Origin of the sequence: Mycobacterium sp. MFM001, from assembly GCF_003402475.1 — a bacterium.
GTDB lineage: Bacteria > Actinomycetota > Actinomycetes > Mycobacteriales > Mycobacteriaceae > Mycobacterium.
In genome coordinates, this window is the sequence record NZ_BFAB01000005.1 from 127,633 (window position 1) to 348,734 (window position 221,102).

The 221,102-nt window shown below is 68.0% G+C and carries 224 protein-coding genes, 4 pseudogenes and 3 riboswitches; of the genes and pseudogenes, 108 read left to right on the forward strand and 120 right to left on the reverse strand.

The window, feature by feature from the left end; translation table 11 throughout:
• The first annotated feature begins 31 nt into the window (after window positions 1-31).
• Together MFM001_RS10510 and whiB1 are read left to right on the forward strand one after the other, a co-directional pair.
• On the forward strand, window positions 32-1,006 hold the full coding sequence (locus tag MFM001_RS10510) for a diacylglycerol kinase family protein (RefSeq protein ID WP_116375218.1): 975 nt from the start codon (window positions 32-34) through the stop codon (window positions 1,004-1,006).
• A gap of 237 nt (window positions 1,007-1,243) precedes the next feature.
• Window positions 1,244-1,498, forward strand: a complete 255-nt coding sequence (whiB1, locus tag MFM001_RS10515; RefSeq protein WP_023371700.1) for a transcriptional regulator WhiB1 — start codon at window positions 1,244-1,246, stop codon at window positions 1,496-1,498.
• 111 nt (window positions 1,499-1,609) lie between these two features.
• Here whiB1 and MFM001_RS10520 read toward each other — a convergent pair whose 3' ends face one another.
• Together MFM001_RS10520 and MFM001_RS10525 are read right to left on the reverse strand one after the other, a co-directional pair.
• Window positions 1,610-3,109, reverse strand: a complete 1,500-nt coding sequence (locus tag MFM001_RS10520) for a sensor histidine kinase (RefSeq protein ID WP_116375219.1) — start codon at window positions 3,107-3,109, stop codon at window positions 1,610-1,612.
• A 31-nt stretch (window positions 3,110-3,140) separates the two neighbouring features.
• The gene (locus MFM001_RS10525; RefSeq protein WP_116375421.1) at window positions 3,141-3,356 is read right to left on the reverse strand and encodes a biotin/lipoyl-binding carrier protein; all 216 of its coding nucleotides are present in this window, start codon (window positions 3,354-3,356) and stop codon (window positions 3,141-3,143) included.
• 259 nt (window positions 3,357-3,615) lie between these two features.
• Between MFM001_RS10525 and MFM001_RS10530 the strand changes: the two genes are divergently transcribed.
• On the forward strand, window positions 3,616-4,290 hold the full coding sequence (locus tag MFM001_RS10530) for a hypothetical protein (protein ID WP_142760685.1): 675 nt from the start codon (window positions 3,616-3,618) through the stop codon (window positions 4,288-4,290).
• A gap of 69 nt (window positions 4,291-4,359) precedes the next feature.
• The gene (locus MFM001_RS25195; protein WP_085976515.1) at window positions 4,360-4,434 is read left to right on the forward strand and encodes a 50S ribosomal protein bL37; all 75 of its coding nucleotides are present in this window, start codon (window positions 4,360-4,362) and stop codon (window positions 4,432-4,434) included.
• On the opposite strand, the gene rsrA is transcribed toward MFM001_RS25195, so the two are convergent.
• Both rsrA and MFM001_RS10545 read right to left on the reverse strand, forming a co-directional pair.
• Complete coding sequence (gene rsrA, locus MFM001_RS10540; protein WP_116375221.1) at window positions 4,431-4,721, reverse strand: mycothiol system anti-sigma-R factor; 291 nt, start codon at window positions 4,719-4,721, stop codon at window positions 4,431-4,433. The two genes, MFM001_RS25195 and rsrA, sit on opposite strands and share 4 nt — an antisense overlap.
• Window positions 4,718-5,368: a sigma-70 family RNA polymerase sigma factor gene (locus MFM001_RS10545; protein ID WP_192886907.1), complete on the reverse strand. Its 651-nt coding sequence runs from the start codon at window positions 5,366-5,368 to the stop codon at window positions 4,718-4,720. The genes rsrA and MFM001_RS10545 overlap by 4 nt, the downstream gene beginning before the upstream one ends.
• A 250-nt stretch (window positions 5,369-5,618) precedes the next feature.
• Between MFM001_RS10545 and MFM001_RS10550 the strand changes: the two genes are divergently transcribed.
• Window positions 5,619-6,467: an NAD(P)-dependent oxidoreductase gene (locus MFM001_RS10550; RefSeq protein ID WP_116375223.1), complete on the forward strand. Its 849-nt coding sequence runs from the start codon at window positions 5,619-5,621 to the stop codon at window positions 6,465-6,467.
• Entirely contained in the window at window positions 6,454-6,945 is a 492-nt protein-coding gene (locus MFM001_RS10555; protein WP_116375224.1) for a YbaK/EbsC family protein, read from the forward strand. Before MFM001_RS10550 ends, MFM001_RS10555 begins: the two co-directional genes overlap by 14 nt.
• On the opposite strand, the gene MFM001_RS10560 is transcribed toward MFM001_RS10555, so the two are convergent.
• The 3 genes from MFM001_RS10560 to MFM001_RS10570 form a co-directional block, all read right to left on the reverse strand.
• A complete protein-coding gene (locus tag MFM001_RS10560; protein WP_238159091.1) occupies window positions 6,936-7,586 on the reverse strand; it encodes a class I SAM-dependent methyltransferase in 651 nt (216 codons plus the stop codon). The genes MFM001_RS10555 and MFM001_RS10560 overlap by 10 nt on opposite strands.
• An 89-nt stretch (window positions 7,587-7,675) precedes the next feature.
• Window positions 7,676-8,485: an enoyl-CoA hydratase/isomerase family protein gene (locus tag MFM001_RS10565; RefSeq protein WP_116375226.1), complete on the reverse strand. Its 810-nt coding sequence runs from the start codon at window positions 8,483-8,485 to the stop codon at window positions 7,676-7,678.
• Window positions 8,486-8,505: 20 nt separating this feature from the next.
• On the reverse strand, window positions 8,506-9,081 hold the full coding sequence (locus MFM001_RS10570; RefSeq protein ID WP_371685523.1) for a TetR/AcrR family transcriptional regulator: 576 nt from the start codon (window positions 9,079-9,081) through the stop codon (window positions 8,506-8,508).
• A 152-nt stretch (window positions 9,082-9,233) separates the two neighbouring features.
• Between MFM001_RS10570 and MFM001_RS10575 the strand changes: the two genes are divergently transcribed.
• The 3 genes from MFM001_RS10575 to MFM001_RS10585 are packed head-to-tail and all read left to right on the forward strand — an operon-like array spanning window position 9,234 to window position 10,806.
• Window positions 9,234-10,454 carry an alkane 1-monooxygenase gene (locus tag MFM001_RS10575; protein ID WP_116375228.1) on the forward strand — a complete coding sequence of 407 codons (1,221 nt, stop codon included), beginning with the start codon at window positions 9,234-9,236 and terminating at the stop codon, window positions 10,452-10,454.
• Window positions 10,454-10,627 (forward strand): rubredoxin, encoded by a 174-nt coding sequence (locus tag MFM001_RS10580; protein WP_116375229.1) that lies wholly within the window; start codon window positions 10,454-10,456, stop codon window positions 10,625-10,627. The genes MFM001_RS10575 and MFM001_RS10580 overlap by 1 nt, the downstream gene beginning before the upstream one ends.
• Window positions 10,624-10,806 carry a rubredoxin gene (locus MFM001_RS10585; RefSeq protein WP_116375230.1) on the forward strand — a complete coding sequence of 61 codons (183 nt, stop codon included), beginning with the start codon at window positions 10,624-10,626 and terminating at the stop codon, window positions 10,804-10,806. Before MFM001_RS10580 ends, MFM001_RS10585 begins: the two co-directional genes overlap by 4 nt.
• 67 nt (window positions 10,807-10,873) lie before the next feature.
• Here MFM001_RS10585 and MFM001_RS10590 read toward each other — a convergent pair whose 3' ends face one another.
• The 3 genes from MFM001_RS10590 to MFM001_RS10600 all read right to left on the reverse strand — a co-directional run bounded on the left by MFM001_RS10590 (window position 10,874) and on the right by MFM001_RS10600 (window position 14,397).
• Window positions 10,874-12,019: an NDMA-dependent alcohol dehydrogenase gene (locus tag MFM001_RS10590; protein ID WP_238159105.1), complete on the reverse strand. Its 1,146-nt coding sequence runs from the start codon at window positions 12,017-12,019 to the stop codon at window positions 10,874-10,876.
• A gap of 14 nt (window positions 12,020-12,033) precedes the next feature.
• Window positions 12,034-13,581 (reverse strand): aldehyde dehydrogenase family protein, encoded by a 1,548-nt coding sequence (locus MFM001_RS10595; protein WP_116375232.1) that lies wholly within the window; start codon window positions 13,579-13,581, stop codon window positions 12,034-12,036.
• 66 nt (window positions 13,582-13,647) lie between these two features.
• Window positions 13,648-14,397: an SOS response-associated peptidase gene (locus MFM001_RS10600; RefSeq protein ID WP_116375233.1), complete on the reverse strand. Its 750-nt coding sequence runs from the start codon at window positions 14,395-14,397 to the stop codon at window positions 13,648-13,650.
• Window positions 14,398-14,486: 89 nt separating this feature from the next.
• Between MFM001_RS10600 and aroA the strand changes: the two genes are divergently transcribed.
• Window positions 14,487-15,761: a 3-phosphoshikimate 1-carboxyvinyltransferase gene (aroA, locus tag MFM001_RS10605; protein ID WP_116375234.1), complete on the forward strand. Its 1,275-nt coding sequence runs from the start codon at window positions 14,487-14,489 to the stop codon at window positions 15,759-15,761.
• Window positions 15,758-16,738: a ribosome small subunit-dependent GTPase A gene (gene rsgA, locus MFM001_RS10610; protein WP_116375235.1), complete on the forward strand. Its 981-nt coding sequence runs from the start codon at window positions 15,758-15,760 to the stop codon at window positions 16,736-16,738. The genes aroA and rsgA overlap by 4 nt, the downstream gene beginning before the upstream one ends.
• On the opposite strand, the gene MFM001_RS10615 is transcribed toward rsgA, so the two are convergent.
• The 6 genes from MFM001_RS10615 to MFM001_RS10640 all read right to left on the reverse strand — a co-directional run bounded on the left by MFM001_RS10615 (window position 16,735) and on the right by MFM001_RS10640 (window position 21,820).
• Window positions 16,735-17,118 carry a type II toxin-antitoxin system death-on-curing family toxin gene (locus MFM001_RS10615; RefSeq protein WP_116375236.1) on the reverse strand — a complete coding sequence of 128 codons (384 nt, stop codon included), beginning with the start codon at window positions 17,116-17,118 and terminating at the stop codon, window positions 16,735-16,737. The two genes, rsgA and MFM001_RS10615, sit on opposite strands and share 4 nt — an antisense overlap.
• Window positions 17,115-17,321, reverse strand: coding sequence for a CopG family transcriptional regulator (locus MFM001_RS10620; RefSeq protein WP_116375422.1), 207 nt, complete (start codon window positions 17,319-17,321; stop codon window positions 17,115-17,117). The genes MFM001_RS10615 and MFM001_RS10620 overlap by 4 nt, the downstream gene beginning before the upstream one ends.
• Before the next feature lie 39 nt (window positions 17,322-17,360).
• Window positions 17,361-18,647: a fatty acid desaturase gene (locus MFM001_RS10625; RefSeq protein ID WP_116375237.1), complete on the reverse strand. Its 1,287-nt coding sequence runs from the start codon at window positions 18,645-18,647 to the stop codon at window positions 17,361-17,363.
• 81 nt (window positions 18,648-18,728) lie between these two features.
• The gene (locus tag MFM001_RS10630; protein WP_116375238.1) at window positions 18,729-19,865 is read right to left on the reverse strand and encodes a ferredoxin reductase; all 1,137 of its coding nucleotides are present in this window, start codon (window positions 19,863-19,865) and stop codon (window positions 18,729-18,731) included.
• A 44-nt stretch (window positions 19,866-19,909) separates the two neighbouring features.
• Window positions 19,910-20,404 (reverse strand): hypothetical protein, encoded by a 495-nt coding sequence (locus MFM001_RS10635; protein WP_116375239.1) that lies wholly within the window; start codon window positions 20,402-20,404, stop codon window positions 19,910-19,912.
• Complete coding sequence (locus tag MFM001_RS10640; protein ID WP_116375240.1) at window positions 20,405-21,820, reverse strand: wax ester/triacylglycerol synthase family O-acyltransferase; 1,416 nt, start codon at window positions 21,818-21,820, stop codon at window positions 20,405-20,407. It lies immediately after the preceding gene.
• Between the two features lie 169 nt (window positions 21,821-21,989).
• Here MFM001_RS10640 and MFM001_RS10645 point away from each other — a divergent pair, with 169 nt between their 5' ends.
• On the forward strand, window positions 21,990-22,463 hold the full coding sequence (locus MFM001_RS10645; RefSeq protein WP_116375241.1) for an Rv3235 family protein: 474 nt from the start codon (window positions 21,990-21,992) through the stop codon (window positions 22,461-22,463).
• 5 nt (window positions 22,464-22,468) lie between these two features.
• On the opposite strand, the gene MFM001_RS10650 is transcribed toward MFM001_RS10645, so the two are convergent.
• The 15 genes from MFM001_RS10650 to MFM001_RS10720 all read right to left on the reverse strand — a co-directional run bounded on the left by MFM001_RS10650 (window position 22,469) and on the right by MFM001_RS10720 (window position 39,093).
• Entirely contained in the window at window positions 22,469-23,626 is a 1,158-nt protein-coding gene (locus tag MFM001_RS10650) for a cation:proton antiporter (protein WP_116375242.1), read from the reverse strand.
• A 3-nt stretch (window positions 23,627-23,629) separates the two neighbouring features.
• A complete protein-coding gene (locus MFM001_RS10655; RefSeq protein ID WP_116375243.1) occupies window positions 23,630-24,112 on the reverse strand; it encodes a cation:proton antiporter regulatory subunit in 483 nt (160 codons plus the stop codon).
• Between the two features lie 2 nt (window positions 24,113-24,114).
• Complete coding sequence (gene secA / locus MFM001_RS10660) at window positions 24,115-26,946, reverse strand: preprotein translocase subunit SecA (RefSeq protein WP_116375244.1); 2,832 nt, start codon at window positions 26,944-26,946, stop codon at window positions 24,115-24,117.
• Between the two features lie 73 nt (window positions 26,947-27,019).
• A complete protein-coding gene (hpf, locus tag MFM001_RS10665) occupies window positions 27,020-27,667 on the reverse strand; it encodes a ribosome hibernation-promoting factor, HPF/YfiA family (protein WP_192886918.1) in 648 nt (215 codons plus the stop codon).
• 274 nt (window positions 27,668-27,941) lie between these two features.
• Window positions 27,942-28,571 carry a ComF family protein gene (locus MFM001_RS10670; RefSeq protein ID WP_116375246.1) on the reverse strand — a complete coding sequence of 210 codons (630 nt, stop codon included), beginning with the start codon at window positions 28,569-28,571 and terminating at the stop codon, window positions 27,942-27,944.
• A 36-nt stretch (window positions 28,572-28,607) separates the two neighbouring features.
• The gene (locus MFM001_RS10675; protein ID WP_116375247.1) at window positions 28,608-29,120 is read right to left on the reverse strand and encodes a hypothetical protein; all 513 of its coding nucleotides are present in this window, start codon (window positions 29,118-29,120) and stop codon (window positions 28,608-28,610) included.
• 97 nt (window positions 29,121-29,217) lie between these two features.
• The gene (locus tag MFM001_RS10680; RefSeq protein WP_116375248.1) at window positions 29,218-30,222 is read right to left on the reverse strand and encodes a hypothetical protein; all 1,005 of its coding nucleotides are present in this window, start codon (window positions 30,220-30,222) and stop codon (window positions 29,218-29,220) included.
• Window positions 30,223-30,600: 378 nt separating this feature from the next.
• Window positions 30,601-30,864: a hypothetical protein gene (locus tag MFM001_RS10685; protein WP_116375249.1), complete on the reverse strand. Its 264-nt coding sequence runs from the start codon at window positions 30,862-30,864 to the stop codon at window positions 30,601-30,603.
• 15 nt (window positions 30,865-30,879) lie between these two features.
• A complete protein-coding gene (locus MFM001_RS10690) occupies window positions 30,880-33,525 on the reverse strand; it encodes a hypothetical protein (RefSeq protein WP_116375250.1) in 2,646 nt (881 codons plus the stop codon).
• A gap of 6 nt (window positions 33,526-33,531) precedes the next feature.
• On the reverse strand, window positions 33,532-33,819 hold the full coding sequence (locus tag MFM001_RS10695; RefSeq protein ID WP_116375251.1) for a WXG100 family type VII secretion target: 288 nt from the start codon (window positions 33,817-33,819) through the stop codon (window positions 33,532-33,534).
• 2 nt (window positions 33,820-33,821) lie between these two features.
• Window positions 33,822-34,124, reverse strand: a complete 303-nt coding sequence (locus MFM001_RS10700) for a WXG100 family type VII secretion target (RefSeq protein ID WP_116375252.1) — start codon at window positions 34,122-34,124, stop codon at window positions 33,822-33,824.
• Window positions 34,125-34,308: 184 nt separating this feature from the next.
• Complete coding sequence (gene lpqB, locus MFM001_RS10705; RefSeq protein ID WP_116375253.1) at window positions 34,309-36,066, reverse strand: MtrAB system accessory lipoprotein LpqB; 1,758 nt, start codon at window positions 36,064-36,066, stop codon at window positions 34,309-34,311.
• Window positions 36,066-37,724: an MtrAB system histidine kinase MtrB gene (gene mtrB / locus MFM001_RS10710; protein WP_116375254.1), complete on the reverse strand. Its 1,659-nt coding sequence runs from the start codon at window positions 37,722-37,724 to the stop codon at window positions 36,066-36,068. Before mtrB ends, lpqB begins: the two co-directional genes overlap by 1 nt.
• On the reverse strand, window positions 37,721-38,407 hold the full coding sequence (gene mtrA / locus MFM001_RS10715) for a two-component system response regulator MtrA (RefSeq protein WP_015354856.1): 687 nt from the start codon (window positions 38,405-38,407) through the stop codon (window positions 37,721-37,723). Before mtrA ends, mtrB begins: the two co-directional genes overlap by 4 nt.
• 53 nt (window positions 38,408-38,460) lie before the next feature.
• Window positions 38,461-39,093, reverse strand: coding sequence for a dTMP kinase (locus MFM001_RS10720; RefSeq protein ID WP_116375255.1), 633 nt, complete (start codon window positions 39,091-39,093; stop codon window positions 38,461-38,463).
• A 103-nt stretch (window positions 39,094-39,196) separates the two neighbouring features.
• Here MFM001_RS10720 and MFM001_RS10725 point away from each other — a divergent pair, with 103 nt between their 5' ends.
• The gene (locus tag MFM001_RS10725; protein ID WP_116375256.1) at window positions 39,197-39,496 is read left to right on the forward strand and encodes a DUF732 domain-containing protein; all 300 of its coding nucleotides are present in this window, start codon (window positions 39,197-39,199) and stop codon (window positions 39,494-39,496) included.
• Here the strand turns inward: MFM001_RS10725 and MFM001_RS10730 are convergent.
• From MFM001_RS10730 to MFM001_RS10745, 4 genes are read right to left on the reverse strand one after another with little or no spacing between them, the layout of a single operon-like run.
• Window positions 39,493-39,780: a WXG100 family type VII secretion target gene (locus MFM001_RS10730; protein ID WP_116375257.1), complete on the reverse strand. Its 288-nt coding sequence runs from the start codon at window positions 39,778-39,780 to the stop codon at window positions 39,493-39,495. The genes MFM001_RS10725 and MFM001_RS10730 overlap by 4 nt on opposite strands.
• Entirely contained in the window at window positions 39,780-40,076 is a 297-nt protein-coding gene (gene esxG / locus MFM001_RS10735; protein WP_116375258.1) for a type VII secretion system protein EsxG, read from the reverse strand. Before esxG ends, MFM001_RS10730 begins: the two co-directional genes overlap by 1 nt.
• A gap of 3 nt (window positions 40,077-40,079) precedes the next feature.
• Window positions 40,080-41,663, reverse strand: a complete 1,584-nt coding sequence (locus MFM001_RS10740; RefSeq protein WP_116375259.1) for a PPE family protein — start codon at window positions 41,661-41,663, stop codon at window positions 40,080-40,082.
• A complete protein-coding gene (locus tag MFM001_RS10745) occupies window positions 41,660-41,971 on the reverse strand; it encodes a PE family protein (protein WP_116375260.1) in 312 nt (103 codons plus the stop codon). Before MFM001_RS10745 ends, MFM001_RS10740 begins: the two co-directional genes overlap by 4 nt.
• A 115-nt stretch (window positions 41,972-42,086) precedes the next feature.
• Here MFM001_RS10745 and MFM001_RS10750 point away from each other — a divergent pair, with 115 nt between their 5' ends.
• On the forward strand, window positions 42,087-42,827 hold the full coding sequence (locus MFM001_RS10750; protein WP_160118006.1) for a DUF2275 domain-containing protein: 741 nt from the start codon (window positions 42,087-42,089) through the stop codon (window positions 42,825-42,827).
• 42 nt (window positions 42,828-42,869) lie between these two features.
• Window positions 42,870-43,424 (forward strand): RNA polymerase sigma factor SigC, encoded by a 555-nt coding sequence (gene sigC / locus MFM001_RS10755; protein ID WP_116375262.1) that lies wholly within the window; start codon window positions 42,870-42,872, stop codon window positions 43,422-43,424.
• A 3-nt stretch (window positions 43,425-43,427) separates the two neighbouring features.
• Here sigC and ahcY read toward each other — a convergent pair whose 3' ends face one another.
• From ahcY to MFM001_RS10810, 11 genes are all read right to left on the reverse strand, one after another.
• Entirely contained in the window at window positions 43,428-44,900 is a 1,473-nt protein-coding gene (gene ahcY, locus MFM001_RS10760; protein WP_116375263.1) for an adenosylhomocysteinase, read from the reverse strand.
• Window positions 44,901-44,977: 77 nt separating this feature from the next.
• Window positions 44,978-45,517 (reverse strand): TetR family transcriptional regulator, encoded by a 540-nt coding sequence (locus tag MFM001_RS10765; protein WP_371685527.1) that lies wholly within the window; start codon window positions 45,515-45,517, stop codon window positions 44,978-44,980.
• 107 nt (window positions 45,518-45,624) lie between these two features.
• Window positions 45,625-45,807 carry a rubredoxin gene (locus MFM001_RS10770; RefSeq protein ID WP_083129926.1) on the reverse strand — a complete coding sequence of 61 codons (183 nt, stop codon included), beginning with the start codon at window positions 45,805-45,807 and terminating at the stop codon, window positions 45,625-45,627.
• On the reverse strand, window positions 45,804-45,977 hold the full coding sequence (locus MFM001_RS10775) for a rubredoxin (protein WP_116375264.1): 174 nt from the start codon (window positions 45,975-45,977) through the stop codon (window positions 45,804-45,806). The genes MFM001_RS10770 and MFM001_RS10775 overlap by 4 nt, the downstream gene beginning before the upstream one ends.
• Window positions 45,977-47,188 carry an alkane 1-monooxygenase gene (locus MFM001_RS10780; protein WP_116375265.1) on the reverse strand — a complete coding sequence of 404 codons (1,212 nt, stop codon included), beginning with the start codon at window positions 47,186-47,188 and terminating at the stop codon, window positions 45,977-45,979. Before MFM001_RS10780 ends, MFM001_RS10775 begins: the two co-directional genes overlap by 1 nt.
• A 105-nt stretch (window positions 47,189-47,293) precedes the next feature.
• Window positions 47,294-48,787 (reverse strand): amino acid permease, encoded by a 1,494-nt coding sequence (locus MFM001_RS10785; RefSeq protein WP_116375266.1) that lies wholly within the window; start codon window positions 48,785-48,787, stop codon window positions 47,294-47,296.
• A gap of 49 nt (window positions 48,788-48,836) precedes the next feature.
• The gene (locus MFM001_RS10790; protein ID WP_116375267.1) at window positions 48,837-49,757 is read right to left on the reverse strand and encodes a cation diffusion facilitator family transporter; all 921 of its coding nucleotides are present in this window, start codon (window positions 49,755-49,757) and stop codon (window positions 48,837-48,839) included.
• Entirely contained in the window at window positions 49,754-50,989 is a 1,236-nt protein-coding gene (manA, locus tag MFM001_RS10795) for a mannose-6-phosphate isomerase, class I (protein WP_116375268.1), read from the reverse strand. Before manA ends, MFM001_RS10790 begins: the two co-directional genes overlap by 4 nt.
• A gap of 9 nt (window positions 50,990-50,998) precedes the next feature.
• Window positions 50,999-52,066, reverse strand: coding sequence for a TobH protein (locus tag MFM001_RS10800; protein ID WP_371685528.1), 1,068 nt, complete (start codon window positions 52,064-52,066; stop codon window positions 50,999-51,001).
• Window positions 52,067-52,071: 5 nt separating this feature from the next.
• Window positions 52,072-53,460 carry a phosphomannomutase/phosphoglucomutase gene (locus MFM001_RS10805; protein ID WP_116375270.1) on the reverse strand — a complete coding sequence of 463 codons (1,389 nt, stop codon included), beginning with the start codon at window positions 53,458-53,460 and terminating at the stop codon, window positions 52,072-52,074.
• 79 nt (window positions 53,461-53,539) lie between these two features.
• A complete protein-coding gene (locus MFM001_RS10810) occupies window positions 53,540-53,965 on the reverse strand; it encodes a DUF3499 domain-containing protein (protein WP_192886909.1) in 426 nt (141 codons plus the stop codon).
• A gap of 143 nt (window positions 53,966-54,108) precedes the next feature.
• Between MFM001_RS10810 and MFM001_RS10815 the strand changes: the two genes are divergently transcribed.
• Complete coding sequence (locus MFM001_RS10815; protein ID WP_085168399.1) at window positions 54,109-54,531, forward strand: metallopeptidase family protein; 423 nt, start codon at window positions 54,109-54,111, stop codon at window positions 54,529-54,531.
• 9 nt (window positions 54,532-54,540) lie between these two features.
• On the opposite strand, the gene MFM001_RS10820 is transcribed toward MFM001_RS10815, so the two are convergent.
• Window positions 54,541-54,882 (reverse strand): WhiB family transcriptional regulator, encoded by a 342-nt coding sequence (locus MFM001_RS10820; protein ID WP_116375424.1) that lies wholly within the window; start codon window positions 54,880-54,882, stop codon window positions 54,541-54,543.
• Window positions 54,883-55,190: 308 nt separating this feature from the next.
• Here MFM001_RS10820 and cofD point away from each other — a divergent pair, with 308 nt between their 5' ends.
• From cofD to MFM001_RS10835, 3 genes are read left to right on the forward strand one after another with little or no spacing between them, the layout of a single operon-like run.
• The gene (cofD, locus tag MFM001_RS10825) at window positions 55,191-56,183 is read left to right on the forward strand and encodes a 2-phospho-L-lactate transferase (RefSeq protein WP_116375272.1); all 993 of its coding nucleotides are present in this window, start codon (window positions 55,191-55,193) and stop codon (window positions 56,181-56,183) included.
• Entirely contained in the window at window positions 56,180-57,520 is a 1,341-nt protein-coding gene (locus MFM001_RS10830; protein ID WP_116375273.1) for a coenzyme F420-0:L-glutamate ligase, read from the forward strand. Before cofD ends, MFM001_RS10830 begins: the two co-directional genes overlap by 4 nt.
• The gene (locus MFM001_RS10835) at window positions 57,517-58,056 is read left to right on the forward strand and encodes an NUDIX hydrolase (RefSeq protein WP_116375274.1); all 540 of its coding nucleotides are present in this window, start codon (window positions 57,517-57,519) and stop codon (window positions 58,054-58,056) included. Before MFM001_RS10830 ends, MFM001_RS10835 begins: the two co-directional genes overlap by 4 nt.
• Before the next feature lie 47 nt (window positions 58,057-58,103).
• Here the strand turns inward: MFM001_RS10835 and MFM001_RS10840 are convergent, their stop codons facing one another.
• The 3 genes from MFM001_RS10840 to rfbD all read right to left on the reverse strand — a co-directional run bounded on the left by MFM001_RS10840 (window position 58,104) and on the right by rfbD (window position 60,950).
• Window positions 58,104-59,171 carry a sugar phosphate nucleotidyltransferase gene (locus tag MFM001_RS10840; protein ID WP_116375275.1) on the reverse strand — a complete coding sequence of 356 codons (1,068 nt, stop codon included), beginning with the start codon at window positions 59,169-59,171 and terminating at the stop codon, window positions 58,104-58,106.
• Window positions 59,168-60,013 (reverse strand): glycosyltransferase family 2 protein, encoded by an 846-nt coding sequence (locus tag MFM001_RS10845; RefSeq protein ID WP_192886920.1) that lies wholly within the window; start codon window positions 60,011-60,013, stop codon window positions 59,168-59,170. The genes MFM001_RS10840 and MFM001_RS10845 overlap by 4 nt, the downstream gene beginning before the upstream one ends.
• A 91-nt stretch (window positions 60,014-60,104) precedes the next feature.
• Window positions 60,105-60,950 (reverse strand): dTDP-4-dehydrorhamnose reductase, encoded by an 846-nt coding sequence (gene rfbD / locus MFM001_RS10850; protein ID WP_116375277.1) that lies wholly within the window; start codon window positions 60,948-60,950, stop codon window positions 60,105-60,107.
• A 67-nt stretch (window positions 60,951-61,017) separates the two neighbouring features.
• Here rfbD and MFM001_RS10855 point away from each other — a divergent pair, with 67 nt between their 5' ends.
• From MFM001_RS10855 to MFM001_RS10900, 10 genes are all read left to right on the forward strand, one after another.
• Window positions 61,018-62,490: an LCP family protein gene (locus MFM001_RS10855; RefSeq protein WP_116375278.1), complete on the forward strand. Its 1,473-nt coding sequence runs from the start codon at window positions 61,018-61,020 to the stop codon at window positions 62,488-62,490.
• Window positions 62,478-63,200, forward strand: coding sequence for a TIGR03089 family protein (locus tag MFM001_RS10860; RefSeq protein WP_202864136.1), 723 nt, complete (start codon window positions 62,478-62,480; stop codon window positions 63,198-63,200). The genes MFM001_RS10855 and MFM001_RS10860 overlap by 13 nt, the downstream gene beginning before the upstream one ends.
• Before the next feature lie 81 nt (window positions 63,201-63,281).
• The gene (locus MFM001_RS10865) at window positions 63,282-63,563 is read left to right on the forward strand and encodes a DUF1490 family protein (RefSeq protein WP_116375279.1); all 282 of its coding nucleotides are present in this window, start codon (window positions 63,282-63,284) and stop codon (window positions 63,561-63,563) included.
• A gap of 31 nt (window positions 63,564-63,594) precedes the next feature.
• On the forward strand, window positions 63,595-65,766 hold the full coding sequence (gene ctpC, locus MFM001_RS10870) for a manganese-exporting P-type ATPase CtpC (protein ID WP_116375426.1): 2,172 nt from the start codon (window positions 63,595-63,597) through the stop codon (window positions 65,764-65,766).
• 9 nt (window positions 65,767-65,775) lie between these two features.
• Window positions 65,776-66,549, forward strand: a complete 774-nt coding sequence (locus MFM001_RS10875; RefSeq protein ID WP_116375280.1) for a GAF and ANTAR domain-containing protein — start codon at window positions 65,776-65,778, stop codon at window positions 66,547-66,549.
• A 26-nt stretch (window positions 66,550-66,575) separates the two neighbouring features.
• A riboswitch (cobalamin riboswitch) is annotated at window positions 66,576-66,754 on the forward strand.
• A 45-nt stretch (window positions 66,755-66,799) separates the two neighbouring features.
• Window positions 66,800-67,879 carry an ABC transporter substrate-binding protein gene (locus MFM001_RS10880; RefSeq protein ID WP_371685524.1) on the forward strand — a complete coding sequence of 360 codons (1,080 nt, stop codon included), beginning with the start codon at window positions 66,800-66,802 and terminating at the stop codon, window positions 67,877-67,879.
• Window positions 67,876-68,892, forward strand: coding sequence for an iron ABC transporter permease (locus tag MFM001_RS10885; protein WP_116375282.1), 1,017 nt, complete (start codon window positions 67,876-67,878; stop codon window positions 68,890-68,892). Before MFM001_RS10880 ends, MFM001_RS10885 begins: the two co-directional genes overlap by 4 nt.
• Complete coding sequence (locus MFM001_RS10890) at window positions 68,889-70,532, forward strand: ATP-binding cassette domain-containing protein (protein ID WP_116375283.1); 1,644 nt, start codon at window positions 68,889-68,891, stop codon at window positions 70,530-70,532. Before MFM001_RS10885 ends, MFM001_RS10890 begins: the two co-directional genes overlap by 4 nt.
• Window positions 70,529-71,089, forward strand: a complete 561-nt coding sequence (locus MFM001_RS10895) for a hypothetical protein (protein ID WP_116375284.1) — start codon at window positions 70,529-70,531, stop codon at window positions 71,087-71,089. The genes MFM001_RS10890 and MFM001_RS10895 overlap by 4 nt, the downstream gene beginning before the upstream one ends.
• Entirely contained in the window at window positions 71,086-72,723 is a 1,638-nt protein-coding gene (locus tag MFM001_RS10900; RefSeq protein ID WP_116375285.1) for a PPE family protein, read from the forward strand. The genes MFM001_RS10895 and MFM001_RS10900 overlap by 4 nt, the downstream gene beginning before the upstream one ends.
• Here the strand turns inward: MFM001_RS10900 and MFM001_RS10905 are convergent, their stop codons facing one another.
• A complete protein-coding gene (locus tag MFM001_RS10905; RefSeq protein WP_116375427.1) occupies window positions 72,724-73,290 on the reverse strand; it encodes a cation transporter in 567 nt (188 codons plus the stop codon).
• A 132-nt stretch (window positions 73,291-73,422) separates the two neighbouring features.
• Between MFM001_RS10905 and MFM001_RS10910 the strand changes: the two genes are divergently transcribed.
• The 4 genes from MFM001_RS10910 to MFM001_RS10925 all read left to right on the forward strand — a co-directional run bounded on the left by MFM001_RS10910 (window position 73,423) and on the right by MFM001_RS10925 (window position 77,242).
• The gene (locus MFM001_RS10910; RefSeq protein ID WP_116375286.1) at window positions 73,423-74,334 is read left to right on the forward strand and encodes a class I SAM-dependent methyltransferase; all 912 of its coding nucleotides are present in this window, start codon (window positions 73,423-73,425) and stop codon (window positions 74,332-74,334) included.
• The gene (locus tag MFM001_RS10915) at window positions 74,331-75,491 is read left to right on the forward strand and encodes a CaiB/BaiF CoA-transferase family protein (RefSeq protein WP_116375287.1); all 1,161 of its coding nucleotides are present in this window, start codon (window positions 74,331-74,333) and stop codon (window positions 75,489-75,491) included. The genes MFM001_RS10910 and MFM001_RS10915 overlap by 4 nt, the downstream gene beginning before the upstream one ends.
• Window positions 75,492-75,614: 123 nt before the next feature.
• Window positions 75,615-76,013 carry a hypothetical protein gene (locus tag MFM001_RS10920; protein WP_116375288.1) on the forward strand — a complete coding sequence of 133 codons (399 nt, stop codon included), beginning with the start codon at window positions 75,615-75,617 and terminating at the stop codon, window positions 76,011-76,013.
• A 92-nt stretch (window positions 76,014-76,105) separates the two neighbouring features.
• Entirely contained in the window at window positions 76,106-77,242 is a 1,137-nt protein-coding gene (locus tag MFM001_RS10925) for a PPE family protein (protein WP_116375428.1), read from the forward strand.
• Window positions 77,243-77,337: 95 nt separating this feature from the next.
• On the opposite strand, the gene MFM001_RS24330 is transcribed toward MFM001_RS10925, so the two are convergent.
• Window positions 77,338-77,682, reverse strand: a complete 345-nt coding sequence (locus MFM001_RS24330; protein ID WP_142760686.1) for a hypothetical protein — start codon at window positions 77,680-77,682, stop codon at window positions 77,338-77,340.
• A 303-nt stretch (window positions 77,683-77,985) separates the two neighbouring features.
• On the opposite strand from MFM001_RS24330, the gene MFM001_RS10930 reads away from it, so the two are divergent.
• Window positions 77,986-79,521 carry an HNH endonuclease signature motif containing protein gene (locus MFM001_RS10930; protein ID WP_116375289.1) on the forward strand — a complete coding sequence of 512 codons (1,536 nt, stop codon included), beginning with the start codon at window positions 77,986-77,988 and terminating at the stop codon, window positions 79,519-79,521.
• A gap of 3 nt (window positions 79,522-79,524) precedes the next feature.
• Here MFM001_RS10930 and MFM001_RS10935 read toward each other — a convergent pair whose 3' ends face one another.
• From MFM001_RS10935 to MFM001_RS10945, 3 genes are read right to left on the reverse strand one after another with little or no spacing between them, the layout of a single operon-like run.
• Window positions 79,525-80,694 carry an acyl-CoA dehydrogenase gene (locus tag MFM001_RS10935; protein ID WP_116375290.1) on the reverse strand — a complete coding sequence of 390 codons (1,170 nt, stop codon included), beginning with the start codon at window positions 80,692-80,694 and terminating at the stop codon, window positions 79,525-79,527.
• Between the two features lie 15 nt (window positions 80,695-80,709).
• Window positions 80,710-81,216: a 5-(carboxyamino)imidazole ribonucleotide mutase gene (gene purE / locus MFM001_RS10940; RefSeq protein WP_116375291.1), complete on the reverse strand. Its 507-nt coding sequence runs from the start codon at window positions 81,214-81,216 to the stop codon at window positions 80,710-80,712.
• Window positions 81,213-82,439, reverse strand: a complete 1,227-nt coding sequence (locus MFM001_RS10945; RefSeq protein ID WP_238159108.1) for a 5-(carboxyamino)imidazole ribonucleotide synthase — start codon at window positions 82,437-82,439, stop codon at window positions 81,213-81,215. The genes purE and MFM001_RS10945 overlap by 4 nt, the downstream gene beginning before the upstream one ends.
• Window positions 82,440-82,571: 132 nt before the next feature.
• Here MFM001_RS10945 and MFM001_RS10950 point away from each other — a divergent pair, with 132 nt between their 5' ends.
• A complete protein-coding gene (locus MFM001_RS10950; RefSeq protein ID WP_192886910.1) occupies window positions 82,572-83,225 on the forward strand; it encodes a GtrA family protein in 654 nt (217 codons plus the stop codon).
• Here MFM001_RS10950 and MFM001_RS10955 read toward each other — a convergent pair.
• Both MFM001_RS10955 and MFM001_RS10960 read right to left on the reverse strand, forming a co-directional pair.
• On the reverse strand, window positions 83,180-83,698 hold the full coding sequence (locus MFM001_RS10955; RefSeq protein WP_116375294.1) for a PH domain-containing protein: 519 nt from the start codon (window positions 83,696-83,698) through the stop codon (window positions 83,180-83,182). The two genes, MFM001_RS10950 and MFM001_RS10955, sit on opposite strands and share 46 nt — an antisense overlap.
• Before the next feature lie 9 nt (window positions 83,699-83,707).
• The gene (locus tag MFM001_RS10960; RefSeq protein WP_116375295.1) at window positions 83,708-84,511 is read right to left on the reverse strand and encodes a biotin--[acetyl-CoA-carboxylase] ligase; all 804 of its coding nucleotides are present in this window, start codon (window positions 84,509-84,511) and stop codon (window positions 83,708-83,710) included.
• Between the two features lie 68 nt (window positions 84,512-84,579).
• Here MFM001_RS10960 and MFM001_RS10965 point away from each other — a divergent pair, with 68 nt between their 5' ends.
• From MFM001_RS10965 to MFM001_RS11005, 9 genes and pseudogenes are all read left to right on the forward strand, one after another.
• Window positions 84,580-86,220, forward strand: a complete 1,641-nt coding sequence (locus tag MFM001_RS10965) for an acyl-CoA carboxylase subunit beta (protein ID WP_116375296.1) — start codon at window positions 84,580-84,582, stop codon at window positions 86,218-86,220.
• 11 nt (window positions 86,221-86,231) lie between these two features.
• Window positions 86,232-86,441, forward strand: a pseudogene (locus tag MFM001_RS10970) (acyl-CoA carboxylase subunit epsilon); the annotation flags it as partial.
• Window positions 86,442-86,493: 52 nt separating this feature from the next.
• A complete protein-coding gene (locus MFM001_RS10975; RefSeq protein ID WP_116375298.1) occupies window positions 86,494-87,120 on the forward strand; it encodes a nucleoside triphosphate pyrophosphatase in 627 nt (208 codons plus the stop codon).
• Window positions 87,121-87,277: 157 nt separating this feature from the next.
• Window positions 87,278-87,505, forward strand: a complete 228-nt coding sequence (locus MFM001_RS10980; protein WP_238159093.1) for a hypothetical protein — start codon at window positions 87,278-87,280, stop codon at window positions 87,503-87,505.
• Between the two features lie 27 nt (window positions 87,506-87,532).
• Window positions 87,533-88,426 carry a sulfurtransferase gene (locus MFM001_RS10985; RefSeq protein ID WP_116375299.1) on the forward strand — a complete coding sequence of 298 codons (894 nt, stop codon included), beginning with the start codon at window positions 87,533-87,535 and terminating at the stop codon, window positions 88,424-88,426.
• On the forward strand, window positions 88,423-88,839 hold the full coding sequence (locus MFM001_RS10990) for a SufE family protein (protein ID WP_116375300.1): 417 nt from the start codon (window positions 88,423-88,425) through the stop codon (window positions 88,837-88,839). Before MFM001_RS10985 ends, MFM001_RS10990 begins: the two co-directional genes overlap by 4 nt.
• A 65-nt stretch (window positions 88,840-88,904) precedes the next feature.
• Window positions 88,905-90,701, forward strand: coding sequence for an acetyl/propionyl/methylcrotonyl-CoA carboxylase subunit alpha (locus MFM001_RS10995; protein ID WP_116375301.1), 1,797 nt, complete (start codon window positions 88,905-88,907; stop codon window positions 90,699-90,701).
• A complete protein-coding gene (locus MFM001_RS11000; protein WP_116375302.1) occupies window positions 90,702-90,950 on the forward strand; it encodes a hypothetical protein in 249 nt (82 codons plus the stop codon).
• 129 nt (window positions 90,951-91,079) lie between these two features.
• A complete protein-coding gene (locus MFM001_RS11005; protein WP_371685525.1) occupies window positions 91,080-91,523 on the forward strand; it encodes an STAS domain-containing protein in 444 nt (147 codons plus the stop codon).
• Here the strand turns inward: MFM001_RS11005 and MFM001_RS11010 are convergent.
• Together MFM001_RS11010 and MFM001_RS11015 are read right to left on the reverse strand one after the other, a co-directional pair.
• Window positions 91,494-92,282: an RNA polymerase sigma factor SigF gene (locus MFM001_RS11010; protein ID WP_116375304.1), complete on the reverse strand. Its 789-nt coding sequence runs from the start codon at window positions 92,280-92,282 to the stop codon at window positions 91,494-91,496. The genes MFM001_RS11005 and MFM001_RS11010 overlap by 30 nt on opposite strands.
• Window positions 92,279-92,716: an ATP-binding protein gene (locus MFM001_RS11015; protein ID WP_116375305.1), complete on the reverse strand. Its 438-nt coding sequence runs from the start codon at window positions 92,714-92,716 to the stop codon at window positions 92,279-92,281. The genes MFM001_RS11010 and MFM001_RS11015 overlap by 4 nt, the downstream gene beginning before the upstream one ends.
• Window positions 92,717-92,799: 83 nt before the next feature.
• Between MFM001_RS11015 and MFM001_RS24620 the strand changes: the two genes are divergently transcribed.
• From MFM001_RS24620 to usfY, 4 genes are all read left to right on the forward strand, one after another.
• Entirely contained in the window at window positions 92,800-92,949 is a 150-nt protein-coding gene (locus tag MFM001_RS24620; protein WP_192886911.1) for a hypothetical protein, read from the forward strand.
• 94 nt (window positions 92,950-93,043) lie between these two features.
• Entirely contained in the window at window positions 93,044-93,238 is a 195-nt protein-coding gene (locus MFM001_RS11020) for a hypothetical protein (protein WP_116375306.1), read from the forward strand.
• Between the two features lie 25 nt (window positions 93,239-93,263).
• Window positions 93,264-93,644, forward strand: coding sequence for a phage holin family protein (locus tag MFM001_RS11025; RefSeq protein ID WP_116375307.1), 381 nt, complete (start codon window positions 93,264-93,266; stop codon window positions 93,642-93,644).
• 52 nt (window positions 93,645-93,696) lie between these two features.
• Window positions 93,697-93,990 (forward strand): protein UsfY, encoded by a 294-nt coding sequence (usfY, locus tag MFM001_RS11030; RefSeq protein ID WP_192886912.1) that lies wholly within the window; start codon window positions 93,697-93,699, stop codon window positions 93,988-93,990.
• On the opposite strand, the gene MFM001_RS11035 is transcribed toward usfY, so the two are convergent.
• From MFM001_RS11035 to MFM001_RS11045, 3 genes are all read right to left on the reverse strand, one after another.
• Complete coding sequence (locus MFM001_RS11035) at window positions 93,979-94,362, reverse strand: hypothetical protein (protein WP_116375308.1); 384 nt, start codon at window positions 94,360-94,362, stop codon at window positions 93,979-93,981. The genes usfY and MFM001_RS11035 overlap by 12 nt on opposite strands.
• Before the next feature lie 110 nt (window positions 94,363-94,472).
• Complete coding sequence (gene lat, locus MFM001_RS11040) at window positions 94,473-95,825, reverse strand: L-lysine 6-transaminase (RefSeq protein WP_116375309.1); 1,353 nt, start codon at window positions 95,823-95,825, stop codon at window positions 94,473-94,475.
• Between the two features lie 52 nt (window positions 95,826-95,877).
• The gene (locus tag MFM001_RS11045; RefSeq protein ID WP_116375310.1) at window positions 95,878-96,324 is read right to left on the reverse strand and encodes an Lrp/AsnC family transcriptional regulator; all 447 of its coding nucleotides are present in this window, start codon (window positions 96,322-96,324) and stop codon (window positions 95,878-95,880) included.
• Between the two features lie 19 nt (window positions 96,325-96,343).
• Between MFM001_RS11045 and MFM001_RS11050 the strand changes: the two genes are divergently transcribed.
• Both MFM001_RS11050 and MFM001_RS11055 read left to right on the forward strand, forming a co-directional pair.
• On the forward strand, window positions 96,344-97,585 hold the full coding sequence (locus tag MFM001_RS11050; RefSeq protein ID WP_116375311.1) for a VOC family protein: 1,242 nt from the start codon (window positions 96,344-96,346) through the stop codon (window positions 97,583-97,585).
• Window positions 97,582-99,096 carry an aldehyde dehydrogenase family protein gene (locus MFM001_RS11055; RefSeq protein WP_116375312.1) on the forward strand — a complete coding sequence of 505 codons (1,515 nt, stop codon included), beginning with the start codon at window positions 97,582-97,584 and terminating at the stop codon, window positions 99,094-99,096. The genes MFM001_RS11050 and MFM001_RS11055 overlap by 4 nt, the downstream gene beginning before the upstream one ends.
• Here the strand turns inward: MFM001_RS11055 and MFM001_RS11060 are convergent.
• Both MFM001_RS11060 and MFM001_RS11065 read right to left on the reverse strand, forming a co-directional pair.
• Window positions 99,089-99,772 carry a phosphodiesterase gene (locus MFM001_RS11060; protein ID WP_116375313.1) on the reverse strand — a complete coding sequence of 228 codons (684 nt, stop codon included), beginning with the start codon at window positions 99,770-99,772 and terminating at the stop codon, window positions 99,089-99,091. The genes MFM001_RS11055 and MFM001_RS11060 overlap by 8 nt on opposite strands.
• The gene (locus MFM001_RS11065) at window positions 99,772-101,880 is read right to left on the reverse strand and encodes a catalase (RefSeq protein ID WP_116375314.1); all 2,109 of its coding nucleotides are present in this window, start codon (window positions 101,878-101,880) and stop codon (window positions 99,772-99,774) included. Before MFM001_RS11065 ends, MFM001_RS11060 begins: the two co-directional genes overlap by 1 nt.
• A 194-nt stretch (window positions 101,881-102,074) precedes the next feature.
• Between MFM001_RS11065 and MFM001_RS11070 the strand changes: the two genes are divergently transcribed.
• The 4 genes from MFM001_RS11070 (at window position 102,075) to nei2 (ending at window position 108,720) form a co-directional block, all read left to right on the forward strand.
• On the forward strand, window positions 102,075-102,731 hold the full coding sequence (locus MFM001_RS11070; RefSeq protein WP_116375315.1) for a TetR/AcrR family transcriptional regulator: 657 nt from the start codon (window positions 102,075-102,077) through the stop codon (window positions 102,729-102,731).
• A 76-nt stretch (window positions 102,732-102,807) separates the two neighbouring features.
• Entirely contained in the window at window positions 102,808-103,470 is a 663-nt protein-coding gene (locus MFM001_RS11075; protein WP_116375316.1) for a TetR/AcrR family transcriptional regulator, read from the forward strand.
• 28 nt (window positions 103,471-103,498) lie between these two features.
• On the forward strand, window positions 103,499-107,971 hold the full coding sequence (locus MFM001_RS11080) for an ATP-dependent helicase (RefSeq protein ID WP_116375317.1): 4,473 nt from the start codon (window positions 103,499-103,501) through the stop codon (window positions 107,969-107,971).
• Window positions 107,971-108,720 carry an endonuclease VIII Nei2 gene (gene nei2, locus MFM001_RS11085; RefSeq protein ID WP_116375318.1) on the forward strand — a complete coding sequence of 250 codons (750 nt, stop codon included), beginning with the start codon at window positions 107,971-107,973 and terminating at the stop codon, window positions 108,718-108,720. The genes MFM001_RS11080 and nei2 overlap by 1 nt, the downstream gene beginning before the upstream one ends.
• Here the strand turns inward: nei2 and MFM001_RS11090 are convergent.
• The 4 genes from MFM001_RS11090 to MFM001_RS11105 all read right to left on the reverse strand — a co-directional run bounded on the left by MFM001_RS11090 (window position 108,717) and on the right by MFM001_RS11105 (window position 113,888).
• Window positions 108,717-109,628, reverse strand: a complete 912-nt coding sequence (locus MFM001_RS11090) for a pseudouridine-5'-phosphate glycosidase (protein WP_116375431.1) — start codon at window positions 109,626-109,628, stop codon at window positions 108,717-108,719. The two genes, nei2 and MFM001_RS11090, sit on opposite strands and share 4 nt — an antisense overlap.
• 198 nt (window positions 109,629-109,826) lie before the next feature.
• Window positions 109,827-110,699 (reverse strand): pseudouridine synthase, encoded by an 873-nt coding sequence (locus MFM001_RS11095; protein WP_116375319.1) that lies wholly within the window; start codon window positions 110,697-110,699, stop codon window positions 109,827-109,829.
• Window positions 110,696-112,429, reverse strand: coding sequence for a glycerol-3-phosphate dehydrogenase/oxidase (locus tag MFM001_RS11100; protein WP_116375320.1), 1,734 nt, complete (start codon window positions 112,427-112,429; stop codon window positions 110,696-110,698). The genes MFM001_RS11095 and MFM001_RS11100 overlap by 4 nt, the downstream gene beginning before the upstream one ends.
• Before the next feature lie 52 nt (window positions 112,430-112,481).
• A complete protein-coding gene (locus MFM001_RS11105) occupies window positions 112,482-113,888 on the reverse strand; it encodes an NAD(P)H-quinone dehydrogenase (protein ID WP_116375321.1) in 1,407 nt (468 codons plus the stop codon).
• Between the two features lie 40 nt (window positions 113,889-113,928).
• Between MFM001_RS11105 and MFM001_RS11110 the strand changes: the two genes are divergently transcribed.
• Complete coding sequence (locus MFM001_RS11110; protein ID WP_116375322.1) at window positions 113,929-114,408, forward strand: gamma-glutamylcyclotransferase; 480 nt, start codon at window positions 113,929-113,931, stop codon at window positions 114,406-114,408.
• Window positions 114,409-114,424: 16 nt separating this feature from the next.
• Here the strand turns inward: MFM001_RS11110 and MFM001_RS11115 are convergent, their stop codons facing one another.
• Together MFM001_RS11115 and MFM001_RS11120 are read right to left on the reverse strand one after the other, a co-directional pair.
• Window positions 114,425-115,594 carry an amidohydrolase gene (locus MFM001_RS11115; RefSeq protein ID WP_116375323.1) on the reverse strand — a complete coding sequence of 390 codons (1,170 nt, stop codon included), beginning with the start codon at window positions 115,592-115,594 and terminating at the stop codon, window positions 114,425-114,427.
• Window positions 115,591-116,775 (reverse strand): M20 family metallopeptidase, encoded by a 1,185-nt coding sequence (locus MFM001_RS11120; protein ID WP_116375324.1) that lies wholly within the window; start codon window positions 116,773-116,775, stop codon window positions 115,591-115,593. The genes MFM001_RS11115 and MFM001_RS11120 overlap by 4 nt, the downstream gene beginning before the upstream one ends.
• A 34-nt stretch (window positions 116,776-116,809) precedes the next feature.
• Here MFM001_RS11120 and MFM001_RS11125 point away from each other — a divergent pair, with 34 nt between their 5' ends.
• Both MFM001_RS11125 and MFM001_RS11130 read left to right on the forward strand, forming a co-directional pair.
• A complete protein-coding gene (locus MFM001_RS11125) occupies window positions 116,810-117,613 on the forward strand; it encodes a purine-nucleoside phosphorylase (RefSeq protein ID WP_116375325.1) in 804 nt (267 codons plus the stop codon).
• Window positions 117,614-117,659: 46 nt separating this feature from the next.
• Window positions 117,660-119,243: a phospho-sugar mutase gene (locus tag MFM001_RS11130; protein ID WP_116375432.1), complete on the forward strand. Its 1,584-nt coding sequence runs from the start codon at window positions 117,660-117,662 to the stop codon at window positions 119,241-119,243.
• Here the strand turns inward: MFM001_RS11130 and upp are convergent.
• Window positions 119,189-119,812, reverse strand: coding sequence for a uracil phosphoribosyltransferase (gene upp / locus MFM001_RS11135; protein ID WP_116375326.1), 624 nt, complete (start codon window positions 119,810-119,812; stop codon window positions 119,189-119,191). The two genes, MFM001_RS11130 and upp, sit on opposite strands and share 55 nt — an antisense overlap.
• Before the next feature lie 49 nt (window positions 119,813-119,861).
• On the opposite strand from upp, the gene MFM001_RS11140 reads away from it, so the two are divergent.
• Window positions 119,862-120,758: an alkaline phosphatase family protein gene (locus tag MFM001_RS11140; RefSeq protein WP_116375327.1), complete on the forward strand. Its 897-nt coding sequence runs from the start codon at window positions 119,862-119,864 to the stop codon at window positions 120,756-120,758.
• Window positions 120,759-120,799: 41 nt separating this feature from the next.
• The gene (locus MFM001_RS11145; RefSeq protein ID WP_116375328.1) at window positions 120,800-122,053 is read left to right on the forward strand and encodes a primosomal protein; all 1,254 of its coding nucleotides are present in this window, start codon (window positions 120,800-120,802) and stop codon (window positions 122,051-122,053) included.
• Window positions 122,054-122,067: 14 nt separating this feature from the next.
• Here MFM001_RS11145 and fetB read toward each other — a convergent pair whose 3' ends face one another.
• The 5 genes from fetB to MFM001_RS11170 are packed head-to-tail and all read right to left on the reverse strand — an operon-like array spanning window position 122,068 to window position 126,239.
• Window positions 122,068-122,832, reverse strand: coding sequence for an iron export ABC transporter permease subunit FetB (fetB, locus tag MFM001_RS11150; RefSeq protein ID WP_116375329.1), 765 nt, complete (start codon window positions 122,830-122,832; stop codon window positions 122,068-122,070).
• The gene (locus tag MFM001_RS11155) at window positions 122,829-123,485 is read right to left on the reverse strand and encodes a phosphate ABC transporter ATP-binding protein (RefSeq protein ID WP_116375330.1); all 657 of its coding nucleotides are present in this window, start codon (window positions 123,483-123,485) and stop codon (window positions 122,829-122,831) included. The genes fetB and MFM001_RS11155 overlap by 4 nt, the downstream gene beginning before the upstream one ends.
• A gap of 5 nt (window positions 123,486-123,490) precedes the next feature.
• Window positions 123,491-124,579 (reverse strand): adenosine deaminase, encoded by a 1,089-nt coding sequence (locus MFM001_RS11160; RefSeq protein WP_116375331.1) that lies wholly within the window; start codon window positions 124,577-124,579, stop codon window positions 123,491-123,493.
• Complete coding sequence (locus tag MFM001_RS11165) at window positions 124,576-125,847, reverse strand: thymidine phosphorylase (protein ID WP_116375332.1); 1,272 nt, start codon at window positions 125,845-125,847, stop codon at window positions 124,576-124,578. The genes MFM001_RS11160 and MFM001_RS11165 overlap by 4 nt, the downstream gene beginning before the upstream one ends.
• Window positions 125,844-126,239 carry a cytidine deaminase gene (locus tag MFM001_RS11170; RefSeq protein ID WP_116375333.1) on the reverse strand — a complete coding sequence of 132 codons (396 nt, stop codon included), beginning with the start codon at window positions 126,237-126,239 and terminating at the stop codon, window positions 125,844-125,846. The genes MFM001_RS11165 and MFM001_RS11170 overlap by 4 nt, the downstream gene beginning before the upstream one ends.
• Window positions 126,240-126,498: 259 nt before the next feature.
• Between MFM001_RS11170 and sdhC the strand changes: the two genes are divergently transcribed.
• From sdhC to MFM001_RS11205, 7 genes and pseudogenes are all read left to right on the forward strand, one after another.
• Window positions 126,499-126,837 (forward strand): succinate dehydrogenase, cytochrome b556 subunit, encoded by a 339-nt coding sequence (gene sdhC, locus MFM001_RS11175; RefSeq protein WP_238159111.1) that lies wholly within the window; start codon window positions 126,499-126,501, stop codon window positions 126,835-126,837.
• On the forward strand, window positions 126,834-127,304 hold the full coding sequence (locus MFM001_RS11180; protein WP_116375335.1) for a succinate dehydrogenase hydrophobic membrane anchor subunit: 471 nt from the start codon (window positions 126,834-126,836) through the stop codon (window positions 127,302-127,304). The genes sdhC and MFM001_RS11180 overlap by 4 nt, the downstream gene beginning before the upstream one ends.
• Before the next feature lie 7 nt (window positions 127,305-127,311).
• Complete coding sequence (gene sdhA / locus MFM001_RS11185) at window positions 127,312-129,066, forward strand: succinate dehydrogenase flavoprotein subunit (protein WP_116375336.1); 1,755 nt, start codon at window positions 127,312-127,314, stop codon at window positions 129,064-129,066.
• The gene (locus MFM001_RS11190; protein WP_116375337.1) at window positions 129,066-129,854 is read left to right on the forward strand and encodes a succinate dehydrogenase iron-sulfur subunit; all 789 of its coding nucleotides are present in this window, start codon (window positions 129,066-129,068) and stop codon (window positions 129,852-129,854) included. Before sdhA ends, MFM001_RS11190 begins: the two co-directional genes overlap by 1 nt.
• An 84-nt stretch (window positions 129,855-129,938) precedes the next feature.
• A pseudogene (locus MFM001_RS11195) lies at window positions 129,939-130,547 on the forward strand (carboxymuconolactone decarboxylase family protein); the annotation flags it as partial.
• Window positions 130,548-130,593: 46 nt separating this feature from the next.
• Window positions 130,594-131,355 (forward strand): helix-turn-helix transcriptional regulator, encoded by a 762-nt coding sequence (locus tag MFM001_RS11200; RefSeq protein ID WP_116375339.1) that lies wholly within the window; start codon window positions 130,594-130,596, stop codon window positions 131,353-131,355.
• A gap of 188 nt (window positions 131,356-131,543) precedes the next feature.
• Window positions 131,544-132,599, forward strand: coding sequence for an alpha/beta hydrolase (locus MFM001_RS11205; protein WP_116375340.1), 1,056 nt, complete (start codon window positions 131,544-131,546; stop codon window positions 132,597-132,599).
• On the opposite strand, the gene MFM001_RS11210 is transcribed toward MFM001_RS11205, so the two are convergent.
• Entirely contained in the window at window positions 132,571-133,473 is a 903-nt protein-coding gene (locus MFM001_RS11210; RefSeq protein ID WP_116375341.1) for a sigma-70 family RNA polymerase sigma factor, read from the reverse strand. The two genes, MFM001_RS11205 and MFM001_RS11210, sit on opposite strands and share 29 nt — an antisense overlap.
• Window positions 133,474-133,500: 27 nt before the next feature.
• Here MFM001_RS11210 and MFM001_RS11215 point away from each other — a divergent pair, with 27 nt between their 5' ends.
• The 10 genes from MFM001_RS11215 to MFM001_RS11260 all read left to right on the forward strand — a co-directional run bounded on the left by MFM001_RS11215 (window position 133,501) and on the right by MFM001_RS11260 (window position 141,397).
• A complete protein-coding gene (locus MFM001_RS11215) occupies window positions 133,501-134,823 on the forward strand; it encodes an aspartate aminotransferase family protein (protein ID WP_116375433.1) in 1,323 nt (440 codons plus the stop codon).
• Window positions 134,820-135,821 carry an SMP-30/gluconolactonase/LRE family protein gene (locus MFM001_RS11220; protein ID WP_238159096.1) on the forward strand — a complete coding sequence of 334 codons (1,002 nt, stop codon included), beginning with the start codon at window positions 134,820-134,822 and terminating at the stop codon, window positions 135,819-135,821. The genes MFM001_RS11215 and MFM001_RS11220 overlap by 4 nt, the downstream gene beginning before the upstream one ends.
• Window positions 135,822-135,889: 68 nt before the next feature.
• Complete coding sequence (locus MFM001_RS11225; protein WP_116375342.1) at window positions 135,890-137,110, forward strand: D-alanyl-D-alanine carboxypeptidase family protein; 1,221 nt, start codon at window positions 135,890-135,892, stop codon at window positions 137,108-137,110.
• Window positions 137,107-137,319, forward strand: a complete 213-nt coding sequence (locus tag MFM001_RS11230) for a hypothetical protein (protein WP_116375343.1) — start codon at window positions 137,107-137,109, stop codon at window positions 137,317-137,319. Before MFM001_RS11225 ends, MFM001_RS11230 begins: the two co-directional genes overlap by 4 nt.
• A 32-nt stretch (window positions 137,320-137,351) precedes the next feature.
• Window positions 137,352-137,690, forward strand: coding sequence for a hypothetical protein (locus MFM001_RS11235; RefSeq protein ID WP_116375344.1), 339 nt, complete (start codon window positions 137,352-137,354; stop codon window positions 137,688-137,690).
• Window positions 137,683-139,062 carry a sugar porter family MFS transporter gene (locus MFM001_RS11240; protein ID WP_116375345.1) on the forward strand — a complete coding sequence of 460 codons (1,380 nt, stop codon included), beginning with the start codon at window positions 137,683-137,685 and terminating at the stop codon, window positions 139,060-139,062. The genes MFM001_RS11235 and MFM001_RS11240 overlap by 8 nt, the downstream gene beginning before the upstream one ends.
• Window positions 139,053-140,174 (forward strand): N-acetylglucosamine-6-phosphate deacetylase, encoded by a 1,122-nt coding sequence (gene nagA, locus MFM001_RS11245; RefSeq protein WP_116375346.1) that lies wholly within the window; start codon window positions 139,053-139,055, stop codon window positions 140,172-140,174. Before MFM001_RS11240 ends, nagA begins: the two co-directional genes overlap by 10 nt.
• A gap of 72 nt (window positions 140,175-140,246) precedes the next feature.
• Entirely contained in the window at window positions 140,247-140,609 is a 363-nt protein-coding gene (locus MFM001_RS11250) for a DoxX family protein (protein ID WP_116375347.1), read from the forward strand.
• 11 nt (window positions 140,610-140,620) lie between these two features.
• Window positions 140,621-140,992, forward strand: coding sequence for a nuclear transport factor 2 family protein (locus tag MFM001_RS11255; protein WP_116375348.1), 372 nt, complete (start codon window positions 140,621-140,623; stop codon window positions 140,990-140,992).
• Window positions 140,993-141,004: 12 nt separating this feature from the next.
• A riboswitch (guanidine-III (ykkC-III) riboswitch) is annotated at window positions 141,005-141,071 on the forward strand.
• A gap of 11 nt (window positions 141,072-141,082) precedes the next feature.
• Window positions 141,083-141,397: a multidrug efflux SMR transporter gene (locus MFM001_RS11260; RefSeq protein ID WP_116375349.1), complete on the forward strand. Its 315-nt coding sequence runs from the start codon at window positions 141,083-141,085 to the stop codon at window positions 141,395-141,397.
• Here MFM001_RS11260 and yhjD read toward each other — a convergent pair.
• Entirely contained in the window at window positions 141,394-142,416 is a 1,023-nt protein-coding gene (gene yhjD / locus MFM001_RS11265; protein WP_116375350.1) for an inner membrane protein YhjD, read from the reverse strand. The genes MFM001_RS11260 and yhjD overlap by 4 nt on opposite strands.
• The gene (trpS, locus tag MFM001_RS11270) at window positions 142,413-143,429 is read right to left on the reverse strand and encodes a tryptophan--tRNA ligase (RefSeq protein ID WP_116375351.1); all 1,017 of its coding nucleotides are present in this window, start codon (window positions 143,427-143,429) and stop codon (window positions 142,413-142,415) included. The genes yhjD and trpS overlap by 4 nt, the downstream gene beginning before the upstream one ends.
• Window positions 143,430-143,511: 82 nt before the next feature.
• On the opposite strand from trpS, the gene MFM001_RS11275 reads away from it, so the two are divergent.
• The gene (locus MFM001_RS11275) at window positions 143,512-144,345 is read left to right on the forward strand and encodes an alpha/beta fold hydrolase (RefSeq protein WP_116375436.1); all 834 of its coding nucleotides are present in this window, start codon (window positions 143,512-143,514) and stop codon (window positions 144,343-144,345) included.
• Here MFM001_RS11275 and MFM001_RS11280 read toward each other — a convergent pair.
• Together MFM001_RS11280 and MFM001_RS11285 are read right to left on the reverse strand one after the other, a co-directional pair.
• Window positions 144,342-145,574, reverse strand: a complete 1,233-nt coding sequence (locus MFM001_RS11280; RefSeq protein WP_116375435.1) for an NADP-dependent isocitrate dehydrogenase — start codon at window positions 145,572-145,574, stop codon at window positions 144,342-144,344. The two genes, MFM001_RS11275 and MFM001_RS11280, sit on opposite strands and share 4 nt — an antisense overlap.
• 44 nt (window positions 145,575-145,618) lie before the next feature.
• Window positions 145,619-147,853 carry an NADP-dependent isocitrate dehydrogenase gene (locus MFM001_RS11285; protein WP_116375352.1) on the reverse strand — a complete coding sequence of 745 codons (2,235 nt, stop codon included), beginning with the start codon at window positions 147,851-147,853 and terminating at the stop codon, window positions 145,619-145,621.
• A gap of 154 nt (window positions 147,854-148,007) precedes the next feature.
• A riboswitch (SAM riboswitch) is annotated at window positions 148,008-148,129 on the forward strand.
• A gap of 167 nt (window positions 148,130-148,296) precedes the next feature.
• Here MFM001_RS11285 and MFM001_RS11290 point away from each other — a divergent pair.
• The 3 genes from MFM001_RS11290 to MFM001_RS11300 are packed head-to-tail and all read left to right on the forward strand — an operon-like array spanning window position 148,297 to window position 151,495.
• A complete protein-coding gene (locus tag MFM001_RS11290) occupies window positions 148,297-149,649 on the forward strand; it encodes a bifunctional o-acetylhomoserine/o-acetylserine sulfhydrylase (protein ID WP_116375437.1) in 1,353 nt (450 codons plus the stop codon).
• Between the two features lie 11 nt (window positions 149,650-149,660).
• Window positions 149,661-150,767, forward strand: coding sequence for a homoserine O-acetyltransferase (locus tag MFM001_RS11295; protein ID WP_116375353.1), 1,107 nt, complete (start codon window positions 149,661-149,663; stop codon window positions 150,765-150,767).
• Window positions 150,764-151,495 carry a class I SAM-dependent methyltransferase gene (locus MFM001_RS11300; protein WP_116375354.1) on the forward strand — a complete coding sequence of 244 codons (732 nt, stop codon included), beginning with the start codon at window positions 150,764-150,766 and terminating at the stop codon, window positions 151,493-151,495. Before MFM001_RS11295 ends, MFM001_RS11300 begins: the two co-directional genes overlap by 4 nt.
• A gap of 65 nt (window positions 151,496-151,560) precedes the next feature.
• Here MFM001_RS11300 and MFM001_RS11305 read toward each other — a convergent pair whose 3' ends face one another.
• Entirely contained in the window at window positions 151,561-152,997 is a 1,437-nt protein-coding gene (locus tag MFM001_RS11305) for an FAD-binding oxidoreductase (RefSeq protein ID WP_116375438.1), read from the reverse strand.
• A gap of 158 nt (window positions 152,998-153,155) precedes the next feature.
• On the opposite strand from MFM001_RS11305, the gene MFM001_RS11310 reads away from it, so the two are divergent.
• A complete protein-coding gene (locus tag MFM001_RS11310; protein ID WP_116375355.1) occupies window positions 153,156-153,527 on the forward strand; it encodes a DUF732 domain-containing protein in 372 nt (123 codons plus the stop codon).
• Here MFM001_RS11310 and MFM001_RS11315 read toward each other — a convergent pair whose 3' ends face one another.
• Together MFM001_RS11315 and MFM001_RS11320 are read right to left on the reverse strand one after the other, a co-directional pair.
• Complete coding sequence (locus tag MFM001_RS11315) at window positions 153,528-153,809, reverse strand: DUF3017 domain-containing protein (RefSeq protein WP_116375356.1); 282 nt, start codon at window positions 153,807-153,809, stop codon at window positions 153,528-153,530.
• Complete coding sequence (locus MFM001_RS11320; protein WP_116375357.1) at window positions 153,806-154,654, reverse strand: bifunctional methylenetetrahydrofolate dehydrogenase/methenyltetrahydrofolate cyclohydrolase; 849 nt, start codon at window positions 154,652-154,654, stop codon at window positions 153,806-153,808. Before MFM001_RS11320 ends, MFM001_RS11315 begins: the two co-directional genes overlap by 4 nt.
• Window positions 154,655-154,759: 105 nt before the next feature.
• Between MFM001_RS11320 and MFM001_RS11325 the strand changes: the two genes are divergently transcribed.
• Together MFM001_RS11325 and MFM001_RS11330 are read left to right on the forward strand one after the other, a co-directional pair.
• Window positions 154,760-155,938 (forward strand): NADH:flavin oxidoreductase, encoded by a 1,179-nt coding sequence (locus tag MFM001_RS11325; RefSeq protein ID WP_116375358.1) that lies wholly within the window; start codon window positions 154,760-154,762, stop codon window positions 155,936-155,938.
• A gap of 129 nt (window positions 155,939-156,067) precedes the next feature.
• A complete protein-coding gene (locus MFM001_RS11330; protein ID WP_192886913.1) occupies window positions 156,068-158,683 on the forward strand; it encodes an ATP-binding cassette domain-containing protein in 2,616 nt (871 codons plus the stop codon).
• Window positions 158,684-158,706: 23 nt separating this feature from the next.
• Here the strand turns inward: MFM001_RS11330 and MFM001_RS11335 are convergent, their stop codons facing one another.
• From MFM001_RS11335 to MFM001_RS11350, 4 genes are read right to left on the reverse strand one after another with little or no spacing between them, the layout of a single operon-like run.
• Window positions 158,707-159,288 carry an ATP/GTP-binding protein gene (locus MFM001_RS11335; protein ID WP_116375359.1) on the reverse strand — a complete coding sequence of 194 codons (582 nt, stop codon included), beginning with the start codon at window positions 159,286-159,288 and terminating at the stop codon, window positions 158,707-158,709.
• Window positions 159,269-159,640 (reverse strand): DUF742 domain-containing protein, encoded by a 372-nt coding sequence (locus tag MFM001_RS11340; RefSeq protein WP_116375360.1) that lies wholly within the window; start codon window positions 159,638-159,640, stop codon window positions 159,269-159,271. The genes MFM001_RS11335 and MFM001_RS11340 overlap by 20 nt, the downstream gene beginning before the upstream one ends.
• 17 nt (window positions 159,641-159,657) lie before the next feature.
• Window positions 159,658-160,074 carry a roadblock/LC7 domain-containing protein gene (locus MFM001_RS11345; RefSeq protein WP_116375361.1) on the reverse strand — a complete coding sequence of 139 codons (417 nt, stop codon included), beginning with the start codon at window positions 160,072-160,074 and terminating at the stop codon, window positions 159,658-159,660.
• Entirely contained in the window at window positions 160,071-162,863 is a 2,793-nt protein-coding gene (locus MFM001_RS11350) for a sensor histidine kinase (protein ID WP_116375362.1), read from the reverse strand. Before MFM001_RS11350 ends, MFM001_RS11345 begins: the two co-directional genes overlap by 4 nt.
• Before the next feature lie 194 nt (window positions 162,864-163,057).
• Between MFM001_RS11350 and MFM001_RS11355 the strand changes: the two genes are divergently transcribed.
• Entirely contained in the window at window positions 163,058-163,519 is a 462-nt protein-coding gene (locus MFM001_RS11355; protein ID WP_116375363.1) for a tRNA (cytidine(34)-2'-O)-methyltransferase, read from the forward strand.
• Between the two features lie 70 nt (window positions 163,520-163,589).
• Here the strand turns inward: MFM001_RS11355 and MFM001_RS11360 are convergent, their stop codons facing one another.
• The 3 genes from MFM001_RS11360 to MFM001_RS11370 form a co-directional block, all read right to left on the reverse strand.
• Window positions 163,590-164,231: a nitroreductase family protein gene (locus MFM001_RS11360; RefSeq protein WP_116375364.1), complete on the reverse strand. Its 642-nt coding sequence runs from the start codon at window positions 164,229-164,231 to the stop codon at window positions 163,590-163,592.
• A gap of 38 nt (window positions 164,232-164,269) precedes the next feature.
• Window positions 164,270-167,614, reverse strand: a complete 3,345-nt coding sequence (locus MFM001_RS11365; RefSeq protein ID WP_116375365.1) for an error-prone DNA polymerase — start codon at window positions 167,612-167,614, stop codon at window positions 164,270-164,272.
• A 105-nt stretch (window positions 167,615-167,719) separates the two neighbouring features.
• Window positions 167,720-168,586, reverse strand: a complete 867-nt coding sequence (locus tag MFM001_RS11370; protein WP_116375366.1) for a universal stress protein — start codon at window positions 168,584-168,586, stop codon at window positions 167,720-167,722.
• A 50-nt stretch (window positions 168,587-168,636) separates the two neighbouring features.
• On the opposite strand from MFM001_RS11370, the gene otsB reads away from it, so the two are divergent.
• Together otsB and MFM001_RS11380 are read left to right on the forward strand one after the other, a co-directional pair.
• Window positions 168,637-169,743 (forward strand): trehalose-phosphatase, encoded by a 1,107-nt coding sequence (otsB, locus tag MFM001_RS11375; protein WP_116375367.1) that lies wholly within the window; start codon window positions 168,637-168,639, stop codon window positions 169,741-169,743.
• On the forward strand, window positions 169,740-170,897 hold the full coding sequence (locus MFM001_RS11380) for a serine hydrolase (protein ID WP_116375368.1): 1,158 nt from the start codon (window positions 169,740-169,742) through the stop codon (window positions 170,895-170,897). Before otsB ends, MFM001_RS11380 begins: the two co-directional genes overlap by 4 nt.
• On the opposite strand, the gene MFM001_RS11385 is transcribed toward MFM001_RS11380, so the two are convergent.
• Entirely contained in the window at window positions 170,898-171,119 is a 222-nt protein-coding gene (locus MFM001_RS11385; RefSeq protein ID WP_116375369.1) for a hypothetical protein, read from the reverse strand.
• Window positions 171,120-171,148: 29 nt separating this feature from the next.
• Window positions 171,149-172,021 carry a MaoC/PaaZ C-terminal domain-containing protein gene (locus MFM001_RS11390; RefSeq protein ID WP_116375370.1) on the reverse strand — a complete coding sequence of 291 codons (873 nt, stop codon included), beginning with the start codon at window positions 172,019-172,021 and terminating at the stop codon, window positions 171,149-171,151.
• A gap of 87 nt (window positions 172,022-172,108) precedes the next feature.
• Between MFM001_RS11390 and MFM001_RS11395 the strand changes: the two genes are divergently transcribed.
• The 4 genes from MFM001_RS11395 (at window position 172,109) to MFM001_RS11410 (ending at window position 176,520) form a co-directional block, all read left to right on the forward strand.
• Window positions 172,109-172,816 carry a histidine phosphatase family protein gene (locus MFM001_RS11395; RefSeq protein ID WP_116375371.1) on the forward strand — a complete coding sequence of 236 codons (708 nt, stop codon included), beginning with the start codon at window positions 172,109-172,111 and terminating at the stop codon, window positions 172,814-172,816.
• A 65-nt stretch (window positions 172,817-172,881) separates the two neighbouring features.
• Entirely contained in the window at window positions 172,882-174,885 is a 2,004-nt protein-coding gene (locus tag MFM001_RS11400) for an SDR family oxidoreductase (protein ID WP_116375372.1), read from the forward strand.
• A 49-nt stretch (window positions 174,886-174,934) separates the two neighbouring features.
• Window positions 174,935-175,579 carry a 2OG-Fe dioxygenase family protein gene (locus MFM001_RS11405; RefSeq protein WP_192886922.1) on the forward strand — a complete coding sequence of 215 codons (645 nt, stop codon included), beginning with the start codon at window positions 174,935-174,937 and terminating at the stop codon, window positions 175,577-175,579.
• On the forward strand, window positions 175,576-176,520 hold the full coding sequence (locus MFM001_RS11410; protein WP_116375373.1) for a nucleoside hydrolase: 945 nt from the start codon (window positions 175,576-175,578) through the stop codon (window positions 176,518-176,520). The genes MFM001_RS11405 and MFM001_RS11410 overlap by 4 nt, the downstream gene beginning before the upstream one ends.
• A 1-nt stretch (window position 176,521) precedes the next feature.
• On the opposite strand, the gene MFM001_RS11415 is transcribed toward MFM001_RS11410, so the two are convergent.
• From MFM001_RS11415 to guaA, 3 genes are all read right to left on the reverse strand, one after another.
• Window positions 176,522-178,090, reverse strand: a complete 1,569-nt coding sequence (locus tag MFM001_RS11415; protein ID WP_116375374.1) for a DNA polymerase Y family protein — start codon at window positions 178,088-178,090, stop codon at window positions 176,522-176,524.
• Window positions 178,091-178,093: 3 nt separating this feature from the next.
• Entirely contained in the window at window positions 178,094-178,732 is a 639-nt protein-coding gene (locus tag MFM001_RS11420) for a hypothetical protein (RefSeq protein ID WP_116375375.1), read from the reverse strand.
• A gap of 156 nt (window positions 178,733-178,888) precedes the next feature.
• Window positions 178,889-180,442, reverse strand: a complete 1,554-nt coding sequence (gene guaA, locus MFM001_RS11425) for a glutamine-hydrolyzing GMP synthase (protein ID WP_116375376.1) — start codon at window positions 180,440-180,442, stop codon at window positions 178,889-178,891.
• Between the two features lie 55 nt (window positions 180,443-180,497).
• Here guaA and MFM001_RS11430 point away from each other — a divergent pair, with 55 nt between their 5' ends.
• Entirely contained in the window at window positions 180,498-181,271 is a 774-nt protein-coding gene (locus MFM001_RS11430) for a beta-phosphoglucomutase family hydrolase (RefSeq protein ID WP_116375377.1), read from the forward strand.
• Between the two features lie 9 nt (window positions 181,272-181,280).
• A complete protein-coding gene (locus tag MFM001_RS11435) occupies window positions 181,281-183,665 on the forward strand; it encodes a glycoside hydrolase family 65 protein (RefSeq protein WP_116375378.1) in 2,385 nt (794 codons plus the stop codon).
• 7 nt (window positions 183,666-183,672) lie between these two features.
• Here the strand turns inward: MFM001_RS11435 and MFM001_RS11440 are convergent, their stop codons facing one another.
• The gene (locus MFM001_RS11440; RefSeq protein ID WP_116375379.1) at window positions 183,673-184,236 is read right to left on the reverse strand and encodes a TetR/AcrR family transcriptional regulator; all 564 of its coding nucleotides are present in this window, start codon (window positions 184,234-184,236) and stop codon (window positions 183,673-183,675) included.
• Window positions 184,237-184,303: 67 nt separating this feature from the next.
• Here MFM001_RS11440 and MFM001_RS11445 point away from each other — a divergent pair, with 67 nt between their 5' ends.
• Window positions 184,304-185,185: a TauD/TfdA family dioxygenase gene (locus MFM001_RS11445; RefSeq protein ID WP_116375380.1), complete on the forward strand. Its 882-nt coding sequence runs from the start codon at window positions 184,304-184,306 to the stop codon at window positions 185,183-185,185.
• Here MFM001_RS11445 and MFM001_RS11450 read toward each other — a convergent pair.
• The 3 genes from MFM001_RS11450 to guaB are packed head-to-tail and all read right to left on the reverse strand — an operon-like array spanning window position 185,182 to window position 189,663.
• On the reverse strand, window positions 185,182-186,918 hold the full coding sequence (locus MFM001_RS11450) for a GMC family oxidoreductase (protein ID WP_116375381.1): 1,737 nt from the start codon (window positions 186,916-186,918) through the stop codon (window positions 185,182-185,184). The genes MFM001_RS11445 and MFM001_RS11450 overlap by 4 nt on opposite strands.
• Window positions 186,919-186,934: 16 nt before the next feature.
• The gene (locus MFM001_RS11455) at window positions 186,935-188,062 is read right to left on the reverse strand and encodes a GuaB3 family IMP dehydrogenase-related protein (protein ID WP_192886923.1); all 1,128 of its coding nucleotides are present in this window, start codon (window positions 188,060-188,062) and stop codon (window positions 186,935-186,937) included.
• 20 nt (window positions 188,063-188,082) lie between these two features.
• Window positions 188,083-189,663 carry an IMP dehydrogenase gene (guaB, locus tag MFM001_RS11460; RefSeq protein ID WP_116375442.1) on the reverse strand — a complete coding sequence of 527 codons (1,581 nt, stop codon included), beginning with the start codon at window positions 189,661-189,663 and terminating at the stop codon, window positions 188,083-188,085.
• A gap of 115 nt (window positions 189,664-189,778) precedes the next feature.
• On the opposite strand from guaB, the gene MFM001_RS11465 reads away from it, so the two are divergent.
• Window positions 189,779-190,192, forward strand: coding sequence for a DUF5319 domain-containing protein (locus tag MFM001_RS11465; RefSeq protein ID WP_062540349.1), 414 nt, complete (start codon window positions 189,779-189,781; stop codon window positions 190,190-190,192).
• A 14-nt stretch (window positions 190,193-190,206) separates the two neighbouring features.
• On the opposite strand, the gene MFM001_RS11470 is transcribed toward MFM001_RS11465, so the two are convergent.
• From MFM001_RS11470 to MFM001_RS11480, 3 genes are all read right to left on the reverse strand, one after another.
• On the reverse strand, window positions 190,207-191,124 hold the full coding sequence (locus MFM001_RS11470; RefSeq protein WP_116375382.1) for an anti-sigma-D factor RsdA: 918 nt from the start codon (window positions 191,122-191,124) through the stop codon (window positions 190,207-190,209).
• Window positions 191,117-191,695, reverse strand: a complete 579-nt coding sequence (locus MFM001_RS11475; RefSeq protein ID WP_116375443.1) for a sigma-70 family RNA polymerase sigma factor — start codon at window positions 191,693-191,695, stop codon at window positions 191,117-191,119. Before MFM001_RS11475 ends, MFM001_RS11470 begins: the two co-directional genes overlap by 8 nt.
• Window positions 191,696-191,783: 88 nt before the next feature.
• Window positions 191,784-192,602, reverse strand: coding sequence for a hypothetical protein (locus tag MFM001_RS11480; protein WP_116375383.1), 819 nt, complete (start codon window positions 192,600-192,602; stop codon window positions 191,784-191,786).
• Between the two features lie 341 nt (window positions 192,603-192,943).
• On the opposite strand from MFM001_RS11480, the gene MFM001_RS11485 reads away from it, so the two are divergent.
• Window positions 192,944-193,252 carry a WhiB family transcriptional regulator gene (locus tag MFM001_RS11485; RefSeq protein WP_116375384.1) on the forward strand — a complete coding sequence of 103 codons (309 nt, stop codon included), beginning with the start codon at window positions 192,944-192,946 and terminating at the stop codon, window positions 193,250-193,252.
• A gap of 142 nt (window positions 193,253-193,394) precedes the next feature.
• On the forward strand, window positions 193,395-193,796 hold the full coding sequence (locus tag MFM001_RS11490; RefSeq protein WP_116375385.1) for a hydrogenase: 402 nt from the start codon (window positions 193,395-193,397) through the stop codon (window positions 193,794-193,796).
• Between the two features lie 59 nt (window positions 193,797-193,855).
• Here the strand turns inward: MFM001_RS11490 and MFM001_RS11495 are convergent, their stop codons facing one another.
• On the reverse strand, window positions 193,856-195,373 hold the full coding sequence (locus MFM001_RS11495; protein ID WP_116375386.1) for an adenylate/guanylate cyclase domain-containing protein: 1,518 nt from the start codon (window positions 195,371-195,373) through the stop codon (window positions 193,856-193,858).
• Between the two features lie 87 nt (window positions 195,374-195,460).
• On the opposite strand from MFM001_RS11495, the gene MFM001_RS11500 reads away from it, so the two are divergent.
• The 5 genes and pseudogenes from MFM001_RS11500 to MFM001_RS11520 all read left to right on the forward strand — a co-directional run bounded on the left by MFM001_RS11500 (window position 195,461) and on the right by MFM001_RS11520 (window position 198,254).
• Entirely contained in the window at window positions 195,461-195,802 is a 342-nt protein-coding gene (locus MFM001_RS11500) for a DUF732 domain-containing protein (protein WP_238159097.1), read from the forward strand.
• A gap of 67 nt (window positions 195,803-195,869) precedes the next feature.
• Window positions 195,870-196,520 (forward strand): DUF1345 domain-containing protein, encoded by a 651-nt coding sequence (locus MFM001_RS11505; RefSeq protein ID WP_116375388.1) that lies wholly within the window; start codon window positions 195,870-195,872, stop codon window positions 196,518-196,520.
• Window positions 196,521-196,539: 19 nt separating this feature from the next.
• The gene (locus tag MFM001_RS11510; protein WP_116375389.1) at window positions 196,540-197,301 is read left to right on the forward strand and encodes an SDR family oxidoreductase; all 762 of its coding nucleotides are present in this window, start codon (window positions 196,540-196,542) and stop codon (window positions 197,299-197,301) included.
• 233 nt (window positions 197,302-197,534) lie between these two features.
• Window positions 197,535-197,942 (forward strand): annotated as a pseudogene (locus tag MFM001_RS11515) (type II toxin-antitoxin system RelE/ParE family toxin); the annotation flags it as partial.
• Window positions 197,943-197,945: 3 nt separating this feature from the next.
• The gene (locus MFM001_RS11520; protein WP_116375444.1) at window positions 197,946-198,254 is read left to right on the forward strand and encodes a helix-turn-helix transcriptional regulator; all 309 of its coding nucleotides are present in this window, start codon (window positions 197,946-197,948) and stop codon (window positions 198,252-198,254) included.
• A 51-nt stretch (window positions 198,255-198,305) separates the two neighbouring features.
• Here MFM001_RS11520 and groL read toward each other — a convergent pair whose 3' ends face one another.
• Window positions 198,306-199,919: a chaperonin GroEL gene (gene groL, locus MFM001_RS11525; protein ID WP_116375390.1), complete on the reverse strand. Its 1,614-nt coding sequence runs from the start codon at window positions 199,917-199,919 to the stop codon at window positions 198,306-198,308.
• A gap of 84 nt (window positions 199,920-200,003) precedes the next feature.
• On the reverse strand, window positions 200,004-200,306 hold the full coding sequence (groES, locus tag MFM001_RS11530) for a co-chaperone GroES (RefSeq protein WP_045384501.1): 303 nt from the start codon (window positions 200,304-200,306) through the stop codon (window positions 200,004-200,006).
• 263 nt (window positions 200,307-200,569) lie between these two features.
• Here groES and MFM001_RS11535 point away from each other — a divergent pair, with 263 nt between their 5' ends.
• Complete coding sequence (locus MFM001_RS11535) at window positions 200,570-201,679, forward strand: hypothetical protein (protein WP_116375391.1); 1,110 nt, start codon at window positions 200,570-200,572, stop codon at window positions 201,677-201,679.
• 19 nt (window positions 201,680-201,698) lie between these two features.
• On the forward strand, window positions 201,699-202,322 hold the full coding sequence (locus tag MFM001_RS11540) for a C39 family peptidase (protein ID WP_238159099.1): 624 nt from the start codon (window positions 201,699-201,701) through the stop codon (window positions 202,320-202,322).
• Here the strand turns inward: MFM001_RS11540 and tsaD are convergent.
• The 8 genes and pseudogenes from tsaD to MFM001_RS11575 all read right to left on the reverse strand — a co-directional run bounded on the left by tsaD (window position 202,319) and on the right by MFM001_RS11575 (window position 209,989).
• Entirely contained in the window at window positions 202,319-203,341 is a 1,023-nt protein-coding gene (gene tsaD, locus MFM001_RS11545; protein WP_116375393.1) for a tRNA (adenosine(37)-N6)-threonylcarbamoyltransferase complex transferase subunit TsaD, read from the reverse strand. The two genes, MFM001_RS11540 and tsaD, sit on opposite strands and share 4 nt — an antisense overlap.
• Window positions 203,338-203,820, reverse strand: a complete 483-nt coding sequence (gene rimI, locus MFM001_RS24830) for a ribosomal protein S18-alanine N-acetyltransferase (protein WP_238159112.1) — start codon at window positions 203,818-203,820, stop codon at window positions 203,338-203,340. Before rimI ends, tsaD begins: the two co-directional genes overlap by 4 nt.
• Window positions 203,800-204,393 (reverse strand): annotated as a pseudogene (gene tsaB / locus MFM001_RS24835) (tRNA (adenosine(37)-N6)-threonylcarbamoyltransferase complex dimerization subunit type 1 TsaB); the annotation flags it as partial. The gene rimI and the pseudogene tsaB, both read right to left, overlap by 21 nt.
• Window positions 204,387-204,851: a tRNA (adenosine(37)-N6)-threonylcarbamoyltransferase complex ATPase subunit type 1 TsaE gene (gene tsaE / locus MFM001_RS11555; protein ID WP_238159101.1), complete on the reverse strand. Its 465-nt coding sequence runs from the start codon at window positions 204,849-204,851 to the stop codon at window positions 204,387-204,389. The pseudogene tsaB and the gene tsaE, both read right to left, overlap by 7 nt.
• Window positions 204,844-205,944 carry an alpha/beta fold hydrolase gene (locus tag MFM001_RS11560; RefSeq protein WP_116375395.1) on the reverse strand — a complete coding sequence of 367 codons (1,101 nt, stop codon included), beginning with the start codon at window positions 205,942-205,944 and terminating at the stop codon, window positions 204,844-204,846. The genes tsaE and MFM001_RS11560 overlap by 8 nt, the downstream gene beginning before the upstream one ends.
• Window positions 205,941-207,089: an alanine racemase gene (alr, locus tag MFM001_RS11565; RefSeq protein WP_192886914.1), complete on the reverse strand. Its 1,149-nt coding sequence runs from the start codon at window positions 207,087-207,089 to the stop codon at window positions 205,941-205,943. Before alr ends, MFM001_RS11560 begins: the two co-directional genes overlap by 4 nt.
• A 93-nt stretch (window positions 207,090-207,182) precedes the next feature.
• Complete coding sequence (locus tag MFM001_RS11570; RefSeq protein WP_116375397.1) at window positions 207,183-208,568, reverse strand: glutamate decarboxylase; 1,386 nt, start codon at window positions 208,566-208,568, stop codon at window positions 207,183-207,185.
• Window positions 208,569-208,573: 5 nt separating this feature from the next.
• Window positions 208,574-209,989 carry an NAD(P)H-hydrate dehydratase gene (locus MFM001_RS11575; protein ID WP_116375398.1) on the reverse strand — a complete coding sequence of 472 codons (1,416 nt, stop codon included), beginning with the start codon at window positions 209,987-209,989 and terminating at the stop codon, window positions 208,574-208,576.
• 108 nt (window positions 209,990-210,097) lie between these two features.
• Between MFM001_RS11575 and MFM001_RS11580 the strand changes: the two genes are divergently transcribed.
• Window positions 210,098-211,024 carry a class I SAM-dependent methyltransferase gene (locus MFM001_RS11580; protein WP_116375399.1) on the forward strand — a complete coding sequence of 309 codons (927 nt, stop codon included), beginning with the start codon at window positions 210,098-210,100 and terminating at the stop codon, window positions 211,022-211,024.
• Here the strand turns inward: MFM001_RS11580 and MFM001_RS11585 are convergent.
• Window positions 211,000-211,629, reverse strand: coding sequence for a rhomboid-like protein (locus MFM001_RS11585; protein WP_371685526.1), 630 nt, complete (start codon window positions 211,627-211,629; stop codon window positions 211,000-211,002). The genes MFM001_RS11580 and MFM001_RS11585 overlap by 25 nt on opposite strands.
• 102 nt (window positions 211,630-211,731) lie before the next feature.
• On the opposite strand from MFM001_RS11585, the gene MFM001_RS11590 reads away from it, so the two are divergent.
• Together MFM001_RS11590 and MFM001_RS11595 are read left to right on the forward strand one after the other, a co-directional pair.
• Window positions 211,732-213,663, forward strand: a complete 1,932-nt coding sequence (locus tag MFM001_RS11590; RefSeq protein WP_116375401.1) for an NAD(P)/FAD-dependent oxidoreductase — start codon at window positions 211,732-211,734, stop codon at window positions 213,661-213,663.
• Window positions 213,660-214,397, forward strand: a complete 738-nt coding sequence (locus MFM001_RS11595) for an SDR family NAD(P)-dependent oxidoreductase (protein WP_116375402.1) — start codon at window positions 213,660-213,662, stop codon at window positions 214,395-214,397. The genes MFM001_RS11590 and MFM001_RS11595 overlap by 4 nt, the downstream gene beginning before the upstream one ends.
• Here MFM001_RS11595 and MFM001_RS11600 read toward each other — a convergent pair.
• Window positions 214,378-214,998 carry a rhomboid-like protein gene (locus MFM001_RS11600; RefSeq protein WP_116375446.1) on the reverse strand — a complete coding sequence of 207 codons (621 nt, stop codon included), beginning with the start codon at window positions 214,996-214,998 and terminating at the stop codon, window positions 214,378-214,380. The two genes, MFM001_RS11595 and MFM001_RS11600, sit on opposite strands and share 20 nt — an antisense overlap.
• 56 nt (window positions 214,999-215,054) lie before the next feature.
• Entirely contained in the window at window positions 215,055-216,920 is a 1,866-nt protein-coding gene (gene glmS / locus MFM001_RS11605; RefSeq protein ID WP_116375403.1) for a glutamine--fructose-6-phosphate transaminase (isomerizing), read from the reverse strand.
• Window positions 216,921-217,000: 80 nt separating this feature from the next.
• Between glmS and MFM001_RS11610 the strand changes: the two genes are divergently transcribed.
• Both MFM001_RS11610 and MFM001_RS11615 read left to right on the forward strand, forming a co-directional pair.
• Window positions 217,001-217,528, forward strand: coding sequence for a nitroreductase/quinone reductase family protein (locus MFM001_RS11610; RefSeq protein ID WP_116375404.1), 528 nt, complete (start codon window positions 217,001-217,003; stop codon window positions 217,526-217,528).
• A 56-nt stretch (window positions 217,529-217,584) separates the two neighbouring features.
• Window positions 217,585-217,956 (forward strand): LytTR family DNA-binding domain-containing protein, encoded by a 372-nt coding sequence (locus MFM001_RS11615; protein WP_116375405.1) that lies wholly within the window; start codon window positions 217,585-217,587, stop codon window positions 217,954-217,956.
• On the opposite strand, the gene MFM001_RS11620 is transcribed toward MFM001_RS11615, so the two are convergent.
• The 3 genes from MFM001_RS11620 to MFM001_RS11630 all read right to left on the reverse strand — a co-directional run bounded on the left by MFM001_RS11620 (window position 217,934) and on the right by MFM001_RS11630 (window position 221,016).
• A complete protein-coding gene (locus MFM001_RS11620; protein WP_116375406.1) occupies window positions 217,934-218,647 on the reverse strand; it encodes a response regulator transcription factor in 714 nt (237 codons plus the stop codon). The genes MFM001_RS11615 and MFM001_RS11620 overlap by 23 nt on opposite strands.
• A 32-nt stretch (window positions 218,648-218,679) precedes the next feature.
• Window positions 218,680-219,372: a hypothetical protein gene (locus MFM001_RS11625; protein ID WP_116375407.1), complete on the reverse strand. Its 693-nt coding sequence runs from the start codon at window positions 219,370-219,372 to the stop codon at window positions 218,680-218,682.
• A 117-nt stretch (window positions 219,373-219,489) separates the two neighbouring features.
• Window positions 219,490-221,016, reverse strand: coding sequence for a GAF domain-containing protein (locus MFM001_RS11630; protein WP_160118007.1), 1,527 nt, complete (start codon window positions 221,014-221,016; stop codon window positions 219,490-219,492).
• Between the last annotated feature and the right edge of the window lie 86 nt (window positions 221,017-221,102).

Below are 221,102 nucleotides of genomic sequence, written 5' to 3' on the forward strand. Positions count from 1 at the left end.
GCACTCGCGATCGCCGCTAGGCTTTTGCGTCATGCGCGCCGTGCTGATCGTCAATCCCACTGCGACGTCGACGACCCCGGCAGGGCGCGACCTGTTGACCCACGCGCTCAAGAGCCGCTTGCAGCTGCGGGTCGAGCACACCACGCATCGCGGGCACGGCGGCGAGATCGCCCAGGCCGCCATCGAAGAGGGCGTCGACCTGCTCGTCGTGCACGGCGGCGACGGCACGGTGAGCAACGTGGTCAACGGCTTGCTCGGCCGCCCGGGCACATTGCCGACGGGCCATGTCCCGGCGGTGGCGATCGTGCCGGGCGGCTCGGCCAACGTGCTGGCCCGCTCGCTGGGCATCTCCCCGGACCCGATCAACGCGACAAACCAGCTGATCGGGCTGCTCGACCAGTACGGCCACCAGCAGAAGTGGCGCCGGATCGGGGTGATCGACTGCGGTGAGCGGTGGGCGGTGCTCAACGCCGGCATGGGCGTCGACGCCGAGGTGGTGAAGGCGGTCGAGGCGCAACGCGACAAAGGCCGCAAGGTCACGCCGGCGCGCTACATCCGCACCGCGATCCCGGCCGCGCTGGCCACCACCCGCCACGAGCCGACGCTGACGCTGCATTTACCGGGCCGCGAGCCGGTTAGCGGCGTGCACTTCGTGTTCGTGTCCAACTCCAGTCCCTGGACCTACGCCAACAACCGGCCCATCTGGACCAACCCCGACTGCCGGTTCGAGTCCGGGCTGGGCGTGTTCGGCGTCACCAGCATGAAGGTGATCCCGACCCTGCGGATCGTCCGGCAGATGTTTGCCAAGCGGCCCAAGATGCAGGCCAAGCAGCTGATCCGGGACGACGACGCGGCCTGTGTCCGGGTGACTTGCGACGGTCCGCCGATCGCCAGCCAATTTGACGGGGATTACCTCGGTGAGCGCGAGGAAATGACGTTCCGGGCCGTCCGCGACGCGCTGGCCGTCGTCGCCCCACCGGCAAAAAACCTCTCTGAGCTGCGTTAACCGGCGATTCGGCGGCCAATGGCGGCGCCATAGTAGTACACCGCCTTAAGGGTTTTGCTAACAGATCCTCAAAGTGACATTGCCCACGGACCAACGCACGCTATTGACATCTGTTGAGCCTGTGAAACGATCGAAGACATCGCGTGCAACGGTACGGAAATTTTCTTGTGCCCGCGTTAACAGCCGAAGAAAATAGCCGGTGCGCCCTGCTGCGCACTTAGTAAGGAGCAAAGACGTATGGATTGGCGCCACAAGGCGGTCTGTCGCGACGAGGACCCGGAGCTGTTTTTCCCGGTTGGGAACAGCGGGCCGGCGCTCGCCCAGATCGCTGACGCGAAACTGGTCTGTAACCGCTGCCCGGTGACCACCGAATGCCTGTCCTGGGCGCTGAACACCGGCCAGGATTCCGGCGTGTGGGGCGGAATGAGCGAAGACGAACGTCGTGCGCTGAAGCGTCGCAACGCCCGGACGAAGGCCCGCAGCGGAGTCTGACGGAAAACCCGGTTTAACCCTCGCGGCCCCGACAATGTCGGGGCCGCGAGCTTGCGTGCGGGGCCCGTGGCGATCGCGAGCGCGGCGAAGCCGGGCGCGGCGGGACGCGAACTATTGCACGAGCCTGGCGCGACGGCCGATCGGGACACGCAGGACGACGTCGGTGCCACCCTCGTCGGCGTCGTGCATCCGCAGCGACCCGTCGAGCTCCGCGGACACCAGCGTCCGCACGATCTGCAGGCCCAGCCGGTCGGATTTCTCGACGCTGAACCCCTCCGGCAGTCCGCGGCCGTTGTCGTGGACGACCACGTCGAGCCAGCGGGCTGAGCGGTCCGCGCGAATGGTCACCGATCCCTGAGCCGCCTCGGGCTCGAAGGCGTGCTCGATGGCGTTTTGCACCAGTTCGGTGATCACCATGATCAGCGCTGTCGCGCGGTCGGAGTCCAGCACGCCGAGCATGCCCACCCGGTTGATCCGGATCGGCGTGTCCACGGTCGCCACGTCGTTCATGATCGGCAGGATCCGGTCGATCACCTCGTCGAGGTTGACCTCCTCGTCGACCGACATCGACAGCGCGTCGTGGACCAACGCGATCGAGGACACCCGTCGCACCGACTCGATCAGCGCTTCCCGGCCTTCGGCGTTTGTCGTGCGGCGGGCCTGCAGCCGCAGCAGCGCCGCCACGGTCTGCAGGTTGTTTTTGACCCGGTGGTGGATCTCCCGGATGGTGGCGTCCTTGGACATCAGCGCGCGATCGCGGCGCTTGACCTCGGTCACGTCGCGCACCAGCACCGCTGCGCCGGCCGCCGTGCCGTGCACCATCAGTGGCAAGGTGCGCAGCAGCACCGCCGCGCCGCCGGCGTCGACCTCCATGCGCATGCTCGCTCCGCCGGCCAGCGAGTCCTGCACGTGGTCGGCCAGTTCCTGCGCCTCGAACGGGTCGGAGATCAACGGCCGGGTGACCTCGATCAGGTTGTGGCCCTCCAGTTCCGAGGTCAAGCCCATCCGGTGATAGGCCGACAGTGCGTTCGGGCTGGCATAGGAGACCACACCGTTGACGTCCAGCCGGATGAAGCCGTCGCCGGCCCGCGGACTGGAACGAGACATCGCCACGTCGCCGACGTTGGGAAACGTGCCCTCGGAGAGCATGTGGACCAGGTCGGCGGCACAGTCGCGGTAGGCGGTCTCCAGTGGACTGATTTGGCGGTCGGTGGCCACCGCGGTCTGGTGACTCAGCACCGCGACCACCCGCTCGCCGTAGCGGACCGGGACCGCCTCGACGTTCAGCCCGGTCTGTAGCCGCGAATCATCTTGCACCGCAACGTTTCCGCGCTGGATGGCGCCGGATTCGAATGCCGCGACCACCAGCGGCACCTTCTCGGGGGGAAAGACCGTGCCGACGGCGTCGCGCAGCAGGACGGTCGGCGCGGTGTTCGGCCGGCACTGCGCGACGCACACCAGCGTGCCGTCGTCGCGGCGCACCCACATCAGGTAATCGGCGAACGACAGGTCGGCGAGCAGCTGCCACTCTCCGACCACCGCGTGCAGGTGGTCGACGGCGTTGCCCGGCAGGACGGTGTGTTCGGCGAGCAGGTCACCGAGAGTCGACATCGCTCACTCCCGGCTTCGACGGGGCCAATAACTAACTGATGACGGCGATGAGGTCACCGGCCTGGATGACATCTCCCACCGATACGCTGACTTTGCTGACCGTGCCGGCGACTTCGGCCAGGACCGGAATCTCCATCTTCATCGACTCCAGCAACACCACGGTGTCGCCCTCGCTGATCTGGTCACCCTCGTTGACCACGACTTCGAGCACGCTGGCCACGATCTCAGCGCGGACGTCCTCGGCCATCATCACCCCGTTCGTCACCCAGCCGGTCGCATTTCTGTCGCCTTATCGAACCACAGCCAGCTGACGGCGGTGCGCCGAGACTGGTCCGGCCCCGAAGGCCGCCCGGATAAGCAAATCCCAAGATTCGTAAGCAAATCCATAGAGTCCGATCTGTGATCGTGTCGTGTTCCTCCTGTGACTATTGAATACCAGTGTTGCCTGAGTGACTTGAGTGTCTGAAGCGCTTTGGGTGCCTCAGTTGAGTGGAGGAGTAATTCTGTTGTCCGCGAACGTGTTTGCAATTCCGACGTCTTACGACCCACTGGTTCGAGCGGCTACCGGCGCGGGGCTTGCGCTGGCGGCATTCGCCGCGATCGGCTGCGGCAGCGGGGTCGCTGGGGCCACTCCCCAGCAACCTGTGCTCGTCGACGACCCGGCACCCGTCCCTGCCGTTTCCGGCAACGGGGTGAACATCGCCAACGCGATCTTCGGCGAGCTGGGGAATCTGCTGAATGCCGTGCTGCCGGGTAGCGGTTCGCTGTTCATGCCCGCGACCTCTGACCCGAGCCTGCTGTCGCCCGCAGGGACGCTCCCGAGCACCCTGCCGCCGGGGACGACGGCCCCCGGCACGCTCGGCACGATGCCTCCCGGGACTCTCGGCACGACGCCTCCCGGGACTCTTGGCACGCTGCCGCCAGGAACGACCGCTCCCGGCACCGCGTTGCCCGGCCAGACCCCGGCCCTGCCGACGACCCCCGGCACGCTCATGCCTGGCCAGTCCCCCGTCTTGCCGGCCACCCCAGGCACCGCCTTGCCCGGCCAGACCCCGCCCCTGCCGACGAGTCCCGGCACGCTCACGCCCGGCCAGACTCCCGGCTTGCCCACATCGCCCGGCATCCCGGCGCCGGCGGCGACCAGCCCGACGGTCCCGGCTCAAAACGTCCCGGTGGTCTAGCCCGGCCGCCAGGCAACAGCGGCCGCATGAAAGACTGACCTGCCGGTAAAGCTGCAAGGAGGATCAGTCATGGCCAAGCGTGGCCGGAAGAAGCGCGACCGCAAGCACAGCAAGGCCAACCACGGCAAGCGGCCCAACTCCTAACGCTGTCGGCCCCGGATGATCGTGGTGCGGCTGATCTCGAGCCGCAGCCGCTCGCGCAGGCCCTCCGGAGCCTTCTCGCCCCGGCACTTCATGGCGATCAGCGCCTTGATGCGCTCCTCGAGCCCGTAGTGCCGCAGGCATCCCGGGCATTCCTCGAGGTGCTGGCGCAATTTCTGTCGAGTCTCCGGCGTGCACTCGCCGTCGAGCAGGGTCCATACCTCCGCGAGCACCTCCGCGCAGTCGACGTCCGAGCTGGTGGCGCCGGAATCGCAGGAGAAGTCGGTCACGACGACACCTCCTCCGGCGCCTGGTCGCCGCGGAGGAAGCCCCGCTCCTTGGCGACATCGGCCAGCAAACCGCGCAGCTGACGTCTGCCGCGGTGCAACCGCGACATCACTGTCCCGATTGGTGTGTCCATGATCTCGGCGATCTCCTTGTACGGGAAACCTTCGACGTCTGCGTAGTACACCGCCATCCGAAAGTCCTCGGGCAAGGCCTGCAGCGCCTCTTTGATCTCGGTATCCGGTAGTGACTCCAGAGCCTCGACCTCGGCGGAGCGCAAGCCCGTTGACGAGTGCTCAGCGGTGGCAGCCAGCTGCCAATCGGTGATCTCGTCGGTCGGGTACTGGGCCGGCTGGCGCTGCTTTTTGCGGTAGTTGTTGATGTAGGTGTTGGTCAGAATGCGGTACAGCCACGCCTTGAGGTTGGTGCCCGGCGTAAACGAGCGGAAACCGGCGTAGGCCTTGACCATGGTTTCCTGGAGCAGGTCTTCGGCGTCGGCGGGATTGCGCGTCATGCGCAGCGCGCCACCGTAGAGCTGGTCCAGCAGGGGAATCGCGTCGCGTTCGAAGCGCGCCGTGAGCTGCTCGTCCGTCTCCTCTGCGGGATCGGGTGCGGGCACCTCGGGCCCGGTCGCGGCATCGCTGTCGGCCATCTTGGTTAACACTGTCCCTTCTGTCGCGGCATCACCGGACAGCCCGGGCACTACCGGACGCTCCAGTAGGCACATCGCCGTTGACACCAGACTCCCCTTCTGCCCAATCTAGAGGCTGCGACCGACAAGTGTCTTTTGGGTTTCTCCCGCAGAACCGCATCTGTCAACAGCATCGACCATCCCGCTATTTCCTGTGGCCGTTTAGCCGACCGCAGTCCGGTGCCGGGGCGCCCGGCGCTAATGTGACGCCATGTCTCTGAACGGCAAGACCATGTTCATTTCCGGTGCCAGCCGCGGAATCGGCCTGGCGATCGCCAAGCGGGCCGCCCGCGACGGCGCCAACATCGCGCTGATCGCCAAGACCGCCGAGCCGCACCCCAAGCTGCCCGGAACGGTCTACACCGCGGCCAAGGAACTCGAGGAGGCCGGCGGCCAGGCGCTGCCGATCGTCGGGGACATCCGCGACGGCGACTCGGTCGAGGCGGCGGTGGCGAAAACCGTCGAGCAGTTCGGCGGCATCGACATCTGCGTGAACAACGCGTCGGCGATCAACCTCGGATCCATCACCGAGGTGCCGCTGAAGCGGTTCGACCTGATGAACGGCATCCAGGTGCGCGGCACCTATGCGGTGTCGGCGGCCTGCATTCCGCACATGAAGGGCCGGGAAAACCCACACATTCTGACGCTGTCACCGCCGGTGCTGCTCGAACCGAAATGGCTCAAGCCCACGGCGTACATGATGGCAAAATTCGGAATGACGTTGTGCGCGTTGGGAATCGCCGAGGAGATGCGCGACGACGGGATTGCGTCCAACACGCTGTGGCCGCGCACGCTGGTCGCCACCGCCGCGGTGCAGAACCTGCTGGGTGGCGAGGCGGCGATGGCGCGGGCGCGCAAACCCGAGGTGTACGCCGACGCCGCCTACGTGATCCTCAACAAGCCTGCCACCGACTACACCGGCAATTCGGTGCTGTGCGAGGACGTGCTGGTGGAGTCCGGCGTCACCGACCTCTCGGTGTACGACTGCACGCCAGGCGGCGAGCTCGGGGTCGACCTGTGGGTGGAGTCCCCCAACCCGCCGGGGTATGACCAGCCGTAACGCAACGCGGGCGCTTGCCGCGCTGTCTGCAGCGGGTGTACCGCACGAGGTGGTGAAGTTCGGCCACGATCCGCGGGAAGGCTCGTTCGGCGAGGAGGCCGTCCACGCGTTGACTGGCGCGTATGACATTGCGGCCGAACAGATTTACAAGACGCTGGTGATCGCCGGACCCGACGGGCTGGCGGTCGCGATGGTCCCGGCTTTGGCGCGGTTGTCGCTGAAAGCCGCTGCCGCGGCGCTGGGGTTCTCCCGTGCGACGATGGCCGACCGGACCAGTGCGGAACGGGCGACGGGCTACGTGGTGGGCGCGGTGTCGCCGTTCGGGCAACGCCGGCCGCTGCCCACCGTCGTCGACGCCGACGCGCTGAATTGGGATCGGGTGTTTTGCAGTGCGGGCCGGCGCGGCTGGGACGTCGCCGTCGCGCCGGACGACCTGATCCGGCTCACCGGCGCGGTGACCGCAAGCATTCAAGTCTGATCCGATACGACGAGCCGGTACCCGAGGTCGAGCTCAGGCTTCCCCATGAGGTCGGCGTGGCGACGTGCCCACTCGCCGCTGTGCAGATCGGCCCGCAACCGTGACAAGCCCTCCCGCAGTTGAGGTTTCGCCGTCAGTGCGAGCATCGACATCCCGGCTCTGACCGTCGGATCGAGGTAGGCGTGCGGACGGCGCCAGTAGGCTCCGCCGAATCCGTCGACGCAATCGTGGGGGATCGGAACCGTCCGAATTGACGCATTGCCCAGCAGCGACACCAGTTTGGCGATGGGCACCGCCAGGCGCGTGCCGGTGTCCGCGGCGGCGGGCAGGTATTCGCGCAGCAGCCAGAATTCACGAAACACGGCGTCGTCCCAAGTGAAAATCACCACGCGGCGACGGGCGACGCGGATCATCTCGGCGACGCCCGCCGCAACGTCGGACCAGTGGTGAATGGTCAGGATTGCCAATGCGGCGTCGACGGCATCCGTGCGGATGGGCAGATGTTCGGCAACAGCGCGGATTACCGGCGCGGCGACGGCTCGCCGTTGGGCGATCATGACATTGCTTGGTTCGGCCGCGACGACGGTGTTCGGCGGTTCGTAGGAACCGGTCCCGGCGCCGATGTTCGCGACGGTCGCCATCCCTTGCAGTGCTTGGTCGATCACCTTGGCAATGCGTGGATCGGGTTGGCGCGTCGCCGAATACGAGCGACCGGTCCGGTCGTATCGGATCAATCTCGGGCCAGCATGGCGTGCACACTGTCGGCGAACGCAGCAGTGGTGAAGCAGGACGGTTCGGCGAACTCCTCCATCGTGAGCGCGTCGTGCCAGCCGGCGTCGGCCGCGGCGCGCAGCAGCGGCTTGGTCATCGCCACCGCATGCGCCGGCATCGCAGCCACTCGCGAGCACCACTCGTCGGCCGCCGGGAGAAGCTGGTCGTGCGCGACGACCTGCTGCACCAGCCCCAGCCGGTGCGCGGCGTGAGCATCGATGTGCTCGCCGCGCAGGTAATAGGCGAGCGCACCCTGGTAGCCGAGGCAGCGCGTGAGCGCCCAGCTGGTACCGACCTCCGGGATCAGGCCGAGCCGGCCGAACGCGGGCACGATCACCGCGCGCTCGCTGACGATGGTGATGTCACAGGTCAACGCCCAGGCCAGGCCGACGCCGGCGGCAGCGCCGTTGAGGGCCGCCACAAAGATGGTGTCCGACCCGGCGATAAGCCTTGCAATACCGCCGAATTCGCGACGAATCCACCGCCACACGTCGGCGACGCCCTCGGGTTGGGTCAACCCCTCGGTCGCCGTGCGCATCATCTTCAGATCACCGCCGGCCGAAAAGCCCGGGTCGGCGCCGGTCAGTACCACGGTGCGAACGTCGGGGTCCGCGGTGAGCTCCTCGAGCGCATGTCGCAGTTGACGAACCAGCGGCGCGGACAGCACGTTGAGCCGGTCGGGCTCGTCGAGGATCACCACCGCGCGGTCCCCGCGGCGGTCAACGCGGATCCGCTGCGGTGCTTGCGGGTCGTCGCCGTCGGCGACCATGCGGTTATAGAGCGACTCTGTCACCGGTCATCCTCCTTGGTGCGCAATACGATCCATGCTGCGTCGGCGAATTCTTCGATGACCGCTGCGGGCATTTCCGGCTCGTGGCCGACGATCCAGTGCCGACTGAATTCCTGTGCGGGACCGAACCATAACGCGGCGGTGATGCCAGGTTGTATCGGCCGCAGTACGCCGTAGGCGTGATGCGGGCGCCACCAGTCCCGGATGGCGGTGAAGAAGTCGCGATTGGAGTCGCGCAGGGCGGGGCTGTCGAGGCGGTCGCCGAGCAGCAACGCCGCCTCGACCCGGTTAGCCGCCACCCAGCGCAAGTGATGTTCGACGCCGCCGCGGATCCCGCCCTCGGCGGTGGCGTGTTCGCGCAGCATCGCGATGAAGCCCGCCTGGTATTCGCTCATCACCTGGGCGTAGACGGCGGCGGCCAGCGCCGGCTTGTCCGGGAAATGGTGATACAGCGCCCCCACGCTCACGTTCGCCTCACGGCGGACCTCGTCGAGCGTCGCAGCCAGAGCGCCGTCGACGGCGAACCGGCGCCGCGCTACTTCCATCAGCTTGGCCCGCGCATCCGTCCTCGGCACGAGAAATAATCTAACAGAACAGAGAAATCCTCGGTAGCCCTTTGGCCTCCGAAGACAAGAGCCCCGCGGAAGTTGAGCCCTTGCGGACGTCGTCGCGCCGCTGTGCCGCTGCCAAAGTGAACCGCACGTCCCTTGCAGAGAGGTAAATCCACATGACAATGCAAATCCACCCCGACGCCGACGCCGCTGCGTGGCGCGACAAGAAGCGCTACCTGTGGCTGCTGGGCTTGGTCGTCCCCACCATGCTGTTTTTGGTGCTGCCAATTGTGTGGGGGCTCAACCGGATCGGCTGGCACACCGGATCGCAGCTGCCGTTCTGGATCGGACCGATCCTCCTGTACGTGCTGCTGCCGACGCTCGACCTGTGGGTCGGGTCCGATGGCCAAAACCCGCCTGACGAGGTGATGCAGGAGTTGGAGAACGACAGGTTCTACCGCTATTCGGTCTACGCCTACATTCCGTTCCAATACGCCAGCACCATCCTGGGCGCCCACCTGTTCACCGCCTCCGACCTGAGCTGGCTGGGCTTCGAGGGGTCGCTCAGCTGGCTCGGCAAGCTGGGCGTGGCGATGACGGTTGGCGTCGTGGGCGGGGTCGGCATCAACACCGCGCACGAATTGGGCCACAAGAGAGACGAGTTGGAGCGGTGGCTGTCCAAGATCACCCTAGCCCCGGTCTGCTACGGGCACTTCTACATCGAGCACAACCGAGGACACCACGTGCGAGTAGCGACCCCTGAGGACCCGGCATCGTCCCGCTTCGGTGAGACGTTCTGGGAGTTCTTGCCGCGCACCGTCTTTGGCAGCCTGCGCTCGGCGTGGGAGCTGGAGGCGCAGCGGCTGCGCCGGCTGAACAAGAGCCCGTGGCAGCTGTCCAACGACGTGCTCAACGCCTGGGTCATGTCGGTGGTGTTCTGGGCGGTGCTGCTCGCGGTCTTCGGCCCGGCGCTGATCCCGCTGCTCATCATCCAGGCGATCTACGGTGCGTCGCTGCTGGAGTCGGTGAACTACCTCGAGCACTACGGCCTGGTGCGCCAGAAGCTGGACAACGGCCGCTACGAGCGCTGCACACCGCAGCACAGCTGGAACTCCGACCACATGGTGACCAACTTGTTCCTGTATCACCTGCAGCGGCACAGCGATCACCACGCCAACCCGACGCGCCGCTACCAGACGCTGCGCAGCATGGAGGGCTCGCCGAATCTGCCGGCCGGTTACGGCTCGCTGATCGCGGTGACTTACTTCCCGCCGGTATGGCGCAAGCTGATGGACCACCGGGTGCTCGAGCACTACGACGGCGACATCCGTAAGGCCAACATCCACCCGCGCGTGCGTGACAAGGTGCTGGCTCGCTACGGGGCGGTGGCGGCCTGATGGCCGCCTACCGCTGCCCCGGCTGCGGCTACGTCTACGACGAAGCCAAAGGCGCTGCCCGCGAAGGCTTTCCGCCGGGCACAGGCTGGGAGCAGATCCCCGACGACTGGTGCTGCCCGGACTGCGCGGTCCGCGAGAAGTATGACTTCGAACCGATGGAGGTAATGCAATGAGTGACTACAAACTGTTCATCTGCGTGCAGTGCGGCTTCGAGTACGACGAAGCCAAGGGCTGGCCGGAAGACGGCATCGCGCCCGGCACACGGTGGGACGACATCCCCGAGGATTGGAGCTGCCCGGACTGCGGCGCGGCCAAGTCCGACTTCGAGATGGTGGAAGTCGCCCGCGCTTGACGCGCCAGCAGACGCAAAAGTCCCCGAAACAGCGTGGTTTCGGGGACTTTTGCGTCAGTTCGCGGAACTAGTCGAACTCGATGATGCCGCGGATGTTTCGGCCCTCCCGCATATCAGTGACGGCGTCGTTGATCTCCTCGAGCCGGTAACCCCGCGACACCAGTTCGTCGAGTTTCAGCTTGCCGTTCTGGTACATCGACAACAGCATCGGAGTGCTCGCCCGCGGGTTCATCCCGCCGTAGATGGTCCCCTTCAACTGCTTGTGGAACAACGCCATATCGCTCAACACCAGCGGCACCAGCATCTCGCTGTACGGCGTCATCCCGGTCAGCACGCAGCTGCCGCCCTTGCGGGTCAACATCATCGCGGGCGCGATCAGGTCGGCGTGCACCACACCGGCGGTGATCACCACCCGGTCGGCCATCACGCCCAGCGTGAGTTCCCGCACCAGCGGCAGCGCCGCCTCGACTGATTCCGCGGTGTGGGTAGCGCCGAATATCGCTGCCGAATCACGCTTGAATGCAACCAGGTCCACGCCGACGACGTATTTGGCGCCGGCGGCCCGGGCGCCCTGCAGTGCGTTCATCCCGACGCCACCGATGCCGATCACGACGACGGCGTCGCCCGGTTCGGTCCCGGCGGCCACGGTGCCCGACCCCCATCCGGTGGTAACGCCGCAGGACACCAGCGCGGCGGCGTGCATCGGGATCGCGTCGTCGATCTTGATGACCGACTTCTCCGACGCCACCACGTATTCGGCGAACGTGCCCAGTTGCATGAGCGCCAACAAGTCCTCGCCGTCGACGTGGCGGCGCACTGTACCGTCGGTCGTCATCTCCCTGGCGAACATCCCGGCGCCCACGTCGCACAGGTACGTCGCGCCCGACACACACCATCGGCAGGCCCCGCAGGCGGGAATGAACGACATTGCCACCCGGTCGCCGGGCTGCACCGAGTGAACCTCCGGGCCGACCTCGGCCACCACCCCTGCACCTTCGTGACCGCCCAGCATCGGAAAGACCTCGGGGAACTCGATCCCGTTGGCGCGCATCATCTCCACGATTTCCGGCCCCGGAACGAGGTCGCCGGTGGCGAAGTGGTCATCGGAATGACACAACCCCGCCACCGACATCTTCACCAGCACCTCGCCGGTCCGCGGCGGGTCCAGCGTGATGTCGCAGATTTCCCAGTCTTTGCCGACGCCGCGCAGCACCGCCGCCCGGCACTTCATCGGGCCGCACCCCTCGGTGCGATGCCTAGCCGCCGCACCCCTCGAGCGGCGGATGCGCGCAACAGGCCCAGCGCGAACTTGACCCGCCGCCGCGACACCGGATACCACAGCATTTCCTTGGCGGGCGTCGGTATGCGCGGCGTCGTAATCGCCTGTGGCCGACAGTATTTGAGAAGGCCAGCGGCCCCTCCCATGCGGGTACCGACTCCCGAGTGCTTCCAGCCGCCCATCGGGATGTCGTAGGCGAACACATTCGAGATGGCGTCGTTGATGTTGACCGCGCCGACGTCGAGCTTGCGGGCGACCCGGTCGCCGCGGTCCTTGTCGCCCGTCCACACCGTGGCCGACAACCCGTACACCGAGTCGTTGGCCAGCCGGATCGCCTCGTCCTCGTCGGCCACCTTCACCACCGGCAGCGTGGGTCCGAACGTTTCCTCGGTCATGCACGACATCGATTGGTCGACGTCGACGAGAACCGTTGGCTCGAAGAAGGTTCCGGTTCCGGTCGGCTTGCCGCCGGTCACCACGCGGGCACCGGCCGCCACCGCCTCGTCCACGTGGCGTTGCACGATGTCGCGTTGCCTGGCGGTGGCCAGCGCCCCGACGTCGAACTTGAAATTGCGATCGTCCTGGCCCTGCCGCAGCCGTCGGACGTTCTCGGTGAGCTTGGCCACGAACTCGTCGTACACCGGCGCCTCGACGTACACCCGCTCCACCGAGACGCATACCTGACCGGAGTTATACATTCCGCCCCAAGCGATTCCGTTCGCGGCCCGGTCGAGGTCGGCGTCCGCCAGCACCAGGGCCGGGTCCTTGCCGCCGAGCTCCAGGCTGTAGGGAAGCAGTCGCTCCGCGCAGGCCACCGCCACCTTCCTGCCGGTTGCGGTGGATCCGGTGAACTGCACGAAGTCGACGTTGTCGATTACAGCCGCGCCGGTGTCGCCGAAGCCGGTCGCCAGCGCCAACACCGGCGGCGCGCCGATCTCGGTCCAGCCGTGGACGAACTCAACCGCGGACAGCGGCGTCACCTCCGAGGGCTTCAGCAGCACGGCGGCGCCGGCCGCCAGCGCCGGCACCACGTCCAGCGCCGGCATCACGAACGGGAAGTTCCACGGGGTGATGACACCGACCACCGGATACGGCCGGTACGTAGTGGTGAGTTTCTTCGTCGCGGCCAGCGGGTTGAACGAGCGGGGCTGCTCGTCGGCGAGGAACCGCTCGGCGTGACCGGCCCAATAGTCGAGCAGCGAAGCGGCGGCGGTCGGCTCGCTGCTGGCGTCGGCCCGGGTCTTGCCGGACTCGGACTGCACCACGTCGATGATGTGCTCGGCGTTGTCCAGCACCCACTCCTGGTACTTGAGCAGCCAGCGCTTGCGGCCACGCGGCCCGAGGGCTTCCCATTGGGGTTGGAACAATCGCAGCTCTCGCGCTTTCGCGGCGACGCTGTCGGCCGTCTCGATCGGTACGGCGCCCACCGCGCGCCCGTCGGCGGGGTTGCGCACGATGATCGTCGACGCGTCGGTCTTCTGTTCGGTCGCGGTCATCGTGGGATAGTGCCGCCGCGCAGCGCGAGCCGCCTAGAGTAGCCGACTACCTCAGTTTGATCGGTTCTACAGCAGCGTCGCCTGTTCGGGCTGCGGCTCGGCCGGCTCGATCAGTTCGGGCCCGTTGTTGCGCACGTTGTTGACCAGAGTCGAGATCTCCCGCATCCGGATGCCGCGTATGTCGGGCGGGCCGGCCAGCAGTTCGTCGTCGGGCGGAGCGTCGGGATCCAGCCAACGGTCCCAGTCCTTTTCGGCCACCACCAGCGGCATCCGGTCGTGGATCTCGGCGAGCTCACCGACCGCGTCGGTGGTGATGATCGTGCAACTCAGCAGCGGGGAGGCGTCTTTTTCGGGCTTCCAGACCGACCACAGCCCCGCCATGAACAGCGGCTCGCCGTCCTCGCGGTACATATAGAACGGCGTCTTGCGGGTCTTTTTGCCCTCGGCGTTCGGCCGCCACTCGTAGTAGCCGTCCATCGGGACCAGGCACCGCTTTGATTTTGCGCTGGCGCGAAACGCCGGCGAGGTGGTGACCTTGTCCGCGCGGGCATTGATCAGCTGCGGGCCCTTGGATTCCGGAGCGCCATCGGGCCCCGCCTTGGCCCACGGCGGCACCAGCCCCCAGCGCATCAGCCGCACCCGCCGGGTGGGTTCGTCGTCGGGTTCGTCGTGGCGGCGGACCACCGTGGTGATCGTCGTGGTGGGTGCGACGTTGTAATTCGGCGCCGCACTCTCCGACGCGCGAGCCTCGTTGATCGCCTGGATCTTCTCCGCCAAAGCAGCGGGGTCGGTGGTGACCGCGAATCGTCCGCACATACCTCCCATCGTGCCGAATCGGTTGTCGGGCGGCGACCCGCTGCACCGGGCTTCGCCGCGCTTGCGATCGCCGCTGGGATGATGGATGCATGAGCACCTGGTCAGCGCCGACGATGCCCTCGCCTGTCAAGGCGACGGTGACCGTGCCGGGCTCGAAGTCGCAGACCAACCGCGCGCTGGTGCTCTCAGCGCTGGCCACCGGCGTCTCGACGATCAGCGGTGCGCTGCGCAGCCGCGATACCGACCTGATGATCGGCGCGTTGCAGACCTTGGGGCTGCGGGTCGAGGGATCGGAGTCCGAGCTGACGGTCAGCGGCCGGATCGCTCCCGCGCCGGATGCCCGGATCGATTGCGGCTTGGCGGGCACGGTGCTGCGGTTCGTTCCGCCGCTGGCGGCGTTGGGCGCCGCGACGGTCACCTTCGACGGCGACGAGCAGGCCCGCACCCGGCCGATCGCGCCGTTGCTGGACGCGCTGCGCGGCCTGGGCGTCGACGTCGACGGCGAGCGCATGCCATTCCGAGTGCGCGGCGCCGGTTCGGTCACCGGCGGCACCGTGGCCATCGACGCGTCGGCGTCGTCGCAGTTCGTCTCCGGGCTGCTGCTGTCCGGGCCGTCATTCACCGAGGGGTTGACCGTCCAGCACACCGGCGCGGCGCTGCCGTCGGCGCCGCACATCGCGATGACGGTGGCGATGCTGCGTCAGGCCGGCGTCGACGTCGACGACTCCGCACCCAACCGCTGGCGGGTGAGCCCCGGCCCGGTCGCCGCCCGGCACTGGGACATCGAACCGGATCTGTCCAACGCCGTCCCGTTCCTGGCGGCGGCCGTGGTCAGCGGCGGCACAGTGCGCGTCACCGGCTGGCCGGCGGCCGCGATCCAACCCGCCGACGCCATTCTGGGCATCCTCCGCAAGTTGGATTCGGTTGTGACGCAAGTTGATTCGTATCTCGAGGTGCGGGGGCCGGCGTCCTTCGACGGGTTCGACGTCGACTTGCGCGACGTCGGTGAGCTCACCCCCGCCGTCGCGGCGCTGGCGGCGCTGGCCACCCCGGGTTCGGTGTCACGGCTGAGCGGCATCGCGCATCTGCGCGGCCACGAAACCGACCGGCTGGCCGCGTTGAGCACCGAGATCAACCGGCTGGGCGGCAGCTGCCGGGAAACCCCGGATGGTCTGGAAATCACTTCTACGCCACTGCATTCCGGCATCTGGCGGTCCTACGCCGATCATCGGATGGCGACGGCGGGCGCCATCGTCGGCCTGCGAGTGCCCGGCGTCGAGGTGGACGACATCGCCACCACCGCCAAGACGCTGCCGCAGTTTCCGCGGCTGTGGGCCGACATGGTCCGGGAGTCTCGCGGTTGAGGCCGGGCGACTACGACGAATCCGACGTCAAGATCCGCTCCGGGCGCGGCTCGCGCCCGCGGACCAAGACCCGCCCCCGACATGCCGACGCCGAGTCGGCGATGGTGGTCAGCGTCGACCGCGGCCGCTGGGGTTGCGTGCTGGGCGGCGACCCCGACCGTCGCGTCACCGCGATGCGGGCGCGTGAACTGGGCCGCACCCCGATCGTCGTCGGCGACGACGTCGATCTGGTCGGCGACCTGTCCGGCCGGCCGGACACCCTGGCGCGCATCGTGCGGCGCGGCCCGCGCCGAACCGTGTTGCGCCGCACCGCCGATGACACCGATCCCACCGAACGGGTGGTCGTCGCCAACGCCGATCAGCTGCTGATCGTCGTCGCGCTGGCCGATCCACCGCCGCGCACCGGGCTGGTCGACCGGACGCTGATCGCCGCCTACGCCGGCGGGCTCACACCGATCCTGTGCCTGACCAAGACCGACCTGGCGCCGGCCGAGCCGTTCGCCGAGCAGTTCGCCGACCTGGATCTGACCGTGGTCACCGCGGGCCGCGACGACCCACTGGACGCCGTCGCTCCCCTGCTGTCCGGGAAAGTGACTGTGCTGCTGGGCCATTCCGGGGTGGGCAAGTCGACGCTGGTGAATCGCCTCGTGCCGCAAGCAGATCGGGCTGTCGGCGAGGTCACCGAGATCGGCAGGGGCCGGCACACGTCGACGCAGTCGGTGGCGCTGCCGTTCGGAGGCTCCGGCTGGGTGATCGACACCCCGGGAATCCGCTCGTTCGGGCTGGCCCACATCGAACCCGACGACGTGGTGATGGCGTTTTCCGATCTGGCCGAGGCGGTTTCGGATTGCCCGCGCGGCTGCGGGCACATGGGTCCGCCCGCCGACCCGGAGTGTGCGCTGGACACGCTGACCGGGCCGGCGGCCCGCCGCGTCGCCGCCGCCCGACGACTGCTGGCGGCGCTGCGCGACAGCTAGCCCTCCTGGTAACTCCACGCGCGTAGCTGTCCGGCGATGTTGTCGACATCGGGAAGCGCACCGGTGGCGACCTGGATGACGAATTCAAAGCGGTCGTCCTCCGGCGCACTAATCCACTGGCCGTTGATGGCGAGGAACGTCCGGCATGCTGTCCACGCCTGCCGCTTGTTTCCGTCTACCAGCGCATGGTTTCGTGCCAGAGAGTGCAGCAACGCGGCGGCCTTCAGATGCAGATCTGGATAGGCATCCTGGCCGAACACCGACGCACGAGGCCGGGCCAGCGCTGACTCAAGCAAGCCGTAGTCTCCGACCACGACGTCCGCGCCGACGGCCTCGCGACCAATGTCCAACAGGTCGTCGAGGTCTAGATATTCGGTCACGCGTCCTTGAGGCGCTCCAGAACCCCGGCTTCCTCACGCACGACACGCTCCAGCGCCGAGGCAACCTTCGACTTGTGGGCCCGCCGCGCGATGTATTCGTCGATGGCCGACAAGGCGACCGACTGCATCGACCGCCCCTCAGCGGCGGCCTGCCTGCGCAGCGCTTCCGCCTGCTCCGCGCTGGTACGCAGCGTCATACCCATGACCGTCATGATACCAGACTGATACCACGACTCGGCTTTTTACGCGGCGTGTCGCCCGGGTCCACGCACGCTCGCGCCGGAGGTGGCGCGCTTCCCGCGTCGCCAACCCCGCACCGTGGCGATCGCGGTCTTCAGGCCGCGGCGCCGGCCGGTGGCCGGATCGGTGTCACCAAAACCCTCGAGGCCGACGAACATTCGCTCGCTGCGCGTCTCGGGCGCGTTGTCGGCGGTGTCGCGCAGATACTTGTCGGGCAGCGACAGCTTGGCGATGGTCCGCCACGTCTTGGCGTACTGCAACAGGAACGGGCCCGTCGTGTACGGCAAGTCGTATTTGTCGCAGACCTCGCGCACCCGCACCGAGATCTCGGCGAGCCGGTTGCTCGGCAGATCCGGGTAGAGGTGGTGCTCGATCTGGTGGCACAGGTTGCCGCTCATGAACCGCATCACCGGCCCGGCGTTGAAGTTGGCGCTGCCGAGCATCTGCCGCAGATACCACTGGCCCTTGGTCTCGCCGATCATGTCGGTCTTGGTGAATTTCTCTGCGCCGTCAGGGAAATGGCCGCAGAAGATCACCGCATTGGACCACAGGTTGCGGATCACGTTGGCGGTCAGGTTGGCCGTCAGCGTGGACCGGTACGTCGCGCCCGGCGAAAGCGACGTCAACGCCGGGAAGGCAACGTAGTCCTTGAACACCTGACGACCGGCCTTGACCATGAACTCGTCTATCCGCTGGCGGGCTTCCTCGTTGTCCATCCGGCGCTTGACGATCTTGCCGATCTCCACATGCTGCAACCCGACGCCCCATTCGAAGAGCAGGGCGAGCAGGGTGTTGTACACCAGGTTGAAGACGTTGAAGCGTTTCCAGCGCTGATCCCGGGTCACCCGCAGCAGCCCGTAGCCGACGTCGTCGTCCATCCCGAGAATGTTGGCGTATTTGTGGTGCACGAAGTTGTGGGTGTAGCGCCAGTGCTTGGACGACCCGGTCATGTCCCACTCCCACGTGGAGGAGTGGATCTCCGGATCGTTCATCCAGTCCCACTGGCCGTGCATGACGTTGTGGCCGATCTCCATGTTCTCGACGATCTTGGCCACCCCGAGCGTGGCGGCACCGGCCCACCAGGCCGACCGCCGCTTGCTGCCCGCCAGCAGCACACGGCCGGCGACCTCCAGCGTGCGCTGAAACGCAATGGTGCGACGGATGTAGCGGGCGTCGCGCTCGCCGCGCGAGTCTTCGATGTCTTGGCGGATGGCATCCAGCTCGGTGGCCAGATTCTCGATGTCGGTATCCGTCAGATGGGCGAATACATCGATATCGGCTATTGCCATAGTCCTGCCTTCCTGCAGTACTGCAGTTGCTGACCTACGTCATCGTAACCTACGAATCCGTAGGTTACCTGTGAGTAGTCGTTAAATTTCCAGTACACAATCGCCCGACGCCGCGGAAATACAGGTTTGCACCCGGGTTCCGGGTTCGTGTTCGGCGCCGGTCCGCAGGTCGCGGACGTGGCCGTCCACCAGCGCCACCACACAGGATTGGCAGATGCCCATTCGGCAGCCGAAAGGCATCTGCACGCCCGCCCGCTCGCCGGCGTCCATCAGCGAGGTCGCCGCGTCGGCGACGGCGGTTTTCCCGCTTTTCGCGAAGGTGACCGTCCCGCCGGCCCCGGCCGGCGCGGCGCGTGACACCGCGAACCGTTCGAGGTGCAACCGGTCGCCGATGCCCGCCGCCGACCAGACACGCTCGGCGGCGTTGAGCATCGCTTCGGGTCCGCAGGCCCAGGTCTGCCGCTCTTTCCAGTCCGGCACCTCGGCGTCGAGGCGGCTCAGGTCGAGCCGGCCCTGGCTACGGGTGGTGCGCACCTGCAGCTGGTAGCCGTCGTGGTCGCGGGCCAGCTGTTCGAGCTCGCCGGCGAACAGCACGTCGGCCGCCGTCGGCGCCGAATGCAGGTGGACGACGTCGGTGATCTGGTCGCGGCGCACCAGCGTGCGCAGCATCGACATCACCGGGGTGATGCCCGATCCGGCTGTCACGAACAGCACGGCCGGCGGCGCAGGATCGGGCATTACGAAGTTGCCCTGCGGCGTGGCCAGTCGCACGATCGTGCCGGGCGCGACGCCTGCCACCAGGTGGCTGGACAGGAATCCCTCGGGCATCGCCTTGACGGTGATGGTCACGGTGCGGTCGCCGGTCACCGGGCTAGACGTCAGCGAGTACGACCGCCACCGCCAGCGCCCGTCGACCAGAAGCCCGATCCCGATGTACTGGCCGGGCTGGTAGTCGAAGGAAAAGCCCCAGCCCGGTTTGATCACCAGCGTCGCCGAGTCCTCGGTTTCGCGGCGGACTTCCAGGATGCGGCCACGCAGTTCGCGGGCCGACCACAGCGGGTTGGCCAGGTGCAGATAGTCGTCGGGCAGCAACGGCGTGGTGATCTGGGCTGCCAGCCTGCGCAACGCATGGCGGACAGGATGCCGGTACGTGCGAAAGACCTGCGCACGTCGGGTGTCGACGACCTCGGCGGACGGCCTGGAAACCTTTTTGCTCATCGACAACCTACGGTAGCGTAACCTACGCTCCCGTATCCAGTCTTTCAGAGCAGATCGAGCAGGAACGGCAGCTCCTGGGTCGCATACCAGGCCAGATCGTGGTCCTGGGCATCGCCGACCGCCAGTTCGGCGTCCTCGTCGCCGAGGTCGGCCGCATCGATGACCTCGATCGCCCGCCTCACGTCCGGCTCCGCGGCGGCGTTGTCGACGAAGGCGGCCACCACGTCGTCGATGGCCACCGGCGCGCCCAGGCGAACCACGGCGTCGTCGAGATCCGGACGCAGGGTCACATCGTCGAAGTCGGCCACCAGCACCGCACGCCGCGGCGGCAGTTCGTCGGTGGCGGTCGACAGCAGCCGCAGGGAGGCCAATGCCGCATCGCGCAGGGCCACCTCGCCGAGTTCGTCGTCGTCGCCCTCGGCGTAGGCTTCGCGCAGCGACGGCGTCACCGCGAACGCGGTGCCGTTGACCGGCCACAGCGAGCCGTCGGCCACCAGTTGCTGCAGCATGGCCAGCGTCGCCGGGATGTACACGCGCATCTACTGCGCCGCTTCCAGCAGCTCGTCGAGCGATTCGCTGAGCAACCCCGGCAGCACGTCGACGTCGCTCATCGCGTCCCGGTCGGCGTTGATGCCGAAATACAGCATGCCGTTGTAGGACGTGACCCCGATTGCCAGCACCTGCTTGTTCAGCAGCGGCGGCACCGCGTAGGTCTCCAGCAGCTTGGCGCCGGCGATGTACATCTGCGCCTGGGCACCCGGCGCGTTGGTGATCAACAAGTTGAATGCCCGCCCGCCGAAGCTGGGCAGGCTGGTGGCGACCCGGATGCCCATCGCGTGCAGCGTCGGCGGCGCGAAACCCGACAACGTCACGATGCTGCGGGCGTCGACCAGGCTGCCCGCGACCGGATCCGATTCGGTGGCGTGCGCGATCTGGGACAGCCGCACCACGGCGTTGCCCTCGCCCACCGGCAGGTCGACCAGGAACGGCGCCACCTCACTCATGGCCTGACCCCGGCCGGCCGCGTCGAACGATTCGTCGACGTACACCGACAGCGGGGCCATCGCCCGCACCGTCGCCGTCGGCGCCACCGCTTCGCCGCGGGACAGCAGCCAGTTGCGTAACGCGCCGGTGATCACGGCCAGCACCACGTCGTTGACGTCGCACTCGTAGCGGGCCCGCACCGTGCGGTAGTCCTCCAAGCGTCCGCGCGCGACGGTGAACCGGCGGTTGCGCGACACCGTGGTGTTCAGCGGACTGCTGGGCGCCCTGCCGCGCGCGAGCGTGCGGGCCACGTCGAACGCCCGCCGCCCGACGTCGACCAGTTGCTCGGAATTGGTTGCCAGTTCGGTGATTCCGGACCGCACGGCCTGCAGCTGGACGCCCGGCCGGATGGCCCACTCGCCGATGGCGCCCAGCAGCAGCCGGGCAGTGCCGGGTTCGCGGGCCGGCACCCAGATGTCCTCGGGGAACGGCGGCGGACGTCGCGTCCGGTCGGCGACGACGTGGCCGATCTCCAACGCGCCCAGCCCGTTGATCAGCGCCTGATGCGACTTGGTGTACAGCGCGATCCGGTTTTTGGTCAGCCCTTCGACGAGGTACATCTCCCACAGCGGCCGCGACTTGTCCAAAGGACGGGCGGCCAGCCGGGCGATCAGTTCATGCAGCTGCTCGTCGCTGCCCGGCGACGGCAGCGCCGAGCGCCGCACGTGGTAGGTGATGTCGAAGTCACGGTCGTCGATCCACACCGGCCGGGCCAGTCCCATGGTCACTTCGCGGACCTTCTGCCGGTAGCGCGGCACCTGCGGCAGCCGCTGCTCGATGGTGGCCAGCAGTGTCTCGTAGCTCAGCCCGGCGCGCGGACGGCGCAGGATCGCCAGCGATCCGACGTACATCGGGGTGGCGGTGTTCTCCAGCCGATAGAAGGAGGCGTCCGAAGGGGACAGTCGCCTCACGTCCGGTCTCCCTCTTGCCAATTCGCCGATACCGTCGCTCACGGTAACCGCCGCGCGGGTGCCTGTGCAGGGCGGGTACGCCGACGCGGCGGATGTGCAACGATGAAGCGTCTGCCACTCTCCAGCAGGCTCGTCCGTTCTTGCCCGCCCGACATCCCTGGAGAGTGCTGTGCACAGTGTCCGGCCCGTCGTCGACTACGAACCGCCACCACGAGACGTCCGGCAATGCCGGCCGCCGTCGGTCACCGCGTGGCGACGCCCGAATACCCGTCCGCCGCAAGTGTTTCCGGCACGCCCGCAGGCGACGAGCGTGCCCCCGCAGATGCGGCAGGCGGCGATCTTCGCCGACGCGGCACTGCGGCGCGTCTTGGAAGTGATGGATCGCCGCCGCCCGGCGGCGCAGTTGCAGGGCCTGCTGGACAACGGCCTCGTCGACTCGGTGCTGGCCGCCACCCGGATCGCGGCCAGTCGGTCCGGTGAGGGCGCGGCGGTCCTGCGACGACTGCGGGTGCAAGCGGCGGGCCCGTCAGCCGCCGAGGTGTTCGGAACCTACAGCCGCGGTCACCGGGTGCACGCCGTCGCCTGCCGGGTGGAGCGGCAGCCCGACACGCGATGGCAGGTGGTGGCGCTGCACATCGGCTAAATGCGCTATGCCGCAGTGCGTGCCGCCGCCGGCACCGGTCCGCCGGTGAACCGCGTCACCAGCGGGCCGACGATCGCCATCACGAAGACGTACGACGTGGCCAGCGCCGCCATGCCCGGAATCGACGAGCCGACCAGGCCGATGATGATCAGCGAGAACTCGCCGCGGGCGATCAGCGCGGTGCCGGCGCGCAGCTGACCTCGTCGCGCCACGCCGTCGCGCCGGGCGGCGAACACGCCGGTGGCCACCTTGGTCGCGGAGGTGACGGCGGCCAGCGCCAGCGCCACCGGCAGCATCGGCAGCAGGTGCTCCGGGTCAACCGTGAGGCCCACCCCGAGGAAGAAGATCGCGGCGAACAGGTCACGCAGCGGCCCCAGCACGCGACGCGCCCGCGAGGCCGTTTCACCGGTCAGCGTGAGGCCGACCAGGAACGCGCCGACAGCCGCCGACGCGTGCACGGATTCGGCCACCGCCGCCACCATCAGCGTGATGCCGAGCACCCGCAGCAGCAGCTGTTCGGAATCCGGGTGGGTGACCAGTCGGCCGACGTGATGGCCCCACCGGTAGGAGGCGGTGAAAGCCACCGTCAGCGCGGCGATCGCCGCCGCCATGCCACCCAGGGCGTGCAGCCAGGAGCCGCCCGACGCCAGCACCGCGAACAGCGGCAGGTAGCCCGCCATCGCGAAGTCCTCGAGCACCAGCACCGACAGCACCGCCGGGGTTTCCCGGTTACCGACCCGGTGCAGGTCCTCCAGCAGCCGCGCGATCACACCCGACGACGACACCGAGGTGACGCCGGCCAGCGCCAGGATGCCGACTCCGCTGAACCCGAGCAGCCAGCCCGCCACCGCGCCGGGCGCGGCATTGAGCACGACGTCGACGGCGGCCGACGGCAAATGCCGGCGTAGGCTGCTGGCGAACTCGACCGCCGAAAACTCCAGCCCCAAGGTCAGCATCAGCAGCACGACACCGATCGGGGCGCCGGTCGTGATGAAGTCACTGGCGGCGGCCATCTGCGCGATACCGCCGTTGCCGAGGAAGAGACCGGTCACCAAATACACCGGGATCGGCGACAGCGCGAACCGGCGGGAGACCGCGCCCAGGACGGCAAGCAGGGTCAGGATGGCGCCGAGTTCCAACATTGGCGCCACCGAAACCTGCATGGCTCAGCCCTTGTCGACGATTTGCTCGACCGCGGCGATGCCGTCCTCGGTGCCGATAACCACCAACACGTCACGCGCCCGCAGGATCTCGGCCGGCCCCGGTGAGGCGAGCACCTCCTCGTTGCGGACGATCGCGACGATCGACGCCCCGGTGCGGGTGCGCGCCTGGGTGTCACCGAGCGGACGGTTCACGAACGGGCTGCCGGGCGCGATATCCACCTGACCGGCCTCGAGCCCGGGCACTTCGCGGGTGAGTTCGGTGAACCGCTCGGCGATCCGCGGTGCGCCCAGGATTTGAGCGACGGCGTCGGCCTCGTCGTCGGTGAGTGTGAAGACGGGCTGCGCCTGGTCGGGGTCGTCGCGGGCGTACAGGACGATCTCGAAGTCGCCGCTGCGCCGCGCGACGATGCCGATCCGGTCGCCGTCGTGGTTGGTGAACTCGTAGCGCAGGCCGATGCCGGGCAGCAGCACCTCTTTGACGTCCACGGCTACCGCCGCTTGGTCGACTTGGGTGGTTTGGCCCCCCGGCCTTGCCGGCGCGCCGCCTCGCGCCGTTCGCGCCGACTGGCGCCGGCCGTCACCTTCTGCGCCCCGCCGCCGTTGTGCTGCACCTGCGCCGAGCCGTCCTCGGCGGGGCCGGAGTAGGTCAGCGCACGCGACTCATCCTCAATCCCCTTGGCGCGCAAGGCACTTGGCGCAGCCTGGCGCGGCTCGGCCGCTGCCGCACCGGCGCGCTGCTGGGCCCCGGCCGCTGCGGCAGTGGCGAACTCGGCCAAGTCCTCCGACTCGGCCACCGGCGCGACCTCCGGCGGCGGCACCGCTTCGACGGTGACGTTGAACAGGAAGCCGACCGACTCCTCCTTGAGGCCATCGAGCATGCCGATGAACATGTCGTAGCCCTCGCGCTGGTATTCGACCAGCGGGTCGCGCTGAGCCATCGCGCGCAGCCCGATGCCCTCCTTGAGGTAGTCCATCTCATAGAGGTGCTCGCGCCACTTGCGGTCGATGACGTTGAGCAGCACGTTGCGTTCCAGCTGACGCATAGCGCCGGGACCGGCGAGCTCCTCGAGCTCGGCTTCCCTTGCGGCGTAAGCCCTTTCAGCGTCTTTGATCAGCGCGTCGAGCAGCTCCTCGCGGGTCAGCTCGCCGGGCTCGCCTTCGGCCTCGGGGTCGAACAGATCCTTGTGGTCGATGCCGACCGGGTACAGCGTCTTGAGCGCCTCCCACAGCTTGGCCAGGTCCCAGTCCTCGGCGTAGCCCTCGGCGGTGGCACCGTCGACGTAGGCGGTGATCACGTCGACGAGCATGTCGTGGGCCTGCTGCTGTAAGTTCTCGCCTTCGAGGATGCGGCGGCGCTCGGCGTAGATGACCTTGCGCTGCTGGTTCATCACCTCGTCGTATTTGAGGACGTTCTTTCTGACCTCGAAGTTCTGCTGCTCGACCTGGGTCTGCGCGCTCTTGATTGCCCGGGTCACCATCTTGGCTTCGATCGGCACGTCGTCGGGCAGGTTGAGCCGGGTCAACAGCGACTCCAGCGCGGCGCCGTTGAAGCGGCGCATCAACTCGTCGCCCAGCGACAGGTAGAAGCGGGACTCGCCGGGGTCGCCCTGACGGCCGGAACGACCGCGCAGCTGGTTGTCGATGCGACGGGCCTCGTGCCGCTCGGTGCCCAGCACGTAGAGCCCGCCGGCCTCGATGACCTGCTTGGCCTCCTCGGCGGCCTCGGCCTTGACCTGTGGCAGCACCTCGTGCCAGGCCTCTTCGTATTCCTCCGGGGTTTCCACCGGGTCCAGGCCCTGGTCGCGCAGGCGCTTGTCGGTCAGGAAGTCGACGTTGCCGCCCAGCACGATGTCAGTTCCGCGGCCGGCCATGTTGGTGGCGACGGTGACCGCCCCGCGACGGCCCGCCTCGGCGATGATGCCGGCCTCCTGCTCGTGGTACTTGGCGTTCAGCACGTTGTGCGGGATGCGCTTCTTGGTCAGCAGCCGCGACAGATACTCCGAACGCTCCACGCTGGTGGTGCCGATCAGCACCGGCTGACCCTTTTCGTAGCGCTCGGCGATGTCGTCGGCGACCGCGAGGTACTTGGCTTCCTCGGTCTTGTAGATCAGGTCGGACTGGTCGGTGCGGACCATCGGCTTGTTGGTCGGGATCGGTACCACGCCGAGCTTGTAGATCTCGTGCAGCTCGGCCGCCTCGGTCTGGGCGGTACCCGTCATCCCGGCGAGCTTGTCGTAGAGCCGGAAGTAGTTCTGCAGCGTGATGGTGGCCAGCGTCTGGTTTTCGGCCTTGATCTCGACGTGCTCCTTGGCCTCGATGGCCTGGTGCATGCCCTCGTTGTAGCGGCGGCCGTAGAGCACGCGGCCGGTGAACTCGTCGACGATCAGCACCTCGCCGTCGCGCACGATGTAGTCCTTGTCGCGGTGGAAGAGCTCCTTGGCCTTCAGCGCGTTGTTGAGGTAGCTGACCAGCGGCGAGTTGGCGGCCTCGTAGAGGTTGTCGATGCCGAGCTGGTCTTCGACGAACTCGACGCCCAGCTCGTGCACGCCGACGGTGCGCTTGCGCAGGTCGACCTCGTAGTGGACGTCCTTTTCCATCAGCGGCGCCAGCCGGGCGAACTCGGTGTACCAGTTCGAGCTGCCGTCGGCGGGCCCGGAGATGATCAGCGGGGTGCGGGCCTCGTCGATCAGGATGGAGTCGACCTCGTCGACGATCGCGAAGTTGTGCCCGCGCTGGACGCACTCGTCGAGGGAGTGCGCCATGTTGTCGCGCAGGTAGTCGAAGCCGAACTCATTGTTGGTGCCGTAAGTGATGTCGGCGTTGTAGGCGGCGCGACGCTCGTCGGGCGTCATCTGCGCCAGGATCACGCCGACGTCCAGGCCGAGGAAGCGGTGCACCCGACCCATCCACTCGCTGTCGCGCTTGGCCAGGTAGTCGTTGACGGTGACGATGTGCACGCCCTTGCCGCCGATGCCGTTGAGGTAGGCCGGCAGCACCGAGGTCAGCGTCTTACCTTCACCGGTCTTCATCTCGGCGACGTTGCCGAAGTGCAGCGCCGCGGCACCCATCACCTGCACGTCGAACGGGCGCTGGTCGAGCACCCGCCAAGCCGCCTCGCGGGCCACCGCGAATGCCTCGGGCAGCAGGTCGTCGAGGCTTTCCCCGTCGGCGTGGCGCTTCTTGAACTCATCGGTCTTGGCCCGTAGCTCGGCGTCGGTGAGCTTCTCGACGTCGTCGGACAACGTGCCTACATAATCGGCGACCCGCTTGAGGCGCTTGACCATGCGACCTTCGCCAAGGCGCAGCAACTTACTCAGCACAGCTTTGTCCCTTATGGGTAGGAGTCTTGGGCGCTCCCCATCCTAGGTGACGTCGCTCTTTGGACGCCGGACGTCAGGCCAGCCGGATCAGCCCGTAGTCGTAGGCGTGCCGGCGGTAGACCACGCTGGCCTTGTCGGTCTCCTTGTCGTGGAAGAGAAAGAAGTCGTGGCCGACGAGCTCCATCTGCGAGAGCGCGTCGTCGACGGTCATCGGGGTCGCCGGATGCTCCTTGACCCGCACGATGCGGCCCGGCTCGTGGTAGCCGTCGGCTTCGGACGCCGGCTCGGCGTTTGTGGCCGGCGCCGTCGGCGGGACGGCCGCCGTGGCCGCGGCCACCGAGACGGGGGTCTTGTCGCCGTAGTGCACCTTGCGGCGGTCCTTGACGCGACGCAGCCTGTTCTCCAGCTTGTCGACTGCGGCCTCGAATGCGGCATAGAAGCTGTTGGCCCGGGCCTCGGCTCGGCTTATCGGCCCGCGGCCACGGGCCGTGATTTCGACGCGTTGACACGATTTGCGCTGACGCCGGTTGGGAGCGTGTTTGAGCTCGACATCGAACAAATAGATGGAGCGATCGAACCGCTCTAAGCGAGCTAATTTCTGCGAGACGTAGACGCGGTAGTGGTCGGGGATCTCCACGTTGCGGCCTTTGACGACGACCTCCGCGTGGGGCGTCGGTTCGGTCTGCTCGTCGGCGTCAGCCAGAACTTGGCCGGAATCCACGGTTTGCCTTGACATACTTGCCAACTCGTTTCTCTCGCGTCGCACGCAGCGTGCGTGCCCGGGTGCCAGATACACGCGCCGACGGGGTTCGCTTACTGCCGTGGCCGCCCGCCGGTGCAAGGTGTCGAGAACTCACCTCCTACCGTCGTGGTGTCGTGGCGCCTGATCTGGTATGCGGCGCCGCCGTGAGGCGTTCACGGGTGCTTGATGCCGACCGTAGCCGCGGCCAGGTGGATTTGCCAGTGCTTTCGCGTTTCGAGTTCTTCACGATCTGTTACGCGGCTGCTACGGCCAGCACGGCGGCCACGCGGATGCCTGCCGCGTGCAGGATGCGGACCGACTCGCATGCGGTGGCCCCGGTGGTGACGATGTCGTCGACGAGCAGTACTTCACCTTGGACCGGCCTCTGCAGCAAGACTCGGCCGGTGATGTTGCGCTCCCGCTCGGCGGTGCCCAGACCGGCGGAGTCGCGGGCGAGCGGCTTCATCCGGAGCGCCTGGACGACGGCGATGTCGGGGTGATTCTTGACCGCTGCGGTGGCCATTCGGGTGACGGGGTCGCCGCCGCGTTTTCGGGCGGCCGCGCGACGGGTGGGCGCCGGGACGATGGTCAGCGGCACGTCGAGCAGGCCCCAGGTGATGAGGCGATGGATGCCGAGGGCCAGCGCGTGGGAGAGCGGCTTGATCAGGTCGGTGCGACCGCGGTCCTTCATTGCGACGATCGCTTTTCTTCGCGCGCCGGCGTAGCGGCCGAGTGCGAACACCGGCACTTGTGGGTCGACGCGCGGGGTTACGACATGGGGCTGCTCTGGGGTTGGGGTCAGTTCGTCAGCGCAGGTGTTACACCAGCGGGTCTTCGGCGCGCCGCAGCCGCCGCATTCCAGGGGCAGGACGAGATCGAGCATGCACGCAGTGTGGCGGTGCGGGGTGACAAGGGGCGTCTACACGAGGTGGACAATGCGGAAATTGAAGTCCCCGATGTGTTGGCTTCCGGCCGCGGGCGGGCTCAACTGGCTCGAGGTATGGCCCGAACTGCTAGATGCTGCGCTGGCCAGCCGGCCGAGGATGCCGAGCAAACCCAACACAAGCAAGACGGTGCCGATCGCAATCAGGGCCGTGCCCGGCGAAGCTCCCGAAGGACGTGGCGGCGGATAGCCCGGATATGGCGGTGGAGGGTAAGGCTTTTGGGGCTGTTGCGGCTGGAATGGGTAGCCACCGCCCGGCGGTGGTGGCTGCTGCGGCCACGGGCCGGGCTGATACGGGCTACCTCCCGGCATTCCTGGAGGGGGCGGGGGGTAGCCCGGCGTATACGCGCCTGGCTGCATCCGACTGCGCGAGCGCTGCTGCAGGCCGATGATCAGCATCACCAAACCTGCCAGAGGAATACCGAACAGCCCGATCAAGTACCCCACCTGAACCGTGACGTTTCGCTCGGCGAGGAGGGTGGTGATCATTCGAGGATTCTAAGCGTGGCAGTCGGAGGCCGTCGGTTTACTTTGGTTTCCAAGCCACTCTTGGTCCACTGACAGGAACCTATTGTCGGGCGAGCGATCACTGGCAGCACATTTTGGGAGGCTCGGGCCTTTCGCCTAATTGGCGCAGCTCGGCGGCAACCGACGCTAGCAGTGCCCGGTACTGGTCGTGGGTCATCAGTCCGTGCTCATGGTTGCGGCCAAGGTGATACTCCGCGTTGCGTAGTTCCCGGATTCGAGCCTGCTGCGGCGTGAGTTGCTCTGACGCGGCGTGGCCGGCGATGACGTTTTCTATTGGGGTGAGCTGATAACCGCAGCGCGCCAGAAACTCGAGGTAGACGCTGCAGTATTCGCGGGCCGAGAATCGCCAAGTTTCTTCTTTGTCGATGCCCCATTCGAATGCCCCTAGTGCCATGGCCCACACCGCTGTCGCAGGGTTGCCGGTGCGCTGCAAAGCCACTGTGCCGCTGGACAATTCGTCGCCAATGCCAAGTAATTCTGCGGCAACGCTCATGCTCGCTGGACATAACAGTGTGGTCAGAAAGTGGAAATTTTCGGCAATGAAGAAGTCCACGTCCGCCGGCGGCCTGGCCGCGAACAGAAGATGCTCGCGGACCCACGCATGTCTAGTGTCGCGAACGGCTGCCGCAAGCCGCCGGTCCTCGTTTGCCACCCGCCAATCGATGAGGGCATACTCTCGAGCACTCGACCCCAGCAGGATCGGCTGCGCGCCTGTGAATGACTTGTTCGCCATCATTTCGCTGAGCGTGACCGCCCGTGCTGCGCCGCCTGAGAGGTAGACGGCGTCGATGACAAGCTCGGAATTCCGTGCAAGCCGGGCGAGCGTTTCACCTCCGCCCACGTAACGGCATATGCGATCCTCTTCCTTCAGGTCATCGCGGGTATAGATGAGCCCGAGAACGCGGCGCCGGGATAGGTCACGAAGATCGCGGTAGATACACCATCCCGCTGGGCCGGCCACCGATGGCAGCAATTGCCGCGAGATGGCGACGAGCAGATCGTCGACGGTTGCAGTTGCCGGGAAGTCCCAAAATTGCAAGTGTGAGTCCACATCATCAGCCATACAGACCGAACCCCGGTCAACGATCACGCGTACGTGCCCCGATTCGCCCACCGCACTCCTTTTCTCGCTGGCGCTTCGCTCACCGCGACGATCGACAGACCGATGCTTCGTACGGCGCCGGCAGTAGACTGATTATGCTGATTATGTCCGACCCCCGAACACAAACGACAATAGGCAGGTCAACACTCTCCGAAGCTTTTGACGATGTAGATTTCCGTCGTCAGGATCATTGGTGATCAAGAAACTATCCCGAATATGGCCCGCGCCGAGCCCAGCATCGCCGTTTCCACGAGGTACCGGATACAACGCGATTCATCGCGGTTAGCCATGTTATGAATGCTCTCTGTACCATACTGCGGCAAATTGTCGCCGGTAATACTATACCGGCGTACCGCGATTGCTCCCTGGCTGTTGCAAGAGAAGTTCATCGTGTTCGTGGCGACGACACGCTTCCACAAATTCAATTGCGGCGGTTTTGTCATCTAGAAAAATACGATACTGCTCGGGGGAGATTTGGTAATACTCTTCATAATCGACAATACCGTTGCTGACAGGTATCGATGCGTAATAGCGACCAGACGTCGACTCGATACCTAGTGAGTACCGGTCTTCCTTGGAGAAAAATGTGTCGTCGAACTTCATGAGGGCCTTCTCCTACTAATTAATATCTGTGCGAGTATAACCACCGTCGGGTATCCTTCCGCCATCGATAACAGCTTCTGACGCACCATCCGGCAATAAACCGCCGGGAAGCCACTGTTCGTTTGCGCCCGCTTCGTTGCCGGACGGGATGCGCAGATTGAACTCTTGCGGCTGGGCTATATCGATCCTGACGAGCTTTTTCGACTCAAGAAATCCGTCAGGCAGCCCAAGTGCTTTCTCGAGTGCGCGCGGGTCACCTTGAGTCGCATCCATCAGGGCGTCTGCCTCACTTTTTGGCATCACGAACGAGGTTCCATCGCGCTGGGCGATTCCCCATTTGTCAAGATTCGTCTCGGGCATGAATCGAGCTGCGCCATCGTGAAATTTTTCTAGATGGTTCTGAATGTATTCAGGCGATAAATAATCGGACGGATCAGGGCGATCACCCTTCTCCATTGCCAGGATCTCATCACGTTTTTCGTCGGTCAAGCCATTGGGTGACACGTCATCCGTGTGCGGTCCATCATGATCGGCGGGTGTGCCATTATCGGGTCCGCGTGAGCCGTCATGTCCGGATCCTTCACCAGGGCTGTGATGATCCGGCCCGCCATGGCCGCTGCCATCACCACCACCGGTGCCATGGCCGTCACCGCCGCCCGGCCCGCCGGGGTCGTGCGGTGGTGGTTCGGGTGAATGAGCCCCGCCCGGATATGAGTCCGGAATCGGCTCGTGGGCCGGAGACATCGGAGCAGCCTCAGGGGCATGCGCGCTTGCCAACGTCGGTTGGCCCGCGGATGCATCAGCAGTCACGGGCATGCTAGGCGTCTGGATGCCGGCGGACGGTGCGTGCTCACCAGCCGCCGCAGCAGAACCCACCGGCGCGGGTTCGTGAACACCACCGCCGGGCGCGGCGCCTGCAGGCGCGGTGTGGTCGGCTGCTGCCACCGGCGCAGGTTCGTGCACGCCTCCACCGGGGGTGGCGGGTCCGGGCGCTGGGTGCTCGACAGCTGGCGTCGGCGCCGGTTCGTGGATGCCGCCCGGCTCGCCGCCACCCGGATGGGGAGCCGAAGGGGCATCGATCGGTGGTCGCCCCGCACCGGACCCGCTCCCAGCTCCTGCTCCCGGTGCCGGGGCCGGAGCCGGCTCGGCCGGCCTTACCGACGGTCCCGGTTCGGGTGGTCGCCCGGGCGGAGCGGGGGCTGCGACTTCGCTGGGCTTGACCTCGATCGAGTTGAGATCGCGAGCGATGCTGGAACCCTTTGCGGCGACACCGGATTCCGCTCCTGCACCGAGGATTCCCTCACTGGCGCGTGCCGCTTGGCTTTCGGCCCGAGCCGCTTGTGCCGCTTCGTCGGCGGCCTTGGCACCCTCCGCGCCGGCCTTGGCTTCCCCAGCACCGGGAATCAACAACTGCGCGATAGTGCCGCCGACGTATCCCGCCCCCCGCATCGGATGATCGCTGGTCCAGTCCTTCGCGTCGACCATGCCCTTGGCCACGTCGAGCTTCTGGTCGAGGAAGCCTTTAGGGTCATGGGCAAATTGCATCGCTTGCTCCGCAAACGCGTTGACTGCTGTTGCGGGGTTGCCCATGGCCAAGAGCTTTGCGAGGTCTTTCGGGTGGGTAGCCAAATCCTCCAGGCTGCCGACGGTCCCGATAACGCTCTTGACGCCACCTTCGCTGAAGTCCAAGCCGGCGGTAAATTCGTTCGCCACGGCGTTGCCCACGGTATTGCCCAGGTAGTGGGTGAACTCTTTGCGGGCCCAGTTCTCGAATTCTGTTGTCAGATTGTCGAGTTCGTTCATGGCGTCCTGAAACAGCGTCGAAACGCTGTCGGCCTCGCGATTGAGGGTGTGCAGGACCTCCTTGATGTCGTTGGCGATCTGCTTGATGTCGTCCATCGGATTGTGCCCAGTGAAGAAGCCGACCACCTCTTGGGCCATTCCCGACGGGCTCAGCTTGTGCAACAAGTCGCGGATCGCGTTCTGTGACGACTCCACCTCGCCCGCAAAGGAATCCAAGGACGACGCAATCGATTCGCATTGCTTGCCGAAGCCGCCCACACCCGAACTCATTTTCGTCACCGCATCGGTGATCATTGACAGCTCTGGGATGTCGTGGCCCGACAAGTCGGCAGAGCACGCCGCGACCGCCTCGGTCATGCCCGTCACTGCCGAGCCGAACGTGCGCCAAGCTGCTGCCGCGGCCCGCAACGTCGCCGGGTTGCCATCCGGCCATGGACTGCCCACGAACTGTCGGACCACCGCCCACAACATCGGTTCGCCGACCGCAGGTCCGAACGGATTCGGCATCGTCGGGCCCGAGAACTTCGGCGGCTCACCCGGTGGTGGCACCGACGGCTCGGCTCCCCCGACGGTCGAGGCCGCCTCACTGTGGGCATAGTTCGACGCCGAGACCTCGATGCCGTACCCGATCTTGCGACAAGCGTTCACCGCGGCCTCAGCCGCCGAAAACAACGCCTGCCCACCTTGGCGATAGCTCAGCGCGAACGCCTTGCCGGCAGGATCGTCGCCACACATTTGGCCCGACGACGACAACGCCGACTCCAGCGCCTGCACGGCGGCCGCCAAGGCGTCGCCCTTTTCCGCGAGGTTCTTCCCGTCGCCGGCAAGCCGGACCGGATCGACCTCATAGCCACCCACGAGGGGTCAGCCCCAGTTGCGGATATTCGTTTGCATTGCGCCGTGGTAATTCTCGTGCGCACCGACGGCGATACGACGCAGATCGGCCAACGCCTGGCGCATCTCCTGCGCCCCTTCGGACCATCGCTGCTGCGCGGCGGCCTGGGCTTGCCCGCCGGTGCCGTCCCATGCAACACCCAACGACCGTTCCGCGGCCGTCACGTGTGCCAGCTTGTCTTCCATATGCTGCTCGAACTCCGACATCCGGTCCGCGGCCGCCAACAACGCCGCCGGATCCACCCGGAACGCACTCACGGCTACACCCCCGCCCCGTCGATGCCCGCGGCGCCCGCCTGATCGGTCTGCGAATACCGCGACGCAGCATCGGCCAACAAGGCCGACATCGTCGTCAGTCCCTGCAAGACCTTTGTCGCGCCCTCATGCCATTCACGCCAGACCGCGTTGTACGACGACGACGCCTCGCCGGTCCAGGAGCCACCCAACAACTTGCCGACTTCGTCGTCGATGGACCCCAGACCCGCACGCAACTCCTGCGCCACCGCGCCGAACTCCGCAGAGGCGTGCGTCAACTGCTCCGGGGTCACCCGCAACTCGGACATCGCACCTCCCCTGAACGAACGACCATAAAACGCTACCCCACCCGCGGAACCCCAAGTGACACCAATTTCGCATGTCAGCCCGGTCTCGAGACCTCACGATCCGCCACGAGTGGGGACTTAATGCACGCTTTTTGCAATTTTCCGTGTCATAACTGCACACTCGGCGGGCCGGTGACGGGCCAACCTAACCCGGCAGCACGGGCACCGCGCCGCCCACCATGAACGGCGCGACGCCCAACCAGCCCTGCGGACCTTCAGCGCCGGAGCCCGACAGCTGTAACACCCCGCGCGGATCGGCGACGTAGACCGTCGACGGGTTGGCCGCGATCGTCGTCACCGGAAGCTGCAAATTGCCGCTCGGCGCATCGGAATTCACTCCGTCGAGGTTCACATACGACACCGGATGCTGCGCGTCGGTGCGGCTGACCGCCAGGTCGTCACCGGTGCGCCAGGACAGCGACACCACCGACGAACCCAGACCGAAGCCGAGCCGCCGCGGAAAGGTCAGCGCGAACTGGCCGGCTTGCGTCTGCTCGATACTGGCGAGAATCACCTGCCCTTCGATGACCATCGCCGCCCGTGTCCCGTCGCGAGAGAGCTGCAGCTCAGTGATCGCGCCGGGGAAGCGGCTGGACACCGCGGCCGAATCCACCGGCATGCGCGCCGGCTGCCCCGACGCCGTCTCCTGAATCGCCCGCAGCACGTTGTTGCCGTCGGCCACCACCCACACCGCGTCGTCCAGCGACCAGCTGGGCCGCGAAAGGCTATGTCCGTCAGCGGCTTGCACCGCCTCGCCGCCCAAATCGCCGATCCACAACGACGCCTCCACATCGGGCGCACCCGGTCGCAGCGTCACCACCGACGCTGCCCGGTGCCCGTTGCGGGACAGCGCCGCCGCGCTCTGATTCGTCGGCCTGCCGAATGCCCCTGCCACCGGGGTAGAGCGCTGCCCGTCCAACGACACCATGGCCCCGCCGACCAACGCGTGCACACCGGCCGCCGCCCCTTCGTCCACCCCCGGATCGGTGGCGGCCACGTCGGAGGTCTTCCACCCGTCGGCGAACCGGTCGTCCAGTGCGGCGCCGTCGGCGTCGATCACGTACGGGCCCTTGATGTCTGCGCGCGCCAATGTCCAAATGACCTGCGCCGCAAGAAGTTGCCGGCTATGCGGGTCGACGACTGCCGGCGTCTCCAACTCGATGCGGGCCCCGCCGTAACCCCGGCCCACACCGGTTTTCCCACCGTCGGCGCGAGTCACCGGCCCACGCAGCCGGACCGGCGGACCGAGCATGTTGTGCACTGCTTTACTGATCTCCGGACGCGGGCCGGCGATCAGCTTGGAAACCAGCTCGGTGGCTAGCTGGTCCGGATCGGACACCGCGACGTAGCGCGGATCGGGAACAAGGGTCTTGCCCGTCGGGTCGGCGAAGTACAGCGTGTTGCGCTTGTACGTGGCCTGGAATTGCTGCCAGTCCAAGAACACTCCGTTGGGCAGTCGGTCGATGCGCCAGCCGCCGGGCGTCTTGACCAACTCGATCGGACCGGGATCGGGCAGCACGCCCTCGGCGGTCTCGAACACCCCCATATCCGACAGCGAACCGAGAATGTCGGCTCGCATGGATACCGAAACCCGGTCAGTGCCACGGGTTTCCACGAACACCACGTGGTCGATCAGCAACGCGCTACCGGCGTCGTCCCAGCCGTTGGATGCCTTTTGGGTAAGGAACTGCCGGGCGGCCAGGTGCCGGTTCGCGGGATCGGCTGTGGCCTTGAGGAATTCACGCAGTAGCAGATCGGGGTCCATGCCCGGCGTGGGCTTGGGCAGGTTCGACGGCGCAGGTCGCTCGACGGTGCCGATGGCCTGCGGCGCCGACGAGCTGGGCACACCGGCACAGCCCGCCAACACGCCCACCGCGAACAGCAGTGCGGCAAGCCGCCGCATCACGCGCCCCTTTCGGCATGCTCGCGCTGGCGGACCTGACGCTCGTTGCGGTCGCGGTCAATCGGTCTCATCGGCAGCGGGCTGGTGGTGACCTTGTGCCCGCGCACCAGCGGGAGCGTCAGCCGGAAGCAGGCGCCCTTGCCGGGTTCGCCCCACGCCTCGAGCCGGCCCTGGTGCAGCCGTGCGTCCTCGACACTGATCGCCAAACCCAGTCCGGTCCCGCCGGATCGGCGCACCCGAGACGGGTCGGAGCGCCAGAACCGGCTGAACACCAGCTTCTCCTCGCCCGGTCGCAGCCCAACTCCGTAGTCGCGCACCGTAACTGCGACGGTGTCTTCGTCGGCGGCCATCCGGATCCGCACCGGCTTGCGCTCCGCGTGGTCGATCGCGTTGGCGATCAGGTTGCGCAGGATGCGCTCGACGCGGCGGGAGTCGACCTCGGCGATCACTTCCTCGGGCGGCATGTCGACGATCAGCTTGACGCCGGCGTCCTCGGCCAGGTGGCCGACGTTGCCCAGCGCGCTGTTGACCGTCGAACGCAAATCGACTGCCTCGACGGACAATTCGGCCACGCCGGCGTCGTGGCGGGAGATCTCCAGCAGATCGTTGAGCAGGGTCTCGAACCGGTCCAGCTCGTTGACCATCAACTCGGTGGAACGTCGCAGCGCGGGATCGAGGTCCTCGCTGTGGTCATAGATCAGATCGGCCGCCATGCGCACCGTGGTCAGCGGTGTGCGCAACTCGTGGCTGACGTCGGAAGTGAACCGGCGCTGCAGGTTACCGAACTCCTCCAGTTGCGCGATCTGGCGCGACAGGCTTTCGGCCATGTCGTTGAACGACACCGCCAGCCGGGCCATGTCGTCCTCACCGCGCACCGGCATCCGCTCCGATAAGTGCCCTTCGGCGAAGCGTTCAGCGGTTCGCGCGGCGGCCCGCACCGGCACCACCACCTGACGGGAGACCAACAGCGCAATCCCGGCCAGCAGCACCAACAGCACCACGCCGCCGGTGGTCATGGTGCCGCGCACCAGCGCGATCGTGCTTTGCTCGTTGGCCAACGGGAAGATCAGGTACAGCTCCAGGTTGGTCACCCGCGACGACGCCGGGCTGCCGATCACCAGCGCCGGGCCGGAGAAGCCCTCGGTGTGCACGGTTGCGTATTGGTAGGCCACCTGCCCGGCCTTGACGAATTCGCGCAGGGCGCCGGGCAGTTGGTCGACGGGCCCGGCGGCGGCCGCGGGCCGGGGACCGTAGCCCGGCACCACCAGCACCGCGTCGAACGCGCCGGCCGTCCCGGCGCCGGACGTCGGGTCGGTTTTCGACGTCAACGTGTTGCGGGCCAGCTGCAGGCTGGAGTCCAGCGAGCGCGCCTCCTCGCCGCTGACGATGCCGCTGACCGTGGTGCGGGCCCGCTCGATCTGCTCGATGGCCGCGCGGACCTTCACGTCGAGCACCCGGTTGGTGACCTGGCTGGTCAGCACGAAGCCGAGCGCCAAGATGACGGCGAGGGACATTCCGAGAGTCAGTGCCACCACCCGCAGTTGCAGCGAACGGCGCCAGGCGACGGCTACGGCTCGACTCAACGCACTCATGCCCCGCATCAGTGGGCCAGATAGGCCCCAACGACCGCGAATGCGTCGCCGCGAGCCCCAAATCACGGGGGTCCGGCCTTGTATCCCACTCCTCGAACGGTCAGGACAACGGTCGGGTTCTCCGGGTCTTTTTCGACCTTGGCCCGCAGACGCTGGACATGCACGTTCACCAAGCGGGTGTCCGCAGGGTGACGGTATCCCCACACCTGTTCGAGCAGCACATCACGAGTAAACACCTGGCGTGGTTTGCGTGCCAGCGCCACCAGCAGGTCGAATTCCAGCGGTGTCAGCGAGATCTGCTCGCCGTTGCGGGTCACCTTGTGCGCGGGCACGTCGATGTCGACGTCGGCGATGGACAGCATCTCGGCCGGCTCGTCGTCGTTGCGGCGCAGCCGTGCCCGCACCCGGGCCACCAGCTCCTTGGGTTTGAACGGCTTCATGATGTAGTCGTCGGCGCCCGACTCCAGGCCGAGCACCACGTCGACGGTGTCGGTCTTGGCGGTGAGCATGACGATCGGCACGCCGGAGTCCGCGCGCAGCACCCGGCACACGTCGATGCCGTTCATGCCTGGCAGCATCAGGTCCAGCAGCACCAGATCGGGACGCAGCTCGCGCACTGCGGTGAGCGCCTGGGTGCCGTCACCGATGACCGCGGTGTCGAAACCTTCGCCGCGCAGCACGATGGTGAGCATCTCGGCCAGCGAAGCGTCGTCGTCGACGACGAGAATCCTTTGCCTCATGGTGTCCATGGTGTCACCAGTTCGCGACAAAACTCAGTTCCCACACCCGTGTTTCTTCCAGTTCAGCGGGCACCCAGCCGGGCAGCAAGCTCAGCGGGGTCGACGTCGGCGTCCACCACCAGCCAGCGCCCGCCCCACTCGGCGGCGGCCAAGCCGGCGTATACCGCGCCAGTTCGACGCTGCAGGTCGTCGTCGCGTTCGTAAGAGTCGCGCTGGCGGCCGGCTTCCTGGCTGGCCCGCTGCCGGGCGCGTTGGCCGGCTAATTCTGCCGAAACCCCAAGCAGCACTTGCCAATCCGGCATCGGCAGGCCCAACCGCCGGTATTCCATGTCATGTACCCAGCCCGCCACTTCCCCGTCGGCGTTCTGGTGCAGACGGGCCGCGCTGTAGGCGGCGTTGGATGCCACGTAGCGGTCCAGGATGACGACGTCGTGGCCGCGGCACAGCTCCTGGATGTGCTCGACGGCGCCGGCGCGATCCAGCGCAAACAGCATCGCCATCGCATACACCGACGAGGCGAGGTCGCCGTGCTGCCCGTGCAGCGCCTCGTGCGCGACGTCGGCGGCCACCGACTGGCCGTAGCGCGGGAACGCGCACGCGGCCACCGACTTGCCGGCCGCCTCGAAGGCTGCGCGCAGACCGTTCGACAGCGTCCGTTTGCCGGCGCCGTCGACGCCTTCGATCGCGATCAACACGGCGCGAGCTTATCCGCGTCGTCCGACGATTTGTGCATTTGCTGACTCGTCGACTCGGAGCTCACTACACTCGGAGACCCCAATTCCCGCAAAGAGGCACACAATGCGCAAACAGCTCGCCGCGGTTCTCGGCGGTGTCCTCGCGGTCACCGCCATCGGCACCGCGCCGTTCGCTGCCGCCGATGAGAACAGCTACATCAACGCGCTCAACCGCGACGGCATCGGATTCACCAACCGCGGCTACGCGATAGCGATGGGCAACGAAATATGCCGCGGCCTCGGCAGTGGGCTCTCACCCGACGATGTCGCCAATACGATCGTGCGCGCCGGCAATGCGCCCTACTCCGCCGCCCAAGCCAATCGGATCATCGCCGACGCGACTACACACCTCTGTCCGGGCTAGCCCCATTTGGCGGCTTCGGCTTGGTCGCGGGCCAGCATCGACACCGTGTTGGTCTCGTGCGTGCCCGCCATCGCGTGATAGGCCCGCACCAGATCGGCCATCGCCTGATTCCACTGCGCCTGCCACGCCTGATACGTCATCCCGGTATCGCCCTGCCACGCCGCCGACAACGCCGCCTGCTCACTGGCGATATCGGCCCCCAACCCCTGCATCGTGGCCGCATAAGAGGCCATGTCCCCGGCATGGGCCAGCATCGCCGGGTAGTTGTACATAATCTGCGACATCAGAAACCTCCCGTGTACGTCGACGCGGCCGCGGCATCAGAGGCCACATACGTGCCCGCCGCATCACCCAAATTGGCCTGCGCAATATCCAGCAGCGCATTCACCTTCGCCGCCACCTCCACAAACCGGGCATGGGCGGCCTGAAACGCCGCCGCAGACTCCCCGACATGAAACGCCTGCGCCGAGAGCGCCTCCTGCTCGGCCTGACCGATCGTCGAGCGCATCAACCCCGCCTTAGCCGCAAACGCCGACTGCGACGCCACCAACTGCGGAATATGGGCATCCAACATACTCATTACTTACTTCCTTTCCTCGTCAACCACCCAGCTGCCCGGCACCATGGGAACCCTTGGGCCAGCACCGAACTCATCACCCTCCAGCGTCGCCAACCCCGCCGCCCGCTCCGCGGCATCGCTACGCACCGTCCCCGCAAAACCCAACGAACCCGCACCCTGCCCCGAGGCCACGGTCGGCTCGTAGTCCATGTATTCGTAGCGGTGGCCGCGATCCATCGCCGCTGCCCGGCGCCGCCGGGCCCGCGCCTGCTCGCGAGCCGACGCGGCTGCGGGCGCCGCAGCGTCGATGTCCTCCGACGACGACTCCTTGGTCCCCCGACGCGCACGACTGCTGGCACTGCTTTGGGCCGACAATCCCGCCGCGCTCACCGCGTAAAAGCCTTCGGTCATTCCCGTGGTCGGGCCGAAGCCGACTTCCGGGCCACCACCGGCCGGTCCCCCACCGCTCGGCATGGCCGAACTGGTCGTCGCGCTCGACGTCGTCGGGGCGTTGCTCGCGCTGGTTTCGACACCGGTCGCCGTCGAAAACGCCGGCGCGGATCCCATTGGCGCCGGGATGGCCGCGGCCCCCGGCATGTCCGCTGCCGGAGGGACCGCGACGCCGGCGACGCCTGGGACTCCGGCCAGGCCCGCCAGTCCCGCCAGCCCCGCGGTAGCGGCGCCGGCCACCGCCGGAAAAGCGGCCATCAGCAATACCGGGGCCGTCTGTGCGAGGGCAAGAACGAGCATCAAATTATGGAAGACGAACCAGGCGAGCGCGGAGGCAAGGACTGGTGAGATTCCGGGGATTTGTGAGAAGAACGGCAAAATCGTGTTGACGAATCCCATCGGGTCGACGGGATACCCATTGGGGAAGAACAGCTTGGCCAGGGGATCCGCGAACCCCATGTTGTAGTTGGTTATCAGCTGCGCAAGCTGGTCCTGCCACGACGAACCACTGGTCGCCGCCTGTTGCGTGGCCGAGGTGTCCGCGCTGTTGAGCTGCGAACCGGATTGCGAGGCCGGGGCCATGGCTGCCGATTGCGTTGTCGCAGAGGTGGTTTCGCCGCCCGGTGCGACGATCTGCGGCGCCGGCACAGTCGGCGGGACGCCGGCCAGAGCCGATCCCGCGACGGCCTGATAGGTGCTCATCGTGGTAGCCGCTTGAACCCACATCCGAACGTAGTCGGCTTCGTTCAGCGCGATCGGGATGGTGTTGATCCCGAAGAAGTTGGTCGCCACCAACGTAGCGTGAACAGCGTGGTTGGCGGCGAGCTCGCCCAGCGTGGGCATGGCGGCCAGCGCGGTGGTATAGGCGCCGGCGGCGGTCTGGTGCAGAGTTGCCGCGACCGTGCTCTTCTCGGCACTGTCCAGCAGCCAGGTCAGGTACGGGCCGTGCGCCGCCACATACTTTTCCGCGGTCGGGCCTTCCCACGCCGCCTGCGCGCCGGCCAGCACCGCGGTGAGTTCGTCTGCGGCCGAAGCGTATTCGGCGCTCAACGAGGACCACGCCCCGGCGGCCGTCAACAGCGACCCCGGCCCCGGACCGCTGCTCAGCAGCGTCGAGTGCACCTCCGGCGGGAAGGCCATCCAGATTGGCGCCGTCATAGGCCGCCGGCAACCAGGTACGACGACGCGGCAGCGGCGTCACCCGTCGCGTAGCCGGCGGCGGCCTGGCCGACGCCGGCACCGGAGCGGCCCAGCTCCGTCACGCCCTGCGCGGCCGCGACGCCATGCTCGTTACCGGACGCGCTGAATCCCGCCGCCGTCTGCAGCGACACCGGGTCGACGGCGGGCGGAACCACCGCCGAAATCAGCGGGGCCGCACCGGCCTCCGCAGCAGCAAGCCGCGCTGTCAACGCTTCCACCGCAGCACCGGCCGCGGTCAGGCCCTCGGGAACAACTCGCAGGGACACGGACACCTCTTTCGGGATCGATCGTGCGTACCTACAAGTGGTCGGCGCGCGACGCGAATTAGTTCCTTCGGGGGTTCCTTTGTGCTCGGGCAGAGGAATGCGCGACGATACAGCGATGCGGTGTGAGGTTGCGCGCGAAGCGCTGTCGGCGAGGTTGGATGGTGAGGCTGCGCACGTGCCGGCCCAACGGGTCGACGCCCATCTGGGTTCGTGTCACGAGTGCCGTGCCTGGCTGATCGGAGTGGCGGTGCAGACCCGCAGGCTGTCCTCGGTCGAGGTGGGCCGCGCACCGGACCTGGTCGACCAGATCATGACGAGCGCCGGCGTCGCGCCGCTGCCGCCGTATCGCCGTTGGCTGCGGGATCTGGTGTCGGACTACCGGCGCTGCGGGCTGATCGTCGTGGGCCTGGTGCAGGTCGCGGTGGCGTTGGCCCAAATCGCGGGCATCGACTTCGGTTTGGTGTCCCACCACATGCATGGCGCTGCGACCGGGGCACACCTGCTGCACGAGTCCACGGCATGGTTCCTGGCCTTGGGCGTGGCGATGATTGCCGCCGGCATCTGGACCGCGGCGGCCGTCGGCGTCGCGGCGATCGCCGGCGCGTTTGCGATCGCGCTGTTCGGCTATGTGGCCGTCGACGCCTGCACCGGACAGGTCACCGCGGCGCGCATCGCCAGTCACCTGCCGATGCTGATCGGACTGGCCTTCGCGTTGCTGGTGGCCCGCGAACGGGTCGGGTCGTCCAAACCGGAGGCCGACGGCGGCGCCCAGACAACCGAGCTGGTGCTCACCGCCAGCGCTCCGGCCGCTCGGCGCCGCGGCCATCTGTGGCCCGTCAACCGCTCCGCCGCCTAGCCGTGCGGTCTACGACAGAGCGTCGTATTAGGGTGGGTGCCCATGGCCGCGCGTAGCGACGACGACGCCGTTACCGCACACGCCCTCGCCGCTGCGCGCGGCGACGCCGGGGCGCTCGAGACGTTCATCAAAGCCACCCAGCAGGACGTGTGGCGGTTTGTGGCCTACCTGTCCGACGGGTCCCACGCCGACGATCTGACCCAGGAGACGTTTCTGCGGGCCATCGGCGCCATCCGGCGATTCTCTGGACGGTCCAGCGCCCGGACCTGGCTGCTGGCCATCGCGCGCCGTGTCGTCGCCGACCACGTGCGCCACGTCCGGGCTCGGCCGCGCACCGCGCACGGCGCCGACCCCGAACAGCTACTCAACCGCGAGCGGCCCACCCGCGGATTCGAAGACGTCGTCGAGGTCACGACGATGATCGCCAACCTCACCGCCGACCAGCGCGAGGCGCTGCTGCTCACCCAGCTGCTGGGGCTGTCCTACGCCGACGCGGCAGCCGTGTGCGGCTGCCCGGTGGGCACCATCCGGTCTCGCGTCGCCCGCGCCCGCGGTGCGCTGCTGGCCGGCCTGGACCCCGACGAGGCGACGGGCTAACGCTCAGTAGCGGTAGTGATCGGGCTTGTAGGGGCCCTCGACGTCGACTCCGATGTACTCGGCCTGGTCCTTGGTCAGCTTGGTCAGCTGGCCGCCGAGCGCGGTGACGTGGATGCGGGCCACCTTCTCGTCGAGGTGCTTGGGCAGCCGGTACACCTCGTTGTCGTACTCGTCGTTCTTGGTCCACAGCTCGATCTGGGCGATCACCTGGTTGGAGAAGCTGTTGCTCATCACGAACGACGGGTGGCCGGTGGCGTTGCCGAGGTTCAGTAGCCGGCCCTCGGAGAGCACGATGATCGAGCGGCCGGTGTCGCCGAAGGTCCACACGTCCACCTGCGGCTTGACGTTCATCTTCGTCGCGCCGGACCGCTCGAGCGCCGCCATGTCGATCTCGTTGTCGAAGTGGCCGATGTTGCCTAGGATCGCCTGGTCCTTCATCGCCTTCATGTGCTCGAGCGTGATGATGTCCTTGTTGCCGGTCGCGGTGACGACGATGTCGGCCTCGCCGATCGCCTCCTCGACGGTCTTGACGTCGTAGCCCTCCATCAGCGCCTGCAGCGCGTTGATCGGGTCGATCTCGGTGACGGTCACTCGCGCGCCCTGGCCGGCCAGCGATTCCGCGCAGCCCTTGCCGACGTCGCCGTAGCCGCAGACCAGCGCCTTCTTGCCGCCGATCAGCACGTCGGTGCCGCGGTTGATGCCGTCGATCAGCGAGTGCCGGCAGCCGTACTTGTTGTCGAACTTGGACTTGGTCACCGAGTCGTTGACGTTGATCGCGGGGAACGCCAGATCACCGGCCGCGGCGAACTGGTAGAGCCGCAGCACACCGGTAGTGGTCTCCTCGGTGACGCCCTTGACCGACTCGGCGATCTTGGTCCACTTGGTCTTGTCGCTCTCGAAGCCCTCGCGCAGCCGGTTCAGGAAAATCTTCCACTCGGCGGAGTCGTCCTCCTCGGCGGGCGGCACCACACCGGCCTTCTCGTACTGCATGCCGCGCAGCACCATCATGGTGGCGTCGCCGCCGTCGTCGAGGATCATGTTCGCCGGCTCGCCCGGCCAGGTCAGCGCCTGCTCGGCGGCCCACCAGTACTCCTCGAGCGTCTCACCCTTCCACGCGAACACCGAGGTGCCCTTGGGCTCCTCCGGGGTGCCGTGCGGGCCGACCACCACCGCGGCGGCGGCGTGGTCCTGGGTGGAGAAGATGTTGCACGACGCCCAGCGGACCTCGGCACCCAGCGAGGTCAGCGTCTCGATCAGCACCGCGGTCTGTACGGTCATGTGCAGCGACCCGGAGATCCGCGCCCCCTTCAGCGGCTGCACCTCGGCGTACTCGCGCCGCAGCGACATCAGGCCCGGCATCTCGTGCTCGGCCAGGCGGATCTCCTTGCGGCCGAAGTCCGCCAGCGACAGGTCGGCGACCTTGTATTCGATGCCGTTGCGCACGTCGGTGCTCAGGGCGTTCTCGGTGGTCGTCATCTCGGGCGCACTCCTCATCGGTCAACTAGTTAGCTCGCATACACATTAGTCCTCGGTGCCGCTGGCGTGCGACCGGCTCAGGACTCGATCACACCGTAGCGTTCGACGGCGGGGGTAAGCAGGCGTGCCAGGTCGGCGGCGACGTCGTGGTCGGCCTCCGGCGGCATCGACACATAGCTCATCGCCAGCCGCACGATCGCGCGCGCGATGATGCCGGCGTCGTCGTCGCTGGCCTTGACCCAGCTGTGCTGGAACGTGTTGGCCAACCGCTCCGCGCAATGAGTGATGATCGGCCCGCTGTCGGTGGTAATGATCTGCAGCAGGTCGGGTTTGGCGACACCGGTGAGCAGTGAGATCACCAGCGGGTCGGCGGCCGACTCGGTGAAGAACATCCGGAAGCCCTGCAGGAACGCGGCGTAGACTTCGCCGACATTGGAGTAGACGGCGTCGTCGACGGCGTCCACCAGCCGGTCGGCCAGCCGCAGCGCGTAGCCCTGCGCCAGGCCTTGCCGGGAGCCGAACTCGTTGTAAATGGTCTGCCGGCTGATGCCGGCGGCGCGGGCCACGTCGGCCAGCGTGATCGCCGACCAGTCACGGGCCAGCAGCAGCTCGCGCATCGCGTCGAGCACCGAATCGCGCAACAGGACCCGCGACGCCTCGGCGTAGGAGACTCGTACGGGCCTGCCCGTACCATCTGCCGCTGCCACATGCGCGAGACTAGCCGTCAAGAACGTGCGACTTCTACCATCTCGAAGTCGGACTTGGCTGCGCCGCAGTCCGGGCAACTCCAGTCGTCGGGGATGTCGTCCCAGCGGGTGCCGGGCGCGATGCCGTCTTCGGGCCAGCCCTTGGCCTCGTCGTACTCGAAACCGCACTGCACACACACGAACAGCTTGTAGTCGGTCATGCGTTCGCTCCTATCGGTTCGAAATCGATCTTCTCGCGGACCGCGCAGTCCGGGCAGCACCAGTCGTCGGGAATCTGGTCCCACGGTGTGCCGGCCGGAAAGCCTTCCCTCGCAGCGCCTTTGGCCTCGTCGTAGATGTACCCGCACCCCGGGCAGCGGTACGACGGCATCACGCCACCGCCCCGTAGCGGGCCAGCACCTGGCTGCGGACACGCGGGTGAATGTTGGCCCGGGTGATGTCGCCGTCGTAGTGGGCCAGCACCCGGTGGTCCATCACCTTGCGCCACAGCGGCGGAAGGTAGGTCAGCCCGATCAGCGACGCGTATCCGCTGGGCAGGTTCGGTGCGCCGTCCATGCTGCGCAGTATCTGGTAGCGGCGCGTCGGGTTGGCGTGATGGTCGCTGTGCCGCTGCAAGTGGTACAGGAACAGGTTGGTCACGATGTGGTCGGAGTTCCAGCTGTGCTGCGGCGTGCAGCGCTCGTAGCGGCCATTGGCGTTTTTCTGCCGCAGCAGGCCGTAGTGCTCGAGGTAGTTCACCGACTCCAACAGCGAGAAGCCGTAGACGGCCTGGATGATCACGAACGGGATCAGCGCCGGGCCGAACACGGCGATCAGCACGGCCCACAGCACCACCGACATCGCCCAGGCGTTGAGCACGTCGTTCGACGGGTGCCACGGGCTCTTGTTCAGCCGGCGCAGCCGCTGCGCCTCCAGACCCCATGCTGAGCGCAGGCTGCCAATGACGCTGCGCGGGAAGAACTCCCAAAACGTCTCACCGAACCGGGCCGACGCCGGGTCCTCCGGCGTGGCCACCCGCACGTGGTGGCCCCGGTTGTGCTCGATGTAGAAGTGGCCGTAGCAGGTCTGAGCCAGGGTGATCTTCGACAGCCAGCGCTCCAGGGTGTCCTTCTTGTGGCCCATTTCGTGGGCGGTGTTGATGCCGATGCCCCCCAGCGCACCGACAGACAGCGCCAGGCCGATCTTGGCCGGCCAGCTGAGCGACCCCTCGAAGCCCAGCCAGCTCAGGTCGGATGCGGTGAACAAGTAGGCGCCCAGCACGACGCTGGCGTATTGGAACGGGATGTAGATATAGGTGCAGTAGCGGTAGTACTTGTCGTTCTCCAGCCGCTCCATCACCTCGTCGGGCGGGTTTTGCCCGTCCGGGCCGTAGCGAAGGTCGAGCAGCGGCAACACGACATACACCAGGATCGGCCCGATCCAGAACAGCACCTGCGATGCGGTGTGCCAGCCGGCCTGATTCATTGCCCACACGATCGGCAGGATCAGCATCAGGGCCGTCGGGGCGATCAGCCCGAGCAGCCACAGGTAGCGCTTCTTGTCGCGCCACAGCGTCGTGTCGGGACTTGTCGTGGTGGTCATGTCGCAACCTCCGTTGTGAGTCACAGCACGTTGGAGTTGACAATACCGCGCTTTGCGTCTCCTGTCTAGACATTTCATGGCTATTTGTAAAGCACCTGGCGTCGGTTAGGAAGCGACGTCGACGGCGGTCGGCTCCTCGGCCTGCCGGCCCGCCAACACCGAGTGCCGGCGGCCGTAGCCGTAGTAGATGGCGACGCCGACGACCATCCACACGCCGAACCGGATCCACGTCACCCCGGTCAGGTTGAGCATCAGCCACAGGCACGCGCACACCGAGGCGATCGGCAGCAGCGGCACCCACGGCGCGCGGAAACCGCGCGGCAGGTCGGGGCGGGTGCGGCGCAGGATGACCACTCCGGCGGACACCAGGACGAACGCGAAAAGCGTTCCGACGTTGACCATCTCCTCCAGCTTGGCCATCGGGAATACCGACGCCGCGAGGGCCACCAGCAGCGCGACCAGCACGGTGATCCGCACCGGCGTCCCGCGGCTACTGGTCTGCGCCAGCGCCCGCGGCAGCAGCCCGTCGCGCGACATCGCGAATAGCACGCGGCACTGGCCGAGCATCAGCACCATCACCACCGTGGTCAGCCCGGCCAGCGCCCCGATCGAGATGACGCCGGACGCCCAGTGCACCCCGTTCGCCGCGAACGCGGTGGCCAGGTTGGCGTGCTTGCCGCCGGGCCGGTCCTGAAGCGCGGTATAGGGCACCATCCCGGACAGCACGACCGAGACGGCGACGTAGAGCACGGTGACGATGCCCAGCGTGGCCAGAATCCCGCGCGGCACGTCGCGCTGCGGGTGCTTGGTTTCCTCGGCCATGGTGGCCACGATGTCGAACCCGATGAACGCGAAGAACACGATCGACGCGCCCGCCAGCACGCCGAACCAGCCGTAGTGGCTGGTGTGCGCTCCGGTCATCAGCGAGAGCACCGACTGGTCGACGCCGGTGCCGGCGTGATCGGCCTCCGGCGGCGGGATGAACGGCGAGTAGTTGGCGGCCTTGACGTAAAACGCGCCGACGACCACCACCAGCGCCACCACCGATACCTTGATCGCGGTGACCACGGCCGAAAAGTGCGCCGACAACTTGGTGCCCAGCGCCAGCAGCGTCGCCACCAGCGCGACAATCAACAAAGCCCCCCAGTCGAGCTGGAATGAGCCGAGAGTGATTGTGCCCCTGGCGATTCCGAACATGGTGTCCAGGTAGCTGGACCAGCCCTTGGCCACCACCGCCGCGCCGATGGCCAACTCGAGCACCAGGTTCCAGCCGATCACCCACGCCAAAAACTCGCCGAAGGTGGCGTAGGAGAAGGTGTAGGCGCTGCCCGCCACCGGCAGCGTCGAGGCGAACTCCGCGTAGCACACGGCGGCCAGCCCGCAGGTGATCGCCGCGATCAGAAACGAGATCCAGATGGCCGGGCCGGTGATGTTGCCCGCGGTCGAGGCGGTGACCGTGAAGATCCCGGCGCCGATCACCACCGAGACGCCGAACACGGTCAGGTGCCACCAGCTGAGGTTTTTGTGCAGCCGGCTATCCGGTTCGTCGGTGTCGGCAATCGACTGCTCGACGGATTTGATGCGCCATCGATCGGCCATGCACCGGGACAGTACCGACTACTGGGCGCACACGCGCGCCGACGCGAGGCTAGCGAATCAGCGCCCGATCCAGGTCGGGCTCGAGGTAGATCACCCGGGCGGCCGGCACCGCCGCGCGGATGTTGGCCTCGGCGGCGTCGATAGTGGCCGCCACGGTAGCCAGCTCGACCTCCGGGCCCACCGCGATCTTGGCGCCCACCAGCATCTCGTCGGGGCCGAGATACTGCGTGCGCAAATGGATCAGACGGTCGACGTGCTCTGTGTTTTCCAGGGCCGCCCGGATAGCGGCGGCTTCGGCCGCGGTGGCGCTCTCCCCGATCAGCAGGCTGTGCATCTCGACCATCAGGATGGTCGCGATGACGCCGAGCAGCAGGCCGATGGCGATGGTGCCGACGCCATCCCAGACCGGGTTGCCGGTGGCCGTCGTCAAGCCGACGCCGACGAGCGCGAACGCCAGCCCGATCAGCGCACCGGTGTCCTCGAGCAGCACCACCGGCAGCTCGGGATTGCGGGAGTTGCGGATGAACCGCCACCAGCTGCCACTGCCCTTCAGCGGCCGCGACTCGACCACCGCCGTGCGAAAACTGAACGCCTCCAAGGTGATTGCCACCACCAGGATCACCAGCGCCACCACCGGAGACGTCAGCTCGGCCGGGTGGGCGATCTTGTGGTAGCCCTCGTAGAGCGCGAAGACCGCGCCGAGGGTGAACAACACCAGCGCCACCACGAAGGACCAGAAGTAGCGGCTGCGCCCGTAGCCGAACGGGTGCAGCGCGTCGGCCTCCTTGCGCGCCGCGCGCTGCCCGAACAGCAACAGGGCCTGATTGGAGGTGTCGGCCACCGAGTGCACCGCTTCGGCGAGCATCGACGAGCTGCCGGTGAGAACAAACCCGACGAACTTCGCGGCGGCGATGCCGGCGTTGGCGGCCAGCGCGGCCAGGATCGCGCGGGTACTGCTTGGGGCGCTCACAGACCCACGGTGGCGCGGAACAACGTGGTCGGCTGATGCGCGACGAGCCGGATCGGTCCGTCGTCGGCGGCCACCCACGCCGCGGCGCCGCGTTCGAGTTTCAGCGTCCCGGATTTTCCGTGCACGGTGGTGCAGCCCTCGGTGCACAACAGGATCTGCGGGCCTTGCGAGGACCCGTGCCGCGACGGCGCGTCGACCTCGTGGCCGACGTGCTCGCCGTCGAGAGTCAGCACACACACCGCGAATTCGTCGGTCGGGGTGTCGTAGACCAGCCCCAGCCCCTCGCGGTGCGTCGGCGGGCGCAGCTGGTCCTCGGTGGTGGGCGTGAAGTCCAGCACGCGCAGCAGCTCCGGCACGTCGACGTGCTTGGGGGTCAGGCCGCCGCGTAACACGTTGTCGGAGTTGGCCATAACCTCCAGGGCAACGCCGCGCAGGTAGGTGTGCAGGTTGCCGGCCGCCAGGAAGATCGCCTCACCGGGAGCCAGGCTGATGCGGTTGAGCAACAACGCAGCCAGCACCCCGGCGTCGCCCGGGTAGCGCTCGCCCAGTTCCAGCACGGTCTTGGCTTCGGCCGCGAATTCCGTTGCGCCGGAAGTGATGTAGTTGATCGCGCCATCGAGCACGGCCGGGATCAGCGCGTCGATGTCGGGCTGCGGAGCGGTAATCCAGGTGGTGAACAGCGCGCGCAGCCCGTCGGCGTCGGACTGGTCGTTGAGCAGGTGCAGGAATGGCTCCAGGTCGGGGACCGACAGCGCGCGCAGCAATTCGACGGTGCGGGCGGCCGGACGGAACCCGGCCAGCGCCTCGAACGGCTGCAGCGCCACCAGCAGCTCGGGCTTGTGGCTGCTGTCGCGGTAGTTGCGGATCGGCGAGTTGATCGGGATGCCGAGTCGCTCCTCGCGCCGGTAGCCTTCGGCGGCCTGCTCGGCGCTGGGGTGCGCCTGCAGCGACAGCGGTTCGTCGGCGGCGAGGACCTTGACCAGGAACGGCAGCACGTCACCGAATCGGGAGCGGGCCGCCGAACCGAGCTGGCCGTCGGGGTCGGCGAGCAGGGCGTCCAACAACGAGGTTTCGCCGCCGGCGGCCTCCAGCCACGCCGGGTCGCCCGGATGCGCGCCGAACCAGAGCTCGGCTTCGGGGTGAGCGGCCGGGACGGGTCGCCCGGTGAATTCGGCGATGGCCGTACGCGATCCCCAGGCGTACGTCCGTATCGCTCCGCGTAGCAGTTCCACGTCTGTTGTCTATCCCCGCACCAGTCGCAAATAAACGGCGGCCATCTCCAGTCGGACGGCCAATATTGCCAGTTGCTGCTCGGCGCGCTGCGCGCCGACCTGGCCGGCGGCGCCGACGGACACATCGGGCACGTCCTCGGCGCCGACGATGTCGACGTCGCCGAGCGGCGCAACCCGCGCAGCGACGACGGTCCGGTCGGCCGCCAACGTCAGCGCGAGCACCCGCAGCCGCTCGGGCAGCGGTCCGTCGATCGCCTCGTCGTGGAACAGCGCATCCGCCGGATCGGCGAACGACGGCGTCGTGCGCAGCGCCACCAGCGCGTCGGCCAAACCAGTGGCCGCCACCACCTGGTGGCCGAGCCGCAGCAACACCGACGAGCCGTGCCGGGCCAGCGCCAGCGTCGCCCCGCAGTCGCCGGCCAACACCACGCTGCGCCCCGAGATCCGTTCGGCCAGCGCCTTGGCCGGGTTGGTGAACACCTCGCGTCCGGCGCTGTTGCGCAGTGCTTCGGCGTCCAGTTCGTCGGCCAGCACACCCAAGTCGGCACCGAGCTTGGGGTCCACGCTTTGCAGCGCGGCCAGCCCGGCGGCCAGGTAGCGGCCCAGGCCGAACTCATCGGGGACCCGCATCCGCGGCTCCAGCACTGCGACCCGCCCGGCGGTGGTGTCGCGCAACGGCCCTTCGTAGGGTGCCGCGACGACGACGCGGGCCCCGCGGCGTACCCCGGTGGCGGCGGCCCCGACCAGCGCCGGATCGCCGGGGTCGTCGCCGGCGACGATCAGCACGTCGAGCGCTCCGATCCACGGCGGCGCCTCGGCGGCCACCACGATCGGCGCGGCGGCCGAGCCGCCCAGCGTCGCGGCCAGCATGGTGCCGGCGGTCTCGGCGGTGCCGCGGCCGGCCACCCAGATCACCGTGCGCGGGGTGTCGCCGCGCACGGGGTCGAGCGCCCCCTCCTCGGATGCGGCGGCGGTGGCCCGTACCTGCGCGCCCGCGGTCGACGCGGCCCGCAGCAGCCCGTCGCGGTCGGCGGCGATCAGGGCGTCGGTGTCGTCGATGTCGATGGTGGCGTGGATGGCGTTCACGTGACTGCCTGTGTCAGCCCCGCGATTTCGGCGGCAACTTGTTGGACCACTGCGTCGACGTCCTCGGTGCAGCGTGCTTCGACGTTGAGCCGCAGCAGCGGCTCGGTGTTGGAGCTGCGCAGGTTGAACCAGCTGCCGTCGCCGAGGTCCACCGTCACGCCGTCCAGGTGGTCGATGGAGTGGATGCGGGTGCCGAACGACTTCAGCACCGCCTCGGTGGCCGCGGCGGCGTCGGCGACGGTGAAGTTGATCTCGCCGGAGGATTCGTAGCGTTGGTAGTCGGCGGTGAGCTCGGAGAGCGGCCGGTCTTGTTCGCCGAGCGCGGCCAGCACGTACAGCGCGGCCAGCATCCCGGAGTCGGCGCCCCAGAAATCGCGGAAGTAGTAGTGCGCGGAGTGTTCGCCGCCGAAGATCGCGCCGGTGTCGGCCATCAGCGCCTTGATGTAGGAGTGCCCGACGCGGGAGCGCACCGGTGTGCCGCCGCGCTCGACCACCAGCTCCGGCACGGCGCGGGAGGTGATCAGGTTGTGGATCACCGTCGCGCCGATCTCGCGGTTGAGCTCGCGGGCGGCGACCAGGGCGGTCACCGTCGACGGCGACACCGGCCGGCCGCGCTCGTCGACCACGAAGCAGCGGTCGGCGTCGCCGTCGAAGGCCAGCCCGATATCGGCGCCGCTTTCCTGCACATAGGCCTGCAGGTCTTGCAGGTTGGCCGGGTCCAGCGGGTTGGCCTCGTGGTTGGGAAACGAGCCGTCGAGCTCGAAGTACAACGGCGCCAGCGTGATCGACTCGATCGCGCCGAGCACTGCCGGGGCAGTGTGGCCGGCCATCCCGTTGCCTGCGTCGACGGCCACCTTCAGCGGGCGCAAGCTTGACAGGTCCACCAGCGAGCGCAGGAACTTGCCGTAGTCGTCGAGCACATCCTGGTCGGCGATGCTGCCGGCCGGCCCTTCGTAGCCCGGCACGCCGGCGACCAGGTCGTCGCGGATGGCGCCCAATCCGGTGTCGGCGCCGACGGGTTTGGCGCCGGCCCGGCACATCTTGATTCCGTTGTAGGCGGCCGGGTTGTGGCTGGCGGTGAACATCGCGCCCGGGCAGTCCAAGAGGCCCGAGGCGAAGTAGAGCTGATCGGTCGAGGCCAGACCGATCCGGATCACGTCGAGCCCCTGCCCGGTGACCCCGGACGCAAAGGCTGCGGCCAACGCCGGTGAACTATCCCGCATGTCGTGGCCGAGGACTACCCGCCCGGCGCCCTCGCCACGCACCAGCCGCGCGAACGCGGCGCCGACGTCGGCGACAAACGGCTCGTCGATCTCGTCACCGACGACGCCTCGCACGTCATAAGCCTTGATCACACGGTTGACAGCCGCGGCGGGCCGAGACATGACAAAGCTCCTGACTATCGAGACTCTTGGTGGTCAGCCTAACGGTTTTGGGGAGACCGGCTGACAGCTAAGCAGGCGTCTAGTCGGCAGGGTCGGGCAGTACCCGCAGATGGCCGCGGCGGCGCCCGGTGCCGGCGGAGCGCTGCCCGGCCGGGGTCAGCACAGCGCCGCTCGGGGCGGGGGCCGGGGCGGCGCCCGGATCGGAAAAACCGTTGACCGGTGGTGCGTCCGGTACCGCGGCGCGGCCCTCCCGCACCGCCTCGGCCAACGCGATCAGGTCGTCGTCGTCGGACGGCATGGGCAGCGGGCCGGCGTGACGGACCAGCTCCCAGCCCCGCGGCGCGGTGATGCGGCCGGCGTGGCTGACGCAGAGGTCCCAGGAGTGCGGCTCGCGGGCGGTGGCGAGCGGGCCGATCACCGCGGTGGAGTCGGAGTAGACGAACGTCAGCGTCGCCACCGCGTAATGCGGGCACCCGGGCCGACAACAGCGACGCGGAACAGTCACGATCGAGAGGCTATCGTGCGCAAACGCCGTCGCATCGGCTGACACGCGCATTGGACCGGGCTGCGATGTCCAACCGTTACCATCGGCGCGTGAGCGATTCGCGCAGCTCCGGGCGCAGGTCTGCTTCACGGCGCGGCCGCGACATGCGCGGCCCGCTGCTGCCGCCGACGGTGCCGGGCTGGCGCAGCCGCGCCGAGCGGTTCGACATGGCGGTGCTGGAGGCCTACGAGCCGATCGAGCAGCGCTGGGCTGACCGGTTGTCCGGGCTGGACGTGGCCGTCGACGAGATCCCCCGGATCTCGGCCCGCGATCCCGAGAGTGTGCAGTGGCCGCCGGAGGTGATCGCTGACGGGCCGATCGCGCTGGCCCGGTTGATCCCCGCCGGGGTGGATGTTCGCGGCAATGCGACGCGGGCGCGGATCGTGTTGTTCCGCAAGCCGATCGAGCGGCGCGCGAAGGACACCGTCGAACTCGCCGAATTGCTGCACGAGATTCTGGTGGCTCAGGTGGCCACGTATCTGGACGTCGAGCCTTCGGTCATCGACCCGACGATCGATGACGATTAGCGGGGCGGGCTAGATGATGCCGCGCTTGAGGCGACGGCGCTCCCGCTCGGAAAGCCCGCCCCAGATGCCGAACCGCTCGTCGTGCGCCAGCGCGTACTCCAGGCACTCGGTGCGCACCTCGCAGCCCAAGCAAATCTTCTTGGCCTCGCGGGTGGAGCCGCCCTTCTCGGGGAAGAACGCCTCGGGATCGGTCTGCGCGCACAGCGCGCGGTCTTGCCATTGGTCGGCGGTAACCGGCGCCGGCTCAAAGACTTCGGGCACTTCGGGCGCGCTGGGCACCAAACTCAAGTGGGGTCGCGCTGCGGCCCCCGCCGTCGCCGCGCCGGCATTGGTGTGCGGTGTGCTTCCCATCAGGCCCCGTAGGTGCTCATAGGACATGCTCCGCCTCCTCACCTGATTTCGTTGATTCGTGAATGTCGCCCACTGTTTTGATGTGCGGCCATCTCAATTCGAACAAACGATCGAATCTCGGTCTGCGACACCGAATCCGGCCGGCCAACCGGGAAATGACACTGATGAGATTACACACGTGTTATCAGCCGTGGTCAAGCGATTCGGAAGATTTCCATACCATCTCGTGACCAATTTTTGACGGCACTGCCACAGTTTGGCCGTCGGCGTGTCGGGTCGTCTCGTCGCCACGCGTACTGTCGTCCGGTGTGAAGGTCACGGTTTTGGTCGGCGGGGTCGGCGGCGCCCGCTTTCTTCTCGGCGTGCAACATCTGCTCGGCCTCGGCCAATTCGGAGGCGAGGGTGCATCCGGCGCGCACGAGCTGACGGCCGTCGTCAACATCGGCGACGACGCCTGGATGCACGGGGTGCGGATCTGCCCCGACCTGGACACCTGCATGTACACCCTGGGTGGCGGGGTCGACCCGCAGCGCGGCTGGGGTCATCGCGACGAAACCTGGCATGCCAAGGAGGAACTGGTCCGCTACGGCATGCAGCCGGACTGGTTCGAGCTCGGCGACCGCGACCTCGCGACCCACCTGGTGCGCACACAGATGCTGCGGGCGGGGTACCCGCTCTCGCAGATCACGGCCGCGCTGTGCGACCGCTGGCAACCGGGAGCGACGTTATTGCCGGCCAGTGACGACCGATGCGAAACCCACGTGGTCATCACCGATCCCGATGACGGCAACCAGCGCGCGATCCACTTCCAGGAGTGGTGGGTGCGCTATCGCGCGCAGGTCCCGACGCACAGCTTCGCGTTCATCGGAGCCGAAAACGCCCATGCTGCAACCGAAGTGCTCGACGCCATCGCGGATGCCGACATCATCCTGGTGGCGCCGTCGAACCCGGTGGTGAGCATCGGCGCCATCCTGGCCATCCCGGGTGTCCGGGGCGCGCTGCGGTCGACCGGTGCGCCTGTGGTCGGCTACTCGCCGATCGTCGGCGGAAAAGCCTTGCGCGGCATGGCCCACGAGTGTCTGTCGGTGATCGGCGTGGAGTCCACCGCCGAGGCGGTGGGCCGCCATTACGGCGCACGGTCGGGCACCGGCATCCTGGACGGCTGGCTGGTCCACGAGGGCGACCACGCCGACATCGACGGTGTGGCAGTGCGATCGGTGCCGCTGCTGATGACCGACCCGAACGCGACGGCCAAGATGGTCAGCGCCGGACTGGAGCTCGCGGGCGTCGCCGCACTATGACCGAACACGGTACCGCGGCAGCGGTCGAGATCCTGCCCGTCACAGGGCTTCCCGAATTCCGGCCGGGCGACAACCTGGCTGACGCCGTGGCCGCGGCCGCGCCGTGGCTGCGTGACGGCGACGTGGTGGTGGTCACCAGCAAGGTGGTGTCCAAATGCGAGGGCCGGCTGGTGCCGGCGCCCGATGACCCCGACGCGCGAGACGCCTTGCGGCGCAAGCTCGTCGACGCCGAAGCGGTTCGCGTGCTGGCCCGCAAGGGACGCACACTGATCACCGAGAACCGGCTCGGGCTGGTGCAGGCCGCTGCCGGGGTGGACGGCTCGAATGTCGGCGTGACCGAACTGGCGCTGCTGCCAACCGATCCCGACGCCAGCGCCGCCGCCCTGCGTGCCGCGCTGCGCGAGCGGCTGGGTGTGACGGTGGCGGTCGTGATCACCGACACGATGGGCCGGGCATGGCGCAACGGCCAGACCGACGCCGCCGTCGGCTCGGCCGGTCTGGAAGTGCTGCACGGCTATGCCGGGGCGGTCGACGCCCACGGCAACGAGTTGATTGTCACCGAGATCGCCGTCGCCGACGAGATCGCCGCCGCCGCCGATCTGGTCAAGGGCAAGCTCACCGGGATCCCGGTGGCCGTGGTCCGCGGGTTGCCGGTATCCGACGACGGTTCGACGGCGCGGCAGCTGGTCCGCTCGGGCACCGAGGACCTGTTCTGGCTGGGCACCGCCGAGGCGGTGGAAATGGGTCGCCGGCAGGCCCAATTGCTGCGCCGCTCGGTGCGCCAGTTCGCCGACCAACCGGTGCCGCACGATCTCGTCGAAGCGGCAGTCGCGGAGGCGTTGACCGCCCCGGCCCCGCACCACACCCGGCCGGTGCGGTTCGTCTGGCTGCAGACCCCCTCGGTACGCACTCGGCTGCTGGACCGGATGCGCGAGCGGTGGCGCGCCGACCTGGCCGGTGACGGCAAGCCCGCCGACGCGATCGAGCGTCGAGTGGCCCGCGGCCAGATCCTTTACGACGCACCCGAAGTCGTCATCCCGATGCTGGTGCCCGACGGCGCACACAGCTATCCCGACGCGGCCCGCACCCAAGCCGAGCACACCATGTTCACCGTCGCGGTGGGCGCGGCGGTGCAGGCGCTGCTGGTGGCGCTGGCGGTTCGCGGCGTGGGCAGTTGCTGGATCGGTTCGACGATCTTTGCCGCCGACCTGGTCCGCGACGAGCTGGGGCTGCCGGCAGAGTGGGAACCGTTGGGCGCGATCGCAATCGGCTACCCACAGCAAGCGCAGGAACCCAAAGAACCGGTGCCCGTCGCCGACCTGCTGGTGCGCAAGTGAACGTTCGGGAGTCGGCGATCGCGCTGCTGTCCGACTGGCAGGCCCCGGACCCGGCTCAGGACTCGGTGCGCCACGCGGTGCTGGCGTTCCTGTATGCCCGCGACGACGCCTGCCGGCGCGAATGCGTGCCCGGTCATGTCACCGCGTCGGCCCTGGTGCTCGACGACTCCGGCAGCCGGGTGCTGCTCACCCTGCATCCGCGGCTCGGCCGCTGGGTCCAGCTCGGCGGGCACTGCGACGACGGCGATGTCGACATTGCGGCGGCGGCGCTGCGGGAGGCCACCGAGGAGTCCGGCGTCACGGGTCTGCGGCTGGGCGAGTTGGCGGCGATCCATGTCCATCCCGTCACCTGCTCGCTGGGTGTGCCGACCCGCCATCTCGACCTGCAGTTCGTCGCCCACGCGCCGCCGGGCGCGCAGATCGCGATCAGCGACGAGTCGATGGATCTGCAGTGGTGGCCCGCCGACGAATTACCGGCCGACGCCGACGATGCGCTGGCCTATCTGGTCGCCCGCGCGTCGAATGTGGACTTGTGACACGTTTGCGGCGAAAATTCGTGCATTAAGCCCACATTCGGCGCGGCTCAGACGTCGCTCGAGTAGCGGATTCCGCCGTCGGGAATGGCCACCCCGGGCCACACCCGGGCGCCGCGCAGCAGCTCGCAGCGCGCCCCGATGTCGGCGCCGTCGCCGATCACACCGTCGCGGATCAGCGCCCGCGGCCCGATCCGCGCGCCGAACCCGATGATCGAACGCTCGATCACACTGCCGGCCTCAACCTTCACGCCGTCGAAGATGACCGCGCCATCCAAGCGGGCGCCCGGCCCGATCTCGGCGCCACGCCCGACGACCGTGCCGCCGATCAGCACCGCGCCCGGGGAGACCGCCGCGCCGTCGTGCACCAGCTGCTCGCCGCGCTGACCGCGCAGAGCCGGCGACGGCGCAATGCCGCGCACCAAATCCGCTGAGCCGCGCACGAAGTCCTCCGGCGTGCCCATGTCCCGCCAGTAGGTGGCGTCGACGTAGCCGCACACCTTGACCCCGTCGGACAGCAGCGCCGGGAACACCTCGCGTTCGACCGAGACCTCGCGGCCGCGCGGTATCCGGTCGATGATCTCGCGGGCGAACACGTAGCAGCCGGCGTTGATCTGGTCGGTGGGCGGGTCCTGTGTCTTCTCCAAAAATGCTGTGACCCTGCCGTTTTCGGTCGGCACGCAGCCGAAGGCGCGTGGGTCGCCGACGCGCACCAGATGCAGCGTCAGGTCGGCCGCGTTGGAGTGGTGGTAGTCGAGCAGCTGACCCAGATCGGCGCCGGAGAGCACGTCGCCGTTGAACACCATCACGGTGTCGTGCCGCAAACGGCCGGAGACGTTGGCGATTCCGCCGCCGGTGCCCAGCGGATGTTCTTCGGTGACGTATTCGATCTGCAGCCCCAGTTTGGAGCCGTCGCCGAACTCCGCCTCGAACACGGCCGGCTGATACGACGTGCTGAGGACCACGTGCTCGATCCCGGCGGTGGCGATCCGCGACAACAGATGCGTGACGAACGGCAACCCGGCAGTGGGCAGCATCGGCTTGGGCGCGGACAGCGTCAACGGCCGCAACCGGGTGCCTTTGCCGCCGACCAGGACGACGGCGTCCACTTCTGTCACGAGCGCCGCCTTTCTGCACTGCGCACCATCAACCGCGCGCGGATCGCCAGCCCCGCGCGAAACGCCCAACGCAGCGGTGCGCGCCACCACCCAGAATGCCGGTCGGCGAGGAAGAGGTAGGTGCTTTCGTGGTGGGCGACCAGGTTGCGCGCCGACTCGCGGCCGGTCGCGTGGCCCTTGTGGTGCAGGACTTCCGCCGACGGCACATAGACGTTCAGCCAGCCGGCGCGGCCCAGCCGGTCGCCGAGGTCCACGTCCTCCATGTACATGAAGTAGCGCTCGTCGAAGCCGCCGACCTGGTCGAACGCCGCCCGGCGCACCAGCAGGCACGACCCGGACAGCCAGCCCACCGGCCGCTCGCTGGGTTCCAGCCGTTCCTGGCGGTAGGCCGTCGACCAGGGATTGCCCTTCCACAGCTGCCCGAGGACGGCGTGCATGCCGCCGCGAACCAGGCTGGGCAGGTGGCGCGCCGACGGGTACACCGATCCGTCGGGGTCGCGGATCAGCGGGCCCAGCGTCGCCGCCCGCGGCCAACGGGCGGCCGCGTCCAGCAGCGCGTCGATGCTGCCCGGCCCCCACTGCACGTCGGGGTTGGCCACGATCACCCACTCGTCGGCGTCGCCGAGTTGCGCGACCGCCCGGTTCACCGCGCTGCCGTAGCCCAGGTTGGCGCCGGTGGAGAACAGCCGAACGTTCGGATAGCGCTCGACGGCAGCCTGCGGTGCGCCGTCGGTGGAGCCGTTGTCGGCCATCACGACGCTCAGCGGCCGCTCCGTAGCCAGCGACAGCGAAGCCAGGAAGCGGTCCAGGTGCGGGCCCGGCGAATAGGTCACCGTCACCACCGGCAGGACGTCGCTCACGCGTAGAGAGTAACGGGCTGGAGGCGATCGCAAGCGCGGCGGAGCCGGGCGCAGCGGGTCGCCGACCGACGGGCTAGGCGCGCAACGCCGCCGCCAGCGCGTCGCGCCACGGCCGCAGCGGCGTCAGCCCCGCCTCGGTCGAGAGCCGGGAGCCCAGTACGGAATAGCGGGGCCGGGGCGCCGGCCGCGGATTCTTGTCGCTGCTGATCGGGTGCACTCGCTCCGGGTCGGCCCCCACCTCGGCGAACACCGCACGGGCCTGCTCGAACCGACTGACCGCGCCGGCGTTGGCGGCGTGCACGACGGGCGCATCCACGCCGTCGTCGGCCACCTGCAGCAGCGCAGCGGCGAGGTCGCCGACGTAGGTCGGTGAGCCGGTCTGGTCGTCGACCACCTCGACGACGCCGTCCCCGGCGGCCAGTCGGCGCATGGCGGCGACGAAGTCGTTGCCGGCGCCGCCGGTGTAGACCCACGCTGTGCGCACCACAGTGCCCTCCGGCAGCGTTTTCAGGACGGCCACCTCGCCGGACAGCTTGGTACGCCCGTACGCGCTGAGCGGCCCGGTTTCGTCGTCGGGCTCGTAGGGGGTGCTTGCCGAGCCGCTGAAGACGTAGTCGGTCGAGACGTGGATCATCCGGGCGCCGACGTCCGCGCAGACCCGCGCGATGTGTTCCGGGCCCTCGGCGTTGACCGCGTGCGCCCTGGCCTCGTCGGTTTCCGCGCCGTCGACGTTGGTGTAGGCGGCGCAATTGAGCACCACGTCGCCGCTCTGGATGTTCTTTTCGGCGGCGGCGGGGTCGGTGATATCCCACTGCGACGACGCCAGGGCCAGCACGTCGCGTCCCCGCCGGGCGGCCTCCACCGCCAGAACGCTGCCGAGCTGTCCGCCGGCGCCGGTGATTACAAGCCTGGGCTGCATGCCCTTGAGTCTGGCACGCCGACGCACGCCGCTACCGGTGATACCGCTGTGACGCAAGTAGTCTGGAGTGATGCCTGCGCAACGTGTGGTTCGTGTGGTTGCCACCGTGGCGGCCATCGTCATCGTGTTCGGTACCGGGGTGGCGTGGAGCCAGGTCCGTTCGTTCGAGGACGGGATCTACCACATGTTCGCCCCGTCGCTGGGCCAGGGCGGCGACGACGGCGCCGTCGACATCCTGCTGGTCGGCATGGACAGCCGCACCGACGCGCACGGCAACCCGCTCTCGGCCGAGGAACTAGCGACGCTGCGGGCCGGCGACGAGGTGGCGACCAACACCGACACGATCATCCTGGTGCGCATCCCCAACAACGGGAAGTCGGCCACCGCGATCTCGATTCCGCGTGACACCTATGTCTCGGCGCCGGGCTTGGGCAAGACCAAGATCAACGGCGTCTACGGCCAGGTCAAAGAGGAGAAGCGGGTCAGCCTCGTCGAATCCGGCGTCGACCCCGCCGAAGCCGAGGCCCGCGGCACCGAAGCCGGCCGCGAGGCCCTGATCAAGACGGTCGCCGATCTGACCGGCGTCACCGTCGACCACTACGCCGAGATCGGGCTGCTGGGCTTCGCATTGATCACCGACGCTCTCGGCGGCGTCAACGTCTGCCTCAAAGAGGCTGTGTACGAACCGCTTTCGGGCGCCGACTTTCCGGCCGGCTGGCAAAAGCTCAACGGCCCGCAGGCGCTGAGCTTCGTCCGCCAGCGCCACGATCTGCCGCGCGGCGACCTGGACCGGGTGGTGCGCCAGCAGGTGGTGATGGCGTCACTGGCCCACCAGGTGATCTCCGGCAAGACGCTGTCGAGCCCGGCGACGCTGGAGCGCCTACAGGGCGCCATCCAGCGCTCGGTGGTGCTGTCGTCCGGTTGGGACATCATGGATTTCGTGAAGCAACTGCAGAAGCTGGCCGCCGGCAACGTCGCGTTCGCCACCATCCCGGTGCTCGACGAGGCCGGCTGGAGCGACGACGGCATGCACAGCGTGGTGCGGGTCGACCCGCACCAGGTTCAGGAGTGGGTCGGCGGGCTGCTGCAGGATCAGGCCCAGGGCAAGACCGAGGAGATCGCCTACACACCGGCCAAGACCGCCGCGAGCGTCTTCAACGACACCGACATCAACGGGCTGGCCGCGGCTGTGTCGGAAGTATTGAGCGCCAAGGGCTTTGGCACAGGAATGGTCGGCAACAACGAAGGCGCGCACGTGCAGGCAAGCCAGGTACAGGCCGCCAAGGCCGACGACCTGGGCGCGCAGGCGGTGGCCAAAGACCTCGGCGGTCTGCCCGTCGTCGCCGACGCGTCGGTGCCGGCGGGTACCGTGCGGGTGGTGCTGGCCAACGACTACACCGGCCCGGGATCCGGGCTCGACGGCGGCGCCTCGCCGATGGCCGTCTCGTCGAACTCGGGCACTGGCAACAACAACCCCGACGCTCCCCCGCCGTCGCCGATCCTGACCGCGGGCGCCGATCACCCGGAGTGTGTGAACTGAGCACGCTCAGCGCTGCGATTCTCGACCCGATGCTGCGCGCCGACCCGGTCGGCCCGCGCATCACCTATTACGACGACGCCACCGGCGAGCGCATCGAGCTTTCCGCGGTGACGCTGGCCAACTGGGCCGCCAAGACCGGCAACCTGTTGCGCGACGAGCTCGGCGCCGGGTCGGGCAGCCGGGTGGCGGTACTGCTGCCGACCCATTGGCAGACCGCCGCGGTGCTGTTCGGGGTGTGGTGGATCGGCGCGGAAGTGCTGCTCGGCGGCTCCTGGGACGCCGACGTGGCGTTGTGCACCGCGGCGCGGCTGGAGGAGGCCGACGCCACCGGGGCCGGCGAGGTGGCGGTGTTGTCGCTCGATCCGTTCGGCAGCCCCGCACCCGACCTGCCGGTCGGGGTCACCGACTATGCGACAGCGGTGCGGGTGCACGGCGACCAGATCGACGGCGAACGCAATCCCGGCCCGGCGCTGGCCGGCCGGGCGGTCGACGAGGTCCTCGCCGACTGCCAAATCTCCGCTGCCACAAGAGGTTTGACATCCTCCGACCGGCTGCTGTCGTCCATGTCGTGGGACCGGCCCGCAGAGCTGATCGACGGGCTCCTGTCGGTGTTGGCGGTCGGCGCGTCGCTGGTGCAGGTGGCCAATCCCGATCCGGCGGCGCTGTCGCACCGGATCGAGACCGAGAAGGTCACCCGGGTACTCGACTAGAGCCCACCCGCCAATACATATTGGTATCGCAATATTTCTATGTTAGGTTGGGCGCCACAGCGACGAAGGAGGAATGTGGCGATGGTGGTGCACGGGCTACTCGCGAAGGCGGCCGGGACGGTCGTCACCGGGCTGGTCGGAGTCAGCGCCTACGAGGCGCTGCGCAAGGCCGTGCGCTCGGCTCAGGTGCACAACGCGGCGGTCACCGCGACGGAGTGGAGTCTGCGCGGGACCCGGCGCGCCGAGGAAGCAGCGGAGTCGGCCCGCCTCAAGCTCGCCGACGTGGTGGCCGAAGCGCGCGAACGCATCGGCGAGGAAGCGCCTCCGCCCGCCGTCGGAGGCGACCACGACCACGAGCACTGACGTGCGCGTCGTTTCCGACGCGGCCGGCCGGATGCGGGTGCAGGTCGATTGGGTGCGTTCGAATTCGCGGCGGGCAGTCGCGGTGGAGGAGGCCGTCGACAAGCAAAACGGGGTGCGCACGGTGCACGCCTATCCGCACACCGGCTCGGTGGTGGTGTGGTACTCGCCGAAGCGCTGCGACCGTTCGGCGGTGCTGGAAGCCATCAAGTCGGCCGAACACGTTGCGGCCGAACTGATTCCGGCGCGCACCCCACGCTCGTCGGATGTCCGCAACGCCGAGGTGTTGCGCATGGTGATCGGCGGAGCGGCGCTGGCATTGCTGGGGGTGCGCCGCTACGTCTTCCAGCGCCCGCCGCTGCTCGGCCCGTCCGGCCAGCTGGTGGCGACCGGCGCGACGGTGTTCATGGGCTACCCGTTCCTGCGCGGCGCGCTGCGCTCGCTGCGGTCCGGACGCGCCGGCACCGATGCGTTGGTCACCGCAGCGACGGTGGCCAGCCTGGTGCTGCGCGAGAACGTGGTCGCGCTGACCGTGCTGTGGCTGCTGAATATCGGTGAGTACCTTCAGGATCTGACGCTGCGACGGACCCGGCGGGCCATCTCCGACCTGCTGCGCGGCACCGCCGACACGGCGTGGATCCGGGTCGACGACGGCAACGAGGTCCAGGTGCCGATGGACACCGTGCAGGTCGGCGACGAGGTGGTAGTCCACGACCACGTGGCGATACCGGTCGACGGCGAGGTGGTCGACGGCGAGGCGATCGTCGACCAGTCCGCAATCACCGGCGAGACCTTGCCGGTCAGCATCGTCACCGGGGCGCGGGTGCACGCCGGTTCGGTGGTACTGCGGGGACGCGTGGTGGTGCGCGCCAGCGCCGTCGGCAACGAAACCACGATCGGCCGCATCATTACCAGAGTCGAAGAGGCCCAACATGATCGGGCGCCGATCCAAACGGTCGGCGAGAACTTCTCCCGTCGCTTCGTTCCCATCTCGTTCGTCGTGTCGGCGATCACGCTGGCGATCACCGGTGATGTCCGGCGCGCGATGACCATGCTGCTGATCGCCTGCCCGTGCGCGGTGGGCTTGGCGACGCCGACCGCGATCAGCGCCGCGATCGGCAACGGCGCCCGCCGGGGCATCCTGATCAAGGGCGGTTCGCACCTGGAGCAGGCGGGCCGGGTCGACGCGATCGTGTTCGACAAGACCGGGACGCTGACCGTCGGCCGTCCGGTCGTGACGAATATCATTGCGCTACATAAGGATTGGCAGCCCGAGCAGGTGCTCGCCTATGCGGCCAGCTCGGAGCTGCACTCGCGGCATCCGCTGGCCGAGGCGGTGATCCGCTCGACCGAGGAACGCCGGATCATCATCCCGCCGCACGAGGAGTGCGAGGTGCTGGTGGGCCTGGGCATGCGGACGTGGGCCGACGGGCGAACCCTGCTGCTGGGCAGCCCGTCGCTGCTGCAGTCCGAAAACGTCACGGTCTCCCGAGAAGCGGCCGAGTGGGTGGACAAGCTGCGCCGCCAGGCCGAGACTCCGCTGCTGTTGGCGGTGGACGGCACGCTGGTCGGTCTGATCAGCCTGCGCGACGAGGTTCGCACCGAGGCACCCGAAGTGCTGAAGCAGCTGCGCGCCAACGGAATCCGCCGGATCGTGATGCTCACCGGCGACCACCCGGAGATCGCCAAGGTGGTGGCCGCCGACCTGGCCATCGACGAGTGGCGCGCCGAGGTGCTGCCCGAGGACAAGCTCGAAGTCGTACGCCAGCTACAAGACGAGGGCCACGTCGTCGGGATGGTCGGCGACGGGATCAACGACGCCCCGGCGCTGGCGGCGGCCGACATCGGGATCGCCATGGGGCTGGCCGGAACCGACGTCGCCGTCGAAACCGCCGACGTCGCACTGGCCAACGACGACCTGCAGCGTCTGCTCGACGTGCGGGATCTGGGTGCGCGGGCGGTCGAGGTGATCCGGGAGAACTACGGCATGTCGATCGCCGTCAACGCCGCCGGGCTGCTGATCGGCGCCGGCGGCGCGTTGTCGCCGGTGCTGGCGGCCATCCTGCACAACGCGTCGTCCGTGGCCGTCGTCGCCAACAGCTCCCGGCTGATCCGCTACCGGCTCGATCAGACCCGCGCCGCCTCCAGCGAGGCGTCACCAGGGCATCAACCGTCGGCCCTCCCCAAAGTGCGAGGAAGCACGTAGCCTGAGCCGATGAACGAGCAGCTTCATTCGCTTTCCCGCGAGTTGGCGGAAGTGGGCCGACTGGTCGACGACGACGACGTCATCAGCGTGGTCGAGCGGATGGTCAGACGTGCGGTGCGCACGATTCCGGGCTGCGAGCACGCCACGGTCACCGTGGAGGTTGCGCCGGGCAAGCTCGAGACGGTGGCGGGCGGTGAGGTCGCCGCGCTGGTACACCATCCCGACGAGCCGCGCCCGTGGGAAGGCCCGATCCTGGACGCGATCCGCTACCGCGAGCCGCGCCGGGTCGAGGACGCCGAGACCGAGCAGCGCTGGCCGGGGTTCAGCGAACGGATGCGCAGCGCCGGTTTTCGCAGTTGCCTCGCGTTGCCGCTGCCCGCGTTCCGCCGGCCGTCGGTGGGATGCACGCTGTTCTCGCCTCGTCCCAACCAATTCACCGAGCACGTCATGGATTTGGTGATGCTCTTCGCGTTGCACGCCGGCACCACGTTCGACAACGCCGCGCTTTACGACGATTCACGCCGCCTGGTCGACCACCTGCACGCCGCGCTGGCCACCCGCGACCTGATCGGCCAGGCGAAGGGGCTGCTGATGCGCCAGTACTCGTGCGACTCCGAGGATGCCTTCGACCGGTTGCGGCGTGCCTCGCAACACCACAACGTCAAGCTTCGGCACCTGGCCGCCGAGCTGGTCGAGGCGCAAGAGCAGGGCCGGCTCGAACCGGTGCTGAGCCGGTGGTTCGCCACCGGCGAGGAGTCCAGCATGGCGGCCGCCGCAACCTGACCGCGCGCCGCCGTCGCCCACCTGCAAACGGCATGCAACAATGTCGCCCGTAAGGCGATGACGACGCAGGAAGCCGGTGCAAATCCGGCGCGGTCCCGCCACTGTCATCGGGGAGCGACCCTCACACGCCACGGCCCACGGGTTGGAAGGCGAGGCGAGCAGCGATCCGAGAGCCAGGAGACTCGCGTCATCGCGTCCTGCGACCCGGGGCGGTGTACCCCGAGAGAGCTGACCGACGTCCGTGTCCCGCGTGTCATGGGCGGCCCTCGCCGCTGCCATTGCCTTGGCGCTGATTCCGTGCGCCTGCGCCTCCCTTGCCGATACCGGCCGCCCGCGCCCGGGCTGCATCGCTGACTTCGACCCGGACGCCGACTATTTCCCGGACAAGTCGACGGTCACCGACGCCGTCAACTTCACGATCAGCTATCACCGCAGCTATCAGGTCCTGACCGTCAGGCAGCCCTATCCCAACGCGTCTGCCGAGTCGTATGTGCTGGTGCGTTGCGGCGCCCCGGCCCCGCACCTGACCGGCGACCTGGCCCGTGCGCAGCAGGTCACGGTTCCGGTCACCGGCCTGTATTCGGCCTCGACCACCCACCTGGGCATGCTCGCCGAGCTCGACCGGACCGACGTGGTCGTCGGGCATGCGCGCGGCGCGCAGGTCGACGTCGAGGCTGTCGTCGCCGCCGATCCCGACGTGTTGGTGACCGCGGGCATCGACGATCCGGGTTACGCCCGGCTGCGCGACGCCGGCGTCGACGTCCTCGCCGACGCCGAGTGGCTGGAGGCCACCCCGCTGGGCCGGGCAGAGTGGGTCAAGGTGTTCGCGGCGCTGACCGGCACCGAGAAGAACGCCGGCGAACTGTACGCCAAGCTGCGCGGCGACTACGGCAAGGTCACCCAAAACGCCAGGGGCGCAAGGCCTCTCGAGGTGCTGGCCGGAACCATGCACCAGGGCGCCTGGTCCATGCCCGCGGGCGGCGGCTACGCCGGGCGACTCATCGTCGACGCCGGCGGCAGCTACCCGTGGGCCGGCGACACGAGTACCGGCAGCCTGCAGCTGAACTTCGAATCGGTGTTCGCCAAGGCCGGCCACGCACCGCGCTGGCTGGTGACTACCGACTGGAAGACGCTCGACGACGCGCTGGCCGCCGACATCCGCTACGGCCGCCTGACGGCGGTTCGCGACGGCCAGGTCTGGTCGGCGGGCAACGACTACTGGGAGCGTGGCGTCGCGCGACCCGATCTGGTGCTCGCCGATCTGGTGGCGATCCTGCATCCCGAACTCGCACCGGACCACCGGTTCGCCTTCTACCGGAAGCTGACATGAGCCGGGCGGCGGCGGTGCTGGCCGCGTTGGCCGGCGGGGTGGTTGTGCTGGGTCTGTTGGGGCTTGCGGTCGGGCCGGTGCGGGTGCCGCTGGCCGACACCGCCCGGGTCCTCGTCGGCGCGGCGCCGTCGGACCCGCGCTGGCAGGTGATCGTGGCCGACATGCGGCTGCCGCGAGCACTCACCGCCGTCGCCGCCGGCGCCGGCCTCGGGGTCGCGGGGCTGCAGATGCAGACGCTGTTTCGCAACACGCTCGCCGACCCGTACGTCCTTGGCGTCAGTTCCGGTGCAAGCCTCGGTGTTTCGCTGGTAGTGCTTGCCGCAGGATCAGGCTTCACCGCTGGCGGGCGTGCGGGCGTGGTTGTCGCCGCGGCGCTGGGCGCGGGGGTGGTGCTGGCTGTTGTTCTGCTGCTGGCTCGCCGGGTTCGGTCGGCCGCGACACTGCTGCTGATCGGCGTGATGGTCGGCGCGGCCGTCACCGCGATCGTCAGCGTGCTGCTGGTCTACGCCGACCCGCAGCGTGTTCAGCAGTACTTGCTGTGGGGGCTGGGCAGTTTCGCCGGCACCGGCTGGGCCGACCTGCGGCTGCTGTTACCGCTCGTCGGTGCGGGTGTGGCGGCTTGCGCGCTGACGGTGAGTCCCCTCAATGCGCTGCTGCTCGGCGAGGGCTACGCCCGCACGATGGGTATCGACGTGCGACGGCTGCGGGTGATCACCGTCGCGTCGGGGTCGCTGCTGGCGGGGGTGACGACGGCGTTCTGCGGGCCGATCGCCTTTCTGGGGCTGGCGGTTCCGCATCTGTCGCGTCTCGCGTTGGGCACCTCCGATCACCGGGTGGTGCTGCCGGGTGCGGTGCTGATGGGCGCGGCGGTCGCGCTGGGATGCGGGCTCGTCAGCCAGGTTCCGGGCAGCGACGCGGTGCTTCCGGTCAATGCGGTCACCGCGCTGATCGGGGCACCGATCGTCGTGGCCGTGCTGCTGCGCAACCGCCGCGGTGTGGGGATGGTGCAATGATCGAATTACCTGATCTGGCAATCGGTTACCGAGGTCGGCGCCACAGCAGGGTGGTGGCCGAGGGCCTGCATGCCAAGGCGCGCCGCGGCGAGCTCACGGTGCTGTTGGGCCCCAACGGCTGCGGGAAGTCCACGCTGATCCGCACTCTGTGCGGGCTGCAGCCCGCGCTCGACGGGCGGGTACTGCTCGACGGCGACGATCTCGCCGCGGTGGCGTCCGGCGAGCTGGCCCGGCGGGTGGCGGTCGTGCTTACTGACCGCATCGATCCCGGGCTGCTCTCAGCGCGCGAACTCGTTGGGCTGGGCCGCATTCCGCATCTCGGGTTTGGCGGCCGGCTGACCCGCGACGACCACGCCGTCGTCGACTGGGCATTGCACGCCGTGGGTGCTGCCCATCTGGCGGAGCGGCCCGCCGCCGAGCTCTCCGACGGCGAACGGCAGCGAGTGCTGACTGCCCGCGCGCTCGCCCAGCAGCCGTCAGTGCTGGTTCTCGACGAGCCGACCGCCTTTCTCGACGTGCCGTCCCGCGCCGGCCTGGTCGAGGTGCTACGCGGGCTGGCCCGCGACCACGGCCTGGCGATCGTGATGTCCACACACGACGTCGAATTGGCGCTGCGCGTCGCCGACCGGGTGTGGCTGCTGGGCAGCGACGGCACGCTGGTCGACGCTATCCCGGAAGAGCACCTGCTGTCCGGCCGTCTCGGCGAGCTGTTCGCGGTGGCCGAGCACGGCGGGCGGGCTGCGCGTGTCGATGCGCCGGACCCGCTGCGCAGCGCGCTAGGACGGCTGCTCACCCGGGAAGGCTGGGGCACAAGCGAACCCGCGGAGATCGTCGTCACCGCGCCTGATGCCAACCGGATCACCGTACGCACGGCCGGGTTCGCCGTGTCGGTCGCACTGAGCGGCCTGCCGGCGCTGCTTCGCGAGCTTCCGCCGAGCAGCCACCGATGCGCACCCGAGCCACAGACGGCGGCGATGCTGGCCGAATTGTCCACAGTCAGCCAGTATTTCGCTGTCGGTACCGGTCCGGTCGATCGTGGCTGGCGGCCGGTGCGGCGGCTCTACACGGACACCGAGCTGCTCTTCGCCATCGTGGGTCGCGTGCAGGAGCGCATCGACGCCTCGGAGCGCCGGGTCGCGGCGTCGACGTTATTCCTCGGCTTCGCCGCCCGGTTGTGGTCGGTCGGGCTCGGCGCGGTGGTCGGCTACCGGTTGCTGCCCGACCTGGACCCCGAGCAGCTGCTGTTCCGGGAGAGCGATGGCCGCATCGAGCTGCACGTCGAACATCCGGTCGCGTGGCAGGGTGACGATTTGGACGCGCTGCTGGCCGACATGGTCCTCGACACACATCTGGCCCCGCTCACGGCGGCGCTGCGCCGCCTCGGCCCGATCTCGGACAAGGTGCTGCGCGGCAACGCGGCGTCCGCGCTGCTCGGCGCCGCACGTGTCTTCGGCCGCGAGCCCGGCCGGCAACTGGCCCGCAGCTTGTGCGACGACGAAAGGCTTTCGGGCGCAATCTGTTTCGGCAAGGGCGGTTACCGCCGGACCAGCTGCTGCCTGTACTACCGCACACCCGGCAGCGGGCTGTGCGACGAGTGCGTGCTCACAACCAAGCCCAACCGCAGAAAGGATGCCTCATGACCCAGAGTGTCAGCCCTCCCGTCGTCGAGACCGAAGGCGGAGGGCGAGAACAGGTCTGGCCGCTGCCCACCGACGAACAGCGGCTCCTCGACCTGATCCACCTGTGCTTCGACGAGTACTGGGACGACATCTGGTTCGGCGTCCTGATCGAGGGTGCGGCATGGGAAGTGGCGGCACCCTGCCCGCCCAAACGCATCTCGATGTACGACGGGTACGCAACCGTCGACTTCGGCCGCTGGCATTTCCATCTGTGCATCGGCGAGCACACGGCGAGCGGGCCCGAGCTGGGCCGGATCCGGAAGTGTTCGCGCGCCGAGATGTATCGCCGGCTCGGCAGCGACGGATGCCCAACGTCGTGGGGTGTGCGCCTGTTCAACGGCCGCGACGAGCAAATGATGACGCTGATGCTGCCGAACCCGTTTTTGACTAACGACCAGCAGATTCGCGACGAGCCCGCCTGGGGCCAACTGGAGCTGTGGGACCGGCTGCGCGCCACCTACCTCGGGCTGGGCCCCGATCCACTTGACCGCGCCGGCAAGGGATTTCGGCACGGATGACCGCGCCCATCTGGATGGCCTCACCCCCGGAGGTGCATTCGACGCTGCTCAGCAGCGGCCCGGGTCCGGGCTCGCTGCTGGCGGCCGCGGGGGCATGGAACTCGCTCGCCACCGCGTACGCGGAGACCGCCGAGGAACTCACGGCGGTGTTGGACGCCGTGCGGGCTGGGGCGTGGGACGGCACGACGGCCGAGGCCTACGTGACCGCCCATGCGCCGTATCTGGCGTGGCTGATGCAGGCCGCCGCCGACAGCGCCGCCACGGCCGCCCAACACGAAACCGCGGCCGGCGCCTACACCACCGCCCTGGCGACCATGCCGACGTTGGCCGAGCTGGCCGCCAACCACGCCACGCACGCGGCGTTGGTCGCCACGAATTTCTTTGGCATCAACACGATTCCGATCGCGCTGAACGAGGCCGACTATGTGCGGATGTGGATTCAGGCGGCCACCGTGATGAGCACCTATCAGAGTGTTGCCACGGCCGCGGTGACCGCCACGCCGTCGACCACCGCGGCGCCGGCAATCATGAAAACCGACGCGGCCACAACGTCGTCCGACTCGCCGTCGGGCCCCGACGTCTCTGAGATCCAGCAATTCCTCGACCAGATCGGATACACCGACTTCTACAACAACTTCTTGCAGCCGCTGGCCAACCTGTTCTCGTCGCTGGCCTACCTCTATCCGGAGTTTCCCTGGCTCCCCATCACCGGCAACCCGCTTTTTCACCTCAGCCCGACGAACATCGCCTGGTTTCTGGCCGTGCCCCTCGATCCGGGTTCGTATGCCGCGATTCTGGCCGGCAACTTCGCGACCAATGCGGCCGAGATCGCGGCGGCGTTGGCTACCGGTAATCCCGGAACCGTGCTCATCACACTGGGATTCGTCACGGTCGAAGCGATCGGCTTTACCGTGACCGACACCATCCAGTTGCTTCACTACCTGATCGAGCAGACCGTCACGCTGATTCCCGTCATTCTCCCGCTGGTCGCCGCTTCCGTTGTCCCGCTGGGCGCCGCTCCCGGTGCGGCGGGCGGATTCGCCGGTTTGGCGGGTTTGGCAGGGCTGGCTGGTGTCCCTCCGCCAACCGTCGTGCCGGTCACGCCGCCGCCTGTTGCGGCGCTCGCACCGACCATGCCCCCGTCGCCCACTCCGGCTCCCGCCCCCGCACCCGCTCCGGCGTCGGCCCCCGCGGCTGCCCCGGCGCCCCCTGCGCCCGGGGCCCCTCCGCCGACACCGTCGCCGCCGACGCTGAACACGATGGACGCCTACGGCTACATGGTGGGTGGACTGAACGCGGATGCCCGCAGGGCGGCCAGCACCCGTTCGCGTCAGAGGAAGGCACCGGAGCCCGACACCGCCATCTCGCCGGCACCTGCCGTCACGCCGGAAGAGGAGGCGCAGGCCCGTCGCCGGCGACGGGCGAAGGTCAGCCAGCTCGGCCGCGGTTACGAGTACATGGACCTCGAGCCGGACGAGCCGTTGGCGTCGGATCGGGGCGCGGGAAGCCTGGGCTTCGCCGGAACGGTCCGCAAAGACGCTGCCAGCGCGGCGGGATTGACCCGGCTGTCCGACGACTTCGGTGGCGGCGCGCGCATGCCGATGATGCCGGGCACCTGGGGCGGCGACGACTGATCAGCAGGCGCAGTTCTGGCCGCGCCAGGAGCGGATGCCCTGCCACACGGCGACGACGGCGACGGCCAGGCCGATCACGGGGTCCAGCCACCAACCGCCGGACCACCACGCCGTCACAAACAGGCCGAGCATGACGGCGGCGGCCTGGATTCCGCACAGGTAGTTCTGGGTGCCCTCGCCCGCGGTGGCCGCCGAGCCCAACCGCACGGCCAGGATGTGCTTGGCCCGGCCGAGTGTCGGCATCAGGGCCAGGGCGATCGCCGTCAACACAATCCCGATCACCGAGGTGTCGGCGTGGCGCTCGTCGAGCAAGTGGTGCAGAGATTCCGCGGCGATGTAGGGGGCGGTCAGCCAAAACGACAACGCGACGCCTTGCTGGGCGCGTCGTTCAGCGGTGTCGGACAGCGTGCGCCGGCCGCTGAACCGCCACACCACCATTGCGCTGGCCAGCCCCTCCGGGGCGCTGCCCAGCGCCCAGCCGGTCAGCGCGATCGATCCGACCGCCAGCCCCTGCCACAACCCGATGACGCCCTCGGCGAGCATCGCGACCAGGCTGACCCAGGCCAGCCGTCGCGCCCACCGGGCCCGCCGATGCCAGGTTTCGTCCCGCGTGCAGCAGGTGTGGTCGACGAGACCGACGGAGTCACTGGGGTGGGAGACGGTCACCAGGCGATCTTAAAGGCTGGTTACGCTGCCAGCATGGCGCGCACTGACAACGACACCTGGGACCTGGCGACCAGTGTGGGCGCCACCGCGACGATGGTGGCCGCGGGACGGGCCCGCGCCACCAGGGCCGGGCTCATCGACGACCGGTTCGCCGAGCCGCTGGTTCGGGCCGTCGGCGTCGACTTCTTCACCCGGTGGGCCGCCGGCGAACTCGACGCCGCGGAGGTCGACATCCCCGACCACCCGTGGGGCATGCAGCCGATGACCGACCTGCTGACCGTGCGCACCCGCTTCATCGACAGCTTTGTCGCCGACGCCGCCGCGGCAGGCGTCCGGCAGACGGTCATCTTGGCCTCGGGGCTGGATGCGCGCGGCTACCGGCTGTCGTGGCCCGCCGATATGACGGTGTACGAGATCGACCAGCCGCAGGTGCTGGAATTCAAGGCCGCGACGTTGGCCGAGCTGGGTGCCGAGCCGACGGCCGAGCTGCGGGCGGTGCCGATCGACCTGCGCCACGACTGGCCGGCGGCGCTGCGGCAGGCTGGATTCGACGCGGCCCAGCCCGCCGCCTGGATCGCCGAGGGTCTGTTGGCGTTTCTGCCGCCGGAGGCCCAGGATCGCTTGCTGGACAACATCACTGAGCTCAGTGTCGACGGCAGCCGGCTTGTCGCGGAGATGTTCCTGAATTCGCCGGAATCCCTGCAGGTCATGAACGCCGCCACGCAGAAGTGGTACGAGCATGGCTTGGACGTCCACATCGACGATCTGTGGTATTCCGGTGGACGTCACGACATCGCGGCGTATCTGGACGAGCGTGGCTGGCGCACCACGCGCACACTGGCCAGTCAGTTGTTGTCCGACAACGGGTTACCTGTGCCGCCGCGCAGCGACGCCGAATCCGCCGAGAACTACTACTGCACCGCCGTGCGGGGCGCGGATTCGTGACTACCAAGCCGCTTGACGGTTTCCGGGTGCTCGATTTCACCCAGAACGTGGCCGGGCCGCTGGCGGGACAGGTGCTGGCAGACCTGGGCGCCGAGGTCATCAAGGTGGAGGCGCCCGGCGGGGAAGCCGCCCGTCAAATCACCTCTGTCCTGCCGGGCCGCCCGCCGCTGGCGACCTATTTTCTGCCGAACAACCGCGGCAAGAAATCGGTCGCGGTGGACCTGACATCAGCCGACGGCAAGCAGCAGATACTGAGGTTGGCCGACACAGCCGACGTGGTGCTCGAAGGTTTTCGGCCGGGGGTGATGGAACGACTGGGACTGGGTCCAAGCGAATTGCAGTCGCGCAACCCGCGATTGGTCTATGCGCGGCTGTCGGCGTTCGGTGGCAACGGCCCGAACGGCGACCGGCCGGGCGTCGATTTGATGGTGGCCGCCGAAGCCGGCATGACCACGGGCATGCGCACGCCGGACGGCAAGCCGCAGATCATCCCGTTCCAGCTGGTCGACAACGCCAGCGGACATGTGCTCGCCCAGGCGGTGTTGGCCGCGCTGCTCAACCGCGAGCGGCACGGCGTGGCCGATGTCGTCACCGTCGCGATGTACGACGTCGCGGTGAGTCTTCAGGTCAACCAGTTGACGGTGCACCTGAACCGGGCCAGCAACGACCAATCGCCGAAGCCCAAGGGGCGCAAGAGCGTTGGGTTCGCCACCCAACCGTCGGACGCCTTCCGAACGGCCGACGGCTACGTCGTCATCAGCGCGTATGTACCCAAGCACTGGGAGCTGCTGTGCCGGACGATCGACCGCCCCGATCTGCTCGACGACGAGCGGTTCGCCGACCAGCGGTCGCGGTCCATCAACTACAGCGAGCTGAGCGACGAACTCGAGGCGACGCTGTGTACCAAGACCTCGGCCGAGTGGGTGGAGCTGTTGCGCTGCAACGGCTTAATGGCATGCCTGCCGTGCACCTGGAAGCAGGTTGTCGACACTCCGCTGTTCGCGGAAAACGAACTGGCGCTTGAGATCGGCAGCGGCGACGAGGCCGTGACGCTGATTCGCACTCCGGCCCGCTATTCGACGTTCACCGCCGCGGCGACCGATCCACCGCCGGCAGTGGGCGAACACAACGCCGAATTCCTCACAGGCATCGAATAAATGAACAGCCGGTGTCCGGCCGGTGTCTTTGCTCTATGAACGCCTGCTCAGTAGATATGAGAGCGCATAGGATTGAGGCGGCCGGAAAAACCCTCGCTGACGTGCTGTTATAGTTGCGCCACTGTGACTTTCAGCAGCAGACCCGGATGGTGGCGATCGGCCATTGCGATCGTTGTCGCGGCCGGCGCCCTAGTCGCTGTCCTCGGATACGGGCTGGTGCGATTCGAGTTCGCTGCGTCTGCGCCACCGCCATCGGAGCTGGTGTCGCTGGTAGCCGACGATGTCGAGCGCGCGGAGACCGACGATGGCTCGACACCCATCACTCAGAAGGCGTTCGAAGCGGTAGCACTGCACCGCGCGCTACCGCCACGGTTGCGTTCGATGCCGCTGTTGCGGTGGTTTTCTGAGGCGATTCCCGTGCCCGCGGGATGGTCCCGGCTCGGCGCGGCTGCTCGCGGTGCACCTCCGACTTCCCTTGCCGGGCAACAACTCTTGACCCAGTTCTGTATCGCTCGCCGCTGATCGGTCAGCATTCGCCCGCTTGATCCGCTGCTCGTCTGCGTTATGCAGTCGCGAGCTGATACCCCATGTCTTTTTTTCTCGAGGAGAAGTCCATGTTCTTTGACTTTGGGTCATTACCACCGGAAATCAATTCCGCCCGAATGTATTTGGGTCCAGGTTCGGGATCGATGTTGGCCGCTGCGGCGGCCTGGGACCAGCTGGCCGCCGAGTTGCATTCGGTTGCCGCGGACTACCAGTCAGTGGTCTCGCAACTGGCCAGCGGGCCGTGGCTGGGGTCGGCGTCGATGTCGATGGCAGCCGCCGTCGCACCGTATGTCGAGTGGATGCGCACGACCGCGAGGCAGGCCGAACACGCCGCCGCCCAGGCCAGAGCCGCTGCGGGCGCGTACGAGTCGGCACGTGCGAGCACCGTGCCGCCGCTGGTGATCGCCGCCAACCGCTCGCTGCAGGAAACACTGGTGGCCACCAACATTCTGGGCCAGAACACTCCGGCGATCGCGGCCACGGAGTTCCACTACAGCGAAATGTGGGCCCAAGATGCTGCGACGATGTACGGCTATGCCGGCGCCTCCGCCGCAGCCTCGAAGGTGACGCCGTTTACGCCACCGCCGCCCACCACCAACCCGGGGGCAACACAGGCGGCCCTGTCACGGTTGACGTCGGCGATCCCAACCACGTTGCAGGAAGCCGCATCTCCCTCGCTTTCTACGTCGCGCATGTGGGAGAACCTGGAGGAGATGTGGACGACAATCACCATGGATCCACATTTCTGGTCCAGGACGGGCTCGACGATCACGTCCGTGATTTCGACCGGAAAGTCGCTGATTCCTGCGGCCAAGGCAGCCGAAAGCGGCGTGAAGGCGTCCGGCTCATTGCTGGGCGGAGGGCTGGGCTCGCTGCTGAACAGTAGTGCGGGCTCGGCCGGGTGGGCGGGTGCGGGCGGGCCGGGCGTCGCCGCGGGCCTGGGCCGGGCCGCGTCGATCGGGGCGCTGTCAGTGCCGCAGAGTTGGTCCGCGGCAGTGCCGGCGGCGAATTCCGTTGCCGCAGCTGCGTTGCCCGCGGGTTCTGGCGGCTTCAACGCCGTCCCGGTGAGCGGTCCGGCGGGGCCGGCGGGTGTGCCAGTCATGCCGATCACGGGAATGGCCGGGCATGGCGCCGCGCGACTGGCCGATGCTGCCCGATTCCTGCCGCGGCCCAACATGCTTCCGCGGTGGCCGGCCGGGGGGTAATCAGGCTTCTGCTCGAGGTCGGTGTCGAAGAGACCACTCGGGGTTGTTCCGCAAACTGCAACTGTTCATGTCCAGCGGTTCGCGTTATGCCGCGTTCAAGTGACCCCGTCGGACTGCTCATCTTGGTGCTGGATGTACACCGCGACCTGTTCGATATCGGGAAATAAGGCAGGGCAATACGTCTTCACCTGCTCAATTTCGATGTCGACCGCGGTCCTCACAGGTAGCCGGTAGTGTTCGGCGATCGCTTCCGCTACCGCAGTAATTACACCCTCATCGTGAGCAGGCTCGCCGTTCAGATCGCTACCGAGGACGCGGCAGGTAGCTTCTTCGCTGTCGCCTACCGGATCATTCGGGTCGGCTCGCGCATCCACTGACCCCGAACCAACTGCGACCGTCAGGATTGCTACAGCGATGAGGGTTGAAAAACGGGGAAACATGAGTTCGACCTCCTCGTCAAAGGACGTTGCCCGAACGCATCGCAGCGTATTCCTCGGCGAGCTTGATCACCGATGAACGGCCGAAGTTTTGGTCGATCCGCAAACGACCCAGGCCTTGCTGCGCAACTGCATCAAGCAAGCACAGCCGTTGAGCCACACACAGCGTTCGGCAAGCGATTAGTCTGACGCGGCCCGCGGGTGAGTTTGGCCAACCCCTGTGGACAAAGTCCCAACTGGGGATAACCCGGGCCGGAACGGATCTCGCCGGTATTTCTTGTCAGTGGCCCCAAATAGTGTCGCAGTATGTTCGATAACGCGTTGCCGGACCTCGGGGAACTGAGTAGCGCCGATGACTCGATGGTGGTCGCGGCGGTTACCGGTTGGGGGCGGGCCGAAGCGGCGGCGGCGGCGCGCCGACTGGCCGCGATCGGCGAGCTGGTGACCCGCCGGGTGCACGGCGGGTCGCCCGAAGCCGGCCGGTGGTCGTGTGACAACTGGGACGCGATGGCCGCGGAAGTCGCTGCCGCCCAAGGCATTAGCCATGGCATGGCGTCGAGTCAGATGTATTTGGCGGTGGCCTTGCGCGACCGGTTGCCCCGAGTGGCGGAGTTGTTCGCCGAGGGCATGATCAGCTACGGACTGGTGCGCACGATCGTCTGGCATACCGATCTGATCAAGGACCCCGAGGCGTTGCGGCTGGTGGATAAGACCTTGGCCGAGGACGCAGCCCGTTTTGGGCCGCTGTCGGCGAACAAGACGGCGCAGGCCATCGAGGCGATCGTGGATCGGTATGACCCGGGGGCGTTGCGGCGCACCCGCGCCCACGCCCGCAGCCGTGATGTCGTGATCGATTCAGCCGACCAGCAGTCGGGCACTGCGCCGATGTGGGGGCGGTTGTTCGCCGCCGATGCCGCGGTGTTGGATCGGCGGCTGATGCAGATGGCTCATGAGGTCTGCGATGACGACCCGCGCACCATCGCGCAGCGCCGCGCCGATGCGTTAGGGGCATTGGCTGCCGGCGCGCAGCGGCTGGCGTGCACCTGCGGCAACCCTGATTGCCCCGCGGTTGCAGACGGCGCGGAGCGGTCAGCCAACGTGTTGATCCACGTTGTGGCGCACGAATCAGCGGTGCACGCGCAGCCCGACCCGCATCTATCGGGACAAACCACGCCTGCCCCGATCAGGCCGGACGAAGCCCTGTGTCGACCTCCAGATCCGGAGCCCGACGTGCCTGCGGTGACGTTGCCGCCCGCCGTGCTCACCGGTGGCGCGGTGGTCCCCCCGGTGCTGCTGGCCGAGTTGATTCGAAACGGTGCCAAGCTTCAGCCGCTGTGGCACCCCGGCGACTCCGCGCCGGAATCGGGATATCGCCCCTCGGTGGCGCTGGAGCGCTTCGTGCGCTGTCGGGACATGACGTGCCGGTTCCCCAATTGTGATCGTCCGGCGGAGTTTTGCGATGTCGACCACACGGTGCCCTATCCGTTCGGGCCGACGCATGCCTCCAACCTCAAGCTATTGTGCCGAAAACATCACTTGCTCAAGACTTTTTGGACCGCCTGGCATGATGAGCAATGGCCTGACGGCACCGTGGTGTGGACCTCGCCGACCGGGCACACGTACACCACGCGGCCGGGCAGTCGCCTGCTGTTCCCGAGCCTGTGCCTGCCCACCGGCGAATTACCTTCTGCGCCAACCACCGATCAGCCACCCGGTGACCGTGGGCTCATGATGCCGCTGCGGCGACGAACCCGCGAGCAAGACCGCGCCAAACGCATCGACGCCGAACGCGCACTCAACGCCGCCCACATAGCCGAACGCAACCAACCGCCACCCTTCTAGGGATTAGCGCAGCAACGCTCGCGCCATCACCACGCGCTGAATCTGGTTGGTGCCCTCATAGATCTGGGTGATCTTGGCGTCGCGCATGAAGCGTTCGACCGGGAAGTCGATGGTGTATCCGGCGCCGCCGAACAGCTGGACCGCGTCGACGGTGACCTCCATCGCCACATCGGAGGCAAAGCATTTCGACGCCGCGGAGATGAAACCCAGGTTGGGCTCGCCGCGTTCGGCGCGGGCGGCCGCGGTGTAGACCATCAGCCGGGCCGCCTCCACCTTCATCGCCATGTCGGCGAGCATGAACTGCACGCCCTGGAATGTGCTGATCGACTCGCCGAATTGCTTGCGGCCCTTGGTGTATTCGATCGCCGCATCCAACGCGCCCTGCGCAATACCGACCGCCTGCGCACCGATCGTCGGACGGGTGTGATCCAACGTCGCCAACGCAGTCTTGAACCCCGTGCCCGGTTCGCCGATGATGCGATCCCCCGGGATTCGGCAGTTCTCGAAGTACAACTCTGTGGTCGGCGAGCCCTTGATGCCCAGCTTCTTTTCCTTGGGCCCCACCGAGAAACCCTCGTCGTCCTTGTGCACCACGAACGCCGAAATCCCGTTGGCGCCCTTGTCCGGATCGGTCACCGCCATCACCGTGTACCAGGTCGACTTGCCGCCGTTGGTGATCCAGCTCTTGGAGCCGTTGAGAATCCAGTCGTCGCCGTCGGCGACGGCCCGCGTGCGCATCGACGCCGCATCGCTGCCGGACTCCCGCTCCGACAGCGCATACGACGCCATCGCCCCCTCGTTGGCCAGCGTCGGCAGCACCTGCGCCTTGAGTTCCTCCGACCCCCGCATGATCAGGCCCATGGTGCCCAGCTTGTTCACGGCCGGAATCAGCGACGCCGACGCGTCGACGCGCGCCACTTCCTCGATCACGATGCACGTCGCGACCGAGTCCGCGCCCTGGCCGCCGTACTCCTCGGGCACGTGCACGGCATTGAAGCCCGATGCGTTCAGCGCCGCCAGCGCCTCTTCGGGAAACCGCGGCGTCTCGTCGACGTCGGCGGCGTACGGAGCGATCTCTTTTTCCGCCAACGCGCGGATCGCCGCCCGGAGCTCGTCATGCTCCTCGGGCAGCTTGAACAGATCAAACGACGGGTCTCCAGCCCACCCAGCCATCCCGGCCCTCCTTAACTACTCGCCGGTAACTTTACCGCGCAGCGCCTCGTCCTTCGCCAGCACCGACTCGGCCAGCTGGTCCTGGAACTCCACCACCCGGCTTCGCAGCGCCGGATCGGATGCGCCCAGGATCCGCACCGCCAGTAAGCCCGCGTTGCGGGCCCCACCGATCGACACCGTGGCCACCGGCACCCCGGCCGGCATCTGCACGATCGACAGCAGCGAGTCCAGCCCGTCGAGCCGGCCCAACGGCACCGGAACCCCGATCACCGGCAGCGGCGTGGCCGAAGCCACCATGCCCGGCAAGTGCGCGGCGCCGCCGGCCCCGGCGATGATCACCTCGATGCCCCGGTCCGCCGCCCCGCGCGCATAGTCGAACATCCGCCCCGGCGTGCGATGTGCCGAAACCACCCCGACCTCGAACGGAACGTCGAATTCGGCCAGCGCATGGGCGGCGTCCTGCATCACCGACCAGTCGCTGTCGCTGCCCATGATCACCCCAACGCGGGGCTGCTGGGTCATATGCGCCGCTCCTTCTCATCGCTTCGCTCTGCATCGTCGCCGGCGCGGCCATGCGGATCCCATCCGTCGGTCCACTGCCCATGCGACAACCAGTGTGCCGCCAGCGCGGCGCGCTCACGCAGCTTCGTCAGCTGCTCGCGGTCCTCGGCCGGGAAGTGGCCGAGGAAGTTGACGTGCCCGATCTTGCGACCCGGCCGTTCGCCCTTGCCGTAGAGGTGAACACGGGCCTCGGGCATCCGCGCGAACAGGTGGTGCAGCCGCTCGTCGACGGTCATTGTCGGCGTCTGCGCGGCCCCAAGCACGTTGGCCATCACCGTCACCGGCACGGTGGCGTCGGTGTCGCCGAGCGGATAGTCCAGCACCGCGCGCAGATGCTGCTCGAACTGGCTGGTCCGCGCGCCGTCCATGGTCCAGTGCCCGGAGTTGTGCGGGCGCATCGCCAGCTCGTTGACCACCAGCTCGCCGTCGACCGTCTCGAACAGCTCGACGGCCAGCACGCCCACCACGCCCAGCTCGGCCGCCAATCGCAGCGCGAGCTGCGCAGCCCTGGCGCCGACGTCGTCGGGCAGCTCCGGCGCCGGCGCGATCACCTGCACACAGATGCCGTCGCGCTGAACCGTTTCCACCACCGGCCACGCCGCGCCCTGCCCGAACGGCGAACGCGCCACCAGCGCGGACAGCTCGCGGCGCATTGCCACGCGCTCCTCGACCAGCACCGGCACGCCGGAGCCCAGGAAATCGCCGGCGATCTCGCGGGCCTGCGCCAGGTCGTCGGCCATCCGCACGCCGCGGCCGTCGTACCCGCCCCGGGCCGCCTTGACCACCAGCGGACCGTCGACGCTGCGGGCGAAGGCGTCCACGTCGTCGGGCGCAGAGACGGCTGCATACCGCGGCACCGGCGCGCCCAGCGCGTCGAGCCGTCGCCGCATCACCAGCTTGTCCTGGGCATGCACCAGCGCCTGCGGCGGCGGCGCCACGTTGACCCCTTCGGCGACCAGCTTCTCCAGCAGCTCGGCCGGAACATGTTCGTGGTCGAAGGTCAGCGCGTCGGCCCCGGCCGCGACGCGGCGCAGGTCGTCGAGGTCGGTGTGCGAGCCGATCACGACGTCCGGGCTGACTTGGGCAGCGGGGTCGTCGGCGTCGGCGGCCAGCACCCGCAGGGTTTGACCCAGCGCAATCGCGGCCTGGTGTGTCATCCGGGCGAGTTGGCCGCCGCCGACCATCGCGACCAGCGGAGCAGCGGTGGGTGTACTCGTCACGCCGAATATGGTGTCATGGCCCGCCGACCGGGGTATTTACCGGCGGTGACACCGATGCTTCGCAGAGGCGAGCGTCAATACGTACACTGGCGAGCTGTGTCATTCACCGACGCCACGATCGAGCGACTGCCCTCGCTGATCCGGCCTTATGCGGAACGCCACCACGAGCTGATCAAGTTCGCCATCGTCGGCGGCACCACATTCGTCATCGACTCGGCGATCTTCTACACGCTGAAGCTGACCATCCTGGAGCCCAAGCCGGTGACCGCCAAGGTCATCGCCGGCATCGTCGCGGTCATCGCGTCCTACATCCTGAACCGCGAGTGGAGTTTCCGTCACCGCGGCGGCCGTGAGCGCCACCACGAAGCGCTGCTGTTCTTCGCGTTCAGCGGGGTCGGCGTGCTGCTCTCGATGGCGCCGCTGTGGTTCTCGAGCTACATCCTGCAGCTGCGGGCGCCGACGGTGTCGTTGACCGTCGAGAACATCGCCGACTTCATTTCGGCCTACATCATCGGCAACCTGCTGCAGATGGCGTTCCGGTTCTGGGCGTTCCGGCGCTGGGTCTTCCCGGACGAGTTCGGCCGCACCTCGGAGATGGCGCTGGAATCGGCCCTGACCGCGGGCGGCATCGCCGAGGCCATGGAGGACAACATCGAAGGCGGCGGCACCGTCACGCTGATGCGTGCCTGGCGGTCACGCCGGTCTCAGCTCGAAGATTCCTCCGAGCCCAGGGTGTCGAAAACCTCGTGATACAGCAGCGCGTGGACTTGCTCCACGCGCGGAATGTCGTGGAACTCCAACGGATCTTGTGACGCCGACTCGATGATCAGCGTTCCGGTGCGCAAGATCCGGTCGATGATGCGGTGCCGGAACTCGACGCTGTTAATCCGCGCGAGCGGGATGTCGATACCGCTTCGGGTCAGCAGTCCGTGCCGGAACATCACCCGCCGGTCGGTGATCACGAAATGCGTTGTGAGCCAATCGAGGAAGGGCAGGAGCGTCAGCCAGCCGACGACGATCAGCCAGATCGCCCAAATCACCGCGTAGATAACGTTTTTGGCGGTCGGTTCCCACTCGGTGGTGTTGACGACGGCCGACACGAACGACGCCAGCCCGGTCGCCACGATGAGGACGAAGATCGCGCCGATCAGCCGCTTCCAGTGCGGATGGCGATGCAGCACGACTTGTTCGTCGCCGGCCAGCACGTTGTCGGGGTAGGGCACGGCTGCACTCTAAACGCCGGGCCGCAGATGGGTGATGTCTCCGGCCGAGACCGTCTCGACCTGCCCGCCGGTGTCGATGCACAGCCGGCCCAGCTCGTCGATCGCCTGTGCGACGCCGACGATCTCGTGGTCGCCGGGCAGGATCGCTCGCACCCGGGTGCCCAGGGTCAGGCTGCGGTGCTGGTAGGCGGCGAACAGCGCCGGGTCGGCGCCGCCCGCAGTGCGCCACGCGTCGATGCGGGCGGCCAATTCGCGAAGTACCCTGTGCGCCAAGGTGTTTCGGTCAGCCGGCGATCCCAGCATCAGCAGCGAGGTGGCCGCCGGGTCGGGCGCTTCGTCGGCGGTCAGCGTCACGTTGAGTCCCAGACCGACGACGATGACCGGCGCCGGCGCCGCGACTTCGGCGAGGATCCCGGCCAGCTTCCCATCGCCGATCACCACGTCGTTGGGCCACTTCAATCCGGCGCTGACCCCGGCGACCGCAGCCAGCGCGTCGACCACGGCCACACCGGTGGCCAGCGGCAGCCAGCCCCATCCCGACCGCGGCACCGATGCCCCGCCCACGCCGACCGACAACGCGATCTGTGCGCGCGGCGGCGCCAGCCAGTGCCGGCCGTGGCGCCCGCGTCCGGTGGTCTGGTACTCCGCCATGAGCACCGCGCCGTCAATGTCTTCGCCGTTGCTCGCGCGTGCCAGCAGGTCGGCATTGGTGGACCCGGTTTCGTCGACCACGTCGAGCTGACGCCACGGCAGCCCGGGGCCGATCAGCCCGTCGCTGATCGCCGTCGCATCCAACGGCGTCCTGTGATCCATGGACACTCAGCCTAAGACGACGTACTGGATTGGGATCGGAATCTAAGGAACCGCTAAGCTCGACAGCCATGACAAGCGTTTCCGATGCCCACGTCGAAGCCAAGGCTGAACACGAGATCGACATCCACACCACCGCGGGCAAGCTGGCGGAACTGCGCAAGCGGACCGAGGAGACGCTGCACCCGGTCGGTGAGGCCGCCGTCGAGAAGGTACACGCCAAGGGCAAGCTGACCGCCCGCGAGCGCATCTACGCGCTGCTCGACGACGACTCGTTCGTCGAGCTCGACGCGCTGGCCAAGCACCGCAGCACCAACTTCGGGCTGGAGCAGAAGCGACCGCTCGGCGACGGCGTGGTCACCGGCTACGGCACCATCGACGGCCGCGACGTCTGCATCTTCAGCCAGGACGTCACCGTATTCGGCGGCAGCCTCGGCGAGGTGTACGGCGAGAAGATCGTCAAGGTGCAGGACCTGGCGATCAAGACCGGCCGCCCGCTGATCGGCATCAACGACGGTGCCGGCGCCCGCATCCAGGAGGGTGTGGTCTCGCTGGGTCTCTACAGCAAGATCTTCCACAACAACATCCTGGCTTCCGGTGTGATCCCGCAGATCTCGCTGATCATGGGTGCCGCGGCCGGCGGCCACGTCTACTCCCCCGCCCTGACCGACTTCGTGGTGATGGTCGACCAGACCAGCCAGATGTTCATCACCGGCCCCGACGTGATCAAGACGGTCACCGGCGAGGACGTCACGATGGAGGAGCTCGGCGGCGCCCACACCCACATGGCCAAGTCCGGCACCGCGCACTACGTCGCCTCCGGCGAGCAGGACGCGTTCGAGTACGTTCGCGAGCTGCTGAGCTACCTGCCGCCCAACAACTTCACCGATCCGCCGCGGTACGCGGTGCCGGTTCCCGAGGGCGCCATCGACGAGAACCTCACCGAGGAAGACCTCGAGCTGGACACGCTGATTCCGGACTCGGCGAACCAGCCCTACGACATGCACGAGGTGATCACCCGCATCCTCGACGACGACGAGTTCCTCGAGGTGCAGGCGGGTTACGCCCAGAACGTCGTCGTGGGGTTCGGCCGCATCGAGGGCCGGCCGGTCGGAATCGTCGCCAACCAGCCGACGCACTTCGCCGGCTGCCTGGACATCAACGCCTCGGAGAAGGCGGCCCGCTTCGTGCGGACCTGCGACTGCTTCAACATCCCGATCGTCATGCTGGTCGACGTGCCGGGCTTCCTGCCGGGCACCGACCAGGAATACAACGGCATCATCCGGCGCGGCGCGAAACTGCTGTACGCCTACGGCGAGGCCACCGTTCCCAAGATCACCGTGATCACCCGCAAGGCCTACGGCGGCGCGTACTGCGTGATGGGCTCCAAGGACATGGGCGCCGACGTGTGCGTGGCCTGGCCGACGGCACAGATCGCGGTGATGGGCGCCTCCGGTGCGGTCGGGTTCGTGTACCGCCAGCAGCTTGCCGAGGCCGCCAAGAAGGGTGAGGACGTCGACGCACTGCGGCTGAAGCTGCAGCAGGAGTACGAGGACACCCTGGTCAACCCCTACATCGCCGCCGAACGCGGTTACGTCGACGCGGTCATCCCGCCGTCGCACACCCGCGGTTACGTCGGCACGGCGCTGCGGCTGCTGGAGCGCAAGATCGCCCAGCTGCCGCCGAAGAAGCACGGGAACATTCCGCTATGACCGAAGAAACTCACGACCCGCACATCGAGGTCCTCAAGGGCAACCCGACCGACGAGGAGTTGGCCGCGCTGATTGCGGTGCTGGGCAGCGCCGGCGGTGGCGGAGGTGAAACCGGGCAGCCCGAACGCACTCGGTGGGGCTTGCCCGTCGACAGGCTGCGCTACCCCGTGTTCAGCTGGCAGCGGATCACGCTGCAGGAACGGATGCACATGCGGCGATGACCCGCCGCGGCACGACGATGATGCCGGCGGAGCCGGGATCGAGAAGTGGCGCATGACCCGCGTCGTGCTGGCGTCAGCCTCCCCGGGCCGTCTGAGGGTGCTGCGTCAAGCCGGTGTCGACCCGCTGGTGGTGGTTTCCGGTGTCGACGAAGATGCGGTCATCGCAGCGCTGGGGCCGAATGCCGCACCCGCCGAGGTGGTTTGCACGCTTGCGGCAGCCAAAGCCGACGAAGTGGTGGCCGGCCTTGACCCGGCGGTTGCGGCGGATTGCGTTGTCATCGGCTGTGACTCGATGCTGGAGGTCGACGGCAAGCTGGTCGGCAAACCCGGATCGGCGGACGTTGCACGGCGGCAATGGCATTCGATGGGCGGGCGGTCCGGACGGCTGCACACCGGACATTGCGTGCTGCGGGCGGACAGCGGCTCCGTCACCCAACGCGAAGCCGAAACAGGCACTACCACAGTGCATTTCGCCACTCCGACGGAAGCTGACCTGGAGGCATACGTCGCCAGCGGTGAACCTCTGCAGGTGGCGGGCGGGTTCACGATCGACGGGCTGGGCGGCTGGTTCGTCGATGCGATCGAGGGTGACCCGTCGAACGTCATCGGGCTGAGCCTGCCGCTGCTGCGGCGCATGCTGGGCCGCGTCGGTTTGACACTCACCCAAATCGGCTTCTAGCGCCCAGTGTGGGCTTTAGGTACGCGGTTCGGCGCCCAAGCGTGCTTTAGGCCCACGCTCGGCGCAGGCCAGCCGACGCCAACCGTGACCTAACTGCAATCTGGCGCGCCCGCCGCGGTTGCCGGGTTCGGCCGCAAAAGACCCGCACACTGGGCCGATGCCAGTCGAAGAAACCATGTGGGACGTCGGCGTCCCGCGCGACATCGACCGCTATGACGTCGAGCGCCTGCGCGCCGCGCTGGCCGACGTCGTCCGCAACCAACTGTCACCCGGCAAGCGACTGCTGCGGGTGGTCGCGTGGAGTCCCAACGCGGGCGCGCTATTCCGGCCCAAGCCGGGCACCCGACGCTTCGCGGTGGCCTACGAGGTCGCGCTGGGCATCTGACGCTCACCTGGCGGTAGGCTCGACACTGTGCCGCTACCACCAGATCCCAGCCCCACCCTGGCCGCCTACGCCCATCCGGAGCGGTTGGTCACCGCCGACTGGCTGGCCGGCAATATGGGCAAACCCGGGCTGGTCATCGTCGAATCCGACGAGGACGTACTGCTTTACGACGTCGGCCACATCCCCGGCGCAGTCAAGATCGACTGGCACACCGACCTCAACGACCCCAGGGTCCGCGACTACATCACCGGCGAGCAGTTCGCCGACCTGATGAACCGCAAGGGCATCTCGCGCGACGACACCGTGGTGATCTACGGCGACAAGAGCAACTGGTGGGCCGCGTATGCGCTGTGGGTCTTCACGCTGTTCGGCCACCCGGATGTCCGGCTGCTCAACGGCGGTCGCGACCTGTGGCTCTCCGAGGGCCGGGAGACGACGCTCGACGTCCCCACCAAAACGTCGACCGGCTACCCCGTCGTCGAACGCAACGACGCACCGATCCGCGCATTCAAAGACGACGTGCTCGCCATCCTGGGCTCTGAGCCGCTGATCGACGTGCGATCCCCCGACGAGTACACCGGCAAGCGCACCCACATGCCCGACTACCCCGAGGAAGGTGCGCTGCGGGCCGGGCACATCCCGACCGCGGTGTCGATCCCGTGGGCCAAGGCCGCCGACGACAGCGGCCGGTTCCGCCCCCGCGAGGAGCTCGAGCAGCTCTACGGGTTCATCGAGCCGGACGACAAGACCATCGTGTACTGCCGGATCGGCGAGCGATCCAGCCACACCTGGTTCGTTCTGACCCACCTGCTCGGCATCCCCGGGGTGCGCAACTACGACGGCTCGTGGACCGAATGGGGCAACACCGTGCGGGTGCCGATCGTCGCCGGCGAAGAAGCAGGAGCTGTCCCGGCCCGATGAGCATGCCCGCGCCGCTGGCCGAAGTGGTGTCCGACTTCGCTGAAGTCCAGGGCCAAGACAAGCTGCGGCTGCTGCTCGAGTTTGCGGAGGATTTGCCGGACTTGCCCGCCGAGCTCGAAGAGGCGGCCATGGAGCCGGTCCCGGAATGCCAGTCGCCGCTGTTCCTGCACGTCGACCCCAGCGATCCCGAGCGGGTCCGGCTGTATTTCTCCGCCCCGCCCGAAGCACCCACCACCCGCGGCTTCGCGTCCATCCTGGCGGCCGGGCTCGACGAGCAGCCCGCCGCCGACATCCTGGCCGTGCCCGAAGACTTCTACACCGATCTGGGGCTGGCCGCGCTGATCAGCCCACTGCGGCTACGGGGCATGTCGGCGATGCTGGCCCGGATCAAACGACGCCTACGCGAGCCTTAGACTCTCTCCGACAGACTTGTAAGAAAATCTCTTAGAGAAACGTCCAGCCATAAACAGGAGGCGCAGTGCCTAGTCACGCCAGCTCGAAGATCGCCAAGGTTCTCGTCGCCAATCGCGGTGAGATCGCGGTCCGGGTGATCCGGGCGGCCAGGGACGCCGGCTACCCCAGCGTGGCGGTGTACGCCGAACCCGACGCCGACGCGCCACATGTACGGCTGGCCGACGAGGCGTTCGCGCTGGGTGGCCAGACCTCGGCCGAGTCCTACCTGGACTTCGGCAAGCTCCTCGAGGCCGCCGAGAAGTCCGGCGCCAACGCGATCCACCCCGGCTACGGATTCCTTTCGGAGAACGCCGACTTCGCCCAGGCCGTCATCGACGCCGGGCTGATCTGGATCGGGCCCAGCCCGCAGTCCATCCGCGACCTCGGTGACAAGGTCACCGCCCGGCACATCGCCGCCCGCGCGCAGGCTCCGCTGGTGCCCGGCACCCCCGACCCGGTCAAGGACGCCGACGAGGTGGTGGCCTTCGCCAAGGAGTACGGCGTGCCGATCGCGATCAAGGCCGCGTTCGGCGGCGGCGGCAAGGGCATGAAGGTCGCCCGCACCATCGAGGAGATTCCCGAGCTGTACGAGTCGGCGGTGCGTGAGGCCGTCGCCGCGTTCGGCCGCGGCGAGTGCTTCGTCGAGCGCTACCTCGACAAGCCCCGCCACGTCGAGGCCCAGGTGATCGCCGACCAGCACGGCAACGTCGTCGTCGCCGGCACCCGCGACTGCTCGCTGCAGCGCCGCTTCCAGAAGCTGGTCGAGGAGGCGCCCGCGCCGTTCCTGACCGACGCGCAGCGCAAGGAGATCCACGAGTCCGCCAAGCGGATCTGCAAGGAAGCGCACTACTACGGCGCCGGCACCGTCGAGTACCTGGTCGGCCAGGACGGCCTGATCTCGTTCCTCGAGGTCAACACCCGGCTGCAGGTCGAGCACCCGGTCACCGAGGAGACCGCGGGCATCGACCTGGTGCTGCAGCAGTTCAAGATCGCCAACGGCGAGAAGCTCGACATCACCGAGGACCCGACCCCGCGCGGGCACGCCATCGAGTTCCGGATCAACGGCGAGGACGCCGGCCGCGGCTTCCTGCCGGCACCCGGGCCGGTCAGCAAGTTCGAGCCGCCGGCCGGACCGGGCGTGCGGCTGGATTCCGGTGTGGAGACCGGTTCGGTGATCGGCGGGCAGTTCGACTCGATGCTGGCCAAGCTGATCGTCTACGGCGCCAACCGCGACGAGGCGCTGGCCCGGGCCCGCCGCGCGCTGGACGAATTCCACGTCGAGGGCCTGGCCACCGTCATCCCGTTCCACCGCGCCGTGGTGTCCGACCCGGCGTTCATCGGCGACGGCAACGGCTTCTCGGTGCACACCCGCTGGATCGAAACCGAGTGGAACAACACGATCGAGCCGTTCACCGGCGGCGAGCCGCTCGACGAAGAGGACGCCCGCCCGCGGCAGAAGGTGGTCGTCGAGGTCGGCGGCCGCCGGCTCGAGGTGTCGCTGCCGGCCGACCTGGCGTTGTCCAACGGCAGCGGTGGCGACGCGGCCGGGGTCATCCGCAAGAAGCCCAAGCCACGCAAGCGCGGCGCGCTGGCCGGCGCCGCCGCCTCCGGTGACGCGGTGACCGCCCCCATGCAGGGCACCGTGGTCAAGGTCGCCGTCGAAGAGGGCCAGGAGGTCACCGCCGGCGACCTGGTGGCGGTCCTGGAGGCGATGAAGATGGAGAACCCCGTCACCGCGCACAAGGACGGCGTCATCACCGGCCTGGCCGTGGAGGCCGGCGCCGCGATCACCCAGGGCACAGTTCTCGCCGAGATCAAATAGTTGCAGCCCGTCCAGATCAACGCGGGCGGGTGGTATTTGCTCCCGCGCGACGACGCCGACTCCTACGAGTGGGCGGTGTGCGAGGCGACGACCGGCGAACCGCAGGCCGACGTGACCCTCGACCCGGGCACCGGCGAGATCGCCGCCCGGGCCCGGGACGGGCACGACGACGCCGCGGCCGCAGCCACCGAGGCGGTGCAGCGATTTGCTGCCGCAATAGGGGTGCGAAGCGCGCCGGCCCAGGAGTAAGGTCAAGACAGGTTGAGTTCACAGCCGCCCGGAACAACGTCAATGACGTGCGGGGAGGCCACCAACTGATCCACCCCGCCGTAAGGGGCCACCACTTGACGTGATCCACAGCACGATGCTCGTTGACTGATGGAGTCACCAATGTCCACAACTGAAGGATCTGCGGCCATCGCATTTCCGTCTCAACCGTGGGAAAGCCACACCGCCCGTTTCACCGCTCATCGCGACGCGTCGGCCGCTGTGGTCACCGCGAGCGGCGAGCTCGACGCGTCCAACGCGAATCAGCTCGCCGACTACGTAGCGCGCTGCGCAGGTCATTCCAAGTCGCTGGTCGTGGACTTAAGCGGCGTGGAATTCTTTGGCACCGCCGGTTTTTCGGCGTTGCACACGATCAATGTCCGGTGCGCCGGCGCGGATGTGCGCTGGGCGGTGGTTCCCAGTCACGCGGTGTCCCGCTTGCTGCGGATCTGCGATCCGGACAAGACGCTCCCGATCGCGGAGTCGGTGGCCGAGGGGCTGGCCGACAACGACGAGCCGCGTCGCCTACTCCAGCTGATCGCGCAGTCGCGTTAGCGATTTCGCCAGCAGGCGAGACACATGCATCTGTGAGATGCCGACGCGCTCGGCGATCTGCGTCTGCGTCATCGATTCGAAGAACCTGAGCACCAACACCGTTCGCTCGCGTTCGGGCAGCGCGTCCAGCAGCGGGCGCAGCGCTTCGCGGTTCTCGATCCGCTCGAGCCCGGAGTCCACATCGCCAAGTGTGTCGGCGATGGCGCGGGCGTCTTCGTCGCCGCTGCCGCCGCCGCTGTCGATGGACAACGTGTTGTAGGAGCTGCCCGCCACCAGACCCTCGATCACCTCGGTCCGGTCCATGTCCAGCTCGTCGGCCAGCTCCGACGCGGTGGGCGCTCGGCCGAGCCGCTGAGAAAGGTCCGCAGTGGCGGTACCCAGCCGCAGGTGCAGTTCCTTGAGCCGCCGGGGCACCTTGACCGACCAGCTGTTGTCCCGGAAATGGCGGCGGACCTCCCCCATGATCGTGGGCACCGCGAACGAGACGAAGTCCGATCCGGCGTCGACGTCGAAGCGCACGACGGCGTTGACCAACCCGACCCGGGCAACCTGCACCAGGTCGTCGCGTGGTTCGCCGCGTCCCTCGAACCGGCGGGCGATGTGGTCGGCCAGCGGCAGGCACCGCTCCACGATTTTGTCGCGCTGACGCTGGAATTCCGATGAGTCGCCCGACAGACTGGCCAACTCACGGAACATATCCGGAACATCGGCGTATTCATTGGGCCGCGAAGCCGAACCGCCGACAGCTCGCGCTGTCACCTGGTAGAGCCCGCCCGTCGCGTCGTCAACGTAATGCCGAATACGCCGCCGGACCCTTCGGGCCCGCGACCGTCGTGGAAGGTCTGGACGTCGTCGGTCAGCGAGGTCAGCACATGCCAGCTGAAGCTGCCGGGCGTCACCACATCGGAGGTCTGGCAGGCCGCCGACGCCTGGACCACCAATTCGCGCTCGCGCGGGTCGACCACCACAACCAGCGTCGCGTCGGGGGTCGCGGAGCGGATCAGCCGGGTACACACCTCGTCGACCGCCAGTCGCAGGTCGGCCACCGCGTCGAAATCAAGGTCCTCGAAAGCGCCGACGGCGCCGACCAGAGTGCGCAGCATCGCCAGATTCTCCAGGCGGGCGGCGACCCTGAATTCGATGGCGCGGTCACCTCGTTGCTGGGCGTTACCTGACACTTCGGTAGCGGTCATCTGGCCTCCCGGCAATATTTGACTGAGACTACCCCCGCGTTCGAGCCGGTTAGTCATGAGGAGCGCCGGGTATTCCACCGGCCATGGAAGAGGCCGACACCACGGAAGTTCGCCGTACACGACGATTTCGGCGCACAGCGGTGATCGCGGTGATAACGCTGCTCGTCGTGATCTTGGTGGCGATCGGGGTCTACGTGATCGCGTTTGTGATTCTGGCCCCGATGCTCGGGTAACCGGGTTGCTGCGCCGTTGCCGGCTGCTGTTGAAGTCATCATTGTGTAGACCTGATACCCCCTCGCCGCGGCGAGCGAAACCCAGGAGAGTGCGATGGACAACCGCGATCCTTTGTCCGACGAGGTTCCCGTCGCCGACGCCGTCGAGCAGGAGCAGGAAACCACCGCCGTGCCGGAGGCGCCCGACCGGGAGATTCCACCGGTCGAGGCGAATGCCTCGGACTGGCAGGAGCAGCGTCAGGAGATTGTCGGCGCCGACGACGACGACCGCGACTTCTACCGCGAGTGAGCTCTGCCAGACCTAGGCTGGTGACATGACGCAAATTCTGGTGCGTGCTGTCGTGGTCATGGTTTCGTGGGCGGTCGGGCTGCTGGTGGCGGCGTGGGTTGTCCCGGGTGTGGCGGTGTCGGCGTCGGGATTCATTGTCGCCGTGGCGATCTTCTCGATAGCGCAGGCGCTGCTGTCGGTGTTGATTTTGAAGTTGCCCCATGCATATGCGTCACTCGTGCTGGGCGGCACCGGCCTGGTGTTGACGGTGATCGCGCTCGGGCTGGCATCGGCGTGGACGGACGGGCTGAACTTGCGGGACATCGCGTCGTGGGTTGCGGCGACGGTGGTGGTGTGGCTGGTGACCACGATCGGGGCGATTTGCCTGCCAGAGGTGTTCGCGCGCAGTGAGGTCGGCCCGGCCTGAGCGGTCAGTGAGTAGCATTTGAGTTACCTGGTCCGATGACGGAGGGGAGCTGATGGGCGACACGCACCACAATCCGACGGATCCATTCCGGACCACCCAGCCACACGCCGGGATCACGATGAAGGACAACTTGTTCTGGCCGGGCTTCATTCTGCTGGCGGTCGCGGTGGCGGGGATGATCAGCACCGCGGCGGTCGCCGCCTATCGGCATTACGAGTGGCTTTCGGCGACAGTCGCGATCGCGGTGCTCGGAATCATCGCGGGGGCGCTGTGGTTCGTCATCGAGCTGCGCCGGGTGGCTCGCATCGAGGAGCAGCTGGAGTCGCGGCAGTCGTCAACCAGCTAGCGCGGGTCCGGCGATCGGCGGGACCCCCATCGTCAGGGTGACGAGCATCAGCATCAACAGGAACCATCCCGCGCCCTGCCATGCCCACCAGGTGCCGTGGTCGCGCCAGATGCGATAGGTGCGCACGAATGCCCACACTCCGCTGGCCAACAAGATGGCCGGAGCGCCGAATGCCAGCAAAGTCCGTTGCGGCGCACCGCAGGCGACGGTGTCGACAGCCACACCGCCGCATGTGCTGACCCACAGCGCCGCAACGATCAAAAACGCCACTCCGGCGACGCCAGCCAGCACCGCGAACCGAACGGCCGACTGGACGTCGCGGTCCTGGAGCCCCAAGTGGTCGCCACCTGAGCGCTGACGTGGTTTTTGCATCTGCCAACCTCTATTTTGCGTTCGGCTGCTTTGTGATGCATCGGTAAATCGGCGACTTGGGTTACATCGCCGTCGCGGCTTTGCCGCAGAGCCCTTGGCTAGACCCGACCTCACCGAGCTTGCCCGGGGTATACCCGGTGGTAGGAGGCGGTAAACACGTCACGGACAGCGTCTATCGCCTCGTCGATCTCGGCGCGCGAGACGGTCAGCGCCGGCCGGAAGCGCACGCCGTCGGCGCCGGTGGGCAGCACGATCACCCCCCGTTGCCACAACTCGCGGATCACCTCGTCGCGCTCGGCGGGGCCGGGCAGGCTGAACGCGCACATCAGGCCGCGGCCGCGGACGTCGAGGACGGCCGGGAAGTCGGCGGCGAGTTCGTCCAGGCGGGCCTTTAAGTAGCGGCCCTGGGCGGCGGCGTTGCCGAACAGCTCCTCGGATTCGATCACTTCCAGCATCCGGCGGGCGCGGACCATGTCGGTCAGGTTGCCGCCCCACGTCGAATTGAGCCGCGAGTTGACCGCGAACACGTTGTCGGCGACCTCGTCGACTCGCCGTCCGGCCATCACGCCGCACACCTGGGTCTTCTTGCCGAACGCGACGACGTCCGGGGCGACGCCCAATTGCTGGTAGGCCCAAGCGGTTCCGGTCAGCCCGCACCCGGTCTGCACCTCGTCGAAAATCAGCAGGGCGTCGTATTCGTCGCACAGTGCGCGCATGGCGGCGAAAAACTCCGGGCGGAAGTGGCGGTCGCCGCCCTCGCCCTGGATGGGTTCGGCGATGAAGCAGGCGATGTCGTGCGGGTGCGCTTCGAACGCCGCGCGGGCCTGGCGAAGCGACTCGGCTTCGAGAGCGTCCATGTCCGCTTCCGCGCGGATCACCGGCGCGTCGATGCGCGGCCAGTCGAATTTCGGGAAGCGCGCCACGTTGACCGGGTTGGTGTTGGTCAGCGACATCGTGTAGCCGCTGCGGCCGTGGAATGCCCCGCGCAGGTGCAACACCCGGGTGCCGAGTGCGGGGTCGACGCCGCGCGCCTCGTTGTGCCGGCTCTTCCAGTCGAAGGCGATTTTCAGCGCGTTCTCCACCGCCAGGGCACCGCCGTCGATGAAAAACAGGTGCGGCAGCGCCGGATCGCCCAGCACCCGTACGAAGGTCTCGACGAAGCGGGCCATTGGCACCGAGTACACGTCGGAGTTGCTCGGCTTGTTGACCGCGGCCCGGGCGAGTTCGGCGAGGAAATCGTCGTCGGCGGCCAGCGCCGGGTGGTTCATGCCCAGCGCCGACGACGACACGAACGTGAACATGTCCAGATAGCGCCGGCCACTGCGGGCGTCGACCAGATACGAGCCGGCCGAGCGCTCCACATCGAGCACCAGGTCGAAGCCGCCGAGCGTAATGCTGCGGCCCAGCACGTCCAGAACCCGGTCGGGCTGCAGCTGTTCGTCGGTGCGGGCCAGCACAGTCATGCCCCGATTTTAGCAACACGTTTACGCTTCTAAGGGCACGACACCGCAAGACTTACGGCACAAACTGCCTGCCACTGTAAAAAGTACGTAGAATGATCGTGCTTCGCGTCCGAACGTTGGCCGTGGTCCGGATCCGCTGCAACAGGTCCTCCAACGCCCGCGCGGACTCGACACGGACCAGCAGGATGTAGCTCTCCTCGCCGGCCACCGAGTGGCACGATTCGATCGCCTCGATGTGTTGGAGGCGGGCGGGCGCATCATCGGGTTGGGAGGGATCGAGAGGAGTGATGGCCACGAACGCCGACAGCAGGTGCCCGACCGCTTCGGGGTCGATCCGCGCCGAATATCCAGTCACCACGCCGCGCTCCTGTAGGCGACGCACCCGCGCCTGGACCGCCGACACCGACAGGCCGGCGCTGGCCGCCAGGTCCGACAACGTCGCGCGCCCGTCGGCGACCAGCTCGCGCACCAGGATCCGGTCGATGTCGTCGAGAGCCATGGCCGGACGATAGCCGACGATGAGTGCTGCGAAGAAGCTTGCGGCGTGGCAGCTGCGGGAGCGGTTCGCCGCCGGGCTGTCGGCGATGTACGGCGGCGAGGTGCCGGCGTACCCGACGCTGGTGGGTGTCAGCACGCAGGTCAACCGCGAATACGTGCAACGGCATCCGGACGCCGAACGTCTCGGGTCTTTCGACCGGGTCACCGCCGAGCGGCACGGCGCGATCCGGGTCGGCACGCCGGGCGAGTTGGCGGCCGTCGCCGATCTGTTCGCCGCGTTCGGCATGGTCCCGGTCGGCTACTACGACCTGCGTGACGCGGCATCACCGGTTCCGGTGGTATCCACCGCGTTTCGGCCCGTCGATGCAGAGGAGTTGGCGCGCAACCCGTTTCGGGTGTTCACGTCGATGCTGGCGCTGCGGGATGCGCGGTTCTTCGACGCCGATCTGCGGGCGCGGGTGCAGGCGTTCCTGGCGCGGCGGCAGTTGTTCGACCCGGCGCTGATCGCTCACGCGCGGGTGATCGCCGCCGACGGCGGATGCGCGGCAGGCGAGGCCGACGAGTTCGTCGGGCAGGCGGTGGCGGCGTTCGCGCTGTCGCGCGAGCCGATCGACAAGTCGTGGTACGACGAGCTGTCCCGGGTGTCGGCGGTGGCCGCCGACATCGCCGGGGTGGGCTCCACCCACATCAACCACCTGACGCCGCGGGTGCTCGACATCGACGAGCTGTACCGGCGAATGACCGCGCGCGGTATTGCGATGATCGACGCGATTCAGGGCCCGCCGCGCACAGACGGGCCGCAGGTGTTGTTGCGCCAGACGTCGTTTCGCGCGCTTGCCGAGCCGCGGCGGTTCCGCTGCGACGACGGCTCTGTTGTCGAGGGCGCTGTGCGGGTCCGGTTCGGCGAGGTTGAGGCCCGCGGTGTAGCGCTGACCCCGAAGGGCCGCGAACGCTACGACGCAGCCATGGCCTGTGCGGACCCGGCGGCGGTGTGGGGCGAGTACTTCCCGTCGAGCGACGAGGAGATGGCCGCCGGTGGGCTGGCCTACTATCGCGGCGGCGACCCGGCGAAACCCGTTGTCTACGAGGACTTCCTGCCGTCGTCGGCGGCGGGGATCTTTCGCTCGAACCTGGATCGCGACGCGTCGAGCCGCGACGGCGTCGACGACTCCGGCTACAGCATGGACTGGATGGCCGGGGCGATCGACCGGCACATCCACGACCCCTATGTCCTCTACGAAACCGAGGAGAACGCCGCATGAGCTTGCCCACCGCTGAGGAACTACGCGCCCGGGTGCGTGGCGCGCTGGACGCGATCGGCGCTGACGTCGCGCTCGGGGAGCCGGGCGGCCACGGGCTGCCGGCCGGCACGCCGATCACCGGCGACGTGCTGTTCACCGTCGACTCGGCTGCCGACGTCGACGCCGCGATTACGGCTGCGGCGCAGGCGTTCTCGTCGTGGCGGGCCACCCCGGCACCGGTGCGCGGCGCGCTGGTGGGCCGACTCGGCGAGCTGCTCACCGCGCACAAGGCAGAGCTGACCACGCTGGTGACCGTCGAGGTCGGCAAGATCACCGCCGAGGCACTGGGCGAGGTGCAGGAGATGATCGACGTCTGCCAGTTCGCCGTCGGGCTGTCCCGGCAGCTCTACGGGCGCGTCATCGCCTCCGAGCGGCCCGGGCATCGGCTGCTGGAAACCTGGCATCCGCTCGGTGTGGTGGGCGTGATCACCGCGTTCAACTTTCCGGTCGCGGTGTGGGCGTGGAACACCGCGGTGGCGCTGGTGTGCGGCGACACCGTGGTGTGGAAGCCCTCGGAGTTGACGCCGTTGACGGCGCTGGCCTGTCAGGCGCTGATCGAGCGGGCGGCCAGTGATGTCGGGGCACCGCCGGGAGTGAGCGGTCTGGTGTTAGGTGACCGCGAGGTCGGCGAACAGCTGGTGGACGACGAGCGGGTCGCATTGTTGTCGGCGACGGGTTCGGTGCGGATGGGCCGCGAGGTCGGGCCCCGGGTGGCGTCACGGTTCGGCCGGGCGCTGCTGGAGCTGGGCGGCAACAACGCGGCGATCGTGACGCCGTCGGCCGACCTGGATTTGGCGTTGCGCGCCATCGTGTTTGCCGCCGCCGGCACCGCCGGGCAGCGCTGCACCAGCCTGCGCCGCCTGATCGTGCACCGCTCGCTGGCCGACGAGGTCACCGAGCGCATCGCCGCGGCGTATCGCCAGTTGCCGATCGGCGACCCGAGCGCGGACGGCACACTGGTCGGCCCGCTGATCCACGAGACCGCCTACCGCGACATGGTGGGCGCGCTGGAGAAGGCCCGCGCCGACGGCGGGCAGGTCATCGGCGGCGAACGCCACCACCTCGGCCCGGAAAGCGCCTACTACGTCGCGCCGGCGCTGGTGGGGATGCCGGCGCAAACCGCGACCGTGGCCACCGAGACGTTCGCCCCGATTCTCTACGTGCTGGCCTACGACGACCTCGACCAAGCGATAGCAATGAACAACGCTGTGCCGCAGGGGCTTTCGTCGGCGATCTTTACCAGCGACATGCGCGAGGCGGAACGCTTCATCGACGGCTCGGACTGCGGCATCACCAACGTCAACATCGGCACCTCCGGCGCCGAGATCGGCGGCGCGTTCGGCGGCGAGAAGCACACCGGCGGCGGCCGGGAGTCGGGCTCCGATGCGTGGAAGGGCTACATGCGCCGCGCCACCAACACGATCAACTACTCCGACGAGTTGCCGCTGGCGCAGGGCGTGACGTTCACCTAGCGTCGCGGCCCTGCCTGCTGCGGCCGTAAGCGCCGCGGCGCAACTCCGTCAACCAGGCCGGCGCCAGCCCGACGTCCGCAGGGCTGTGGATCGTGGGATCGAAGACGAGGTCGCGGGCCTCGTCGCCGGCCAGCAGCCGGTTGAGCGTCAGCTGCCCCAGCGCCTCGAAACTCCCTGTCCCCCTGGCCTGTTCGACGACGAAAATCAGACCTCCGTCGTCGACCTGGTTGCGGACACTGTCCAGCGACACTCCGCCGCCGGCGATCTCGGTGATCAGCCGGGCGCGGATCCACCAGTAGTTCTGCGCGTAGTGAAGCGGCATCAGGCTCGACAGCGTCACGTTCGACCACGACGTCGCAGGCCGCACCCCGACGCGGGTGAGCAGTCCGGTACCGGTGGACGCCAACAGCACGTCCCAGCCGACCGGCGGGTAGGACGAGGCCGGCATCTTCCAGGCCAAGCCGACGATGTCGGGCAGGCCGCCGGGAGTCCCGATGCCCTTGGAGACCCGCGCGACCACCTCGCACGACGTGATCGGCAGTCCCTGGTCTGGCGGGGCCCACCGCTCGATCCAGCCGCCGGCGAACACCCCGTCGGGATGGAACACCCGGCGGCCCCGAAGGGCCGCGGCCCACCGGAACGGCGTGGTGACCAGGTCGGAGAACGCGATCGTCATCAGGCCGGCACCGAATCGGTTTCACGGTCCCAAGCGCGATGCTTGGTCAGCGCGGACGCGAACGCCTCGAAGAAGTCGTCGGACAGGTCGTCGGCGGCCGCCGTGGTCGTCACGACGCCATGGGAGTCAACAACTTTCGTGTCCTCGGCGGTCTGCTCGGCTATCCCGGCCTTCGGCAGCAACTTGACACCCTCCCCGAAAGCACCCACCGGCTTGTAGTGCTTGTACGCCTCGGTGACGAAGTGCATCGCGTACCCGTCGGCGGCCAGTGTCGCCATGGCGTCGGGCCCGCAGGGCAGCACCACCGCGTCGTAGAGCACCGACGCCACGCTGCTGATGGCGCGGTCGACGGCGATCTCACCGCCCGAGCCGCCCGACAGGCTGCCGCCGCCGACCGGAGCCAGCACCTCCGGGATGGCGCCGCGCTGCCGCATCGCCCGGATGAGCCGGTCCGTGCCCGCTACGTCGACACCGTCGGCGGCCAGCACCGCGATCTTGCGGCTCTCGATGCTGTCGGTGGCGGTGTTGAGTTGCGAAAGCGCCGGCGAGGCAGGCATTTTGTCGTCGACGGGCTGTTCGTCGGGCACCGGCAGCCCGAGTTGTCCTGCGACCTGCGCGGCCAGCTCATGGTCGACCAGGTTCAGCTGTTCGACCACCCGCGCCCGGATCTCGACGGTCTCCACGTGGCCGAGTTCGAACGCGTAGGCGGCCACGATGTGTTTGGCCTCCACCGGCGACATGCTCTTCCAGAACATCCGGGCTTGGCTGTAGTGGTCCTGAAAACTCTTGGCGCGCTGGCGGATCTTCTGCCCGTCCACCTTCTGGGTGTAGTGGCGGAACACGTCCTCGTCCGCCAGCGCAGGGCAGCCACCGCCCAGCGAGTTCTTGTAGTAACTCGACTTTCCTTTCGGAATGGCGATCTGTCCGTAGCCGTCGTGCTGGTTGGTGCGGACCTCGGCCACCGGCCGGTTGACCGGCAACTGGGCGAAATTCGGCCCGCCCAGGCGGATCAACTGAGTGTCCAGGTAGGAGAAATTGCGGAACTGCAGCAGCGGGTCGTTGGTGAAGTCGATGCCGGGCACCACGTTGGCGGTGTGGAAGGCCACCTGCTCGGTTTCGGCGAAGAAGTTGTCCGGGTTGCGGTTGAGCACCATCTTGCCCACCGGGCGAACCGGAACCTGTTCCTCCGGAATGATTTTCGTGGCGTCGAGCAAATCGAAGTCGAAGTTGAACTCGTCGCTCTCGGGCACCAACTGCACACCGAGTTCCCATTCGGGGAACTGGCCGACCTCGATGGAGTCCCACAGGTCGCGGCGGTTGAAGTCGGGGTCCTTGCCGGCCACCTTCTGGCATTCGTCCCAGACCAGCGAGTGCACACCGAGGCGCGGCTTCCAGTGGAATTTCACAAACGTGCCTTCGCCTTTGGCGTTGACCAGCCGGAAGGTGTGCACGCCGAAGCCCTGCATCATCCGGTAACTGCGCGGCAACGACCGATCCGACATCAGCCACATGATCGTGTGCAGCGTTTCCGGTTGCAGCGACACGAAGTCCCACAGGGTGTCATGCGCAGACTGGGCTTGCGGAATTTCGTTGTGCGGCTCGGGTTTCACCGCATGCACGAAGTCGGGGAACTTGATTCCGTCCTGGATGAAGAACACCGGAAAGTTGTTGCCGACGAGGTCGTAGTTGCCCTGGTCGGTGTAGAACTTGGTCGCGAAACCCCGCACGTCGCGCACGGTGTCGGCGGAGCCCCGCGAGCCCGCGACCGTCGAGAACCGCACGAACACCGGCGTCTGCTTGCCGGGCGTCGTCAAAAATTTCGCGACGGTGTAGTCGGCAAGCGAGTCGTCGTACGGCTCGAAATAGCCGTACGCGCCCGCGCCGCGGGCATGCACCACACGTTCGGGGATGCGCTCGTGGTCGAAGTGGGTGATCTTCTCTCGGGCGTGGAAATCCTCCAGCAGGGTGGGCCCGCGCTCGCCGATGCTCAGCGCGTCGTCGGTGTGGTCTACCCGAACACCTTGCTGTGTCGTCAGGTAACCGGTGTCCCGCTCGACGCGGTATTGGTCGAGCTGCTGCTGCTTGGGATTTGCGTTCTTGTCAGCCATTGCGTCCCTTCCCAGATAGGAATTCCAGCCCTGAGTACCCAAGTGGCGCTTTGGCAAACGGTGCACGCGCACCGCCGCAGGCTCGTTTGCTTGCGGAGTTTGCGTTATTGACGGACGCGTCGCTCGAGCAAACGGGCCGCGCCTCGCTGAGTGTCTGAAGCCAGCGAATTTCTGATGGAAGTAACATCGACCACATGCGAACGCCTAGGCGCCGGTTATCTCCTGACGATCGGCGATCAGAGTTGCTGGCGCTCGGTGCGGAGGTTTTCGGCAAGCGACCCTATGACGAGGTCCGCATCGACGAGATCGCCGAACGCGCCGGGGTGTCGCGCGCGCTCATGTACCACTACTTCCCGGACAAGCGCGCGTTCTTCGCCGCGGTGGTCAAGGGGCAGGCCGATCAGCTGTTCGAGACCAGCCATAACCTGCCGTCGCCGGGGCAGTCGCTGTTCGAAGAGGTGCGGACCGGCGTGCTGGCGTACATGCAGTATCACCAGGAGCATCCACACGCCGCGTGGGCCGCGTACGTCGGTCTCGGCCGTTCCGACCCGGTGCTGCTCGGCATCGACGACGAGGCCAAGGATCGCCAGATGGAGCACATCATGAGGCGCATCCTCGAGGTGGAGGGTCCGGAGAACAAGCTCGAACCGGACGTCGAGCGGGATCTGCGGATCATGGTCCACGGCTGGCTGGCCCTCACGTTCGAGGTGTGCCGGCAGCGGATCATGCACCCGTCGACCGATGCCGACCGCCTCGCCGACGCCTGCGCGCATGCGTTGCTCGACGCGGTTGCCCGGGTGCCCGGGATCCCGGAGCAACTCGCCAAAGCGGTGGGCCCCGACCAGCGCTGATCGCCGATCCAGGGTTTGCCGGTTGACGCCAACGTAATTTGGCAAACGTTCAACAGCTTCGACGTAGCATCGAAATATGGCAGGGCGCAGGCGGCGGTTGTCCCCGGATGACCGGCGCTCGGAGTTGCTGGCGCTGGGGTCGCAGGCCTTCGGCGAGCGGCCCTACGACGAGGTCCGCATCGACGAGATCGCCGAACGCGCGGGAGTTTCGCGTGCCCTGATGTACCACTACTTCCCCGACAAGCGGGCCTTCTTCGCCGCCGTCGTCAAGGACGAAGCCGAGCAGCTTTACGCGGCGACCGAGAATCCGCCCGACCCCGGAGGCACGCTGTTCCAGCGGGTGCGCGCCGGGGTGCTGGCCTATGTGGACTATCACCAGAACCATCCGCACGCCGCCTGGGCGGTGTATGTGCGCGCCGGCCGCTACGACCCCGTCCTGGTCGAAATCGACGACGAGGCCAAGAACCGCCAGATGCAGCGGATCATGGGGGCGGCCAGCGCGCTGGTGCCCGGAGGAATGAGCAACGGATTCGCCCCGGCCGTCGAGCGCGACCTGCGGGCAGCGGTGTTCGGCTGGCTGTCGTTCACCTTCGAGATGTGCCGGCAGCGCATCCTGGACCCCACGATCGACGCGAACTATCTCGGCGACACCTGCGCGCATGCGCTGCTGGACGCGATCGGCCGGGTGCCCGACATTCCGCCGGAGCTGGCCGCGGCGGTCTCGCCGGAGCGACGCTGATGTCGGTGCCGGTTGGCACCATGGCCGGATGAGCTCTGACCCGCTGGCCCGGTTCAGCGCCGTGACGCGCGACTGGTTCGCCGGCACCTTCGCGGCGCCGACGCCCGCGCAGGCCGAGGCGTGGGCGGCCATCGCCGACGGCCACCACACCCTGGTGATCGCGCCCACCGGCTCAGGCAAGACGCTGGCCGCGTTCCTGTGGGCAATCGATGACCTAGCCGGGTCCGCCGACCGCGAGCCGGGCACCCGGGTGCTGTACGTGTCGCCGCTGAAGGCGCTGGCCGTCGACGTCGAGCGCAACCTGCGCGCCCCGCTGGCCGGCATGACCCGGGTGGCCGAGCGACGCGGCCTGCCCGTCCCGCAGATCAGCGTCGGACTGCGATCGGGGGACACACCGCCCGCACGCCGCCGCCAGCTGATCAGCACGCCGCCCGATGTGCTGATCACGACGCCCGAGTCGCTGTTTTTGATGCTGACGTCGGCGGCCCGGCAGACCCTGGCCGGGGTGCAGACGGTGATCGTCGACGAGGTGCACGCCATCGCGGCCAGCAAGCGCGGCGCCCACCTGGCGCTGTCGCTGGAACGGCTCGACTCGCTGACCGAGCGGCCTGCCCAGCGGATCGGGCTGTCGGCCACCGTCCGCCCGCCCGAGGAGGTCGCCCGGTTCCTGGCCGGTGCGGCGCCGACGACCATCGTGTCTCCCCCGGCTGCCAAGACTTTCGAGCTGACCGTGCAGGTGCCGGTCCCCGACATGACCAACCTGGCCGACAACACGATCTGGCCCGATGTCGAGGCGCGGCTGGTCGATCTGATCGAAGCGCACAACTCGACGATCGTGTTCGCCAACTCGCGGCGCCTGGCGGAGCGACTTACCGCCCGGCTCAACGAGATTCATGCCGAACGCAGTGGTGTCGAACTGGATGCCGCAGGGAACCCGCAGGTGGCCGGCGGAGCGCCCGCACACCTGTTGGGCAGTGGCCAAAGCTACGGCGCGCCAACGGTCTTGGCGCGCGCCCACCATGGCTCGGTGAGCAAGGAGCAGCGCGCCGTCGTCGAGGAGGACCTGAAAAGCGGGCGGCTCAAAGCCGTCGTCGCGACGTCCAGCCTGGAACTGGGCATCGACATGGGCGCGGTCGATCTCGTGATCCAGGTGGAGGCGCCGCCGTCGGTGGCCAGCGGCCTGCAGCGCATCGGCCGGGCCGGGCACCAGGTCGGCGAGATCTCCCGCGGCGTGGTGTTCCCCAAGCACCGCACCGATTTGATCGGCTGCGCGGTCACCGTGCAACGCATGCTCGACGGGCAGATCGAGACCATGCGGGTGCCCACCAATCCGCTCGACATCCTCGCCCAGCACACCGTGGCGGCCGCGGCGCTCGAGCCGCTGGATGCCGACCGCTGGTTCGACACCGTAAGGCGCAGCGCGCCGTTCGCGACGCTGCCGCGCAGCGCGTTCGAGGCCGTGCTGGACCTGCTGGCCGGCAAGTACCCGTCCACCGAGTTCGCCGAGCTGCGGCCGCGGCTGGTCTACGACCGCGACACCGGCACCTTGACCGCGCGGCCGGGCGCGCAGCGGCTGGCGGTCACCTCTGGCGGCTCGATCCCCGACCGCGGTCTGTTCACCGTCTGGCTTGCCACCGAAAAGCCTTCGCGCGTCGGAGAACTCGACGAGGAAATGGTCTACGAGTCGCGGCCCGGCGATGTCATCTCGCTGGGTGCCACCAGCTGGCGGATCACCGAGATCACCCACGACCGGGTGCTGGTGCTCCCGGCGCCGGGTCAGCCGGCCCGGCTGCCGTTCTGGCGCGGCGACGACGTCGGTCGCCCGGCCGAGCTGGGTGCCGCGCTCGGCGCGTTCACCGGAGAACTGGCCGGCCTGGGCCAGGGTGAGTTTGAAAAGCGTTGCGCCGAATTGGGTTTCAACGACTACGCGACCGAGAATCTGCGCCGGCTGCTCGACGACCAGCGCGCCGCCACCACCGTCGTGCCCACCGACACCACCTTGCTGGTCGAGCGGTTCCGCGACGAGCTCGGCGACTGGCGGGTGATCCTGCACTCGCCGTATGGACTTCGGGTACACGGCCCGCTGGCGCTGGCGGTGAGCCGCCGGCTGGCCGAGCGCTACGGCATCGACGAGAAACCCACCGCGTCCGACGACGGCATCGTGGTGCGATTGCCCGACACCGACGGCGCCGAGCCGCCGGGCGCGGAGCTTTTCGTGTTCGACGCCGACGAGATCGACCCGATCGTCACCGCCGAAGTGGGCGGTTCGGCGCTGTTCGCGTCGCGGTTCCGGGAATGCGCGGCCCGTGCTCTGCTGCTGCCGCGCCGCCATCCCGGCAAGCGTTCGCCGCTGTGGCATCAACGCCAGCGCGCGGCGCAATTGCTCGACGTGGCACGCAAATATCCCGACTTTCCGATCGTGCTGGAGACCATCCGGGAATGCCTGCAGGACGTCTACGACGTGCCGATGCTGGCCTCGTTGATGGCTGATATCGCGCAGCGCCGGGTGCGGATGCTGGAGGCCGAGACGGCGACGCCCTCGCCGTTTGCGGCGTCGCTGCTGTTCGGTTATGTCGGGGCGTTCATGTACGAGGGCGACAGCCCGCTGGCCGAACGCCGGGCTGCCGCACTGTCGCTGGATGCCACGCTGCTCGCGGAGCTGCTGGGCCGCGTCGAGTTGCGCGAGCTGTTGGACCCGGAGGTCGTGGCCGCCACGGCCCGGCAGTTGCAGCACTTGTCGGCAGACCGGGCGGCGCGCGACGCCGAGGCGGTCGCCGACCTGCTGCGGCTGCTGGGCCCGCTGACCGAAGAGGAGGTCGCCGCCCGAGCCGGCGGCGCCGACGTTGGCGGCTGGCTGGAGGGACTGCGTGCGACCAAACGCGCGCTGACGGTGTCGTTCGCCGGGCAGACCTGGTGGGTGGCCATCGAGGACATCGGCCGGCTGCGCGACGGCGTCGGGGTGGCGGTGCCGGTCGGGGTGCCCGTGAGCTTCACCGAGACGGTCGCCGACCCGCTGGGCGAGTTGCTCGGCCGCTACGCCCGCACGCATGGCCCGTTCACCACCGCCGAGGCCGCCGCCCGGTTCGGGCTGGGCCTGCGGGTGGCGGGCGACGTGCTGGGCCGGCTGGCCGCCGACGGGCGGCTGGTCCGCGGCGAATTCACCGGCGACGACCAGTGGTGCGACGTCGACGTGCTGCGGATTGTGCGGCGACGCTCGCTGGCGGCGCTGCGCGCGCAGGTCGAGCCGGTCAGCACCACCGCCTACGCGCGCTTCCTGCCGGCCTGGCAGCACGTCGGGTCGGCGAACAACACAGGCATCGACGGGCTGGCCGCCGTCGTCGACCAGCTCGCCGGTGTGCCGCTGCCGGCCTCGGCGATCGAGCGGCTGGTGCTTGCGCCGCGGGTGCGGGACTACTCCCCCGCGATGCTCGACGAGCTGCTGGCTTCCGGGGAGGTGGTCTGGTCGGGCGCCGGGTCGATCTCGGGCTCGGACGGCTGGATCGCGTTCCACGCCGCGGATGCGGCGCCGTTGACGTTGGCCGCCGGCACCGAGATCGAGTTCACCGACGCCCACCGCGCCATCTTGGACACGCTGGCCGGCGGCGGCGCGTTCTTCTTCCGCCAACTGGCTACCGACATCTCCGAGAGCGAACTGAAAACCGCGCTGTGGGAACTGATTTGGGCGGGCTGGGTCACCGGCGACACGTTCGCGCCGGTTCGCGCGATGCTTGGCGGGGCCAGGCGGTCCCGGCCCGCGCATCGGCACCCGCGTCGTCCACCGCGGTTGAGCCGCTACAGCGTGGCGCACGCGGCGACCCGCGCCAGCGATGCGACGGTGGCCGGGCGGTGGTCGGCCCTGCCGGCTCCCGAGCCGGATTCCACGCTGCGCGCCCACTACCAGGCCGAGCTGCTGCTGGGGCGCCACGGCGTGCTGACCCGCGGTGCGGTCGCCGCCGAATCGGTTCCCGGCGGGTTCGCCACGCTGTACAAGGTGCTGACGGCGTTCGAGGACGCCGGGCGCTGCCAGCGGGGCTACTTCGTGGAGTCCTTGGGCGGCGCGCAGTTCGCCGTCGCCTCGACGGTGGACCGGTTGCGCAGCTACCTCGACGGCGTCGACCCGGAGCGGCCCGCCTACCGGGCCGTGGCATTGGCCGCCGCAGACCCGGCCAATCCGTATGGCGCGGCGCTGCCCTGGCCGCCCACCGACGGCGCCGCCCGGCCGGGCCGCAAAGCCGGGGCGCTCGTCGTCGTGGTGGACGGTGCGCTGGCCTGGTTTTTGGAGCGCGGCGGACGGACGCTGCTGAGCTTCACCGACGACCCCGAGGCCGCCCGCGCCGCGGCGGCGGCGCTGGCCGATCTGGTCGGCGCCGGCCGCGTCGAGTCGATTCTGGTCGAGCGTGTCAACGGCGTGCCGATCCTGCAATTGCAGGAGTCGACGGTGCACGCGGCGCTGACCGCCGCCGGGTTCGCGCGCACGCCCCGCGGGTTGCGGTTACGGTAATGCCCGAAGGTGACACCGTCTGGCACACCGCAGCGATGCTGCGCGACGCGTTGTCCGGAAAGACTTTGTCGCGCTGCGACATCCGGGTACCGCGGTATGCGACCGTCGATCTGACCGGCCAAGTGGTCGACGAGGTGCTCAGCCGGGGCAAGCACCTGTTCATCCGGGCCGGATCGGCCAGCATCCACTCGCATCTGAAGATGGACGGCAGCTGGCGGGTCACGGGCCGCCGGGCCGACCACCGGGTGCGGATCATCTTGGAGGCGGGCGACATTCGGGCTGTCGGCATCGACCTCGGCGTGCTGGAGGTCCTCGACCGGGAACACGACCAGGACGTGGTGGCGCACTTGGGCCCTGATCTGCTGGGCGACGATTGGCATCCGGGAATCGCGGCGGCCAATCTGACGGCCGACCCGCAGCGGCCGCTTGCCGAGGCGCTGCTCGACCAGCGGGTAATGGCCGGCATCGGCAACGTCTATTGCAACGAGTTGTGTTTCGTCACCGGCCTTCGGCCCACCGCACCGGTGAGTGCCGTCGCCAACTCGCAGCGGTTGGTCGCCCGGGCGCGAGACATGTTGTGGGCCAATCGTTCCCGGTGGGCACGTTGCACCACCGGCGACACTCGCCCCGGTCGCCAGCTATGGGTGTACGGACGGGCCGGGCAGGGCTGCCGTCGCTGCGGCACACCGATCAGCACCGACAACAGCGGCGACCGCGTCGCGTACTGGTGTCCGGCCTGCCAGCGCTAGTCGGCCTCGGCCGCATAGGCGACGGCGACGTCGGCGGCCAGCGCAGCATTGTCGGCGATCAGCTGCTGGTTGACCGCGACGCTGCGCCCGCCGGTCAGCTCCTCGACCAGCGCCAAGACGGCTGGTGTCACCGCTTGACCGGTCACTCCGGCTTTCTGCACCCGATCGACCGCCTCGGCCAGCACCGGCTCGATATCCAGCTCGGGGTCCGGCGCCCGGCCGAGCAGCAGCCCGGACGAGCCGACCAGCTGCCAGTGAACCGCGGCCACCTGAGCGGCGGCGGCCACGTCGTCGACGCGGGCAGCCACCGGCGGCCCGCCTTCGCCGCGGTAGAACACCGGGAGTGTGTCGGTTCGCCAGCCCAGCACCGGCACGCTGAGCGTCTCGAGCAGCTCGGCCGTCGCCGGGACGTCAAGGATGGCCTTGGCACCCGAGCACACCACCATGGCCAGCGTGCGGGCCAACTCCACCAGATCGGCTGAGATGTCGAGACTTTCGGCGAAGCCGCGGTGCACGCCGCCGATGCCGCCGGTGCCCATGAACCTGATGCCGAGGATGCGGCAAATGGCCAGCGTGCCGCCGACCGTGGTGGCGCCGAGCGCGCGCTGGGCCACGCACGCCGCGATGTCGCGTGCGCCCGCCTTGCGTGCCGCAGTCCCCGCCTCGGCGAAGCGCTCGAGTTCGGCGGCGCTCAGCCCGGCTCGCACGACGCCATCGGCGATGCCGACCGTGCACGGCACGGCACCCGCGGCGCGCACGCGCTGTTCGGCCTCCTGCGCGGCCTGCAGGCCGCGGCCCTGTGAGAAGCCGTGCGAGACCAGCGTGGTTTCCAGCGCAACGACCGGACGGCCCGACGACAGCGCCTCGGCGACCTCGTCGGCCACCTCCAGCACATCCGCCGGTGTCATGCTGTCCATCTTGCGGGAATAGAACGTGCGCCGTGGCGGTTAACCATCGCTGACTGGCCTGTGACCCCGATCACCGACGGGGCCCGGGTCGCGGTGTGAAGGATACGAGCGTGCTAACAGTGCAGAACCGCGTCAGCATCAAGGACACATTGCGGACCGTCGCGAACGCCATGGCCCACAACAGGAGAGAGAAAGCAGCTACGCCGGATCCTGCACCGCTGCGAATTCTGGCGCGAGGCCTCGAGCGCTGCTGACGAAGCGGCGATGAGTACCCGTGATCGGGTCGTCGAATTCGAGCGTGTGAGCCAGCAGCTGCAGCGGCCGGCTGAAGTCATCCGGTGCGACATCAATGACCTTGGGATACAACGGATCTCCGATGATCGGCAGGCCCAGCGAGGCCATGTGCACCCGCAGCTGATGGGTGCGGCCCGTGCGCGGCGTGAGCCGGTACAACCCGTCTCCCAGCGACTCCACCAGAGTCTCCGCGTTGGGCGTGCCGGGCTGCTCGACAGCCTGTAAACACCCACGGCGCTTGACGATTCGGCTGTGCACCACTCGCGGGAATTCGACATCAGGATCGACGGCCGCCCGCGCCAGATACGTCTTGTGCACGGTGCGGCGAGCGAACAGCGTCTGGTAGGCGCCGCGCACCTCGCGGCGCGCGGTGAACAGCAGCACCCCGGCGGTCAACCGGTCCAGCCGGTGGGCCGGCGACAGCTCGGGCAGCTCGAGCTCGCGGCGCAACCGCACCAATGCGGTCTGCGCGACGTGCCGGCCGCGCGGCATGGTGGCCAAAAAGTGCGGCTTGTCGACCACCACGATGTCGTCGTCGCGATACAGCACCGGAATATCGAACGGCACCGGAACTTCCTCGCGCAGTTCGCGATACAGGTACACGAACGAACCCGCGGGCAGCGCCGTCGTCTCGTCGACCGGAGTGCCGTTGGCGTCGACCACCTCCCGCGGCCGCACACCGAAGCGCGAATTCAGCTCGGCCAGTACCGGTCCGCCGCGTAACCGCAACCGCGCCGGCCCCAGCCCGTCGCGCACCGGCAACGGCGCCGGCCTCACGTTAACGGCACCGGCTCGAGAATCTCGGCGCGAGCCTCCGGAGCGGCGGCCCGCAGCGCATCGGCGGACGCGTCGTCGGGCTGGGCCTGCGAGAGTATCTCGGCCTCCACCCGCGCCGTGTACGTCTCGACCTCGCGGTCGATGTCGGCGGAAGTCCAGCCCAGGATCGGTGCGACGATCTCGGCCACCTCACGCGCGCAGTCGACGCCCCGGTGCGGGTACTCGATGGAGATCCGCATCCGGCGCGCCAGGATGTCCTCGAGATGCAGCGCGCCCTCGGCGGCAGCGGCGTAGGCGGCCTCGACCCGCAGGTAGACCGGCGCCGCAGCGATCGGGTTCAGCAGGTCCGGGCGGTCGTCGGCCATCGCCAGCACCTCGCCGATCAGCGAGCCGTAGCGGTCCAGCAGATGACGCACCCGATACGGGTGCAGGCCGTGCAGCTCGCCGACATGTTCGGTCTGGTTGATCAGCGCGAAGTAGCCGTCGGCGCCCAGCAGGCGCACCTTCTCGGTGATCGACGGCGCCACCCGGGCCGGAACATATTGCGCCGCAGCGTCAATCGCGTCGGCGGCCATCACCCGATAGGTGGTGTACTTGCCTCCGGCGATCGCGACCAAACCGGGCGCGGGCACCGCCACCGCGTGCTCGCGGGACAGCTTCGAGGTGTCGTCGCTTTCCCCGGCCAGCAGCGGTCGCAGCCCGGCGTACACCCCGTCGATGTCGGCGTGGGTCAGCGGCGTGGTCAGCACGGTGTTGACCGTGCCGAGGATGTAGTCGATGTCGGCCTTGGTGGCCGCGGGGTGGGCCAGGTCGAGATTCCAGTCGGTGTCGGTGGTGCCGATGATCCAGTGGCTGCCCCACGGGATCACGAACATCACCGACTTCTCGGTGCGCAGGATGATCGCGACGTCGCTGACGATGCGGTCGCGGGGCACCACGATGTGCACGCCCTTGGAGGCGCGAACCTGAAATCGCCCGCGCTGCTTGGACAATGCCTGAATCTCGTCGGTCCACACCCCCGTCGCGTTGACCACGACATGACCGCGCACGTCGGTGACCGCGCCGTCCTCGGAGTCGCGGACCCGCACCCCGGTTACCCGGTCACCTTCGCGCAGTAACGCGATCACCTGAGTGGACGAGCGGACCACCGCGCCGTAATGCGCGGCGGTGCGCGCGACGGTCATGGTGTGGCGGGCGTCGTCGACCACGGTGTCGTAGTAGCGGATCCCACCGATCAGCGAGCTGCGCCGCAGGCCCGGGCACAGCCTCAAAGCGCCTGCGCGAGTCAAATGCTTTTGCGCCGGAACGGATTTCGCGCCGCCGAGCTGGTCGTAGAGGAAGATGCCGGCCGCCACGTAGGGCCGTTCCCACCACCGCCTGGTCAGCGGGTACAGAAACGGCAACGGCTTGACCAGATGCGGCGCCAACGTCGTCAACGACAGCTCGCGCTCGAAGAGGGCCTCGCGGACGAGCCCGAACTCCAGCTGCTCGAGATAGCGCAGCCCGCCGTGAAACATCTTCGACGACCGGCTCGAGGTCCCGGAGGCGTAGTCGCGGGCCTCGACCATCGCCACCTTCAGACCGCGGGTGGCGGCATCCAGTGCGCAGCCGGAGCCCACCACGCCGCCGCCGATGACCACCACGTCGAATTGCTCGGCGCCGAGCCGCTCCCAGGCGGAGGCGCGTTGCGCTGGCCCCAGCGACGAAGCCGGCCAGAACTGATCGCTCACGGCGCAGGACTCCTGTTACTCGTCGGTAGCACTGGCCTAAGGCTACCGGCAGCTAGTCCAGATCGTCGTGCGCCATCAACCGGCGGGCCGCCTCGGTGATCGAACCCGACAGCGACGGGTAGACCACCAACGTGCGGGCCAACTGGTTGACGGTGATGCGGTTCTGCACGGCGACGGCGATCGGCAGGATCAGCTCCGAAGCGATCGGCGCCACCACCACCCCGCCGATCACCACGCCGGTGGCCTGCCGGCAGAACAGCTTGACGAAACCGTGCCGCAGCTCCGACATCTTGGCCCGCGCGTTGGTCCGCAGCGGCAGCATGATCGTGCGGGCCAGCACCGAGCCGTTGTCGATGGCCGACTGCGGCACCCCGACCGCGGCGATCTCGGGCCGGGTGAACACCGCCGCGGCGACCGTGCGCAGCCGGATCGGGGTGACGGCCTCGCCCAGGGCGTGCCACATAGCGATCCGGCCCTGCATCGCCGCGACGGACGCCAACGGCAGCAAACCGGTGCAGTCCCCTGCGGCGTAGATGCCGGGCACCGACGTGCGTGACACCCGGTCGACGGTCAGGTAGTTGCCGCGGCCCAGCTCGATGCCCACCCGCTCCAAGCCCAGGCCGGCGGTGTTGGGCGTCGACCCGATCGTCATCAGCGCATGGCTGCCCTCGACGCTGCGACCGTCGGTCATTTTCACCAGGACTCCGCCGTCGGTGCGGGTGACCGAGTCGGCGCGGGCGTTCTTGACCAGCTTGACCCCGCGTTCGGCGAACGACTCCTCCAATACCAGCGCGGCGTCGGCGTCTTCGTAGGGCAGCACCCGGTCCCGGCTGGCCACCACCGTCACCTCGACGCCGAGCTCGGTGTAGGCGTTGACGAACTCGGCGCCGGTCACCCCGGAGCCGACGACGATCAGGTGGTCGGGCAGCGAGTCCAGGTCGTAGAGCTGGCGCCAGGTCAGGATGCGCTCGTCGTCGGGCTGCGCCGACGGCAGGATTCGCGGGCTGGCGCCGGTGGCGATCAGCACCACGTCGGCGTCGAGTTCGGTGGTGCTGCCGTCGTCGGCGGTCACCTTGATGCAGTGCCGGGCCAGGCCGGGGCTGGTGTCGACCAGCTCGCCTTTGCCGGCGATCACCTCGACGCCCATCGAGAGCAGCTGGGCCGTGATGTCGGCGGACTGCTCGGCGGCCAGCGTCTTGACCCGCTGGTGGATTTCCGGCAGCGAGATCTTGGCGTCGTCGATGTCGATGTCGAACCCGAGGCGCGCGGCGCGGCGCAGCTCGGTGCGCAGCCCGGTGGAGGCGATGAACGTCTTGGACGGCACGCAGTCGGCCAGCACGGCCGCGCCGCCGATGCCGTCGGAGTCGACGACGGTGACCTGAGCGTCGCGCGCGGCGGCGACCAGCGCCGCCTCATAGCCGGCCGGTCCTCCGCCGATGATCACGATGCGGGTCGCCACGATCCCTAACCTATCGTGGGCTGGCGTTTAAGCTTTCCCCGTGCCGCTCTACGCCGCGTACGGGTCGAACATGCATCCGGAGCAGATGCTGCAGCGGGCGCCCCACTCGCCGATGGCCGGCACCGGCTGGCTGCACGGCTGGCGGCTGACGTTCGGCGGCGAGGACATCGGCTGGGAAGGCGCGCTGGCCACCGTCGTCGAGGACCCGAACTCGAAGGTGTTCGTCGTGCTCTACGACGTCACACCGGCAGACGAGAAGAACCTCGACCGCTGGGAAGGGTCCGAGCTGGGGATCCACAAGAAGATCCGGTGCCGCGTGGAGCGGTTGTCGTCGGACACCACGACCGATCCCGTGCTGGCATGGCTGTATGTGGTGGACGCCTGGGAAGGCGGTTTGCCGTCGGCTCATTACCTGGGTGTGATGGCCGACGCCGCTGAAATCGCCGGCGCGCCAGAAGAATACGTGCACGACCTGCGCACCCGGCCGGCCCGCAACATCGGCCCCGGCCACGGCGAGTAGCCGTGCACGCTCGCGGCTAGAAGGCGGCCGCCTGCTCGACGATGTTGACCATCACCCGCACCCCGATCGCCAGGGCCCGCTCGTCGAGGTCGAACGTCGGCTGGTGCAGGTCCAGCTGCGGACCCTGACCCGACCACACGCCCAGCCGGGCCATCGCACCGGGGACTTCTTCCAGATACCAGGAGAAGTCCTCGCCGCCGCCGGACTGCCGGGTGTCGGCCAGCACGTCGGGGCCGACGGCCTCGATGGCGTGCGCCAGGATCCGCGTCGACACCTCCTCGTTGACTACCGGCGGCACCCCGCGGTGATAAGCCAGCGTGTGCTCGATGCCGAGCGGCGCCAACAGTGACGACACCGCCTCGCGGATGATGTCCTCCAGGCTCTGCCAGGTTTCCCGGCTTGCCGTGCGCACGGTGCCGGCCAGCACGCCGGTCTGCGGGATGGCGTTGGCCGCCACGCCCGCGTTCACCGCGCCCCACACCAGCACGGTGCTCTTACGCGGGTCGATGCGGCGCGACAACACACCGGGCACCCCGGTGATCAGCGTGCCGATCCCGTAGACCAGGTCGGCGGTCAGGTGCGGCCGCGAGGTGTGGCCGCCGGGCGAATGCAGGGTGATTTCCAGCCGGTCGGCCGCGGACGTGATCGGGCCGGGTTTCACCGCGACCCGGCCGACCGCCAGCCGGGGGTCGCAGTGCAGCGCGAAGATGCGGGTCACCCCGGCCAGCGCGCCGGCGGCGATCGCGTCGATCGCGCCGCCGGGCATCAGCTCCTCGGCGGCCTGGAAGATCAGCCGCACCCCGACCGGCAGCTCGGGCACCGACGCCAGCGACAGCGCGGTACCCAGCAGGATCGCGGTGTGCGCGTCGTGCCCGCAGGCATGCGCGACGTTGGGCATCGTCGACGCGTACGGGGCACCGGTCCGCTCGGCCATCGGCAACGCGTCCATGTCGGCCCGCAGCGCGATCCGCGGCTCGTGGTCCGGGCCGAAATCACAGGTCAATCCCGTCCCACCCGGCAGCACCTTGGGGTTGAGCCCAGCGTCGGCCAACCGCTCGGCGACGAACTGCGTGGTGGCGAACTCCTGGCGGCCCAGCTCCGGGTAGCGGTGGATGTGCCGGCGCCACTCGATCAGGTCGTCGTGGTGGGCCGTCAGCCAGGATTCGGCGGCGTCGATCAGGCTCATGACGCCGTCCGCAACTCGCGCGCCGCCAGCACCCGGTCGCGTTGCTCCGGCGACTCGGCAAGGTGAACCACCGTGCGCGCCAACATGATTGCGCCGTCGAGCACCGCCTGGTCGGCGCTGGGGCCGGCCGCGGCGGCGGTGAAGGCGGGCTGGTGCAGCACCGCGCCGTCGGCGTCGACGGCCACCAGCGGGTGGATTCCGGGCAGCAGCTGCGTGATGTTGCCCATGTCGGTGCTGCCCACCGGCAGCGTCGGCTCCAGCTGTTCGTCGACCGGTGTGCGCCCCAGCCGCGCCATCTCGTCGCGCACAGTGCCGGCCAGCCATGGGTCGGGCTTGAGCGCCTGGTACGTCGGCTCGAAGTAGCCGACGTCGTAGTCGCAGCCGGTGGCCACCGCCCCGGCCAAAAAGCAGTCGCCGACACGCGCTTCCAGATCGCGCAGCAGCGACGCGTCCGGGGCCCGCAACGCGTACTGCAGTTCGGTGCGCGCCGGGATGACGTTGCTGGCCTGCCCGCCGTCGGTGACGATGCCGTGGACCTGCTGACCCGGCACCAGCTGTTGGCGCAGCAACCCGATGGCGACCTGCGCGACGGTCGCCGCGTCGGCGGCGTTGACGCCGAGAAACGGCGCGGCCGAGGCGTGTGCCTCGCGGCCGGCGTAGGTCACCCGGATTCCCGCCAACGCCAGTGAGCGGGCGGCCGCGATGTCCAGCGGCCCGGGATGAATCATCACCGCGGCCGCGACGTCGTCGAACACTCCGGCGTTCAGCAGCAACACTTTTCCGCCGCCGGACTCCTCGGCGGGGGTGCCGATCAGCGCGACGGTCAGGCCCAGTTCGTCGGCGACCTCGGCCAGCGCCAGCGCGGTGCCGACCGCCGACGCGGCGATGATGTTGTGGCCGCAGGCATGTCCGATCTCCGGCAACGCGTCGTATTCGGCGCACACGCCGATGACCAGTGGGCCGCTGCCGAAGTCGGCGCGAAACGCGGTGCCCAAACCGCCCGCGGCCGGGGTGATCTCGAAACCGCGCTCGGCGACCAGCGCTTGCGTCTTGGCGCAGCTGCGATGCTCGTCGAACGCCAATTCCGGTTCGGCGTGGATTGCGTGGGACAACGCGACCAGGTCGCTGCCACGGCGCCGCACCGCATTCTCGACGGCATCCAACGCGGTGGCTGTGGGCATTCTTGCAGTATCTCACCGGCTAGGCTGCCGCATTGTGACTGGTCCGGCGGATCCCCACGCACTCGCTGGCCGGGCGGCCGAACTCATCGCCGAGGGCACCGGCGTCGCCGAGCACGACGTCGCGATTGTGCTCGGGTCGGGATGGGCGCCGGCCATCGCCGCGCTGGGCCCGCCGACCGCGGTGCTGCCAATGGCCGAGCTGCCCGGGTTTACTCCGCCGACCGCCGTCGGGCACACCGGTCAGGTGCTGTCGGTGCCGGTCGGTGAGCACCGGGTGCTGGTGCTGGCCGGCCGGATTCACGCCTATGAAGGCCATGACCTCCTGCACGTCGTGCATCCGGTGCGGGCGGCGTGTGCGGCCGGCGCGCGGGTTGTCGTGCTGACCAACGCGGCAGGCGGGCTGCGCGACGACTTCGAGGTCGGCCAGCCGGTGCTGATCAGCGACCACCTGAACCTGACCGCGCGCTCTCCGCTGGTCGGGCCACAGTTCGTCGACCTGGTCGACGCGTACTCGCCGCGGCTGCGGGCGCTGGCCCGCGAGGTCGACCCGGCGCTGGTCGAAGGCGTGTACGCCGGCCTGCCGGGCCCGCACTACGAGACCCCGGCCGAGATCCGGATGCTGCGGGTGCTCGGCGCCGATCTGGTGGGCATGTCCACGGTGCACGAGACGATCGCGGCCCGCGCTGCCGGTGCCGAGGTGCTCGGGGTGTCGCTGGTGACCAACCTGGCGGCGGGGATCACCGGCGAGCCGCTCAGCCACGTCGAGGTGCTGGCGGCCGGCGCCGCGTCGGCGACCCGGATGGGTTCGCTGCTGGCCGATGTGGTCGCGCGCGTGTGAACCCGCCGGCGACGATGCAGAGCGAAGCGATGAGGAGGAGCGGCGCATAAACCCCGAGGACTGGATCACTCACGACCCCGACCCGGTGACGGCCGCCGAGCTCGCCGCATGTGACGCCGCCGAACTGGCTGCGCGGTTCGCCCGGCCGCTGACGTTCGGCACCGCCGGTTTGCGCGGGCCGGTCCGCGGCGGTCCCGACGCCATGAACCTCGCCGTGGTGCTGCGCGCGACGTGGGCGGTGGCGCAGGTCCGCAAAGCCGGCACCGTCGTCGTCGGCCGCGACGCCCGGCACGGATCGGCTGCATTCGCCGTCGCAGCGGCGGAAGTCCTTGCTGCCGCAGGGTTTTCGGTGGTATTGCTGTCCGGCCCCGTGCCCACGCCGGTGCTCGCGTTTGCGGTGCGCCATCTCGGCGCGGCGGCCGGCATCCAAATCACCGCCTCGCACAACCCGCCCGCCGACAACGGGTACAAGGTGTATTTCGACGGCGGAATCCAGATCGTCCCGCCCATCGACCGCGACATCGAAAACGCCATGGCCGCAGCGCCTTTCGCTGACCAGATACCCAGAGCTCCGGTCGAGCGCGCCGACACCGATCTGGTGGACCGCTATATCGAGCGCGCCGCGGCGGTGCGACGCTCGAAGGGTCCGCTCCGGGTGGCGCTGACCCCGTTGCATGGTGTGGGCGGTGCGGTGGCCGTCGAGACGTTGCGGCGGGCCGGCTTCGGCGAGGTGCACACCGTGGCCGGCCAGTTCGCACCGGACCCCGACTTCCCCACCGTCGCGTTCCCCAACCCCGAGGAGCCGGGCGCCACCGACGCACTGCTGGCGTTGGCCGCCGACGTGGCCGCCGACGTCGCGATCGCACTGGATCCCGACGCCGACCGCTGTGCGGTCGGGATTCGCACCCCGGACGGTTCTTGGCGGATGCTCTCTGGCGACGAAACCGGTTGGCTGCTGGGCGATTACATTCTTTCGCACGCTGAAAGCCCCGGGGCCGCCGTGGTAGCCAGCAGCGTGGTGTCGTCGCGCATGCTGGCCGCGATCGCCGCGCACTACGGCGCGCGCCACGTCGAAACCCTGACCGGCTTCAAATGGCTGGCCCGCGCCGACACCGACCTGCCGGGCGAAACATTGGTCTACGCCTACGAGGAGGCGATTGGGCACTGCGTCGACCCGGACGCGGTTCGCGACAAGGACGGCATCAGCGCCGCGGTACTGGTCTGCGACCTGGTGGCATCGCTCAAACAGCAGGGCCGCACGGTGCCCGACATGCTCGACGAGCTGGCTCGTCGGCATGGCGTGCATGTGGTGGGCGCTGTCTCGAAACCGCTGGGCGACCTGATGAGCCGACTGCGAACCGACCCGCCCCGTCGGCTTGCCGGATTCGGCGTCACCGCAACCGATCTGCGGCCTCGCACCGACGCGCTTGTCTTCACCGGCGGCGACAACGACATGTCGGTAAGGGTGGTGGTGCGGCCTTCGGGCACCGAGCCAAAAGTCAAGTGCTATATCGAGATTCGGTCTGGCGATCGCGACCGCGCGGCCGCGCTGCGCGACGAAGTGGTGGCCGAGATTCAGCGCGGCCCGAACTGGCGATCTCCGGCGTCGCCCAGACCCGGCACGATGTAGGCATTTTCGTCCAGCCCCTCGTCGACCGCCGCAGTGAACAGCCGGACAAACGGCGCTGTCTTCTCCAGCGCCGCAATCCCTTCCGGTGCCGCCACCACGCACAGCACGGTGATGTCGCGGGCACCGCGGCGGTGCAGCAACCCGATGGTGTGCGCCATCGACCCGCCGGTGGCCAGCATCGGGTCGAGAACCATCACCGGCTGGGCGCTCAGATCATCGGGCAGCGCTTCGAGATACGGGACGGGCGAAAAGGTTTCCTCGTCGCGGACCACGCCGACGAAGCCCACCCGGGCTTCCGGCAGCAGCGCGTGCGCCTGGTCGACCATCCCCAGCCCGGCCCGCAGCACCGGCACCAGTAGCGGCGGCGTGGCCAGCCGTACTCCGGTCGTGTCGGCCAGTGGCGTGTGCACCGGGACGGTTTCGCGCGGCGCATCGCGGGTCGCCTCGTAGACCAGCATCAGGGTCAGGTCCCGCAACGCGGCGCGAAACGCGACGTTGTCGGTGCGCTCGTCGCGCAGTGTGGTGAGCCGGGCCGCAGCCAGCGGGTGGTCGACGACACGCACTTCCACGGGAATCGACCTTAGTATTTTCGGGCCGGACACGCTTTATACTCCCGGCATGCGGCGCCGCAGCCGGCGACACGGCAGACGACAGCGGGCCGTCAGCCTATTCGGCGTCTTGGCGGTCTTGACCGCGGTAATGTCTTGGCCGCCAGCACATTTCGCGCCTACAGCACCTCCGGTGAACACCGCCGCCGCTATTCCCACGCCCGCGCACGTCGTCGTCGTGGTGGAGGAGAACCGCTCCTACGCCAACATCATCGGCAACCCTGCCGCCCCCTACATCAACTCGCTGGCCGCCGGTGGCGCGTCGATGACGCAATCCTTCGCCGAAGTGCATCCCAGCCAACCGAACTACTTCGCGCTGTTCGCCGGCAGCACACTCGGCGTCAAGGAGAACAGCTGCCCGGTCAATGCCGGCAATACGCCGAACCTGGGTTCCCAGTTGCTCAGCACCGGACGCACTTTCGCGGGTTACGCGGAAAGCCTGCCGGCCGTCGGCTCGCCGGCGTGCAGTTCGGCCAAATACGCCCGCAAGCACGCGCCGTGGGCAAACTTCGCCAACATCCCGCCCGCTTACTCGCTGCCGTTTTCGGCGTTCCCTGCCAATTACGCCAGCCTGCCGACCGTCTCGTTCGTCATCCCGAATGTCGACAACGACATGCACGACGGCTCGATCGCGCAAGGCGACACCTGGCTGTACCGCAACCTGTCGCCGTACGCCGAATGGGCGAAAGCCAACAACAGCCTGCTGATCCTGACCTGGGACGAGGACGACAACTCCCAACACAACCAGATCCCGACGATCTTCTACGGCGCGCACATCAGGCCGGGCACCTACAGCGAGCCGATCAGCCACTACAACGTGTTGTCCACGCTGCAGCAGATGTACGGGCTGCCCAAGCTCGGCCTGGCCGCGCGGGCCCCGGCGATCACCGACATCTGGGCAGGCTAGCCCGCTCGGGCAGCGCGGGCGGTCGTCGTTATTCTGTGCCGATGGCTGCTGACCTCGTGCCTATCCGCCTGAGCCTGACCGCCGGTGACCGCTACACGGTGTGGGCGCCCCGCTGGCGCGACGCCGGCGACGAGTGGGAGGCGTTCCTGGGCCGCGACGAAGACCTGTACGGCTTCGAAACCGTTGCCGACCTGGTTGCTTTCGTGCGCACCAGCACCGAGCACGACCTTGTCGACCACCCCGGCTGGCAGGAGTTCAGCACGGCCAACGCACACAAGCTGGACCCCGCCGAGGAGCACCAGTTCGACCTGATCGCGGTCGAGGAGGTAGTCGCGGAGAAGCCGACCGAGGAATCGGTCGCGGCGCTGGCGGGCACGCTGGCGATCGTGTCGTCCATCGGGTCGGTGTGCGAGCTGCCCGCGGTGACCAAGTTCTTCAACGGCAACCCGACCCTGGGCACGGTCGCCGGCGGCATCGAACACTTCACCGGCAAAGCCGGCCTCAAGCGCTGGAACGCGATCGCCGAGATCATCGGGCGCGGCTGGGACGATGTGCTCGCTGCCGTCGACGGCATCGTCAGCACACCGGAGGTGGACGCCGCGGCGTCGTTGAAGGCGGCCGACGAGCTGGCGGAACCGCCGGAGGAACCCGAAGAGACGGTGGCCGACGAGGACGTCGCCGAGGAGGCTTCCGAGGACGCTGAGGAGGAAGCCCACGCCGACGGCGACGCGGTGGTGCTCGGCGGCGACGAGGACTTCTGGCTGAAGGTGGGCATCGACCCGATCCGGATCATGACCGGCGCCGGCACCTTCTACACGCTGCGCTGCTATTTCGACGACCGGCCGATCTTCTTGGGCCGCAACGGCCGAATCAGTGTGTTCAGCTCCGAGCGGGCGCTGGCCCGCTATCTTGCCGACGAGCACGACCATGACCTGTCGGACCTGAGCACCTACGACGACATCCGCACCGCCGCCACCGACGGCTCGCTGGAGGTCGACGTCACCGACGACAACGTCTACGTGCTGACCGGGCTTGCCGACGATTTCGCCGCGGGTCCCGACGCGGTGGACCGCGAGCAGCTCGAGCTGGCCGTCGAGCTGCTGCGCGACGTCGGCGACTACGCCGAGGACAACACCGTCGACAAGGCGCTGGCGACCGAACGCCCGCTGGGTCAGCTGATCGCCTCCGTCCTGGAGCCCGGCTCTGTCGACAAGCCCACTGCGCCGTACGCCGAGGCGGTCCGCGAGTGGGAGGAGCTGGACCGGTTCGTGGAGTCGCGGCTGCGGCGCGAGTAGCGGTTGGCGCGCCGTCAAAGCGGCAGCAGCCGGTGATCGCGGGTGAACACCCGCCGCACCAGGCCGAGCGCGACCACCACCGTGGTGACCGCGACCGAACCCAGGATCAGAAACATCACCACCGCCTGCACGAGCACGGCCTGCACCGGCGACACGCCTGCAAGGATGAGCCCGGTCATCGCGCCGGGCAGAAAGACCAACCCGGTCGCCTTGGTGGTTTCGATCTGCGGGGACAGCGCCGATCGCAGCGCGATCCGCAGATACGGCGAGGCGGCCTGCCGGTAGGGCTGCCCGAGAGCCAGCCGCGCCTCGACCTCGGCGCGTTTGTCGCGCAACTCGTCGACCAGCCGCCGGGCCACCAGCACGGTGGCCGTCATCGAGTTGCCGATCATCATCCCGGCGATCGGCACCAGGGTGCGGGGCTGCAGCGGAAATACCCGCAGCCCGAATATCACTCCGAGCGTGACCACCGCCGCAGCGGTGAACGCGGCGACGGCCAACACGCCCAGCCGCGGCACCTCCGGCGCGCGCCGGCGTGCGACGTCACCCGCGTAGACGACCATGCCCGCCGTCCACGCCCACGACCACCACAGCGAGCGGCCCGGCGCGAACAGCAGCGTCAACGCGCCGCCCACCAGCAATAGCTGGACCAGCGCGCGCGCCGCCGCCCACAGCACCTGCCGTTCCAGACCGAGCCGCTGCCACAGCGATATCGCCGCCGCGAACCCCACCAACGCCAACGACGTCGCCAGCCCAACCCAGCTCACCTGACCGTTCATCTCGTCACCTCCCCGACACAGCGGCCCTGCTCGATGCGCAGCACCCGGTCGGCGATCCGCTCGACCTGCGCGCCGTCGTGCGTGACCCATAGCGCCGGTATCCCGTCGTCGTGGGCCAGTTCGCGCACCGCCGCTTCGATCACACCCGCGGCGGCGGCGTCCACCGCGGAGGTGGGTTCGTCCAGCAACAGCACCTGCGGGCGGGCAATGAGTGTGCGGGCCAGGCACATTCGCTGTGCTTCCCCGCCGGACAGCGCGGTCGCGTCGCGATCCAGCCACGATCCCGTCAACGCCACCCGCGTCAGCGTCTCGGCCATCTGAGACTCGGAGACCTCTGGGTCGGCGACACGCAAATTGTCGGCCACCGTGCCGGGAAACGGGGTCGGACGCTGAAAGCACATGCCGACTCGGCGCCGCAGCCACAGCGGATCGACATCGGCAATGTCTTTGCCGCAGAACGACACTCGACCGCTCGTCGGCACTTCCAGCCGGTTGCACAATCGCAGCAAGGTCGACTTGCCCGAGCCCGACGGCCCGAACACCACCGTGACGCCCTGCCGCGGAACCGCCGCGGTGAATCCGTCCAGCGCGCGGATTCCGCCCCGCTCCACTACGACGTCGGCGAAGTCGAACACCGAGCCGGCCGCCGCCATCGCGCTCAGCCGATCAGCACGGCGAACCGCGGCTTGATCACCTCGTCGATGATCGCCAGCCGCTCGTCGAACGGAATGAACGCCGACTTCATCGCATTGATCGTGAACCGCTCCAGGTCGCTCCAGCCGTACCCGAAAGCTTCTACCAGCCGGTGCATTTCGCGGCTCATCGACGTGTCGCTCATCAGCCGGTTGTCGGTGTTGATGGTCACCCGGAACCGGGCCCGGGCCAGCAGGTCGAACGGATGCTCGGCGATGCTGCCCACCACGCCGGAATGCACGTTGGAGCTGGGGCACATTTCCAGGGGAATTCGCTTGTCCCGCAAGATCGCCGCTTGCGGTCCAAGCCGCACCGTGCCGTCGTCGTCCAGGTCGATGTCGTCGACGATCCGCACCCCGTGACCGAGCCGGTCGGCGCTACAGAACGCGATTGCCTCGTGGATCGAGGGCAGCCCGAACGCCTCGCCGGCATGAATCGTGAAGCGCGCGTTGTTGTCTCGCATGTACTCGAACGCATCCAGGTGGCGGGTCGGCGGGTAGCCGGCCTCCGCGCCGGCGATGTCGAAACCCACGACGCCCTTGTCCCGGAACCGGATTGCCAGCTCGGCGATCTCGCGGGACAACGCGGCGTGGCGCATCGCGGTGACCAGGCAGCGAACGGTGATGGCCCGCCCCGCGGCTGCGGCGGCCTTCTCGCCGTCGGCGAAACCTGCCAGCACCGCGTCGACCACCTCGTCGAACGACAGCCCGCGGTTGATGTGCAGCTCGGGGGCGAACCGCACCTCGGCGTACACCACCGAGTCGGCGGCCAGGTCCTCCACGCACTCGTAGGCGACCCGGTGCAGCGCCTCGGGCGTCTGCATCACCGCGACGGTGTGGGCGAACGGTTCGAGGTAGCGCTCCAGTGAACCGCTGTAGGACCGAGTGTGAAACCAGCGGGCGAGTTCCTCGACGTCGGTCGCGGGCAGGTCGTCGTAGCCCAGTTGCCCGGCGAGATCCAACACGGTGGCCGGGCGCAGCCCGCCGTCGAGATGGTCGTGCAGCAGCGCCTTGGGCGCCCGCTGAATGGCCTCCAGGCTCAGCGGCGTCGTCATGCGGTGATCCGATCGATGACCAGCGGCCGCGGGGCCGGCGCCGCGTCCCCGACGCTCCAGCCGCCGTCGAGCTCGGCCATCGCCGCCGCGAAGCGTTCCGGGGTGTCGGTGTACAGCGTGAACAGCAGCTCGCCGGCGGCGACGGGCTCGCCGGGCCGGCGATGGATGCGGATCCCCGCGCCGGGCTGCACCCGTTCGCCCGGGCGGGACCTGCCCGCGCCGAGCCGCCATGCCGTCATACCCACTGCCATCGCGTCGATGTCGCCCATTGTGCCGCCCCGAGGAGCGGTGATGCTCTCCGAACACGCGCCAAGGGGCAACGGCACCGACAAGTCGCCGCCCTGCGCGGCAATGAGCGCCCGGAAGCGGTCCATCGCGGTGCCGTCGCGCAGGGTCTCCGCGGGGTCGCGGCCGTCGAGGCCGGCGAGCCGCAGCATCTCGGTGGCCAGCGTGACCGTCAGCTCCACCACGTCGGGCGGCCCGCCGCCGGCCAGCACGTCCAGCGCCTCGGCGACCTCCAGCGCATTGCCTGCCGTGTACCCGAGAGGGTGGTTCATGTCGGTGAGCAGGGCGTGCGTCGGCACACCATTAGCGTTGCCGAGCCGGACCATCGCGTGCGCCAGCTCGCGGGCCTGGCTTTCCGCCTTCATGAAGGCCCCGGAGCCGACCTTGACGTCGAGCACCAGCGCGCGGGCGCCCTCGGCCAGCTTCTTGCTCATCACCGAGCTGGCGATCAGCGGCAGCGACTCGACGGTGCCGGTGATATCGCGCAGCGCGTAGAGCTTTGCGTCGGCGGGCGCCAACCGCCCGGCCGCGAAGATCGCCGCGCCGATGTCGTGAAGTTGTTGGCGCACTTGGCTATTGGGCAATTCAGCGGTGAAGCCGGCGATGGATTCCAGCTTGTCGAGAGTGCCGCCGGTGTGGCCCAGCCCGCGGCCGGACGCCTGTGGCACCGCGGCACCGCACGCCGCCACGACCGCCACCAACGGCAGGGTGATCTTGTCGCCGACCCCGCCGGTGGAGTGTTTGTCGACGGTGACCAGGTCGCCGAAGTCCAGCCGCTCGCCGGAGGCGATCATCGCCGCCGTCCAGCGCGCGGTCTCGTCGGCGCCCATGCCGCGCAGGAAGATCGCCATCAGCAGCGCCGACATCTGTTCCTCGGCGATCTGTCCGGCGGTGTAGGCGTCGATCACCCAGTCGATCGCGGCGTCGGAGAGCCGGCCGCCGTCGCGTTTGGTCTTGATGACCGTCGGCGCGTCGAAGGTCATTGCAGCCTGTCCGGCCCGAACGCGTCCGGCAGCAAGTCGGCGAGCCGCCGCGGTCCGTCGGGGTGATCGATCAGCATCTCCGGCCCGCCGTGCTCCAACAACACCTGCCGGCAGCGCCCGCACGGCATCAGCAGTGACCCGTCGGCGTCGACGCACACCAGCGCGACCAGCCGGCCGCCGCCGCTCGAATGTAAGGCACACACCACACCGCATTCGGCGCAGAGACCTAGGCCATATGAGACATTCTCCACATTGCAGCCGGTGACCACGCGGCGATCGTCGACCAGCGCCGCGGCCCCCACCCGCAGTCGGGAATACGGCGCATATGCGCCCTGTGCGGCTTGGATCGCCTTGTCCCGCAGGCTATTCCAGTCGATCGCGGCTGCCGTCATGGCACTACCCGACGTGTGTGGAACGCATCAGCGCGCCCCGTTCACTGTTGGCCAATTCACAAGGCCACCCTAGGGTTTCTGACCGCGACCGGCAGCGGCGGCCGCGAAGTGGTTTATCCGCAGCTACAAATGGGATTAGAGTCCACCCGACGGTTCCGTGACCAGTTACTGGAGGGGGCTGATGACGACGACGTCTGCGGCGGCGCAAGAATCGCGCATCCGACCGCCGCGCCGGACCTTGTATCGCGGCGACCCGGGTATGTGGTCATGGGTCTTGCACCGCATCAGCGGCGCGACCATCTTCTTTTTTCTGTTCGTCCATGTCTTGGACACCGCGCTGGTGCGGGTGAGCCCGCAGACCTACAACGAGGTCATCAGCACCTACAAGACGCCGATCGTCGGGCTGATGGAACTCGGGCTGGTGGCCGCGGTGCTCTACCACGCACTCAACGGCGTGCGGGTTATCCTGATCGACTTCTGGGCGCAGGGCCCCCGCTACCAGCGACTGATGTTCTGGGCGATCGCGATCATCTGGCTGCTGGTGATGGTTCCGGCCGGAGTCGTGATCGGCATCCACATGGCGGAGCGCTTCTTATGACCACACCCGATCTACAGCTCGGCCGCGGCGACATCGCCCCGGTGCGACAGCGCAGCTACGACCGCCCGGCCGGACTGGACAACCCGCGGGCACCGCGACGCGGCTCCGGGATGCCCAACTTCGAGAAGTACGCCTGGCTGTTCATGCGCTTCTCCGGCATTGTGCTGGTCTTCTTGGCGCTGGGGCACCTGTTCGTGATGCTGATGTGGGACGACGGCGTGTACCGCATCGACTTCAACTACGTGGCGCAGCGGTGGGCGTCGCCGTTCTGGCAGACCTGGGACCTGCTGCTGCTGTGGCTGGCGCAGCTGCACGGCGGCAACGGCCTGCGCACGATCATCGGCGACTACACCCGCAAGGACTCCACCCGCTTCTGGCTGAACACCCTGCTGGCGTTGTCGATGGTCTTCACCCTGGTGCTCGGCACGTATGTGCTGCTGACGTTCGACCCGAACATCTCGGGATAGGCGAGTCATGATCCAAGAACATCGATACGACGTAGTGATCGTCGGCGCCGGCGGTGCCGGGATGCGGGCGGCCGTCGAGGCCGGGCCCCGGGCGCGCACCGCGGTGCTGACCAAGCTCTACCCGACCCGCAGCCACACCGGCGCCGCCCAGGGCGGCATGTGCGCGGCGCTGGCCAACGTCGAGGACGACAACTGGGAATGGCACACCTTCGACACCGTCAAGGGCGGCGACTATCTCGCCGACCAGGACGCCGTCGAGATCATGTGCAAGGAAGCCATCGACGCGGTGCTCGACCTGGAAAAGATGGGGATGCCGTTCAACCGCACCCCCGAGGGCCGCATCGACCAGCGCCGCTTCGGCGGGCACACCCGCGACCACGGTAAGGCCCCGGTGCGCCGGTCCTGTTACGCCGCCGACCGCACCGGCCACATGATTCTGCAGACGCTGTACCAGAACTGCGTCAAGCACGACGTGCAGTTCTTCAACGAGTTCTACGTCCTCGACCTGCTGCTCACCGAAACCGGCAGCGGCCCGGTGACTTCCGGTGTCGTTGCCTACGAGCTGGCCACCGGCGACATCCACGTCTTCCACGCCAAGGCCGTGGTGATCGCGACCGGCGGCTCGGGCCGGATGTACAAGACCACCTCCAATGCGCACACGTTGACCGGCGACGGCATCGGCATCGTGTTCCGTAAGGGACTTCCGTTGGAGGACATGGAGTTTCACCAGTTCCATCCGACGGGCCTGGCCGGGCTGGGCATCCTGATCTCCGAAGCCGTGCGCGGCGAAGGCGGCCGGCTGCTCAACGGCGAGGGCGAGCGGTTCATGGAGCGCTACGCGCCGACGATCGTCGACCTGGCGCCGCGGGACATCGTGGCCCGCTCGATGGTGCGGGAAGTCCTGGAAGGCCGCGGCGCGGGCCCGAACAAGGACTACGTCTACATCGACGTGCGTCACCTCGGCGAAGACGTGCTGAACGCCAAGCTGCCCGACATCACCGAGTTCGCCCGCACCTATCTCGGCGTGGACCCGGTCAACGAACTGGTCCCGGTGTACCCGACGTGTCACTACGTGATGGGCGGCATCCCGACGACGGTCACCGGACAGGTGTTGCGCGACAACACCAATACGGTGCCGGGGCTGTATGCGGCCGGCGAGTGCGCGTGCGTGTCGGTGCACGGCGCAAACCGGCTGGGCACCAATTCGCTGTTGGATATCAACGTCTTTGGCCGCCGGGCCGGTATCGCCGCAGCCAACTACGCGCTGGGCCATGACTTCGTCGACCTGCCGCCGGAGCCGGCCGGCATGGTGGTCGGCTGGGTCGGCGATATTTTGTCCGAGCACGGCAACGAGCGCGTCGCCGACATCCGCGGCGCGTTGCAGCAGTCGATGGACAACAACGCGGCGGTGTTCCGCACCGAGGAGACGTTGAAGCAGGCGTTGACCGATATCCATGCTCTGAAAGAGCGGTATTCCCGAATCACCGTGCACGACAAGGGAAAGCGATTCAACAGCGACCTGCTGGAGGCGATCGAGCTGGGCTTTTTGCTGGAGCTGGCCGAGGTCACGGTCGTCGGCGCGTTGAACCGCAAGGAATCTCGCGGCGGGCACGCCCGCGAGGACTACCCGAACCGCGACGACACCAACTACATGCGCCACACCATGGCCTACAAGCAGGGCAGCGAGCTGTTGTCCGACATCCGGCTGGATTTCAAGCCCGTCGTGCAGACCCGCTATGAACCAAAGGAACGGAAGTACTGATGCCGTCAGACGAGGTTATCGAGACCGCGGAACCCGGGGACCCGCCGCTGCCGCCGGTGCCCGAGGGCGCGGTGATGGTGACGCTGAAGATCGCCCGGTTCAACCCGGAAAACCCCGACGCGGCCGGCTGGCAGAGCTTCCGGGTGCCGTGCCTGCCGAGCGACCGGATGCTCAACCTGCTGATCTACGTCAAGAGCTACCTCGACGGCACGCTGACCTTCCGGCGGTCCTGTGCGCACGGCGTGTGCGGGTCGGACGCAATGCGGATCAACGGCGTCAACCGGCTGGCGTGCAAGGTGCTGATGCGCGACCTGCTGCCCAAAAAGCCGGGCAAGCAGTTGACCATCACGGTCGAGCCGATTCGCGGGCTGCCGGTCGAAAAAGACTTAGTGGTCGACATGGAGCCGTTCTTCGACGCGTACCGGGCGGTCAAGCCGTACCTGATCACCAGCGGCAACCCGCCGACGCGGGAGCGCATCCAAAGTCAAACCGACCGCGCGCGCTACGACGACACCACGAAATGCATTCTGTGCGCGGCCTGTACGACCAGTTGCCCGGTGTTTTGGCATGAGGGTTCGTATTTCGGGCCCGCCGCGATCGTCAACGCCCACCGCTTCATCTTCGACAGCCGCGACGAGGGCGCGGCCGAACGCCTCGACATCCTCAACGAGGCTGACGGGGTGTGGCGCTGCCGCACCACGTTCAACTGCACCGAGGCCTGCCCGCGCGGCATCGAGGTGACCAAGGCCATCCAGGAGGTCAAGCGCGCGCTGATGTTCGCGCGCTAACCCCTTTTTGGCGCGAGCGTGCGTGTCCCCGGCCGACACGCCTCCTGGTTTTCCGGGTTTGCGGCCGACGCGCCGCAGTCCCTGTCACACCTGGGCGACCTGTCTCGTCTAACGGGTATGACACAGGAAACCCGTATCGAACCCCTATCCCCGAAGAAGGCCCCGCTGTGGGTCCGCGCCGCCTACCGCTACGCCAAGCGGCGGTTCGGCGAAGTGCCCGAACCGTTTACGATCGTGGCCCATCACCCGCGGCTGCTGGCCGCCAATGCGGTCCACGAAACGATGCTCGAACGCGGCTCGAAAGCCCTGCCGGCGAGCGTGCGTGAGCTGGCGGTCTTTTGGACCGCGCGCACCATCGGCTGCTCGTGGTGCGTCGACTTCGGCTCCATGCTGCAGCGCCTCGACGGCCTCGACGTCGAAAGGCTCAAAGACATCGACAATTACGCGACGTCGCCGCACTACACCGACGACGAGCGCGCCGCCATCGCCTACGCCGACGCGATGACCACCGACCCGCACTCCGTCACCGACCAGCAGGTCGCCGATCTGCGGGCACGATTCGGCGACGCCGGCGTGATCGAGCTGAGCTATCAGATCGGCGTGGAGAACATGCGGGCCCGGATGTATTCCGCACTGGGCATCACCGAGCAGGGCTTCAACTCCGGTGACGCGTGCCGGGTGCCGTGGCCTTAGCAGCGATGCCAGCGACTCGCCGCGAAAACAGCGCTACAGTGGCGCAATGCGCGTCTGGGACCTGGGATCGGGTCGGCACATGGTTGCCGGCGCGTTCTCCGACCTCGCGCTCCACCATCACCCCGCCGTTCAAATCACGGTCGGTGGGCAGGGTGCGTTAACGGTTACCGGCGCCGATGATCGGCACGACGTGTGCCGGCTGGTTGTGGTGGGTAGCGGAGCACGCCATGCCGTGCGCTCAGATGCGAAATCCAAAGCGTTGACGCTGTATTTCGGCTTGCAAACACCGCAGGGCGACGCGCTGAACACATTGAGCCGCAGCCGCGGTCGCCGAGGTGTCTGGATCGTCGACGACGGACAGCAATTGGCCGAAGCCACAACCGCGTTGCTCGACGCCAACGGCCCGCATGCCGCAGCCGACTTCCTCGTCGATCAGCTGCAGGGAATGGCGCACCAGTGCTCTAGCGAGTCACGAGCCGTCCACCCGCAGCTACGGCAGGCGATCGAAGTCGTTTCGACCCGCGTGCCCGATCACATCGATCTGGCTTCGGTCGCAGGCGCCGTCGCGCTGTCGCCCGACTACCTCGGGAGGCTGTGCAAGCAGCAGACCGGCGTCTCGTTCTCGGCCGCCATCCGGTGGCAACGCCTGGTGACCGCCATCGGCCACCTGGTCGACGGCCACTCCGTCACCGATGCTGCCCACCTGGCCGGATTCGCCGACGGCTCGCACGCCAACAGGGTGTGCTGGGAGATGACCGGAGCGGCCCCACGCGAGTTCGCGCAAGCCGTTCGCAAAACCCGGATCTGACGGATCCATCCAAGCGTTCCCGTCGTGGTTGACCCACGCTTGGGATATGCCGGTGATGTCTCAATTCGAGCGAGCCTACTGCACCGAGTGTGCGCGACGCTGGCTTACCGTCACTGTCCGGTCTCAACTTCTCGGCCACGTAATGCGATTCGTCGGCCACAAAAACACATAGCGAACGGAGGCATCTCATGACAGTCCACGCAAAGGCGGCAGTGCTTCGCGCGCTATTCAAGCTGCCCACGCCGGTACGCCGCCTACTAGCAGGGCCGCCGGTCCGAATCGACGGCCAGGAGCAAGCGCTGGACGCGCAGCTCATGATCCGGCTCAAAAACCTTTCCGGCTCAGACGTTTTCACCGATCCAATCGCCGAGGCCCGTACGCGCTACGACGGACTCCCGCAACTCACCGGATACGAATCGCCGGTACCGGTCGCCACGCGGGAGGTCATCATCCCCGCTGAGCACGGCTACATCCCGGCGACCCTGTACACCCCTGCCGACCTCGCAACCCCGTCGGGGCTCCTGGTGTACTACCACGGCGGCGGCTTCTCCGTCGGCTCCCGCATCAGCCACGACCCGGTCGCCCGATTCTTGGCGATCAACGCCGGCGTACGAGTGCTGTCGGTCGAGTATCGACGCGCCCCCGACCACCGGTTCCCCGCTGCTGTCGAGGACGCAATCACCGCCTTCGAATATGCCTGCCGCACGACCGATCTGGGTGCAGATCCGGACCGCATCGCGGTCGGCGGGGACAGCGCCGGCGGCAATCTTGCAGCGGTCACCGCACAACAGGCGGTGCGATGGGGTGCTCCGCTGCCGAGGTTTCAGCTGCTGATGTATCCCCCGACCGACTTGAGCACCCGTTGGCCGTCGCGTGACCTCTTCAACCGGAGCTCCACCTTCACCGACCAGAATTTGCAGTGGGCGCTGGGCAACTACCTACCGCCGGGCACCGATCTGCGCGATCCGCGATTGTCTCCGCTACACGGTGACGTCAACGGCCTGCCGCCCGCCTATATCGCCACCGCGGGTTTCGATCCGCTGCGCGACGAGGGCGAGGCATACGCCGACAAACTGCAAGGCGCCGGTGTCCCGGTAGTACTGACCCGCCAGGCCGACCTACCGCACGCATTTTTGAACTTCGTGGGGCTCGGCGGTCGGTTCGCCCAAGCCGCCGCCGAGGCGGCCGAAGCGCTGAAACACGGCCTCGCCGTTGCTACCGAGACCGCAGCGGAGAGCCGGTGAACTTGTCCGGATTGGCGATATCCCATATGGCGCAGACCTTTCCGTCGCGCACCGTCATCGCCGTGATGCGGGGCATCATCTCCCAGTACTCACCGTCCCCGGGCGCACCCGGGGTGTAGGCGCCCAGTTCGCCGTTGACCAGCGCCAGCTGATTCGCCGTGACGAACGACGGACCGTAGCGTTGCGCCAAGCCGAACAGGAAGCGCGCCACCTTGTCGGCGCCGTGGATGACGCGGGCGGCGGTCGGCGCCTTGCCGTTGGAGTCGCCGGTGAACGTTATGTCGGGGTGGAGCAGCGCCACCACACCGGCCATGTCGCCGGAGGCAATGGCCGCCATCAGCTTGCCCACCACCTCGTTATGGCTCGAGTCCGGTTCTGGTGGCGGCGCGTCGGCGACGGCCTTGCGGGCCCGCGACGCCAGCTGCCGAGCGGCCGCCGCACTGGTGCCCAGCACCTCGGCGACTTCGGTGAACGGCACCGAGAAGCCGTCGTGCAGCACGAATGCCACCCGCTGATCGGGGGAAAGCCGCTCCAGCACCACCATCGCGGCAAAGCGCGCGTCCTCCCCGGCGACGACGGCCGAGAGCGGGTCGGCCGCGTCGAAACCGGTCACCACTGGCTCGGGCAGCCATTCACCGACGTAGGTTTCGCGACGACGCGCCGCCGACCGTAGCCGGTCGAGCGCGAGCCGGCTCACCACGGTGGTCAACCACGCTCGCAGGTCGGCGATCTCGGCCTCGACGCTGTTCCAGCGCAACCAGGCTTCCTGCACCATGTCCTCGGCGTCGGCGAACGTACCGGTCAGCCGATAGGCAACAGCCAGCAGATGCGGTCGCAACGCTTCGAATTCGTCGACCTGCTGGGCCGAGGTCATCACCCGAGCGTAACGTTCGCAGGCACGATGACCGAGAACCTCTGGCTCCACTTCGCCCGCCACGGCCCGGGCATCACCCCGCCGATCATCACCCGGGGCGAGGGCGTCCGGATTTTCGACGACCGCGGCAAAAGCTACCTCGACGCGCTGTCCGGGCTGTTCGTCGTGCAAGTCGGGCACGGTCGCGAGGAGCTCGCCGAAGCGGCAGCCCAGCAAGCCCGCACACTGGCCTACTTCCCTTTGTGGTCGTATGCCACCCCGCCGGCGATCGAACTCGCCGAGCGCGTCGCCCACTATGCTCCGGGCGATCTGAACCGGGTCTTTTTCACCACCGGCGGCGGCGAGGCCGTCGAGACCGCGTGGAAACTCGCCAAGCAATACTTCAAGCTCACCGGCAAACCCGGGAAATACAAGGTGATTTCGCGGGCCGTCGCCTACCACGGCACGCCGCAGGGCGCGTTGGCCATCACCGGTGTGCCGGCACAGAAGGCGCCGTTCGAGCCGCTGACGCCGGGCGGCGTGAAAGTGCCCAACACCAACTTCTACCGCGCACCCGAACCGTTCAACACCGACCTCAAGGCCTTCGGCCAGTGGGCGGCCGACCGCATCGCCGAGGCAATCGAATTCGAAGGACCGGATACCGTCGCCGCGGTCTTCCTCGAACCTGTGCAGAACGCCGGCGGCAGCATCCCGCCGCCCCCGGGCTACTTCGAACGCGTCCGCCAGATTTGCGACGAATACGACGTGCTGCTGGTTTCCGACGAAGTCATCTGCGCCTACGGGCGGATCGGGTCGATGTTCGCCTGCGACGACTTCGGTTACGTCCCAGACATGATCACCTGCGCCAAGGGGTTGACGTCGGGCTACTCGCCGATCGGCGCGATGATCGCCAGCGACCGGTTGTTCGAGCCGTTCAACGACGGCACGACGACGTTTCCGCACGGCTACACCTTCGGTGGTCACCCGGTGTCGGCGGCGGTCGCGCTGGTCAACCTCGACATCTTCGAGCGCGAGGGCCTCAACGACCGGGTCAAACACCTTGGGCCGCAACTCCGTAGCACACTCGAGCGACTGTACGATCTGCCGATCGTCGGCGACGTCCGCGGCGAGGGCTACTTCCATTCGATCGAATTGGTCAAGGACCAGACCAGCCGCGAAACCTTCACCACAGAGGAACGCCGGCGGCTGCTTCCCGCTTTGTCGTCGGCGCTGTACGACGCCGGGCTGTACTGCCGCATCGATGACCGCGGCGATCCGGCGATCCAGCTGGCCCCGCCGTTGATCAGTGGCCAGGGCGAGTTCGACGAGATCGAGTCCATCCTGCGCGCAGTGCTGGGAAATGCGTTGTGAGCAAACCGCGTATCAATCCGGTGCGGTGGCAGCCGCCACCCGTCGAACCGCTGCCGGATGTCCCCTCGCCGGACATCACCGTCGTCCCACTGCCGGGCAACGGCCCCGAGGACGTCGTCACAGACGCTGCCGGCCACATCTGGGCGGGCTTGGAAGACGGTCGTATCGTGCGGATTTCACCCGACGTCGGTGAGCCCGTCGTCGTCGCCGATACCGGTGGCCGGCCGCTGGGCCTGCATGTGGCTCGCGACGGACGGGTGCTCGTCTGCGACAGCTACCGAGGCGTGCTTGCGCTGAACCCGGATGACCGCACGCTGATGACGCTGGCGGACTCGGTGGCCGGCAGGCCACTGATGTTCTGTTCCAACGTCACCGAAACATCCGATGGCACAATCTATTTCACCGAGTCGACGTGTGACTTCCGCTTCGAGCACTACACCGCGGCGGTGATCGAAGCGCGCGGCCGCGGCGGCTTGTTCAAGCTCACCCCCGACGGCACCGTCATCCAGCTGGCCGACGGCCTGTATTTCGCCAACGGCGTGACGACGACGGCCGACGAGTCCGCGTTGGTGTTCGCCGAAACCCAGGCGCGACGGCTCTCGAAGTACTGGCTGAGCGGACCGCAGGCCGGGTCGGTCACGCCGCTGGCCGTGCATCTGCCGGGTATGCCCGACAACATCTCCACCGGCACCGACGGCCGGATCTGGGTGGCGATGGTGACCGAAGTCAACACGGCCCTGGAATGGCTACTGCCCCGCGCGCCGGTGCTGCGCAAACTGGCGTGGCGACTGCCCGAGCGGCTGCAACCGCAGATCAAGCCGGAGGTGTGGGCGGTGGCGTTCGATTCCGACAGCGGCCAGGTCGTCGCCGGGCTGCGCACCGAGCATCCGCAGTTCGGCGTCGTCACCGGGCTCGTGGAGAGCGCCGGCAGGCTGTGGATGGGCACGATCAACTATCCGGCGGTCGCCTACACGGACCTACAAGGCACTCATTTGTAACTTCTGCAACACCAGTCACAGCGCGGCTCCACGGAAATCCGTCGCCGATCGCCTAATCTGCACAGACGATGGCCCTCCTACGTTCTGCGTTGTGCCTGGCAGGGGCTCTTTTCCTGCTGGCCGCACCGAGCATGCCCGCCGCGCTCGCCGAGCCCAATGCGACGGCCGGTACCTGCCCGTATCGGGTGACTACCCCGCCGGCGGTCGATTCGTCGGAGGTGCCGCAGGCCGGTGACCCCCCGGTTCCGTTGCCGGTGCCCGCCGCGCCGGTCGGCGGCAACGCGCTGGGCGGTTGCGGCGTGATCGCCGCACCCGACACACCGCCGGTCCCCGGTGACATCTCCGCCGAGGCGTGGCTGGTCGCCGACCTCGACAGCGGCGCCGTCGTCGCAGCCAAAGACCCGCACGGTCGTCACCGCCCGGCCAGCGTCATCAAGGTGCTGGTCGCGATGGCGTCGCTGGGCGAACTCAATCTCAACAAGACCGTCGCCGGCACTCCCGAGGACGCCGCCGCGGAGGGCACCAAGGTCGGCGTCGCGCCCGGCGGCACCTACACGGTCAACCAGTTGCTGCACGGGCTGCTGATGCATTCGGGCAACGACGCCGCGCACGCGTTGGCCATGCAGCTCGGTGGCATGCCGGTCGCGTTGGAGAAGATCAACACGCTGGCCCGCAAGCTCGGCGGCGGTGACACCCGCGTCGCGACCCCGTCCGGGCTGGACGGACCCGGCATGAGCACGTCGGCCTATGACATCGGGCTGTTCTACCGATACGCCTGGCAGAACCCGACGTTCGCCGACATCGTCGCCACCCGCACCTTCGACTTCCCGGGCCACGCCGACCATCCGGGTTACCAGCTGGAGAACGACAACCAGCTGCTCTACCACTACCCGGGCGCGCTGGGCGGCAAGACCGGCTACACCGACGACGCCGGGCAAACGTTCGTCGGGGCGGCCAACCGGGACGGGCGACGGCTGATGGCGGTGCTGCTGCACGGCACCCGCCAGCCGATTGCGCCGTGGGAGCAGGCCGCGCACCTGCTCGACTACGGATTCGCCACGTCCCCCGGCACCCGGGTGGGAACGCTGATCGAACCCGACCCCGCGCTGGTGGCCGCCAAGCCCGATGCCGCCGACGACGGCGTCGCCAACCGGACCGCGCCTATCGTGCCGTCCGCCGACGCGCTGCCGGTGCGGGTGGGTGTGGCGGTGATCGGCACGATCATCGTGTTCGGATTGATGATGGTCGCGCGGTCGCTGAACCGACGGCCGCAGCGCGAATTCTCATGACAGCTCAAGGCTTCTCCGCCTCGACCGAGCGCTGGAACGGCGCCGGTGGATTCGAAGCGTGCGGCTGGTGGCTGCTCTCGACGAGCACCGGCTTGCTGCCACTGGCCATCGTCATCGCCACCGTGCTGGGAATCCTGCCGCATCGCTCATCGTGGGCGGTGGCCGCAACGCTGCCGAAGACATCGCCCGCGACCCGCGAGATGCGCTGAGCGACAGCCCGATCAGCACTAAGCTTGACTGTGTGACTGATGCCCTCTACGACGACGGCGGTCTTCGGCTTGATGAAAATGGGGTTACGATCCGGCGCTACTACTTCCCCTGGGCCGGGCCAAAGCGGTTCGGTTACAAGGTAATCCGTCATGTCGAGGTGCTGCCGCTGAATTGGCTGAGTGGGAAAGGCCGCGGATGGGGAACAGCACATCCGGGCTACTGGTTTCCACTCGACACGCGCCGGCCCGGCAAAAGCACCCTGCTGATATTCGATCTCGGCAGCCGGGTCAAGCCATGCGTCACGCCTGGCGAACCGGATCGCGTCATTGCGCTGTTGCGCGACCGGGTCGCGGTCGGCGGCAATGGCTGACTTGTCCCGTGGCCATGCCGGTCGCATGCTGGGCCTCACCGCGGCCAGCCTCGGGGTCATCTACGGCTACGACATCTCCAACATTGCCGGCGCGCTGCTGTTCGTCACCGACGAATTCGGTCTGAGCACCCGGCAGCAGGAATTGGTGACGACAGCGGTGGTGGTCGGCGAGATCGCCGGGGCGCTGGGCGGCGGCGTGCTGGCCAACGCGATCGGACGGCAAAAGTCGATGGTGCTGGTGGCCGCCGGCTATGCGATTTTTGCCCTACTCGGTGCGGTATCGGTGTCGGCGCCGATGCTGCTTGCGGCACGGCTGTTGCTGGGCCTGACCATCGGGGTATCGATCGTGGTGGTTCCGGTGTTCGTCGCCGAGTCCGCCCCGGCCGGGGTCCGTGGTTCGCTACTGGTCTCCTACCAGGTGGCCACCGTCGCCGGGATTATCTGCGGCTACCTCGCCGCCTACCTGCTGGCCGGATCACACGGATGGCGATGGATGCTGGGTCTGGCCGCAGCGCCCGCGGTCCTGCTGATACCGCTGTTGCTCCGGATGCCCGACACTGCACGCTGGTATGCGCTCAAGGGCCGGGTTGCCGATGCTCGTGAGGCGCTGCGACGGGTGGAGCCGGACCGCGACGTCGAGAGCGACCTCGCAGAAATCGACCGCGCCCTGCAAGAAGAAAGCGGCGGCGTGCTGGCCGAGATGCTGCGAGCGCCCTATTTGCGCGCCACCCTCTTCGTGATCGCGCTCGGCTTTTTCATCCAGATCACCGGCATCAACGCGATCGTGTACTACGGCCCACGGCTATTCGAGGCAATGGGTTTCGCCGGAAACTTCTCCCTGCTGGTTCTGCCCGCCTTGGTGCAGGCCGCGGCGCTGGCCACGGTGGTAGTCTCGCTGCTTCTGGTCGACCGGCTGGGCCGGCGCCCAATCCTGTTGTCGGGCATCGCGATGATGATCGCCGCCGACCTGCTGCTCATCGCTATGTTCGCCACGCATGCCCCGGCGATAGTCGGGTTCGGCGGCGTGCTGCTGTTCACCATGGGCTTCACCTTCGGTTTCGGCGCGCTGGTGTGGGTGTATGCCGGCGAGAGCTTTCCGTCGCGGCTGCGGTCGATGGGCTCCAGCGCCATGCTCACCGCGAACCACGTGGCGAACGCCCTCGTGGTTGGCGTCTTCCTGACGATGCTGCAGTCAGTCGGCGGCGCAGGCACTTTCAGCGTTTTCGGCGTCCTCGCAGTGAGCGCATTCACCTTCGTCTACCGGTTTGCGCCGGAGACCAAGGGCCGCCAGCTCGAGGAGATCCGGCACTTCTGGGAAAACGGCGGCCGCTGGCCGGACGAGGCGCCGACGGGTGCGCGGACATGCCCCTGATCGCCACCGGCACAACAGTTCTCGGGCAACAGGTCTGCAGACCTGGGTGGGTGGACGTGTCCGGCACGCGCATCCACGACTGCGGGCCCGGTTTGCCGCCACGCCCACCCGACATCGACCTGCCCGACGCCGTGATGGTGCCGGGTTTCGTCGACATGCACGTGCACGGCGGCGGCGGAGCCTCGTACAGCGACGCAGACATGGTGCGCGCCACGGAATTTCACCGCCGGCACGGCACCACCACGACGCTGGCCAGCCTGGTCAGCGGGTCGCCCGACGACCTGTTGACGGCGGTGCGCTCGCTGGCCGAGGCGACCCGGGCGGGCGTCGTCGCCGGCATCCACCTCGAGGGGCCGTGGCTGAGCGGGCAGCACTGCGGAGCGCACGACCCGGCAGTACTGCGCGATCCCGCCCCGGCCGAGATCGACGCGTTGCTGGCCGCCGGTGAAGGCGCGATCCGCATGATCACCCTGGCACCGGAACGCCCCGGCGCCGACGACGCCATCGCGCGTTTCGTCGACGCGGGAGTGGTTGTGGCCGTGGGACATACGGACGCCCGCTACGAGCAGACGCGGCATGCGGTCGAGCTCGGGGCGACGGTCGCCACGCATCTGTTCAATGCGATGCGCCCACTGCACCACCGCGAACCGGGACCGGCGCTGGCACTGTTGCAGGACTCGCGGGTGACCGTCGAGCTGATCGCCGACGGAGTACATGTGCATCCGGCCGTACTGCGCGCGGTGATCGAGGCCGCGGGACCCGAGCGGGTGGCGTTGGTCACCGACGCCACCGCCGCCGCGGGCCGCGGCGACGGCCCGTTTCGTCTGGGCACGCTCGACGTCGACGTCATCTCCGGAGTGGCGCGGGTGCGCGGGACGTCGACCATCGCGGGCAGCACCGCGACCATGGATCAGCTTTTCCGGACGGTGGCGGCCGATGCCGGGCTGGCCGCCGCCGCCCAGATGACGTCGGCAACCCCGGCCCGCGCACTGGGACTCGACGGCATCGGATGCCTGCGCGCCGGCCTTGACGCAGACCTCGTCGTGCTGGACCGGGACCTACAGGTGAGCGCGGTGATGGCCGGCGGCGAGTGGCTCAAGGCGCCCCTGTAGCGCCGGCACCCTGTCACATCTGCCTCCGGTGCGGCGTCATACCTATGAACCACACCCGATCCGGAGGTCACCATGAACGTCCTGCTGTGGAGCCTGCAAGTAATACTCGCCGTCATCTTCGCGGCGTCCGGGCTGGCGAAGATCAGCCAGCCCAAGGCACGACTCATCGCCAGCGGACAAACCGGCGTTGCGCCGTTCCCGTTGCCGGTGATCCGTGTCACCGCGCTGGCCGAACTGCTCGGCGCCGTCGGGATTCTGCTGCCGCGCCTTGTCGGCGTCGCGGAATACCTGACTCCGCTCGCCGCGGCTGGCTTCGCCGTCGTCATGGTCGGCGCCGTCAGCTCGCATGCGTACCTTCGCGAGCCACGTAACGTCGCACTGACGGCGATGATTCTGGTCGCCGCGGTCCTCGTCGCCGTCGGCAGAGCGGTCTGAAGGGATTAGCAATGCATGCATTTCGCGCTGCCGTCGAGACCGGCGAAATCAGCACCATCGGAAAGCTGTTCACCGACGACGTGGTGTTGCACAGCCCCGTCGCGCACCGCCCCTACATCGGCCGGGAGGCGGTCGCGACCATCGTCTCAGCGGTCGCAACCGTGTTGGAGGGGTTTCACTTCGAGAAGGAAATCAGCACGGACACCACGGCTTTGATGTTCCGCGCCACGGTGGACGGCCTGGACATCCAGGGCTGTGACTTCATCCATACTCGCGAAGACGGCTTGATCGACGAGTTGACGGTGATGGTCCGGCCGCTCAAGGCCGCCACGGTGTTCGCCGAGAAGATGAGTGCGGAGCTCGGAAAGGGCGAGCGCTCATAGCTTTTGCTATCGTCGACCCCGTCGGCAAGAGACACCGGACGAGGGGCACCGTACCCGGCCAGCGACAAGACGGCGCCGTGGAGGTGTGTGATGGCCTGGCTGGTGTTGGTGGTCTCGGGTGCGCTCGAGGCGGTGTGGGCGACCGCATTGAACCGCTCGGACGGCTTCTCGAAGCTGGCACCGTCGCTGGTTTTTGCGGTGTCGCTGACGCTGTCGATGGCCGGGCTGGCGTTCGCGATGCGCAGTCTGCCAACCGGAACCAGCTACGCGGTGTGGGTGGGCATCGGCGCGGCGCTCACCGTTGCCTACGCGATGCTGACCGGCGACGAGGCCGCATCACTGGTGAAAGTCGTGCTGATCGCCGGGGTGGTCGGCTGCATCGTCGGCCTGAAGCTGGTGAGCTAGCGCCGCCGGACCAGCCGGGAAATGCCCAGCACGCCAACGGCTCCCGCGGCCGCAGCAGTCAACGCCTGCCGCATGCTCAGGCCGTCGTCGACCTGTACCCGCGGGGTGATCACCGCCGGCTCGGGCGGCTCGACAGGCGTCGCAAGCAGGTTTTCCGGTGACGTCGCCGCCCACGCGGTGGCGAACAGCAGCAGCCGCGCGGTCACGTAGACGAACACCATCAAGCCCAGCACCGGTCCGAACGTGGCACCCGCCGGGGTGCGCAGCACCGACTGCAGATAGATCGACCCGACGAGCTTGAACAACTCGAAGCCCAGCGCCGCGAGCAACCCGGCCCGCACCGCGCTGGCGAAGCTGATCGACTCGCGCGGCAACCGGGCGATCATCCAGGTGAACACCAGCCACGATACCAACACCGACATCAACACGGAGACACCGCGCAGGATCCCGTCGAGCACCGGAAAGTGGTGAATCCCAAGCCAGCCAAGCAGTTTGGCCATCGGCCGGGCACTGGCCAGCACGCTCAACGCCAGGGTGGCCAGGATTGCCACGAACGAGGACCCCATCGCCGCCAAATCCGAGAGTTTGGTGCGGACAAAGCCCGGCGACTGGGCACGCTGCTTCCACATCGCGCTCAGCGCTTCGCGCAGGTTGGCCATCCAGCTCAAACCGGCCCATCCCGCGGCGGCCAGACCGATGATGCCGACCGACGCCCGAGAGTCGATCGCCGAATTCATCAGGTCGATCACCTGCTGCCCCAGATTGCCGGGGACGCTGGCCCTCACCTTGTTGTCGATCTGGTGCAAGATGTCGGGTCTACGTGATAGCACGAACCCGCCGACTGCGAAACCAACCATCAGCAAAGGGAATAACGCGAGGATCGTGTAATAGGTCAGCCCCGCGGCGAAGTAGTTGCCCTTGCAGTCGTCGAAGCGTTCATTGGCCAGCATGACGTGGTCGAACCACCCGTATCGCGTTCGCAGCCGATCGAGGATTCCAGGTCCGCCGGGTTCGCTCATCTATGGGGTAGGAATCCTAGCCGGTCGTAGACCCGGTCGACGGTCTTTGCGGCGACGTCCTGGGCGCGTGCCGCACCGTTGCCCAACACGGCTTCCAATTCGGCGGGGTCGGCGAGCAATTCGTCGACACGGGCCTTGATCGGTGTCACGAATTCGACGACGGCCTCGGCAGTGTCCTTCTTCAAATCGCCGTAGCCGCGCCCGGTGTAGCCCGCAACCAAGGTGTCGACGTCGGTGCCGGTCACTGCGGACTGGATGACCAACAAGTTCGACACCCCGGGCTTGGCGTCCGGGTCGTAACGGATTTCGCGTTCGCTGTCCGTCACTGCCGAACGAATCTTCTTGGCGGACAAGGACGGATCGTCGAGCAGGTTGATCAGGCCGGCGTCGGTGGCCGCCGACTTGCTCATCTTCGACGACGGGTCGGCCAGGTCGTAGATCTTGGCGGTCACCTTGGGGATGAGCAGGTCGGGAACCACGAAGGTGTCCGGGAACCGGCTGTTGAACCGCTGCGCGACGTCGCGGGCCAGCTCGAGGTGCTGGCGCTGGTCCTCCCCCACCGGCACCAGCTCGGCGTCGTAGGCCAGCACGTCGGCGGCCTGCAGCACCGGGTAGGTGAACAGGCCCACCGTCGTCGACTCACTGCCCTGCCGCGTCGACTTGTCCTTGAACTGCGTCATCCGCGAGGCCTGGCCGAAACCGGTGAAACAGCCCAGCACCCATGCCAGTTGGGTGTGGGCGGGCACGTGGCTTTGCACGAAGATCGTGCTGCGGGCCGGATCGATACCCAGCGCCAGGTACTGCGCGGCGGTGACGAGTGTGCGGCGCCGCAGCACCTCCGGGTGCTGCGGGATGGTGATGGCGTGCAGGTCGACGACGCAGAAGAACGCGTCGTGGTTGTCCTGCAGGTCGGCCCAGTGGGTCACCGCCCCCAACGCGTTGCCGAGGTGCATCGAGTCGGAGGTGGGCTGCACGCCGGAGAAGACCCGGCGCAATCCGGTTGCGGTGCTCATGATGACTCGATCTTTTCACGCCGCCGCCGAGCCGGATGCCCTGTGCTTGCGGTACCGGCGGTATCACCTTACTGTCGGCAGCATGGTCACCCGCGCACCTATCCATCTGGGCTCCGGCGAACCGGTCGTCCTGCTGCACCCGTTCCTGATCTCGCAGATCGTATGGGACACGGTCGCCCAGCAGCTGGCCGACACCGGCCGCTACGAGGTGTTCGCGCCCACAATGGCCGGCCACAACGGCGGCCCCTACGCCGGCACGTGGTTCCTGAGCTCCTCGGTGCTGGCCGACCACGTCGAGCGGCAACTCGACGAGTTGGGCTGGAACACCGCCCACATCGTCGGCAATTCGCTGGGCGGCTGGGTGGCCTTCGAGCTGGAGAGCCGCGGGCGCGCGCGAACCGTCACCGGCATCGCCCCGGCCGGCGGCTGGAGTCGGTGGACCCCGACGAAGTTCGAGGTGATCGCGAAGTTCGTCTTAGGCATGCCGGTCTGGGCGCTGGCCCGCTGGCTGGGGCCGCGGGCGCTGCGGTTGCCGCTGGCCCGCCGGTTGGCCACGCTGCCGATCAGCGCGTCACCGGACGGGGTCAGCGAGACCGAACTGCACGCGATCGTCGACGACGTCGCGCACTGCCCGGCCTACTTCCAGCTGCTACTCAAGGCGCTGCTGGGACCCGGCCTGGTGGACTTGGCGCACACCGCCGTCCCCGCGCACCTGGTGATCTGCGAGAAGGACCGGGTGTTCCCCGGGCCGAGGTCCCACCGGTACTTCCGGTCGCATCTGCCCGAGGGAACGCAAGTGACCGAACTCGACGGCCTCGGGCACATCCCGATGTTCGAGGCGCCGGGCCGGATCACGGAGGTCATCCTTGACTTCCTCGACCAGTACTGCACGCCGCCCCGGGCAATCGAGGCCTAGTCCCCCGCGAGCGCCTTTTCCAAGTTCTCGGCGATCGTGTTGAGGAATTCCTCGCTGGTCCGCCACTCCTGGTCGTCGCCGATCAGCAACGCTAGGTCCTTGGTCATCTGCCCGTTCTCGACCGTGGAGACCACGACCTCTTCCAGCTTCTCGGCGAAGTCGCTCACCTCGGGGGTGTCGTCCAGCTTGCCGCGGTGCTGCAATCCCCGGGTCCACGCATAGATCGAGGCGATCGGGTTGGTTGAGGTCGGCTTGCCCTCCTGGTACTGCCGGAAGTGCCGGGTGACGGTGCCGTGGGCGGCTTCGGCCTCGACCGTCTGGCCGTCGGCGGTCATCAGCACCGACGTCATCAGCCCCAGCGAGCCGTAGCCCTGGGCGATCGCATCGGATTGCACGTCGCCGTCGTAGTTCTTGCACGCCCACACATAGCCGCCCTCCCACTTGAGGCAGGCGGCAACCATGTCGTCGATCAGCCGGTGCTCGTAGGTCAGTCCCGCTTCTTCGAAGCGGTCCTTGAACTCCTCGTCGTAGATGCGCTGGAACTCGTCTTTGAACATTCCGTCGTACGTCTTGAGGATGGTGTTCTTGGTCGACAGATACACCGGGTAGTTCTCTTGCAGCCCATAGGCGAACGACGCCCGCGCGAAATCCTCGATGGATCGCTTGAAGTTGTACATCCCCATCACGACGCCCCCGTCTTCGGGAATGGACACCATCTCGTGGATGATCGGCTCACTGCCGTCGCTCGGAGTGAAGGTCAGCGTGACGCGCCCGGGCTTGTCCACCGCAAAGTTGGTCGCCCGGTACTGATCGCCAAAAGCGTGGCGGCCGATGATGATTGGCTTCTTCCAGCCGGGCACCAGCCGCGGAATATTCGAGATGATGATCGGCTCACGAAAGATTGTGCCGCCCAAGATGTTTCGGATCGTCCCGTTGGGCGAGGACCACATGTGCTTGAGATCGAATTCCTTGACCCGGGCCTCGTCGGGGGTGATCGTGGCGCACTTGACGCCGACGCCGTGCTTTTTGATCGCGTACGCCGAGTCGATCGTCACCTGGTCATCGGTGGCGTCGCGGTTCTCGATGCCCAGGTCGTAGTAGGCAAGGTCGATGTCGAGGTGCGGAAAGATCAGCAGGTCTTTGATCCACTGCCAGATGACGCGGGTCATCTCGTCACCGTCGAGCTCGACGACCGTGCCTTCGACCTTGATCTTGGATTTGCCGGACATGAAGCCCACAGTACAAGCGGGCGCCGCGGACGGGACGCGGCAAACTAGCCGGCTGCACCCAGCGCGGCGTTGAACGTCTTGCTCGGCCGCATCACCGCCGTCGTCATCGCGGCGTCCGGCGCGTAGTAGCCGCCGATGTCCACCGGCTTGCCCTGCGTCTCGTTGAGTTCGGCCACGATGTCGTCTTCGTTCTTGGCCAGCGCGTCGGCCAGCGCGGCGAAGTGTTCGCGCAGCTGCGGGTCATCGGTCTGCGCGGCCAGTTCTTGCGCCCAGTACATGGCGAGGTAGAACTGGCTCCCGCGGTTGTCGAGCTCGCCGGTCTTGCGCGACGGGCTCTTGTTGTTGTCCAGCAGCTTGCCGATCGCGGCATCCAGTGTCTTGCCCAGGATCTTGGCCCGCTCGTTGCCGGTCTTGATCCCCACGTCTTCGAAACAGGCGCCCAGCGCGAGGAATTCACCGAGCGAATCCCAGCGCAGGTGGTTTTCCTCCACCAGCTGGTGCACGTGCTTGGGCGCAGAACCGCCGGCCCCGGTTTCGTACATGCCACCGCCGGCCATCAGCGGCACGATGGACAGCATCTTGGCGCTGGTGCCCAGCTCCAGGATTGGGAACAGGTCGGTGAGGTAGTCGCGCAGGATGTTGCCGGTGGCGGCGATGGTGTCCTTGCCGCGGATCAATCGCTCCAGCGTGTACCGCATGGCCCACACCTGCGGCATGATGCGGATGTCCAGGCCCTCGGTGTCGTGGTCCTTGAGATAGGTCTCGACTTTCTTGCGCAGCTCGTTCTCGTGCGGACGCTCGTCGTCGAGCCAAAACACCACGGGCATACCGGAATTGCGCGCCCGGGTGACCGCCAGCTTGACCCAGTCCCGAATCGGCGCATCCCGCACGATCGGCATGCGCCAGATGTCGCCGGCTTCCACGTTCTGGCTCAGCAGCACTTCGCCGGTGGTGAGGTCGACGATATTGGCGACGCCGTCCTCGGGGATCTCGAACGTCTTGTCGTGCGAGCCGTACTCCTCGGCCTGCTGTGCCATCAGGCCGACGTTGGGGACGGTGCCCATGGTGGCGGGGTCGAATTGGCCGTTGGTCTTGCAGAAGTTGATGATCTCCTGGTAGATCCGGGCGAACGTGGATTCGGGGTTGACCGCCTTGGTGTCCTTTTGCCGCCCGTCGGCGCCGTACATCTTGCCGCCGGCGCGGATCATCGCGGGCATCGACGCGTCCACGATCACGTCGGAAGGCGAATGGAAGTTGGAGATTCCCTTGGCCGAATCCACCATGGCCAGCTCGGGCCGGTGTTCGTGGCAGGCGTGCAGGTCGCGGATGACCTCCTCGTGTTGCGAGGCGGGCAGCGACTCGATCTTGCTGTAGAGGTCGACCAAGCCGTTGTTGACGTTGACCCCCAGCTCGTCGAACAACTTCTGGTGCTTGGCGAAGGCGTCCTTGTAGAACACCTTGACGGCGTGGCCGAACACGATGGGGTGGCTGACCTTCATCATCGTCGCCTTGACGTGCAGCGAGAACATCACGCCGGTTTGGCGGGCGTCCTCCATCTGCTCCTCGTAGAACTCGCACAGCGCCTTTTTGCTCATGAACATCGAGTCGATGATGTCGCCGTCGAGCAGCGACACCTGTGGCTTGAGCACGATGGTCTGGCCGCTCTTGGTCTCCAGCACCATCTTCACGCCGCGGGCACGGTCCAGCGTCATCGACTTCTCGCCGTGGTAGAAGTCGCCGTGGCGCATGGTTGCCACGTGAGTGCGCGACGCCATCGACCACTCGCCCATGCTGTGCGGGTGCTTGCGCGCGTACTCCTTGACCGCCTTCGGCGCGCGACGGTCCGAGTTGCCTTGCCGCAGAACGGGGTTCACCGCACTGCCCAATACGTTGGCGTATCGCTTGCGGATCTCTCGTTCCGCGTCGGTCTTCGGGTTCTCCGGATAGTCGGGAACCTTGAACCCCTTTTCCTGCAGTTCCCGGATGGCGGCCACCAGCTGCGGCACCGAGGCGCTGATGTTGGGCAGCTTGATGATGTTGGTGTCCGGCGACTGCGTCAGCTGGCCCAGCTCGGCCAGGTTGTCCGGCACGCGCTGGTCTTCGCTCAGGTGGTCGGGGAACTCGGCCAGGATGCGGGTCGCCACGGAGATGTCGCTGGTCTGCACGTTGATGCCGGCCGGCTCGGTGAAGGCACGCACGATCGGCAGAAACGCGTACGTCGCCAGCAGCGGCGCCTCGTCGGTCAGCGTGTAGATGATGGTCGGCTGCTCGGCGCTCATGGTTTCTCCCGGCGTCGCTGTCGGTCAGGTCTTTTGGATCTGCACGTTTATGGCGGTGGTTGCCAGTATCCCGTACGAGGCGGAGCGGGGCGCCGCGGGTCGCCACCAATAGCCCAGTGGCATCAGGTCGCCGACGTGCGATAAGCTGCAGGTCGGTCATGAGCGCCAGCGCAAAGCCCCGGCTTGCTGGCCGGCAACCCTCCAACCGCGGTGGGGTGCCCCGGGTGATGACCAGGTTGATGTAGCCGAGAACCGGCTACGCGGCAAGCGCGGGTCCGCCGTGACGGGCCCCCCGAGTAGACAGGGAAACCTGATGCGCGCCTATTTGGGCCGGCCCATCGTGTCTCACAGTTGCTGAACGCAGGCCTGCCGGTTGACGTCGTCGTGCGATGGCGTCCCGCAGCCCTGCGAGCAACCCGAACCTTCCAGCAGAAAGCATGCAGATGAGCGCTGAGCAGACCACCGACAGCGATCCGGCCGCGCACTGGTCGTTCGAGACCAAGCAGATCCACGCCGGCCAGCGGCCCGACCCGGCCACCCACGCCCGGGCGCTGCCGATCTACCAGACCACCTCCTACACCTTCGACGACACGGCGCACGCGGCGGCGCTGTTCGGGCTGGAAGTGCCCGGCAACATTTACACCCGGATCATGAACCCGACCACCGACGTCGTCGAGCAGCGGGTTGCCGCGCTCGAGGGCGGGGTGGCCGCGCTGTTTCTGGCGTCCGGCCAGGCAGCGGCGACGTTCGCGATCCTGAACATTGCCGGCGCGGGCGACCACGTCGTGTCCAGCCCGCGGCTCTACGGCGGCACTTACAACCTGTTCCACCATTCGCTGGCCAAGCTCGGCGTCGAGGTCACGTTCATCGACGACCCCGACAACCTGGACTCGTGGCGATCGGCGGTGCGGCCGAACACCAAGGCGTTTTTCGCCGAGACCATCTCAAACCCGCAGATCGACATCCTCGACACGCCCGCGGTGTCGGCGGTGGCCCACGAGCACGGCCTGCCGCTGATCGTCGACAACACCATCGCCACCCCGTACCTGATCCAGCCGATCGCCCAGGGCGCCGACATCGTGGTGCATTCGGCCACCAAGTACCTCGGCGGGCACGGCTCGGCGATCGCCGGGGTGATCGTCGACGGCGGCACCTTCGACTGGACGGGTGGCCGCTTCCCCGGTTTCACCACGCCCGACCCGAGCTACCACGGCGTGGTGTACGCCGAGCTGGGTCCGCCGGCGTTCGCGCTCAAGGCCCGGGTGCAGCTGCTGCGCGACTACGGCTCGGCAGCCTCGCCGTTCAACGCGTTCCTGGTGGCCCAGGGATTAGAAACGCTCAGCTTGCGCGTTGAGCGGCATGTGGCCAATGCGCAGCGGGTTGCCGAGTTCCTCGCCGGCCGCGACGACGTGGTCTCGGTCAACTACGCCGGGCTGCCCAGCTCGCCGTGGCACGAGCGAGCAAAGAAGTTGGCGCCCAAGGGCGTTGGCGCCGTGCTGGCCTTCGAACTGGCCGGCGGAGTGGCGGCCGGCAAGGCGTTCGTCAACGCGCTGCAGCTGCACAGCCACGTCGCCAACATCGGCGACGTGCGCTCGCTGGTGATCCACCCGGCCTCCACGACGCACTCGCAGCTCAGCCCCGAGGAGCAGCTGTCCACCGGCGTCAGCCCGGGGTTGGTGCGGCTGGCGGTCGGCATCGAGGGCATCGACGACATCCTGGCCGACCTCGAGCTCGGTTTCGCCGCGGCCCGCGCGCACCGGGACTCCGCCGATCCGCAAGCCGTGGCGGCGTTCTGAGGGGGGCTGAGGTGACGATCTCCGACGTGCCGACCCAGACGCTGCCCGCCGAAGGCGAGGTGGGGGTGGTCGACATCGGCTCGCTGAAGCTGGAAAGCGGCGAGGTGATCGACGACGTCTGTATCGCACTGCAGCGCTGGGGCGAATTGTCCCCGGCGCGCGACAACGTCGTGGTGGTGCTGCACGCGCTGACCGGTGATTCGCACATCACCGGACCCGCCGGTCCCGGCCATCCGACGCCGGGCTGGTGGGACGGTATCGCCGGGCCGGGCGCACCGATCGACACCGACCGCTGGTGTGCGGTGGCCACCAACGTGCTGGGCGGCTGCCGGGGCTCGACGGGCCCCAGCTCACTGGCCCGCGACGGAAAGCCCTGGGGCTCAAGGTTTCCGCTGATCTCGGTGCGCGACCAGGTGGAGGCCGACGTGGCCGCACTGGCCGCCCTCGGCATCACCGAGGTGGCTGCCGTCGTCGGGGGCTCGATGGGCGGCGCGCGGGCGCTGGAGTGGATGGTCAGCCATCCCGACCGGGTCCGGTCCGGGTTGCTGCTGGCGGTCGGCGCGCGCGCCACCGCCGACCAGATCGGCACGCAGTGCACGCAAATCGCGGCGATCAAGGCCGACCCGAACTGGCAGGACGGCGACTACCACGGCACCGGGCGCACACCCGACGCCGGACTGCAGATCGCCCGGCGCTTCGCGCATCTGACGTACCGCGGCGAGGTCGAGCTGGACACCAGGTTCGCCAATGACGTCCAGGACGACGGCCGCTACGCGGTGCAGAGTTATCTCGAGCACCAGGGCAGCAAACTGGTGTCCCGGTTCGACGCCGGCAGCTATGTGGTGCTCACCGAGGCGTTGAGCCGCCACGACGTCGGCCGCGGCCGCGGCGGGGTGGCCGCGGCGCTGCGCGGCTGCCCTGTCCCGGCGGTGGTCGGCGGTATCACCTCCGACCGGCTGTACCCGCTGCGGCTGCAGGAGGAATTGGCCGAATTGTTGCCGGGCTGCTCGGGGCTGCAGGTTGTCGACTCGATCTACGGGCACGACGGCTTTTTGGTGGAGTCCGAGGCGGTCGGCGAATTGGTGCGGCAGACTTTGGATTTGGTGCGGTCGCGGTGACTCGCTCCAGGCAAGACCGCTCGCTGTCGTTCGGCGCGGAAGCGGCCGCCTACGAGCGGGGCCGCCCGTCGTACCCGCCGGAGGCCATCGACTGGCTGCTGCCGACGGGCGCCCGCGACGTGCTCGACCTGGGCGCGGGAACCGGCAAGCTGACCACCCGGCTGGTGGAGCGCGGGCTGGATGTGGTGGCCGTCGACCCGATTCCCGAAATGCTCGACGTGCTGCGCAGCTCGCTTCCGGACACCCCGGCGCTGCTGGGGACCGCAGAAGAAATTCCGTTGGCCGACAACAGTGTTGACGCGGTGCTGGTTGCCCAGGCGTGGCATTGGTTCGAGCCGTCGCGGGCGATTCCGGAGGTCGCCCGGGTCTTGCGCCCGGGCGGGCGGCTGGGCCTGCTGTGGAACACCCGCGACGAGCGGCTCGGCTGGGTGCGCGAGCTGGGCCGCATCATCGGCAGCGACGGCGATCCCGCCCGCGGCCGGGCCACTCTCCCGGACCCGTTCACCGGCGTCGAGCGTCATCAGGTCGAGTGGACGAATTACCTGACGCCGCAAGCACTTATCGACCTCGTGGCGTCGCGCAGCTACTGCATCACCTCACCGACCGAGGTGCGCACCAAGACGCTGGACCAGGTTCGGGAATTGTTGGCCACCCATCCGGCGCTGGCCAACAACAACGGCCTTGCGCTGCCCTACGTCACGGTGTGCGTGCGGGCCACGCTTTCGTAGCGCCGAATGTGGAGTTGTTGCACGGTGTTTCGCGATTTCCGTGCAATAAGTCCACACTCGGCGGCTTAGAAGTTCAGCCCGGAGAACATGACCCGGCCGGGGTCGTACTTCTGCCGCACAGCGGCCAGCTGGCCCATATTGGGGCCGAAGTACCGCGACGCCGGCTGGTTCGCTTCGAGGTAGTTCACGTAGCCGCCGACCGAAAATGGCTGTACCGCTTGGTGTGCGGTACTCAGCCAGCTGGTGGCCGCCGCCGGGTCACCAGTTTCGACGTACCACTGCACCAGCGCAGACTGCCGGCGCCACGGGAAGGCGGTGGCGTTCGGGGCGACGCCGGCCAGGGCGCCATCGAGGGCGTGCATGATCGCCAACATGCGGCCCGCGCCACGCGGAAAGGCGTTGACCGCCGAGGCGATTCCCTGGGCGGCGGCCGGCGTGATCGTCGTGAAAACATCGGAACCGCCGACATATCCCAGCGGCGACGGGTTGAGGTTCCCGACGGCCAGGTAGTTGACCAGGTCCAAATAGTTGAACGTGTGGTTCTCGGTCCCGGTCGGCTGCACCCCAACGGCTTTGGTGATGGCGCCCGCCACGCTGCTACCGGACCCGGCCGGGCAGGTGGCGAGGATACGACAGTGCGTGCCCATCGCGTCGACGGTGGCGTCGGCCAGGGCCCAGCTGTTTCGGTCGGCGGTCCGCAGCCAGTTCTGCCACCCGACCAGGACCGCAGCGAACGACTGCGGCGGGAAATTGAGGTTCACCGCGTCGACGTCGCCGGTGGGGAAAGTGGCGAAGGTCAGCGAGGTAGTCACGCCGAAATTGCCGCCACCGCCGCCGCGTAACGCCCAGAACAGGTCGGGGTTATTCGCCTGCGATGCGGTGACCGCCTGGCCGCTGGGCAGCACCACCGTTGCGGACGTCAGCGCGTCGCACATCAGGCCGGCATGCCTCGATTGCGCACCCAGCCCGCCACCCAGCGCGTGCCCGGCCGCACCGACCGACGGGCAGGTACCGGTCGGGATGCCGCGACCGGCGGCGGCAAGCGCCTGGTGGATCGCATGCAGATCGGTCGCGGGAGTCACCGTCACATAGCCGCTGCCGGCGTCGTAGTTGATCCCGCCGGGCAGCTGACGCAGATCGATCACCATGGTGCCGTTGGCCGTCGATGCCCCGACATAGGAGTGGCCACCCGCGCGCGGCGCGACCTTGAGGTTGTGGGCGGCGGCGAATGCCATTGCCTTCTGCACGTCGGCCGCCGACGAGGGAACGACGACGGCCGCGGGGGTCGAGTCGTTGTAGTTGGTGTTGAAAACCTGTTTGGCCGTGGCGAATTGGCCACCGTCACCCGGCGTGAGCACCTGCCCGCCGATGGCGGACGAAAGACCGCTCCAGCCAGCGGGATTCGGCTCCGCCCGCGCCCGCACCGGGCCCAATACCGCACCGGCGGCCAACGCTCCGGCCGCACCGCGTAGAAATGTCTTGCGTGAGAACTCACGAGCCACCGCCGCATTGTCAACCACGGGGCTGGCAAAAACCGGGCTGGCGCATGCTGTGTCAGGCGTGTCGAGCCAAACGTGCGCGAACCTTGACCTCGCCGTGTCGTAGACGTGATGCGGGTGACTCAGTGTTCCTTGGAAGCCCAACAGATGAGGAGCGCGACATGCGTCGCAATTGGATATCACCGGCAGCTGCCGCCGGCCTGCTCGCGGCGGCTGCGGCCTTTGCGACGCCGGCGCAAGCAGACTCGATCGACGACTCGTTTCTCTCGGCGCTCAACGGCGCCGGGGTCAACTACCAGGATCCGGCGGGCACGGCCGCGCTCGGCCAGTCGATTTGTCCGATGCTCTCGCAGCCGGGCGGATCATTCGCCTCTGCGGCGTCGAGCGTGGTCGGCAACAACGGCATGTCGCCGGCCATGGCGCAGATGTTCACCAGCATCGCGATTTCGATGTATTGCCCGTCGATGATGGGGTCGATCGCCAACGGCCAGATGCCGAATCTGCCTCAGGTGCCGGGGATGCCCAGTATCTAGCTAACGCGTGCCCAGCGGGTCGATCGTCGAGGCGATGTAGACCATCGTCGTCGCCACCACCGCCGTCGTCGCGAAGTCAATTCCCTTGCTGCGCACCACCAGAAGGCCGGCGCGGTCGTCGGACAACACCAGCCGCAGCACGGCGGCCGCCCCCACCCCGATGCCGATCAGCAGCGCGCCGCGGCGCCAGAAGTTCAAGCCCGCCAACAGGAATGCCGCCGCGAAGATCAGCCCGACCGACAAGATCGGCCACTGCGCCCTCCAGGTGGCACGCACACTCACCCGGCGGCCTCGGCCAGTTCGACGACGTTGGTCAGCAGGAACGCCCGGGTCAGCGGGCCGACCCCGCCCGGGTTCGGCGACACGTGACCGGCCACGTCCCACACGTCCGGATGCACGTCACCGACCAACCCGTCGTCGGTGCGGCTGACACCCACGTCGACGACGGCCGCGCCCGGACGCACCATGTCGGCGGTCAGCAGATGCGGCACACCGACGCCGGCCACGATGATGTCGGCTTGGCGAGTCAGCGCAGCAAGATCACGAGTTTTGGTGTGGCACAACGTGACTGTGGCGTTCTCAGAACGACGGGTAAGCAGCAGCCCCAGCGGCCGGCCCACCGTCACACCCCGGCCGATGACCACCACGTGCGCCCCGGCGATCGGCACGTCGTAGCGGCGCAGCAAGTGCACGATGCCGCGAGGGGTACACGGCAGCGGGCCAGGCGTGTTGAGCACCAGCCGGCCAAGGTTGGTGGGATGCAGGCCGTCGGCGTCTTTGTCCGGGTCGACGCGCTCCAGCGCGGCGTTCTCGTCCAACTGGCGAGGCAGGGGCAACTGCACGATGTAACCGGTGCACTCTGGGTTGGCGTTGAGCTCGTCGATGGTCTCGTCGAGCTTGGCCTGGCTGACGTCGGCGGGCAGGTCGCGGCGGATCGAGGTGATGCCGACCTTGGCGCAATCCGCATGCTTACCGCGGACGTAGGCCTGCGATCCCGGGTCGTCGCCGACCAGGATGGTGCCCAGCCCAGGCGTGCGGCCGGCAGCGGTCAGTGCCGCCACCCGCTCTTTGAGGTCGACGAAGATCTCGTCGCGTGTGGCCTTGCCGTCCAAAGTGATCGCACCCACGCTTGCATTGTTTCACGGGCGCCGACTGTGGGCTTGTGGCACGCCTTGAGGGCACGACGCGTGCATCAAGTCCACGCTCGACAGCGGGCTTATAAGCTGCCGAATATGCCCACCGACGTGTTTGGCCCGGCCAAGCTTGGTCCGCTGACGCTGCGCAACCGCATCATCAAGGCCGCGACGTTCGAGGCCCGCACACCCGACGCGCTGGTGACCGACGACCTGATCGAATACCACCGGCTGCCGGCCGCCGGCGGGGTCGGCATGACGACGGTCGCCTACTGCGCGGTCTCCCCCGGTGGCCGTACGTCGGGCGACCAGATCTGGATGCGCCCGGAAGCCGTTGCCGGGCTGCGCCGGCTCACCGACGCCGTGCACGCCGAAGGCGCAGCGGTCAGCGCACAGATCGGCCACGCCGGGCCGGTCGCCGACGCCCGCTCCAACAAGGCCACCGCGCTGGCCCCGGTGCGGTTCTTCAACCCGATCGGGATGCGGTTCGCCCGTAAAGCCACCCGCGACGACATCGACGACGTCATCGCCGCACACGCCAACGCGGCGAAACTGGCGATCGACGCCGGGTTCGACGCGGTCGAAATCCATTTGGGCCACAACTATTTGGCGAGTTCGTTCCTCAGCCCGCTGATCAACCGCCGCGACGACGAGTTCGGCGGCTCGCTTCAGAACCGCGCCAAAGTCGCCCGCGGCCTCGTCATGGCCGTACGCCGTGCCGTCGACACCCAGATCGCGGTGACCGCCAAACTCAACATGGCCGACGGCGTGCGCGGCGGCATCACCGTCGAGGAGGCGCTGACCACCGCGAAATGGCTGCAGGACGACGGCGGGCTGGACGCCATCGAATTGACCGCCGGCAGTTCGCTGGTCAACCCGATGTACCTGTTCCGCGGCGATGCGCCGGTCAAGGAGTTCGCCGGCGCGTTCAAGCCGCCACTGCGCTGGGGCATCCGGATGACCGGCCACAAGTTCCTGCGCGAATACCCCTACCGGGACGCCTATCTGCTGCGCGACGCCCGGCTGTTCCGCGCCGAGCTGACGATGCCGCTGATCCTGCTCGGCGGCATCACCAACCGCGAAACGATGGAGCTGGCAATGACCGAGGGCTTCGACTTCGTCGCGATGGCCCGCGCGCTGCTGGCCGAACCGGATCTGGTCAACCGGATTCGCGACGAGCGCGACGTGCGCTCGGCGTGCATCCACTGCAACCTGTGCATGCCGACGATCTACAGCCGCACGCGCTGCGTCGTCACCGGCGCACCGGACGCGCGCTGACGATGCGCGCCGCGTAGCGGCGGGCTGAGGAAGCGCGCCATCGGGCGGCCCGCTGACGCCCACGTCAAACCCAACCGCGCGCAAATGGATACAGTCGGTTCGGTGAACCAACCAGCTACAGTTGTCTCGATGAGTCAAGCAGCACCGCCGGCGCTGACGGTTCGGTATGACGGATCCCAACGCACGTTCGCACCGGGCCACGACGTGGTCATCGGACGCGACCTTCGCGCCGACATGCGCATCACGCATCCGCTTATTTCGCGTGCGCATCTGCTGCTGCGGTTCGACCAGGGCCGGTGGCTGGCGATCGACAACGGTTCGCTGAACGGCACCTTCGTCAACGGCCGTCGCGTCCCCGTCATCGACATCCACGACGGCCAGAGCATCAACATCGGCAACCCCGACGGGCCGCGGCTGACCTTCGAGGTCGGGCGGCACGCCGGAATGGCGGGCCGGCCACCGCGAACCGCGTCGATGCGCGTCGTCCAACCGTCCGGGGCGCCGCGCCCGTCGCACCCGCAACCGGCGCGCCAGCCGGGCGGGTCGTGGCCCTCGCAGTCGGCGCCGAGCCGGCCCCACCCGCCGGGTAACCATCCGCATACCGCGCCAGCACCACCGCAGCCGATGTATCCGCCCAGCGGCGGACAGCGACCGGCGGCGGCATACCCGGGCAGCCCCCCGCCGTCGGCGCCGCCGCCGAGCGTCCAGCCGCAGACCCGGATGGCTCCCGCCCAGGCCAAGCCGCCCGAGGTGGGCAACCTGGCGACGAAGATGATCCAGGTCTTGCGCCCCTCGGCCGCGGCACCGGAGAAGCCGAGCGGGTCGCAGACCATCGGCCGCGCCACCGACAACGACATCGTCATCCAGGACGTGCTGGCGTCGCGCCACCACGCTTTCCTGGTGCCGTCGCCGCTGGGCACCGAGATCCGCGACGCGCGCAGCATCAACGGAACGTTCGTCAACGGCGTCCGGGTCGGGTCGGCAGTGCTCAACGAGGGCGACGTGGTCACGATCGGCAACGTCGACCTGGTCTTTTCCGACGGCACCCTGGTCCGGCGCACCGAAGCCGCGACGCGCACCGGCGGCCTCGAGGTCAACAGCGTGCACTTCAAGGTCGACGGCAAGGAACTGATCGACAACATCTCGCTGACCGCCCGGCCCGGCACGCTTACCGCGATCATCGGCGGGTCCGGCGCGGGCAAGACCACGCTGTCCCGGCTGATCGCCGGATACACCCGCCCCAGCCAGGGCTCCATCACCTTCGAAGGGCACGACATCCATCGCGAGTACGCGACGATGCGCAGCCGGATCGGGATGGTTCCGCAGGACGACGTGGTGCACCGCCAGCTGACGGTCAACCAGGCCCTTGGCTACGCCGCCGAGTTACGGCTGCCGCCGGACACCAGCAAAGAAGAGCGTGCCCAGGTCGTGGCGGGCGTGCTCGAGGAGCTCGACCTGACCAAGCAGGCCGACACCCGGGTGGACAAGCTCTCCGGTGGCCAACGCAAACGCGCATCGGTCGCGCTGGAGCTGCTCACCCAGCCGTCGCTGCTGCTGCTCGACGAGCCCACCTCGGGCCTTGACCCGGCGCTGGACCGTCAGGTCATGCTGATGCTGCGGTCGCTGGCCGACGCCGGCCGCACCGTGCTGGTGGTTACCCACTCGGTGTCGTACCTCGACGTCTGCGACCAGATTCTGGTGGTGGCACCGGGCGGCAAGACGGCGTTCTGCGGACCGCCCAGCCAGGTCGAGTCCGCGTTCGGCACCAGGAACTGGGCGGAAATCTTCGCCAGCGTGGGCGCCGACCCCGACGAAGCCAACCGGCGCTTCATGGAAAGGGAGGGTCGACGACCCGAGCAGCATGTGCGGACCACCACCACCGAGCCTGGGGACCTGGGTGAGCCGGTGCACACCGACCGGTGGCGCCAGCTCTCCACGATCGCCCGGCGGCAGGTCCGGCTCGTCCTTTCCGACCGCGGTTACACCGTGTTCCTGGCGATCCTGCCGTTCCTGATGGGTGCGTTGTCGCTGACCGTGAAAGGCCCCAAACCCGGCCTCGGTGTTGCGGATCCACAAGGCCCCGCACCTACTGAGCCGCAGTACATCATGGTTCTGCTGTGTATCGGGGCGGTGTTCATGGGCACCGCGCTGACGATCCGCGACCTGATCGGTGAACGCCCGATCTTCCGCCGAGAACAGGCGGTGGGCCTGTCCACCACGGCCTACCTGCTGGCCAAGGTCGTCGTCTTCTCCGTGTTCGCGACCATCCAGGCGGCGATCGCCACCGCCATCGTCAGGATTGGCAAGGGCGCGCCCACCGCGCACCCGCCGTTCTTCGACAACTCGACGTTCTCGCTGTTCCTCACCGTCGCGGCAACCTGTATCGCGTCCGCGATGTTCGGCCTGCTGCTGTCGGCGATAGCACAGACCAGTGAGCAGATCATGCCGCTGCTGGTGGTGTCGATCATGTCGCAGCTGGTTCTCTGCGGCGGGATGGGGATCCCGGTGACCGGCCGGTTCGGCCTTAACCAGCTGTCGTTCGTGACGCCCGGACGCTGGGGATTCGCCGCTGGGGCGTCGTCGATCGACTTCCCGCACCTGGTGAAGGTTCCGCAAATCCCGACGGACGACCGCTGGTGGCAACACAGCAAGCACATCTACGTCTTCGACATGGCGATGCTGGCGGCGCTGTCGGTGGCCTACACCGTGTACATCCGGTGGCACATCCGGCTCAAACGCAAGTAGCGCTCAGCTGCCCGGCGCTGCGTTCAGCTGCCGGCCGGTTCCAGCGTTGCCAGCGCGTACTCGCTGATCGCGATCAGTGCGTCGGTGGCCGAGCGGCGATCGCGGGCATCGATGTTGATGATCGGGATGTGCTCGGGCAGCGTCAGCGCCTTACGCACCTCGGCCACGGGATACCTTGGCGCGCCCTCGAATTCGTTGACCGCGATCAGGAACGGCAGGTTGCGGTGTTCGAAGAAGTCGACTGCGGCGAAGCTGTCCTGCAGACGCCGGCAGTCGACCAGGATGATCGCCCCGATTGCCCCGCGCACCAGGTCGTCCCACATGAACCAGAACCGTCGCTGCCCGGGGGTGCCGAACAGGTAGAGCACCAGATCCTCGTAGAGGGTAATCCGGCCGAAGTCCATTGCGACAGTGGTGGTCCGCTTGTCGGGGGTGGCCTCCAGCATGTCGACACCCGCAGAGGTGTCGGTGACCATCGCCTCGGTGCGCAGCGGCATGATCTCCGACACCGCGCCCACGAAGGTCGTCTTGCCGGCGCCGAACCCGCCCGCGATGACGATCTTGGTCGAGGCGGTTTCCCGCGCCTCAGAGCGCTCGTAGGCCACGGAGCGTCCTTCCTATCAGTTCGCGGCGTTCGTCGCGGGTCGAACGCTCAGTCAAAGTCCGCCTCACCTGAAGGTAGCCCGAGGTCACCAAGTCGCCGACCAGGACGCGCGTAACACCGAGCGGCAAATCTAGCCGGGCCGAGATTTCCGCGACCGACGGGCTTTTGACACACAGCTGGACGATCTTGCCTCGAACGTCACTGGTTGGCCATTTGTGAAACAGGGCCGACTGCAGCGTCTGCACCGGCGCTTCCATGGGAAGGTCGACGGAGGTGTCGGTCCGCCCGGCCGTGAGGGTGTACGGGCGGACAAGACTCGCCTCAGCTGCGGGCGGCGGCTCGGGTCTTTCCATCGCGGCTCACGACTGCTTCACGAGGGCTGGGCAGCTCGCCGGGACGACTGCACGACGCCGCCCACCCGTTCGACAAGGACCGCCATCTCGTATCCGATCTGGCCGATATCGCACGACGTCGCGGCCAGCGTGGCCAGATGCGAGCCGTCGCCGACCCGCATCAGCAGCAGGTAGCCGTTCTGCATTTCCACCACCGACTGCAGCACCTGGCCGCCGTCGAACAGCTGCGCGGCGCCGGTGGCCAAGCTGGCCAGGCCGGACGCCACCGCGGCCAACTGGTCGGCCCGCTCGCGCGGCAGGTGCTCGCTGGCGGCCATCAGCAGCCCGTCGACGGACACCAGCACCGCATGCGACACCCCGGGCACCTCGCGGGCGAAGTTCGACACCAGCCAGTCCAGCGAGTTGCCGTGCGACTGGCGTAAGGGGTTGGTCATTCGTCAGATCCTTGATTCGTCTCACGGGCGTGCGACCGTCCGGCTCGCACGCCGCCGAAGTGGCTGCTGATGGAAGCGCGGATCGCTTCGGGGTCCGGGGCTTGGTGCCGACCGGAGCCAAATCCGCCGTTCGATGCTACCCCGTTGTCCTCGTCGGCCCGGTGGTGAGCGACCCCATTAATGCGGCTCGTGCGGTCCCCATGGTTGCCGGGCGTCTCGGGGGTGGCCCCGCCGGGAACCAGGCGGGCGCCGGGTTCGCGCACCGGCAGGCCCGTGTCGGTGTGCGCGGAGACCGGCACGTTCTCGACCTCGGCGGCCGCCGACCAGCCGCGGTCCCACACCGTCTTCCAGTCCAGATCGGCGCTGCGCGCCAACTCGTGCGGGTCGACCAGCCACTCGGAGAGCATCCGCTGATAGATCAGGTCCTCGGGTTCGGCCGGCTCGGCGACGGGCGCGGCGGCCTCGGCCGGCCAGTACTCGTCGGCTTCCGCCGAAGCGGGCTCGGCAGGTTCGGGTTCAACCCTCGGCCGGGTGAAGAACGACGACGTGTTCGAAACCGGTTGTGGCGCAGTCGGTTCTGGGTGCGGCTCGTCCTGTTCGCCCCACCATTGCTGCTCGGACTGTTGCTCCGGGGGTTCGGCCGGGCGGGCCGGCGCGCCGGTGATGCCGCTGGAGCCGGGGGTGCGCCGCGGCAGCAGGGTGGCCGGTGATTCGGGTGGGTGCGAGCCGTTGCGCTCGGCCGGTTCGGGCGGGGCGGCGAACTCGGCGGCGTCGCTGTAGTCCGCGGCGGCCGCCGCCTCCTCGACCGTGGCCATCCGCCGCTGCGCCGGGGCCGGTCGCGGCCCGGCGTACTCGTCGGCGCCCACCAGCACCGCCGGCGGCAGGTAGACCTCGGCCGTCGTGCCCGAACGGTGCCCGTCGCGCGAGGAATTGCGCAGCCGCACCCGGATCCCGTGCCGGTCGGCCAGCCGGCCGACCACGAACAGGCCCATGTGGCGGGCGTTGTCGGGGGTGACTTCGCCGCCGGCGCGCAGTCGCATGTTGGCGATGCGCCGGTCTCCGTCGGTCATGCCCAGGCCGGCGTCGACGATCTGGATGAGCACCCCGCCGTCGTTGCGCCGGCTGGCGGACACGCGTACCGGCGACATAGGCGGCGAATACCGCAGCGCGTTGTCGATCAGTTCGGCGAGCAGGTGGACGATGTCGCCGGCGGCGGCACCGAGGACCGTGCTGTCGGGCACGGTCGGCGTCTCGACCCGGCGGTAATCCTCGACCTCGGAGGTGGCGGCGTTGATCAGCGTGGACAGCGGCTGCGGTGCGCGCTGGTCACCGCGGGAGGTCTGCGCGCCGGCCAGCACCAGCAGGTTCGCGCCGATGCGGCGCATCCGGGCGGCCAGGTGGTCGAGCCGGAACAGGCTGTCGAGCCGCTCCGGGTCCTGCTCGTTGCGCTCCAGCCGGTCGATCAGCGACAGCTGCTGGTCGACCAGCGACCGGTTGCGCCGCGACATGGTCTCGAACATGTCGTTGACCAGCAGCCGCAGCCGGGCCTCGTCGCCGGCCAGCAGCAGCGCCTGGGTGTGCAGCTGGTCGACCGCGTGCGCCACCTGGCCGACCTCCTCGCTGGTGTAGACCGGCAGCGGCTCGGGGGCCCGCTCGTCGCCGGCCCGCACCCGGGCGATCTCCCGCTCGAGGTCTTCGTGGGCAACCTTGAGCGCGCCGTCGCGCAGCACCCGCAGCGGCTGGATCAGCGAGCGCGCCACCAGCAACACGATCACCAGCGCAGCCACGATGGCAGCCAGCACCAGCACGGTGTCGCGGATGGCGGCGTCGCGCCGATCATTGGCCCGGTCCTCGACCGCCTTGGTCACCGACGAGGTGGAGTCCTTGATGATTTGCGAGGCGATCGCGTCGGTGGTCTGGATCGAGCGCAGCAGCGCCGGGTTGTTGACCAACAGGCTGGCCGGGTCGGACATGATCGCCATCCGGGTCACCATCTGCTGCTGCAGCTTCTTGGCCTCCGGGGAGCCGACGCCGAGCACCTCGGCCATCCCGAACAGCGTCGACGGCTCGGTGCCGGCCAGGGTCATCATCGAGGTGCGCAGCTCTGGCTCGGGCAGGTCCCCGCCGCGGGTGACCAGCAGCTGCTGCATCATCATCTGGCCGCGGGCGCCGATCGCCCGGCTCAACCCCTGCGCGGTCGCCCGGATCTTCTCGTTGTCCACGCGGACCGACCCGTCGATGGCGTTCTCGGCGGTCAGCAGGATGGGCGCATAGCCGGTTACCCGGTCGCGCAAGCCGATGCTGTTCGACGACACCTTGTCCAGCAACGCCTGGCCACCGTTGAGCAGAACGCCGACGCCGTTGCGCACGTCGGCGGCGACGTCGGTGTCCGCCAGCCGCGACTGCAGCTCGGATTTGCGGGCCTCGTAGTTTTTCTTCGCGCCCTCGACATCACCGCCGTTGGAACTCGACAACAACGCCACGTCGAGCGCCGACATGTATTTGGTAATGGCCGGAACGACTTCGGCGCGGTCGGCCGCCAACCGAAGCTCGCTGGCTTCGTTGAGCGCGCCATAGATGCGTAATCCCCCGAAAACCATTGCCAGGATCAATGGCACCGCGACAATCGCGACGACTTTCCATCGAACCGGCCAATTGCGTAGCGACCATGTCGGCGGGCGTTTTACCGGAGCAGGTTCCGCGGTGTCCGGGGTGTCCGGCTCGACCACTTCGGCGGGCCGGGCGAACAGCGTCCCCAAACCGCGGCCGTGTGTACGCGCGTCGTTCATAAGACTTCCTGCTTAATTGCACCCGCCGCAGGGCAGACGGGCGAGCGATATGCGCCTGGCAATTCGACGAGTATGACAGCCTGCAGCCACCGCGGCCACAATTCTTACTGAACAGACAGAGTTCGCCGGACCGTGCCAGACGCCGCAAAGGATAGCTGAGCAAATTGGCGACGGACAACTGCGATGATCGTCGGATGTTCCGGCTGCTGTTTTACTCGCCGCGGATAGCACCCAACACCGGCAATGCGATTCGGACCGCGGCGGCCACCGGCTGCGAGCTCCACCTGGTCGAGCCGCTGGGTTTCGACCTGTCCGAACCCAAGCTGCGGCGTGCCGGGCTGGACTATCACGACCTGGCGTCCGTCACCGTGCACGCATCATTGGACGCGGCGTGGGAGGCATTGTCGCCGCCACGGGTCTTCGCGTTCACCGCACACGCGACGACGTTGTTCACCGACGTGCGCTACCAGGCCGGCGACGTGTTGATGTTCGGGCCGGAGCCCACCGGGCTGGATGCGGCGACGCTGGCCGACGCGCACATCACCGAGCGGGTACGGATCCCGATGCTGGCTGGGCGGCGGTCGCTGAATCTGTCCAATGCCGCCGCGGTCGCGGTCTACGAGGCGTGGCGCCAGCAAGGCTTCGCCAGCGCTTGAGCGTCGAGTGGCCACTTAATACACGCTTTTTGCCCCGAACCGGGACATAACTGGCCATTCGGCGAGAGCGTTACCAGGTGTTCCAGTGGGTGACTTGCTCGGCGGGCAGCCGCTTGGCGGGCTTGAAGTCGGTGCCCTTGGTGTAGGCGATCGGGAACAACCCGCCCTGGCTGTACTCGTCGAAGGGAATGCCGAGCACCTCGGCGGCCTGCTTTTCGCCGTCGCCGATCAGATGCAGCGTCGTCCACGCCGAACCGAGACCGCGCGAGCGCAGCGCCAGCATGAAACTCCACACCGCGGGCAGCAGCGATCCCCAGAACGACGCGCTCATCCCGGCCGGTGAATTGTCCGGCCGCCCTTGCAGACACGGGACGAGCATCACCGGCACCTCGTGGAAGTGCTCGTTGAGATATTTGGCCGACTCGTACACGAGGGGCCTGCGTTCGTCGCGACTGTCGCCGTACTCCGGCTTAGGCAGGTCGAGATAGCTGGTCGCGTTGGTGCGGTAGATATCGGCCAGCGCCTTTTTCTTGTCGGGGTCGTCGACGAACACCCACTGCCAGCCCTGGGCGTTGGAACCGGTGGGCGCCTGCAGGGCCAATTCGAGGCACTCCATCAGCACCTCCCGCGGTACCGGCTTTTCCAGGTCGAGGCGCTTGCGGACCGACCGGGTGGTGGTGAGGACTTCGTCGAACGACAGGTTCAGGGTCATGTAGCGAGACTACATTTTCACACTCGGCGCAAAAGGCGTCAGCGGAAGTCGCGGGACTTCGAGGCCATTCTCAGCGTGAGCTTGCCCAATCGCTCGGCCACGACAGTGACTGCGCCGCTTGCGTTTTGGACCTGGCCGCGGACCACCAGCGCCGACGCCGTCTGCGCCAGTTTGCGGTGCCGCGACCACACTCCCGGTGTACAGAGCACGTTGACCATGCCGGTCTCGTCTTCGAGGTTGAGAAACGTCACCCCCTGCGCCGTCGCCGGCCGCTGCCGATGGGTCACCGCGCCGGCGATCAGCACCCGGTCGCCGTCGGGCACTTCGATTAGTTTTTCGGCCGGCACGACGCCCATCGCGTCCAGGTCCTCGCGCAGGAACTGGGTCGGGTAGCTGTCCGGGGAGATGCCGGTGGCCCACACGTCGGCGGCGGCCAGCTCCAGCTCGCTCATCCCGGGCAACGACGGGATGTGCGACGACGAGCCCACCCCGGGTAGCCGGTCCGGCCGTTGGGTGGCCGCCGCCCCGGCCGCCCACAGCGCTTCCCGTCGCGACATCCCGAAGCAGGCCAGCGCCCCCGCGGTGGCCAACACCTCGGTCTGCGGCACGCTCAACTGGATGCGACCTGTCAGATCCAGCAGAGATGCGAACGGCCCGTTGGCTTTTCGTTCCTCGACCAGTTTCTCGGCCAGGTCGTCGCCGATATGGCGGATACTGCCCAGCCCGAGCCGCACCTCGGTCCCGGCGTTCTCCAGCGTGGCGTGCGCCAGGCTGGCGTTGACGTCCGGCCCGTGCACCGCCACGCCGTGCCGGCGGGCGTCGGCCACCAACGACTGCGGCGAGTAGAAGCCCATCGGCTGGGCACGCAGCAGCGCCGCGCAGAACGCCGCCGGGTGGTGCAGCTTGAACCACGACGAGTAGAACACCAGCGATGCGAAACTCAGCGCATGGCTTTCCGGAAAGCCGAAATTGGCGAAGGCCTCCAGCTTTTCGTACACTCGGTCGATCACCGCGTCATCGGCGCCGTGCAACGCCCGCATGCCGTCGTAGAACCGGCCGCGCAGCCGTTGCATCCGTTCGGCCGAGCGCTTGGACCCCATGGCGCGGCGCAGCTGGTCGGCTTCGGCGGCGGAAAACCCGGCGCAGTCCACCGCCAGCTGCATCAGCTGTTCCTGAAACAGCGGCACGCCAAGGGTTTTCCGCAATGCCGTCTCCATCGAGGGATGGTCGTAGACCACCCGGTCGACCTCGTTGCGTCGGCGAATGTACGGGTGTACCGAACCACCCTGGATGGGCCCTGGCCGGATCAGCGCGACTTCCACCACCAGGTCGTAGAACTCCCGCGGCTTGAGTCTCGGCAAAGTAGCCATCTGCGCTCGCGACTCCACCTGGAACACCCCGACGGAATCGGCCCGCTGCAACATCTCGTACACCGCCGGCTCGGAGAGATCCAGCTTGGCCAGGTCCACGTCGATGCCCTTGTGCTCGGCCACCAGGTCGATCGCATAGTGCAGCGCCGAGAGCATACCCAGGCCGAGAAGGTCGAATTTCACCAAACCGATTGCCGCGCAGTCGTCTTTGTCCCACTGCAACACGCTGCGGTTCTCCATCCGCGCCCATTCCACCGGACACACGTCGGCGATCGGACGGTCGCAGATCACCATGCCACCGGAGTGGATGCCCATGTGCCGCGGCAGGTTGGCGATCTGGGTGGCCAGCTCGATCACCTGCTCGGGAATGTCCTCCACGTCCGGGGAATCGGCCAGCCCGTTCCAGCGACTGATCTGTTTGCTCCACGCGTCTTGCTGACCTTGCGAGAAGCCCAGCGCACGAGCCATGTCGCGCACCGCGATTCGCCCGCGGTAGGTGATCACGTTGGCGACCTGCGCGGCGTAGTCGCGGCCGTATTTGTCGTAGACGTACTGGATGACCTTCTCGCGCTGATCCGACTCGATGTCGATGTCGATGTCGGGCGGCCCGTCTCGCACCGGCGACAGGAAGCGCTCGAACAACAGCTCGTTGGCGACCGGGTCGACGGCGGTGACCCCGAGCGCGTAGCAGACTGCCGAGTTGGCCGCCGATCCCCGACCCTGACACAGGATGTTGTTCTCCCGGCAGAATCGGGTGATGTCGTGCACCACCAGGAAGTAGCCCGGAAACTTCAGCTGCTCAATGACTTTCAGCTCATGGTCGATCTGCGCGTAAGCTTTCCGAGCGCGCTCGGGTGGACCGTAGCGGTCGCGGGCACCGGCCAGGGTCAGCTGGCGCAGCCAACTGTCTTCGCTGTGCCCGGGCGGCACGTCGAACGGCGGCAGCTGCGGGGCGATCAGCGCTAGCCCGAACGCGCACTGCTCGCCGAGTTCGGCCGCGGCACTGACCGCCTCGGGATGCCAGGCGAACAGCCGGGCCATCTCCTCGCCGGAGCGCAGGTGCGAACCGCCCAGCGGCGCAAGCCATCCGGCGGCCTCGTCCAGGGATTGGCGGGCCCGGATTGCGCCCATCGCCATCGCCAGCCGGGCGCGCGACGGCTCGGCAAAATGTGCGCCGGTGGTGGCGATCACGCTGACGCCGAACCGCGGCGCCAGCGCCGCCAACGCGGCGTTGCGTTCGTCGTCGATAGGCTGGCCGTGATGGGTCAGCTCGATGCTGACCCGGTCGGCGCCGAACCGGTCCACCAGGTCGGCCAGTGCATCGGCGGCGGCCTCCGGGCCCCTAGCGTAAAGAGCTTGCCGCACATGGCCTTTGCGACACCCGGTCAGGATGTGCCAGTGCCCGCCAGCCGCGTCGGTCAGCGCGTCGAAATCGAAGCGCGGCTTGCCCTTCTCGCCGCCGGCCAGGTGCGCGGCGGTCAGCTGCCGCGACAACCGCCGGTAGCCCTCCGCGCCGCGGGCCAGCACCAGCAGGTGCGGGCCCGGCGGATCGGGTGCCTCGGTGCGGGCGCCGGATCCCAACGACAGCTCGGCGCCGAACACAGTGGCGATGTCCAGTTCCGCGGCGGCCTCGGCGAAGCGCACCGCCCCGTACAGGCCGTTGTGATCGGTCAGCGCGATGGCGCGCAGATCCAGCCGCGCCGCCTCCTCGACCAGTTCCTCCGGCGTGCTGGCCCCGTCGAGGAAGCTGTATGCCGAATGCGCGTGCAACTCGGCATAGGCGACCGATGAGCGGACCGGCCGGTTGTCTCCCGGTGGCTGATACCGTCCGCGCCGGCGTGACCGAGGGCCGTCGTCCGGCGGCTCGGCGGCAACCGGCATGTTGGCCCGGCGGGGTTTGTCGCGCGGCGACCCGCTGCGCCCGGCTCCGCCGCGCTTGCGATCGCCGCGGGGTTTGCCGTCGAGCACCCGCTCCATTTCCGCCCAACTCGGCGGGCCGTTTCCCCAGCCCACCTGAACATCGTATCGAACTGACGTTCGATACGATGTCGAACGTCGACTTGTTGGGGAGATCGCGGGCAAATCGGCGCAACAAGTCGACGCTCGGCGCCGAAGAGGTTAGGCGCGACGGGCCACGATCACCGGCGTGCGGGATGCCTGCACCACCGCCAGGCTGACCGACCCGAGCAGCATTCCCGCGAAGCCGCCCCGGCCGTGGCTGCCCACCACAACCAGCTGCGCCGAGTGCGACTGTTCGATCAGCTGATCGGCAGGCCGGTCGCCGACCACCACCCGGCGCACCGCGACATCGGGATAGCGCTCCTGCCAGCCCGCCAGCTGCTCGGCGAGCACCCGCTCCCCGCCGGCTTGCATGCTGGCGAGATCGATCCCGGGCACGTCGAACAATCCCGTGTCATGCCAGGCGTACACGGCGACGAGCTCCACGCCCCGCAACGAGGCCTCCTCGAAGGCGAGCGCCGTCGCGGCATCGGAGACCGGCGAACCGTCGACGCCCACCACCACTGGGGAGTTGGCCGGGTGAGTCGCCGGGTCTTCGTCGTGGATGACCGCCACCGGGCAGTGCGCATGGCGGACCAGGTTGGCGCTGACCGAGCCCAGCAGAGTGCGTCGCAACCAGCCGTGCCCCCGGCAGCCGACGACGACCATTGCGGCTTCCTTGCTCAGGTCCACCAGCGTGGGAACGGTGTGCCCGACCACGGTCTCGGCGCCAACCTGCGGCGGGCCGGCCGCGCTCTGCTCGACGATCCCGGACGCCTCCTCAAGGTGGCGCTGCCCCTGCTCCTCCTGCCACTGCATGTAGCCCGGCGGCATCGGAGTCTCGGGAAACGTCATCACGACGGGCGGGGCGAGCACATGAACCAAGCTGAGTGGAACGCCACGCATGGCTGCATCGCGAGCCGCCCAGTCCACCGCCACTTTCGACGACGGCGATCCGTCCACACCGACCACGATTCCGCGACGCATCTGCTCACCTGCTCCCACGCTAAATCGCCGGCGCACTTAATGTCATTGGCATGTCGGTCATCATCGACCCGCGTCGCCACGACGCGGTGCTGTTCGACCTGAACGATCCGTCGACCGACGCGTTAACCGAGAGACTGCGCGACGCCGGTGTCGCCGCCGAGCCCGTCGGGTCGGCGGTGCGGCCGGGCCGGTGCGCCGTCGTCACCGCAACCGCGGACGGTGTCGCTGCCGCGCGGGCCGGCGGATTCGCGCTGGTCATCGGGGTCGATGCGACGGGATCCGGTGACGAACTGCGCCGTCGGGGGGCCGACGCGGTGGTCGCCGATCTGCGCGACGTGCAGGTGCGCACCGGGGATCGCCGCATGTCGGAGCTGCCCGACGGCATGCAGGCACTCGACGTGGCCGCCGCCGGCCGGCCCGCGGTGTTCTTCGACTTCGACGGCACGCTTTCGGAGATCGTCGACAACCCCGACTCGGCCCGGCTGGCCGACGGCGCGGCCGCCGCGCTGACGTCGCTGACGGCGCGGTGCCCGGTTGCGATACTGTCCGGCCGCGACCTCGCTGACGTCCGCGAGCGGATCGGGCTGCCCGGCATCTGGTATGCGGGCAGCCACGGTTTCGAGCTGACCGGGCCCGACGGCGAACACCACCACAACGAAGAAGCGGCGGCCGCGATCCCGGTGCTCGAGCAGGCCGCCGAGCAGTTGCGCGACCAGCTGCGGCAGATCACCGGAGTTGCGGTGGAACACAAGCGCTTTGGTGTGGCCGTGCATTACCGCAACGCCGAACGTGACCGGGTCGGCGAGGTGACCGCGGCGGTGCGAGCAGCCGGTCAGCGCAGCAAGCTTCGGGTGACCACCGGGCGTGAGGTCATCGAGCTTCGCCCAAACGTCGACTGGGACAAGGGAAAGACGCTGCGCTGGGTGCTTGACCACATCCGCGACGTCGAAGACGGTGGCCTGCTACCGATCTACCTCGGCGACGACATCACCGACGAGGACGCGTTCGACGCGGTGCGCGACGACGGCATCGGAATCGTGGTGCGCCACACCGAAGATGGGGATCGCGCCACCGCCGCGGGCTATGCGCTGGACAGCCCGGCCCGGGTCGTCGCATTCACCGAGCAACTGGCAAGCCAGATAGGACAACATCGATGACGACATTGATCCGGCGGTTGGGTTACCTGCTGTGCACACTCACCGTCGTCGTGGCGGGCTGCACGTCGGAAAGCCAGGCTCCCACTCCGCCGTCGTCCGCCGACCCGGTCAAGGCCCAGGCGGTCCTGAAGATCGTCCGCGACACGATGGCGCAGGCTCATCTGAAAGCGGCGCTTGTCCGGGTCACGGTGGACGGCAAGGAGATTGTCACCCAGGCGCTCGGCGACTCGATGACCGGCGTGCCCGCGACCACGAGCATGTTTTTCCGCAACGGCACGGTGGCGATGTCCTACGTCTCCACGCTGCTGCTCAAACTCGTCGACGAGAAGAAGCTGCGGCTGGACGACAAGCTGTCCACCTGGCTGCCCGACGTCCCGAACGCCGACCGGGTGACGCTGCGTCAGTTGGCACACATGACGTCGGGCTACCAGGACTACGTGAACGACGAATTCACTGCGGCCCGCGACGCCGACCCGTTCCGGCAGTGGACGCCCGAGGAGCTGCTCGGGTATGCGGTGCACAAGCCGTTGCTCTACGAGCCGGGAACCAATTGGAACTACGCCCGCACCAACTATGTGCTGCTCGGCCTGGCGTTGGAGAAGGCCACCGGCGTGGAACTACCGAAGCTCTTAGCCGACAAGGTGCTTGGGCCGCTGGCACTGATCAACACGGCCAACACGTATACCCCGCAGATCCCGGTGCCGACTCTGCATGCGTTCACCTCGGAGCGCCGCCGAGCGCTCAAGATCCCGCCCGGCACACCGTTTTACGAAGACGCCACGTTCTGGAATCCGTCCTGGATGATGCCCCGCGGCGCGGTCCAGACCACCAACATCTACGACCTCGAAGCCACCGCGGTGGGCATCGGCTCGGGCAAGCTGTTATCGCCCGAGTCGTACAAGGCGATGGTGACACCGGATCACGGCTACGGACTGGGGATCGTCATCTCCGGCAATTGGCTGCTGCAGAATCCGATGTCCGCCGGCGTGTCCGCGGTCGAGGCCTACCTGCCGTCGCAGAAGATCGCGATCGCGGTTGCAGTCACCTACGCGCCCACGGCGTTTGACGACCAAGGCAACTACCGCAACGAGGCCGAAACGCTGTTTGCGAAGGTCGGCGCCGAACTGGCGCCCAATGACGCGCCGCCGGAGTAATCAGCTGTCTTCGTCTTCCTCGTCCTCTTTGTCCTCGTCTTTGGGCTTGTCGCCGTCTTCGGCCTGCCCTACCTCGAGGGTGGCCCAATGACTGGGCGAGATGAGGACGGACCACTTTCCGGCCTCGCGCCCCATTTTGAGGACGCCGTTTTCGACTTCCCACTTGGTGCTGTCGTCGTAGTCGGTCTCTTGACCGTCGCTGTAGGTGAGTTTGAACGCCATGGCCGCAGAATGCCGCAATGACGCCCTCGTTAAACCTCGGTGTATTCCACCTCGCCGTCTTCGAGCACCAGCCGCGCGTCGCTCCCATCAGGTGCGGCGGCCTCGGTGCGGAACACCGCCTTGCCGGGTTCGGTGCGCCAGATCAAGGTGGTCAGCGTCTCGCCCGGGAAGACCGGCTTGGTGAACCGTGCGCTGATCGAGGTGATCGCGGCCGCGTCGCCCTTGCCGAGCTCGGCGACCAGCGCGCGACCCGACACCCCATACGTGCACAACCCATGCATGATCGGCTTGGGAAAGCCGGCCAGCTCCCGGGCGAACCACGGGTCGCTGTGCAACGGGTTGCGATCGCCGGAGAGCCGATAAATCAGCGGCTGATCTTCCCGGGTGGGCAACGGGATTCGGGCGTCGGGCTCGCGGTCGGGGATTTCGGGCGCGGCCGGCCGCTGTCCCGGCTCGCCGCCGAAGCCGCCTTCGCCGCGGATGACGAGCGTCGTGAGCGTCTCAGCGACCAGCGTCCCCGAATCGGGGTCGGTGCCGCGGCCGCGCAGCACGACGATGGCGTTCTTGCCCTCGCCCTTGTCCTGGATGTCAGCCACCTCGGTGACCACCGACAGCTTGCCCGCCGGCGGCAACGGTGTGTGCAGCCGAATGCCCTGCGAACCGTGTAAGAGCATGGCCCAGTTGAACGTTCCGATCTTGGCGGCCGCCCCGAATGCGGGACAGCAGATCACCGCATAGGTCGGCAGCACCTGCTGGGTGATGCCGTGGCTGTTCTCGGTGGTGAAGGACAGGTCGGCGGTGCCGGCGCCGACACCGAGCGCATAGAGCAGGGTGTCGCGGTCGGTCCACTCGAACAGCATCGGCTCGGTTGTCGCGCCGACAGCCTTGGGATCGATCGCCATCCGGGTCTCCTCTCGATCGGGTTCAGCGGCGTGGCCATTCCAGCCAAATTCACCACACTGAAGCCTCCGACAAGGCAGGCTATCGCCATGCCGAACCGCACCCTTATCTGGAAGGCTCTCGCCGCGCTTGTCGTGGGGATAACCGTCGGCGCCTGCTCGGGTGGCACACCGCACGTGCGCAGCATCACCCTGACCTTCGTCCGGCACGCCGAGTCCGAGGCCAACGCCGACGGAATGATCAACACCGAGGTGCCCGGGCCGGGTCTTACCGAACAGGGCGAGGGGCAGGCCGAGCAGCTCGCCCGTCAGCTGGCGCGCAACAAATACGACGGCGTGTACGCGTCGACAATGATCCGCACCCAGCAGACCGCGGCGCCGTTGGCCAAACAACTCCACGAGCAGGTCCAGATCCTGCCCGGCCTGCGTGAAATCGACGCGGGTTGGTACGACAACACCCGCTCGGACCGGGCCAGCCAGACCTATCTGTTGGCTCCCGCCGATTGGCTGAACGGCGACATCCAGGACGCCATCCCGGGCTCGATCAGCGGGAAAAAATTCAACGACCAGTTCAGTGCTGCCGTCCAGAAGATCTACGACAGCGGCGACAACAAGCCGATCGCGTTCTCGCACGGCACCGCGATCGCGTACTGGACGCTGATGAATGTGAAGAACCCCAACGACAGCCTCGCCAAGACCCATCCGCTGCCCAACACGGGGCGGGTGGTCGTCACCGGCAGCCCCGCGATGGGGTGGACGCTGGTGGACTGGGACGGCATCCGGGACTTCCGCTACTAGTTACGCGGATCGATCGCGTCACACGGCATTGACGGTTGCCGGTACCAGCGGTCACGATTGCATGCATGCGCTATGTCGTTACCGGCGGTACCGGGTTTATCGGGCGCCGAGTGGTGTCACGTCTGCTGGCCGTCGAGCCCGACGCCGAAGTGTGGGTGCTGGTCCGCCGCGGGTCGGTGGGCCGCTTCGAACAGCTGGCCGCTGAGTGGGGTGAACGGGCAAAACCGCTGGTCGGCGACCTGACCGCGGCGGATCTGGGGTTGACCGACGAGGCCGTGGCCGAGCTCGGCGACGTCGCTCATGTGGTGCACTGCGCGGCGGTGTACGACATCACCGCGTCCGACGCCGAGCAGCGCAGCGCCAACGTCGACGGCACCCGCGCCGTGATCGAGCTGGCACGGCGGCTGGACGCGACGCTGCACCACGTGTCGTCGATCGCGGTGGCCGGCAACTTCCGCGGCGAGTACACCGAGGCCGATTTCGACGTCGGCCAGGAGCTGCCGACGCCGTATCACCAGACCAAGTTCGAAGCCGAGCAGCTGGTGCGTTCGGCGTCGGGGTTGCGGTATCGCGTGTACCGGCCGGCGGTGGTGGTCGGTGATTCGCGCACCGGCGAGATGGACAAGATCGACGGCCCGTACTACTTCTTTCCGGTCTTGGCTCGGTTGGCTGTCTTGCCCCGGTTCACCCCGATCATGTTGCCCGACACCGGACGCACCAACATCGTGCCGGTCGACTACGTGGTCAACGCGCTGGTCTGGCTGATGCACGCCGACGGACGAGACGGCCAGACGTTCCACCTGACTGCACCGAAAACCATTGGGCTGCGTGGTATTTACCGCGGTATCGCCGCCGAGGCGGGATTGCCGGCGCTGCGCGGGTCGCTGCCGCGTTCGGTCGCCGCGCCGGTGCTGCGGGTGCGCGGCCGGGCGAAGGTGTGGCGCAACATGGCGGCCACCCAGCTGGGGATTCCCGCCGAAGTTCTCGACGTCGTCGACCTGGCGCCCACTTTTGTTTCCGACGAGACACGGAAAGCGTTGCGCGGCAGTGGGATCGACGTTCCGGAGTTCGCGTCCTACGCGCCGCGGCTGTGGCGGTATTGGGCCGAGCATCTGGACCCGGACCGGGCCCGTCGCGGCGATCCGCTGGCAGGCAAGCACGTCATCATCACCGGCGCGTCCAGCGGGATCGGGCGGGCCTCGGCAATCGCGGTGGCCGAGCGGGGTGCGACGGTGTTCGCCCTGGCCCGCAACGGCGAGGCGCTCGACGATCTGGTCGCCGAGATCCGCGCGGCCGGCGGCCAGGCCTACGCGTTTACTTGCGACGTCACCGATTCGGCGTCGGTGGAGCACACTGTCAAGGACATCCTGGGACGGTTCGACCATGTCGATTATCTGGTCAACAATGCCGGCCGGTCGATCCGCCGGTCGGTGGTCAATTCCGTTGACCGCCTGCATGACTACGAGCGGGTGATGGCGGTCAATTACTTCGGCGCGGTGCGGATGGTGCTGGCGCTGTTGCCGCACTGGAGGGAGCGGCGGTTCGGTCACGTCGTCAACGTGTCCAGCGCCGGGGTGCAGGCTCGCAGCCCCAAGTACAGCTCGTATCTGCCGTCGAAGGCGGCGCTGGATGCGTTCGCCGAGGTGGTGTCGAGCGAGACGCTGTCGGATCACATCACGTTCACCAACATCCACATGCCGCTGGTGCGCACGCCGATGATTGCGCCGTCGCGACGGCTCAACCCGATGCGCGCGATCAGCCCCGAGCATGCGGCGGCCATGGTGGTGCGCGGCCTGATCGAAAAGCCGGCGCGCATCGACACGCCGCTGGGCACGCTGGCCGAGGCCGGCAACTACTTCACGCCCAAGCTGTCGCGGCGGATCCTGCATCAGCTGTATCTCGGCTACCCGGATTCGGCGGCCGCGTTGGGTATCGAGCCCGCGGATTCTGTTGCGCCGCAGTCGTCGTCGCGGCGACGGCCGAAACGTCCGGTGCGCGCTGTCACTCGGGTGCGGGTACCGCGACCGGTGCGACGGGCGGTGCGTTTGGTACCCGGGGTGCATTGGTAATCCCCTTGGCGTGACCGCTGAGCTGTTGGCCGCGGCCGGCGTGTGCGTGATGCCACCCGTCGACGTCGCGCGCGGCCTCGGCGTCGACGAGGACGGGTGGACCGGATTCGCCGCGCATTGGGAGGAGTTGGCGCCGGATCCTTATGCGGCCGAGTTGGGCATTCGGCGGCTGCGCCGCTATGGCCATTACACGGTCGCCGACGGCGTCGCGACGCGGATGCCCACCGGCGCGTTCGTGCAACCGCAGGACTCGAACCCGCTCTATGTCGAGCGGGATCGCCACTTCGAGCCGCTGACTGAAGCGTTCGCCAGCGATCCGGTGTTGCGGCGGCTACTGAGGTTGCTGGGCCGGTTCGCGACGGCCCTTGACGACGTTGCGCAGTGGACCGTCAAGGTGCACCCGTTCCGGGTCGTCGCATTGGCGGGCGCCGATGGTCGGCCGACCCCCGAGGGGCTGCACCACGACGGCGTCACGCTGGTCACCTCGCTGCTGATCGACCGGCGCAATGCCGTGGGCGGCGAGAGCACGGTGTTCGACCTTGCGGGCCGGCGGCTGCTGACGACGACACTGTCGGAGCGGGGCACGCTGCTGTTGGGCGACGATCGTCGCACCGTGCACGGCGTCTCGCCGATCCGGCCAGTTGACGAGTCAGCGCCCGCGTTGCGCGACGTTCTGGTAATCACGTTCGCGTGACCACATCACCGATTTTTCTCGACGTCGACACCGGGGTCGACGATGCGCTGGCGTTGGTGTATCTGCTCGCCAGCCCGGAGGCCGACGTGGTGGGTATCGCGTCGACCGGCGGAAACGTTGGCGTAGACCAGGTTTGCGAGAACAACCTCGCTCTGCTCGACCTGTGCCGGGCGCCCGACATCCCGGTCGCCAAGGGCGCCGGGCAGCCGCTGAGCTGCCCGATGTGCCCGCCGGGAAAAGCCCACGGGCCCAAGGGTTTAGGTTACGTCGAGCTGCCCGCGAGTAATCGGCAGCTGGTCGGGTATGACGCCGCGACGGCCTGGGTGAAGGCGGCACGCGCCCACCCCGGGGAGCTGATCGGGGTGGCCACTGGGCCGCTGACCAACCTGGCGCTGGCGTTGCGCGCCGAACCCGCGCTGCCGACGCTGCTACGCCGGCTGGTGATCATGGGCGGCGCCTACGACTACCGCGGCAACACCAATCCGGTCGCCGAATGGAATATTCACGTGGATCCCGAAGCGGCGGCCGAAGTCTTTGCGGCGTGGTCTGATCCCATCTTGTGCGGGCTGGACCTGACCCAGCACATCGCGATGACGCCGGCGCACCTGGAGCGGCTAGCGCCTGGTCGTTTGGCCCGGTTCATCGACGACGCGATGCGGTTCTACTTCGAGGCCCACCGCGACGCCGGCCACGGGTATCTGGCGCACCTGCACGACCCGCTGGCGGCCGCGGTGGCGTTGGATCCGGATCTTGTGACGACCCAGCCAGCCACGGTCGACGTCGAGCTTGCGGGCACGCTGACCCGCGGCATGACGGTGACTGACTGGACAGGGCGCTGGGGACGAAAACCTAACGCGCTCATCGGTATTGGCGTAGACCCTGACGTGTTCTTCGATCGGTTCATCGACCGGGTCGGCGTGTTCGCGCAGCGGCTGGGCTAGGTCACTCGTAGATGCCCTCCAGATACCACCGCCGCTGGCGGTAGCACAGCAGCAGCGCCGTACCGGGATCACCGTCCACCAGCACCTGAGCCCGGGCGGTGCGACCTTTGGCCCGGTCCGGATCCCACCATCGCTCGTCGACCGGCCATGGCCCGGCCCACCAGCGCAACGGATCGTCACGACCGCGGACGGTCAGCCGTGCCGGGTCGGCAGAAAACAGCCCCCGGCTGGTCACTCGTATCGGATTGCCTTGTGCGTCAAGCAGTTCCACCGGGTCGTCGAGCAACACCGTCGGCGACGGTTCGGGCAATTGACCGGGCCAGGGTTGACGCGGGTCGGCCAAAAGCACCGGCTCGTCGCCCAGCGGTGTCAGCGTGATGCGCTCGGCCGGCCCGCGACCACCGGACAGCACCGGCACCTGCACCGCCTCCGGGCCGAGCAGGCCCTGCACCCGCACCAGCGCCCGTCGGGCCCGCAGCCGGTCGTCCTCACCCAGGCCACCCCATAACGGCAACTGGAGCGCCCCGGCAGAGATCACCTCCACCGCCTGCAGCCGCAGCTGGGTCACCGGCGCGGTGGGCCGATCGTCGACCTTCCGCTTGTTCAGCCAGCCGTCGAGCTGCCAGCGCACCCGGTCGGCGGTGGCGTCTTCGGTCAACGGCTCGGCGCATCGCCAAACCCGCTGTAGCTCTTCGCCATTGGCGGTAACGGCGTGGATGGCCAGCCGGGTGCATCCCACCCCGGCAGCCATCAACACCTGATGCAACGTAGCGGCCAGCGAGCGGCCGGCGAAGGCCGCGGCATCGACCCGGTCGATCGGCGGGTCGGGACGCAGCACGGCGTCGAGTTCCGCCGGCGGCTCACGCCCCGACGGCGCACGTTCCGGCTCGCCGCGGGCGAACCGGTGCGCGGTCACCGCGTCGGCGCCGAACCTCGACGCCACGTCGCTGCGGGACAATGCGGCGAACTGCCCGATCGTGCGAATCCCCATCCGCCACAACAGATCCGCCAGCTCCTCCCGGCCGGGCCCGGACAGGCTGGGCTCGGTGGCCAGTTGGCGGATCGACAGCGCCGACAGGAACCGCGCGTCTTCGCCCGGCGCCACCACCCGACCCGCGCGGGCAGCGAAGACGGCGGTGGACAGCTGATCGGCGATCCCGACTTGACACTCGGCGCCGGCGGCGGCCACCGCGTCGACCAACCGCTCGGCCGCGGTCTGCTCGGACCCGAAAAAGCGGGCCGCCCCGCGCATCGGCAACACCATGAGGCCCGGCCGCAGCACCTCGGCGCGGGGCACCAGATCATCGACCGCCGCGACGACGCCTTCGAAGAACCGGGCGTCGCGGTCGGCGTCCGCGGCCACCACATGCAGATCAGGGCAGCGAGCCTGAGATTCCCGGCGCCGCAGCCCCCGTCGCACTCCGGCCGCACGGGCAGCCGATGAGCAGGCGATCACTCGGTTGGCCAGGGTGACCGCGATCGGAGCCGTCGCGGGCAAGCCGGCGGCCGCTGCCGCGGCGACCGCCGGCCAGTCCATACACCAGATCGCCAGTACGCGGGAGGAGGCCATGACTCATCCCGTCCGGGCCATCGCCCGTCCGCGCGCGCACACGTCGAGCCGCACCTTGCTGATCCGACCGAAGCCGGGCTCGCCGGTCTCGTAACCGCAGACCCGGGCCTCCAGCCGCATCGACGCCCCCTGCCAGTCGCCGTCGGTGACCAGCAGGGTGCAGCCCTTCTGGTGCGCGCGGGCCACCACCGCCCGCGCCCGGCTCTGCGGCACCGAGCGCCCGCCGAGCCCGAGCACCACCAGATCCATCCCGTCCATGAGCACCGCGGCCACCTCGACCGGGTCCGTTCCGGCGTCCGGTATCACCGCGAGCCGGCTCAGGTCCGCCCCCATCTCCGCGGCGGCCAGCAACCCGATATCCCGTTGGCCGACGATTGCCACGTTGCCGCCCGCCGCCGTCACCGCGGCCACCATGCTCAGGGGTAGCGAACGGGCTCCCGACAGCACCGCCACCGTCCCCCGGGGCAACGCGCCGGGCAACACCTCGGCCAGCATCGGCGGGATCGGCAACCCCGCCTGCGGCTCCGGTAACGGCCCCCGGGAGCCGACTGCCCCAGACACTTTTTCGGACAACACAGCCATCTGCCGTCGCAGCTGTTTCAGCTGCTCAGCGCGGTCTTGAACTACAGCAGCGGCCGTCATGTATCGAATGTATGTTCGAACACTGACACCGTCAAGCAACGGGATACAGCTGGGGCAAATGGTGTTCCTGTGAGCCGGACCGGCGTCGAGATTGCGGTGAGGGCTGTGATCCAGGCCGTGTCACGACCCTAGACGCAATCTCGACGAAGAAGCCGACTACTCCCATTCGATGGTGCCCGGAGGTTTGCTGGTGACGTCCAGCACCACCCGGTTGACCTCGGCGACCTCGTTGGTGATTCGCGTCGAGATGCGCTCGAGCACCTCGTAGGGCACCCGGGTCCAGTCGGCGGTCATCGCGTCCTCGCTGGACACCGGTCGCAGCACGATCGGATGCCCGTAGGTGCGACCGTCGCCCTGCACGCCCACCGATCGGATGTCGGCCAGCAGCACCACCGGGCACTGCCAGATCTGGTGGTCCAGCCCCGCCGCGGTCAGCTCCTCGCGGGCGATCTGATCGGCCCGCCGCAAGGTTTCCAGCCGCGCCGCGGTGACCTCGCCGACGATCCGGATCGCCAGGCCCGGACCCGGAAACGGCTGGCGCGCAACGATTTCCTCCGGCAGCCCCAATTCCCGTCCGACCGCACGCACCTCGTCCTTGAACAGCAGCCGCAACGGCTCGACGAGTTTGAACTTCAGGTCGCCGGGAAGACCGCCGACATTGTGGTGGCTCTTGATGTTCGCCGCGCCGGTGCCGCCGCCGGACTCCACCACGTCCGGGTACAGCGTGCCCTGCACCAGGAACTCAATTTCCTTGTCGCCCACGATATCCCGCACCGCGCCCTCGAAGGCCCGGATGAACTGGCGGCCGATGATCTTGCGCTTGCCTTCGGGGTTGGTCACCCCCGACAGCGCCGCCAAGAAAGTCGATGCCGCGTCGACGGTGACCAAATGAGCCCCCGTCGCCGCGACGAAGTCACGCTGCACCTGCGCACGCTCACCGGCGCGCAACAGCCCGTGGTCGACGAACACACACGTCAGCCGATCGCCGATGGCCCGCTGCACCAGTGCCGCGGCCACCGCCGAGTCCACCCCGCCGGACAGTCCGCAGATCGCGTGTCCGTCACCGATCTGTTCGCGCACCTGCTCGACGAGCGCGCTGGCGATATTGGCAGGCGTCCAGTCCGCGCCGATGCCGGCGAAGTCGTGCAGGAACCGGCTGAGCACCTGCTGCCCGTGCGGGGTGTGCATGACTTCGGGGTGGTACTGCACGCCGGCCAGCCGTCGGGTCTGGTCCTCGAAGGCGGCCACCGGAGAGGCCGCGCTGGCGGCCACCACCTCGAACCCCTGCGGCGCGGCAGTGACGGCGTCGCGGTGGCTCATCCATACCGGCTGGGTCTCCGGTAGACCCGAATGTAGTTCGCCGCCAAGGGCTTTCAGCTCAGTACGGCCGAACTCGCTGGTGCCGGTGGGCGCGACGGTGCCGCCGAGCGCCTGGGCCATGGCCTGAAACCCGTAGCAGATGCCGAACACCGGCACGCCTAAGTCGAACACTGCGGGGTCGAGCTGCGGCGCGCCGTCGGCGTACACGCTGGCGGGCCCGCCGGAGAGCACCAGCGCCTGCGGGTCGCGGGCCTTGATCTCTTCGACCGACGCGGTGTGCGGAACCACTTCGGAGAACACTCGGGCCTCGCGTACCCGGCGGGCGATCAGCTGGGCGTACTGCGCGCCGAAATCGACGACCAGCACGGGGCGGGGCGATGCTGTGTCCACCGGGACAGTCTAATGAGCGCGTCGGGCGCGAAAACGCCGTCGGCCACGGCCGGGCATGGTGAAGTGTTACTGCGACGAAACGAGGGGGTCTGCTGTGCTGGGTTTGCCGGAAACTGTGCACGCGTGTCTGTTCGACCTCGACGGTGTTCTCACCGACACCGCGAGCGTGCACACCAAGGCCTGGAAGGCCATGTTCGACGCGTATCTGAAGCAACGAGCCGAACGCACCGGCGAAAAATTCGTCCCGTTCGATCCCGAAAGCGACTACCGCCAGTACGTCGACGGCAAGAAGCGCGAGGACGGCGTGCGGTCCTTCCTGGCCAGCCGCGACATCGAGCTGCCCGACGGCGACCCGGACGACCCGCCGGATGCCGAGACCGTGCACGGCCTTGGGAACCGCAAGAACGAGGCATTCCAGCAGACGCTGCACGACGACGGTGTCGAGGTGTTCGACGGGTCGCGGCGCTACCTGGAGGCAGTCGCGGACGCAGGGCTGGCCACCGCGGTGGTGTCGTCGAGCGCCAACACCCGCGACGTGCTGGAGATCACCGGGCTGGACCGGTTCATCAGCCAGCGCGTCGACGGGGTGACGCTGCGCGAGGAGCACATCGCAGGCAAGCCCGCGCCCGACTCGTTTCTGCGGGCAGCCGAGCTGCTCGAGGTCGAACCGGGCGCAGCGGCCGTGTTCGAGGACGCCCTGTCCGGGGTGAAGGCCGGGCGGGCGGGTAACTTCGGCTTCGTGGTGGGCGTCGACCGGGTGGGCCAAGCCGAGGACTTGCGCCGCAACGGCGCCGACGTCGTTGTCACCGACCTGGCCGATCTGCTGTAGGCCGCGACGATGATCACCGAGGACGCCTTCCCCGTCGAACCCTGGCAAGTACGCGAAACCCGCCTCGATCTGAACCTGCTGGCGCAATCGGAGTCGCTGTTCGCATTGTCCAACGGCCACATCGGGCTGCGCGGCAACCTCGACGAGGGCGAACCGTACGGCCTGCCGGGCACCTATTTGAACTCGTTCTACGAAGTGCGGCCGCTGCCCTACGCCGAGGCCGGCTACGGCTATCCGGAGGCAGGCCAGACCGTTGTCGACGTCACCAACGGCAAACTGATCCGGCTGATGGTCGATGACGAGCCGTTCGACGTGCGTTACGGCGAGCTGATCGACCACGAACGATGCCTCGACCTGCGCGCCGGCACGCTCACCCGCCGCGCGCACTGGCGCTCGCCGGCGGACAAGCAAGTGAAGGTCACGACGACCCGGCTGGTGTCGCTGGCCCAGCGCAGCGTCGCGGCCATCGAGTACGTCGTGGAGGCGGTCGATGAATTCGTCCGCGCCACAGTGCAATCCGAGCTCGTCGCCAACGAGGATCAGCCGCAGACATCGGGTGACCCGCGGGTGGCGGCCATCCTGGAGCACCCGCTGGAAGCTGTCGAGCACGAGCACACCGAAAACCGCTCGCTGCTGATGCACCGGACCAAAGCCAGTGAACTGATGATGGCCGCGGTGATGGACCACGAGGTCGAGGTGCCCGGACGGGTGGAGGTCTCCACCGAGGCCCGCGCCGACGTGGCCCGTACCACCGTGATCTGCGGGCTGCGGCCGGGCCAAAAGCTGCGCATCGTCAAGTATCTGGCCTACGGGTGGTCGAGCCTGCGCTCGCGGCCCGCGCTGCGCGATCAGGCCGCGGCCGCGTTGGCCGGCGCCCGCTACAGCGGGTGGCAGGGTCTGCTGGACGCCCAGCGCAAGTACCTCGACGAGTTCTGGGACAGCGCCGACGTCGAAGTCGACGGCGATCCGGCCATCCAGCAGGCGGTGCGCTTCGGGCTGTTCCATGTGCTGCAGGCCAGCGCGCGGTCCGAGCGTCGCGCGATCCCCGGCAAGGGTCTCACCGGCAGCGGTTACGACGGCCACACCTTTTGGGACACTGAGGGATTCGTACTGCCCGTGCTCACCTATACCGCGCCGTATGCGGCGGCCGACGCGCTGCGCTGGCGGGCGTCGACGATGGATTTGGCCAAAGAGCGGGCGGCCGAGCTGGGCCTCGAGGGGGCGACCTTTCCCTGGCGCACGATCCGCGGTCAAGAGTGCTCGGGATACTGGCCGGCCGGGACGGCAGCCTTTCACGTCAACGCCGACATCGCGATGGCGTTCGAACGGTATCGCATTGTCACCGGCGATGATTCGCTAGAGGAGGAGTGCGGCCTGACGGTGCTCGTCGAGACCGCGCGGCTGTGGCTGTCGCTGGGACACCATGACCGGCACGGTGTTTGGCACCTCGACGGTGTGACCGGACCCGATGAGTACACCGCGGTGGTTCGCGACAACGTGTTCACGAATTTGATGGCCGCGCACAATCTTCGAGTCGCCGCCGATGCGTGTGCACGCCACCCCGGGGCTGCGCACGACATGGGCGTCAGCACCGAGGAGATGGCCGCCTGGCGCGCCGCGGCCGATACCGCGCACATACCGTACGACGAGGAACTGGGTGTGCACGAGCAGTGCGAGGGCTTTACCACGTTGGCGGAGTGGGACTTTGAGACACACACCACCTATCCATTGCTGTTGCACGCTCCGTATGTGCGGCTGTATCCGGCACAGGTGATCAAGCAGGCCGATGTGGTGTTGGCCATGCAGTGGCAAAGCCACGCGTTCACCCGCGAGCAGAAGGCCCGCAATGTCGACTATTACGAGCGGCGCATGGTGCGCGATTCGTCGCTGTCGGCGTGCACGCAGGCGGTGATGTGCGCCGACGTCGGGCACCTGGAGCTGGCCCACGACTACGCCTATGAGGCCGCGCTGATCGATCTGCGTGACCTGCATTCGAACACTCGCGACGGTCTGCACATGGCGTCGCTGGCCGGCGCGTGGACGGCGCTGGTGGCCGGGTTCGGCGGCCTGCGCGACGACGAGGGCGTGCTGTCACTGGACCCGCACCTGCCCGACGGCATGTCCGGTTTGCGGTTCCGATTGCGGTGGAGGGGATCTCGGCTCACCGTGAGCATCACCCACTCCGATGTCACCTATACCCTGCGTGACGGGCCCGACGGGAAGTTGACCATCCGGCATGCCGGTGAGGAGCTCGAGCTCAGCACCGAGTCGCCGACGACGATCGAGTTGCATCCCTGCGAGCCGCTGTTGCCGCCGCCGTCGCAGCCGCCGGGCCGCGAGCCCACCCACCGGCACACGCTGGGCCGGGTGCGCGCCGCCATCCCGCAGAGCTGACCCGCGGTCAGTGCGGCTCGACGAGCCGCGCGACCTCCGCGCCGACGGCATCCTTGAGCTGAGAGTCGGGCATGTCGTCGAGGCCAGCCGCCGAACGCAGGAACGGTTCGAACAGACGCCAACCCAGTTGCAGCGCAACGGCATTCGCTACCGCCAGGCGAGCGCTGCGGTCATCGTCGTGTCGCGGCCCCACCTGCTCGAGCAGCAGCGATACGCCGGGGAAGCGGGTTTGCAGCTGGCCCGCCGGGTAGCCGTCGAGCAGGGTCCGCGCCATCACCCGCAGATGCCGGTCCAGGGCCCGGTCGATCTCCTCGGCCGACGCCCCGTTCGCCACTAACTCGGTCAGGCTGGCTCCAAGGTGGTCGAGGACGGCGCCGACCAGGCGCTCCTTGGTCCCGAAATGGCGAAACACCAAGCCGTGGTTGACCTTCGACCGAGCGGCGATGTCGCGGATCGACGTCGCGGCGGGACCGCGTTCGGCGAACAGATCCGACGCAGCGGTCAGGATGGCGGCCACCACCTGTTCCCGCCCGGCCGGCGACTGCTTGGCCCTTGACCTGGCTGTAGTCATGCGACTACAGTAGCGTACACCCTGGTGTAGTCAGATGACTACACATCAAATCGAGAGGACACCTCCAATGACGCTGACCGTGACCAAGCTGGGCAGCCGCATCGGGGCGCGGGTCGACGGGGTGCGCCTCGCTGGCGACCTCGACGGCGCCACGGCCGATGCGATTCACCAAGCGCTGCTGCGCCACAAGGTGATCTTCTTCCGCGGCCAGCACCACCTCGACGACGACGAACAGCTCGCCTTCGCGCGGCTACTGGGTACTCCGATCGGCCACCCGGCGATCAAGGCGGACAACGCGCCGGTGATCACGCCGATCGACTCGGAATACGGCAAGGCCAACCGCTGGCATACCGACGTGACATTTGTGGCGAACTACCCGGCGGCATCGATCCTGCGCGCGGTCACCCTGCCGAGCTACGGCGGCTCGACGCTGTGGGCGTCGACCGCGGCCGCCTACACAGCGCTTCCCGAACCGCTCAAGCACCTCGCCGAGAACCTGTGGGCGCTGCACAGTAACCGCTACGACTACGTCGCCGCGCCAACCGCCCTGACCGACCAGCAGCGTGCACTGCGAGAGGCTTTCGAGCAGACCGACTTTCGCACCGAGCATCCCGTGGTGCGGGTACACCCGGAGACCGGTGAGCGCACCCTTGTCGCGGGCGATTTCGTGCGCGGCTTCGTCGGTGTGGACAGCCACGAATCGCATGTGCTGCTGGAGTTGCTGCAACGGCGAATCACCATGCCGGAGAACACCATCCGCTGGAATTGGGAACCGGGCGACGTCGCGATCTGGGACAACCGGGCCACCCAGCACCGCGCCGTCGACGACTACGACGACCAGCACCGGCTCATGCACCGCGTCACGCTGATGGGCGATGTACCCGTCGACGTGCACGGGCAACGCAGCCGGGTGGTCAGCGGGGCACCGCTGGAGGCCGTCGCAAGCTAGCCGGCCGACCGGGTCGGCTCGCTGGGCTGCCACCGCAGCGCGCCGGGCGCGTCCGCGGGCACCACGGGGTTGCGCGGCGCGATCGGGTCCAGGCGGCGATACGGCTCGCCCTGGCGCGGACGCAGGTCGTCCTCGCCCTTGTTCGGCCACAGCGATGCGGCGCGCTCGGCCTGCGCGGTGATCGACAGCGACGGGTTGACGCCCAGGTTCGCCGAGATCGCGGCGCCGTCGTGCACCGAGAGCGTCGGGTAGTTGTAGACCCGCTGGTACGGGTCGATGACGCCGTGTTCGGGGCTGTCTCCGATCACCGCGCCGCCAAGGAAGTGCGCCGTGAGCGGGATGTTGAACAGTTCGCCCCAGGTGCCACCGGCCACGCCGTCGATCTTCTTGGCGAGGCGGCGGGTGACCTCGTTGCCGACCGGGATCCAGGTCGGGTTGGGCTCGCCGTGGCCCTGCTTGCTGGCGTAGCGGCGGATGCCGAGCCGGTTGCGCTTGGTGAACGTGGTGATCGAGTTGTCCAGGTGCTGCATGACCAAGGCGATCACCGTGCGCTCGCTCCACCGCCGTGGGTTGAGCAGCCGCAGCGTGCCGCGTGGGTCTTCGCGAGCGTTTTCTATCAACTGTTTCCAGCGCGGCACGTCGGTGCCTTCGGGGCCGGGTCCGTCGGTCATCAACGTCTGCAACAAGCCCATTGCGTTGGAGCCCTTGCCGTAGCGGACCGGTTCGATGTGGGTGTCCGACGTCGGGTGGATCGACGACGTGATCGCCACCCCGTGCGTCAGGTCGAGGTCGGGGCTGACCTCCAGGCGCCCGGCGCCCACGATCGACTCGGAGTTGGTGCGGGTCAACTCGCCCAGCCGGTCGGACAGCCTGGGCAGCTTGCCCTTGTCGCGCATCTTGAACAGCAGCTTCTGGGTGTTGTAGGTGCCGGCGGCCAGCACCAGGTACCGGGCGGTGAAAGTGCGCCTCGTGCGGCGCACCCAGCGCCCGGTGGGCACGGTGCGCACTTCCCACAGCCCGTCGGGTCGCTGCTCGAACGCGGTCACCGTCGTCATCGGAATGACTTGTGCCCCAGCCTTTTCCGCGAGACCGAGGTAGTTCTTCACCAGGGTGTTCTTGGCGCCGTAGCGGCATCCGGTCATACAGGACCCGCATTCCAGGCAGCCGGTGCGGTCCGGGCCGACGCCGCCGAAGTACGGGTCGGGCACCGTCTTGCCGGGCGTCTTGGTGCCGTCGGGCCCGAAGAACACCCCGACCGGGGTCGGCACGAACGTGTCGCCCACGCCCATCTCGTCGGCGACCTCTTTGACCACGCGGTCGGCGTCGGTGAACGTCGGGTTCTTGACGACGCCGAGCATCCGCTGCGCCTGCTCGTAGTGCGGCATCAGCTCGGCACGCCAGTCGGTGATGCCACTCCACTGCTTGTCGTTGAAGAACGGATCCGGCGGGACGTAGAGCGTGTTGGCGTAGTTCAGCGATCCGCCGCCGACCCCGGCCCCGGCCAGGATCATGCAGTTCTGCAGGAGGTGGATGCGCTGGATGCCGTAGCAGCCGAGCTTCGGCGCCCACAGGAACTCGCGCAGGTGCCAGGAATTCTTGGCGAACTCGTCGTCGGCGAAGCGGCGCCCCGCTTCCAGTACGCCTACGCGGTAGCCCTTCTCGGTCAGCCGCAGCGCCGTGACGCTGCCCCCGAAGCCCGAGCCGATGATCAGGACGTCGTAATCCGGTTCCACGCGGCCAGCCTAGCCCTCAGCTGCCGACGGTCAGGCCGACCTTCTGGAATTCCTTGAGGTCGCAGTAGCCGGCCTTGGCCATCGAGCGGCGCAGGCCGCCGACCAGGTTCAGCGAACCGAACGGGTCGTCGGACGGGCCGGTGAGCACCTGCCGCAGCGGCGGGCGCTCGCCGATCGCGACCTGAAGCAGCGCGCCGCGCGGCAGCGACGGGTGCGCGGCGGCCGCCGGCCAGAACCAGCCGTCGCCGAGCGCCTCGGCCGCCTCGGCCAGGGGCGTGCCCAGCACCACCGCGTCGGCGCCGCAGGCGATGGCCTTGGCCAGCTCACCGGACGTGTGGATGTCGCCGTCGGCCAGCACATGCACGTACCGGCCGCCGGTCTCGTCGAGGTATTCGCGACGGGCGGCGGCCGCGTCGGCGATGGCGGTGGCCATCGGCACGCTGATGCCGAGCACCTCGTCGCTGGTGGTCACGCCGCGCGTCGAGCCGTAGCCGACGATCACGCCGGCGGCACCGGTGCGCATCAGGTGCAGCGCGGTGCGGTGGTCGAGCACGCCGCCCGCCACCACCGGCACGTCGAGCTCGGAGATGAACGTCTTCAGGTTGAGCGGCTCGCCGTCGCTGGCGACGCGTTCGGCGGAGACGATGGTGCCCTGGATGACCAGCAGGTCCACCCCGGCGGCCACCAGCGACGGGGTCAGCGCCTGGGCGTTTTGCGGGCTGACCCGCACCGCGGTGGTCACCCCGGCCTCGCGGATGCGGGCGATCGCGGCGCCCAGCAGCTCGGGGTCCAGCGGCGCGGCGTGCAGCTGCTGGAGCAGCCGGATGGCCGCCGACGGCTCGGGCTCCTTCTCTGCCGCCTCGATGACCTGGGCGATCTTGGCCTGCACGTCGGCGTGCCGGCCGATCAGCCCTTCGCCGTTGAGTATGCCCAGCCCGCCGAGCCGGCCGAGTTCGATCGCGAACTCCGGCGACACCAGCGCATCGGTGGGGTGGGCGATGACCGGGATTTCGAAGCGGTAGGCATCCAGCTGCCAGGCCGTCGAGACATCTTGGGAGGAGCGGGTACGCCGCGACGGCACGATGTTGATGTCGGCGAGCTCGTAGGTGCGGCGGGCGGTGCGGCCCATGCCGATCTCGACCATGTCACGCATGAACGACCCGTTCACCGCACGTAGTAGTTGGGCGCTTCGACGGTCATCGTGATGTCGTGCGGGTGGCTTTCTTTCAGGCCCGCCGCGGTGATCCGGACGAATTGCGCCTGCTGCAGCGCCTCGATCGTCGTCGACCCGGTATAGCCCATGGCCGCGCGCAGCCCGCCGGTGAGCTGGTGGATGACCGTCGCCAGCGGTCCGCGGAACGGAACCCGGCCCTCGATGCCCTCGGGCACCAGCTTGTCTTCGCTCAACGCGTCGTCGGCGAAGTACCGGTCCTTGGAGTACGACTTACCCTCGCCGCGGCCCTGCATGGCGCCCAGCGATCCCATGCCGCGGTAGCTCTTGTACTGCTTGCCGTTGACGAAGATCAATTCACCGGGCGCTTCAGCGGTGCCGGCCAGCAGCGAGCCCAGCATGGCCGTCGACGCGCCGGCGGCCAGCGCCTTGGCGATGTCGCCGGAGTACTGCAACCCGCCGTCGGCGATCACCGGCACACCGGCCCGGCCGCACACCGCCACCGCCTCCAGGATCGCGGTGATCTGCGGGGCGCCGACGCCCGCGACCACCCGGGTGGTGCAGATGGACCCGGGGCCTACCCCGACCTTGACCGCGTCGGCTCCGGCTTCGACCAGCGCGGCGGCCGCCGACCGGGTGGCGACGTTGCCGCCGACCACCTCGACCCGGTCGCCCACCTCGGCCTTGAGCTTGCCGACCATGTCGAGCACCAGCCGGTTGTGGGCGTGCGCGGTGTCGACAACCAGTACGTCGGCGCCGGCGTCGGCCAGGGTCATGGCGCGCACCCACGCGTCGTCGCCGACCCCGACGGCCGCGCCGACCAGCAGCCGGCCGTCGCTGTCCTTGGTGGCGTTGGGGTGCTGCTCGGTCTTGACGAAGTCCTTGACGGTGATCAGCCCGGTCAGCCGGCCGCGGCCGTCGACAATCGGCAGCTTCTCGATCTTGTGCCGGCGCAGCAGACCGAGCGCCGCGTCGGCGGTGACGCCTTCCTGAGCCGTGATCAGCGGCGCTTTGGTCATCACCTCGGCGACGGGCTTGGACTGGTCGACCTCGAAGCGCATGTCCCGGTTGGTGATGATCCCGACCAGCTCGCCGGAGTCGCCGACCACCGGCAGCCCGGAAATCCGGAACCGCGCGCACATCGCGTCGACTTCGGCCAGCGTGTTGTCCGGGCGACAGGTGACCGGGTCGGTGACCATGCCGGCCTCCGAGCGCTTCACGGTCTCGACCTGCCCGGCCTGTTCGGCGACCGGCAGGTTGCGGTGCAGCACACCCATGCCGCCCGCGCGGGCCATCGCGATCGCCATCCGCGACTCGGTCACGGTGTCCATCGCCGAGCTGACCAGCGGCACCTTCAGCCGGATTTTCTTGGTCAGCTGGCTGGAGGTATCCGCCGTCGAGGGCACCACGTCCGAGGCCGCGGGCAGCAGCAGGACGTCGTCGAAGGTCAGCCCGAGCATGGCGACCTTGTGCGGATCGTCGCCGCCGGTGGGCACGACGTGCTCAGGGTTTCCGTTGACGCGCGCGTACGGGCTGACAATCAGGTCGTCGGTGGACATCGCCGGGTCCTCCATACGCAGGCGGAGTGAGAAACCCATCCTATCGGCTCGTCGTGACGCGGTGACGATGCACGCCGGGCGGCCGGTGATCCGCTGGCGCGATGCCTGTGAGGCTGCGTAATGTGGAGACGTGCGCGACTACCTCCCACCGGGTTTGCCGCCCGATCCGTTTGCCGACGACCCGTGCGATCCGTCGGCGGCGTTGGATGACGTCGAACCGGGTCAGCCACTGGACCCGCAGGAGCGGATGGCGGTGGAAGCCGACCTGGCCGACCTGGCGGTCTACGAGGCGTTGTTGGCGCACAAGGGGATTCGCGGCCTGGTGGTTTGCTGCGACGAATGTCAGCAGGACCACTACCACGACTGGGACATGCTGCGGGCCAACCTGCTGCAGTTGCTGGTCGACGGCACCGTCCGTCCGCACGAGCCGGCCTACGACCCCGAGCCGGACGCCTACGTCACGTGGGATTACTGCCGCGGGTACGCCGACGCATCGCTGAACGAGGCGACGTCAGACACCGAGGGGTTCCACGGGCGCCGCTGAGCGGGCCCGTTTCGTCATCCGCCGCCCGGATTGGGCTGTTGGCTTTGGCTTTTCGGCGCCGTTGACGGCGTCGCTGTGGTTGGGGTCACGCTGACCGCCGCCGACGCTGACGTCGGCGACGCGGCGCTAGGCGATGTCGGGGTCGGCGTTGCGGAGGCCGACGGCGTCGACGTCGGAGTCGAGGTGGTCGCGCTCGGGCTTTCCGTAGTGGTCGGGAGCGATGTCGTGGGCGCCGGCGACGTCGTCGACGGCGTCGTCGACTCAGCGCTGGATTCCGAAGCACTGACCGAAGTCGTGGGGGCCGAAGTTGCCGGTGCGACAACGGGATTCGGCGACGAGCTGGGCGCAGCCGTCGCATTCGGGTCCCGGGTGGAGACCTTGGCGTTGAGCTGGTTCACCTGGTCGATCAGATTCTGTTTACGGGTGCTGTCGTTGACGCTCTGCACACTGGTGCTGAGCGACGCAAGCTTGTCCTGCGCCTGAGACCACTGGCCCTGGTTGATCATTTGCTGGACCTGCTCGATCTCGGTTTTGGCGGACAGTTCGACACGGTCGTCGTGCACCGACTGCGGCTCACCGAACAACATCGAGTGCACGCCGTAGAGCGCGTCGCCGGGCTGGGCGCCGCCCACCATGGCGCCGAACCCGCCCAGCGTCAGCACGGCTGCGGCTACCGACCCCGCCAGTGCCAGGCGGCGACGGCTGGGCGGCCGCTCGGCCAGCCCCTGGTGCAGCGCCGCCATCGCCTCGCGGTCGGACACCAGTGCGCTCGCCGGTGGCCATCGCAAGTCGTCGCGCCAGTCCGCGAGCAGCGCGAACAGCGCGTCGTCGCCGGGTTCGCTGAGGTCGACAGGACTGCGGTCGGCGAGCGCGTCGAGCAGCCGATCGGTGCGTGCCACCGCGGCCAGGTCGGGCTGACTGAAATCAGGCATAGTCACGTCCCGCCCCAACGATCTCGGACTTCAGCCGCGCCAGCGCGCGGTGTTGTGCCACCCGGACAGCCCCTGCGCTGGTGCCGACGGCTGTGGCGGTCTCCTCGGCGCTCAGCCCGACCACCACCCGCAGGATCAGGATCTCGCGCTGCTTGTCCGGCAATACCTCGAGCAGTTCTTTCATCCGGGTGACGGAATCGGCTTCGATCGCCATTTCCTCAGGTCCGGCGTCGGCCGACCGCCGCTCCGGCAGCGTCTCTGCGGGATAGGAGAGGTCACGGCCGGCGGCACGATGCGCGTCGGCCACCTTGTGCGCGGCGATGCCGTACACAAAAGCCAGGAAGGGGCGCCCGCGATCTCGGTAGCGCGGCAGCGCCGTGATGGCCGCCAAGCACACCTCCTGCGCCACATCATCGGCCGAAAGGCCGCCCCGCTCGATCGTGCCCACCCGCGCGCGGCAGTATCGAACGACGATCGGGCGGATCGTCTCCACCACTTCGCGAAGCGCGTCCCGATCCCCTGCCACGGCGTCAGCGACGACAGCGTCGAGACGTTCTTCTTGGATTGTCATCGACCGCGGCATCTCCAACGTTACGAACCGGACGTGGCCCGGCGCGGTGGCACAGCTAAACCATAAGGGCCGATAGGCGGTTTCCGGGTTAGCCCGCGCTCCAAGCGCCCCCGGCGTGGCGCACCTCTTCGGCGCACGCGTCGCGGATGTCGCGCAGCTGTTGTGTTGTGCGCGTAGCGCTTCCGATGTCGACGAGCAAGCACGCCACAGCCCAGCGCAGTGGTACCAGCCCCAAATTGCCGGTGGTCTCCAGTGCGGCGTCGCCGACGGCACGCGCCTTTTCGACGTCCCCGGCGCTGCACAGCGCCGCGGCCAACACCACCTCACTTTTGGCTTGATGGCGCTGCGATCCGGCTGAGGCCGCCAATTCGGTTGCGGTTTCGGCGTGTCTCACGGCGGTGTGGCCGTCGCCGGAGGCCATCGCCAGTTCAGCGGCGACCCACGACCGGCGCACCTGCAGTCGGTGCACGGCGGCCTCCTTGGCCAGCGGCTCGGCACGGCCCAGCAACGCGGCCGACGCGTATAACCGGCCCATGCCGAGCGCGTCGGCGGCCAGACCGATCAGCGCGTCGGCTGCGGCCTCGGGGTCGTCGCCGGCGAGCGCCGACGCGCGACCGTCCCAGCCGCGGGCCAGGTCGTGCCAGCCGAGCTGGCGCAGGAACGACCCCTGCGTGCTGTGCGCCAGCGAGGCGAGTCGGCCCGCCGGCGCGAGGCGACGTAGTGTTGCCAAGTCGCTGCGGGCAGTGCCGTAGCGGCCCTGCCCGCCCGCGGCGATCGCGCGCAGCCAGAGCTGCTGCGGCGTTCTCGCGGTTGGCAGCGGCCAGCGGCCGGGCTCGTCGCCGAATGCGGCCGCCGCCAAGGTTGCCCCGGCCGCCGGATCGGAAGAGATATCAATCACTGTGAGCATTAGTTAAAAGTCTGTGGTTTCTGCGTTACGGCGATATTAACCGCTACGCCTGTGTCGGAAATTGCAACTCCCATCCGGCTGCTGCGTGAACAGGCAAATCGCCACATAGAGCGAGTTCGCGGTAGTACGCAGGGTCCCCGGCAATAGCATCGCAGCGATGAACGAAAAGTAAATTCTCAAGGCACAGTTGGATATTCGGCAGCTTGCACCGCTATTGACGGAATTTCATCGGCACCCCTACCTTTAATGCCGACGGGTAGTCATCGGCGACACCGCTCGAATCAGTTGACGATTTACGTGATCACAACTGGTCCCACATGCGCGTGTAGAGAGGGATTTCCATGCCACAGCCGGAACAGCTACCGGGACCCAACGCGGATATCTGGGAATGGCAACTGCAGGGTGTTTGCCGCGGCGTGGATTCGTCGGTGTTCTTCCATCCCGACGGCGAACGCGGCCGTGCTCGCATGCAGCGCGAGCGGCGGGCCAAGGAGCTCTGCCGGCGCTGCCCAGTGATCGAGCAGTGCCGCAGCCACGCGCTGGAAGTCGGCGAGCCGTACGGTATTTGGGGCGGCCTGTCGGAAACCGAGCGTGACGTGTTGCTCAAGCGCGACATGGGCCGCTCGCGCGGGATCCGCCGCACGGCTTAGCCCCAGAAGCCACGTAGGCAACCGCGACACGTAAACCGCTGCGCCGACGCGCCGAGGACGCGCGCAGTGGCTTCAGTTTCGAGAAGCACGCCGATCGCGATAACGGCAGGCGTTCGGCGCCGCACGCCCCTACTGTTCTGACATGCAGACAGTGCTGTTCGCGCTTGGCCTGGTCCTGTTCCTGGTGGGCCTGCTCACCGGGATGGCCGTCCCCGCACTGAAGAACCCCCGCATGGCGCTGTCGAGCCACCTCGAAGCGGTCCTCAACGGCATGTTCCTCGTGCTGCTCGGTCTGCTCTGGCCACACATCCACTTGCCGGATGCGTGGGGAGTTACGGCAGTAGCACTGATCGTGTACTCCGCCTACGCGAACTGGTTGGCGACGCTGCTCGCAGCGGCATGGGGGGCGGGGCGACGATTCGCGCCGATCGCTACCGGCGAGCACGTCGCCTCAGCGGGAAAGGAACGGGTCGTCAGCTTTCTGTTGGTGTCCCTCTCGCTGGCGATCGTGGTCGGCGTGGGCATTGTCATCGTCGGGCTTTGACGACCGCTGCCGGCACGCACAAAAGACGAAGCGCCCCTGGCCTTTAGAGCTGGGAATGCTCAAGCCGACGCGAACTCAACATCCAGGCCGAAAACCTGCACGGCGGCGGACTTGCCCTTCAGTGCGTGAAATCCCCTGTCGACCAGTCCGAGTGGTCGAGAAGCCAGTGCCTCCACTGACTGCTGAGTGAGAAGGATCGCGTCGCTGGTGGTCTTGGTGAGCTGCTCGACGCGAGCGGCGACGTTGACGGTGTCGCCGATCAGGGTGAACTCGAGCTTGCCTCCGCCGCCGATGGTTCCGGCGATCACAGAGCCGGTGTTGATCCCGATGCCGATCCGCATCTCCCCGCCGAACCGTTCGGCGACCAAGCGGTGAATCAGGACGGCGGCGCCCACGGCGGCGTCGGCATGATGGGCAAGATCGTTGGGGGCGTTGAAGACGGCCAGCGCGCCGTCACCGAGGAACTTGTTGACGTGCCCGCCGGCGTCGACGACTGCGGGTACGACGATCTCGAACAAGGCGTTGAGCCGGGCGACGGTGTCCTCGGCGGTGTTCGATTCGGCGAACGGGGTGAAGTCGCGAATGTCGATGAACATCACGGTCACTTCGCGGCGTTCGCCGGTGAAGATGTCGTCACCCTGCTCGAGAAGACGGGCCGCCAAGGCTGGGTCGACGTAAGTGCCGAACGCGGCCTGAAGTCGTTGTCGCTCAGACAAACCCGCCTGCATGCGGTTGAACGACGCCGCTAGCGCGCCGAGATCGTCGTCCTGGACCACTGGAAGCCGTTGGCTGTAGTCGCCCGCGGCGACGCGCTTGGTGCCTTCGGCAAGATCTCGAAGCGGCTGCAGGGCAGGCGCGAACGAGGCAGCCACTGCAATCGGTATCGCGACGCCCAGCGTCAGCCCACACGCGATCGCCACGGCGAGCGCGGGGCCGTACCTGGCCAGGTCGAACACGGCTGCCAGCATCGCGCTTGACAGGCAGAACACGAACGCGGTCATGATCATGGACAGGTTCGTCCAATTGGCGAAAGTCGGGCGAGAGCGAGGCAGGGAATCACCGATGCCCGTATCGCTGGCGATGGCGGCTCGGGCCGGCCGCAACGCTCCTTCCGCGAAGCTGTGCACTGAAATCAGCATGTTGGCAACGCCGTTCGCTGCCCCCAAGATCGCGTACTGGACCAGCCGCGGCCCGGTTACCCCTGCGATCGCACCAACAGCGACCATGAATAGAGCAGTCCACACCGCGTCGGACCCGACTGTCCGGCCAACCGCCCGCCGGGCATATGCGTATGTGGCGCTTAATACCGTCGTCGGATCGACCGCGCACCCCGCGACCCACTGCTCGACCGGGCGCAACCCCTTCATTCCAGGAAGAAGGAGCACGTACGCCCGCACCAGGACAGCGACAACCGTAAAGGCGGCTGCTTCGCCGTAGTGACTGGATCTTTCGAAGGCCACAATGACGAATGACCAGAGCAGAAAGACCGGCAGCGTCAACGGATACATCAAGGCGCAGAGCGCCCATGAGTACTTCGACCCGTACCGATCCCATACCCACTGGAAGATGCGGTCCATGCTGGGAGACTAAACGTAAATGGCCGCTGAGCTGCAGTTTTTGCGGAACAGCCCTCCGAAGGCAAGGCGGCTGTTACGGTCGCGTCAATGTTGAGCCGAGCAGGAGATAGCACCGTGAGAAAGCAGCTTGTATTCGCAGCGATCGCCGCGGCAGGTTTTGCCGTTGGTTTGATCGTCGCACCGTCGGCTCATGCCGACGACCAAGGATTCCTCAACGAACTCCAATCCAACGGCTTCGGAGGTTGGTCTGTCGGAGGCCAACAGATGCCTGATGGCGTCTTGGTGGCGCAAGGCTATATGGCTTGCAACAGACTGCATTTGGGCGAGTCACCGGACCAGTTGGTCGGACAGCTGAGCCCTAACGATGCCGGTACCGGCCGAATGCTGATCCAGGCCGCGCAGCACAACCTCTGTCCCGACACTCTGTAAGGGTCGTCTGAGCGCGCGTTTGGCCGTTGCTAGGGCGACGACGCCTGCGCGTGCTTAGGTCGGGGTTGTGAAATCCCTCGTTGTGTTGTTCCGCGACACCGTCGCGGTTCGGATAGCGGTTGCGGCCGTGCTCGGAGTTGTCGTCGCTCTCGCGGTGGGTAACACCGTCGGTTGGCGATTCGCGGTGTCCGGCTGGGTGGTTGCCGCCGGTGTCTACGTGGTGTGGACGCGACTCATCCTGGGCGGAATGGACGCCGACCAAACCTGCAGATACGCGACCCGGGAAGACCCCACCCGGTGGGCATCCGACGCCCTCATCGTGTCGGCGAGCGTCGCGAGCCTGGGCGGGGTCGGTTACGTCGTGGCCGCCGCGTCGCGCTCGGGCCCGGGAGCCATCGAAGCCGCCGTGGTCGGCATCCTGACCGTCGCGGCATCCTGGTTTGCCGTGCACACGTTGTTCACCGTGCACTACGCGCGGCTTTACTACTCGGGCGAGCCGGGCGGAATCAACTTCCACGACCCGGAGCGACCCCGCTTCCGGGACTTCGCGTATGTCGCTTTCACCGTGGGCATGACCTTTCAGGTGTCGGACACCGAGATCGGATTGACCTCCATCAGGGCGACGGTGTTGCGCCACGCGCTGCTGTCCTACCTCCTGGGCGCGGTCGTCTTGGCGGTCACTATCAACCTGATCGCGGGATTGGGTTCCAAGTTATGACCGAGCGGAAAGGGACGTAATGAATCTCTTTGGGCTGCATGGCAAGACCGCTCTGGTGACTGGCGCCTCGAGTGGTATCGGGAAGCAAGTGGCGTTGGCCTACGCGCAAGCCGGAGCTGCGGTGGCGATCGCGGCCCGACATGACGAGCCACTGCAGGAACTGGCCGCAGACATCGCCGCCAACGGCGGGACGGCGATACCCATCACGTGTGATGTGACACAGCCGGACTCGGTGGACGCGATGCTGAACCGAGTCGATGACGAATTGGGCGGGATCGACATCGCGGTGTGCAACGCGGGGATCATCAACTTCAACGGCTTACTGGATATGCAGCTGGAGGAGTTTCAACGCATCCAAGACACCAACGTCAACGGTGTCTTCCTCACCGCCCAGGCCGCGGCGAAGGCGATGGTCGCCCGGCAGCGCGCGGGGAGCATCATCACCACGGCATCGATGTCGGGCCACATCGTCAACACCCCACAGCAGGTAGGCCACTACTGCGCCTCGAAGGCCGCCGTTATCCACCTGACCAAGGCCATGGCCGTGGAGTTCGCGCCCCACAACATCCGGGTGAACAGCGTCAGCCCGGGTTACATCGTCACCGAACTCGTAGAGCCCTACATCGCCGAGTACCAAGCATTGTGGGAGCCGAAGATCCCGCTCGGACGCCTGGGCCGGCCGGAGGAACTCGTCGGCCTCTATCTCTATCTGGCGAGCGACGCGTCGAGCTACATGACCGGTTCCGACATCGTGATCGACGGCGGCTACACCTGTTGGTGAATCACGAAGCGCCCCCGGCGGTTTCGGACCGGGGGCGCTTCTGCAGAGTCCTCTAGTGAGCGTGACCGTGGTGGTGGTCGTCCTCCGGCTTGTCCACGACGGCGGTCTCCGCGTGTTCGATTTAAGGCGCACGCGCCGACCTTGGATGGTCGGCCGACGCTTGTAAAAGACCTTTGGCACGGGTCCGATATCAGTTCTAGCTGATATCAGCTAAACCTGATATCCTGTGGAACGTGCGGAAATGGGAGGTCGATGTGACCCTCATCGAAGCCTGGATCAACTCCCTCGACGATGAGGAATACGACAACTTGATAGCTGCGCTGGAGCAGTTGGAGGAACACGGCCCAATTACTCGCCGACCGTTCGTCGACACCCTCGAAGGCTCACGGCATCCGAACATGAAGGAGCTTCGCCCGCGCCCCACCAAGGCAGGGGCCCACATGCGCGTGCTGTTTGCTTTCGATATCAGATCGCAGGCGATCATGCTGATCGCCGGAGACAAGGCGGGAAATTGGTCCAAGTGGTATGCGAAGCACATTCCGATCGCCGACGACCTCTTCACCGCTCACCAGGAGCGCCTGCGTAGGGAGAAAACCGAAAAGACCAAAACCGCGAACCCGAAGCCAAGAAGGGAGAAGAAAACGATGACCACTCTTGATGACATGCGCCGTCGTCGTCCGGGCAACCGTGCTCGTATTGACGCAATCAAGGCTGAGATGGATCGCGAAGTTGCCCGGTATCGCCTCCGCGAATTGCGCGAGGCCGCTGGCTTCACACAGACGACACTCGCTGCGGCGATTGGCGTTGGTCAGAACCGTGTCTCCCAGATGGAGCATGGCGAGTTGGGCGCCAGTCGTGTCGACACTCTCCGCAAGTACGTTGAGGCGACCGGCGGTGAACTCGAGGTCTCCGTGAAGCGCCCGGACGGGTCACGGGTCGTCCTCAGCCTCTAGAGACGAAAGCACCCCCGGCGAATGCCAGGGGTGCTTTCGTTCCAGCCGTTGCTAGTGAGCGTGGCCGTGTTGGTGACCGGCGTGCTCGTCTTCCTCTTCTGGCTTCTCCACGACGGCGGTCTCGGTCGTCAGCACCATCCGGGCCACCGAGGCGGCGTTGAGCACCGCCGAGCGGGTGACCTTGACCGGGTCGATGACACCGTCTGCGGCCAAATCGCCGTAGGTCAGCGTGGCCGCGTTCAGTCCGTGACCGGCGGGCAGCTCGGCGACCTTGTTGACCACGACGGACCCGTCGAGCCCGGCGTTGGCCGCGATCCAGTACAGCGGCGCGCTGAGCGCCTCGGAGAACACGTCGACGCCCAGCGCCTCGTCGCCGGACAGTGACAACTCACCCAGCGCCTTACGCGCCTGGAGCAGCGCGGTTCCGCCGCCGGCCACGATGCCCTCCTCCACCGCAGCCTTGGCGGCGGCGACGGCATCCTCGACGCTTTCCTTGCGCTCCTTGAGCGCCGTCTCGGTCGCGGCACCGACCTTGATCACGGCCACCCCGCCGGCCAGCTTGGCCAGCCGCTCCTCGAGCTTCTCGCGGTCCCAGTCGGAGTCGGTGGTCTCGATCTCCGAGCGCAGTTGCTTGGCCCGATCGGCGATGGCCTCTTGGGTGCCGCCGCCCTCGACGATCACGGTGTCGTCCTTGCTAACCACCACGCGCCGCGCCGAGCCCAGCACGTCGAGACCGGCCTCGCGCAGCACCAGCCCGACGTCGGGGTTGACCACCTGACCGCCGGTCACCACCGCGAGGTCCTCCAGGAACGCCTTGCGGCGGTCACCGAAGTACGGCGCCTTGACCGCGACGGCCTTGAGCGTCTTGCGGATGGCGTTGACCACCAGCGTCGACAGCGCCTCGCCTTCGACGTCCTCGGCGATCACCAGCAGCGGCTTGCCCGCTTCGGCGACCTTCTCCAGCAGCGGCAGCAGGTCGGGCAGCGAGCTGATCTTGTCGCGGTGCAGCAGGATCAGCGCGTCCTCGAGCACGGCTTGCTGTGCGTCGAAGTCGGTGACGAAGTACGCCGACAGGAACCCCTTGTCGAAGCCCACACCCTCGGTGAACTCCAGCTCGGTGGACAGCGTCGACGACTCCTCGACACTGACGACGCCGTCATGGCCGACCTTGGTCATCGCCTCGCCGACCAGCTCGCCGAGCTGCTCGTCGCGCGACGACACCGTCGCCACCTGCGCGATGCCGGTCTTGCCCGACACCGGGGTCGCCGACGCCAGCAGCGCCTCGGAGACCGCGTCGGCGGCCTTGCCGATGCCCGAACCCAGGGCGATCGGGTTGGCGCCGGCGGCGACGAGCCGCAGCCCGGACTTGATCAGCGCCTGCGCCAGCACCGTCGCGGTGGTGGTGCCGTCGCCGGCGACGTCGTTGGTCTTGGTGGCCACCGACTTCACCAGCTGGGCGCCCAGGTTTTCGAAGGGGTCTTCCAGGTCGATCTCACGGGCGACGGTGACGCCGTCGTTGGTGACGACGGGCCCGCCGAATGCTTTGGCCAACACGACGTGACGGCCGCGCGGGCCCAGCGTTACCCGCACCGCGTCGGCGAGCTTGTCCGCCCCGACTTCCATTGCCCGGCGGGCGGTTTCGTTGAACTCGATCTGCTTACTCATAAGTCTTTCCTGTCCCGTAAAGCGGGCCGCCCCGGAAACCGCCCGCACTCGCGCGGGGATTGCCGGGGCGGAACACGCCTCTAGCTACTTGGAGACGACAGCCAGCACGTCGCGCGCCGACAGGATCAAGTACTCCTCGCCGTTGTACTTGATCTCGGTGCCGCCGTACTTGCTGTAGATGACGGTGTCGCCCTCCGACACGTCGAGCGGAATCCGCTTCTCGCCGTCCTCGTCCCACCGGCCGGGGCCGACGGCGACGACGGTGCCTTCCTGCGGCTTCTCCTTGGCGGTGTCGGGAATGACCAGACCGGACGCGGTCGTGGTCTCGGCCTCGTTGGCCTGTACGAGGATCTTGTCCTCGAGTGGCTTGATGTTCACGCTCGCCACGATTGGAGCCCTCCACTAGTTGGTAGCAGGTCCGGGGCGGTCGCCCCGGACTGTCCGAATTACCAGGTGCTTCGGCATTCGTCCGTGCCCTCGCATCGTCGTCGCGGGTGCCGACGCCAGGGGTTGTCCGATTGCCACCTAGCACTCTATACACGAGAGTGCTAGCACTCAAGGTCGGCCCGCTGCTTCTCTTGAGCTTGTGCACAAGCCGGGCGGGTACAGCCAAAATCCCTATGCTGATGACCTGATGATGGGGTCCCCACATGGCGGTTGACGTCGCGCTGCTGGATTCTGGCGACCATCCGACCAGACCACGCCCGCCGCTCGGGAACGCCGGCGATGCCGCGGACGGCGGAATCCTGGAGGGCCGCCGGATGGCCAATTACCTCGTGGGTCCGTGGGAAGTTGATGAAGCGCTCGCCACCGGCGGAGGCGTTCCAGTGGTGTTGAGGGATGCCGCCGCGTTGAGCTACCACGTAAGCTACGGCGCCCCGCTTGGCGATGTCGCCGCGGCGCACAACTGGGTCGCCGGCTGCGCCACTAGCGGCGGCGCATACAACATGACGAAGTCGCTTGCCAATTTCGTGCTGCGGTTCGCCAGCCCGTCCGACGCCAGCGCGGTCGCCGCCGAGATGGCCGCTCAAAGCAGCCACCTTCTGCAGATGCTCGGCGGCGGTGCCTGGATCCAAACCCGACCCACATCGATTCCACGCCACTCCGACACTCTGGCTGTTACCCACGGGTTCGAGGACGGGACTTCCCGGGTGTGGGCCTACACCACGCGCGGACCGTATGTGTTGTGCCAAGTCGCAAGTTCTACGGATGGCACGGACAGCGGGACCGACTTGGTCGCAAGGATGCTCGATCGGCAGGGCCCGTTGATCGACACGTTCACCCCGACACCCATCGATCAATTGGCCTGCCTGCCAATCGATCCCAGTGGACTGGCTGCCCGCATCCTGGGCGACCCGCGCCCACCGGTGGTCGATGTGGGACCGGTGGCCTACGAGCCGCGCGCGTGGCTACATTTCGAGCGCAATCCGCTCCGGGCGCACGCGCTGTTCACCGCTGCCGGGCTGCAAATGGCCGGTTACGGATTCACGCACGTCTACCAAACCCGGGATGCGGGTTCGGCCAGGATGATCGTCGACGCCTTCGCCGCGGAACTGACCGAAGACGGCTATGTTCCGGCCGTCGGCATCGCAGGCATGCCCGAGGCGAAATGCTTGGTGTGGCGCGACGCCGACTTGGACGAGACGTCGGTCTTCTGCCTGGCGGTTGCCGATCGCTACGCCTTCACCGTCACTCACGACAACGAGACAAAGGCTCATCAGATGGCTGTCGCCCAGTACCTGATGCTGACGAGCGACTAGCCAGCCGATAATGGAGCCCATGACTCGCCTCGCTGGCTTGGCCGCGCTGATTCTCGCGGCCTTCATCGGACTGGCCGGGGTCGCGCACGCCGACCCGAACGGCCAGATGTACGGCGACCCGGGGGCCGCCGCTCCCTATTGGCGCTACCAGCATCAGGAAGACTGCGGTCTGATGGCCGTCGCCGACGTGGTCGGCCAGCTGACCGGCAGAGAACCCACCCAGGTCGGCATCGAGCTGCGCGGCATCTTCACCAAGAGCGAAGTCCACCGCGGCGGCATCTATTTGTTCGACGGCACATCGCCCGAAGACCTGGTCGTGCTGCTGGAGAAATACGGCATCCAGTCCGACCTCACCACCGGTAACACCATGGAGGGACTAGAACAGGACCTGGCCGGCGGCCACAAGGTGATCGCCGGGCTCAACGCGGAAACCATCTGGAACTATCCGCCGGGCAAGGGTCAGCGCACCGACGCCGACCACGCCGTCGTCGTCACCGGCGTCGACACTCGCAACGACATGGTCCACCTCAACGACAGCGGCACCCCCAACGGTCGCGACGAGCAGATCCCGATGGCCACCTTCACGCAAGCCTGGGCTACCGGCAACAACCTGCTGATCGTCACCCGGCAAACCGGCCGTTAGCGCACTTGACCTTTCACCACCGGCAGGCCCGGGTCGCTGGCCACGTCCAGCGGCGACGGCGGCGCCCCGGCGGCCAGCAGGTGCGCGGCGAACGAGGCGATCATCGCACCGTTGTCGGTGCATAGCCGGGGCCGGGGGATCCGCAACGTCAATCCGGCTGTGGCGCACCGCTCTTCGGCCAGCTCGCGCAGCCGCGAGTTCGCTGCCACTCCCCCGGCGATCAGCAGGGTCCCGACGCCAAGGTCGGTTGCCGCGCGGACGGCTTTCATGGTCAGCACGTCGGCCACCGCCTCCTGGAAGCCGGCCGCGATGTCGGCGGTCGACGCGTCGGGATGGCTCTCCACGTACCGGGCGACGGCGGTCTTGAGCCCGGAAAAGCTGAAAGCGTACGGATCGTCGCGCGGGCCAGTCATGCCGCGCGGGAACGCAATTGCGTCGCGGTCGCCGGTGCGGGCCAGGTCGTCGAGAACCTTGCCGCCGGGATAGCCCAGCCCCAGCAGCCGGGCCACCTTGTCGTAGGCCTCCCCGGCGGCGTCGTCGACGGTGCTGCCCAGTTCGACGATCGGTTCACCGAGCGAGCGCACATGCAACAGATGGGTGTGTCCGCCGGATACCAAGAGCGCCACGCTTTCCGGCAGTGGCCCGTGTTCGTAGACGTCAGCGGCCAGGTGTCCGCCGAGGTGGTTCACGGCGTAGAACGGCACCTGCCAGGCGGCCGAATAGGCTTTGGCCGCAGCCACTCCCACCAACAGCGCGCCCGCCAGCCCCGGCCCGATGGTGGCGGCGACGACGTCTGGCTGCTCGATGTCCGCGGCTTGGAGCGCACGGCGCATCGTCGGGCCGAGAGCCTCCAGGTGCGCCCGTGACGCGATCTCGGGGACCACGCCGCCGAACCGGACGTGTTCGTCGACGCTGGAGGCCACCTCGTCGGCCAGCAGCGTCACGGCGCCGTCGGTGTCCAACCGGGCGATGCCGACACCCGTTTCGTCGCAAGAGCTTTCGATGGCCAGAACGATCACTGTGCCTCCCGCCTCATCGTATAGGCGTCGGCCCCGCTGACGCGGTAGTAGCGCCGCCGCACACCGACGTCGGTGAAGCCAAAGCTGCGGTACAGCGCGATCGCCGCATCGTTGTCGGTGCGCACCTCCAAGTGGACGACGCCGCCGTCGGCGAACTCCAGCAGTTCGTTGAGCAGCCGGCGGCCGATCCCGCGGCCCTGGAAGGCCGGGTCGACGCCGATGGTGTGCACCTCGTACTCGAACGGTGGTGTGCGGCCCAGCCGCGAGATGCCAGCGTAGCCCACCACCAGGTCGCCAGCACGCGCGGCCACGTAGCGGTTGTGCTTGGCGGCGAGTTCTCGCAGGAACGCGGCCTTCGGCCAGGGGTCGTCGCCGGGAAACAGCAACGCCTCCAGCTCGGCGCATCGTCGGGCGTCGTCGGGCGTCAGCGGGCCGAAAGTGACTTGTGCCGCAGGCGCTTTGGCGTCGGGCCGGCGCAGGTAGAGCGGTACCAGCGGCGGCGGGCTACCAGACCAATCGGTCACCGCGGCCACCAGCCCGCCCGGCGTCGGGTGGGTCGGCCCGCAGTGCGGCAGGTCGAACAGCGCCGCGTGCTCGGGCGAGCCGGCCACCACCTGAGCACCAGCGGGGTCGACGTCGGGTGGGGCGTTCACCGCCGGGCCGTCGACGCGGATCCCGTCTCGGTAACGCGCCCAATAAATCTCGCGCCGGCGCGCGTCGGTGACGACGAGCGCCTCGCCGGCGGTCTGCCCGCCGATGGCGTCCAGGCTGCACACACCGTACACCGGAATGTCCAGGGCGTGCCCGTAGGCGGCGGCGCTCGCCATGCCCACCCGCAGCCCGGTGAACGGACCGGGACCGCAGCCCACCACCACGGCGTCCAAATCGGCCATCGCCAGGTCGGCATCGGCCAACGCCGCCAACACATTCGGCGTGATGCGCTCGGCGTGGGCGCGGGCGTCGACCGTGACCCGTTCGGCCGGCACCTCGCCGTCGCGCACCACCCCGGCCGTCACGGCCGGAGTCGCGGTGTCGATCGCCAGGATCAGCATGGCCCGCTCCACCGCCAGGTCGCGATCCGCACGTCGGAGTTGGTGACCCGCTCGAGACGGACGTCGAGGTGACGCTCGGAAAGCCGTTCGGCCAAACCCTCGCCCCACTCGACCACCACGACGGCGTCCTCGAGATCGGTGTCCAAGTCTAGGGAATCCAGCTCGCCGAGCAGGTCGGCGCCGCTGTGGTCCAGCAGCCGGTACATGTCGACGTGGATCATCGCCGGCGCGCCGGCGCGCCGCGCCGGATGCACCCGGGCCAGCACGAACGTCGGCGACGTGACCGGCCCGTCGACGTCCATCGCCGCGGCAATTCCCTTGGCCAGCACGGTCTTTCCCGCACCGAGCGGACCGGACAGCACTACCACGTCGCCGGCGCGCAGGTGCGCGCCCAGCTGCGACCCGAGCGCCAGGGTGTCCTCGACCCGTTCCAGGGTCGCCGAACCCTGTTCAGGCACGGCGAAGGACCCGCTCACGCCAGCGCTGACTCACCGCGGCCAGCCGGCCCGGGGTAGCTCGCTTCACCAGCCGCACCAAGCCCTCGTTGATCGGATCCGGCTTGCCAAGCAATACAAGGTGACCCGCCCGACCGACGATGATCAGCTCGCAGTTCGGCAGTGCACTGGCCATCCTGCGCGAATACTCGGCGGGGGTGAGCAGGTCGTGGTCGCCGCAGACGATCAGCGTCGGGATCCGGCCCAGAGTGGCCAGTGCCGCGGTCTCGTCGTGCGTTTCCAGGGCGTGCAGAAACTCGACCATGGTCGGAACGGGCGTGCCGTGCATCATCTTCTGCGAAAACGCCACCACGCTGGGGCTGACGTTGAAGTCACCGTAGGAGGCCGCCCGCAGAATCGGGCCGATCAGTGACCGCGCCACGTGCCGGCCGCGGTGGACCAATTTGGGCGCGGACCGCGCGGTGAACCGGATGGCATCCAGCGCCGGGTTCTGCAGGATCTCTCCCAGCGGCGATTTCGCAACCCCTTCGGCCGCAGACGAAATCAGCGCCGCGCCGACGATCCGGCTGCCGTAGTGCTGCGGGTGTTGGCGGGCGTGCGACAACACCGTCATGCCACCCATCGAATGACCGACCAGCACGATCGGCCCGCGCGGCGCGATCACCTGCAGCACCGTCTCCAGGTCCTTGCCCAACTGGGTGATCGTGTACGTCTCCGGCGGCGCTTCCCCGGAGCGGCCGTGCCCGCGTTGGTCGTAGAAGATCATCCGGACCTTCGGGCCCCACTCGTCGCAGAGCCGCATCCGCTGAAAATGGAAGGCGCCCATGCGAAGACAGAATCCATGGGCGAACACCACGGTCAGTGGCGCGTCCACCGGCCCGACCTCGCGCACTGCCAGCGGCACTCCGTCGGGTGTGGTCACCACGTAGCTGCGGTCGCCGTCGATCGCCTCGAAGTTCTCGTTGACGTAGGGGTCGTCGACGACGACCCGGCGGGTCACCTGCCGGGCGACCGACACCGCGGCGATGGTGCCCACCGCGCTCAGCCCCGCCGCACCCGCCAACCAGCGCGCCTTGCGCCCGTCGTCACCGCTCAACGGTTTTCGGCCTCGCGGTAGGTTCTGGTGATGCGACCGCGCGGGCTGGTCACGACTTCGTAGTGGATGGTGTCGAGCATGTCGGCCCAGTCCTGTGCGGTGGGTTCGCCCTGGGTGCCGGGACCGAACAGGATCGCCTCGTCGCCCTCGGCGACGTCGGGCTGCCCCGGGCCCAGATCAACGACGAACTGGTCCATGCAGATTCGCCCGACGCCGCGGCGCAACCGACCGTTGATCATCACGTCGAGCCGTCCGCCGAGCGCCCGGAACACCCCGTCGGCGTAGCCGATCGGCAGCAGCGCCAGGTTGGTGTCGCGCTCTGCGATCCAAGTGTGCCCGTAGGACACCCCCTCACCGGCGTGCACCGGGCGAACCAGTGCCACAACGGTTTTCACGGTCATCGCCGGCACCAGGTCCAGGTCGTCGCGTTGGCAGAACGGGTTGAGCCCGTAGACCGCGATGCCGGGCCGGACCATGTCGAAGCCAAGGTCGGGCCGGGTCAGCGCCGACGGCGAATTCGACAGATGCGCGACCTCGTAGGGCAGACCATGATCGCGCGCCTGTCCGAGCATCTCCCGAAACCGTTGCGCCTGTAGGTCATTGGCGGGATGCTCGGGCTCGTCGGCGCAGGCCAGATGCGACATGACGCCCCGCAGCCGGATGGCGTCGTCGGCAATGGCGCGGCGCAACGCCGTCAACATGTCCGGATGCTCGGCCGCACGCACCCCGTTGCGGTTCATCCCGGTGTCGACCTTGACCGTCACCGTCGCGGTCCGGCCCGTACGGCGCACGGCGTCGAGCAGTTCGTCGAGTTGGCGCAACGACGACACCGCGATCTGGACGTCGGCGGCCAAGGCCGGCGCGAAGTCGGTGCCCGGCCGGTGCAGCCACGCCAGCACCGGCTCGGTGATGCCGTCGGCGCGCAACGCCAGCGCCTCCTCGATGGTGGCGACACCGAGTTCGGCCGCGCCGGCATCGAGCGCGGTGCGGGCGACCCGGCTGGCGCCGTGCCCGTAGCCGTCGGCCTTGACGACGGCCATCACCTGCGCGGCGCCGGCGTGCTCGCGCAGCACGCGCACGTTATGGGCAATGGCGCCGAGGTCGACGACGGCCTGGGCGATAAGACCCGGGGTTGTCACTATCATCCCGGCCATTGTCCCAGAGCCGCGAATGTGGGCTGGAAGCACGCTGCCAGCGGATTTGCGTGACATAAGTCCACACTCGGCGGCAAGGACGGCTCAGTGGGCAAAGTGCTGCTCGTCGAAATGGCCGCCGGGCTTGAGCTTGTCCAGGTGCGACAGCACGGTGCGGGTGTCGTCGTGCAACGCCCGCGCCAGGTCGGCCGACAGCCCCTCGCGGACCACGATGCGCAGCACCGAGACGTCGGTGGCGTTGTCGGGCATCGTGTAGGCCGGCACCTGCCAGCCGAAGGTGCGCAGCTCGTGGGAGACGTCGAACTCGGTGTAGCCGCGCTTCCCGCGCAGCCGGGCGGCGACCACCGGAATGGCCGACCCGTCGGAGATCAGGTCGAAATGCTCGCCGGCGGCCAGTTGCCCGGCCAGCCAGCGCGCGTTCTGCGACAGCGTCTGCATGACCTGCGTGTAGCCCTCGCGGCCCAGCCGCAGGAAGTTGTAGTACTGGCCGACGACCTGGTTGCCGGGCCGGGAGAAGTTCAGCGTGAACGTCGGCATGTCGCCGCCGAGGTAGTTGACCCGAAACACCAGGTCCTCGGGCAGGTACTCGCTGCTGCGCCACACCACGAACCCGATCCCGGGATAGGTCAGGCCGTACTTGTGGCCGCTGACGTTGATCGACGCCACCCGCGGCAGCCGGAAGTCCCACTTCAGGTCGGGATGCAGGAACGGTACGACGAACCCGCCGCTGGCGGCGTCGACGTGCACCGGAACGTCCACCCCGCCGCCGGCGGCCAGCTTGTCAAGCGCCGCGCAGATCTGCGCGACCGGTTCCAGTTCACCGGTGTAGGTGGTGCCCAGGATCGCCACCACGCCGATGGTGTTCTCGTCGACGGCGTCGACGACCTGCTCGGGGGTAATGACGTAGCGGCCTTCCTCCATCGGCAGATAGCGGGGCTCGACGTCGAAGTAGCGGCAGAACTTCTCCCAGACCACCTGCACGTTGGAGCCCATCACCAGGTTCGGGGTGCGTTTGCGCCAGTCCTTGCCGACCTTCGCCCGCCAGCGCCATTTCAGCGCCAGCCCGCCCAGCATCACCGCCTCCGACGAGCCGATCGTCGACACCCCGGTCGCGCTGGACGGGTCGTCGTCTTTGAGGCCCTCGGCGTGGAAGAGGTCGGCCACCATGCACACGCAGCGGCGCTCGATCGCCGCCGTCGCGGGGTATTCGTCCTTGTCGATCATGTTCTTGTCGAACGTCTCGGCCATCAGCTTGCCGGCCTCGGGATCCATCCACGTCGTCACGAACGTGGCCAGGTTCAGCCGCGAGCTGCCGTCGAGCATCAGCTCGTCGTGAATGAAGCGGTAAGCAGCCTCCGGGTCCATCGACTCGTCGGGCATCCGCAGCGCCGGCACCGGCGCGGTGAAGAGCCGGTTGGTGTAGGCGGGGGCGATCGCGTGCGCGGGCACGGAGGGGTGGGGCATGGGAATCCTTCCTATAGGCCAGCAAGGGCAGTGCGGATGTGGCCGATGATGCGCGACGCCGACGTCGGCGCCTCACGTGGTCCTGGATCGCCGGCGGACAGGGCCGCTGCGCGGGCATGCACGAACGCCGCCGCGGCGGCCGCCTCCCCGGTGGGCAACCCCGCGGCCAGCAGCGCGCCGATCATGCCGGACAGCACGTCACCGGAGCCCGCGGTGGCCGCCCAGGATTGCCCGGCCGGGTTGAGGTACAGCGGCCCGCCCGGTTCAGCGATGACGGTGACGTTGCCTTTGAGCAGTACCGTGGCGCCGAACGCGTCGGCGAGCTTGCGGGTGGCGCCGATGCGGTCGTCGCCCGGCGGAGCGCCGGCCAGCCGGGCGAATTCGCCGGCGTGCGGCGTCAGCACGGTCGGCGCGTCGCGGTTGGCGACCAGTTCCGGGTGCGCGGCCAGGATGGTCAGGCCGTCGGCGTCGACGATCACCGGCAGGTCGGTGTCCAACGCGAACCACAGCGCGGCGGCCCCCGCCTCCTCGGTGCCCAATCCCGGCCCGACCACCCAGGACTGCACCCGCCCGGCCGCGGCCGGGCTGGGCGCAGCGACGACTTCCGGCCAGTGCGAGAGCACCTGATCCAGCGCGCTGCCGACGTAGCGGACCATGCCCGACGTCGCCGCGACCGCGGCCCCGGTGCACAACACCGCCGCCCCCGGATACGTCGACGACCCGGCCAGGATGCCGGTCACGCCCTGGGTGTACTTGTCGTCGTTGGGCCCGGGCACCGGCCAGCGCGCCTTGGCATCGGCCGCTTCGAAGCTCAACAGGTCGGTGTCGGGCAGGTCGAGGCCGATGTCGATCAGCCGGACCCGGCCGCAGTCGGCGAGCGCATGCACAGGCTTGAGCCCGCCGAAGGTGACGGTCAGCGCGGCGTGCACGGCGGGTCCGGTGATCGCGCCGGTGGCCACGTCGATGCCGCTGGGAATGTCGACGGCGACCACCGGGATGTCGTCGACTTCGGCGAACACCTCGGCGGCCGCGGGTCGCAACGGCCCGGAACCGGAGATGCCCACGACCCCATCGATAACCAGATCGGTCGCGGCCGAAACGCTTTCGACGATGCGGCCACCGGATTTGCGGAACGCCGCCAACCCTTTGCGATGAGTGCGCTCCGGGTTGAGCAAGATCGCGTCGGCGGCGGCGCCACGACGCCGCAGGAACGTCGCCGCCCACAGCGCGTCGCCGCCGTTGTCGCCGGAGCCGACGACCGCGCATACCTTCCGGCCGGCCACGCCGCCGGTGCGGGCGGTCAGCTCGCGAATGATCTCGGTGGCCAGGCCGTAGGCCGCGCGTCGCATCAGCGCGCCGTCGGGCAGGCTGGCCAGCAGCGGCGCCTCGGCCTCGCGGATGGTCTCAGCCGAGTAGTAACGCCGCATTCGCTTGCATACCCTCCTCGTCGCACCCGCGCGTCACCAAGGTTACGTGGCCGGGCTGCCGGGTAGGCTCGATTAAGTGAGCTAAGTATCGACTACGGGAGGGCCGATATGCCACGAACCGACGACGACACCTGGGATCTGGCGAGCAGCGTGGGGGCCACCGCGACCGGCGTCGCAGTGGGACGGGCGTTGGCCAGCCGGGGCGCCAGCCCGCTGATCAACGACCCCTTCGCCGAGCCGTTGGTCCGCGCGGTGGGCGTGGACTTTTTCACCCGGTTGGCCAGCGGCGAGCTCAATCCGGCCGAGGTCGACGACAATGGCGAATTCGGCATGCAGCGCATGCGCGACATGATGGCCGTCCGCACACGCTTTTTCGACGACTTCTTCCTCGAGGCGGCCGGCCGCGGGATCCGTCAGGCGGTGATTCTGGCGTCGGGACTCGACGCCCGTGCCTACCGGCTGCCCTGGCCCGCCGGCACCGTCGTCTACGAAATCGACCAGCCGCGGGTCATCGAGTTCAAGACCGGCACGCTGGCCGAGCTGGGCGCCACGCCCTCCGCCGACCGTCGCTCGGTGGCTGTCGACCTGCGCCACGATTGGCCGACGGCGTTGCGCGGCGCCGGCCTGGACCCCACCGAACCGACGGCCTGGAGCGCCGAAGGCCTGCTGCCGTTCCTGCCGCCCGACGCCCAAGACCGGTTGCTGGACAACATCACTGAGCTCAGCGCCGCGGGAAGCCGGTTGGCCACCGAGAACCTGCCCGATGCCGCTCGGTCCGTGCCGATGATGGCCGAACGGATGCGGGAGGTGGTCGAACGCTGGCGCGCTCACGGGCTCGACATCGAGATGACGGACCTGTGGTACGACGGCGATCGCAGCGACGTGGTCGACTACCTCAACAGCCACGGCTGGGACGCCGCGGTCACCAACGCCACTGATTTGTTTGCCGCACACGGGCTTTCGGTCGCGCCGGACGACGACAACGACGCGGCCATGTTCGGCTCGCTGGGCTACGTCACCGCTGTGCGGAGCTGACGAGTGCGCCCGCGGGCCATCGGGTAGAAGCACAGGCCGATGAAGATCGCCGAGAAGTGGCCGATGGCAGTGAAATTCGGATCGGTCACCAGGCCTGCACCGTAGTAGACGATCAACGCCGCCAAGTAGATCCACCGCCACGGCGGCGCAATGCGATAGGTGAGCACCGCCATCACGCCGACCATGAAATAGCTGACGCCGACATCTCGCACATGCACCATCTTTTCGGGTTCCAGGTGCTGCTGGATCGCCAAATACAGCAACCCTTCACTGATATAGGTGGCGACAATGTGGGCGGTGAGACCGACTGTGAGCCAGCGTAATTGGCCAAGCCACCGCTCCGCCGGCGCCAGAAATAGTGTGAACAGCAGCAGGCACATCAGCCAGTCCCCGCCGTCGACCCAGAACAGGCTGGTGAACAGCACGTAGAGCGGGTCGGTGCCCAGGTGGTGAATGTTGGTGGAGCGGTGGACGAGCACCGTATGTAGCTCGTGACGGCTGAGTTGATGCTGCACGATCGTGGTAACCAGCAGCACCGCCAGCCACAGGTAGGTCAGCGGCGCGCTACGCACGAACCGCCACGCCGTGGCCAGCCACGCTTTCACGGCGATTCAGGATAGGCCCTTGATCACCTTTGACGTCGCCGCGTATCGTATCGGCCTATTACGAAACGACGAGTAGCGTAATCATGGGAAAGGATCGGCGCGATGCGCAGCCGCTACGCGGGCCAGCCCTTCACCACCTCGACGGCCGCGATCGCCGCTGCGCTGGAACAGGTCAGCATCCCCACGCTGCTGCTGTCGTGCGTGCACATCACCGGCGACCCGCGTTTCATCCGCGACTTCAAGCCGGCCGGGATCTTCCTCAACGAGGTGCAGGGCTTCATGTCGGAGGAGGACAAGGCGCGCGCCCGCCAGGCGGCGCTGCCGGTGATCACCGACTACCGCGACCGCGGCTGCCCCGAGCCGGCGCCGCTGCCCCGCGAGCTCATCAAGGAAATGATGGACTGGGCGGTCTGCGAGACCGTGCCCGACGACTACGTCGCGCTGCTTCTCGAAGAGATGGACCTCGAGGGGGTCGATCCGCGCCGGCCCTCCCCGCTCGACCCGGACCGCGCTTCAGCGTTGCCCGTCGTGGTCATCGGCTGCGGCGAATCGGGCATCCTCGCCGGAATCCGCCTGAAGCAGGCCAACATTCCGTTCGCCATCGTGGAGAAGAACGCCGGCCCCGGCGGAACCTGGTGGGAGAACACGTATCCGGGAGCGCGTGTCGACGTCGCCAACCACTTCTACTGCTACAGCTTCGAACCCAGCAACGACTGGACACACTTCTTCGCCGAACAACCCGAGCTGCAAGCGTATTTCACCAAGCTGATCGACAAGCACGCTCTGGGCGAGCACATTCGGTGGCACACCGAAGTGACCGCCGCGACGTGGGACGACGGCGACGGCATGTGGACAGTCAGCCTGCAGTCACCCGAGGGCCGGACGGCGCTGCGGGCTCGTGCTGTGATCACCGCCGTCGGGCAATTGAACCGCCCCTACATCCCGGACTTCGACGGCGCCGACACGTTCGAGGGGCCGTCGTTTCACTCGGCGGCGTGGGACCACTCCGTGGACCTGGCCGGCAAGCGCGTCGCGCTGATTGGCGCGGGGGCCAGCGGTTTTCAGATCGCGCCGGCCATCGCCGACGACGTCGCTGCGCTGACTGTGTTCCAGCGCACCGCCCAGTGGATGTTCCCCAACCCGATGTATCACGAGTCCGTCGGCGACGGCGTGCGCTGGGCGATGGACCATCTGCCGTTCTACGGCCGGTGGTACCGGTTCCTGGTCTTGTGGCCCGGGGCGGACAAAGGCCTCGACGCTGCGCGGGTCGACCCCGCCTACCCCGACCAGGATTACGCGGTCAGCGAGATGAACGCCGCCGCCCGGCTGATGTTCACCGACTGGATCACCAATCAGGTTGACGGCGACCAGGATTTGCTGACCAAGGTGCTGCCGGACTATCCGGCCACCGGCAAACGAACCCTGCAGGACAACGGCACCTGGCTGCGCACGCTGCGCCGCGACAACGTCGAACTGGTACGGACGCCTATTGAGCGGATCACTCCCAGCGGCGTCGTCACTGCCGACGGTGTCAGCCACGACGTAGATATCATCATCTACGCCACCGGTTTTCGGCATACCGATGTGCTCTGGCCAATGACGATCATCGGGCGCGACGGGATCGACCTGCGCAGCGTCTGGGGGCAGCGGCCCTATGCCTACCTGGGTATCACCGTTCCCGGATTCCCCAACTTCTTCCTCATCTACGGCCCGGGCGCGCATCTCGCACACGGCGGAAGCCTGATCTTCAACTCCGAACTGCAGATGCGCTACATCAACGCCTGCCTGGCGGAACTGGTTGAGGCGGACGCCCATTCCGTCGAGCCGACCGTCGAGGCGGCCCGAGATTGGCATCGCCGCACCCAGACCGAGATCAAGAAGATGGTGTGGTCGCACCCGGCTGTCAAGCATTCCTACTTCAAGAACGCCGACGGAGAGATCCACACCGTCAGCCCGTGGCGGCTCAACGAATACTGGTCGGCGGTGCGGGAACCCGACTGGTCGCAATTCGTAGTGCGGAAAGGATCGCAGTGAGTGGAGTAGTGATAACCGGTGCCGCGTCGGGCATCGGCCGGGCCTGCGCCGAGGCGCTGGTTGCCGACGGCCGGCGGGTGGCGCTGTGGGACGTCGCGCCGGCGGTGAAGGAAGTCGCCGCGGGCCTCGGAATGCCTTCTGCGGTGGTCGACGTGACCGACGACGCGGCGCTGCCCGATGCGGTCGCGGCCGCCGACAGCGCGCTCGACGGCATCGACGGGCTGGTGCACGCCGCCGGCCGGGTGCTGGCCGAGCCGGTCGGCGCGTATAGCGGCCAGTCGTGGGATGCCGTTCTCGACGTGAACCTGCGGGCGCAGGCGATGTTGGTGCAGCTGCTGTTGCCGCACCTGGAAAAGGCTGCGCGCGAAGGCGGTTCGCCGGCGGTGGTAGGCATCTCGAGCATCGAGGGGTTGACTGCCAACCCGTTCATCCCGGCCTACTGCGCGTCGAAAGCCGGGCTGCTGGGGCTGACCCGGTCGATGGCTGCGCAGCTCGGGCCGGCCGGCATCCGGGTCAACGCGGTGTGCCCGGGATTCATCCACACGCCGATGCTGCAGATCGCGCTCGACGTCGAGGAGGTCCGGGCGGGCTTCGTACAGGCCGCGCCGCTGGGCCGGATCGGCGAGCCAGCCGAGGTTGCGCAGGCAGTGGCGTTCTTGATGTCGCCGCGGGCGTCGTTCATCACCGGCACCCACCTCGTCGTCGACGGCGGCGTCACTTGCCGGCATCCCTGAGTTGTGCCGACCGGGCCATCGGGTAGAAGCACAGCCCGATCAAGATCGCCGCTAAATGCCCGATCGCGGTGAAGTTCACATGGATGATCAGCGGGACGGTGAAGACCAGGAACAGGACCGCGAGATAGCCCCATCGCCACGGCCGCGGGATGTGGTAGGCCAGCACTGCGATCACCCCGACCAGGAAGTAGCTGACTCCGATATCGCGGGCGTGCACCAGCTTCTCGGGCTCCAGGTGATGCTGGATCGCTAGGTACAGCAAGCCTTCACTGATATACGTCGCACCGATGTGCGCCGTCAATCCCACAGTGAGCCATCGCAATTGGCCGAGCCAACGTTCGGCCGGCGCAAGGAACAGCGTGAACAGCACCAGATACGGCGTCCAGTAGCGGCCGTCGATCCACAGCAGGCTGGTGAACAGCACCTCCAGCGGATCGCGGGCCAGGTGGTAGAGGTTGGTGGAGCCGTGCACCAGCACCGTGTGCAACTCTCGCCTGGACAGGTGATGCTGGATGATCGTGGTGACCAGCAAGACGGTCAGCCAGATATACGTCAGCGGCGCGGTGCTCACCCACCGCCAGACATACGCTAGGGCTGTGATTCGCGGCCGATTACGACCCTGGCCTCTGTTTCGCGCGCCGGCCACGCCCACTCGAACTACTCGACGGTGACGGACTTGGCCAGGTTGCGCGGTTTGTCGACGTCATATCCGCGGGCCTGCGCCACCGAGGCGGCGAACACCTGCAGCGGGATGGTCGACAGCAGCGGCTGGAAAAGCGTTGACACCGCGGGGATTTCGATCAAGTGATCGGCGTAGGGCCGCACCGTGTCGTCGCCCTCCTCGGCGATCACGATGGTGACCGCGCCGCGGGTCTGGATCTCGCGGATGTTCGAGAGCAGCTTGGAATGCAGCGTCGCGGAGTTCTTCGGCGACGGCATCACCACGATGACCGGCAGGTCGTCTTCGATCAGCGCGATCGGCCCGTGCTTGAGTTCGCCTGCGGCGAAACCCTCCGCATGCATGTAAGCCAGCTCTTTGAGTTTCAGCGCGCCTTCCAGCGCCACCGGGTAGCCGACGTGGCGACCCAAAAACAGCACGGTCTGCGACTGCGCGAACCGATAGGCCAGCTCGGCTACCGGCTTCATGCCGGTGAGCACCCGGGCCACCAGCTCCGGCATGGATTCCAGTTCGCGGTACTCGCGTTCGACCTCGTCGGGGTATTTGGTACCGCGGGCCTGGGCAAGCGCCAGTCCGACAAGGTAATTCGCCGCGATCTGCGCCAGGAACGTCTTCGTCGACGCCACCCCGATCTCCGGTCCGGCGCGGGTATAGAGCACCGCGTCGCATTCGCGCGGGATCTGTGAGCCGTTGGTGTTGCAGATCGCCAGCACCTTGGCTTTCTGCTCCTTGGCGTGGCGGACCGCTTCGAGGGTGTCGGCGGTCTCACCGGATTGCGAGATGGCCACCACGAGTGTGCTGCGGTCCAAAACCGGGTCGCGGTAACGGAATTCGCTGGCCAGCTCGACCTCGACCGGCAGCCGGGTCCAGTGCTCGATCGCATACTTGGCCAGCAGCCCGGAGTGATAGGCGGTGCCACAGGCCACCACAAAGACCTTGTCGACCTCGCGCAGCTCCTGGTCGGAGAGCCGCTGCTCGTCGAGCACGATCCGGCCGTCGACGAAATGCCCAAGAAGCGTGTCGGACACCGCGGCGGGCTGCTCAGCGATCTCCTTGAGCATGAAGTACTCGTAGCCGCCCTTCTCGGCGGCGGCCAGGTCCCAGTCGATGTGAAACTCGCGGTACTCGACGTCGGGGTTGCCGTCGAAGTCGGTGACCCGATAACCGTCGGCGGTGATCACCACCGCCTGGTCCTGGCCCAGTTCGATCGCGTCGCGGGTGTGCGGGATGAACGCGGCCACGTCGGAGCCGATGAACATCTCGCCGTCGCCGATCCCGACCACCAGCGGCGTGGAGCGGCGGGCGGCCACGATGGTGCCGGGCTCGTCGGCGTTGGCGAAGACCAGAGTGAAGTGGCCCTCCAGCCGGCGCAGTACGGACAACACCGACGCCGCGAAGTCGCCGGCCGTGTCGCCCTGCCGATATGCCTGGGCTACCAGGTGCACCGCGACCTCGGTGTCGGTGTCGCTGGCGAACTCCACCCCGGCGGCCTCCAGCTCCCGGCGCAGGATCGCGAAGTTCTCGATGATGCCGTTGTGGACGACGGCGATCTTGCCGGCCGCGTCGCGGTGTGGATGGGCGTTGCGGTCGGTGGGCCGGCCGTGGGTGGCCCATCGGGTGTGCCCGAGGCCGGTGCCGCCAACCAGCGCGGCCGGATCGGCCTCCTCGAGAGCGTGCTCGAGGTTGGCCAGCCGGCCGGCGCGCCGGCGGACGGTGAGCTTGCCGGCCCCGTCGAGCAACGCGATGCCCGCCGAGTCGTAGCCTCGGTACTCCATCCGACGCAGCGCCGCGACGACCACGTCGCAGGCAGACCGCTGCCCGACATAGCCGACGATTCCGCACATAGCTGACCAGGGTAGTGCAGGCGGCCCCCGCGGGTGCTAAACGCGCTGATCAGTGGCGTGCAAGCCAGTACAGTCGCGATATGTCCGGCGACACCGTCAACGGAATCCCCCGAGTCGACCCGCGGGCAGGCCGTGCAGCGTGGAAACGCGCAATGCTGGCCCTGGTGGCGACCAAACCCGGCGCGGCGATACACCGCACGCTCGCTGCCCCGCTGGACGCGCCGCTCATGCGGCTCACCCGCGGCCGGGTAAGCCTCGCCGCGGGCGCGATGCCGCTGGTGGTGTTGACGTCGACCGGCGCCCGCAGCGGCCAGCGGCGCGACACACCACTCGGCTATTTCACCGACGGCGACGACGTCATCCTGATCGCCTCCAACTATGGCGGCACGCGGCATCCGGCCTGGTACCACAACCTGCTTGCCCACCCGGAATGCGAATTGCATGTCGGCGAGAGCGGCGGCCGATTTGTGGCGCGCGAGGCGACGGGCGCCGACCGGGACCGGCTGTTCGACCTGGCCGCGGCTTACTACCCCGGCTACGCCAAGTATGCGGAGCGCACCGACGGCACTCGGACGATTCGTGTGCTGCGGTTGACGCCGGCCAGTTGATTCCAGCTAGCGGTAATGCGGCCTGCACCCGCGGCCACGACACTGGACTCGTGGCTATGGCTGAGCCGTTGCGGTGCGTGATCGTCGACAACAACCGCGACTTTCTCGATGCTGCGGCGCGGCTGCTCGAGCGGCAGAACATCAGCGTGGTCGGCGTCGCCGGGTCGTCGTCGGCCGGACTGCAATGCGTAGAGGCGCTGCGCCCCGACGTCGCGCTCGTCGATATCGAGCTTGGCGGCGAGAGCGGTTTCGACCTGGCCGAGCAGCTGGGCGCCCAGTCCAGGGCACCGGTGATCCTGATCTCCACTCATGCCGAGGAAGACTTCGCCGAGCTGATCTCGGCCAGCCCGGCGGTGGCGTTCTTGCCCAAGTCCACGCTGTCCGGTGCTGCGATCCGGGAAATCCTCAGCGCGAATCCAGGAACGTGATGACCGCCCGGACGCGACGGTGGTCGTCGTCGGTTTCGGGCAGATCCAGTTTCGTGAGAATGCTGCGGACATGTTTTTCGACGGTGCCCTCGGTCACCCATAGCCGCCGCGCGATGCCGGCGTTCGATCGGCCCTCGGCCATCAACTCCAATACCTCGAGTTCGCGGGGCGACAGCACTGCGAGCGGGTCGTCCCGTCGGCGTCCCGACACCAGTTCCTGCACCAGCGCCGGATCCACCACCGAGGCGCCTTTCGCGATCCGCTGCAGGGTGTCGACGAATTCACCGACGTCGGTGACGCGGCTCTTGAGCAGATAGCCGATTCCGCGGCCGCCGGCCAGCAGCTCCATCGCGTGCTCGATGTCGACGTGAGCGGAGAGCACCAGGATTCCGGTGTCGGGCAGCTCTTCCCGGATGGTCCGGGCTGCGTCGAGGCCCTCGGTGGTGTGGGTGGGCGGCATCCGGATATCAACGACGACCACGTCGGGCGCCTGGTCACGCACCAAGTCGAGCAGTTCTACGGCGTTACCCGCCTGGCCGACGACCGCGAACCCGGACCGGTCCAGCAAGCTGGTCAGACCTTCGCGCAGCAGGGTTTCGTCGTCTGCGACCACCGCACGCAACGGCGGCGGGGCGGTGCTCGTATCGGACGTCAGCGGTGCCTCCGAAGCAGTGCGTCGTTTGGGACACATCTTGCACCAACGGCGTCCGCCGGGTGCCGCAGTTATGCCGAAAGGCGTGCGTGGTTGTCGTCGAAGCCGGCCAGGTCCCGCCATGAGCGGATCGCGTGGCGGACCAGGTCGACGGCGCGGGCGGAATCGGTGGCTCCGGTTGCCCAGGCGTGGGCGCGCAGCGCGTGACCGGTAATGGCGTCAAGCGTCGCCGTGTGTTCGCTGTCCAGTGGTGCGATCGACTGACGGGCCGCCCGGACGGCATAGAGCGCGGCTCCCCCGAGCGTCGGCTTCAGCGCACTGACGGCGCTGTGGGCGGCGCTCCACTCGGTGACGGTCGGCGCGACGCCGGACGCAGCTTTGCGGTGTAACTCGGCGATATCCCGAACAGCTTCGGCCGCAGCGTCTTTGGCGTATCGGACGACCCCCCAGATCGGGTTGGCCAGCAATTCGGCGACCCAGGCATGGATCACCGCATCGGACACATCCGCCGTTCCCACGGTCTGCCAGCCCAGCTCGAGGGCAACGGCGCCGTCTCGGCACGACAAGTAGCCCTCCGGGCCGGCGAGCAGGTCGTTGCACCATTGGACGAACGCAGCCAGCGGGCGGGCCGAGCAGGCCGGGTAGTCGGTGATCTCGGTGTCGCCGTTGGCATACGAGATGGCGTTCATCGCGCATCCCGTGCCCGTTCCGGCCGGGTGTGATCCTGCGACCAGTCGCAGCTGGGGGGTGTTGTGCTGGTCCATTTCGCTTGCGTCCCTTCGCGGTAGGTGCCTCGTGACACCATCAAGGTTCGCGGTTGCGGCGGCGAATGTCGTCTAGGCCAGCAACCATCCCTTGCTCAGGCGACCTGCAATATCCGACTACCGGCTAGCAGGAATACCGCTCAGCCCTGAAACCGGGATGGTGACGTGCAGCGAGGTCCCCTGTCCCGGCCGCGACTCGACCCGGAATTGCCCGCTGAGCGCCTCGACGCGGTCCTTCAGCCCGATCAGCCCCGACCCGTTGCCGGCCTCGGCGCCGCCGATCCCGTCGTCGCCGATTGACAGGTACAAGTTCTGGTCGTCGGCGTGCGCGGCGACGTTGACCTCGTTGGCCTGTGCATGCTTGTCGGCGTTGGTCAGCGCCTCGGCCACCACGTAATAGGCGGCGACCTCCGCGGGTTCGGGCAGGCGTCGGTCGATGTCCGCGTCGAGCGTGACCGGAACGGCGGATCGGCGGGCGAGGTTGCGCAACGCCGGGCGCAGTCCACCCTTGGCGAGAATGCCCGGGTGAATGCCGCGGGAGAGATCCTGCAGCTCGGTGAAGATCTCGTTCAAACTCGAAACCGCTTCGGACAGTTCGCTTTTGACGTCGGTGAGGTCCTCGGGCACCGAGTCCTCGGTCATCCGCAGCCGCAGGCCCAGGGCGACAAGCCGTTGTTGAGCGCCGTCGTGCAGGTCGCGCTCGATGCGGCGTCGCGCGTCGTCGGCGGCGGCGACAATTCGCGCGCGGGAGGCGACGAGTTCGGCGCGGTTGGTGGCCGCAGCGATCGCGGTGGCGACCAGCTCGGCGAATTCGGCAGTGCGCTGCTCGGCGTTGTCCGGTAGCGATTCCGGTCGCGACGAGCCGACGAGCGCCAGGCCCCACATGCGTTCGTCGACGATGATCGGTGCGCCCACCCGGCAATTCATGCCCAGCTCGCGCATGCGTGCCGCCAGCGATCCGGCGGCGTTGGCCAGGCTCTCCATTCGGTGCGGGCGACCGGTGCGGAACACCTTTCCGGCCACGTTTTCGCCCTCTAATGTCAGGCGCTCGCCAACGCCTAGGCCGTGCGCTCCCTCTTGGGAGTAGCAGGCGACGGCGACGACCGCCGCGCCGTCGTCTTCGTAGCGGAACACCTCGGCGCTGTCGACGCCCAGGCATCGGCCCATCTCCTCGGCCACCGCATCGAACACCTCTTGCGGGCTGACTCCCCGTGCGACCAGGGTCGCCACCCGCCGCAGCGCAGCCTGCTGCGTTGCGAGGTGACGCAGCTGCTCCTGCTCACGGCGCCGCTCGCTGACGTCGCGGCCGAGGCAATAGAACAACTCGTGCTGCGGCACGATGATCCATTCGATCCAGCGCTGGGTGCCGTCGGGGCAGACGGCCCGGCTCTCGAATCGCACCGGTTCGCCGCTGCGGAAAAGCTCGCGCACCGACGCGGCGACGCCCTTGCGGTCCTCGGGCGCAACGAAATCCGTGGCCTTCGCCGACGCGTCGGGTGCGAATCCGAAGATCCGCTCGAAGGCCGGATTGACGCGGATCAGCCCCTGCTGGCCCGCAATGACCAACAGATCCGACGACAAGTCGAAAAACCGCTCCAGCTCCCGATGGCTGTCGATCAGCGCATCATCGCGTCTTGACGACACCCAGGGAGTATCCCTCGCAGGCCACGACATCCGGGGCGATTCACTACAGCCGTGCGCTACCGTCGTCTCAGTGTCAGGGTGAGGTG

Coding starts and splice junctions, on each gene's coding strand:
- sdhA (WP_116375336.1), top strand. CDS start 127,312: ATGATCCAAGAACATCGATACGACGTAGTGATCGTCGGCGCCGGCGGT.
- glmS (WP_116375403.1), bottom strand. CDS start 216,920: ATGTGCGGAATCGTCGGCTATGTCGGGCAGCGGTCTGCCTGCGACGTG.
- MFM001_RS11225 (WP_116375342.1), top strand. CDS start 135,890: ATGGCCCTCCTACGTTCTGCGTTGTGCCTGGCAGGGGCTCTTTTCCTG.
- MFM001_RS11590 (WP_116375401.1), top strand. CDS start 211,732: ATGCGCAGCCGCTACGCGGGCCAGCCCTTCACCACCTCGACGGCCGCG.
- MFM001_RS11045 (WP_116375310.1), bottom strand. CDS start 96,324: ATGGCTCTCGACGACATCGACCGGATCCTGGTGCGCGAGCTGGTCGCC.
- MFM001_RS11190 (WP_116375337.1), top strand. CDS start 129,066: ATGCCGTCAGACGAGGTTATCGAGACCGCGGAACCCGGGGACCCGCCG.
- MFM001_RS11005 (WP_371685525.1), top strand. CDS start 91,080: ATGGAGTCACCAATGTCCACAACTGAAGGATCTGCGGCCATCGCATTT.
- MFM001_RS11015 (WP_116375305.1), bottom strand. CDS start 92,716: ATGACCGCTACCGAAGTGTCAGGTAACGCCCAGCAACGAGGTGACCGC.
- MFM001_RS11360 (WP_116375364.1), bottom strand. CDS start 164,231: ATGACCCTGAACCTGTCGTTCGACGAAGTCCTCACCACCACCCGGTCG.
- MFM001_RS11400 (WP_116375372.1), top strand. CDS start 172,882: ATGCGCTATGTCGTTACCGGCGGTACCGGGTTTATCGGGCGCCGAGTG.
- MFM001_RS10725 (WP_116375256.1), top strand. CDS start 39,197: ATGCGCAAACAGCTCGCCGCGGTTCTCGGCGGTGTCCTCGCGGTCACC.
- MFM001_RS11165 (WP_116375332.1), bottom strand. CDS start 125,847: ATGACCTTCGACGCGCCGACGGTCATCAAGACCAAACGCGACGGCGGC.
- MFM001_RS10885 (WP_116375282.1), top strand. CDS start 67,876: ATGAGCCGGGCGGCGGCGGTGCTGGCCGCGTTGGCCGGCGGGGTGGTT.
- MFM001_RS10680 (WP_116375248.1), bottom strand. CDS start 30,222: ATGGCTGATGATGTGGACTCACACTTGCAATTTTGGGACTTCCCGGCA.
- fetB (WP_116375329.1), bottom strand. CDS start 122,832: ATGAACGGTCAGGTGAGCTGGGTTGGGCTGGCGACGTCGTTGGCGTTG.
- MFM001_RS10965 (WP_116375296.1), top strand. CDS start 84,580: ATGACAAGCGTTTCCGATGCCCACGTCGAAGCCAAGGCTGAACACGAG.
- MFM001_RS11480 (WP_116375383.1), bottom strand. CDS start 192,602: ATGCTCACAGTGATTGATATCTCTTCCGATCCGGCGGCCGGGGCAACC.
- MFM001_RS24330 (WP_142760686.1), bottom strand. CDS start 77,682: ATGTTTCCCCGTTTTTCAACCCTCATCGCTGTAGCAATCCTGACGGTC.
- MFM001_RS10785 (WP_116375266.1), bottom strand. CDS start 48,787: ATGGCCGATCGATGGCGCATCAAATCCGTCGAGCAGTCGATTGCCGAC.
- rfbD (WP_116375277.1), bottom strand. CDS start 60,950: ATGCAGCCCAGGCTTGTAATCACCGGCGCCGGCGGACAGCTCGGCAGC.
- MFM001_RS11210 (WP_116375341.1), bottom strand. CDS start 133,473: ATGACCTCGGCCCAGCAGGTCGACGAATTCGAAGCGTTGCGACCGCAT.
- MFM001_RS11250 (WP_116375347.1), top strand. CDS start 140,247: ATGAACGTCCTGCTGTGGAGCCTGCAAGTAATACTCGCCGTCATCTTC.
- MFM001_RS10600 (WP_116375233.1), bottom strand. CDS start 14,397: ATGTGCGGACGATTCGCGGTCACCACCGACCCCGCTGCTTTGGCGGAG.
- MFM001_RS11625 (WP_116375407.1), bottom strand. CDS start 219,372: ATGGACCAGCACAACACCCCCCAGCTGCGACTGGTCGCAGGATCACAC.
- MFM001_RS10740 (WP_116375259.1), bottom strand. CDS start 41,663: ATGACGGCGCCAATCTGGATGGCCTTCCCGCCGGAGGTGCACTCGACG.
- MFM001_RS11475 (WP_116375443.1), bottom strand. CDS start 191,695: ATGACAATCCAAGAAGAACGTCTCGACGCTGTCGTCGCTGACGCCGTG.
- MFM001_RS11230 (WP_116375343.1), top strand. CDS start 137,107: ATGACAGCTCAAGGCTTCTCCGCCTCGACCGAGCGCTGGAACGGCGCC.
- aroA (WP_116375234.1), top strand. CDS start 14,487: ATGAGCACCTGGTCAGCGCCGACGATGCCCTCGCCTGTCAAGGCGACG.
- ctpC (WP_116375426.1), top strand. CDS start 63,595: ATGCGGGTGCAGGTCGATTGGGTGCGTTCGAATTCGCGGCGGGCAGTC.
- MFM001_RS11145 (WP_116375328.1), top strand. CDS start 120,800: ATGGCTGCTGACCTCGTGCCTATCCGCCTGAGCCTGACCGCCGGTGAC.
- MFM001_RS10990 (WP_116375300.1), top strand. CDS start 88,423: ATGAGCATGCCCGCGCCGCTGGCCGAAGTGGTGTCCGACTTCGCTGAA.
- MFM001_RS11310 (WP_116375355.1), top strand. CDS start 153,156: ATGCGTCGCAATTGGATATCACCGGCAGCTGCCGCCGGCCTGCTCGCG.
- MFM001_RS10925 (WP_116375428.1), top strand. CDS start 76,106: ATGTTCTTTGACTTTGGGTCATTACCACCGGAAATCAATTCCGCCCGA.
- MFM001_RS10620 (WP_116375422.1), bottom strand. CDS start 17,321: ATGGGTATGACGCTGCGTACCAGCGCGGAGCAGGCGGAAGCGCTGCGC.
- MFM001_RS10520 (WP_116375219.1), bottom strand. CDS start 3,109: ATGTCGACTCTCGGTGACCTGCTCGCCGAACACACCGTCCTGCCGGGC.
- MFM001_RS11065 (WP_116375314.1), bottom strand. CDS start 101,880: ATGGCTGACAAGAACGCAAATCCCAAGCAGCAGCAGCTCGACCAATAC.
- MFM001_RS10780 (WP_116375265.1), bottom strand. CDS start 47,188: ATGACCACCACGACAAGTCCCGACACGACGCTGTGGCGCGACAAGAAG.
- MFM001_RS11115 (WP_116375323.1), bottom strand. CDS start 115,594: ATGAGCCTGATCGACGCCGCCGAATCCTGGCTGACGGCCCACCACGAC.
- MFM001_RS11275 (WP_116375436.1), top strand. CDS start 143,512: ATGGTCACCCGCGCACCTATCCATCTGGGCTCCGGCGAACCGGTCGTC.
- MFM001_RS11390 (WP_116375370.1), bottom strand. CDS start 172,021: ATGGCGATCGATCCCAAGGCTGTCGGCGCGACAACCGAGCCGATGCTG.
- MFM001_RS11240 (WP_116375345.1), top strand. CDS start 137,683: ATGGCTGACTTGTCCCGTGGCCATGCCGGTCGCATGCTGGGCCTCACC.
- MFM001_RS11170 (WP_116375333.1), bottom strand. CDS start 126,239: ATGACGGCAGCCGCGATCGACTGGAATAGCCTGCGGGACAAGGCGATC.
- MFM001_RS10510 (WP_116375218.1), top strand. CDS start 32: ATGCGCGCCGTGCTGATCGTCAATCCCACTGCGACGTCGACGACCCCG.
- MFM001_RS11280 (WP_116375435.1), bottom strand. CDS start 145,574: ATGTCCGGCAAATCCAAGATCAAGGTCGAAGGCACGGTCGTCGAGCTC.
- MFM001_RS11420 (WP_116375375.1), bottom strand. CDS start 178,732: ATGACGGCCGCTGCTGTAGTTCAAGACCGCGCTGAGCAGCTGAAACAG.
- esxG (WP_116375258.1), bottom strand. CDS start 40,076: ATGAGTATGTTGGATGCCCATATTCCGCAGTTGGTGGCGTCGCAGTCG.
- MFM001_RS10775 (WP_116375264.1), bottom strand. CDS start 45,977: ATGCCGTCGTACCGCTGCCCGGGGTGCGGGTACATCTACGACGAGGCC.
- guaB (WP_116375442.1), bottom strand. CDS start 189,663: ATGGAGGACCCGGCGATGTCCACCGACGACCTGATTGTCAGCCCGTAC.
- MFM001_RS10765 (WP_371685527.1), bottom strand. CDS start 45,517: ATGCGCGAGCTGCTGCTGGCCCGTGACTGGTCGGCGATCACGCTGGCC.
- MFM001_RS11435 (WP_116375378.1), top strand. CDS start 181,281: ATGATCACCGAGGACGCCTTCCCCGTCGAACCCTGGCAAGTACGCGAA.
- yhjD (WP_116375350.1), bottom strand. CDS start 142,416: ATGAGCGAACCCGGCGGACCTGGAATCCTCGATCGGCTGCGAACGCGA.
- MFM001_RS11215 (WP_116375433.1), top strand. CDS start 133,501: ATGACCGAGAACCTCTGGCTCCACTTCGCCCGCCACGGCCCGGGCATC.
- MFM001_RS10555 (WP_116375224.1), top strand. CDS start 6,454: ATGACCAGCCGTAACGCAACGCGGGCGCTTGCCGCGCTGTCTGCAGCG.
- alr (WP_192886914.1), bottom strand. CDS start 207,089: ATGATAGTGACAACCCCGGGTCTTATCGCCCAGGCCGTCGTCGACCTC.
- MFM001_RS11485 (WP_116375384.1), top strand. CDS start 192,944: ATGCCACAGCCGGAACAGCTACCGGGACCCAACGCGGATATCTGGGAA.
- MFM001_RS11330 (WP_192886913.1), top strand. CDS start 156,068: ATGAGTCAAGCAGCACCGCCGGCGCTGACGGTTCGGTATGACGGATCC.
- purE (WP_116375291.1), bottom strand. CDS start 81,216: ATGACCCAGCAGCCCCGCGTTGGGGTGATCATGGGCAGCGACAGCGAC.
- MFM001_RS10625 (WP_116375237.1), bottom strand. CDS start 18,647: ATGGCAATAGCCGATATCGATGTATTCGCCCATCTGACGGATACCGAC.
- groL (WP_116375390.1), bottom strand. CDS start 199,919: ATGAGTAAGCAGATCGAGTTCAACGAAACCGCCCGCCGGGCAATGGAA.
- MFM001_RS11050 (WP_116375311.1), top strand. CDS start 96,344: ATGAGTGCTGCGAAGAAGCTTGCGGCGTGGCAGCTGCGGGAGCGGTTC.
- MFM001_RS10580 (WP_116375229.1), top strand. CDS start 10,454: ATGGCCGCCTACCGCTGCCCCGGCTGCGGCTACGTCTACGACGAAGCC.
- MFM001_RS11405 (WP_192886922.1), top strand. CDS start 174,935: ATGCCACCCGTCGACGTCGCGCGCGGCCTCGGCGTCGACGAGGACGGG.
- MFM001_RS11500 (WP_238159097.1), top strand. CDS start 195,461: ATGTTGAGCCGAGCAGGAGATAGCACCGTGAGAAAGCAGCTTGTATTC.
- MFM001_RS11445 (WP_116375380.1), top strand. CDS start 184,304: ATGACGCTGACCGTGACCAAGCTGGGCAGCCGCATCGGGGCGCGGGTC.
- MFM001_RS11535 (WP_116375391.1), top strand. CDS start 200,570: ATGGCGGTTGACGTCGCGCTGCTGGATTCTGGCGACCATCCGACCAGA.
- MFM001_RS11070 (WP_116375315.1), top strand. CDS start 102,075: ATGCGAACGCCTAGGCGCCGGTTATCTCCTGACGATCGGCGATCAGAG.
- MFM001_RS11035 (WP_116375308.1), bottom strand. CDS start 94,362: ATGCAAAAACCACGTCAGCGCTCAGGTGGCGACCACTTGGGGCTCCAG.
- MFM001_RS10805 (WP_116375270.1), bottom strand. CDS start 53,460: ATGTCTCGGCCCGCCGCGGCTGTCAACCGTGTGATCAAGGCTTATGAC.
- MFM001_RS11020 (WP_116375306.1), top strand. CDS start 93,044: ATGGACAACCGCGATCCTTTGTCCGACGAGGTTCCCGTCGCCGACGCC.
- MFM001_RS11025 (WP_116375307.1), top strand. CDS start 93,264: ATGACGCAAATTCTGGTGCGTGCTGTCGTGGTCATGGTTTCGTGGGCG.
- MFM001_RS11080 (WP_116375317.1), top strand. CDS start 103,499: ATGAGCTCTGACCCGCTGGCCCGGTTCAGCGCCGTGACGCGCGACTGG.
- MFM001_RS10770 (WP_083129926.1), bottom strand. CDS start 45,807: ATGACCGACTACAAGCTGTTCGTGTGTGTGCAGTGCGGTTTCGAGTAC.
- lpqB (WP_116375253.1), bottom strand. CDS start 36,066: ATGCGGCGGCTTGCCGCACTGCTGTTCGCGGTGGGCGTGTTGGCGGGC.
- MFM001_RS11120 (WP_116375324.1), bottom strand. CDS start 116,775: ATGCCCACAGCCACCGCGTTGGATGCCGTCGAGAATGCGGTGCGGCGC.
- MFM001_RS11440 (WP_116375379.1), bottom strand. CDS start 184,236: ATGACTACAGCCAGGTCAAGGGCCAAGCAGTCGCCGGCCGGGCGGGAA.
- MFM001_RS10895 (WP_116375284.1), top strand. CDS start 70,529: ATGACCCAGAGTGTCAGCCCTCCCGTCGTCGAGACCGAAGGCGGAGGG.
- MFM001_RS10945 (WP_238159108.1), bottom strand. CDS start 82,439: ATGGTCGGCGGCGGCCAACTCGCCCGGATGACACACCAGGCCGCGATT.
- MFM001_RS10975 (WP_116375298.1), top strand. CDS start 86,494: ATGACCCGCGTCGTGCTGGCGTCAGCCTCCCCGGGCCGTCTGAGGGTG.
- MFM001_RS11510 (WP_116375389.1), top strand. CDS start 196,540: ATGAATCTCTTTGGGCTGCATGGCAAGACCGCTCTGGTGACTGGCGCC.
- MFM001_RS11370 (WP_116375366.1), bottom strand. CDS start 168,586: ATGCGTCGCGGAATCGTGGTCGGTGTGGACGGATCGCCGTCGTCGAAA.
- lat (WP_116375309.1), bottom strand. CDS start 95,825: ATGACTGTGCTGGCCCGCACCGACGAACAGCTGCAGCCCGACCGGGTT.
- MFM001_RS11340 (WP_116375360.1), bottom strand. CDS start 159,640: ATGGAAAGACCCGAGCCGCCGCCCGCAGCTGAGGCGAGTCTTGTCCGC.
- MFM001_RS11490 (WP_116375385.1), top strand. CDS start 193,395: ATGCAGACAGTGCTGTTCGCGCTTGGCCTGGTCCTGTTCCTGGTGGGC.
- usfY (WP_192886912.1), top strand. CDS start 93,697: ATGGGCGACACGCACCACAATCCGACGGATCCATTCCGGACCACCCAG.
- MFM001_RS10875 (WP_116375280.1), top strand. CDS start 65,776: ATGAACGAGCAGCTTCATTCGCTTTCCCGCGAGTTGGCGGAAGTGGGC.
- nagA (WP_116375346.1), top strand. CDS start 139,053: ATGCCCCTGATCGCCACCGGCACAACAGTTCTCGGGCAACAGGTCTGC.
- MFM001_RS10630 (WP_116375238.1), bottom strand. CDS start 19,865: ATGAGCAAAAAGGTTTCCAGGCCGTCCGCCGAGGTCGTCGACACCCGA.
- MFM001_RS11055 (WP_116375312.1), top strand. CDS start 97,582: ATGAGCTTGCCCACCGCTGAGGAACTACGCGCCCGGGTGCGTGGCGCG.
- MFM001_RS11385 (WP_116375369.1), bottom strand. CDS start 171,119: ATGGCGTTCAAACTCACCTACAGCGACGGTCAAGAGACCGACTACGAC.
- MFM001_RS10560 (WP_238159091.1), bottom strand. CDS start 7,586: ATGGCGACCGTCGCGAACATCGGCGCCGGGACCGGTTCCTACGAACCG.
- MFM001_RS10820 (WP_116375424.1), bottom strand. CDS start 54,882: ATGGGAAGCACACCGCACACCAATGCCGGCGCGGCGACGGCGGGGGCC.
- MFM001_RS11075 (WP_116375316.1), top strand. CDS start 102,808: ATGGCAGGGCGCAGGCGGCGGTTGTCCCCGGATGACCGGCGCTCGGAG.
- MFM001_RS10930 (WP_116375289.1), top strand. CDS start 77,986: ATGTTCGATAACGCGTTGCCGGACCTCGGGGAACTGAGTAGCGCCGAT.
- MFM001_RS11155 (WP_116375330.1), bottom strand. CDS start 123,485: ATGGCGGCGGCCGGCTCGGTGTTCGACTTCGCCGACGTCGTAGTGGAG.
- MFM001_RS10525 (WP_116375421.1), bottom strand. CDS start 3,356: ATGGCCGAGGACGTCCGCGCTGAGATCGTGGCCAGCGTGCTCGAAGTC.
- MFM001_RS10650 (WP_116375242.1), bottom strand. CDS start 23,626: ATGCAGGTTTCGGTGGCGCCAATGTTGGAACTCGGCGCCATCCTGACC.
- trpS (WP_116375351.1), bottom strand. CDS start 143,429: ATGAGCACCGCAACCGGATTGCGCCGGGTCTTCTCCGGCGTGCAGCCC.
- MFM001_RS11540 (WP_238159099.1), top strand. CDS start 201,699: ATGACTCGCCTCGCTGGCTTGGCCGCGCTGATTCTCGCGGCCTTCATC.
- MFM001_RS11060 (WP_116375313.1), bottom strand. CDS start 99,772: ATGACGATCGCGTTCTCCGACCTGGTCACCACGCCGTTCCGGTGGGCC.
- MFM001_RS10730 (WP_116375257.1), bottom strand. CDS start 39,780: ATGTCGCAGATTATGTACAACTACCCGGCGATGCTGGCCCATGCCGGG.
- MFM001_RS11470 (WP_116375382.1), bottom strand. CDS start 191,124: ATGCCTGATTTCAGTCAGCCCGACCTGGCCGCGGTGGCACGCACCGAT.
- MFM001_RS11495 (WP_116375386.1), bottom strand. CDS start 195,373: ATGGACCGCATCTTCCAGTGGGTATGGGATCGGTACGGGTCGAAGTAC.
- MFM001_RS11355 (WP_116375363.1), top strand. CDS start 163,058: ATGTTCCGGCTGCTGTTTTACTCGCCGCGGATAGCACCCAACACCGGC.
- MFM001_RS10635 (WP_116375239.1), bottom strand. CDS start 20,404: ATGCGCGTGTACATCCCGGCGACGCTGGCCATGCTGCAGCAACTGGTG.
- MFM001_RS11520 (WP_116375444.1), top strand. CDS start 197,946: ATGACCACTCTTGATGACATGCGCCGTCGTCGTCCGGGCAACCGTGCT.
- MFM001_RS11345 (WP_116375361.1), bottom strand. CDS start 160,074: ATGACCAACCCCTTACGCCAGTCGCACGGCAACTCGCTGGACTGGCTG.
- MFM001_RS11290 (WP_116375437.1), top strand. CDS start 148,297: ATGAGCGCTGAGCAGACCACCGACAGCGATCCGGCCGCGCACTGGTCG.
- ahcY (WP_116375263.1), bottom strand. CDS start 44,900: ATGACGACCACCGAGAACGCCCTGAGCACCGACGTGCGCAACGGCATC.
- MFM001_RS11200 (WP_116375339.1), top strand. CDS start 130,594: ATGCGCGTCTGGGACCTGGGATCGGGTCGGCACATGGTTGCCGGCGCG.
- MFM001_RS10595 (WP_116375232.1), bottom strand. CDS start 13,581: ATGACCGCGACCGAACAGAAGACCGACGCGTCGACGATCATCGTGCGC.
- MFM001_RS11325 (WP_116375358.1), top strand. CDS start 154,760: ATGCCCACCGACGTGTTTGGCCCGGCCAAGCTTGGTCCGCTGACGCTG.
- MFM001_RS10910 (WP_116375286.1), top strand. CDS start 73,423: ATGGCGCGCACTGACAACGACACCTGGGACCTGGCGACCAGTGTGGGC.
- MFM001_RS10550 (WP_116375223.1), top strand. CDS start 5,619: ATGTCTCTGAACGGCAAGACCATGTTCATTTCCGGTGCCAGCCGCGGA.
- MFM001_RS11395 (WP_116375371.1), top strand. CDS start 172,109: ATGCCGAACCGCACCCTTATCTGGAAGGCTCTCGCCGCGCTTGTCGTG.
- MFM001_RS10670 (WP_116375246.1), bottom strand. CDS start 28,571: ATGCTCGATCTCGTCCTGCCCCTGGAATGCGGCGGCTGCGGCGCGCCG.
- nei2 (WP_116375318.1), top strand. CDS start 107,971: ATGCCCGAAGGTGACACCGTCTGGCACACCGCAGCGATGCTGCGCGAC.
- MFM001_RS11260 (WP_116375349.1), top strand. CDS start 141,083: ATGGCCTGGCTGGTGTTGGTGGTCTCGGGTGCGCTCGAGGCGGTGTGG.
- MFM001_RS11610 (WP_116375404.1), top strand. CDS start 217,001: ATGTCCGGCGACACCGTCAACGGAATCCCCCGAGTCGACCCGCGGGCA.
- MFM001_RS11430 (WP_116375377.1), top strand. CDS start 180,498: ATGGTGAAGTGTTACTGCGACGAAACGAGGGGGTCTGCTGTGCTGGGT.
- sigC (WP_116375262.1), top strand. CDS start 42,870: ATGGCCGCGCGTAGCGACGACGACGCCGTTACCGCACACGCCCTCGCC.
- MFM001_RS11380 (WP_116375368.1), top strand. CDS start 169,740: ATGACGACATTGATCCGGCGGTTGGGTTACCTGCTGTGCACACTCACC.
- MFM001_RS11140 (WP_116375327.1), top strand. CDS start 119,862: ATGCGGCGCCGCAGCCGGCGACACGGCAGACGACAGCGGGCCGTCAGC.
- MFM001_RS11255 (WP_116375348.1), top strand. CDS start 140,621: ATGCATGCATTTCGCGCTGCCGTCGAGACCGGCGAAATCAGCACCATC.
- whiB1 (WP_023371700.1), top strand. CDS start 1,244: ATGGATTGGCGCCACAAGGCGGTCTGTCGCGACGAGGACCCGGAGCTG.
- MFM001_RS10545 (WP_192886907.1), bottom strand. CDS start 5,368: ATGGCCGACAGCGATGCCGCGACCGGGCCCGAGGTGCCCGCACCCGAT.
- MFM001_RS11090 (WP_116375431.1), bottom strand. CDS start 109,628: ATGACACCGGCGGATGTGCTGGAGGTGGCCGACGAGGTCGCCGAGGCG.
- MFM001_RS10585 (WP_116375230.1), top strand. CDS start 10,624: ATGAGTGACTACAAACTGTTCATCTGCGTGCAGTGCGGCTTCGAGTAC.
- MFM001_RS10815 (WP_085168399.1), top strand. CDS start 54,109: ATGCGCGGCCCGCTGCTGCCGCCGACGGTGCCGGGCTGGCGCAGCCGC.
- MFM001_RS11160 (WP_116375331.1), bottom strand. CDS start 124,579: ATGACGACGCCGCTGAGCCTGGAGGCCATTCAGCGGGCGCCCAAGGCG.
- MFM001_RS10830 (WP_116375273.1), top strand. CDS start 56,180: ATGACCGAACACGGTACCGCGGCAGCGGTCGAGATCCTGCCCGTCACA.
- MFM001_RS11415 (WP_116375374.1), bottom strand. CDS start 178,090: ATGGCCTCCTCCCGCGTACTGGCGATCTGGTGTATGGACTGGCCGGCG.
- MFM001_RS11455 (WP_192886923.1), bottom strand. CDS start 188,062: ATGGTCGAGATCGGCATGGGCCGCACCGCCCGCCGCACCTACGAGCTC.
- MFM001_RS11205 (WP_116375340.1), top strand. CDS start 131,544: ATGACAGTCCACGCAAAGGCGGCAGTGCTTCGCGCGCTATTCAAGCTG.
- MFM001_RS10565 (WP_116375226.1), bottom strand. CDS start 8,485: ATGGTCGCCGACGGCGACGACCCGCAAGCACCGCAGCGGATCCGCGTT.
- MFM001_RS11575 (WP_116375398.1), bottom strand. CDS start 209,989: ATGCGGCGTTACTACTCGGCTGAGACCATCCGCGAGGCCGAGGCGCCG.
- MFM001_RS24620 (WP_192886911.1), top strand. CDS start 92,800: ATGGAAGAGGCCGACACCACGGAAGTTCGCCGTACACGACGATTTCGG.
- MFM001_RS10935 (WP_116375290.1), bottom strand. CDS start 80,694: ATGGCTGGGTGGGCTGGAGACCCGTCGTTTGATCTGTTCAAGCTGCCC.
- MFM001_RS11580 (WP_116375399.1), top strand. CDS start 210,098: ATGCCACGAACCGACGACGACACCTGGGATCTGGCGAGCAGCGTGGGG.
- otsB (WP_116375367.1), top strand. CDS start 168,637: ATGTCGGTCATCATCGACCCGCGTCGCCACGACGCGGTGCTGTTCGAC.
- MFM001_RS10890 (WP_116375283.1), top strand. CDS start 68,889: ATGATCGAATTACCTGATCTGGCAATCGGTTACCGAGGTCGGCGCCAC.
- MFM001_RS11615 (WP_116375405.1), top strand. CDS start 217,585: ATGGCTGAGCCGTTGCGGTGCGTGATCGTCGACAACAACCGCGACTTT.
- MFM001_RS10675 (WP_116375247.1), bottom strand. CDS start 29,120: ATGATCACCACCCTCCTCGCCGAGCGAAACGTCACGGTTCAGGTGGGG.
- MFM001_RS11180 (WP_116375335.1), top strand. CDS start 126,834: ATGACCACACCCGATCTACAGCTCGGCCGCGGCGACATCGCCCCGGTG.
- MFM001_RS10980 (WP_238159093.1), top strand. CDS start 87,278: ATGCCAGTCGAAGAAACCATGTGGGACGTCGGCGTCCCGCGCGACATC.
- MFM001_RS10700 (WP_116375252.1), bottom strand. CDS start 34,124: ATGTCCGAGTTGCGGGTGACCCCGGAGCAGTTGACGCACGCCTCTGCG.
- MFM001_RS11620 (WP_116375406.1), bottom strand. CDS start 218,647: ATGTGTCCCAAACGACGCACTGCTTCGGAGGCACCGCTGACGTCCGAT.
- MFM001_RS10685 (WP_116375249.1), bottom strand. CDS start 30,864: ATGAAGTTCGACGACACATTTTTCTCCAAGGAAGACCGGTACTCACTA.
- MFM001_RS10575 (WP_116375228.1), top strand. CDS start 9,234: ATGACAATGCAAATCCACCCCGACGCCGACGCCGCTGCGTGGCGCGAC.
- MFM001_RS11350 (WP_116375362.1), bottom strand. CDS start 162,863: ATGAACGACGCGCGTACACACGGCCGCGGTTTGGGGACGCTGTTCGCC.
- mtrA (WP_015354856.1), bottom strand. CDS start 38,407: ATGGACACCATGAGGCAAAGGATTCTCGTCGTCGACGACGACGCTTCG.
- MFM001_RS10750 (WP_160118006.1), top strand. CDS start 42,087: ATGCGGTGTGAGGTTGCGCGCGAAGCGCTGTCGGCGAGGTTGGATGGT.
- sdhC (WP_238159111.1), top strand. CDS start 126,499: ATGTGGTCATGGGTCTTGCACCGCATCAGCGGCGCGACCATCTTCTTT.
- MFM001_RS10865 (WP_116375279.1), top strand. CDS start 63,282: ATGGTGGTGCACGGGCTACTCGCGAAGGCGGCCGGGACGGTCGTCACC.
- MFM001_RS10900 (WP_116375285.1), top strand. CDS start 71,086: ATGACCGCGCCCATCTGGATGGCCTCACCCCCGGAGGTGCATTCGACG.
- MFM001_RS10960 (WP_116375295.1), bottom strand. CDS start 84,511: ATGGATCACAGGACGCCGTTGGATGCGACGGCGATCAGCGACGGGCTG.
- MFM001_RS11285 (WP_116375352.1), bottom strand. CDS start 147,853: ATGAGCGCCGAGCAGCCGACCATCATCTACACGCTGACCGACGAGGCG.